The organism is Pseudoblastomonas marina (assembly GCF_014641655.1).
Classification (GTDB): domain Bacteria; phylum Pseudomonadota; class Alphaproteobacteria; order Sphingomonadales; family Sphingomonadaceae; genus Alteriqipengyuania_A; species Alteriqipengyuania_A marina.
Window position 1 is genome coordinate 448,999 of record NZ_BMID01000001.1, and the last position, 224,409, is coordinate 673,407.

The 224,409-nt window shown below is 66.3% G+C and carries 215 protein-coding genes, 5 tRNA genes, 1 other RNA gene and 1 pseudogene (2 of these 222 cut by a window edge); 122 read left to right on the top strand and 100 right to left on the bottom strand.

The window, feature by feature from the left end; all coding sequences use genetic code 11:
• Positions 1-327, top strand: partial view of a proteasome-type protease gene (locus tag IEW49_RS02120; protein ID WP_188641130.1) — the end only. The gene continues 426 nt to the left of window position 1, outside the view; the window shows 327 of its 753 coding nt (coding positions 427-753); its start codon lies off the left edge, out of view; it ends in the stop codon at positions 325-327.
• 200 nt (positions 328-527) lie between these two features.
• Positions 528-1,226 (top strand): response regulator transcription factor, encoded by a 699-nt coding sequence (locus tag IEW49_RS02125; protein ID WP_188641131.1) that lies wholly within the window; start codon positions 528-530, stop codon positions 1,224-1,226.
• Between the two features lie 12 nt (positions 1,227-1,238).
• Here IEW49_RS02125 and IEW49_RS02130 read toward each other — a convergent pair whose 3' ends face one another.
• Positions 1,239-1,973 (bottom strand): extensin family protein, encoded by a 735-nt coding sequence (locus IEW49_RS02130; protein WP_229658042.1) that lies wholly within the window; start codon positions 1,971-1,973, stop codon positions 1,239-1,241.
• Positions 1,974-2,175: 202 nt separating this feature from the next.
• On the opposite strand from IEW49_RS02130, the gene IEW49_RS02135 reads away from it, so the two are divergent.
• On the top strand, positions 2,176-3,297 hold the full coding sequence (locus tag IEW49_RS02135) for a phosphoserine transaminase (RefSeq protein WP_188641132.1): 1,122 nt from the start codon (positions 2,176-2,178) through the stop codon (positions 3,295-3,297).
• 45 nt (positions 3,298-3,342) lie between these two features.
• Positions 3,343-4,926 carry a phosphoglycerate dehydrogenase gene (serA, locus tag IEW49_RS02140; RefSeq protein ID WP_188641133.1) on the top strand — a complete coding sequence of 528 codons (1,584 nt, stop codon included), beginning with the start codon at positions 3,343-3,345 and terminating at the stop codon, positions 4,924-4,926.
• 299 nt (positions 4,927-5,225) lie between these two features.
• Here the strand turns inward: serA and IEW49_RS02145 are convergent, their stop codons facing one another.
• Complete coding sequence (locus tag IEW49_RS02145; RefSeq protein WP_188641134.1) at positions 5,226-6,041, bottom strand: aldo/keto reductase; 816 nt, start codon at positions 6,039-6,041, stop codon at positions 5,226-5,228.
• Positions 6,042-6,386: 345 nt separating this feature from the next.
• Here IEW49_RS02145 and IEW49_RS02150 point away from each other — a divergent pair, with 345 nt between their 5' ends.
• Both IEW49_RS02150 and IEW49_RS02155 read left to right on the top strand, forming a co-directional pair.
• Positions 6,387-7,676, top strand: coding sequence for an adenylosuccinate synthase (locus IEW49_RS02150; protein WP_188641135.1), 1,290 nt, complete (start codon positions 6,387-6,389; stop codon positions 7,674-7,676).
• A gap of 60 nt (positions 7,677-7,736) precedes the next feature.
• Complete coding sequence (locus IEW49_RS02155) at positions 7,737-8,279, top strand: L,D-transpeptidase family protein (RefSeq protein ID WP_188641136.1); 543 nt, start codon at positions 7,737-7,739, stop codon at positions 8,277-8,279.
• Here the strand turns inward: IEW49_RS02155 and IEW49_RS02160 are convergent.
• Positions 8,276-8,650 carry a DUF6768 family protein gene (locus tag IEW49_RS02160; protein ID WP_188641137.1) on the bottom strand — a complete coding sequence of 125 codons (375 nt, stop codon included), beginning with the start codon at positions 8,648-8,650 and terminating at the stop codon, positions 8,276-8,278. The genes IEW49_RS02155 and IEW49_RS02160 overlap by 4 nt on opposite strands.
• Entirely contained in the window at positions 8,647-9,186 is a 540-nt protein-coding gene (locus tag IEW49_RS02165) for an RNA polymerase sigma factor (RefSeq protein ID WP_229658043.1), read from the bottom strand. The genes IEW49_RS02160 and IEW49_RS02165 overlap by 4 nt, the downstream gene beginning before the upstream one ends.
• A gap of 118 nt (positions 9,187-9,304) precedes the next feature.
• Here IEW49_RS02165 and IEW49_RS02170 point away from each other — a divergent pair, with 118 nt between their 5' ends.
• Positions 9,305-10,288 (top strand): winged helix DNA-binding protein, encoded by a 984-nt coding sequence (locus tag IEW49_RS02170; protein WP_188641139.1) that lies wholly within the window; start codon positions 9,305-9,307, stop codon positions 10,286-10,288.
• A gap of 2 nt (positions 10,289-10,290) precedes the next feature.
• Here the strand turns inward: IEW49_RS02170 and IEW49_RS02175 are convergent, their stop codons facing one another.
• Positions 10,291-11,271 carry an asparaginase gene (locus tag IEW49_RS02175; RefSeq protein ID WP_188641140.1) on the bottom strand — a complete coding sequence of 327 codons (981 nt, stop codon included), beginning with the start codon at positions 11,269-11,271 and terminating at the stop codon, positions 10,291-10,293.
• A 75-nt stretch (positions 11,272-11,346) separates the two neighbouring features.
• Between IEW49_RS02175 and IEW49_RS02180 the strand changes: the two genes are divergently transcribed.
• A tRNA-Val gene (locus IEW49_RS02180) sits at positions 11,347-11,422 on the top strand.
• A gap of 54 nt (positions 11,423-11,476) precedes the next feature.
• A complete protein-coding gene (locus IEW49_RS02185; RefSeq protein WP_229658044.1) occupies positions 11,477-12,724 on the top strand; it encodes an FAD-dependent oxidoreductase in 1,248 nt (415 codons plus the stop codon).
• Here the strand turns inward: IEW49_RS02185 and IEW49_RS02190 are convergent.
• A complete protein-coding gene (locus IEW49_RS02190) occupies positions 12,721-13,293 on the bottom strand; it encodes a TlpA family protein disulfide reductase (protein WP_188641141.1) in 573 nt (190 codons plus the stop codon). The genes IEW49_RS02185 and IEW49_RS02190 overlap by 4 nt on opposite strands.
• Here IEW49_RS02190 and argH point away from each other — a divergent pair.
• Genes argH through lysA form a run of 3 tightly spaced genes read left to right on the top strand, consistent with a single transcriptional unit; the run spans position 13,292 to position 16,176 of the window.
• A complete protein-coding gene (gene argH, locus IEW49_RS02195; protein ID WP_188643056.1) occupies positions 13,292-14,674 on the top strand; it encodes an argininosuccinate lyase in 1,383 nt (460 codons plus the stop codon). The two genes, IEW49_RS02190 and argH, sit on opposite strands and share 2 nt — an antisense overlap.
• A complete protein-coding gene (locus IEW49_RS02200; protein ID WP_188641142.1) occupies positions 14,671-14,907 on the top strand; it encodes a hypothetical protein in 237 nt (78 codons plus the stop codon). The genes argH and IEW49_RS02200 overlap by 4 nt, the downstream gene beginning before the upstream one ends.
• A 9-nt stretch (positions 14,908-14,916) precedes the next feature.
• Positions 14,917-16,176, top strand: a complete 1,260-nt coding sequence (gene lysA / locus IEW49_RS02205) for a diaminopimelate decarboxylase (protein WP_188641143.1) — start codon at positions 14,917-14,919, stop codon at positions 16,174-16,176.
• On the opposite strand, the gene IEW49_RS02210 is transcribed toward lysA, so the two are convergent.
• Positions 16,173-16,583, bottom strand: a complete 411-nt coding sequence (locus IEW49_RS02210) for a PaaI family thioesterase (protein WP_188641144.1) — start codon at positions 16,581-16,583, stop codon at positions 16,173-16,175. The two genes, lysA and IEW49_RS02210, sit on opposite strands and share 4 nt — an antisense overlap.
• Complete coding sequence (locus tag IEW49_RS02215) at positions 16,583-16,939, bottom strand: PaaI family thioesterase (RefSeq protein WP_229658203.1); 357 nt, start codon at positions 16,937-16,939, stop codon at positions 16,583-16,585. Before IEW49_RS02215 ends, IEW49_RS02210 begins: the two co-directional genes overlap by 1 nt.
• Positions 16,940-17,151: 212 nt before the next feature.
• Here IEW49_RS02215 and IEW49_RS02220 point away from each other — a divergent pair, with 212 nt between their 5' ends.
• From IEW49_RS02220 to IEW49_RS02230, 3 genes are read left to right on the top strand one after another with little or no spacing between them, the layout of a single operon-like run.
• The gene (locus tag IEW49_RS02220; RefSeq protein ID WP_188641146.1) at positions 17,152-17,313 is read left to right on the top strand and encodes a hypothetical protein; all 162 of its coding nucleotides are present in this window, start codon (positions 17,152-17,154) and stop codon (positions 17,311-17,313) included.
• Positions 17,314-17,317: 4 nt separating this feature from the next.
• Complete coding sequence (locus tag IEW49_RS02225; protein WP_188641147.1) at positions 17,318-18,292, top strand: hypothetical protein; 975 nt, start codon at positions 17,318-17,320, stop codon at positions 18,290-18,292.
• Entirely contained in the window at positions 18,280-19,176 is an 897-nt protein-coding gene (locus IEW49_RS02230; RefSeq protein ID WP_188641148.1) for a transposase, read from the top strand. The genes IEW49_RS02225 and IEW49_RS02230 overlap by 13 nt, the downstream gene beginning before the upstream one ends.
• On the opposite strand, the gene ruvX is transcribed toward IEW49_RS02230, so the two are convergent.
• Genes ruvX through pyrE form a run of 7 tightly spaced genes read right to left on the bottom strand, consistent with a single transcriptional unit; the run spans position 19,173 to position 24,490 of the window.
• On the bottom strand, positions 19,173-19,646 hold the full coding sequence (gene ruvX / locus IEW49_RS02235) for a Holliday junction resolvase RuvX (RefSeq protein WP_188641149.1): 474 nt from the start codon (positions 19,644-19,646) through the stop codon (positions 19,173-19,175). The genes IEW49_RS02230 and ruvX overlap by 4 nt on opposite strands.
• Before the next feature lie 10 nt (positions 19,647-19,656).
• On the bottom strand, positions 19,657-20,763 hold the full coding sequence (locus tag IEW49_RS02240; protein ID WP_188641150.1) for a DUF3089 domain-containing protein: 1,107 nt from the start codon (positions 20,761-20,763) through the stop codon (positions 19,657-19,659).
• Positions 20,763-21,881, bottom strand: coding sequence for an AI-2E family transporter (locus tag IEW49_RS02245; protein WP_188641151.1), 1,119 nt, complete (start codon positions 21,879-21,881; stop codon positions 20,763-20,765). The genes IEW49_RS02240 and IEW49_RS02245 overlap by 1 nt, the downstream gene beginning before the upstream one ends.
• Entirely contained in the window at positions 21,878-22,777 is a 900-nt protein-coding gene (gene lepB, locus IEW49_RS02250; protein WP_188641152.1) for a signal peptidase I, read from the bottom strand. The genes IEW49_RS02245 and lepB overlap by 4 nt, the downstream gene beginning before the upstream one ends.
• Positions 22,774-23,175 (bottom strand): holo-ACP synthase, encoded by a 402-nt coding sequence (gene acpS, locus IEW49_RS02255; protein WP_188641153.1) that lies wholly within the window; start codon positions 23,173-23,175, stop codon positions 22,774-22,776. The genes lepB and acpS overlap by 4 nt, the downstream gene beginning before the upstream one ends.
• A complete protein-coding gene (locus IEW49_RS02260) occupies positions 23,172-23,912 on the bottom strand; it encodes a pyridoxine 5'-phosphate synthase (protein ID WP_188641154.1) in 741 nt (246 codons plus the stop codon). Before IEW49_RS02260 ends, acpS begins: the two co-directional genes overlap by 4 nt.
• A complete protein-coding gene (gene pyrE, locus IEW49_RS02265) occupies positions 23,909-24,490 on the bottom strand; it encodes an orotate phosphoribosyltransferase (RefSeq protein WP_188641155.1) in 582 nt (193 codons plus the stop codon). Before pyrE ends, IEW49_RS02260 begins: the two co-directional genes overlap by 4 nt.
• A gap of 186 nt (positions 24,491-24,676) precedes the next feature.
• Here pyrE and coxB point away from each other — a divergent pair, with 186 nt between their 5' ends.
• Together coxB and ctaD are read left to right on the top strand one after the other, a co-directional pair.
• The gene (gene coxB, locus IEW49_RS02270; protein ID WP_188641156.1) at positions 24,677-25,753 is read left to right on the top strand and encodes a cytochrome c oxidase subunit II; all 1,077 of its coding nucleotides are present in this window, start codon (positions 24,677-24,679) and stop codon (positions 25,751-25,753) included.
• Between the two features lie 25 nt (positions 25,754-25,778).
• Entirely contained in the window at positions 25,779-27,500 is a 1,722-nt protein-coding gene (gene ctaD, locus IEW49_RS02275) for a cytochrome c oxidase subunit I (RefSeq protein WP_188641157.1), read from the top strand.
• A gap of 52 nt (positions 27,501-27,552) precedes the next feature.
• Here ctaD and IEW49_RS02280 read toward each other — a convergent pair whose 3' ends face one another.
• Positions 27,553-29,541 carry a tetratricopeptide repeat protein gene (locus tag IEW49_RS02280; RefSeq protein WP_188641158.1) on the bottom strand — a complete coding sequence of 663 codons (1,989 nt, stop codon included), beginning with the start codon at positions 29,539-29,541 and terminating at the stop codon, positions 27,553-27,555.
• A gap of 170 nt (positions 29,542-29,711) precedes the next feature.
• Here IEW49_RS02280 and IEW49_RS02285 point away from each other — a divergent pair, with 170 nt between their 5' ends.
• The 7 genes from IEW49_RS02285 to IEW49_RS02315 all read left to right on the top strand — a co-directional run bounded on the left by IEW49_RS02285 (position 29,712) and on the right by IEW49_RS02315 (position 35,196).
• Positions 29,712-30,593: a heme o synthase gene (locus IEW49_RS02285; protein ID WP_188643057.1), complete on the top strand. Its 882-nt coding sequence runs from the start codon at positions 29,712-29,714 to the stop codon at positions 30,591-30,593.
• A gap of 9 nt (positions 30,594-30,602) precedes the next feature.
• The gene (locus IEW49_RS02290; protein ID WP_188641159.1) at positions 30,603-30,749 is read left to right on the top strand and encodes a cytochrome c oxidase system small membrane protein; all 147 of its coding nucleotides are present in this window, start codon (positions 30,603-30,605) and stop codon (positions 30,747-30,749) included.
• A 4-nt stretch (positions 30,750-30,753) separates the two neighbouring features.
• Positions 30,754-31,326, top strand: coding sequence for a cytochrome c oxidase assembly protein (locus tag IEW49_RS02295; RefSeq protein WP_188641160.1), 573 nt, complete (start codon positions 30,754-30,756; stop codon positions 31,324-31,326).
• A 111-nt stretch (positions 31,327-31,437) separates the two neighbouring features.
• On the top strand, positions 31,438-32,265 hold the full coding sequence (locus IEW49_RS02300; protein ID WP_188641161.1) for a cytochrome c oxidase subunit 3: 828 nt from the start codon (positions 31,438-31,440) through the stop codon (positions 32,263-32,265).
• 17 nt (positions 32,266-32,282) lie between these two features.
• Positions 32,283-32,909: an SURF1 family cytochrome oxidase biogenesis protein gene (locus IEW49_RS02305; protein ID WP_188641162.1), complete on the top strand. Its 627-nt coding sequence runs from the start codon at positions 32,283-32,285 to the stop codon at positions 32,907-32,909.
• The gene (gene thrC / locus IEW49_RS02310; protein ID WP_308419695.1) at positions 32,906-34,306 is read left to right on the top strand and encodes a threonine synthase; all 1,401 of its coding nucleotides are present in this window, start codon (positions 32,906-32,908) and stop codon (positions 34,304-34,306) included. Before IEW49_RS02305 ends, thrC begins: the two co-directional genes overlap by 4 nt.
• Complete coding sequence (locus IEW49_RS02315) at positions 34,303-35,196, top strand: class I SAM-dependent methyltransferase (protein WP_188641163.1); 894 nt, start codon at positions 34,303-34,305, stop codon at positions 35,194-35,196. Before thrC ends, IEW49_RS02315 begins: the two co-directional genes overlap by 4 nt.
• Here IEW49_RS02315 and IEW49_RS02320 read toward each other — a convergent pair.
• Entirely contained in the window at positions 35,193-35,936 is a 744-nt protein-coding gene (locus IEW49_RS02320; RefSeq protein ID WP_188641164.1) for a DUF1499 domain-containing protein, read from the bottom strand. The two genes, IEW49_RS02315 and IEW49_RS02320, sit on opposite strands and share 4 nt — an antisense overlap.
• Before the next feature lie 74 nt (positions 35,937-36,010).
• Here IEW49_RS02320 and IEW49_RS02325 point away from each other — a divergent pair, with 74 nt between their 5' ends.
• The 3 genes from IEW49_RS02325 (at position 36,011) to IEW49_RS02335 (ending at position 37,216) form a co-directional block, all read left to right on the top strand.
• Positions 36,011-36,385 (top strand): dihydroneopterin aldolase, encoded by a 375-nt coding sequence (locus tag IEW49_RS02325; RefSeq protein ID WP_188641165.1) that lies wholly within the window; start codon positions 36,011-36,013, stop codon positions 36,383-36,385.
• Positions 36,382-36,684 (top strand): Rossmann fold domain-containing protein, encoded by a 303-nt coding sequence (locus IEW49_RS02330; RefSeq protein ID WP_188641166.1) that lies wholly within the window; start codon positions 36,382-36,384, stop codon positions 36,682-36,684. Before IEW49_RS02325 ends, IEW49_RS02330 begins: the two co-directional genes overlap by 4 nt.
• Positions 36,685-36,760: 76 nt before the next feature.
• Positions 36,761-37,216 carry a hypothetical protein gene (locus IEW49_RS02335; RefSeq protein ID WP_188641167.1) on the top strand — a complete coding sequence of 152 codons (456 nt, stop codon included), beginning with the start codon at positions 36,761-36,763 and terminating at the stop codon, positions 37,214-37,216.
• A gap of 8 nt (positions 37,217-37,224) precedes the next feature.
• On the opposite strand, the gene IEW49_RS13090 is transcribed toward IEW49_RS02335, so the two are convergent.
• Positions 37,225-37,911: a Crp/Fnr family transcriptional regulator gene (locus IEW49_RS13090; protein ID WP_229658046.1), complete on the bottom strand. Its 687-nt coding sequence runs from the start codon at positions 37,909-37,911 to the stop codon at positions 37,225-37,227.
• On the bottom strand, positions 37,908-38,411 hold the full coding sequence (locus IEW49_RS13095; RefSeq protein ID WP_229658047.1) for a hypothetical protein: 504 nt from the start codon (positions 38,409-38,411) through the stop codon (positions 37,908-37,910). The genes IEW49_RS13090 and IEW49_RS13095 overlap by 4 nt, the downstream gene beginning before the upstream one ends.
• A 195-nt stretch (positions 38,412-38,606) precedes the next feature.
• Here IEW49_RS13095 and rplU point away from each other — a divergent pair, with 195 nt between their 5' ends.
• From rplU to IEW49_RS02360, 4 genes are all read left to right on the top strand, one after another.
• Entirely contained in the window at positions 38,607-39,119 is a 513-nt protein-coding gene (gene rplU, locus IEW49_RS02345; protein WP_188641169.1) for a 50S ribosomal protein L21, read from the top strand.
• 32 nt (positions 39,120-39,151) lie between these two features.
• Positions 39,152-39,421, top strand: coding sequence for a 50S ribosomal protein L27 (gene rpmA, locus IEW49_RS02350; protein WP_188641170.1), 270 nt, complete (start codon positions 39,152-39,154; stop codon positions 39,419-39,421).
• A gap of 149 nt (positions 39,422-39,570) precedes the next feature.
• A complete protein-coding gene (locus tag IEW49_RS02355) occupies positions 39,571-40,104 on the top strand; it encodes a GNAT family N-acetyltransferase (protein WP_188641171.1) in 534 nt (177 codons plus the stop codon).
• A gap of 9 nt (positions 40,105-40,113) precedes the next feature.
• A complete protein-coding gene (locus IEW49_RS02360) occupies positions 40,114-40,716 on the top strand; it encodes a TetR/AcrR family transcriptional regulator (protein ID WP_188641172.1) in 603 nt (200 codons plus the stop codon).
• 7 nt (positions 40,717-40,723) lie between these two features.
• Here the strand turns inward: IEW49_RS02360 and ygfZ are convergent, their stop codons facing one another.
• Entirely contained in the window at positions 40,724-41,455 is a 732-nt protein-coding gene (ygfZ, locus tag IEW49_RS02365; RefSeq protein ID WP_188641173.1) for a CAF17-like 4Fe-4S cluster assembly/insertion protein YgfZ, read from the bottom strand.
• Between the two features lie 39 nt (positions 41,456-41,494).
• On the opposite strand from ygfZ, the gene pyrC reads away from it, so the two are divergent.
• Entirely contained in the window at positions 41,495-42,532 is a 1,038-nt protein-coding gene (pyrC, locus tag IEW49_RS02370) for a dihydroorotase (protein WP_188641174.1), read from the top strand.
• Here the strand turns inward: pyrC and rarD are convergent.
• A complete protein-coding gene (rarD, locus tag IEW49_RS02375) occupies positions 42,529-43,440 on the bottom strand; it encodes an EamA family transporter RarD (RefSeq protein ID WP_188641175.1) in 912 nt (303 codons plus the stop codon). The genes pyrC and rarD overlap by 4 nt on opposite strands.
• 79 nt (positions 43,441-43,519) lie before the next feature.
• Between rarD and der the strand changes: the two genes are divergently transcribed.
• From der to IEW49_RS02390, 3 genes are all read left to right on the top strand, one after another.
• Entirely contained in the window at positions 43,520-44,908 is a 1,389-nt protein-coding gene (gene der, locus IEW49_RS02380; RefSeq protein ID WP_188641176.1) for a ribosome biogenesis GTPase Der, read from the top strand.
• A complete protein-coding gene (locus IEW49_RS02385; RefSeq protein ID WP_188641177.1) occupies positions 44,908-45,432 on the top strand; it encodes a DUF2721 domain-containing protein in 525 nt (174 codons plus the stop codon). Before der ends, IEW49_RS02385 begins: the two co-directional genes overlap by 1 nt.
• Before the next feature lie 127 nt (positions 45,433-45,559).
• Complete coding sequence (locus tag IEW49_RS02390) at positions 45,560-45,982, top strand: MgtC/SapB family protein (protein WP_373282460.1); 423 nt, start codon at positions 45,560-45,562, stop codon at positions 45,980-45,982.
• On the opposite strand, the gene bfr is transcribed toward IEW49_RS02390, so the two are convergent.
• From bfr to IEW49_RS02410, 4 genes are all read right to left on the bottom strand, one after another.
• Positions 45,979-46,470, bottom strand: coding sequence for a bacterioferritin (gene bfr / locus IEW49_RS02395; protein WP_188641179.1), 492 nt, complete (start codon positions 46,468-46,470; stop codon positions 45,979-45,981). The two genes, IEW49_RS02390 and bfr, sit on opposite strands and share 4 nt — an antisense overlap.
• Positions 46,471-46,597: 127 nt before the next feature.
• Positions 46,598-46,789, bottom strand: coding sequence for a (2Fe-2S)-binding protein (locus IEW49_RS02400; RefSeq protein WP_188641180.1), 192 nt, complete (start codon positions 46,787-46,789; stop codon positions 46,598-46,600).
• Between the two features lie 67 nt (positions 46,790-46,856).
• The gene (locus IEW49_RS02405) at positions 46,857-48,143 is read right to left on the bottom strand and encodes a DUF418 domain-containing protein (RefSeq protein ID WP_188641181.1); all 1,287 of its coding nucleotides are present in this window, start codon (positions 48,141-48,143) and stop codon (positions 46,857-46,859) included.
• Between the two features lie 83 nt (positions 48,144-48,226).
• Positions 48,227-49,321: an SPOR domain-containing protein gene (locus IEW49_RS02410; protein ID WP_188641182.1), complete on the bottom strand. Its 1,095-nt coding sequence runs from the start codon at positions 49,319-49,321 to the stop codon at positions 48,227-48,229.
• Between the two features lie 235 nt (positions 49,322-49,556).
• On the opposite strand from IEW49_RS02410, the gene IEW49_RS02415 reads away from it, so the two are divergent.
• From IEW49_RS02415 to IEW49_RS02425, 3 genes are read left to right on the top strand one after another with little or no spacing between them, the layout of a single operon-like run.
• Positions 49,557-50,270: a nucleotide-binding protein gene (locus tag IEW49_RS02415; RefSeq protein ID WP_229658048.1), complete on the top strand. Its 714-nt coding sequence runs from the start codon at positions 49,557-49,559 to the stop codon at positions 50,268-50,270.
• Positions 50,271-50,286: 16 nt separating this feature from the next.
• On the top strand, positions 50,287-50,838 hold the full coding sequence (locus IEW49_RS02420; RefSeq protein ID WP_188641184.1) for a hypothetical protein: 552 nt from the start codon (positions 50,287-50,289) through the stop codon (positions 50,836-50,838).
• A gap of 13 nt (positions 50,839-50,851) precedes the next feature.
• On the top strand, positions 50,852-52,129 hold the full coding sequence (locus IEW49_RS02425; protein WP_188641185.1) for an SPOR domain-containing protein: 1,278 nt from the start codon (positions 50,852-50,854) through the stop codon (positions 52,127-52,129).
• Between the two features lie 83 nt (positions 52,130-52,212).
• On the opposite strand, the gene IEW49_RS02430 is transcribed toward IEW49_RS02425, so the two are convergent.
• Both IEW49_RS02430 and IEW49_RS02435 read right to left on the bottom strand, forming a co-directional pair.
• Positions 52,213-53,427, bottom strand: a complete 1,215-nt coding sequence (locus tag IEW49_RS02430; protein WP_188641186.1) for a dihydroorotase — start codon at positions 53,425-53,427, stop codon at positions 52,213-52,215.
• Positions 53,424-54,428, bottom strand: coding sequence for an aspartate carbamoyltransferase catalytic subunit (locus tag IEW49_RS02435; protein ID WP_188641187.1), 1,005 nt, complete (start codon positions 54,426-54,428; stop codon positions 53,424-53,426). Before IEW49_RS02435 ends, IEW49_RS02430 begins: the two co-directional genes overlap by 4 nt.
• Positions 54,429-54,513: 85 nt before the next feature.
• Here IEW49_RS02435 and sppA point away from each other — a divergent pair, with 85 nt between their 5' ends.
• On the top strand, positions 54,514-56,397 hold the full coding sequence (gene sppA, locus IEW49_RS02440) for a signal peptide peptidase SppA (protein ID WP_188641188.1): 1,884 nt from the start codon (positions 54,514-54,516) through the stop codon (positions 56,395-56,397).
• A 15-nt stretch (positions 56,398-56,412) separates the two neighbouring features.
• Here sppA and IEW49_RS02445 read toward each other — a convergent pair whose 3' ends face one another.
• Positions 56,413-56,604 carry a hypothetical protein gene (locus IEW49_RS02445; protein ID WP_188641189.1) on the bottom strand — a complete coding sequence of 64 codons (192 nt, stop codon included), beginning with the start codon at positions 56,602-56,604 and terminating at the stop codon, positions 56,413-56,415.
• Positions 56,605-56,739: 135 nt separating this feature from the next.
• On the opposite strand from IEW49_RS02445, the gene IEW49_RS02450 reads away from it, so the two are divergent.
• Positions 56,740-56,824 (top strand) — tRNA-Leu (locus IEW49_RS02450).
• Between the two features lie 84 nt (positions 56,825-56,908).
• Positions 56,909-58,492 (top strand): trigger factor, encoded by a 1,584-nt coding sequence (gene tig, locus IEW49_RS02455; protein ID WP_188641190.1) that lies wholly within the window; start codon positions 56,909-56,911, stop codon positions 58,490-58,492.
• Between the two features lie 68 nt (positions 58,493-58,560).
• On the opposite strand, the gene IEW49_RS02460 is transcribed toward tig, so the two are convergent.
• Positions 58,561-59,193 carry a hypothetical protein gene (locus IEW49_RS02460; RefSeq protein ID WP_188641191.1) on the bottom strand — a complete coding sequence of 211 codons (633 nt, stop codon included), beginning with the start codon at positions 59,191-59,193 and terminating at the stop codon, positions 58,561-58,563.
• A gap of 131 nt (positions 59,194-59,324) precedes the next feature.
• Entirely contained in the window at positions 59,325-60,896 is a 1,572-nt protein-coding gene (locus IEW49_RS02465; protein WP_188641192.1) for an amidase, read from the bottom strand.
• 109 nt (positions 60,897-61,005) lie between these two features.
• Between IEW49_RS02465 and IEW49_RS02470 the strand changes: the two genes are divergently transcribed.
• Both IEW49_RS02470 and clpX read left to right on the top strand, forming a co-directional pair.
• The gene (locus IEW49_RS02470) at positions 61,006-61,698 is read left to right on the top strand and encodes an ATP-dependent Clp protease proteolytic subunit (RefSeq protein WP_188641193.1); all 693 of its coding nucleotides are present in this window, start codon (positions 61,006-61,008) and stop codon (positions 61,696-61,698) included.
• A 176-nt stretch (positions 61,699-61,874) separates the two neighbouring features.
• The gene (clpX, locus tag IEW49_RS02475) at positions 61,875-63,131 is read left to right on the top strand and encodes an ATP-dependent Clp protease ATP-binding subunit ClpX (protein WP_188641194.1); all 1,257 of its coding nucleotides are present in this window, start codon (positions 61,875-61,877) and stop codon (positions 63,129-63,131) included.
• Between the two features lie 113 nt (positions 63,132-63,244).
• Here clpX and IEW49_RS02480 read toward each other — a convergent pair whose 3' ends face one another.
• From IEW49_RS02480 to IEW49_RS02490, 3 genes are all read right to left on the bottom strand, one after another.
• Positions 63,245-63,817: a fasciclin domain-containing protein gene (locus tag IEW49_RS02480; protein ID WP_188641195.1), complete on the bottom strand. Its 573-nt coding sequence runs from the start codon at positions 63,815-63,817 to the stop codon at positions 63,245-63,247.
• Between the two features lie 89 nt (positions 63,818-63,906).
• Complete coding sequence (locus IEW49_RS02485; protein ID WP_188641196.1) at positions 63,907-64,647, bottom strand: anti-sigma factor; 741 nt, start codon at positions 64,645-64,647, stop codon at positions 63,907-63,909.
• A complete protein-coding gene (locus IEW49_RS02490) occupies positions 64,644-65,213 on the bottom strand; it encodes a sigma-70 family RNA polymerase sigma factor (protein WP_188641197.1) in 570 nt (189 codons plus the stop codon). The genes IEW49_RS02485 and IEW49_RS02490 overlap by 4 nt, the downstream gene beginning before the upstream one ends.
• A 411-nt stretch (positions 65,214-65,624) precedes the next feature.
• Here IEW49_RS02490 and IEW49_RS02495 point away from each other — a divergent pair, with 411 nt between their 5' ends.
• Complete coding sequence (locus IEW49_RS02495; RefSeq protein WP_188641198.1) at positions 65,625-69,071, top strand: TonB-dependent receptor; 3,447 nt, start codon at positions 65,625-65,627, stop codon at positions 69,069-69,071.
• A 2-nt stretch (positions 69,072-69,073) separates the two neighbouring features.
• A complete protein-coding gene (locus IEW49_RS02500) occupies positions 69,074-70,180 on the top strand; it encodes an alkaline phosphatase D family protein (protein WP_188641199.1) in 1,107 nt (368 codons plus the stop codon).
• Here the strand turns inward: IEW49_RS02500 and mtgA are convergent.
• The gene (gene mtgA, locus IEW49_RS02505) at positions 70,177-70,845 is read right to left on the bottom strand and encodes a monofunctional biosynthetic peptidoglycan transglycosylase (RefSeq protein ID WP_188641200.1); all 669 of its coding nucleotides are present in this window, start codon (positions 70,843-70,845) and stop codon (positions 70,177-70,179) included. The two genes, IEW49_RS02500 and mtgA, sit on opposite strands and share 4 nt — an antisense overlap.
• 361 nt (positions 70,846-71,206) lie before the next feature.
• On the opposite strand from mtgA, the gene IEW49_RS02510 reads away from it, so the two are divergent.
• Positions 71,207-73,876 (top strand): TonB-dependent receptor, encoded by a 2,670-nt coding sequence (locus IEW49_RS02510; protein ID WP_188641201.1) that lies wholly within the window; start codon positions 71,207-71,209, stop codon positions 73,874-73,876.
• Positions 73,877-74,042: 166 nt separating this feature from the next.
• On the opposite strand, the gene rpoH is transcribed toward IEW49_RS02510, so the two are convergent.
• Positions 74,043-74,933, bottom strand: coding sequence for an RNA polymerase sigma factor RpoH (gene rpoH / locus IEW49_RS02515; RefSeq protein WP_188641202.1), 891 nt, complete (start codon positions 74,931-74,933; stop codon positions 74,043-74,045).
• 140 nt (positions 74,934-75,073) lie between these two features.
• Positions 75,074-76,030 (bottom strand): RluA family pseudouridine synthase, encoded by a 957-nt coding sequence (locus tag IEW49_RS02520; RefSeq protein ID WP_188641203.1) that lies wholly within the window; start codon positions 76,028-76,030, stop codon positions 75,074-75,076.
• A 102-nt stretch (positions 76,031-76,132) separates the two neighbouring features.
• Between IEW49_RS02520 and IEW49_RS02525 the strand changes: the two genes are divergently transcribed.
• From IEW49_RS02525 to rnpB, 3 genes are all read left to right on the top strand, one after another.
• Positions 76,133-76,777 (top strand): histidine phosphotransferase family protein, encoded by a 645-nt coding sequence (locus tag IEW49_RS02525; protein WP_188641204.1) that lies wholly within the window; start codon positions 76,133-76,135, stop codon positions 76,775-76,777.
• Between the two features lie 7 nt (positions 76,778-76,784).
• Positions 76,785-77,507, top strand: coding sequence for an N-acetylmuramoyl-L-alanine amidase (locus IEW49_RS02530; RefSeq protein ID WP_188641205.1), 723 nt, complete (start codon positions 76,785-76,787; stop codon positions 77,505-77,507).
• 6 nt (positions 77,508-77,513) lie between these two features.
• Positions 77,514-77,892: RNase P RNA component class A (gene rnpB, locus IEW49_RS02535), an RNA gene on the top strand.
• Here rnpB and IEW49_RS02540 read toward each other — a convergent pair.
• Entirely contained in the window at positions 77,891-78,388 is a 498-nt protein-coding gene (locus IEW49_RS02540; protein WP_188641206.1) for a YbjN domain-containing protein, read from the bottom strand. The genes rnpB and IEW49_RS02540 overlap by 2 nt on opposite strands.
• A gap of 213 nt (positions 78,389-78,601) precedes the next feature.
• On the opposite strand from IEW49_RS02540, the gene IEW49_RS02545 reads away from it, so the two are divergent.
• On the top strand, positions 78,602-81,868 hold the full coding sequence (locus tag IEW49_RS02545) for a S41 family peptidase (RefSeq protein WP_188641207.1): 3,267 nt from the start codon (positions 78,602-78,604) through the stop codon (positions 81,866-81,868).
• Positions 81,869-81,983: 115 nt separating this feature from the next.
• The gene (locus tag IEW49_RS02550) at positions 81,984-82,571 is read left to right on the top strand and encodes a hypothetical protein (protein ID WP_229658049.1); all 588 of its coding nucleotides are present in this window, start codon (positions 81,984-81,986) and stop codon (positions 82,569-82,571) included.
• Between the two features lie 3 nt (positions 82,572-82,574).
• Here IEW49_RS02550 and IEW49_RS02555 read toward each other — a convergent pair whose 3' ends face one another.
• Both IEW49_RS02555 and IEW49_RS02560 read right to left on the bottom strand, forming a co-directional pair.
• A complete protein-coding gene (locus tag IEW49_RS02555) occupies positions 82,575-83,885 on the bottom strand; it encodes a UDP-glucose dehydrogenase family protein (RefSeq protein WP_188641209.1) in 1,311 nt (436 codons plus the stop codon).
• The gene (locus tag IEW49_RS02560; protein ID WP_188641210.1) at positions 83,882-84,685 is read right to left on the bottom strand and encodes a metallophosphoesterase family protein; all 804 of its coding nucleotides are present in this window, start codon (positions 84,683-84,685) and stop codon (positions 83,882-83,884) included. The genes IEW49_RS02555 and IEW49_RS02560 overlap by 4 nt, the downstream gene beginning before the upstream one ends.
• A gap of 132 nt (positions 84,686-84,817) precedes the next feature.
• Here IEW49_RS02560 and IEW49_RS02565 point away from each other — a divergent pair, with 132 nt between their 5' ends.
• Positions 84,818-85,555, top strand: a complete 738-nt coding sequence (locus IEW49_RS02565; RefSeq protein ID WP_188641211.1) for a TorF family putative porin — start codon at positions 84,818-84,820, stop codon at positions 85,553-85,555.
• A 4-nt stretch (positions 85,556-85,559) separates the two neighbouring features.
• Here the strand turns inward: IEW49_RS02565 and IEW49_RS02570 are convergent.
• Positions 85,560-86,212: pseudogene (locus IEW49_RS02570) on the bottom strand (SIMPL domain-containing protein).
• A 187-nt stretch (positions 86,213-86,399) separates the two neighbouring features.
• On the opposite strand from IEW49_RS02570, the gene IEW49_RS02575 reads away from it, so the two are divergent.
• Complete coding sequence (locus IEW49_RS02575; RefSeq protein WP_188641212.1) at positions 86,400-86,837, top strand: VOC family protein; 438 nt, start codon at positions 86,400-86,402, stop codon at positions 86,835-86,837.
• A 6-nt stretch (positions 86,838-86,843) separates the two neighbouring features.
• On the opposite strand, the gene nhaA is transcribed toward IEW49_RS02575, so the two are convergent.
• The gene (gene nhaA, locus IEW49_RS02580) at positions 86,844-88,073 is read right to left on the bottom strand and encodes a Na+/H+ antiporter NhaA (protein WP_188641213.1); all 1,230 of its coding nucleotides are present in this window, start codon (positions 88,071-88,073) and stop codon (positions 86,844-86,846) included.
• A 128-nt stretch (positions 88,074-88,201) separates the two neighbouring features.
• On the opposite strand from nhaA, the gene IEW49_RS02585 reads away from it, so the two are divergent.
• The 5 genes from IEW49_RS02585 to IEW49_RS02605 all read left to right on the top strand — a co-directional run bounded on the left by IEW49_RS02585 (position 88,202) and on the right by IEW49_RS02605 (position 94,463).
• On the top strand, positions 88,202-89,602 hold the full coding sequence (locus IEW49_RS02585; protein WP_188641214.1) for a glycosyl transferase family protein: 1,401 nt from the start codon (positions 88,202-88,204) through the stop codon (positions 89,600-89,602).
• The gene (locus IEW49_RS02590; protein WP_188641215.1) at positions 89,599-90,705 is read left to right on the top strand and encodes a hypothetical protein; all 1,107 of its coding nucleotides are present in this window, start codon (positions 89,599-89,601) and stop codon (positions 90,703-90,705) included. The genes IEW49_RS02585 and IEW49_RS02590 overlap by 4 nt, the downstream gene beginning before the upstream one ends.
• Before the next feature lie 81 nt (positions 90,706-90,786).
• Positions 90,787-91,701: a sulfite exporter TauE/SafE family protein gene (locus IEW49_RS02595; RefSeq protein ID WP_188641216.1), complete on the top strand. Its 915-nt coding sequence runs from the start codon at positions 90,787-90,789 to the stop codon at positions 91,699-91,701.
• Positions 91,698-92,450 (top strand): TIGR02186 family protein, encoded by a 753-nt coding sequence (locus tag IEW49_RS02600; protein ID WP_188641217.1) that lies wholly within the window; start codon positions 91,698-91,700, stop codon positions 92,448-92,450. The genes IEW49_RS02595 and IEW49_RS02600 overlap by 4 nt, the downstream gene beginning before the upstream one ends.
• A 123-nt stretch (positions 92,451-92,573) precedes the next feature.
• Positions 92,574-94,463 carry an ATP-binding protein gene (locus tag IEW49_RS02605; protein WP_229658050.1) on the top strand — a complete coding sequence of 630 codons (1,890 nt, stop codon included), beginning with the start codon at positions 92,574-92,576 and terminating at the stop codon, positions 94,461-94,463.
• Here IEW49_RS02605 and IEW49_RS02610 read toward each other — a convergent pair.
• From IEW49_RS02610 to mutM, 4 genes are all read right to left on the bottom strand, one after another.
• Positions 94,460-95,224, bottom strand: coding sequence for a HesA/MoeB/ThiF family protein (locus tag IEW49_RS02610; RefSeq protein WP_188641218.1), 765 nt, complete (start codon positions 95,222-95,224; stop codon positions 94,460-94,462). The genes IEW49_RS02605 and IEW49_RS02610 overlap by 4 nt on opposite strands.
• A 130-nt stretch (positions 95,225-95,354) precedes the next feature.
• Positions 95,355-96,797 carry a chromosomal replication initiator protein DnaA gene (gene dnaA, locus IEW49_RS02615; protein WP_188641219.1) on the bottom strand — a complete coding sequence of 481 codons (1,443 nt, stop codon included), beginning with the start codon at positions 96,795-96,797 and terminating at the stop codon, positions 95,355-95,357.
• A gap of 480 nt (positions 96,798-97,277) precedes the next feature.
• Positions 97,278-97,538, bottom strand: coding sequence for a 30S ribosomal protein S20 (gene rpsT / locus IEW49_RS02620; protein WP_188641220.1), 261 nt, complete (start codon positions 97,536-97,538; stop codon positions 97,278-97,280).
• A 151-nt stretch (positions 97,539-97,689) separates the two neighbouring features.
• A complete protein-coding gene (mutM, locus tag IEW49_RS02625) occupies positions 97,690-98,502 on the bottom strand; it encodes a bifunctional DNA-formamidopyrimidine glycosylase/DNA-(apurinic or apyrimidinic site) lyase (RefSeq protein ID WP_188641221.1) in 813 nt (270 codons plus the stop codon).
• Between the two features lie 55 nt (positions 98,503-98,557).
• Between mutM and IEW49_RS02630 the strand changes: the two genes are divergently transcribed.
• From IEW49_RS02630 to IEW49_RS02640, 3 genes are read left to right on the top strand one after another with little or no spacing between them, the layout of a single operon-like run.
• Positions 98,558-99,295 (top strand): class I SAM-dependent methyltransferase, encoded by a 738-nt coding sequence (locus tag IEW49_RS02630; protein ID WP_188641222.1) that lies wholly within the window; start codon positions 98,558-98,560, stop codon positions 99,293-99,295.
• 4 nt (positions 99,296-99,299) lie between these two features.
• The gene (ubiB, locus tag IEW49_RS02635; protein ID WP_188641223.1) at positions 99,300-100,853 is read left to right on the top strand and encodes a 2-polyprenylphenol 6-hydroxylase; all 1,554 of its coding nucleotides are present in this window, start codon (positions 99,300-99,302) and stop codon (positions 100,851-100,853) included.
• 21 nt (positions 100,854-100,874) lie between these two features.
• Complete coding sequence (locus tag IEW49_RS02640) at positions 100,875-101,972, top strand: hypothetical protein (protein WP_188641224.1); 1,098 nt, start codon at positions 100,875-100,877, stop codon at positions 101,970-101,972.
• On the opposite strand, the gene IEW49_RS02645 is transcribed toward IEW49_RS02640, so the two are convergent.
• The gene (locus IEW49_RS02645) at positions 101,969-102,370 is read right to left on the bottom strand and encodes a hypothetical protein (protein ID WP_188641225.1); all 402 of its coding nucleotides are present in this window, start codon (positions 102,368-102,370) and stop codon (positions 101,969-101,971) included. The two genes, IEW49_RS02640 and IEW49_RS02645, sit on opposite strands and share 4 nt — an antisense overlap.
• Positions 102,371-102,538: 168 nt before the next feature.
• On the opposite strand from IEW49_RS02645, the gene IEW49_RS02650 reads away from it, so the two are divergent.
• Genes IEW49_RS02650 through IEW49_RS02660 form a run of 3 tightly spaced genes read left to right on the top strand, consistent with a single transcriptional unit; the run spans position 102,539 to position 105,113 of the window.
• On the top strand, positions 102,539-104,329 hold the full coding sequence (locus IEW49_RS02650) for a bifunctional phosphopantothenoylcysteine decarboxylase/phosphopantothenate synthase (RefSeq protein WP_188641226.1): 1,791 nt from the start codon (positions 102,539-102,541) through the stop codon (positions 104,327-104,329).
• Positions 104,326-104,772 (top strand): dUTP diphosphatase, encoded by a 447-nt coding sequence (dut, locus tag IEW49_RS02655; RefSeq protein ID WP_188641227.1) that lies wholly within the window; start codon positions 104,326-104,328, stop codon positions 104,770-104,772. The genes IEW49_RS02650 and dut overlap by 4 nt, the downstream gene beginning before the upstream one ends.
• 23 nt (positions 104,773-104,795) lie before the next feature.
• Positions 104,796-105,113, top strand: a complete 318-nt coding sequence (locus IEW49_RS02660; RefSeq protein ID WP_188641228.1) for a hypothetical protein — start codon at positions 104,796-104,798, stop codon at positions 105,111-105,113.
• 48 nt (positions 105,114-105,161) lie between these two features.
• Here IEW49_RS02660 and IEW49_RS02665 read toward each other — a convergent pair whose 3' ends face one another.
• The 4 genes from IEW49_RS02665 to secB all read right to left on the bottom strand — a co-directional run bounded on the left by IEW49_RS02665 (position 105,162) and on the right by secB (position 109,200).
• Positions 105,162-105,872, bottom strand: coding sequence for a DUF4136 domain-containing protein (locus tag IEW49_RS02665; RefSeq protein ID WP_188641229.1), 711 nt, complete (start codon positions 105,870-105,872; stop codon positions 105,162-105,164).
• A 165-nt stretch (positions 105,873-106,037) separates the two neighbouring features.
• Positions 106,038-107,048 (bottom strand): tryptophan--tRNA ligase, encoded by a 1,011-nt coding sequence (gene trpS / locus IEW49_RS02670; RefSeq protein ID WP_188641230.1) that lies wholly within the window; start codon positions 107,046-107,048, stop codon positions 106,038-106,040.
• Positions 107,049-107,052: 4 nt separating this feature from the next.
• Positions 107,053-108,636: a murein biosynthesis integral membrane protein MurJ gene (gene murJ / locus IEW49_RS02675; RefSeq protein ID WP_188641231.1), complete on the bottom strand. Its 1,584-nt coding sequence runs from the start codon at positions 108,634-108,636 to the stop codon at positions 107,053-107,055.
• 33 nt (positions 108,637-108,669) lie between these two features.
• The gene (secB, locus tag IEW49_RS02680; RefSeq protein ID WP_188641232.1) at positions 108,670-109,200 is read right to left on the bottom strand and encodes a protein-export chaperone SecB; all 531 of its coding nucleotides are present in this window, start codon (positions 109,198-109,200) and stop codon (positions 108,670-108,672) included.
• 277 nt (positions 109,201-109,477) lie between these two features.
• On the opposite strand from secB, the gene IEW49_RS02685 reads away from it, so the two are divergent.
• Genes IEW49_RS02685 through IEW49_RS02695 form a run of 3 tightly spaced genes read left to right on the top strand, consistent with a single transcriptional unit; the run spans position 109,478 to position 111,889 of the window.
• Entirely contained in the window at positions 109,478-110,155 is a 678-nt protein-coding gene (locus IEW49_RS02685; protein ID WP_188641233.1) for a Tim44/TimA family putative adaptor protein, read from the top strand.
• Positions 110,156-110,162: 7 nt separating this feature from the next.
• Complete coding sequence (gene mltA / locus IEW49_RS02690; protein ID WP_188641234.1) at positions 110,163-111,332, top strand: murein transglycosylase A; 1,170 nt, start codon at positions 110,163-110,165, stop codon at positions 111,330-111,332.
• On the top strand, positions 111,329-111,889 hold the full coding sequence (locus IEW49_RS02695) for a Smr/MutS family protein (RefSeq protein WP_188641235.1): 561 nt from the start codon (positions 111,329-111,331) through the stop codon (positions 111,887-111,889). Before mltA ends, IEW49_RS02695 begins: the two co-directional genes overlap by 4 nt.
• Positions 111,890-111,895: 6 nt before the next feature.
• Here the strand turns inward: IEW49_RS02695 and IEW49_RS02700 are convergent, their stop codons facing one another.
• The 5 genes from IEW49_RS02700 to aroC all read right to left on the bottom strand — a co-directional run bounded on the left by IEW49_RS02700 (position 111,896) and on the right by aroC (position 118,632).
• Positions 111,896-112,504 (bottom strand): phage tail protein, encoded by a 609-nt coding sequence (locus tag IEW49_RS02700; RefSeq protein WP_229658051.1) that lies wholly within the window; start codon positions 112,502-112,504, stop codon positions 111,896-111,898.
• A gap of 127 nt (positions 112,505-112,631) precedes the next feature.
• Positions 112,632-114,848 (bottom strand): catalase/peroxidase HPI, encoded by a 2,217-nt coding sequence (gene katG / locus IEW49_RS02705; RefSeq protein ID WP_188641236.1) that lies wholly within the window; start codon positions 114,846-114,848, stop codon positions 112,632-112,634.
• 242 nt (positions 114,849-115,090) lie between these two features.
• On the bottom strand, positions 115,091-116,680 hold the full coding sequence (gene ahpF, locus IEW49_RS02710) for an alkyl hydroperoxide reductase subunit F (RefSeq protein WP_188641237.1): 1,590 nt from the start codon (positions 116,678-116,680) through the stop codon (positions 115,091-115,093).
• Between the two features lie 89 nt (positions 116,681-116,769).
• The gene (gene ahpC, locus IEW49_RS02715; RefSeq protein ID WP_188641238.1) at positions 116,770-117,336 is read right to left on the bottom strand and encodes an alkyl hydroperoxide reductase subunit C; all 567 of its coding nucleotides are present in this window, start codon (positions 117,334-117,336) and stop codon (positions 116,770-116,772) included.
• Between the two features lie 213 nt (positions 117,337-117,549).
• A complete protein-coding gene (gene aroC / locus IEW49_RS02720) occupies positions 117,550-118,632 on the bottom strand; it encodes a chorismate synthase (RefSeq protein ID WP_188641239.1) in 1,083 nt (360 codons plus the stop codon).
• A gap of 56 nt (positions 118,633-118,688) precedes the next feature.
• On the opposite strand from aroC, the gene IEW49_RS02725 reads away from it, so the two are divergent.
• Both IEW49_RS02725 and IEW49_RS02730 read left to right on the top strand, forming a co-directional pair.
• Complete coding sequence (locus tag IEW49_RS02725; RefSeq protein WP_188641240.1) at positions 118,689-119,030, top strand: ArsC family reductase; 342 nt, start codon at positions 118,689-118,691, stop codon at positions 119,028-119,030.
• Positions 119,012-120,076: a glycerophosphodiester phosphodiesterase family protein gene (locus IEW49_RS02730; RefSeq protein ID WP_188641241.1), complete on the top strand. Its 1,065-nt coding sequence runs from the start codon at positions 119,012-119,014 to the stop codon at positions 120,074-120,076. The genes IEW49_RS02725 and IEW49_RS02730 overlap by 19 nt, the downstream gene beginning before the upstream one ends.
• Here the strand turns inward: IEW49_RS02730 and ubiG are convergent.
• Positions 120,073-120,807 (bottom strand): bifunctional 2-polyprenyl-6-hydroxyphenol methylase/3-demethylubiquinol 3-O-methyltransferase UbiG, encoded by a 735-nt coding sequence (gene ubiG / locus IEW49_RS02735; protein ID WP_188641242.1) that lies wholly within the window; start codon positions 120,805-120,807, stop codon positions 120,073-120,075. The genes IEW49_RS02730 and ubiG overlap by 4 nt on opposite strands.
• Positions 120,808-120,857: 50 nt before the next feature.
• Between ubiG and IEW49_RS02740 the strand changes: the two genes are divergently transcribed.
• The gene (locus IEW49_RS02740; RefSeq protein WP_229658052.1) at positions 120,858-122,138 is read left to right on the top strand and encodes an aspartate kinase; all 1,281 of its coding nucleotides are present in this window, start codon (positions 120,858-120,860) and stop codon (positions 122,136-122,138) included.
• Between the two features lie 30 nt (positions 122,139-122,168).
• Here IEW49_RS02740 and IEW49_RS02745 read toward each other — a convergent pair whose 3' ends face one another.
• Positions 122,169-123,146, bottom strand: coding sequence for a sensor domain-containing diguanylate cyclase (locus IEW49_RS02745; protein ID WP_188643062.1), 978 nt, complete (start codon positions 123,144-123,146; stop codon positions 122,169-122,171).
• 110 nt (positions 123,147-123,256) lie between these two features.
• On the opposite strand from IEW49_RS02745, the gene purT reads away from it, so the two are divergent.
• The 4 genes from purT to IEW49_RS02765 all read left to right on the top strand — a co-directional run bounded on the left by purT (position 123,257) and on the right by IEW49_RS02765 (position 127,069).
• Positions 123,257-124,429, top strand: coding sequence for a formate-dependent phosphoribosylglycinamide formyltransferase (gene purT, locus IEW49_RS02750; protein ID WP_188641243.1), 1,173 nt, complete (start codon positions 123,257-123,259; stop codon positions 124,427-124,429).
• 40 nt (positions 124,430-124,469) lie between these two features.
• On the top strand, positions 124,470-125,486 hold the full coding sequence (locus tag IEW49_RS02755) for an NAD(P)H-dependent flavin oxidoreductase (protein ID WP_188641244.1): 1,017 nt from the start codon (positions 124,470-124,472) through the stop codon (positions 125,484-125,486).
• Positions 125,487-125,561: 75 nt separating this feature from the next.
• A complete protein-coding gene (locus tag IEW49_RS02760; RefSeq protein WP_188641245.1) occupies positions 125,562-126,221 on the top strand; it encodes a YceI family protein in 660 nt (219 codons plus the stop codon).
• A 146-nt stretch (positions 126,222-126,367) separates the two neighbouring features.
• Positions 126,368-127,069 (top strand): VV20781 family protein, encoded by a 702-nt coding sequence (locus IEW49_RS02765; RefSeq protein ID WP_506344881.1) that lies wholly within the window; start codon positions 126,368-126,370, stop codon positions 127,067-127,069.
• A 62-nt stretch (positions 127,070-127,131) separates the two neighbouring features.
• Here the strand turns inward: IEW49_RS02765 and IEW49_RS02770 are convergent, their stop codons facing one another.
• Entirely contained in the window at positions 127,132-127,839 is a 708-nt protein-coding gene (locus IEW49_RS02770) for a CPBP family intramembrane glutamic endopeptidase (RefSeq protein ID WP_188641247.1), read from the bottom strand.
• 105 nt (positions 127,840-127,944) lie between these two features.
• Positions 127,945-129,372: an aldehyde dehydrogenase family protein gene (locus IEW49_RS02775; protein WP_188641248.1), complete on the bottom strand. Its 1,428-nt coding sequence runs from the start codon at positions 129,370-129,372 to the stop codon at positions 127,945-127,947.
• A gap of 179 nt (positions 129,373-129,551) precedes the next feature.
• Here IEW49_RS02775 and IEW49_RS02780 point away from each other — a divergent pair, with 179 nt between their 5' ends.
• A complete protein-coding gene (locus IEW49_RS02780) occupies positions 129,552-130,964 on the top strand; it encodes an alkaline phosphatase PhoX (RefSeq protein WP_188641249.1) in 1,413 nt (470 codons plus the stop codon).
• A 136-nt stretch (positions 130,965-131,100) separates the two neighbouring features.
• Here IEW49_RS02780 and IEW49_RS02785 read toward each other — a convergent pair whose 3' ends face one another.
• Positions 131,101-134,433, bottom strand: a complete 3,333-nt coding sequence (locus IEW49_RS02785; RefSeq protein ID WP_188641250.1) for a TonB-dependent receptor domain-containing protein — start codon at positions 134,431-134,433, stop codon at positions 131,101-131,103.
• 354 nt (positions 134,434-134,787) lie between these two features.
• Here IEW49_RS02785 and IEW49_RS02790 point away from each other — a divergent pair, with 354 nt between their 5' ends.
• The 5 genes from IEW49_RS02790 (at position 134,788) to IEW49_RS02810 (ending at position 140,075) form a co-directional block, all read left to right on the top strand.
• Positions 134,788-135,657 (top strand): dienelactone hydrolase family protein, encoded by an 870-nt coding sequence (locus IEW49_RS02790; RefSeq protein WP_188641251.1) that lies wholly within the window; start codon positions 134,788-134,790, stop codon positions 135,655-135,657.
• Positions 135,658-135,901: 244 nt separating this feature from the next.
• Positions 135,902-136,888, top strand: coding sequence for an SPFH domain-containing protein (locus IEW49_RS02795; protein ID WP_188641252.1), 987 nt, complete (start codon positions 135,902-135,904; stop codon positions 136,886-136,888).
• Complete coding sequence (locus IEW49_RS02800; RefSeq protein WP_188641253.1) at positions 136,888-137,367, top strand: NfeD family protein; 480 nt, start codon at positions 136,888-136,890, stop codon at positions 137,365-137,367. The genes IEW49_RS02795 and IEW49_RS02800 overlap by 1 nt, the downstream gene beginning before the upstream one ends.
• 24 nt (positions 137,368-137,391) lie before the next feature.
• Positions 137,392-137,817 carry a peptide-methionine (R)-S-oxide reductase MsrB gene (gene msrB / locus IEW49_RS02805; protein WP_188641254.1) on the top strand — a complete coding sequence of 142 codons (426 nt, stop codon included), beginning with the start codon at positions 137,392-137,394 and terminating at the stop codon, positions 137,815-137,817.
• A 92-nt stretch (positions 137,818-137,909) separates the two neighbouring features.
• Positions 137,910-140,075 (top strand): transglycosylase domain-containing protein, encoded by a 2,166-nt coding sequence (locus tag IEW49_RS02810; RefSeq protein WP_188641255.1) that lies wholly within the window; start codon positions 137,910-137,912, stop codon positions 140,073-140,075.
• Positions 140,076-140,146: 71 nt separating this feature from the next.
• Here the strand turns inward: IEW49_RS02810 and IEW49_RS02815 are convergent, their stop codons facing one another.
• The 3 genes from IEW49_RS02815 to hflK form a co-directional block, all read right to left on the bottom strand.
• Positions 140,147-141,673 carry a Do family serine endopeptidase gene (locus IEW49_RS02815; protein ID WP_188641256.1) on the bottom strand — a complete coding sequence of 509 codons (1,527 nt, stop codon included), beginning with the start codon at positions 141,671-141,673 and terminating at the stop codon, positions 140,147-140,149.
• 113 nt (positions 141,674-141,786) lie between these two features.
• Positions 141,787-142,626, bottom strand: a complete 840-nt coding sequence (gene hflC, locus IEW49_RS02820) for a protease modulator HflC (protein ID WP_188641257.1) — start codon at positions 142,624-142,626, stop codon at positions 141,787-141,789.
• 1 nt (position 142,627) lies between these two features.
• Entirely contained in the window at positions 142,628-143,770 is a 1,143-nt protein-coding gene (gene hflK / locus IEW49_RS02825) for a protease modulator HflK (RefSeq protein ID WP_229658054.1), read from the bottom strand.
• 77 nt (positions 143,771-143,847) lie between these two features.
• On the opposite strand from hflK, the gene IEW49_RS02830 reads away from it, so the two are divergent.
• From IEW49_RS02830 to IEW49_RS02845, 4 genes are read left to right on the top strand one after another with little or no spacing between them, the layout of a single operon-like run.
• Complete coding sequence (locus IEW49_RS02830; RefSeq protein ID WP_188641258.1) at positions 143,848-144,801, top strand: Mrp/NBP35 family ATP-binding protein; 954 nt, start codon at positions 143,848-143,850, stop codon at positions 144,799-144,801.
• Positions 144,786-147,092 (top strand): molybdopterin cofactor-binding domain-containing protein, encoded by a 2,307-nt coding sequence (locus tag IEW49_RS02835; protein WP_188641259.1) that lies wholly within the window; start codon positions 144,786-144,788, stop codon positions 147,090-147,092. Before IEW49_RS02830 ends, IEW49_RS02835 begins: the two co-directional genes overlap by 16 nt.
• Entirely contained in the window at positions 147,089-148,129 is a 1,041-nt protein-coding gene (hemH, locus tag IEW49_RS02840) for a ferrochelatase (protein ID WP_188641260.1), read from the top strand. Before IEW49_RS02835 ends, hemH begins: the two co-directional genes overlap by 4 nt.
• Positions 148,130-148,185: 56 nt before the next feature.
• Positions 148,186-149,589 (top strand): cytochrome P450, encoded by a 1,404-nt coding sequence (locus IEW49_RS02845; RefSeq protein ID WP_188641261.1) that lies wholly within the window; start codon positions 148,186-148,188, stop codon positions 149,587-149,589.
• A gap of 6 nt (positions 149,590-149,595) precedes the next feature.
• Here the strand turns inward: IEW49_RS02845 and IEW49_RS02850 are convergent, their stop codons facing one another.
• Positions 149,596-149,751: a DUF1674 domain-containing protein gene (locus IEW49_RS02850; RefSeq protein WP_188641262.1), complete on the bottom strand. Its 156-nt coding sequence runs from the start codon at positions 149,749-149,751 to the stop codon at positions 149,596-149,598.
• On the bottom strand, positions 149,748-150,284 hold the full coding sequence (gene msrA / locus IEW49_RS02855) for a peptide-methionine (S)-S-oxide reductase MsrA (protein ID WP_188641263.1): 537 nt from the start codon (positions 150,282-150,284) through the stop codon (positions 149,748-149,750). Before msrA ends, IEW49_RS02850 begins: the two co-directional genes overlap by 4 nt.
• Before the next feature lie 105 nt (positions 150,285-150,389).
• Between msrA and IEW49_RS02860 the strand changes: the two genes are divergently transcribed.
• From IEW49_RS02860 to IEW49_RS02875, 4 genes are all read left to right on the top strand, one after another.
• Positions 150,390-151,205, top strand: a complete 816-nt coding sequence (locus tag IEW49_RS02860) for a class I SAM-dependent methyltransferase (protein WP_188641264.1) — start codon at positions 150,390-150,392, stop codon at positions 151,203-151,205.
• 57 nt (positions 151,206-151,262) lie between these two features.
• Positions 151,263-152,126, top strand: a complete 864-nt coding sequence (gene aguB, locus IEW49_RS02865; protein WP_188641265.1) for an N-carbamoylputrescine amidase — start codon at positions 151,263-151,265, stop codon at positions 152,124-152,126.
• Entirely contained in the window at positions 152,123-152,602 is a 480-nt protein-coding gene (gene folK, locus IEW49_RS02870; protein WP_229658055.1) for a 2-amino-4-hydroxy-6-hydroxymethyldihydropteridine diphosphokinase, read from the top strand. Before aguB ends, folK begins: the two co-directional genes overlap by 4 nt.
• 38 nt (positions 152,603-152,640) lie before the next feature.
• Positions 152,641-152,716: transfer RNA gene (locus tag IEW49_RS02875), tRNA-Lys, on the top strand.
• A gap of 58 nt (positions 152,717-152,774) precedes the next feature.
• Here IEW49_RS02875 and IEW49_RS02880 read toward each other — a convergent pair.
• Complete coding sequence (locus tag IEW49_RS02880; RefSeq protein WP_188641266.1) at positions 152,775-155,588, bottom strand: MASE1 domain-containing protein; 2,814 nt, start codon at positions 155,586-155,588, stop codon at positions 152,775-152,777.
• On the bottom strand, positions 155,588-156,016 hold the full coding sequence (locus tag IEW49_RS02885) for a response regulator transcription factor (RefSeq protein ID WP_188641267.1): 429 nt from the start codon (positions 156,014-156,016) through the stop codon (positions 155,588-155,590). Before IEW49_RS02885 ends, IEW49_RS02880 begins: the two co-directional genes overlap by 1 nt.
• A gap of 163 nt (positions 156,017-156,179) precedes the next feature.
• On the opposite strand from IEW49_RS02885, the gene IEW49_RS02890 reads away from it, so the two are divergent.
• Genes IEW49_RS02890 through IEW49_RS02900 form a run of 3 tightly spaced genes read left to right on the top strand, consistent with a single transcriptional unit; the run spans position 156,180 to position 158,711 of the window.
• Positions 156,180-156,866, top strand: coding sequence for a TonB family protein (locus IEW49_RS02890; RefSeq protein WP_229658056.1), 687 nt, complete (start codon positions 156,180-156,182; stop codon positions 156,864-156,866).
• Positions 156,867-156,873: 7 nt separating this feature from the next.
• Complete coding sequence (locus tag IEW49_RS02895; protein ID WP_188641269.1) at positions 156,874-157,911, top strand: mannose-1-phosphate guanylyltransferase; 1,038 nt, start codon at positions 156,874-156,876, stop codon at positions 157,909-157,911.
• Positions 157,908-158,711, top strand: a complete 804-nt coding sequence (locus tag IEW49_RS02900) for a class I mannose-6-phosphate isomerase (protein WP_188641270.1) — start codon at positions 157,908-157,910, stop codon at positions 158,709-158,711. Before IEW49_RS02895 ends, IEW49_RS02900 begins: the two co-directional genes overlap by 4 nt.
• Here the strand turns inward: IEW49_RS02900 and IEW49_RS02905 are convergent.
• From IEW49_RS02905 to IEW49_RS02930, 6 genes are all read right to left on the bottom strand, one after another.
• Complete coding sequence (locus IEW49_RS02905) at positions 158,699-161,248, bottom strand: HWE histidine kinase domain-containing protein (protein ID WP_188641271.1); 2,550 nt, start codon at positions 161,246-161,248, stop codon at positions 158,699-158,701. The two genes, IEW49_RS02900 and IEW49_RS02905, sit on opposite strands and share 13 nt — an antisense overlap.
• Positions 161,245-161,817, bottom strand: coding sequence for a biliverdin-producing heme oxygenase (locus tag IEW49_RS02910; protein ID WP_188641272.1), 573 nt, complete (start codon positions 161,815-161,817; stop codon positions 161,245-161,247). Before IEW49_RS02910 ends, IEW49_RS02905 begins: the two co-directional genes overlap by 4 nt.
• A 109-nt stretch (positions 161,818-161,926) precedes the next feature.
• The gene (locus tag IEW49_RS02915) at positions 161,927-162,238 is read right to left on the bottom strand and encodes a polyhydroxyalkanoic acid system family protein (protein WP_188641273.1); all 312 of its coding nucleotides are present in this window, start codon (positions 162,236-162,238) and stop codon (positions 161,927-161,929) included.
• Positions 162,238-163,002 carry a hypothetical protein gene (locus IEW49_RS02920; RefSeq protein WP_188641274.1) on the bottom strand — a complete coding sequence of 255 codons (765 nt, stop codon included), beginning with the start codon at positions 163,000-163,002 and terminating at the stop codon, positions 162,238-162,240. Before IEW49_RS02920 ends, IEW49_RS02915 begins: the two co-directional genes overlap by 1 nt.
• Before the next feature lie 7 nt (positions 163,003-163,009).
• Positions 163,010-164,215 carry a toxic anion resistance protein gene (locus IEW49_RS02925; RefSeq protein WP_188641275.1) on the bottom strand — a complete coding sequence of 402 codons (1,206 nt, stop codon included), beginning with the start codon at positions 164,213-164,215 and terminating at the stop codon, positions 163,010-163,012.
• A gap of 149 nt (positions 164,216-164,364) precedes the next feature.
• Positions 164,365-166,119, bottom strand: a complete 1,755-nt coding sequence (locus tag IEW49_RS02930) for a fatty acyl-AMP ligase (protein WP_188641276.1) — start codon at positions 166,117-166,119, stop codon at positions 164,365-164,367.
• Between the two features lie 141 nt (positions 166,120-166,260).
• Between IEW49_RS02930 and IEW49_RS02935 the strand changes: the two genes are divergently transcribed.
• From IEW49_RS02935 to IEW49_RS02950, 4 genes are read left to right on the top strand one after another with little or no spacing between them, the layout of a single operon-like run.
• Positions 166,261-166,812, top strand: a complete 552-nt coding sequence (locus IEW49_RS02935) for a regulatory protein RecX (RefSeq protein WP_229658057.1) — start codon at positions 166,261-166,263, stop codon at positions 166,810-166,812.
• A 5-nt stretch (positions 166,813-166,817) separates the two neighbouring features.
• Positions 166,818-167,294, top strand: a complete 477-nt coding sequence (locus IEW49_RS02940) for a DUF192 domain-containing protein (protein ID WP_188641277.1) — start codon at positions 166,818-166,820, stop codon at positions 167,292-167,294.
• 54 nt (positions 167,295-167,348) lie between these two features.
• Positions 167,349-167,747: an NADH:ubiquinone oxidoreductase subunit NDUFA12 gene (locus IEW49_RS02945; protein ID WP_188641278.1), complete on the top strand. Its 399-nt coding sequence runs from the start codon at positions 167,349-167,351 to the stop codon at positions 167,745-167,747.
• On the top strand, positions 167,747-168,250 hold the full coding sequence (locus tag IEW49_RS02950) for a DUF2155 domain-containing protein (protein WP_188643067.1): 504 nt from the start codon (positions 167,747-167,749) through the stop codon (positions 168,248-168,250). The genes IEW49_RS02945 and IEW49_RS02950 overlap by 1 nt, the downstream gene beginning before the upstream one ends.
• On the opposite strand, the gene aat is transcribed toward IEW49_RS02950, so the two are convergent.
• Entirely contained in the window at positions 168,190-168,903 is a 714-nt protein-coding gene (gene aat / locus IEW49_RS02955) for a leucyl/phenylalanyl-tRNA--protein transferase (RefSeq protein ID WP_188643066.1), read from the bottom strand. The genes IEW49_RS02950 and aat overlap by 61 nt on opposite strands.
• 210 nt (positions 168,904-169,113) lie before the next feature.
• Between aat and IEW49_RS02960 the strand changes: the two genes are divergently transcribed.
• Complete coding sequence (locus IEW49_RS02960; protein WP_188641279.1) at positions 169,114-170,907, top strand: trypsin-like serine peptidase; 1,794 nt, start codon at positions 169,114-169,116, stop codon at positions 170,905-170,907.
• Positions 170,908-170,929: 22 nt separating this feature from the next.
• Here IEW49_RS02960 and IEW49_RS02965 read toward each other — a convergent pair whose 3' ends face one another.
• The 5 genes from IEW49_RS02965 to IEW49_RS02985 form a co-directional block, all read right to left on the bottom strand.
• On the bottom strand, positions 170,930-171,955 hold the full coding sequence (locus IEW49_RS02965; RefSeq protein WP_188641280.1) for a TauD/TfdA dioxygenase family protein: 1,026 nt from the start codon (positions 171,953-171,955) through the stop codon (positions 170,930-170,932).
• The gene (locus tag IEW49_RS02970) at positions 171,952-173,076 is read right to left on the bottom strand and encodes a radical SAM family protein (protein ID WP_188641281.1); all 1,125 of its coding nucleotides are present in this window, start codon (positions 173,074-173,076) and stop codon (positions 171,952-171,954) included. Before IEW49_RS02970 ends, IEW49_RS02965 begins: the two co-directional genes overlap by 4 nt.
• Positions 173,077-173,197: 121 nt before the next feature.
• Positions 173,198-174,196: an alginate O-acetyltransferase AlgX-related protein gene (locus tag IEW49_RS02975; RefSeq protein ID WP_188641282.1), complete on the bottom strand. Its 999-nt coding sequence runs from the start codon at positions 174,194-174,196 to the stop codon at positions 173,198-173,200.
• Entirely contained in the window at positions 174,196-175,653 is a 1,458-nt protein-coding gene (locus tag IEW49_RS02980; protein WP_188641283.1) for an MBOAT family O-acyltransferase, read from the bottom strand. Before IEW49_RS02980 ends, IEW49_RS02975 begins: the two co-directional genes overlap by 1 nt.
• Before the next feature lie 21 nt (positions 175,654-175,674).
• Positions 175,675-176,916, bottom strand: a complete 1,242-nt coding sequence (locus IEW49_RS02985; protein ID WP_188641284.1) for a cytochrome P450 — start codon at positions 176,914-176,916, stop codon at positions 175,675-175,677.
• 163 nt (positions 176,917-177,079) lie between these two features.
• Between IEW49_RS02985 and IEW49_RS02990 the strand changes: the two genes are divergently transcribed.
• Positions 177,080-177,155: transfer RNA gene (locus tag IEW49_RS02990), tRNA-Trp, on the top strand.
• A gap of 98 nt (positions 177,156-177,253) precedes the next feature.
• On the top strand, positions 177,254-177,868 hold the full coding sequence (locus IEW49_RS02995; protein ID WP_188641285.1) for a PilZ domain-containing protein: 615 nt from the start codon (positions 177,254-177,256) through the stop codon (positions 177,866-177,868).
• Positions 177,869-177,928: 60 nt separating this feature from the next.
• Here the strand turns inward: IEW49_RS02995 and IEW49_RS03000 are convergent, their stop codons facing one another.
• The 3 genes from IEW49_RS03000 to IEW49_RS03010 all read right to left on the bottom strand — a co-directional run bounded on the left by IEW49_RS03000 (position 177,929) and on the right by IEW49_RS03010 (position 184,892).
• Positions 177,929-181,243 carry a hypothetical protein gene (locus IEW49_RS03000; RefSeq protein WP_188641286.1) on the bottom strand — a complete coding sequence of 1,105 codons (3,315 nt, stop codon included), beginning with the start codon at positions 181,241-181,243 and terminating at the stop codon, positions 177,929-177,931.
• Positions 181,244-181,737: 494 nt separating this feature from the next.
• Positions 181,738-183,261, bottom strand: a complete 1,524-nt coding sequence (locus tag IEW49_RS03005; protein WP_188641287.1) for an alanine/glycine:cation symporter family protein — start codon at positions 183,259-183,261, stop codon at positions 181,738-181,740.
• A 122-nt stretch (positions 183,262-183,383) separates the two neighbouring features.
• Entirely contained in the window at positions 183,384-184,892 is a 1,509-nt protein-coding gene (locus tag IEW49_RS03010; RefSeq protein ID WP_188641288.1) for a tetratricopeptide repeat protein, read from the bottom strand.
• Between the two features lie 196 nt (positions 184,893-185,088).
• Here IEW49_RS03010 and secE point away from each other — a divergent pair, with 196 nt between their 5' ends.
• Positions 185,089-185,283 carry a preprotein translocase subunit SecE gene (gene secE / locus IEW49_RS03015; protein ID WP_188641289.1) on the top strand — a complete coding sequence of 65 codons (195 nt, stop codon included), beginning with the start codon at positions 185,089-185,091 and terminating at the stop codon, positions 185,281-185,283.
• A 31-nt stretch (positions 185,284-185,314) separates the two neighbouring features.
• Positions 185,315-185,851: a transcription termination/antitermination protein NusG gene (nusG, locus tag IEW49_RS03020; protein ID WP_188641290.1), complete on the top strand. Its 537-nt coding sequence runs from the start codon at positions 185,315-185,317 to the stop codon at positions 185,849-185,851.
• Positions 185,852-185,869: 18 nt separating this feature from the next.
• Here the strand turns inward: nusG and IEW49_RS03025 are convergent, their stop codons facing one another.
• The gene (locus tag IEW49_RS03025) at positions 185,870-187,039 is read right to left on the bottom strand and encodes a sensor histidine kinase (protein ID WP_188641291.1); all 1,170 of its coding nucleotides are present in this window, start codon (positions 187,037-187,039) and stop codon (positions 185,870-185,872) included.
• A gap of 116 nt (positions 187,040-187,155) precedes the next feature.
• Between IEW49_RS03025 and IEW49_RS03030 the strand changes: the two genes are divergently transcribed.
• Positions 187,156-187,728, top strand: coding sequence for a protein-methionine-sulfoxide reductase heme-binding subunit MsrQ (locus IEW49_RS03030; RefSeq protein WP_229658058.1), 573 nt, complete (start codon positions 187,156-187,158; stop codon positions 187,726-187,728).
• Between the two features lie 9 nt (positions 187,729-187,737).
• Here the strand turns inward: IEW49_RS03030 and IEW49_RS03035 are convergent, their stop codons facing one another.
• The gene (locus tag IEW49_RS03035) at positions 187,738-188,256 is read right to left on the bottom strand and encodes a ComEA family DNA-binding protein (RefSeq protein WP_188641293.1); all 519 of its coding nucleotides are present in this window, start codon (positions 188,254-188,256) and stop codon (positions 187,738-187,740) included.
• Positions 188,257-188,448: 192 nt separating this feature from the next.
• On the opposite strand from IEW49_RS03035, the gene IEW49_RS03040 reads away from it, so the two are divergent.
• The 5 genes from IEW49_RS03040 (at position 188,449) to IEW49_RS03060 (ending at position 192,585) form a co-directional block, all read left to right on the top strand.
• Positions 188,449-190,500, top strand: coding sequence for a putative bifunctional diguanylate cyclase/phosphodiesterase (locus IEW49_RS03040; protein ID WP_188641294.1), 2,052 nt, complete (start codon positions 188,449-188,451; stop codon positions 190,498-190,500).
• Complete coding sequence (locus tag IEW49_RS03045; RefSeq protein WP_188641295.1) at positions 190,497-190,967, top strand: BLUF domain-containing protein; 471 nt, start codon at positions 190,497-190,499, stop codon at positions 190,965-190,967. The genes IEW49_RS03040 and IEW49_RS03045 overlap by 4 nt, the downstream gene beginning before the upstream one ends.
• 171 nt (positions 190,968-191,138) lie before the next feature.
• On the top strand, positions 191,139-191,570 hold the full coding sequence (gene rplK / locus IEW49_RS03050; protein ID WP_188641296.1) for a 50S ribosomal protein L11: 432 nt from the start codon (positions 191,139-191,141) through the stop codon (positions 191,568-191,570).
• A 2-nt stretch (positions 191,571-191,572) separates the two neighbouring features.
• The gene (gene rplA / locus IEW49_RS03055) at positions 191,573-192,274 is read left to right on the top strand and encodes a 50S ribosomal protein L1 (RefSeq protein WP_188641297.1); all 702 of its coding nucleotides are present in this window, start codon (positions 191,573-191,575) and stop codon (positions 192,272-192,274) included.
• A 131-nt stretch (positions 192,275-192,405) separates the two neighbouring features.
• Positions 192,406-192,585 carry a hypothetical protein gene (locus tag IEW49_RS03060; protein WP_188641298.1) on the top strand — a complete coding sequence of 60 codons (180 nt, stop codon included), beginning with the start codon at positions 192,406-192,408 and terminating at the stop codon, positions 192,583-192,585.
• A 135-nt stretch (positions 192,586-192,720) separates the two neighbouring features.
• Here the strand turns inward: IEW49_RS03060 and IEW49_RS03065 are convergent, their stop codons facing one another.
• The 3 genes from IEW49_RS03065 to IEW49_RS03075 form a co-directional block, all read right to left on the bottom strand.
• On the bottom strand, positions 192,721-194,574 hold the full coding sequence (locus IEW49_RS03065) for a YadA-like family protein (protein WP_188641299.1): 1,854 nt from the start codon (positions 194,572-194,574) through the stop codon (positions 192,721-192,723).
• A gap of 293 nt (positions 194,575-194,867) precedes the next feature.
• On the bottom strand, positions 194,868-195,629 hold the full coding sequence (locus IEW49_RS03070; RefSeq protein ID WP_188641300.1) for a competence/damage-inducible protein A: 762 nt from the start codon (positions 195,627-195,629) through the stop codon (positions 194,868-194,870).
• Between the two features lie 44 nt (positions 195,630-195,673).
• Entirely contained in the window at positions 195,674-197,167 is a 1,494-nt protein-coding gene (locus IEW49_RS03075; protein ID WP_188641301.1) for a flavin-containing monooxygenase, read from the bottom strand.
• 145 nt (positions 197,168-197,312) lie between these two features.
• On the opposite strand from IEW49_RS03075, the gene IEW49_RS03080 reads away from it, so the two are divergent.
• On the top strand, positions 197,313-197,651 hold the full coding sequence (locus tag IEW49_RS03080) for a hypothetical protein (RefSeq protein ID WP_188641302.1): 339 nt from the start codon (positions 197,313-197,315) through the stop codon (positions 197,649-197,651).
• A gap of 74 nt (positions 197,652-197,725) precedes the next feature.
• On the opposite strand, the gene IEW49_RS03085 is transcribed toward IEW49_RS03080, so the two are convergent.
• Together IEW49_RS03085 and IEW49_RS03090 are read right to left on the bottom strand one after the other, a co-directional pair.
• Positions 197,726-198,427, bottom strand: coding sequence for an anti-sigma factor family protein (locus tag IEW49_RS03085; protein ID WP_188641303.1), 702 nt, complete (start codon positions 198,425-198,427; stop codon positions 197,726-197,728).
• A complete protein-coding gene (locus tag IEW49_RS03090) occupies positions 198,424-198,888 on the bottom strand; it encodes a sigma-70 family RNA polymerase sigma factor (RefSeq protein WP_188641304.1) in 465 nt (154 codons plus the stop codon). The genes IEW49_RS03085 and IEW49_RS03090 overlap by 4 nt, the downstream gene beginning before the upstream one ends.
• Positions 198,889-198,991: 103 nt before the next feature.
• Between IEW49_RS03090 and IEW49_RS03095 the strand changes: the two genes are divergently transcribed.
• Positions 198,992-200,224 carry a S8 family serine peptidase gene (locus tag IEW49_RS03095; protein WP_188641305.1) on the top strand — a complete coding sequence of 411 codons (1,233 nt, stop codon included), beginning with the start codon at positions 198,992-198,994 and terminating at the stop codon, positions 200,222-200,224.
• Positions 200,225-200,325: 101 nt separating this feature from the next.
• Complete coding sequence (locus tag IEW49_RS03100; protein WP_188641306.1) at positions 200,326-201,189, top strand: hypothetical protein; 864 nt, start codon at positions 200,326-200,328, stop codon at positions 201,187-201,189.
• 120 nt (positions 201,190-201,309) lie between these two features.
• Here the strand turns inward: IEW49_RS03100 and IEW49_RS03105 are convergent, their stop codons facing one another.
• Positions 201,310-202,050, bottom strand: coding sequence for a helix-turn-helix transcriptional regulator (locus tag IEW49_RS03105; RefSeq protein WP_188641307.1), 741 nt, complete (start codon positions 202,048-202,050; stop codon positions 201,310-201,312).
• A gap of 273 nt (positions 202,051-202,323) precedes the next feature.
• On the opposite strand from IEW49_RS03105, the gene IEW49_RS03110 reads away from it, so the two are divergent.
• On the top strand, positions 202,324-202,860 hold the full coding sequence (locus IEW49_RS03110) for a hypothetical protein (RefSeq protein ID WP_188641308.1): 537 nt from the start codon (positions 202,324-202,326) through the stop codon (positions 202,858-202,860).
• 63 nt (positions 202,861-202,923) lie between these two features.
• Positions 202,924-204,495: a hypothetical protein gene (locus IEW49_RS03115; protein ID WP_188641309.1), complete on the top strand. Its 1,572-nt coding sequence runs from the start codon at positions 202,924-202,926 to the stop codon at positions 204,493-204,495.
• Here IEW49_RS03115 and rimO read toward each other — a convergent pair.
• A complete protein-coding gene (rimO, locus tag IEW49_RS03120; RefSeq protein WP_188641310.1) occupies positions 204,474-205,841 on the bottom strand; it encodes a 30S ribosomal protein S12 methylthiotransferase RimO in 1,368 nt (455 codons plus the stop codon). The two genes, IEW49_RS03115 and rimO, sit on opposite strands and share 22 nt — an antisense overlap.
• A 76-nt stretch (positions 205,842-205,917) precedes the next feature.
• Between rimO and IEW49_RS03125 the strand changes: the two genes are divergently transcribed.
• Positions 205,918-206,328, top strand: coding sequence for a DUF1761 domain-containing protein (locus IEW49_RS03125; protein WP_188641311.1), 411 nt, complete (start codon positions 205,918-205,920; stop codon positions 206,326-206,328).
• 15 nt (positions 206,329-206,343) lie between these two features.
• On the opposite strand, the gene IEW49_RS03130 is transcribed toward IEW49_RS03125, so the two are convergent.
• The 3 genes from IEW49_RS03130 to serS are packed head-to-tail and all read right to left on the bottom strand — an operon-like array spanning position 206,344 to position 209,508.
• Entirely contained in the window at positions 206,344-207,453 is a 1,110-nt protein-coding gene (locus IEW49_RS03130) for a potassium channel family protein (RefSeq protein WP_188641312.1), read from the bottom strand.
• A gap of 7 nt (positions 207,454-207,460) precedes the next feature.
• Complete coding sequence (surE, locus tag IEW49_RS03135) at positions 207,461-208,225, bottom strand: 5'/3'-nucleotidase SurE (protein WP_188641313.1); 765 nt, start codon at positions 208,223-208,225, stop codon at positions 207,461-207,463.
• Positions 208,225-209,508: a serine--tRNA ligase gene (gene serS / locus IEW49_RS03140; protein ID WP_188641314.1), complete on the bottom strand. Its 1,284-nt coding sequence runs from the start codon at positions 209,506-209,508 to the stop codon at positions 208,225-208,227. Before serS ends, surE begins: the two co-directional genes overlap by 1 nt.
• A gap of 112 nt (positions 209,509-209,620) precedes the next feature.
• On the opposite strand from serS, the gene IEW49_RS03145 reads away from it, so the two are divergent.
• A complete protein-coding gene (locus tag IEW49_RS03145) occupies positions 209,621-209,893 on the top strand; it encodes a hypothetical protein (RefSeq protein WP_188641315.1) in 273 nt (90 codons plus the stop codon).
• Between the two features lie 118 nt (positions 209,894-210,011).
• On the opposite strand, the gene IEW49_RS03150 is transcribed toward IEW49_RS03145, so the two are convergent.
• Positions 210,012-210,086, bottom strand: a tRNA-Val gene (locus IEW49_RS03150).
• 106 nt (positions 210,087-210,192) lie between these two features.
• On the opposite strand from IEW49_RS03150, the gene IEW49_RS03155 reads away from it, so the two are divergent.
• The 3 genes from IEW49_RS03155 to IEW49_RS03165 all read left to right on the top strand — a co-directional run bounded on the left by IEW49_RS03155 (position 210,193) and on the right by IEW49_RS03165 (position 211,984).
• Positions 210,193-210,510: a DUF3297 family protein gene (locus tag IEW49_RS03155; protein ID WP_188641316.1), complete on the top strand. Its 318-nt coding sequence runs from the start codon at positions 210,193-210,195 to the stop codon at positions 210,508-210,510.
• Positions 210,511-210,644: 134 nt separating this feature from the next.
• Positions 210,645-211,136 carry a glycine zipper 2TM domain-containing protein gene (locus IEW49_RS03160; RefSeq protein ID WP_229658059.1) on the top strand — a complete coding sequence of 164 codons (492 nt, stop codon included), beginning with the start codon at positions 210,645-210,647 and terminating at the stop codon, positions 211,134-211,136.
• 146 nt (positions 211,137-211,282) lie between these two features.
• Positions 211,283-211,984: a hypothetical protein gene (locus tag IEW49_RS03165; protein WP_188641317.1), complete on the top strand. Its 702-nt coding sequence runs from the start codon at positions 211,283-211,285 to the stop codon at positions 211,982-211,984.
• A 22-nt stretch (positions 211,985-212,006) separates the two neighbouring features.
• Here the strand turns inward: IEW49_RS03165 and astD are convergent, their stop codons facing one another.
• Together astD and IEW49_RS03175 are read right to left on the bottom strand one after the other, a co-directional pair.
• Positions 212,007-213,416 (bottom strand): succinylglutamate-semialdehyde dehydrogenase, encoded by a 1,410-nt coding sequence (astD, locus tag IEW49_RS03170; protein ID WP_188641318.1) that lies wholly within the window; start codon positions 213,414-213,416, stop codon positions 212,007-212,009.
• Positions 213,417-213,487: 71 nt separating this feature from the next.
• Positions 213,488-214,885 (bottom strand): protein adenylyltransferase SelO family protein, encoded by a 1,398-nt coding sequence (locus tag IEW49_RS03175; RefSeq protein WP_188641319.1) that lies wholly within the window; start codon positions 214,883-214,885, stop codon positions 213,488-213,490.
• Positions 214,886-214,958: 73 nt separating this feature from the next.
• Here IEW49_RS03175 and IEW49_RS03180 point away from each other — a divergent pair, with 73 nt between their 5' ends.
• From IEW49_RS03180 to IEW49_RS03200, 5 genes are all read left to right on the top strand, one after another.
• Positions 214,959-215,837 carry an alpha/beta fold hydrolase gene (locus tag IEW49_RS03180; RefSeq protein WP_188641320.1) on the top strand — a complete coding sequence of 293 codons (879 nt, stop codon included), beginning with the start codon at positions 214,959-214,961 and terminating at the stop codon, positions 215,835-215,837.
• 12 nt (positions 215,838-215,849) lie between these two features.
• The gene (locus tag IEW49_RS03185; RefSeq protein WP_188641321.1) at positions 215,850-216,983 is read left to right on the top strand and encodes a glycosyltransferase; all 1,134 of its coding nucleotides are present in this window, start codon (positions 215,850-215,852) and stop codon (positions 216,981-216,983) included.
• Between the two features lie 137 nt (positions 216,984-217,120).
• The gene (locus IEW49_RS03190) at positions 217,121-217,930 is read left to right on the top strand and encodes a tetratricopeptide repeat protein (RefSeq protein ID WP_229658060.1); all 810 of its coding nucleotides are present in this window, start codon (positions 217,121-217,123) and stop codon (positions 217,928-217,930) included.
• 3 nt (positions 217,931-217,933) lie between these two features.
• The gene (locus IEW49_RS03195; protein WP_373282461.1) at positions 217,934-219,292 is read left to right on the top strand and encodes an outer membrane protein assembly factor BamB family protein; all 1,359 of its coding nucleotides are present in this window, start codon (positions 217,934-217,936) and stop codon (positions 219,290-219,292) included.
• Positions 219,293-219,336: 44 nt separating this feature from the next.
• A complete protein-coding gene (locus tag IEW49_RS03200) occupies positions 219,337-220,683 on the top strand; it encodes a methyltransferase family protein (protein WP_188641323.1) in 1,347 nt (448 codons plus the stop codon).
• On the opposite strand, the gene IEW49_RS03205 is transcribed toward IEW49_RS03200, so the two are convergent.
• Together IEW49_RS03205 and IEW49_RS03210 are read right to left on the bottom strand one after the other, a co-directional pair.
• Positions 220,684-222,054, bottom strand: coding sequence for a glutamate--cysteine ligase (locus tag IEW49_RS03205; RefSeq protein ID WP_188641324.1), 1,371 nt, complete (start codon positions 222,052-222,054; stop codon positions 220,684-220,686).
• A gap of 39 nt (positions 222,055-222,093) precedes the next feature.
• Complete coding sequence (locus IEW49_RS03210) at positions 222,094-222,855, bottom strand: 16S rRNA (uracil(1498)-N(3))-methyltransferase (protein WP_188641325.1); 762 nt, start codon at positions 222,853-222,855, stop codon at positions 222,094-222,096.
• A gap of 40 nt (positions 222,856-222,895) precedes the next feature.
• Here IEW49_RS03210 and ubiA point away from each other — a divergent pair, with 40 nt between their 5' ends.
• The gene (gene ubiA / locus IEW49_RS03215; protein ID WP_188641326.1) at positions 222,896-223,804 is read left to right on the top strand and encodes a 4-hydroxybenzoate octaprenyltransferase; all 909 of its coding nucleotides are present in this window, start codon (positions 222,896-222,898) and stop codon (positions 223,802-223,804) included.
• On the opposite strand, the gene IEW49_RS03220 is transcribed toward ubiA, so the two are convergent.
• Positions 223,801-224,409: the 3' portion of a queuosine precursor transporter gene (locus tag IEW49_RS03220; RefSeq protein ID WP_188641327.1), read on the bottom strand. The gene runs 123 nt beyond the window's last position; 609 of the gene's 732 nt are visible here — the last part of the coding sequence; its start codon lies off the right edge, out of view — the gene reads right to left on this strand; it ends in the stop codon at positions 223,801-223,803. The genes ubiA and IEW49_RS03220 overlap by 4 nt on opposite strands.

The following is a 224,409-nucleotide window of genomic DNA, read 5'->3' on the forward strand; positions in this document are numbered from 1 at the left end:
TCGCGTGAAACACCCTTCTTCCAGATCGGTGAAACGAAATATGGGCGTCCGATCCTGCTCCGCGGTTACGATCGCGACATGAGCTTCGAAGATGCGGTCAAATTGCTCCTCGTAAGTTTCGATTCCACTATCGCTGCAAATCTTTCTGTCGGAATGCCGTTAGATTGCATGGTCTTGGAAAAAGATTCTTTCGACGAACCGCTCCACCAGCGTCGCTTCGACGGCAACGACACCTACGTCCGTTCGCTATCGGGACAGTGGAGCGAGTCGCTGCGCCAGGCCTTCAACAACCTGCCCGACTACAGTTTCTACGACATGGAGGATTGACCGTCTCGGAAACCCGATCATCGGGCTGCGAGAGGCAATTGTTCGGGTGCAGGCACTTAATAAGTTTGTTAATGGGTCGGGAATAATTTGCGTTGGTAGCAACGCATTCCGCGGCTGTGCGGGCACTTTCGCCGATATCATGTCCCGAGGGGACGATTGACGGTTCCTGCTGCTCCAGCCGCCAACGGCAGGTAGAGTCCATGGACCATGCAGGCACCATCCACATCGTCGCGTCGAGCAGCCGCGAGCGCGCCACGCTCGCACGCCACGCCTACGATCTCGGGCGCCACGCCGAACTCTACGAAAGCTCCGACGAACTCGCTGTCCGTGCGCCGGGCGAAGGGCTCGTGCTCGTCTCCGAGAGCGAGGATGGCGGCCGCAGCGAGCGCCTGATCGAGGCGCTGGCGAGCAAGGGATGCTGGCTGCCCGTGGTCGCGGTGAGCGAGACTCCCTCGCTCGAGCACGCGGTCGCTGCGGTGAAGGCCGGTGCGCTCGATTACATCGCGCTGCCCTTTTCGACCAAAGCGCTCGCCTCGAAGCTCGCGACGATCGAGGCCGAGGCAGCCGCCATCGCCGCCAGCCGTCGGCGCGCGATCGCTGCGCGGCGCCGGATCGAGGAGCTGAGCCGCCGCGAACGCGAGGTGCTCGATCTCCTCGCCTCGGGCCAGTCGAACAAGCTGATCGCGCGCGAGCTCGGGATCAGCCCGCGCACGGTCGAGATCCACCGCCACAACATGATGCAGAAGCTCGATTGCGATCATTCGGCGGCCGCGGTCCGGATGAGCGTCGAGGCCGGGCTCGAACCCTCGGATGCCGGCGAGCAAACCTCGCCCTCGATCCTCGGCCTGCCGAGCGATCGGGAGGGCAAGCGAAAGGCGGACGGGCTAACCGCGTCCTGACCGCTCGCCAGGTCAGCGGCAGTAGCTGCCGCCCCCCAGTTCGAGGTGGAAGTGATCGCGGTGCGCCGCGTTGTAGCGCGGGCCGAGCACCGTGCCGAACCGCTTGCACGCGCTGTCCTGCACCACGCGCAGGAATTCGCGCTCGTCGGCATCGCCGCCGTCCCAGTCGCTTTCCAGCGTGATCCGCCGCCCGTCCGAGAGGACGAAGCCCGACACGTCGATCGCCTCGGCGGTGGCGTGCGCGCTGCGGCGCGAGGACCCGGCGATGTTGCGGCACGAATAACTGCCCAGCGTCTCGATCCGGACCAGCGATGCGCCGAGCATCTGGCGCGCGGCGCGATCGACCCCGTAGCGCGCCCAGCCGGCGAATTTCTCCGCGAGCGGACAGGATACAGGGCCGAGATTGCTGACCTGGAACCCGCGCGAATCGCCCTGCAGCCCCACCAGTTGCACGCTGTCGACCGTGGCACAGCCGGCGCCGTAATACTTGTCGGGCAGCGGCGTGAAATCGGCCTTGCTCGCCCCGAGCTGGGCGACGCAGCGCCCGGCGGTGACCGGCGGCAGCTGGGTCGATCCGCCGAAGCTGCGGTCGATCTGCGGTGCGGGCCGCCGATAGGTCGGGTCGCTCGATTTCACGGCGTAGGAAGGGTTCGCCGAGGACTCGGACGCGCCCATCATGCCGTCGGGAATGATCGAACAGGCCCCCAACAAGGTTACCAGCGACAGCGATGCGATGTGCTTGAACATGCCATCGTTCTGGACCGGACTTGGGAAAGAATGAGCAAGCGAACGCGGTTAACGGGCATTTTACCGTGTTGCGGGCCGCGCGGGAGGACCACCTGTGCATGGGAGGCGTTTCGCACTTGCACAAAAGCCGGGAGCCATTAGGCCGGTCGTCGGGCCACGCGGTCCCAACGCCGCGCGTGCTCTCTGCAAGGAGAGTTTTGAAATGACCGACCTACCAGCGCGCAAGCCTGCGCGCCCATATTTCTCGTCCGGACCCTGCGCCAAGCCGCCGGGCTGGGATCCTGCCAAGCTCGCCACCGAGGTACTCGGGCGTTCGCATCGCTCGAAGCTCGGCAAGGCGCGCCTGCAATATTGCATCGATTTGATTCGCGAAGTGCTCGAGGTGCCCGACACGCACCGCATCGGGATCGTGCCCGCATCGGATACCGGCGCGGTCGAAATGGCGATGTGGAGCCTGCTGGGCGCGCGCCCCGTCACCACGCTCGCGTGGGAAAGTTTCGGCGAGGGCTGGGTGACCGATGCGGTCAAGCAGTTGAAGATCGATCCCACCGTGCTGCGCGCCGATTACGGCGAATTGCCCGACCTCGGTCGGGTCGACTGGAGCCATGACGTCGTCTTCACCTGGAACGGCACCACCAGCGGCGTGCGCGTGCCTGATGGCGAATGGATCGCGGAGGATCGCATCGGCCTCTCGATCGCCGATGCGACCAGCGCGGTGTTCGCGCAGGACATCGCCTGGGACAAGGTCGATGTGCTGACCTTCAGCTGGCAGAAGGTGCTGGGCGGCGAAGGCGCGCATGGCGTGCTGGTGCTCGGCCCGCGCGCGGTCGAACGGCTCGAAGCCTTCACCCCCGATCGCCCTTTGCCCAAGATCTTCCGCCTGACCAAGGGCGGCAAGCTGATCGAGGGCGTGTTCAGCGGCGAGACGATCAACACCCCCTCCATGCTCGCGGTCGAGGATGCGATCTGGGCGCTCGAATGGACCAAGGGGATCGGCGGGCTCTCCGCGATGAAGGCGCGTGCCGATGCCAATGCGGCGGCGCTGGGCAAGATCGTCGAGGAGCGAGACTGGCTCGGCCATCTCGCGGCAGACCCGGCGAGCCGTTCGAACACGAGCGTGTGCCTGACCGTCGAGGGTGCCGATACCGACATGATCAAGCGCATGGCGGCGCTGCTCGAAGAGCAGGACGCGGCCTACGACGTGGCCGGCTATCGCGACGCCCCGCCGGGACTGCGGATCTGGTGCGGCGCGACAGTCGACACCGCCGATATCGAAGCGCTCGGCCCGTGGCTCGACTGGGCTTACGAAACCGCGAAACAGTAATTCATCGTCATTCCCGCGGCGGCGGGAATCCAAGAGGTTACAAGAATGACCAAACCCAAAGTGCTCATCTCCGACAAGATGGATCCCAAGGCCGCCGAGATCTTCGCCGCCAATGGCTGCGAGGTCGACGTCAAACCCGGCATGACGCCCGAGGAATTGAAGGCCGTGATCGGCGAATATGACGGCCTCGCGATCCGTTCCGCGACCAAGGTCACCGAGGATATCCTGGAGGCGGCGACCAATTTGAAGGTCATCGGTCGCGCGGGCATCGGGGTCGACAATGTCGATATCCCCGCCGCCAGCGCGCGCGGTGTGGTGGTGATGAATACGCCCTTCGGCAATTCGATCACCACCGCCGAACACGCGATCGCCATGCTGTTCGCGCTCGCGCGGCAGATCCCGATGGCCGATCGCGAGACCAAGGCGGGCGAATGGCCCAAGTCGAAATACATGGGCGTGGAGCTAACCGGAAAGACGCTCGGCCTGGTCGGTGCGGGCAATATCGGCAGTATCGTCGCCGCGCGTGCGCTCGGCCTAAGGATGAAGGTGATCGCTTTCGATCCCTACCTTACCGCCGATCGCGCGGTCGAGATGGGCGTCGAGAAGGTCGATCTCGACACGCTGCTCGCGCGCGCCGACTTCATCACGCTCCACACCCCGCTGACCGACGAGACGCGCGGCATCCTCTCCGCCGAGGCGCTGGCGAAGACCAAGCCCGGCGTCCGCATCGTCAATTGCGCGCGCGGCGGGCTGATCGACGAGGCGGCGTTGAAGGATGCGCTCGACAGCGGCCAGGTCGGCGGCGCGGCGCTCGACGTGTTCGAGACCGAGCCGGCCACCGCCAGCCCGCTGTTCGACGCGCCCAATTTCATCTGCACCCCGCATCTCGGCGCCTCGACCACCGAGGCGCAGGTCAACGTCGCGATCCAGGTCGCCGAACAGATGGCCGATTACCTGACCACCGGCGGGATCACCAATGCGCTCAACGTGCCGAGCCTCAGCGCCGAGGAAGCGCCCAAGCTGAAGCCCTACATGGCGCTCGCCGAACAGCTCGGATCGCTGGTCGGCCAGATCGCGACCGGCAACATCTCGAGCGTCGCGATCGAGGTCGAGGGCGCGGCGGCGGAGTTGAACCAGAAGCCGATCACCGCCGCGGTGCTGGCAGGCATCATGGGGCGCTATTCGCAGTCGGTGAACATGGTCAACGCGCCCTACCTCGCGAAGGAACGCGGGCTCGAAGTGAGCGAGATCCGCAACCAGCGCGAGGGCACCTACCACACGCTGCTGCGCGTCACCTATGTCGCCGAGAAGGGCAAGCGCTCGGTCGCGGGCACGCTGTTCGGCAGCGACGCCCCGCGGCTGGTCGAGCTCGCCGGGGTCAATATCGAGGCCGCGCTCGAAAAGGAGATGATGTATATCGTCAACGAGGACACGCCCGGCTTCATCGGCCGGATCGGCTCGCTGTTGGGCGATCACGGCATCAATATCGGCAACTTCAACCTCGGCCGTCGCGCGGCGACCGGCGAAGCGGTGCTGCTGCTGAGCGTCGACCAGCCGATCGGCCAGGACGTGATCGATGCCGCGTGCAAGCTCGAAAGCGTGAAGCGGGTGAAGGGGTTGTCGTTTTAGTGGTTATGCCCGCCCATCGGGAGTTGTTTGTTTAGACCGTCAAATGCCGGGCGCAGCGCATCCGCGCTGCTTGGGTTGGCCGTTGGCCCGTGCGGTCGCCCGCGTGCGCGCTACCGCGCGCAGATTCAGGACGGATTTCGCTGGCGTAGAACCAAGCGGACCCGACCGAGACGGTCGTCCGAGGCCGAACAGGCCGAGGCAAGGGCGACCGCCCGCCCGCAGGTGCCTCGGAGCGAAGCGGAGGGCACAGCACCGAGGATGGACCCGCGGATGCGGGTCCGTAACCACAAAAACTCCCCTCAACAAAACTCATCCGGATGCGGCCCGATCCGCCCGTCCTTGTCATCCAGCGCGTCGATCCGCGCCATCTGGTCGTCGGAAAGTTCGAACCGGAGCGCCTCGAAATTGGCGGCGATGTGGTCGCGACTGCTGGCCTTGGGGATCACCGCGAGACCGTGCTGGATATGCCAGCGGATGATCACCGCGGCGGCGTTCTGGCCGGTCTCTTCGGCGATCGCCTTGATCGTCTCGTTGTCGAGCCCGTTGCCCTGGCCGAGCGGCGACCAGCTTTGCGTCACGATCCCCATCTCGTCGTGCAGCTTGCGCAAGTCGCGCTGCTGGAACGAGGGGTGCAGCTCGATCTGGTTGAGCGCGGGCACTTCGCCGGTCTCGTCGACCAGCCGTTTCAAATGATCGGGCTGGAAGTTCGACACGCCGATGCTGCGCGCGGTCCCGGCCTCGCGCATCTCGATCATCGCCTTCCACGTCTCGACATACTTGTCGTTCTCGGCGCACGGCCAGTGGATCAGCACGAGGTCGACCACCGGGCGATCGAGCCGCGCGAGGCACTTGGCGAAGGCCGCCTTGGCGCGCTCGTAGCCCTGGCTCTCGTTCCAGATCTTGGTCGTCAACCAGATGTCGCGATGGCTCCCCAGCCCCTCGCCGACGCCTTCCTCATTGCCGTAGATCGCGGCGGTATCGACCAGCTTGTACCCCACGTCGAGCGCGGTCGAGACCGCCTCGGCCGCATCGTCGTTGTCGATCTGGTAGGTCCCGAAGCCCAGCTGCGGGATGTTGCGGCCGTCGTTGAGCGAGAGGGTGGGGGTCTGGGTCATGTATTGCTCCTTTTGTGGGGCAACGCATGGGCGCGGCGGGGTTTCCTACTTCGCGGGTGAAGCATAGGTTCGCAGGCATGAAGCAGGTGCGATCGATTGCCGGGAGAATGGAGGGCACGTCGCGCGTGCATGTTCATCGGATCACAAAGGCGGTGCAGCGGAGAATTGGCCGAAGGTTACACTTGCGAAGCGGAGGTGTGGGGCAAGATACTGGAATGGCCCAATTTTCCGGCGGGCATGAGTTTTGCAAAGCTCCTACTTCGGCGGTCCATGCACCCCTCCAAGCTTGCCCGCTGCGCCCCGTCTGCTAGGGCGCGTCCGTAACTACCGACAGGACTGGAATAGATGGCAAACGTCACCGTGATCGGCGCGCAATGGGGCGACGAGGGCAAGGGCAAGATCGTCGACTGGCTCGCGAGCCGCGCCGATGCGGTCGTGCGCTTCCAGGGCGGGCACAATGCCGGCCACACGCTCGTCGTCGGCGACACCACCTACAAGCTTTCGCTGCTGCCGTCGGGCATCGTCACCGGGACGCTCTCGATCATCGGCAACGGCGTGGTGCTCGATCCGTGGCACCTCAAGTCGGAAATCGAGAAGCTCGAGGGGCAGGGGGTGACGATCACTGCCGACAATTTCGCCATCGCCGACAACTGCCCGCTGATCCTGCCGATCCACCGCGATCTCGACGGGATGCGCGAAACCGCTGCAGGCGCCGGCAAGATCGGGACCACCGGGCGCGGGATCGGCCCGGCCTACGAAGACAAAGTCGGCCGCCGCGCGATCCGCGTGTGCGACCTCGCCCATCTCGACGACCTCACGCCGCAACTGGATCGCCTGTGCGCGCATCACGACGCGTTGCGCGCCGGGTTCGACGAGCCGCCGGTCGATCGCGAGCGCCTGCTCGGCGACCTGCGAGAGATCGCCGATTTCGTGCTCCAGTTCGCGCAGCCGGTGTGGAAGCGGCTGAAGAAGGTGCGCAAGGCCGGGGCGCGGATCCTGTTCGAAGGCGCGCAGGGCGTGCTGCTCGACATCGATCACGGGACCTATCCCTTCGTCACCAGCTCGAACACGGTCAGCGGCACCGCGGCGAGCGGCAGCGGGCTGGGGCCGAATTCGACCGGCTTCGTGCTCGGCATCGTCAAGGCCTACACCACCCGCGTCGGCTCCGGCCCGTTCCCGACCGAGCTCGACGACGAGGTCGGTCAGCTTCTGGGCGAACGCGGCCACGAGTTCGGCACCGTCACCGGGCGCCAGCGGCGGGTCGGCTGGTTCGACGCGGTGCTGGTTCGCCAGACCTGCGCGATCAGCGGCGTCACGGGCATCGCGCTGACCAAGATCGACGTGCTCGACGGGCTCGAAACGGTGAAGATCTGCACCGGCTATCGCCTCCACGGCAAGATCATGGACTACTTCCCCTCCCACGCGGCGGACCAGGCCGCGGTCGAGCCGATCTACGAGGAAATGGAAGGCTGGAGCGAAAGCACCGCCGGCGCGCGCAGCTGGGCCGACCTGCCGGCCAACGCGATCAAGTATATCCAGCGCGTGCAGGAACTGATCGAGACGCCGGTGGCGCTGGTCTCCACCAGTCCCGAACGCGACGACACGATCCTGGTGCGCGATCCGTTCATGGATTGATGCTCGTCCTGGAGCGGGGTGGGCAAGGGTGCGTTAACGGCCAGGAGATAGCGTAACCGAATGCGATTCGCCGCCGCCATCCTCTCCGCCCTCGCGCTCGCGTCCTGCGCCGCGCCCGAGGCCCCGGTGGTCGAGCGGGTGCCCGCCGCGCGGTCGATCGACAAGCCGTTCGACGTCACGAAGAATGTCGACTTCATCCTCGTCGACAAGTCGGACCGGACGCTGACGCTGTTCCGCGAGGGACGGGCGGTACGCACCTATCGCGACCTCGCGTTCGGCGATGCGCCGCAGGGGCACAAGCAGTTTCAGGGCGACGAGCGCACGCCCGAGGGGCGCTATCGGATCGCCTACGGCAACCCGCAATCCTCCTTTCACCTGAGCCTCAAGATCGACTATCCCAACGCCGCCGACCGCGCCTATGCCAAGCGCTTCGGTCGCTCGCCGGGCGGCGACATCTTCATCCACGGCCAGCCCAACGGATCGCCCGAGGGGCAGAAGATAGCTTACGACTGGACCGACGGCTGCATCGCGCTCTCCAATGCCGAGATCGAGGAGCTGTGGCAGACCGTGCCCGACGGTACGCCGATCGAAATCCGGCCCTAGTCGCGCGCCTTCTCGAGTTGCGCGACCTGCCATTGCAGCCGTTTCACCTCGCTCAGGATCGAAAGCATGTTCATCCGCGCGAACAGCCATTCCTTGAGAAAGCCCTGCATGATCAGCAGCCCGATCGTCGTCAGGCCCCAGCCGAGCATGGCGTCGGTGGTGCCGGCGGTGACAGCGCGGTAGAAGGCGTAGGCGAGCCCGATCCCGATCGCGAAGGCCAGCGCGAAGCTGAACTTCGCCCACCCGGCGAGCGGGCCGTGCATGCTGTCGCCGATCTGGCGGAACATGCCGCGATCGTCGTCGAGGCTGTCGAGGAAGGCACGGTCGTCGGCGTCGAGGACGTCGCGGATACGGTTGTCGATATCGGTCATTGGTCGTCTCCTGAAAGGGCCGCCTTGAGTTTGCGGCGGGCATGGAAAAGGCGTGACTTGGCGGTGCCCTGCGGCACGTCCTGCGCTTCGGCGATCTCGGCGAGGGTCAGCCCCTCGATGTAGAACAGTTGCGCGGCGAAACGCTGGTCCGGTGGCAAGGAGGCCATTGCACCACGGATCGCTGCGGCATCTTCCTGCGGCGGCGCGATCGGCGCGTCTTCCAGCTCGACAGTGCGACCGCGGTCGCGCACGGCCTGGCGCACCCGGTCGGTGCATTTGCGACGCAGGATCCCGAACGCCCACGGGGCGAAGCGCGACGGATCGCGCAATCCACCGACCCCCCGCAGGATCGCCAGCCAGCTTTCCTGCACGCTGGCCTCGACCCCGGCCTCCTCGCCGAGATAGCGCCGCGCGGTCCGCATCAGGCGCGGTTGCCAATTCGCGGCGAGTTCGCCCGCCGCCGCGCGGTCACCTTGCTGCAGGCGGACCACCAGCCATTCGTCGTGCAGCGCATCGGTCGATCGGTGAGCAGTCAAAACGGCAGTCCCTCCTGTTGCGATCCTATAGTCGCGGGCGGGGCACGAAAGGTTCAATCGGATTACTCCATTTCGGAGTGTTCTTGACAAAAACATGGTCTGTTCTATTTCTGTTCGCATGCTGACCGTCGAATCGCCCGTATCCGACTTTGCTTACGAACCTGCGCAGAGCGGGGACGGCGCATGGCAGGCCAGCTTGTCGGTGTTCGCCGACGAGAGTGCGGCCAGGCGCGCAATCGAGGACGATCTCGGCGAAGCCGGCTTCCGGCTGGCCGGCAGCGGCCCGCTGGCGGCGATCCTAGAAGCGGGTCCGGCGGTGCTGGGCGATGTCGTGGTGGTCGATTGCGGGGCGCCCGATGCGGGCGCGATGGCGGCGCTGGCTCGGCTCGACGAGCGGGTTGCGCGGGCCGGGGCGGGGCTGGTGGTCGCGACTACGCTCGATGCGCTCGAGGCGCTTTACCTGTGCTTCGAACGGTCGCAGGTGCACTGGCTGGTCGATACCGGACAGGGCGAACGGCTGGTTGCGCTTGCCGAGGCACGGCTCAGGCTGAGCGCGCGAGTCCGCGACCTGTCCGACGAGGATCGCGAAACGCTGGAGCGGCTGACGGGCCATGTCGCGGCGATCGCCGAACGGCTCGACCTCATTTCCCGAAACGCGACAGGGAACGGGTTGGCGCTGCGATCCCCCGGGATGGATTTCCATCACGAGAAGGACGATGGCGAGCGCTCGTTGATCCGCAGCCAGCGGCCTCCGCTGCCCGATCCCCGCCTCGTGCGGCAGTTGATCGCCCGCCGCCATGCTCGCGCGAAACACCTGCCCGGCATCTGCTTCGCCGATCCGGCCTGGGACATGTTGCTCGACCTGACAGCGGCCCGGGCCGAGCACACGCGCGTTTCGGTCACCTCGCTCTGCATCGCCAGCGGCGTGCCTGCGACCACGGCACTTCGGTGGATCGGCCAGCTCGAGCAGGCCGGGCTCGTGGAACGGGTGGCGGACGATATCGACCGACGCCGCGCCTTCGTCATGCTGACCGACAAGGCGGCCGATGCCATGGCGCGCTATTTCGCCGCATGCGAATCCGATGGAGACTTCGCGGTCTGATCTCAGCGCCGGTCGAACGCCGCCTGGATTTGCGCCGGGTCGGTAATCCCGCTCGCGAGGAGCAATTGCAGCAGGATCCGGGCCTTGGCCGGGCCGAGCGCGCGCGCGGCGATGAAATGGTTGCGATCGTCGTCTGGATCGCGGTCGACCAGCCCCATGTCGACCCGGGTCGAGCGGACCACAGGGGTACCGCCTTTCGCGGCTTCGGCCAGCGTCGCGCGCACGTCGTCGGGCATGTTGCCCTCGCCAAACCCTGCCAGCACGATTCCCTGTGCATGCGCGGCGAGACACTGGGTCACGGTATCGGCGGGCATGCCGGCATAGGCGTAGAGCACCGGGACCTGCGGAAATTCGTCCGGGAAGGCGAAGCGCGCCTGTTCCTCGCCGCGCCAAGGCGGGCCGAACCATTCGAGCGAGCTCGGCGTGACATGCGCGATCGCGTCGCGCGGGAACCCGGCAAAGGCATCGGTGCCGCTGGTGCGCGACTTGCGCACGTCGCGCGCGGCGAGCACGCGGTCGCTCATCACCACCAGCACGCCCCGCCCGGCGGCATCGTCGTCTGCTGCGACACGCACTGCATTGGCGAAGTTGCGCAGTCCGTCGCTGCCGACGGCATCGGCGGGCCGCATCGCACCCACGATCACCACCGGCTTGGTGTTGGGCAGGGTCAGATCGAGCAGGATCGCGGTTTCCTCGGCGGTATCAGTCCCGTGGGTCAGCACGATCGCATCGACATCATCGTCCGCGAAGCCTGCGAGGATCGCCGCATGAATTTCGCGCCAGATCGCGGGTGACATGTTCTCCGACCCGATCGCCGCTAGTTGCTGGCCGTCGAATTCGACGTCGAGTTCGAGATAATCGGCATTGGCGAGGAATTCCTCGATTCCGATCTGCCCCGGGCGATAGTCGCGCCGGGTGGCCGATCCCGCCCGTCCCGCAATTGTTCCCCCCGTTGCGAGGACCAGAAGTCGTTTCGCCGTCATGCCACGGCCCCTAGCGTCCGCCGCGCGCGATCGGCAATTGAAACTTCATCCTCGCGCGCTAAAGGGATCGCGAAAGGGCGGTTAGCTCAGCTGGTAGAGCATCTCGTTTACACCGAGAGGGTCGGCGGTTCGAACCCGTCACCGCCCACCAGTTTCAACCACGGTTGGAACTTCCGAGCGATAGCGAAGAGGCGTCGATCAATTCGTGACCGGATCGCTGCGCCATTCCTATTCCATAGCCATTGCGGGCTGCGGCCCGGCCGGGCTCGCCGCCGCGCTGCTGCTGTATCGTGCCGGTCACAGTGTAACCTTGTTCGAGCGGTTCGACGTCCCGCGTCCCATCGGCTCGGGATTGATGTTGCAGCCGACCGGCATGGCGGTGCTCGACGCGATGGGCCTGCTCGAGCGCGTGGCTCGCCACGGTGCGCGGATCGACGGTTTGCTGGGTCTGCAGGAGCAAGGCCGATGCGCGCTCGATTCGCCGTATCGAAACCTGGGTACCGACGAGTTCGGCATGGGGATCCACCGCGCCAGCCTGTTCGCGGTGCTCTACGAGGCGGTCGCCGAAGCCGGGATCGACATCCGGACCTCGCAGGATATCGTATCCACCCATGCCGATGCGCGTGAGCGCCGCTTCGTGTTTTCCGATGGCAGCCGAAGCGACGGCTTTGACTTGGCCGTCGATGCGAGCGGCTGGAGCTCGGCGCTCGGCGAGCGAGAACGGGGGCTGCTCCAGTTCGGTGCGCTCTGGGCTACGGTCGAACTCGATCCGGCGGATCCTTTCGCCGGCAATCTCCTCGAACAGCGATACGATCGTGCGGCTCGGATGGTCGGAGTCCTCCCGACAGGGCGACGATCGCTCGAGGGCCCGCGCGAGGCGGCGTTCTTCTGGTCATTGCGGGGCGTCGACCACGAAGCTTGGCGCACCGCCGGGCTGGAGGCGTGGAAGCACGAGGTGCGTCGCATGTGGCCCGAGACGGCCTGCCTGCTCGATCGGATCGACAGCGAAGAGCACCTGACCTTCGCCCGCTATGCGCACCGCACGGCGCCCGGTCCGAACGGCCATCGCTTCATTCGCATCGGCGACGCTTGGCATTGCGCCAGCCCCCAACTGGGCCAGGGTGCCAACATGGCCCTGCTCGATGCATGGGGTTTGGCCCGGGGGCTTGCCCAAGGCCGCACGATCGATGAAGGCTTGCGCCTCGCCGCGCGCTGGCGATCCGACCACGTCCGGCTCTATCAGGCGGTCACCCGCTTCTTTACGCCCTTGTACCAGTCGACAGCCGCGATGCCGGCCCTCCTGCGCGACAGGATGCTGATGCCCCTGTCACGGGTCTGGCCGGGCAAGCCGTTACAGGCCAGGATCATGAGCGGACTCTTCGGATGGCCGTTGCAAACTCTTGGGCTGGAACAACCGGATTACCGGGCACTCGCGCAGGCGATTTCGGCCTAGCTCCCGTCAGCTTCCGCCAGCAGCGCGGCGGCTTCCTCGCTGGTCCAGTCGAGATCGCCGAGCAGGCGCCAGAGTTCCTGCCCGTTGGCGTCGTAATAGATGCTCATCGGCAGGACGCCGCCGGCATAATGGGTGGCGAGCGCATTGTCGGGGTCGAGCCAGGGCTCGAGTTGTTCGAAATTGCGTTCGGCGAAGAACGGGCCGACCGCTTCCTCGCCGGTCAGGTCTTGCGAGATCGTGACCACGCGCAACCCGTCCTGCGCCAGCTCGTCAAGCATCGGCATCTCGGTCACGCAGGGCGCGCACCAAGTCGCCCAGAGGTTTACCAGCACGGGCCGTCCGGCCAGCGCCGGAAGCGCGAGCTCGCTCCCGTCGGCCTGGCGCACGGTGATCGCGGGCAGCATTTCGCCGGCATAATCGCGGTAGACGCCGAATCCCGGCGCGGCTTGCTGCGCTTGCGGTTCTTGCGTGCGTTCCTCCCCGCTCCTATCGCAGCCCGATGCTGCGAGTGCGAGAAAGGCGGCGGAAATGAGCGTGAACGACGACCGCAACGGGGCCTCCCATGCCATGTGGGGTGGACGGTTCGCCGAGGGACCCTCGGCGATCATGCGCGAGATAAATGCCTCGATCCCGTTCGACAAGGCGCTGTGGCGCGAGGACATCCGCGGATCGAAGGCGCATGTCGCGATGCTCGCCGCGCAGGGGATCGTCGGCGAAGATGACGCGCGGCAGATCGACGAGGGGCTCGATGCGATCGCCGCCGAATACGAGCGCGACGGGGTGCCCGAGGACTGGTCGCTCGAAGACATTCACATGACGGTCGAGGCGCGGCTGACCGAGCTCATCGGGCCGGTCGCGGGCAAGCTCCACACCGCGCGCAGCCGCAACGACCAGGTCGCGACCGATTTCCGGCTGTGGACGCTCGACGCGATGCAGGCGGCCGAGGCGGGTCTCGCTACGCTCCAGCGCGCTCTGGTGACGCGCGCGGGCGAGCATGCTGATACGGTGATGCCGGGCTTCACCCATTTGCAGGCCGCTCAGCCGGTCACGCTCGGCCACCACCTGCTCGCCTATTACGAGATGTTCCGGCGCGATCGCTCGCGTTTCGCCGATGCGCGGGCGCGGGCCGACGAATGCCCGCTCGGCAGCGCGGCGCTGGCGGGCACGGGGTTCGCGATCGATCGCGACGCGACGGCCGAAGCTTTGGGCTTCGCGCGCCCGACCTCCAACAGCCTCGATGCCGTCTCGGACCGCGATTTCGCGCTCGATTACCTGATGGCGGCGAGCCAGTGCGCACTGCACCTGTCGCGGCTCGCGGAGGAAATCATTATCTGGGCGAGCCAACCCTTCGGTTTCGTCCGCCTGCCCGACACGCTTTCGACCGGCAGTTCGATCATGCCGCAGAAGAAGAACCCCGATGCGGCCGAACTCGTACGCGGCCATGCCGGGCGGATCGTCGGCGCGGCGACGGCCTTGATGGTGACGATGAAGGGCCTGCCGCTGGCCTATTCGAAAGACATGCAGGACGACAAGCCGCCGGTGTTCGAGGCGCACGGCCTGCTCCAGCTGTGCCTCGCCGCGATGGAAGCGATGATCGCAGACTGCTCTTTCAACGAGGCACGGATGCGCGAAGTCGCCGGGGCGGGGCACCCGACCGCGACCGATCTCGCCGACTGGCTGGTGCGCACGCATGGCGTTCCGTTCCGCGAGGCGCACCACGTTGCCGGCGCTGCGGTGAAGGCCGCCGACGAACACGGCTGCGACCTCGCCGATCTGCCACTTGATGCACTCCAGGCGATCGATGGCCGGATCGACGAAAGCGTGCGCGATTTGCTGACGCTCGACGCCTCGGTCGCGGCGCGCACATCCTATGGCGGGGCCGCGCCCGAGCGGGTAAGGGAGCAGGTGGCGGTGGCGCGCGAGGCGCTGGGCATGGAGGACGCGCGATGAAACGCTTCGGAACTATGGCGCTGGTGTTCGCGCTCGCGGCCTGCGGGACCAAGGCCCCTCTCGAGCCCGCGGCGGGCCAGGAATTGCCGCCCGCTCCCTACGGCCAGGACTACCAGCCGACCGCCGACGAACTGCTCGAACCGAGCGAACAGGCAGTGCCCGAACGCAATGTCGAGCTGCGCGAACGCTCCGAAGAGCGCGAAGACGATCCCTACGACCTTCCTCCCGAGTGACCTTGCCCGATGGACCATTTCTCGCTTCGTGACGGCGTGCTCCACGCCGAGGATGTATCGCTGCCGCAGATCGCGGAGGCGGTCGATACGCCGGTCTACGTCTATTCGCGCGCCACGCTCGAGCGCCATGCGCAGGTCTTCGTCGAAGGTCTGGCGGCGCTCGATGCTCCGCTGATCGCTTTCGCGGTCAAGGCCAATCCCAACCTTGCCGTGCTCAAGGTGCTGGCGCAGCAGGGCTTCGGCGCCGATGTGGTCTCGGGCGGCGAGCTGGCGCGCGCGCTGGCGGCGGGCATGCCGCCCGAACGGATCGTATTCTCGGGCGTGGGCAAGACCCGCACCGAGATGCAAGCCGCGCTCGATGCGGGCATCCGCCAGCTCAATATCGAAAGCGAGGAGGAAGGCCGCGAACTGGCCGAGCTCGCCGCCGCGCGCGGCGAGAATGCGCGTTGCGTGCTGCGAATCAATCCCGACATCGATGCCGGGACGCACGACAAGATCACCACCGGCAAGGCCGACAACAAGTTCGGAGTCCCGATCGCCCGCGCGCGCGAATTGTTCGATGCGCTGGCCGGGCTCGACGGGCTCGCCCTGCGCGGGGTCGCGGTCCATATCGGCAGCCAGCTGGCCTCGCTCGATCCGCTCGAGGCAGCGTTCGAGAAGATCGGTGCGCTGGTGCGGGAACTGCGCGAGGCGGGCCACCCGATCGACACGGTCGATCTCGGCGGCGGCCTCGGCGTGCCCTACAAGGAGGGCGAGACCTATCCGAGCCCAGCCGAATACGGTGCGATGGTCGCGCGCGTCACCGAGGGTTGGGACGTCCAGCTGGTGTTCGAACCGGGACGCGTGATCGCGGGCAATGCCGGCGTCCTTCTGACCCGGGTGATCCGCGTGAAGCGTGGAGTGAACCACCCGTTCTACGTGCTCGACGCGGCGATGAACGACCTGGCCCGCCCGGCGATGTACGGCGCGTGGCACGATATCGTCGCGGTCGAACCCTCGGGAGAGCGCACGACGGCGAACGTCGTCGGGCCTATCTGCGAGACCGGCGATACCTTTGCAATGGACCGCGAGATGGACCGGCTCGCCGCGGGCGATCTTGCCGTGCTTCGCACCGCCGGGGCCTATGGCGCGACGATGGCATCGAGCTACAACAGCCGCGGTTTCGTGCCCGAGGTGCTGGTCGACGGTGAAAAATTCGCGGTGGTGGCCGAACGCCTGAGTGCGGCGGCGATCATGGATGCCGAACCGATCCCCGACTGGCTGGATTAATCCCGCAGCGCGATATTGAGAAACGCGGTCGCGATCGGCTTGTCGCGGTCGTCCTGCCACGCTTCGACCTGGACGTTGGCGATCCGGCGGCCGGCGCGGGTCACGCGGCCGAGCGCGAAGGTGCGCTGCTCGGTTCCGCCGCGCATGAATTCGATCGTGACGTTGACCGGCTTGATCCGGCGCAGACCGCCATCGGCCTCGAGTTCGCACTGTAGCGCGGCGATTGCCGCCATTTCGAGCAGGCCCGAGAGTGCACCGCCGTGGAGATAGCCGGGGCGGCCCTGCACGCGCTCCGAAAAATCCATCGCCAGCACCGGCGCATGGCCTTCGAGCCGTTCGACCTCGATCCCCAGTCCACGCGCATAGGGCGGCAGGCGGCGGGCGATATTGACCTGTTCCTCCGCCATCAGTCGTTCCCGATCATCATGAAGACCCCGGCGGCATGGGCCAGCGGGTCGTCGGGGTCGTCTTCGTAGGCGATACCCCGCACGAAGCTCATCGAGCGCGTCAGCTTGTAGCATTCGCCGCGCCCGATCACGGTCGATCCGGGCGTTGCGGCGCGCGTGTAGTCGATCCTGAGGTCGAGCGTGACCTGCGGCACGAAGGCGTCGCGCTTGGTCCAGACCGACATCGAGGTGCAATTGTCCATCAGCGAGATGATCGGGCCCGAGGCGAGGATCCCGCTCTCTTCCATTCCGACCAGCTCTTGCTTCCACGGCAGCGCCAGCTCGACCCAGCCATCGCCATGCGCGTGATATTGCATGCCGAGCCAGCCCCCGTGCCCGCCGCGCGTCAGCGCCTTGGCCAGCAGGTCGGGCTGGATGTTCGTCGTCGCGGGTCGATCGCTCATGCCGAAGCTCCTGCGGATGCGGCGATCCGATTACAATCTTTTAATTCCGCTTTCGATGCCACCGCTTGCAGCTTGTGCGCGGCCCGCATGCAATTGGTGTGCGGGAACATGAGGAGGGGAAACACATGCAACTGCCCACCATCGACGTGGCATCGCTGCCGTCGCTCGACACGCTCACCGGGATTTTCGGTTCGCTCATGGCGAGCGGATCGCCCGGTTCGGACGATACGCTCATTATCCTGATGACCTATCTCTACGAGATCCTGCCGCCCGACGCGCTGATCTGATCCGGTGCTGATCCGATCGGAATTGCGTGCGCTGCGGGCCGATGACGGCCCGCAGCGCACCGCGCAGGCGGAAATGCATCGCCGGATCGGGGCGTGGCGCGACAGCGCCCGGGTCCGGGCGGTGGACGAGGCGCTCGCATGCTTCGCTGCGGGGGAGAGGCTCGCCGACCTGCCTGCGCTCGCCGCGCTGACGACGTATCGGGGCGCGCGCGAATTTGTCGACGCGCTGGTGGCGGAATTGGTCTGCGGGCTCGACGCTTTACCGCTGGCGCATGTCGCCTTTCGGCACACGCATCATGCGGGGCGCTCCTCGCTGATGCTGTCGCGCGCCGGCCGGGTCACGCTCTCGCTGGAATGTCGCACGCCCGCTTTCGCGGCCGGGGAAGACCCCAGCTCCTGCGTGCTGAGCGATATCGAAAGTTGGGACGTCGTCCTCGCGGGTGCGATGGCGGGCCACCTGATCCGCGCGCGGGAAGAGAGCGGATCGCTGACGTTCGAACAGGACCCGCTCGTCCTGCGACGCGGTGATACGAATGGTCGTCGCGGGAGCCGCGAAGTCCTCGCGATCGAGCATATTGCGAGCTGCCTCACGCTCCTTCGGCTGCAACGCCGCGCAGAGGTGGCCACGCCGGCCCGTGCCTACGATCTCGCGACGGGTGCGCTGATCGGGCAGGCTTCGGGCGACGTCCGCGAAAGCCGCCGGGCGTTGATGGTCGCGCTGCTCGGCCGGATGAACCGCCGCGAGGACGCGCCGGTACTGGCCGGGATCGCGCGCGACGCGGATGAGGTCGCACTGCGGTGGGAAGCGGTGCGCGAATGTCTCGGTCTCGATACCGCCACCGGTTTCCGCCTTCTGGGCGAACTCGCGCAGCGGACCGGCGATCCGATCCAGCCCGACGCCGCGGCATTGCGCGCCCAATTGCTCGAGGCGCACCCGCAGCTCGCCGCGCTCGAGGAGCGCCCGCAATGCCCCGTGTGATCGCATGCGAAGAGGAGGGCGTGATCGGGCTCGACCAGTGCGTCGATGCGCTCGCCCGCGACGGCTTCGATCCGCGCGTGGAGGAGAGCCTGATGCTAGCGGCGCTGCACCTGCGCCAGCTCGGCAACGACCGGCGCTTCCTCGGCGACCTGATCGCGCGCGAACTCGCCGATCGCGAAAGCGTGCCGGACGCGCAGAGCTACGGTCCGCAATCGATCGTGCTGTCCCCGGCGCAATCGGGCGCCTTCCTGCGGGCGAATATCTGGCCGTCGGAAACCGACCAGCCGCTGGTCGCGAGCGGGCGTGCCGCGTTCCAGTACGACCTGCCGCACGACCACAATTTCAACTTCCTGACGCTGGGTTATTTCGGCCCCGGCTATCGCTCGGAATACTGGGAATACGATTACGAAGCGGCGATCGGTTATCGGGAGCAGCGGGTGCCGCTGGTGCCGAAGGGGCGCCAGCAACTGACGCCCGGCAAGCTCATGCTCTATCGCGCGCATGTTGATATCCACCGGCAGTTACCACCCGAATCGATGTCGGTGTCGTTAAACGTCATGCATGTCGACGGGGCCTGCGGCTGGCTCGATCAATACGCTTTCGATGTCGAGCGAGGGACGATTTCGGACCGGCTCGGCGCGGGGTCGAGCGAAGCGTTCATCCGCATCGCGGTTTCCTTGCAGAGCGAGGCGGCCTGCGATCTCGCAGAGCGCTTCGGGCGGACGCACCCCTCGGACCGGATGCGCTATGCCTGCTGGGAAGCCCGGGCGGCGGTCGCCCAGAACGAGACCGCGCGCGATGCGCTATGGCGCGAGGCGGAGGGGGCGGGGAGCCTGCTGGTCGCGAAAGAGGCAGCGCGGCGGCGCCGGGAGCTGGCTGGCTAGAACGCGCTGCCGGTGAGCCTGTCGAGCGCCGATTGCAGGATCACCGCGGCGGCCTGCGCGTCGATCTTCTGCGCGCGTTTGGCGCGCGACAGGCGCTGGTCGATCATCGCCGCATCGGCGCTTGCGGTCGACAGGCGCTCGTCCCAGAGCAGGATCGGCAGGCCTATATCGGCGAGGTTGCGGGCATAGGCGCGGCTCGCCTGGCAGCGCGGCCCGGCACTCCCGTCCATGTTGAGCGGCAGGCCGACGACGATCCCCTCGACCCGCCGCGCGGCGATCAGCTCGGTCAGTTTCGCGCGGTCGACGGTGAACTTGCCACGCGGCAACACCTTGTCGGGTGTCGCGAAGCGCCACCCGGCATCGCAAGTCGCGGTGCCCACTGTCTTTGTGCCCACGTCGAGTGCGAGCAGCACGCCGCCATCGGGCAGCGCGTCGCGGAACTCGCTCGCGTTGTCGGTGACGAAGCTCATCGCGGCGCGCTCATTGGCCGAACGCGGCGACGCGGCGCGCGAAATCCTCGCGCAGGTTCAGCCAGAACAGCGGGATGTCGTAGACGTGATAATTGTTGCCGGGCAGCACGCCCTGGCCGACTTCGGGCGGATCGCCGATATAGAGGAAGCCCTCCTCGCCGCAGCGCGCCGGGACGGACTCGGCCACGAGCTCGGCCTCGGTCAGCTCGGCATTGGGCACCAGCGTACCACGATTGCTGGTCGCGGGCGCGTCTTCGCTGGGCGTGCCGGTCAGCGGGTTGGTGCACAGGAACGGGCTCGTCCCGCGGGGGGTCCCGTCGAGCCCGGGCGAGCTGGCATAGGCCTCGAGCGTGAGCGAGGTATCGGCCGGCTCGGCATAGCTCGACCAGCTGAGGATGCAGCCGGTGCTGTCAGCCGTTTCGCAGGCCGGGAGCGGGAGCTCGGGCAGGTCATGATCGAGGCTCAGTGGCCACCCCACGATATAAGCAGCGGCGATCCGTTCGGCGACCGGCGTGCCTTTCACCCGGCGCGCCAGCAGGGTCATCGCGTGAAACGCTCCCTGGCTGTGCCCGGCGATCACGATTGGGCGGTCCGCGTCGATCTCTTCGAGGAACTGGTCGAACGCCATTTCGACGTCGCGATAGGCGGCTTCCAGCGCTTCGTCGCCTTCGGGCTTGTCGGTCAGGAACGCGCCGAACGTCGCCTGGCGATAGCGCGGCGCCCACAATTCGGTGGCGCCGTTGAACGGGCTCGCAAGCCCGCGCAGGAACAGCGTCGCGCGGGCGTTGGCGCTCGAGTCCTCGAGCGGGGCGTTCCACGCCTGCTTGCTGAAGAAGCTGGTCGGGTGGATGAAGAACACCGCTGCTTCGGGCGCGTCCTCGCCTCGATCGAATCCCTCGGGCAGGAAATCGGCCGGATCGTCCACCATGCCCGGGCGCGAGAACCACATCGCCGGGTTCGCATAGACGCTTTCCTCGAGCGCTTCCTGTTCGACGAATTCGACGTCGGGCACCGTGGCGTAGCGCGTTAACTCATTGGCATAGATGTTGAGCAGGAACGCGCCCGCGATCACGAGCACCGCGATTCCGGCGATGAAATACAGGAACTTGCGGGCCATCAGGTCGCTTCGCCGACTTTCTTGCGCTGGGCGCGCCGGGCCCGGTCGGCCTTCAGCGCATCGTCGCGATCGTTGTTTTCGGAACGCTGCTCGAGCGCCGTCTTGATCATCGCTACGATCGGATCGGCGAGGGCCAGCCCGAGGATTCCGAACAGCGCGCCGAGGATCAGCTGCGCGGCGAGCACCAGCGCGGGGGCGAGATCGACGGTCTTCTTCGCGATCATCGGGATCAGGATATACCCGTCGATCATCTGCACCGCGAAATAGACGAAGATCGTGTAGAGGCCCATCTCGACCCCACCCGAGAAGCCGACCAGGACCATCAGAACGCCCGAGATCAGCGCACCGATATTGGGGATGAAGGCGAGCAATCCGGTCAGCAGCGCCAGCAGCGCCGCCATCGGCACGCCGTAGAGCGCGAGCAGGATGTAGGTGAAGATCCCCTCGATCACCATACCGAGCAGGCGGCCGGCCATCAGTCGGCGCAGTGTGTGGCCGAGCCGGGTGACGAGGACGTGGAAGTCGTCGCGCTTCTTCTTCGTGACCATCCACGAGACGCCGCGTTCGTAGACGTTCGGGTCGATCGCGATGAAGATGCCGATGATCGCGATGAGGAGCAGCGTCGTCAGTCCGCCGACCACGCCGCCGATCGCGCGCGTGATCGTGCCGACCCCGCTCGAAACCTGGCCGATGATGTCGCGGATATTGCTCTGGTCGACCGCGAATCCGTTCTCGGCGGCCCAGGCGAACAGCCGGCCGACCTGCTGCCCGATAAGGGTCGAGAACTCGGCCGCCTGCTGGGCGATCTGCGTGCCCGCAAAATAGCCGAGCCACGCGAGGAAGGCGACCATGCCGAGCAGGATGATCGTGACCCGCCAGCCGCGACCGATCTTCAGTCCGCGGCCGAGCAGGCGGGCGCCGCCGTCGATCATCGCTGCAAAAACAAGCGCGCCCACGATGATCAGGATCGGCTGGGCGATGGTCCACGCGATATAGGCGGCGCCGACCACCGCAACCCAGATCGTCGCGCGCTGGAGTTCCCCGCGCATCTTGGGGTCGGTGATCCGGGTCGGGCTGGCCTGTTCGGACCGCGAGGTTTGGTGTTCGGCCTTGCTCATTCGGTTTTCGCTTCCCTCACTTCGATGGTGTCGGCGGGTACCGGTCGCCGCACCGGGCGCAAACTGCGCCAGGCGCGACCTTCGCGCAAGGCTCCCCACCACGAGAGCGGGTTCCAGCTTGCGCTGCCGTCGAGCGAAAAGGTAATGAATTCGGCGCGCCCACCGACATCGGCGAGCGGGACCGGGCCACCCAGGCCCTGTTCGAAACCGGCGGGTACGCGGCTGTCGGACGAGTAGTCGCGATTGTCGCCCATCAGGAAGACATGGCCCTCGGGGACGGTGATCTCGTCCATCTCGTCGCTGTATTTGGGTTCGTCGTCGGTGACGAGGTAGCTTGCGCCGTTGGGCATGGTTTCGCGCAGGACCGGGATGCGGCACAGATCGCCGCCGCCGTCGGCGCTACGCACGACATCGCCCGACGAGCTGTGGCCGCAGGGCATGTTGAGATCGACCGGCACGTCGATCGCGGGCTCGACCTCCTGCGGAACGATGCGACCGTTGAGCACGATCCGCCCGCCGCGCAGCGCGATCCGGTCGCCGGGCAGCGCGACCACGCGTTTGATATAGTCTTCCTTGCGGTCGGGGGGGACGACGATCACCACGTCGCCATATTCGGGCGTGCCGCCGAACACGCGCCAGTCGCCGCGCGGCAGGACGTGGAAGCTCGCCGAGACCCAGCTGTAGCCGTAGGGCCACTTGCTGACGACGAGGCGGTCGCCGACCAGCAGGCCCGGCATCATCGATCCGGAAGGAATGTAGAACGGCTTGGCGACGAAGCTGTGGAACGCCAGCACGGCGAGCAGCATCAGCGCGAGGCCGCGCAATTCCCCCAGCCAGTCGATCGGGGTCTTGTCGTCTTCGGAAGCGGCGGTCTCGCCGGAGGGTCGTTCGGTCATGCGGGGAATGCTTCGATCACCACCAGGGCCTGCGCCCATGGATGATCGTCGGTGAGGGTCAGGTGAATATGCGCCTCATGACCATCGGGCACGATCTCCGCAAGCCGTTTCGCAGCGCCGCCGGTCAGCGCCAGCGTCGGCTTGCCCGAAGGGGCGTTGACCACCCCGATATCCTTCATGAACACCCCGCGCTTGAAACCGGTCCCGACTGCCTTGGAGAAGGCCTCCTTCGCGGCGAATCGCTTGGCGTAGGTGCCTGCCCGTGCCAGTTCGCGGCGCTGCGCCTTGGCGCGCTCCACTTCGGTGAAGCAACGCCGCTCGAACCGCTCGCCGTGGCGATCGAGCGCGGACTGAATCCGCTCGATATTGCAGAGGTCGGAGCCGAGCCCGATGATCAACGCGCTTCGTCCATCAGGTCGCGCATGCGGCGGACGGCTTCTTCGAGCCCGACGAACACCGCCTCGCCGACGAGGTAATGCCCGATATTGAGTTCGGCGAGCTGCGGAATGGCGGCGATCGGCTGCACGTTCTCGTAGGTCAGCCCGTGCCCCGCATGCGGTTCGATCCCGTTCTTCGAGGCGAGCGCGGCCATGTCGGCGATGCGTTTCAACTCGCGCGCGGTCCGCTCGCTGTCACCATCGAGCTGCGCGTGGGCGTACTCGCCGGTGTGGAATTCGACCACCGGCACCCCGAGCCTGAGCGCGGCGTCCAATTGTCGCTCGCTCGCCTCGATGAACAGGCTGACGCGGATATCGGCCTCGCGCAGCGAATCGACGTAGCGCTGCAAATGGTTGTGCTGGCCGGCCGCATCGAGCCCACCCTCGGTGGTGCGTTCCTCGCGCTTCTCTGGGACGATGCAGGCGGCGTGCGGCCTGTGTGCGAGCGCGATCGCGAGCATTTCGTCGGTCGCCGCCATTTCGAGGTTCAGCGGCAGGTCGGTCGCATCCTGGATGCGCCGCAGGTCCTCGTCGCGGATATGGCGGCGATCCTCGCGCAGATGCGCGGTGATCCCGTCGCCGCCGACGCTGGCGACGATCTCGGCCGCGCGCACCGGGTCGGGGTGGTCGCCACCGCGCGCGTTGCGGATCGTCGCGACGTGATCGATGTTCACACCGAGGCGGAGCGGGCGGTTCAAGCCTTGCGGCTCCCGGGCTTGGTCACCGGCACCGCGGCGAGCTCCGCGGGGACCTCATCCTCGGCATAGGTCGGGAACGTCAGTTCGATCAGCGGGAAGAACGGCACGCCGAGATCGACTTCGCCCGCCGAGCGATCGACCAGCGCGACCTCCGCGATCACCTCGCCGCCTGCCGCTGCGACCGCCGCGATCGCCTCGCGGCTCGACAGGCCGGTGGTCACGACGTCCTCGACCATCAGGCATTTCTCGCCCGGTTCGATCCCGAATCCGCGGCGCAGCTCGAAGGTGCCGGTCGGGCGTTCGAGGAAGATCGCTTCCTTGCCGAGCGCGCGGCCCATTTCATGACCGATGATCAATCCGCCCATCGCCGGGCTCACGACTTTCTGGATCTCGCCGCGAATCTCGCGCGGGATCTTGCGGCTGAGTGCCATCGCCAGCCGGCCGGCGCGTTCGGGGTCCATCAGTACGCGCGCGCACTGGAGGTAATTGGCGCTGTGACGGCCCGAGGAGAGGACGAAATGCCCCTCCAGCAGCGCTTCGGCGGCGCGGAATTCGGCAAGGACCTCTTCATCGGACATCGGGTCTGGAATCTCCTGTCGTGCGCGCCGACGGGCGCGTTGGAAAAATTCCCTAGAGGCGCTTGAGAACCCTCGCAACCATGCGTATAGGCCCGCTCATTCCTGCGGCTGCGGGAGCATGGCGCGCATCGGCGCGACAGCGGGTTCCCAAGCCGGTATTCCACGATGGAAAGCGACATCACTGCCATGATTCTTCGCAATTTGAGCCGTTTCGTATTTGCCGGGGCCGCTGCGGCCTCGCTCGCGCTGGGAGGTGCTGCCGCCGCTCAGGACACCGCGACCGAAACCGAACAGGCCGCCCAGGTCGAGCAGGCCGCGGGCGACGACGCGCCTGCCGCCGCCACCGAGGCGCTGGCTGATGCCGAAGTCGGCGAAGAAGCGGGCAGCTACGAATATATGGGCCCCGACATGATCAAGGGGCAGCCGGAAAACTGGGGCTGGACCTTCCAGCCGCAATATACCGAGACCGGCGAAAGCGCCCTGTTCCTGCACAATGCGATCCTGATGCCGGTGATCGTCATCATCTCGCTGTTCGTGCTGGTGCTCCTGCTGCTGGTGATCGCCAAGTATCGTCGCGGCGCGAACCCGGTGCCGTCGAAGACGAGCCACAACACCGTGCTCGAAGTCTTCTGGACGGTCATTCCCGCGCTGATCCTGCTCGGGATCGCGATCCCGTCGATCAACCTGATCCGGGCGCAGTACAAGCCCGCGCCCGCGGATGCGATCACCGTCAAGGCGACCGGCTGGCAGTGGTACTGGACCTATTCGTTCCCCGACAACGGCGATTTCGAAATCACCTCGAACATGATGGACGAGGCCGAGGCCAAGGAAAAAGGCTTCCCGGGCCAGCTCGAAGTCGACAACCGCCTCGTGCTGCCGGTCGGCGTGCCGATCCGCCTGCAGACCACGGCGGCCGACGTGATCCATTCGTTCGCCGTGCCTTCGCTGTGGTTCAAGCTCGACGCCGTGCCGGGCCGGATCAACGAGAAAGTGCTGACCATCAAGGAGCCGGGCATCTATTACGGCCAGTGCTCCGAGCTGTGCGGCGCGCGTCATGGCTACATGCCGATCGCGATCGAAGCCGTGCCGATGGCGCGCTGGGAACAGTGGGTCGCCGCGCAGGGCGGCACCGTCGGCGGCGACACCGCCGAAGACAGCGAAGCCGCGCCGCTGGCTGCCCCCGCCTCGAGCACCGAAGGTGCCGAGACCGCGGGCGAAGCGCCCACCGATTCGGCCGGCGCCGCCGCCGAAGCCGCCAACTGATTTCTCGCTAAGGTAAGCAAAGACCATGGCCACGACCGCAAATCCCGAACACGTTCCGGCTCACTCCGATCATGACGCGCACGATGCGCATCACGATCACAAGCCGGGCTTCTTCACGCGCTGGTTCCTTTCGACCAACCACAAGGACATCGGCACGCTCTACCTGATCTTCGCGATCTTCGCGGGGATCATCGGGGGCGCGATCTCCGGGATCATGCGCGCCGAACTCGCCGAGCCGGGCATCCAGTACCTCGGCTGGTGGGTGAACTTCATGGGGGGCGAGGCGAACTTCGACCAGAACCTCCACATGTGGAACGTGCTGATTACCGCGCACGGCCTGATCATGGTGTTCTTCATGGTCATGCCGGCGATGATCGGCGGGTTCGGCAACTGGTTCGTGCCGCTGATGATCGGTGCGCCGGACATGGCGTTCCCGCGCATGAACAACATCTCTTACTGGCTGACCACCGTCGCCTTCTGCAGCCTGCTGTTCTCGATGTTCGTGCCAGGCGGCACGGGTAACGGTGCGGGGACGGGCTGGACGGTCTACGCTCCGCTCTCCACGCTCGGCTCGCGCGGGCCCGCGGTCGACTTCGCGATCTTCTCGCTCCACCTTGCGGGTGCGGCGTCGATCCTCGGGGCGATCAACTTCATCACCACCATCTTCAACATGCGCGCGCCGGGCATGACCCTGCACAAGATGCCGCTGTTCGTGTGGTCGGTGCTGGTTACCGCCTTCCTGCTGCTGCTCGCGCTGCCGGTCCTCGCCGCCGCGATCACCATGCTGCTGACCGACCGTAATTTCGGGACGACGTTCTTCGATCCCGCGGGCGGCGGCGATCCGATCCTTTACCAGCACCTGTTCTGGTTCTTCGGCCATCCCGAAGTCTACATCATGATCCTGCCGGGCTTCGGCATGGTCAGCCAGATCGTCGCGACCTTCAGCCGCAAGCCGGTGTTCGGCTATCTCGGCATGGCCTACGCGATGGTCGCGATCGGCGTGATCGGCTTCGTCGTGTGGGCGCACCACATGTACACCGTCGGCCTCGACGTGAACACGAAGATGTACTTCACCGCCGCAACGATGATCATCGCGGTCCCGACGGGCGTGAAGATCTTCAGCTGGGTCGCCACGATGTGGGGCGGCAGCCTCGAGTTCAAGTCGCCCATGGTCTGGGCGCTGGGCTTCATCTTCCTCTTCACCGTTGGCGGCGTCACGGGCATCGTGCTGTCGAATGGCGGCGTCGACGACAACCTCCACGACACCTACTACGTGGTCGCGCACTTCCACTACGTGCTGTCGATGGGTGCGGTGTTCTCGCTCTTCGCGGGATTCTATTACTGGTTCCCGAAGATGAGCGGTCGCTGGCACAGCGAATTCCTCGCCCACCTGCACTTCTGGGTGTTCTTCATCGGCGTGAACGTGATCTTCTTCCCGATGCACTTCCTCGGCGTGCAGGGCATGCCGCGGCGCTATCCGGACTTCGCCGAAGCCTATGCAGGCTGGAACGAAGTGGCGAGCTGGGGCTACGTGATCATGGCCGCGTCGATGGTGATCTTCTTCGTCAACCTCGCCTACGCGTTCCTTGCCGGCCGCAAGGCGGAAGACAATTACTGGGGCGAAGGTGCCACGACGCTCGAATGGAGCCTGTCGAGCCCGCCACCGTTCCACCAGTTCGAAACGCTGCCGGTGATCGAGGACCACCACGACCACCACCACCACATCAAGCCCGCACCGGCGCACTGAGCGCCAGCGTGATCGGCAAGGAAGAGGGCGCTCCCGCGGGAGCGCCCTTTTTCTATGGCATCGAGGCCGACCACGCGGTCGCGACCACGAGCAGCGCCGCATCGCGGCGTCCGGCGGCCAATGCCGCCTCGTTCGCACTGCCAGCCGCGGCATCGGTCCTGCCACGGGCGGCCAGCCGCGCATCGAGGCTGCGGCGGGCGGGCGAGAGCGCCGCGCCCGGCCGTCCGCTCGCCAGCAGGTAGCGCGCATAGGGATCGCTCACCGCCAGCACCTGCTCACTATCGCGGCCATAGACGCCGCTGAGCACGCGGATTTCGCGCGCGAAGAGTTCGGTCGCTTCGAGCTTGCCCTGGGTGGCGAGGTTGCGCGCAAGTTCGAGCCGCGCCTCGCGCATCTCGCTGCCTTCACGCGGGACCATCGAGTTCTCCTGGGTGCGGATCAATATGTTCCGGCGGATCGGTTCCGCCGCAGCCGCTTGGCCGCGACGCTCGAGGATCGTCGCCAGCAACCGGCGGCTCTCGCGGTCGGGGGTTACGAACCCCGCCGCCATGCTCCAATCCGCGTCGGGCGCGCCCAGCGCCACTGCCTCGCGCGCGGTGCGCTCGGCTTCGGCCAGCTCTCCCCTTGCCAGCAGCACTTCGGTTCGCACGAGGACAAAGCCCTTGAGCACGAAGGGCTCGGCCTCGGCCGCGCGGACCTTGGCCAGCACGTCCTCGCTGACGGCCTCGGCTTCGGTCAATTCGCCGCGGCGGATCAGATTGGCGATGAAGGGCGCGAAATAATCGAGCGTGGCGCTCTCGGCGTATTGGCCATAGCCGCGCGCAATGTCCCATAGCTGGCGATAGAGCACGCCCGCCTCGGCCAGCCGCGCCTGTGCTTCGAGCGCGGCCGCGAGCCGGGTGGCGAATTCGTGGCCCCAGCCCGAATCGAGCGAGAACCGGGCTTCGTAAAATTGCAGCAGCGAGGCGAGGATCGGCTCGGCCTCGCTTGCACGCCCGGCCGCGAATAAGGCCTGGGCATGGCTGGAGAGCAGCGAGCGAAGTTCTTCGTCCTCGATCGTCAGTTCGCGCCGATAGACCGGCAGGACCACCGCATGAAGGGCGAGCTGCCCCGCGCGGCCTATCCCGGTCAAGCCTTCGACCTCGAGCAGCTTGCGGGCGTCGTCGAGCGACAAGTCCGGAGCGTCGAGGCGCTCGCTGCGGCCGAGAACGATACTGGTCGCGGCACGTGCCCGGCCTTGCTGGAACAGCAATCCGGCGCGCCGGTCCGGATCGAACTCGACGGTGGAACCGGACAGCGCTGCCTGTGCGTCGTCGAGCCGACCTTCGCTTTCGGCGATCGTCGCCTGCAATTCGCGCAGGTTGGCGACAACCTGATCGGCGCGCCCCCCGGTACGATCGAACAGCGCCAGCAACTCGGCGACGAGCCTCGGCGCGCCGTCGCGCCTAGCACCGCCCCACGACCATTCGCTCCTCGCCCGCCCGAACATTTCCTGCGCTGCGGCTGCCTCTAGCGCGGCGTCGGGACCGTTGAGGACCGGCGCGTAAAGCTTGCCGAGTAATTCGTATTTTCCCTGCAGCGTCGCCGCGAAGGCGATCACGCCCAGTCCGCGTGCCACGCCATCGACCAATTCCTCGCGTTCGGTGACGGAGGACCGGAGGCTGAGGATCGCCGAATAGCTTCCCGCGACGAGTGCGTAATATTCGTATCCGCGCCAATCCTTCCCATCGAAGGCGGCGCTGCGTTCGGCGAGCCAGGCGGTGTAGCTTTCCAGCCTCTCATCAGATCCGGCGGCGAGAAACTGGTCGACGTCGCGTGCGCCGTCCCGGGCGAGATGGAGCGACAATACCTCCTCGAAACCGGCGCGGGCAGCCTGCTTATCGCCAGCGGAAACACCTGCCACCCCGGCGACGAATGCGGCCTCCATCGCGCTGATTTCCGCATCTGCTTCGACCGAGGCGACCGGCTGCGCGCGGATGGTCGCGGGGGCGGACAGGGATAGGGCCGTTGCAGCCAGCAGCGCGGCGTATCGTATGCTCAACCCTCGGCTCCCCCTTCGTGGCGGGAGCGCTTATGCCACTTCCTACCCCGACGCGTCGATTGTCGATTTCGTACCGGCGCATCGGTCGCTTTCCACACGGCCCTTGTCCGCCTATAGGCGCGCTTGTCGTGACATCCATCGATCCCCCCAACGCGGCGCCGAAGCCCGCCATGCCTGCCGAGTGGCGCGATTTCTTCGCGCTGACCAAACCGCGCGTGATGACGCTGGTGATCTTTACCGGGCTGTGCGGCCTGCTCGCTGCGCCCGAGCGGATCAACGCGTTTCTCGGTTTTGCCGCGATCCTGTGCATCGCGATCGGGGCGGGCGGGGCGGCCGCGCTCAACCAGTGGTGGGAAGCCGATATCGACGCCGGGATGAAACGCACCTCGAAGCGTCCGCTGCCCTCGGGCCGCATGGACCGGACGCAGGCGCGCGATTTCGGGATCATGCTCTCCGCCGCCTCGGTGGGTATCATGGGGCTCGCGATTGGCTGGCTCGCGGCTGCGATCCTCGCCGTGTCGATCGTCTATTACGCGGTGCTCTACACGATCTGGCTGAAGCCGCGAACGCCGCAGAACATCGTCATCGGAGGCGGGGCCGGGGCGTTCCCGCCGATGATCGGATGGGTCGCGGCGACCGGCGAGATCACCGCGATGCCGGTGCTGCTGTTCGCGATCATCTTCATGTGGACCCCGCCGCACTTCTGGGCGCTCGCGCTGTTCGTGAAGACCGATTACGAAGCCGTCGGCATCCCGATGCTACCGGTGGTCGCGGGCGAGCAGGCCACGCGGCGGCAAATCCTGGTCTATGCCGCGATACTCCTTCCGCTCAGCCTCGCACCGTGGTGGATCGGCGGGACGGGTTGGATCTACGGCGCCAGCGCGGCGGTGCTGTCGGGCCTGTTCCTGCTGCTATCTGCGCAAGTGGGCTTGCGCCGTACGCAAGAAGGCGATGCGATGCGCCCGGAAAAGCGCCTGTTCGGATTCTCGATCCTCTACCTCTTCGCGCTGTTCGCGATGCTGGTGGTGGACCGGTTCGCGCTCACACCCTAGATAGAGATCATGGAACCACGCCAAGACCCTCCGAGCGACCCGCAGGACGAAGAGCTTCGTCGCAAGGCGATCCAGCGGCAGCGCAACATCGTGCTCGCGCTGGTGCTGGCCGGCTTCGTCGCGCTATTCTACGGCATCACCATCGCCCGGATGTAGACCGATGGCCACGCAGCCTCTCCAGCAGCGCAACAAGCGCACCGGCCTTATCATGCTGGCCTTCGCGGTCGGCATGCTGGGCTTGGGCTATGCCGCGGTGCCGCTTTACGACCTGTTCTGCCGCGTGACCGGCTTCGGCGGAACCACGCAGCGCGCCAGCGACAGCGATGCGAGCCTCGCCGAACGGCTGGCGGCGAGCGGGGCAACGCGCGATATCGTGATCCGGTTCGATGCCAATGTCGCGCGCAACATGCCGTGGGATTTCCGCCCCGAACAGGCGACCGACAAGATCGCCATCGGCAGCCGGGACCAGGCGATCTACCTCGCGCGCAACACCGGGCCCGAGCCGATCGTCGGGTCGGCGAGCTTCAACGTCTTCCCCAATGAGGCGGGCAAGTATTTCAGCAAGGTGCAGTGCTTCTGCTTCACCGAACAGCGGCTCGAGCCGGGGCAGGAAGTGCGGATGCCGGTGGTCTATTACGTCGATCCCGCGATCCTCGACGACCCGCTGGTCGAGGACCTCGATTCGATCACGCTGAGCTACACCTTCCATCGCAAGGTCGAGGACGAGTCCTGATGCGCGGGTCGTCGTTGCGAAAGTAGCACGAAAACCCGTCCTCACCCCCTAGACCCCGGCGGCGCGGGCGATTAAGGGCACCGGCACACCTTCATCCGAAAGATGGACATCATGGCCGGTAACAAGTCGCACACCTATCACATTCTCGATCCCGATCCGTGGCCGTTGATCGGCTCGCTGAGCGCGCTGACGTTCACGACCGGCATGGTGATGAGCTTCCACCCGGACGTGTTCAATTTCGGCACCCCGGTGCTGATCGCGGGCCTGATCGGTCTCGTCTTCACCTTCTTCAGCTGGTTCGGCAACATCATCCGCGAAGCGCATGCGGGCGACCACACCCCGGTCGTGCAGCTCCACCTGCGCTACGGCATGATCCTGTTCATCGCGTCCGAAGTGATGTTCTTCGTGGGCTGGTTCTGGAGCTGGTTCGATTTTTCGCTTTTCCCCTCGACGCTGACCGAAGTGGTCGACGGGCAATGGCCGCCCGCCGCAATCGAGGAAGTGATCGACGCGTTCGATCTGCCGCTGCTCAACACGCTGATCCTGCTATGCTCGGGCACCACCGTGACCTGGGCGCACCACGCACTGATCAATGGTGATCGCGAAGGCCTCAAGAAGGGCCTGTGGGCCACGATCATCCTCGGCGTGCTGTTCAGCTGCATTCAGGCGTACGAATACGCCGCGGCGCCGTTCGGTTTCGGGGGCAACACCTACAGTTCGGCCTTCTACATGGCGACCGGTTTCCACGGCTTCCACGTCATCATCGGCACGATCTTCCTGATCGTGTGCCTGGTGCGCAGCTACAAGGGTCACTTCACCCCGCGCCAGCATTTCGGCTTCGAAGCGGCGGCGTGGTACTGGCATTTCGTCGACGTAGTGTGGCTGTTCCTCTTCATCGTCGTCTATGTCTGGGGCGGCTGGGGCTACCCGACGCACTAAGACAAGCGAGGCCTCGCATGAGGCGCCTGCCCATCATTCCGACCATCGTCGTCGCGGCCGCGGTCGCGACGATGATCGCACTCGGCATCTGGCAACTGGGCCGCGGTGCGGAGCGCGACCGGCTGAAGCAGGCGATGGTCGAACGTCCGACCCAGCCGGTGCTCGATTATCCCTTCGGCAAGGCGGGGGACGAGCGCTACCTCTTCCGCCGATTACGTGCGACCTGCGACGAGGTGACGAGGATCGAGGTCGCCGGCGGCAAGGACGCTGCGGGCCGGACCGGGTGGCGCCAGATCGCGACCTGCGTAAACCGCGCGAGCGGTGCCAGTTTCCAGACGCAGATCGGTGTCGCCGAGCGGCCTGACACCGTCGTCGAGTGGGATGGCGGCGTGATCGAGGGACTCGCCGCGCAGGCCCCCGACGATCGCGGGTTTCTCGAGCGGCTGTCGTTTCGCCCGTCCAACCGCGCGGCGATGATCGTTGCGAGCGAACCGAAGGCCGGCCTCAAGGCCTCACGACAGCCTGACCCCGCCGAATACGAGAACACTTCCTGGGCCTATGCCGGGCAGTGGTTCTTCTTCGCCTTCACGGCCCTGGTCATCTACGCCTTTGCGCTGCGTCGTCGCTGGCGCGAGCGGGCGTGAGCGCGATCCGATACGTCTCGACGCGCGGCTCCGCGGAGCGCGCATCGTTTCGCGACGTCGTCCTCTCCGGTACCGCGCCCGATGGCGGGTTGTGGATGCCGGCGGACATCCCGCGCCTGCCCAAGGCCCGGATCGCCGACCTCGCCGAGCTGCCCTATCCCGATCTCGCCGCTTTGATCCTGTCGGCCTTCGTCGGGGACGCGATCCCCGACGAGCGATTGTTCGAGATTTGTCAGGAAGCCTATGCGGGCTTCGACGATCCCGAAGTCGCGCCGCTGGTACCCCTCGCCGGGCGCCACTGGCTGCTCGAGCTGTTCCACGGCCCGACACTGGCATTCAAGGACTTTGCGCTGCAGGTGGTCGGGCGCATCATGGCCGAGCTGATCGACGCCGAGGAAGGCGGGCAGCCCCTGGTGCTGGTGGGTGCAACCAGCGGCGATACCGGATCGGCGGCCATCGCGGCGATCGCGGACCGCGCCAATATCGGCCTCGTCATGCTCCACCCGGAAGGTCGCGTGAGCGAGGTACAGCGGCGGCAGATGACCACGGTCGACGCTCCGAACATCGTCAATCTCGCGGTCAAGGGCAGCTTCGACGATTGCCAGCGCATCGTGAAGCAGCTGTTCGCAAGCGGGGTCGGCGACCTGCGCCTCGGCGCGGTGAATTCGATCAACTGGCTGCGGATCGCGGGGCAGGTCCCTTACTATTTCGCCGCTGCGGCCAAACTGAACGCGGTCGACCGTCCGCTCGCCTTTGCCGTGCCCACCGGCAATTTCGGCAATGCTTTCGCAGGCCATGTCGCGCGTGCCATGGGCCTGCCGGTCGAGCGCCTGATCGTGGCCAGCAATGCCAATGCGATCCTCCCGCGCACGATCGCAACCGGGCTATACGAACGCGGCGAAGCGCTCGCCACCAGTGCGCCGGCGATGGACATCCAGGTCGCGAGCAATTTCGAACGCCTGCTGTTCGATGCAGATCCCGCCGCCACGCCGGGCCAGATGGAGCTCCTGTCGCAAGAGGGTCGCTTCCACCTCACCGCACCGCAGCGCCGGGTGCTTGATGCGATGTTCGCCGGGGCTTCGGCGCATGAAGGTGCGATCGCCGATGCGATGCGCTGGGCGCGCGACCGCGCGGGGCAGGTGATCGATCCGCACACGGCCGCCGGGCTGCATGCCGCGCTTGCCTCCGACCTGCCGCACGACGTGCCGATCGTGACGCTGGCCACCGCGCACCCGGCGAAGTTTCCCGATGCGGTAGCCGAGGCGCTCGGCGAGCGGCCCGCCGCGCCCGAGCGTCTGCGGGCGATTTTCGGGCGCGAGGAGCGCTACGCCACCGTCGAGGCCGATCCCAAGGCGGTTGCATCGCACCTCGAGGACATTGCAAGGACGCTCGCATGAGCCTCGCACTCGACATGACCCCGCGCCTGCTGGTCGGTGAAGCCTGGGACGATTACGGCCTGCTCGACAGCGGCCTTGGTCGCAAATACGAACGCTATGGCCCTTATCGCTTCATCCGACCCGAACCGCTCGCACTGTGGCAGCCGCGGCTCGACGAGTGGCCCGCCGACGGCGAGTTCGTGCCTGGTAGCGACGAGGACGGCGGCGGTCGCTGGAACCTTTCGCCCGAGGTGCCGGAGGACGGCTGGACGCTCAATTGGGGGTCCGCCAAATTCACCGCGCAATGCACGCCGTTCCGCCATCTCGGTTTCTTCCCCGACATGGCGCCGGTCTGGGAGTGGATGGGCACTCAGCTTGGCGAACGCGCCGCGATCCGCCCGACGATGAACCTGTTCGGTTATACCGGGGTGGGCAGCCTGGCGCTCAGCGAGCACGGGCCCGTCACCCATGTCGATGCGTCGAAGAAATCGGTCGCGCAGGCGCGCGAAAACGCGGCGATGTCGGGCATGGAGGGGCGACCGATCCGCTGGCTTGTCGACGATGCGATGAAATTCGCCGCACGCGAGGTGCGGCGCGAGAACCGCTATGACGGGATCATCCTCGATCCGCCCAAATTCGGGCGCGGGCCGAAGAACGAGACCTGGCGGATTGAGGACGGGCTGCCGGAATTGATCGGCGATTGCGGGCAGTTGCTCGATGGCGACAGCCGCTTCCTGTTCCTCACCGTGTATGCGGTGAGGATGAGCGCGCTGTCGCTCGGACAGCTATTGGCGGAAAAACTCGCCCACCTGCCCGGCAGGATCGAATTGGGGGAACTCGCCGTGCGAGAGGAAGGCGAGGGCGGTCGGACCCTGCCGACCGCGCTGTTCGCCCGCTGGTCGAACGCCTAGCCCGCTTCCAGGGCCGCGAGGAATTCGCGAATCCGCTTGGCGTTGTAGCCGAGGTCGCTCACACCCACCCGGCTGATCGAGCGCATGTTGACGGTCGATCCGCCTGACTCGTTCGGCTCGGCGGTGAGCACCACGATATCTTCGAACTTGATCCAGCCGGCATAGGCGACCGCTTCGAGCCTGCCGGCTTCGGCGTCGGATGCGATCACCGTCCAGCCGCGCTCTTCGGCCAGTTCCTCGGCCCGCGCGATCGTGTCGGCGACCGAACTGGGCACCTCGACCGGCGCGAGATCGGGATAGCCTGCGCGGTGCAATTCGCGCCAATCGGCCTCGCTCTCGACTCCACGCAGATTGTCTTCGGGAATTTCGAGCGCGGTGAATGCGGGCGGGTTTTCGAGATCGGTTGTGGCGTCGTGGATCGCGGGATACTTGCCCGCCTCGCCGCGCAGCCATGCACCGGTCGCCATCAACGCGCCCGCCGCCAGCAGGCCGACCAGCGCCGACCAGCTCGTGCGCTTGCCCAGCACCCAGCTCAGCACCAGCGCCAGCGCGGCGAAGCCGGCGAGCCACATCGCCGAACGCAGCGCGTAGACGAAGCCCATGAAGCCGGTCATTTTCTCGATCGCATCGAACCGGGCGAGCGTGGTGCCGACCAGCGCGACCACGATCGCGGCCAGCGACAGCGTGAGCGCGAGCTTGCCCAGCCACGCGGTCCAATGTCTGTTGTGCGAAGTCGTCATGGCTCGGTTCCCCCTCTGGACAGGTCGTGTCCGCATGTGTCACGTCGCGCGCTCTTTGCAAAGGAGCATTGCGCTTGGCCGACAGCCTGATCCTCGAAGTCGCGGATTTCGAGCACGACGTGCTCACCGGGATCTATTCTGAAGAAACCGGCAAGGCGCAGCCGCTGCGTTTTACCATCCGGGTGTGGATGCGACCGTTGCCTCGCTACGATGCGGAGACGCCGCTGGCCGACAGCAAGAACTACATGGACCTCAAATTCGCCGCGTCCGACGCGCTGCCCGAAGGCGTCCATTTCAAGCTTATTGAGGCGGTTGCCGACCATGTCTGCGAGACGCTGTTCCTGCAGGACACACGAATCGAGCGGGTCGAGGTCAAGATCGTCAAGCTCGCCATCGCAGAGGCGGGCGAGAAGATCGGGATCACCCTGCTGCGGGAGCGGCGCGCGTGAAGACGCTCCGCATTCCTGCCCTTTCGGACGAGCCGCTCGATGCCGCGGCCTGCTTTCAGGAACGCTGGCTGTCTCAAGCGCGCAGCTGCGACGACGACCTGCTGCTGGTGTTCTCTCCCGCCGACCACACGCACCGCAATTGGCGCCTCGCCGCGGTGCAGGAGCTGGCGCGCGAAGCGGGGCCACGGCGCCGCGTGAATGCGGTGGCGTCGAACAATGATGCTGCGATCGGAGAGGCGAAGGATTACTTTGCCGAGGCCCCCGGTGTCACCGGCCAATATTTGCGGCTCGCGAGGTAATCCGCATGGCTTGATCGAGATCAAGGCGGCATGAGCCCGCAAGGGGCACAAGGCTTGCCGAAAGGAAGGCAAAGCCATGACCGAACATCTCGAACGCCCGAAACTCGACACCCTCGCCAAGGTCGATACGCTTGCGAAAATCCTGCCTGCGATCGAGACTGCACCGCAGCAGCCCGTCGCGGTCGATCGCAGCTTCGGTTTCCCGCCGGCGCTCCATATCGGTCTCGGCGGCGTGTTCCTCGCCTTTCTCGCGATCTTGGGTTTCGGCCTTGCCGCACCAGCACTGCTCATCCCGATCGCGATCTGCATGTTGTTTACCGTCGCGATCTTCGCGGTGCCCGCACTGTGGGTCGGGATGAAGCCCGACAATCCGGTCAAGTCCCCGCGCTGGGCCGAATTCCAGCTGCGCGGCGTGATGACCGCGACAGGCCGCTGCAGCGCGAATGCGGCGATCGCGCAGATGTATGTCGTGCCTATGGTCGTGCTCGGGTGGGGAGTCGCGATCGTGACGATCTGGGGGTTGACGGCCTGACCCGAACGTCAGCCGCCAGTGAGGGGCGCGGGGTCGACCAGTTCGATCCCGCGCTTTCCGTGTCGGCGGATCACTCCGTCGCGTTCGAAGCGGGTGACCTGTCGGCTCACGGTCTCGATCGTCAGGCCGAGTAGCGAAGCCAGTTCTGCCCGGCTGAGCGGGAGATCGAAGCGGCTGGCCGGATGGCACGGCGAATCACTGGCCGCTTCTGCGAAGGCCATCAAGGCCCCGCCGACCTTACGCCGCGCATCGCCGGTCTGTGCGAGGTCGAGCCAGCGGCGCGTTTCGTGGAGATCGTCCTGCGCCCTGCGCAGCAGCGCCGCGCCCAGTTGCGGAAACCGTTCGATCGTCGATTCGAGCTGCTTGCGCGAGAACAGGCAGACGCGGCAGTCGGTGAGTGCCACCACTTCGTGGTCGGTTAGCGGGGCGAACAGCTCGCCCGCGAAACCGGCCGGATGGATCAGCGAAAGGATGTGCTCCTCGCCCTCCGGATCGGTTGAGACGATCTTTAGCGCTCCCGAGACGAGAGTTGCGCAGGTCGCATTGTCGTCGCCCACCGCAAACAGCGTTTCGCCCGCTGCGAGATCGCGCCTCCGGCCGCCGCGCGCGAGCTCGGCGCGTTCGCGTTCGTCGAGCGAGGCGCAGGCCGCGCGATCGCGGACCGGGCATTGGGCACAGGCGAGTTCGTCGGTCACTGCGATGGCAGGTCGGCCGCGAGTCGGGCGATAGTGGTGCGTTCTTCCTCGGCCAGTCGCGCCGCTTCGCCGCGGGCCGCCTCGATCGTGGTCAGTTGAGCGTCTGCCAGCGTCGCCTCGGCGAGCAGGACGTCGAGTTCGGCCAGCACCGACACGGTTGCTTCGTGCGCGGACTGCAATTCGGCCAGCGCGATCTGCGCCGATGCATTGGCCTTGGTCGTGATCGCGCTGCCGCGGGCTGCTGCGACCAGTCGCGAGGCGCGCGATTCGAGCTTGGCGAACTCGGCATGATTGGCTCGGCCCAGTTTCTCGAGTTGCGCAACGCGGGTGGTGGTGTCGGTCGACAGCGCAACGCGCTCTGTAGGCTGGGCGGGCTCGGGTGTCGTGGCGCTGCCCGTCATCCGCTCGCCGTCGCGAATCGCGAGGCTGGGATAGTCGCCGCCACTTGCGCAGGCGGCGAGCGATGCCGATATGGAGAAGAGGATTGCGACGCGCTTCATCAGCTCGCCCCATAGCATGTGCGAGCGAGTTCGCCAGAATGTTCCAGTTGGACCGAGAATCTGGGGCGCTTCGCGTTGACAGCTGTTGGGTCTTCGACTAACGGCACCGCTTTCCCGGCAACCGCGCAACTCGCGCGGCGTCGGAGTGCGGCTTTTCGGAGCCGCTGATTGCAGTAACGAGAAAGAGTTAGCACCATGTTCGCAGTCGTGCGCACGGGCGGCAAACAATACCGGGTTGCCGCCGGAGACAAAATCGCGGTCGAAAAGCTCGCTGGCGAAGCCGGCGACACCATCAAGCTGGGCGACGTCCTGCTTGCCGGTGAGGGCGACGATATCAAGGACGCCTCGAAAGTCGCGGTTTCGGCCGAGATCATCGCGCAGGCGAAGAGCGAGAAGACGATCGTCTTCAAGAAGCGTCGTCGTCACAACTATCGCCGCAAGGCCGGCCACCGCCAGCAGATGACGCTGCTGCGCATCACGCAGGTCGGCGATGCCAAGGCCGAGAAGAAGGCTGCGCCGAAGAAGGAAGCCGCTCCGAAGGAAGAGGCCAAAAAGGCCGCTCCGAAGAAGGCTCCGGCGAAGAAGGCCGACGAGAAGAAGCCCGCCGCCAAGAAGGCCGCGCCGAAGAAAGCGGCTGCGACCAAGAAGGCCGCGGACAAGAAACCCGCCGCCAAGAAAACGGCTGCGAAGAAGACCGAAAAGAAGTAAGCCGGACGCGTCCGGTCAGGAGTTATTGAGCCATGGCACATAAAAAAGCAGGCGGTTCGTCCAACAACGGTCGCGATTCAGCCGGCCGTCGCCTCGGTGTGAAGAAGTTCGGTGGCCAGGAAGTCGTTCCGGGCAACATCATCGTGCGTCAGCGCGGCACCAAGTTCTATCCGGGCACAAATGTCGGCATGGGCAAGGACCACACCCTTTTCGCGCTTACCGGCGGCCGAGTGCGTTTCCACTCGGGCAAGCAGGCGCGCAAATACGTCTCGATCGACGAGATGGCAGTCGCCGCCGAATAATCGGGCAGCTTAGACACGGGCTGTCCACCGGGACGGCCCCGCCGGAGCTTTATCCGGCCGAAGAGGGAGAGGGGCCAGGCCCGTCTCCCTTTTTTCGTCTCCCTCGCGATCCCGGGCCTTGAGGGAGGTCCGGCAAGAGGGGAATTACGATGTTTCACAGATCGGACAGGCTGCTGTTGCGGCCACCCTGGCCCGAAGACGCGCAGGCGATCTTCGCCGCGATCGGCGAGGAAGCCATCGTCCGCAACCTCGCGCGCGCGCCCTGGCCCTATTGCGAAGACGATGCGCGTGCCTTCGTCGCGCTGCCGATCGATCCGCGCTGCCCCCGCTTCCTTGTCACCCGGACGAGCGACGCCAAGCTGGTCGGCTGCATCGGGATCGACGAGCGCGCAGGAGAGAGCGAGCTCGGTTACTGGATCGCCAGTGAATTCTGGGGCCAGGGCTATGCGACCGAGGCTGCGCTGGCGGTGCTCGAAATCGCGCGGTTGTGCGGCCACCGCGATCTTGTCGCCGGGCATTTCGTGGACAATCCCGCGTCGGGCCGCGTGCTCGAGAAGGTCGGATTCCTGCCGACCGGAGAGGTTTCGGAGCGCCACAGCGCGGGGCGCGGTACGGTGGCTCCGTGCAAGCACTATGCGCTAAGCTTGGGTGTGCGCCCTTGCCTTGCCGCGAAAGCCGCTTAGGAATCGCGCATGGCCACCCGCAAACGCCTATCGCCCGAAGAAAGCCGTCGTACCGCGCTCGAAGCGGCGCGCGCGCTGCTGATCGAAGCCGGTCCGCAGAGCGTGACGTTGAAGGCGGTCGCCGCGCGGGTCGGGCGCACCCATGCCAATCTGCTGCATCATTTCGGTTCGGCCTCGGGCCTGCAGAAGGCGCTTGCGGCGTACCTCGCGCAGACGGTTTGCGAGACGATCATCGAAGCGGTGCGCGCGAGTCGGGCGGGGCTGGGGTCGCCGCGCGAAGTGGTCGATCTCGCCTTTGATGCGTTCGATCGCGAAGGCGCGGGACAGCTCGCCAGCTGGATGATCCTCACCGGCAACGAGGACGCGCTCGATCCGATCGTCGAGACGATCCACGATCTCGTCGACGAGATCGCGCCCGAGGAAAGCGAGGCGCACGGCGAGAAGATGCGGGTCCACGAAGAGACGTTGACGCTGGTGCTGCTGGCGCTGGGCGATGCGCTGATGGGCCAGCCGCTCGCCAAGTCGCTGCGCCTCCCGCGCGACACCGCACGCGACCGTGCCGAACGCATGCTCGCCGATTCGATCGCGGCTCATCAGACGGCGAAGGATTGATCCGGATTTAGCTTGCGACTGCTTCGCGCAGCCAATCGGGCAGCAGTTCGGGGTCGATATCGGCGACGCGCAAATGGTCGACCGCGAGCCCGTGGTCGGGATATGCCACCCGCCGGCGCTTTTCCTCCGATCGATCGAGCGGGACTACCACCAAGCGCCGGTTGACCTTCTGTCGCCAGTTCATCCGCGCGGTGTTCTCCTGCCCGATGAAACAGCCCTTGGTGAAGGAGACGCCGTTCAGTTCGGCGGCGTTGGTCTCAAGCCACAGCAGGTCGCCGATTTCCTCGGCCGTCTCGGCGACGCCGAGCGAAAGGCGATGGGCGTGATAGCCTTCGCTCGAGTCGCCGGCGCTACCGGGAGGCGCAATCCAGCGGCTGCCCAGCGCTCGGAGGCGCGGGTCGGCAGCGCCATCACTGCCGTCGCGCCGCCAATGCACTGCGAGGTTTTCGTCGAGCTCGATCGCGATCTTGCGCCGCAGGCGATAGAGCGAAAGCCGCTTCACCAACTCCGCCGCGCTGTTGCGTTCGCAGTCGAGCAGCAGCCTATTTCCGTCACGCCAGACGATGAAGCCCGCGATGGTCTTGCCTTGCGGAGTCAGCAGGCCCGCATAGGTCGGCAGGCCGGGGGAGTCGCCACCAGAGACATCGTTGGTGACGAGTCCCTGGAGGAAGCCGACGGCATCCTCGTCCTCCGAAGTCGGAGTGATCGTGATGATGGCGCGGTCTGAAAGCAGGGTCATGTCTGGAATATAGGGGCGCTCGCCGCTAAGCGAACCCCGATGAGCGACAGTATTACGATCACCCGTCCCGACGACTGGCATTTGCACTTGCGCGATGGCGACATGCTAAGCGGCGTGCTGCCCTACACCGCGCGCCAGTTCGCCCGCGCGATCGTGATGCCCAACCTCGCGCCGCCGGTCACGACCACCGCGGCAGCGCGCGACTATCGCGCGCGGATTATGGCCGCGCTGCCCCGGGGCTTTGACTTCACCCCGCTGATGACCTGCTACCTTACCGACGACACCGATGCCGAAGATATCGCGCAAGGGTTCGCCAACGGTGTGTTCACCGCGGCCAAGCTCTATCCCGCCAACGCCACTACCAATTCGGCCCACGGCGTGACCGATGTCGCCAACATCCGCGGCGTGCTCGAGCGGATGGCCGAGATCGGCATGGTGTTGTGCGTCCATGGCGAGGTGACCGAGAGCGACGTAGACGTGTTCGACCGCGAGGCCGAGTTCATCGACCGCATCCTTGCCCCGCTGATCGCCGATCTCCCGGATCTCAAGGTGGTTTTCGAGCATATCACCACCGCGCAGGCGGTCGATTTCGTCACGCAGGCCGGGTCCGCCGTCGCGGCGACGATCACGCCGCAGCACCTTCACATAAACCGTAATGCGATGCTGGTCGGCGGGATCAGGCCACATGCCTATTGCCTGCCGGTCGCCAAGCGCGAGCTGCACCGGCTGGCGCTGCGCGCCGCGGCGATTTCGGGTTCGCCCAAGTTCTTCCTCGGCACCGACAGCGCGCCGCACGATCGGGCGGCGAAGGAGAGCGCCTGCGGCTGTGCGGGGATATTCAACGCACCCTTCGCGCTCGAAAGCTATGTCACGGTGTTCGACGAGGAAGGCGCGCTCGAACGGTTCGAGGGCTTCGCCAGCCATTACGGGCCGGACTTTTACGGCCTGCCGCGAAACACCGACACGGTGACGCTTCGCCGCACTGAGCATGTCGTGCCCGATTGCGTCGACGCGGCGGGTAAGCCGGTCGTTCCGTTCCACGCGGGCGAAACGCTCGGCTGGGCCTTCGAAGGTTAGGTCGCGGTCGGCCTGGCGCGACGCTTTCCGCGCCACAACTCCCATACGAACAGCGCCAGCGCCGCCCAGATGAAGCCGAAGCTCGCGAGCTGAACCGGCTTCAATGGCTCGTCGAACACGGTCAGGCCGAGGATGAAGACCATGGTCGGGGCGAGGAACTGGATGAAGCCGAGCACCGAATAATCCATCCGCCGCGCCGCGATCGCGAACAGCAGCAGCGGGATCGCGGTCCAGGCCCCGCCGAGCATGATCAGCGCCGACAGCTCGACGCTCTGGGTGAAACTCGATCCCGTCGGTGATTGCGCGAACCACCAGCAGGTCGCGGCAGCGGGCGCGGCGAGCAGCACGGTCTCCATGGTCAATCCGGGCACGGCGCCCGCCTGCACGGTCTTCTTGAGCAGCCCGTAGGTCCCGAAGCTCAATGCCAGCGTCAGGCTGATCCAGAGCGTCGTCAGCGCCCCGCCGAGCAGGATCGCGACACCGATACCGGCCAGCACGACCGCGACCCACAGCATGCGGCTCATTTTCTCGCCGAGCACGACCGTGCCGAGGAACACGTTGACCAGCGGGTTGATGTAATAGCCGAGGCTCGCAGCGTAGAGATTGCCGCGCTGGATCGCGAGCACGTAGACCACCCAGTTGGTCGCCACGAGGGTAGCCGCGGCGGCGAGGACGAGCAGCGCGCGCCGGTTGCGGAAGATCGCGAGGAATTCGCCCATCTGCTTGCGAAAGACGAGGATCACGAAACACAGCGGGATCGTCCAGAGGATGCGCCAGCCGACGAATTCTACCGGAGGCACCGTCTTCACCGTCAGCAGGTAGAGCGGCATCAGCCCCCACAGCGTATAGGCGCCGATCGCCGCGGCAAGGCCGGACGGCTTGGCTTCGGGGATGGGAGGCGTCGTCATGCGCGGCCCGTAGTCGCGCGACCTCCTTACAGCAAGCAACTTGCCATTCGCCGCTCGAACGCCCAATTGCGCGGACACCATGCCCAATCCGCTCCCTACCGTCGTGATCGTCGGCCGCCCGAATGTCGGAAAGTCCACGCTGTTCAACCGGCTGGTGGGCAAGAAGCTCGCGCTGGTCGACGACCAGCCGGGCGTCACCCGCGATCGCCGGTTCGGCGATGCGAGCCTGCTCGGGCTCGATTTCCAAATCGTCGATACCGCCGGGTGGGAAGACGAGAACATCAAGACGCTGTCGGGCCGGATGCGCCAGCAGACCATGGCCGCGCTCGAAGGCGCCGACGCCGCGCTGTTCGTGATCGATGCGCGTGCCGGGCTCTCGCCGCTCGACGAGGAGATCGGCAATTGGCTACGCGAGCAGGAAGTGCCCGTGATCGTGGTCGCCAACAAGGCCGAAGGGCGCGCAGCCGAGGGCGGGATCTATGAGAGCTTCGCGCTCGGTCTCGGCGATCCGGTGCCGCTTTCGGCCGAGCACGGTACCGGCGTGGCCGACCTGTTCGACGCCCTGCGCCCGCATATCGAGTTCAAGCAGCCCGAAGACACGCCCGAATGGGAAGGCGAAGAGGGCGAGGACCCGCCGCTCGGCCCGCTCAAGCTCGCGATCGTGGGACGCCCCAATGCGGGCAAATCGACGCTGATCAACCGTCTTCTTGAAGAAGACCGCCTGCTGACCGGGCCCGAAGCCGGGGTTACGCGCGATTCGATCGCGGTGGACTGGGAATGGACCGATCCCAAGACCGGCGAGGCGCGCGAGATCAAGCTGATCGACACCGCCGGCATGCGCAAGAAAGCCAAGGTGGTCGAAAAGCTCGAAAAGCTGTCGGTCGCCGATGCGCGCCGCGCGGTCGATTTTGCCGAGGTGGTCGTGCTGCTGCTCGACGCGACGCAGGGGCTCGAGCACCAGGATCTCAAGATCGCGGCGATGGCGATCGAGGAAGGCCGCGCACTGATGATCGCGATCAACAAGTGGGATATCGCCGAAGAACCCTCCAGCCTGTTCAACGGGATCAAGGAGGCGCTGGGCGAAGGGCTGGCGCAGGTGAAGGGCCTGCCGGTGTTCTCGGTCTCGGCGATCACCGGCAAGGGGCTCGACCAGATGATCGGCGCGGCATTCGAACTACGCGAGACCTGGTCGAAGCGCGTGCCGACCGCGGCGCTCAACCGCTGGTTCGACGATGCGCTGATGAACAACCCGCCGCCTGCGCCCAAGGGCCGCCGGATCAAGCTGCGCTACATCACCCAGGCCGCGACCCGCCCGCCGCGCTTCGTGGTCTTCGGCACCCGCCTCGACATGCTGCCGACCAGCTACGAGCGCTATCTCGTCAACGGCATCCGCAAAACCTTCGGGCTCGAAGGCGTGCCCGTTCGCGTCAACCTGCGTAGCCCCAAAAACCCATACCAGGACGATTGATGCTCGATCTGCTCCTCGCCGCCGATCCTAGCCTTGCGGGCGAACTGCTCGAACGCACCGCGAGCACCTCGCGCGTGCAGCAGATAGTTCAGTTGAGCTTGGCGCCGGTGTTCCTTCTCGCGGCGATCGGTGCGGTGATGAACGTCATGACCAGCCGCCTGATCTGGATCGCGACGCGCATCGAGGACATCGAACGCGTGCTCGATTCGGGCGAGGGCGGGCGATTGGGCGAGGAAATCCCGGTGCTGCAACAGCGCCGCGTCTATGCCCAGCGTGCGGTGATGTTCTCGACCGCCTCGGCGCTGACAATCTGCGTGGTGGTCGCGCTGCTGTTCGTTTCGGCCTTCATCCGCCCGCAGATCGGGACGGTGACCGCGGTGGCCTGGATCGTCACCATGGGGCTGCTGATGGTCGGGCTGGTGCTGTTCCTGCTCGAGACCCGGCTCGCCACCGGCAGCGCGCACGAACGCCGCAGGCAGAGTCGGGCGATCCTGCGAAAGAAGGCGGAAAAGCGCAGCGACTGAACGGACGGCGCTCGGACCGTCAGTAAGCCGAAACTATCGCGCGCGCCGCGCATTTCATCGAGCGATGGAACTCAACCCGGTATCCGAACTCGAATACTTCAACTGGGAAGTTGTCCTCCGCCTCGGCGTGGCCGCGGTTCTCGGACTGCTGCTCGGGCTGGACCGGGAGTTGCGCGGACACGCCGCGGGCATGCGGACCCACGGGCTGGTGTGCTTTTCGGCGGCCGGAACCACGGTGGCGATGCTAGCCCTCTATTACCAGCTCGACGGTGCCCGCGCCGATCCCTTGCGCTTGTTCGAGGCCATCGGGGCCTTCATCGGTATCGTCGGTGCGGGACTGATCGTCTTCAGCAAGGGCAAGCTCCACAACATCACCACGGCCGCCCATCTCTGGCTGGCGAGCGTGATCGGCATCGCTTGCGGTGCTGCACTTTGGCCGGTGGTCGTCATAGGCACGATCATCAGCCTGGTGATGCTCACCTTCCTGCGAATCGTGGAGGGACGGCTTTTCGGCCCCGATCGCAAGCTTGACGAGGATAAGCGGGACTAGCCCTCGCCGCCGTCGCCGGCCGGCTTGCTCTGCAACTGGACGTAGTTTTCGAGGCCCATGCGCGCGATCATGTCGAACTGGGTCTCGAGGAAGTCGACGTGCTCCTCTTCGCTTTCGAGGATGCGCACGAAGATTTCGCGGCTGACGAAATCGCGCGCTTCTTCGCACGCTTCGATCGCGTCGCGCAGCAGCGGGATCGCCTCGTTCTCCATCGCGAGGTCGGCCTTGAGGATCTCCTCGACCGTCTCGCCGACCTTGAGGCTGTGGAGCGCCTGGAAATTGGGGAGCCCGCCAAGGAACAATACGCGCTCGGCCAGGATGTCCGCATGTTTCATTTCGTCGATCGACTCGTGGCGCTCGTATTCGGCAAGCGTGGTCACGCCCCAATCGTGCAGCACGCGGTAGTGCAACCAATACTGGTTGATCGCGGTCAGCTCGTTGGTGAGTGCCTTGTTGAGGAACTCGATGATCTTGGGATCACCCTGCATATCGTGTCGTCCACTAGGAGGAGGAAGGTCCCCACCATGCGCCTCGCGACCGAGTCGGGCAAGGGCGCGCACCACAAAAAAGGGCGGAAATCCGCCATTTGCGAGCGATTGTCAGTAGCGTTGGAACTCAGGCGGCGGAGAGTTTCTCGAACGCCGCTTCGCGCTCCTCGAGCACGATATCGTCGGCCCGGTCGAGACAGGTGCCGCAGCTGGGCTGCTTACCCATCGCGCCATAGCAGGCCTCGGCATTGCCCGGGCAACGGCGCGCGACGCGGCGAAGGTCGGCTTCGCGGATGGCGTTGCAGATGCAGATATACATGTGGGCGCGAGCTCCTGCGATTGATTCGCATGAACCGTATTAGTGCGACCGATTATCAATAGCAACCTTAGCGTCGGAGCGGGAACGCCCGGCCATAGGTGAGGCACCGCCACAACCATTCGAGTGGACCGTAACGGAATCGCTCGAGCCACGGCTTCGACCACAACAGCATCATCGCCCAGACGCCGAGGACGACTGCGTAAAGCTGCGGGCGGTTGAGCACACCGAACAGGTCGAACGCCCAGGGCGAAAAGACGAACAGCAGCACGAATGACGTGCCGAGATAGTTCGAGAACGCCATCCGACCGGTCGCGGCGATCCGTAGCGCCAGCCAGCCGCCCGCGCGCGCACCATAGAGCGACAGGAGCGCTGCAAGGCCGAGCACGACGAAAAGGCGCGGGAGCATCGACCAACCGATGAACGCCCCCATCGTGCTGAAATAGCCGAAGCCGACCGACTTGACCCACAGCGCCACGGCGAGCGTCACTGCACTGCCGCCGATCACGCCTAGCCAGCCCCACAGCCGCACCCTGGAAGCATTCATCCGCCCGTCGAACAGGCCGAGCCGGTAGAGCGCTGCCCCGAACAGCATCAGCGGGACGGTTTCCCACGAGACGAACATCAGCATGCCGACCCAGTCGAATCCGTGCACGGTCAGCTTGTGCAGCACCAGGTCGAGGTAGGTGCCGTCCTGCATGATGGCGGTTTGCGTCACTGCGTCGGCGAGCGGCCCGACCTTGGCCGTGGCGACGCCCTCCGCTGCACCCTTGAGCTCCTCGGTCTTGCCCCAGGGGGTCTCCGCGACGCGGTACATGAACCAGTAGAGCGCGGCGAACAGTACCGAGGCAAAGCTGTAGACCATCGTCGCGACGACGATCTGCGTCTTCGGCGTCCAGCGCAGCGTGGCGAGCAGGACGAAACCGCACAGGCTGTAGAAGAACAGGATGTCGCCGCGCCACAGCAGGAAAAAATGCGCCAGTCCGAACAGGCCGAGCCAGAACAGTCGGCGCGCCTGCAGCCAGCGGGTCTCGCCGCGGTCCCACGCCCTTTCCATGAACAGGCAGATCCCGGCGCCGAACAGCAGGCTGAAGAGCCCGCGCATCTTGCCGTCGATCGCGACGAATTGCGCGATCCATTGCCAGCCCCCCGGATCGCCGTCGGGCACGAGGAAACCGTCGGGCCACATATAGGCGGTGAACGGCTGCCCGAACGAGACGATGTTCGCGACGAGGATACCCATCACCGCGATACCGCGGATGAAATCGAGGCTCGCGATCCGACCCCCGGTCTCGTTGATCGGTGCGGCCTGCGGCTGGTCGGGCGCAGCGGCCGGATTGTCGTGCGTATCGGTCATTTATCCCCCTGTCCGCGAGGGATCATGCCGCAATTCGCAAGGCGCGCCTAGCGCGGTTCGTCGATTGGCGAGGTTTTCCGTCGCTAGCGGGTGACGAGGCAGTCCTGGCCCGAGGCCCTGAGGCTGTTGCACGCCGCCTGCGCGGCCGAGCGGCTGGCAAAGCCGCCCGCCTTGAGACGGGTGAGCCCCCCTGCGCGTTCGACCACTTTCTGCGCGCCTGCGAGCGCGGGATTGCCCGAGAGCCGGTCCCACAAGCGATCGGCCCCGCTGGCGATCGAGAAGGCACCGAGCTGGATCTTCCACGGTCCCGTCATCGCGGCCTGGGCCGGGGCGGGCTCGCGCGGCGGCGCGGTCACGGTGCGCGGTGCCGGATCGGTTCGAACTGCGGGGGGCGGTGAAGCCTCGGCCTGCTGGGTCGCGCTCGGCAGGGTGTAGTCGGCGCCCGCCTGTGCCGGATTGCCGCGCGGCAGCTTGGTCGGAGCAGGAGCAGGAGCAGGAACCGGCGTTGGCGTCACTGCGGCAACCTGTCCCGGTGCGACGCCATAATCGGCAGCATCGGCGAGTTGCTGGCGGCGCGCTTCGGCGTCCGCGGCGAGCTCGGTCGACAGCGCAACCCCGCGGCGACGCTGCTCGAGCGGGATGTACTGGTCCATCTGCGCCCGTGCGCGCGTCGCCTGGTCCAGCCCGGCATTCTGCGCCAGCGTCATCAGCGCGTAGCCGCGGACCCAGTCCTTCTCGACCAACTCGCCGTTGAACAGCGACAGGCCGTAAAGATATTGCGCGCGGGCATCGCCGCGCAGCGCCGCCTGTTCGAGGAACGGCAGCGCTTCGGCCTTGGCCCCGCGGTGGAACAGCAGCAGCCCGTAATTGTCGGCCGCGCGCCAATGGCCCTGGCGGGCGGCGAGGCCATAGAGCCGTTCGGCCTCGGCAAGGTCGGTATCGACCCCGCGACCGAACTTGTAGGCTTGGGCGAGATTGTACTGGGCATCTGCATCGCCTGCAGCGGCAAGCGGACGCCAGGCCTGGACGGCGGTTTCGAAATCGCCGCGGGCGGCGGCCTCGACGCCAGCGCCATTGCCGCTGGTGATCACCGCATCCTGCGCGAAAAGCGGTGCCGACAGCGCGCTTGCCGATACGCCCACAAGCGCCAGCGCGATCCATGCCGTCGATCGTTTCATAGCAATGCCCCTCCCGATCCCGCCTCGCGGGCCGCGATCCTGCGGGCCGTGGCGGTTAATGGTGTTTCAGCCATAACACGTATGCTTTGCCACGTGAATCCCGCATGACCGTCGACGCGCCAATCTGCGGTTCGGGCGGGCAGGTGTTAACCCGAAATTAGGACCGTTCTGCGATCCCTCCGGTGTGACAACCAATTTCGTTCTTAGGGGGACATAGGCTTTGCGTGTTCTAGCCATGGCATCGCAGAAGGGCGGATCGGGCAAGACGACCCTTTCCGGACACCTCGCCGTCCAGGCCCAGCGCGCGGGCGCCGGCCCGGTCGTGCTCATCGATATCGATCCGCAGGGTTCGCTCGCCGATTGGTGGAACGAGCGCGAGGCCGAACTTCCGGCCTTTGCGCAGACCACCGTCGCGCGGCTCGCCAACGATCTCCAGATCCTGCGCCAGCAGGGCTTCAAGCTCGCGGTGATCGACACGCCGCCCGCCATCACCATGGCGATCCAGTCGGTGATCTCGGTCGCCGAACTTATCGTCGTGCCGACCCGCCCGAGCCCGCACGATCTGCGTGCCGTCGGCGCCACGGTCGATCTGTGCGAGCGCGCGGGCAAGCCGCTGGTGTTCGTCGTCAACGGCGCGACGCCGAAGGCCAAGATCACGTCCGAAGCTGCGGTCGCGCTGTCGCAGCACGGCACGGTCGCGCCGATTACGGTCCACCATCGCACCGATTTCGCTGCCTCGATGATCGATGGCCGCACGGTGATGGAAGTCGATCCCGAAGGGCGCTCCTCGGCCGAGATCACGGCGCTGTGGCGTTATGTCGCCGATCGTCTTGAGAAGAATTTCCGTCGCACGGTCTTCGCCGCCCCGAGCGGCATTTCGCAGGTCCACGGCCAGCCCCGCCCGGGCGCCCATGGCGGAGGCTTCGGTCGCCGCGTGGCCGGATCCTGAGGGAGACGACATAGCCATGCCCGAAGCCAGCTTCGCCTCGCTTTCGCCGACATTGCTCGCCCGCAAGGGTGCGGCCAAGCCGGCCATGCGTCCGCAGGTCCAGCCGCTCAACGCTCACGAACTGCACGGCCAGGCCCCGCTGCGCGATCCGCAGGACGATCTCGGCTGGAACGACATGGGCGACGATAGCCCGGAAGACTGCCAGGATGACCGGCACGACGAACGGCCCAAGGCCGAAGTGATCGCCTTCGAAGCGCGCGAGCCGGTCGAAACGCCGCTCGTGCCGGGCAAGCCCGCGGTGGTGCGCCAGCGCGAGGACGTCGCCGCCAAGGTCGAAAATCCCGCGGCGGAAACCAAACCACGCCGCAAGGCGATCGCGCAGGGACGCAAGGCGGCCTTCACGCTGCGGATCGATCCGGAACGCCATCTCAAGCTGCGGCTCGCCTGCACGCTCGAGGATTGCAGCGCCCAGGCGCTGATCACCCACGCGCTCGATGCCTATCTCGATGCGCATGACGAAATCGCCGAACTCGCCGCCAAGGTGGGTGAGCGGCAACGTTCGAACTGACCGGGGAAGTCGGATGAAAACCCAGACCACCAGCCGTGCCGCGATGCGCAACGCCGTAACCGGCGTGCTCTCCTTCGTGCTGCTTGCCGGTTGCACGATGGGTGACAAGCCCGCTCCGTCGCAGGTCAGCGCCGCAGACGCCAAGCAGATGATGGCCAAGGGCCAGACCAACGGCGCGATCGATGCGGCCGAAGCCGCGGTGCTCGCGAGCCCGCGCGATGCCGGCTACCGCGCGGTGCTCGGCAATGCCTATCTCCAGGCCGGTCGGTTCGAAGCCGCCGCGACCTCCTACGAAGACGCGCGCGCGCTCGGCGACGATAGCGCCCGCACCGCGCTGAGCCTCGCCCTCGCCAAGATCGGCGGCGGCAAGGGCGACGAAGCGCTCAAGGTGCTCGCCGCCAACCGCGACAAGATCCCGGCGGGCGATCTCGGCCTCGCCGTCTCGCTGGCGGGCGATCCGCGCGGCGGGATCCAGATCCTCACATCCGCGCTGCGCACCGGCGGCAGCACCGCCAAGCTGCGCCAGAACCTCGCTTACAGCTATGCGCTCGCCGGCCAATGGCGCGAAGCGCGACTCATGGCCGCGGAAGACGTACCGGCCGACCAGGTCGGCAAGCGGATGGCGCAATGGGCGCAGACCGCGCGTCCCGACCTCGTCCGTCACCGCGTCGCCGCGCTGATCGACGTGCCGGTGGTGGCCGATCCAGGCCAGCCGCAGCAGCTCGCCTTGCGCAATTACGAAGACGCAGTGCAATTCGCCCGCGAAGACAATTCGGATGCTTCTCTCGAGGTCGCTCAGGCCGCCCCGGTGGGCGTTGAAGCCCGCGCCGAGACGCCGCGCCCGGCACCTGTCGTAGCGGCTGCAGCACCGAGCGCACCGCGCAGCCGCTACGTTTCCAACCCGGTGGTCCAGGCGATCGCCCCCCGGTCGGTCGCCGCGCCGCGGACCGATCTCGCGCGCGCTCCGGCGGCTCGTTCGGCTCCGAAGGCCGTCGCGAGCGGTTCGCATGTGATCCAGCTCGGCAGCTTCACCAGCCGCGCGCGCGCCGAAAAGGCGTGGAATATCTATCTCGCGCGCAATCCCGAGCTCGAAGCGTTCGAGCGCGTGATCACGCCCGCCAAGGTGCGCGGCAAGCTCTATTACCGTGTCCAGGCCGCCGGTTTCGACCGTTCGGGCGCGCAGTCGATGTGCAGCGCCGTCAAGCAGAACGGCGAAGGCTGCCTCGCCTATGCCGATCCGCGCGGCGGTGGCGGTGGCGGTGCGGGCGGGCCGGTGCGCGCCCGCCGCTGAGGGCCGCGCGAACCCAGGTAAACGTTATTGGGTGCAGCAGGGCGCGCGGGAAACCGGGCGCCCTGTTCGCGTCAGGGCGCGTCTCAGACGATCCGCTTGCCACCCTTGAACAGGGCTTCGGCACGTCCCTCGACGCCCTGCCGATCGAACGGTGTGTTGCCCGCCGCGGCGCGCATCTTGCCGCTGTCGACGATCCACGGCCTGTCGGGATCGACCAGCACCAGGTCGGCGGCCTGTCCCTCGGCAAGCGTGCCCGCCGCGACGCCGAGCAATCGCGCCGGGTTGGTCGAAACCAGCTCGAACGCGCGGCCGAGATCGATCACCCCGTCCCGCACCAGCGAGAGCGTGAGCGGCAGCAGTGTCTCGGCGCCCGCCATGCCCGGCGCTGCATCGGCGAAGGGAAGCCGCTTGGCCTCGCTCCCGTGCGGATCGTGGCTCGAGCAGATCACGTCCACCGTCCCATCGCCGATCGCCGCGCGCACGGCCTGACGGTCGTCCTCGCTCCGCAGCGGAGGCGAGAGCCGTGCAAAGGTCCGGAAATCGGCCACCGCGAGGTCGGAGAGCATAAAATAGGCCGGGCTGACCCCGGCGGTGACGGTCAGCCCGTCGGCCTTTGCGCGCCGCACCATGTCGAGCCCGCGGGCGGTCGTGACCTGGCGGAAATGCACCCGCGCGCCGCTCAACTCGGCCAGCATCAGGTCGCGCGCGATCGCCAGCGCTTCGGCCTCGGCGGGGGCGCTCGCAAGCCCGAATCGCGTCGCGATCGCGCCGCTGGTGGCGACCGCGTCGCCTGCGAGGCCACCATCCTCCGTGGCGACGATACAGGTCAGGTCGAGCATCGCGCAGGCTTGCATCACGCGCAGCATGGTCCCGCTATCGGCGATCCACTTGCGACCGGTCGCGACCGCGCGCGCGCCAGCCTCGCGCATCAGCGCGAGTTCGGTTAGCCGGCTGCCTTCGAGCCCGCTGGTGGCGGCGGCAATCGGATGGACCCACAGGTCGGGCTTGCCGCTGCGCGCGGCGAACCGCACCGGTGCGGGCGCATCGAGCATCTCGCCGTCGGGCATCACACCGACGCGCGCGATCCCGCCGAAATGGCAAGCCGGCTTGTCGACCGCGAACACGCCGAGATCGACGAGCGCGGGGGCGAGCAACGCGCCCTTGGCGTCGATCGCGTCGTCGGTCGGTTCGCAATCGCCGACGGATTCGATCCGGTCGCCCGCACAGCGCACCGAGCCGGTGGCAATCTCCCCGGATGGGAGCACGAGCCGTGCATTGGTGATCGACAGGTCGGTCATGCCCAGCCCTCCAGCCCGCGCGCCTTGCGGGTCAGCACGTCGAGGCAGGCCATGCGGATCGCGACCCCCATCTCGACCTGCTTGGTGATCAGCGATTTCTCGCGTTCGGCGACGTCGCTGTCGATCTCGACCCCGCGGTTCATGGGTCCGGGATGCATGATCCAGGCTTCGGGCGCACAGGCGTCGAGCCGCTTCGCGGTGAGCCCGTAGAGATGGCGGTACTCGGCGGTCGAGGCGAGATACTGTCCCTCCATCCGTTCGTTCTGGACGCGCAGCATCATCACCGCGTCGACCCCGTCGAGCGCGGCGTCGAAATCGTGGAAGGGCTCGGCGCCCAGCGCCTCGACATTGGCGGGCATCAGCGCCGGCGGCGCGCAGGCCCGGACCCGCGCACCGAGCGCGGTGAGGCACATCATGTTCGAGCGCGCGACGCGGCTATGGAGGATGTCGCCGCAGATCGCGATTTTCACGCCGTCGAGCGCCTCGCCGCTGGCGATCCCCATCGCATGGCGCAGCGTCAGCGCGTCGAGCAGTGCCTGCGTCGGGTGTTCGTGGCTGCCGTCACCGGCATTCAAAACCGGGCAATCAACCTTTTCGTCGATCAGCTGGACCGCGCCAGAACTGCCGTGGCGGATCACGATCGCATCGGCGCGCATCGCGTTGAGCGTAACCGCCGTGTCGATCAGCGTCTCGCCCTTCTTCACCGAGCTTTGCGCGGCATGCATGTTGACCACGTCGGCACCCAATCGCTTGCCCGCGATCTCGAAACTGAGCAGCGTGCGGGTCGAATTCTCGAAGAAGGCGTTGATGATCGTGAGTCCGGACAGCGCGTCCGAATGCTTCTTCGCCTCGCGATTGAGCGCGACGTATCGTTCCGACTCGTCGAGCAGGAACAGGATCTCGTGCCGCTCGAGCCCGGCGATGCCGAGCAGCGACCCGTGCGGGAAGGCCAGCGATCCCGCAGGGTAGCGGGAGCGGCGCATTTCTTCCGAAGCTGTCATTAAAGCCAAGCCCCTAGTCGAGCCGTATCGTACGCTCAAGCGGTTTCGCCCTTGCGCGGGGGCAGGTGCACGTTAGGCAGGGCGCATGGTATTCGCACGCAAGGTCTGGAAGCTGCTCGTCGGGATCAAGGACGGGCTGGTGCTCATCTTCATGCTGCTGTTCTTCGCGCTGCTTTACGCGGTGCTGACGATGCGGCCGAGCGCGGAGGCGGTCAGGGACGGCGCGCTGTTCCTGCAGCTCGACGGCGTGGTGGTCGAAGAACCTTCGCCGATCGACCCGTTCGAGGCGATTTTCGCGCCCGGCGAACTGGTCACCGAATATCGCGCGCGCGACCTCGTGGCCTCGATCGAGGATGCGGCCGAGGACGACCGGATCAAGGCCGTGGTGCTCGACCTGTCGCGCTTCCTCGGCGGCGGCTTCGTCCACATGCAGGAAATCGGCGCGGCGCTCGAAGCGGCGAGTGAAGCCGGCAAGCCGGTCTACGTCCATTCGCTGTTCTATACCGACGATTCGATGCTGCTCGCCGCCCATGCCGACGAGGTCTGGCTCGATCCGCTGGGCGCGGCGCTGATCGCCGGGCCGGGGGGCGAGGGGCTCTATTTCGGTGGGTTGCTCGACCGTCTGAACATCAATGTGCGCGTCTACAAGGTCGGGACGTTCAAGGACGCGGTCGAACCCTTCTCGCAGCAGCGCGCCTCGCCCGAAAGCCTCGCCGCGCGCCAGGCGCTCTACGACGATATCTGGGAGCTCTACCGCCAGGAGGTCGTCCGCGCGCGGCCCGACATGCAGATCGAACGGATCACGTCCGCCCCGGCCGAGTGGATCGAGGGTGCCAATGGCGACACCGCGCAGGCCGCGCTCGACGCCGGCCTCGTCGACAAGCTCGGCAGCTGGGAGGAATTCGGCGAATATATAGCCGATAAGGTCGGCGAATCGCGCTGGGACGAGAGCGCGGGGGCTTTTGCCCATACCGATTTCGATACCTACGATGCCAATCGCTCGGTGGACGAGCCCGGTAGACCGATCGCGGTGGTCACGGTCGCCGGGGAAATCGTCGACGGCGATGCCGGACCCGGCACCGCCGGGGGCGACCGGATTGCCGACCTGATCGACGAGGCAGCGACCGACGACGATCTCGCCGCGCTGGTGCTGCGGGTCGATTCGCCCGGCGGGTCGGTGACCGCGTCGGATGCGATCCGGCGCGCGCTGTTGCGGGTGAAGGCGAAGGACATCCCGATCGTGGTATCGATGGCCAACGTCGCCGCCTCGGGCGGTTACTGGGTATCGACCCCGGCCGATCGCATCTTTGCCGAGCCGGGGACCATCACCGGCTCGATCGGGATCTTCGGCATCATTCCCACCTTCGAGGATTTCCTCGCCGATTACGACGTCTACACCGATGGCGTCCGCACTACGCCGCTCTCGGGCCAGCCCGATCCGATCGCGGGGTTCACGCCCGAAGTCGATCGCATCATCCAGGCCAATATCGAGGCCGGCTACGCCCGCTTCGTCGGTATCGTGGCGGAGAACCGCGGCTGGGACCCGGCGCGGGTCGACACGGTCGGCCAGGGCAGGGTCTGGTCCGGCGTTGCTGCGCGACAGAACGGGTTGGTCGATGCGATGGGCGGGCTCAACACCGCGCTGGCCTATGCCGCCGAAGCCGCCGAGCTCGGCGAGGGCGAATGGCATGCCCGCTATCTCGGCACCGAGCGCCAGCAATTCGGGACGCTGATCGAACAGCTGACCCGCGACGAGCGGGGGACCGATGCCGCCGCGCGCGACGTGATCTCCTACGCTGCGCAGCGTCGCAAGCTGGCTCTCCAGCTCGCCTCTGTGCGGATGGAGCGGCTAGTTGGCGGGGCGGCAGGGATGCAGGCGCTGTGCCTCGAATGCGAGGCCGGCGTGGCCGCACGCCCGATCGCCGAAGAAGGCGGGTTCTGGACCCGGCTGGCAAGCTATCTGCGCTAGCGCGCGGAAGCCGGTTCAGTCGGGCGGCAGGATTTCGGGACCGGTGTAATCGGGATTGTCGGTATCGGGCTGGAGCGGCTCGATCTCGTGCGGGATGCGATCCGGCGGTGCTTCGTGCGGGGTTTCCGGCGGCGGGGTTTCGTTCGGGGCCTGGTCCGGGCGCGCCGGTGTTTCTTCGGGTGTTGGATCGGGTGGGATACTGGCCATGGCGGCGTCTCCTTTTCAATCGCTCAAACGGCTCGATCGTCCGCCGTGTTCCCGGCGCGTGTCCGCGCTCCCCGCTTGCCCTTTACCGCCCCTTCCGTTAGGGGGCGCGGCTTATATCCGGCTCGGTCTGTTTTTGCGGGCGTGGCGGAACTGGTAGACGCGCTGGTTTTAGGTACCAGTATCGAAAGATGTGGGGGTTCGAGTCCCTTCGCCCGCACCAGTGCCGCCATGGATTTCCGCTGCGCAGGACCCGGGCAGATCACCCGCATCCATGCGAACTTTGAAGATTGAAGGCAGTTACCTGATGCAAATCGTCGAAACGACCAATGAAGGCCTCAAGCGCGCTTACGCGATCACCATTCCCGCCGATGCGATCGAGAGCCGCATCGATGCCGAAGTCAAGGCGATTGCGCCGCAGGTGAAGATGCCCGGCTTCCGCCCCGGCAAGGTGCCGGCCAACCTCGTCCGCAAGATGCACGGCGATGCGCTCCATGGCGACGCGCTCAACAAGGCGGTGCGCGAAGCGGTCGATTCGGTCATCAGCGGCAAGCAGCTGCGCCCGGCGATGCAGCCCAAGGTCGATTTCGACGAGAGTTACGAGCAGGGCAAGGACGCCCAGCTCACCGTCGAAGTCGAGGTCCTGCCCGAAATCGACACGCCCAAGGTCGAGGGCCTCAAGCTCGACAGGCTGATCGTGCCGGTGAGCGACGATGAGGTGATGGAAGAACTGAACCGCATCGCCTCGGGCCAGAAGCGTTACAAAGATGCCGCCAAGAGCCGGAAGGCCAAGGAAGGCGATCAGGTCGTGATCGACTTCGTCGGCAAGATCGACGGCGAAGCGTTCGAAGGCGGGGCCGCCGAGGGCGCGCCGCTGGTGATCGGTTCGGGCACGTTCATCCCCGGCTTCGAAGACCAGCTGACCGGCGTGAAGGCCGGCGACGAAAAGACCGTCAAGGTCACCTTCCCGAAGGATTACCAGGCCGATCACCTTGCCGGTAAGGACGCCGAATTCGACGTCACCGTGCAGGCGGTCAAGGTCGAGGACGAAGGCGAGCTCGACGACGATTTCGCCAAGTCGATGGGTCTCGAAAGCCTCCAGCAGCTCAAGGACCTGATCAAGGGCCAGCTCGAGCAGCAGCACGCCGGCCTCACGCGTACCGCGATGAAGCGCGGCCTGCTCGACAAGCTCGCCGGCGACCACGATTTCGACGTGCCGCAGGGCATGGTCGACGCCGAGTTCGACCAGATCTGGGCCCAGCTCCAGCAGGAAGCGCAGAAGGAAGAAGATCCGGCCGCCGCGATGAAGGAAATCGAGGCCGAGAAGGACGATTACCGTCACATCGCCGAACGCCGCGTGCGCCTCGGCCTGCTGCTGTCCGAAATCGGGCAGGCCAACGGCGTCGAGGTGACCAACCAGGAAATGCAGATGCTGATCCAGCAGGCGGCCCAGCAATACCGCCAGGAAGATCGCCAGCGTTTCGTCGAATACATCCAGCAGGAGCCGATGGCCGCCGCCCAGCTGCGCGCCCCGCTCTATGAGGACAAGGTCGTCGACTTCCTGTTCGACAAGGCCGACGTGACGGAGAAGGAAGTCACCCGCGAGGAACTCGAAGCCGCAATCGAGGCGGACGAGGAAGCCGAGGCGGAAAAGGCCAATAAGGCGCCCAAGAAAAAGGCCGCCAAGAAGGCTCCGGCGAAGAAGGCGGCTGCCAAGAAGGATACCAAGAAGGACGGGGACGAAAAGAAGGCCCCGGCCAAGAAGGCTGCTGCGAAGAAAGCCCCGGCGAAGAAGGCCGCCGCCAAGAAGGACGGCGACAAGAAGCCGGCCGCCAAGAAGGCCCCGGCCAAGAAAGCCGCGGCCAAGAAGGCTCCCGCCAAGAAGAAGTAAGGCGGCTTCGCCACGAACAACGGATGGCCGGGCTCGCGATGGCGGGCCCGGCCGTTTTCATGTCCCGATCAATCCTCGTCGGACTTGCCGGCCCGGTCGTATTCGTTCTGCAACCGCGCGACCGCGAGCTGTTCGTTGAGGTAGTTGACCTCGCCCTGCGACAGCTCGCGCGCCAGCGCCGAGGCATCGAAGCCGAAGATCATCCCCAGCAGCTCGACCAGCATGTTCCAGAGCTCGTCGATCAGCTGCTCGATCTTGGTCCACCATTTCGGAGGCTTCCCGCCGTTGAACAGGCCGAGGATCCATCCGATCAGCTTCTTGATCTCGGTAAGGTACTTGGAAATCCAGGTGAGGATGCCCTTGCCGACCCGGCCCGAGCGAAGCTGCTGGACCGCGAGCTTCTCGCCCGATCGCGCCATCTCTGTCGCATCGGTCATCGCGAGAAATTCGTTCAGGACGACCCGGTCCTGCGCGTTGAGGCGGCTGAAATTCTCCTTCGTGAAACCTCGGACCTTCGCGAAATTGCGCTCCACGAGCATGGCATTGTGGCCGATCACGACGCTTTCGTCGCCGTCGCCGCCCGCCTTGGTCGCAGCCTTGCCGATATTTGACGCAAACGAGATCACCGCGCCCATGAATGCGTCCAGCTCGCGACCGTCGTCCGCGCCCTCGCTCGGCGTCGGTGTTGGTTTGTCCGGCATGTTACTTCCCCCTATGCGGCCTTGCCTGGCCCGACCGCCGTTCGATCGAGCGAAGGGGAGCCTACCCGCGGCGACATGCTAATGGCGCGGAGACCGATCCGGATCGGAGGTTTCTTCCGGCAGGGGCGGGCCTATTCGGTCGGTGCCCAGCGCTCGAAGGTGGGTTCGGCAAGCTCGGCGGTGCGCGCCTGTTCGTAAGCGTAACCGGCGTTGAGCACGTCGTGATCTGCCCATTTCGCGCCGATGATCGAAAGCCCGACGGGCAAGCCCTCGACATGCCCCATCGGCACGGTGAGGTGGGGATAGCCGGCGATCGCCGCAGGGGCGCCGAAACCGATGCTGCCGTTGAAATTGTCGCCCAGAACGAGGTCGCTCATCCACGCCGGGCCACGGGTGGGCGCAACCAGGAACCGGACGTCGTGTTCGGCAAGCAGGGCGTCGATTGTTTCCTTCCCCGCGATCCGCACGGCATTTTCGCGCGCCTTCTCGTAGGCCTCGAGATCGGTCGTGCGCTCGGCGAGTTCGAACAGGTCCTGCCCGAACCAGCGGAGCTCGGTCGCGGCATTGAGTTCGTTGAAGGCGATCAGATCGGCAAGGCTGCGCGGCAGGTTCTCACCCGGCAGGGATGCAAGATATTTGCCCATCTGCTCGCGCAGCTCGAACATCAGCACGGTGAAGCTGTCGCGATACATCTCGCCGTTCGGCTGGAACTCGATATCGACCAGCACCGCGCCCGCGCGCTCGAGATCCTCGAGCGCGGTGCCGAACACCGCCTCGACGTCGGCGCGATCGCCGATCTGGTTGCGCATCACGCCGATTCGGATGCCCTGAAGCGAATCGCGCGACAGGCCCTGGGTGTAGTCGACGCGGCGATTGGGCACATCGAGCGTCGCCGGGTCAGCCGGGTCCGCGGCCGCAATTGCGCCCAGCAGCAACGCGGCATCCCAAACGCGGCGCGTCATCGGCCCCGCGGTGTCCTGCGTGGAGGAGATCGGCACCACGTGGGTGCGGCTGACGAGGCCGACACTGGGCTTGAACCCGACCACGCCGTTGATGCTGGCGGGGCAGGTGATCGATCCGTTGGTTTCTGTCCCGATCGCGCCCCAGGCGAAGCCCGCCGCCACTGCCGCGCCACTGCCCGAGGACGAGCCGCAGGCATTGCGATCCACCGCGAAGGGATTGCGCACGAGCCCGCCCACCGCGCTCCACCCGCTGGTCGAATCGCGGTCGCGGATATTGGCCCATTCGGACAGGTTGGTCTTGCCGAGCACGACCCCGCCATTGGCGCGCAGATTCGCCACCAGCGGCGCGTCGCGCCCGGTCGCGTTGCGCGCCAGCGCGAGGCTTCCGGCGGTGGTGGGCCATTCGCGGGTCTCGATATTGTCCTTGATCAGCACGGTGCGCCCACCGAGCAGCGAGCCGTCGTCCGACAGCGGCACCGCCTTCGTCGCGGCATCGGGATCGTAGACGATCACCGCGCTGAGCTGTGGTCCGGAATCGTCGTAGCGCTCGATCGCGGCGATGTTGCGCGCGGCGAAATCCGCCCAAGCCGGCACGCCCGGCTGGCGCCGGGCAGGCGGGGTCTCGGCCTGTTCCGCCGGCACCCGGTCGATCTGCGTGTCGGGCAGGGCGCGGTCCTGCGCATTGCCGGCGGCGGGGAGGGCGAGGGCGGCGAGTGCCAGGCCTAGGGCGGTTTTGCTCATGTCCGCACCGTCCCGCTTTGCCGCGCCTGTGTCAACGCAGGTAAACGCCCTTGAACTCTCGGCGTCGAGCGACGACATAGCCCGCAACGTTTTTTGACAAGGACCACCCATGATCGATCTTTCCGGCGCACTCGGCGAAACCCACGGCACGCAGGGCCAGTTCACCCGCGATCCGCTGACCGGCGCGCTGGTCCCGGTGGTGGTCGAACAGACCAGTCGCGGCGAGCGCAGCTTCGACATCTTCAGCCGCCTGCTGCGCGAACGCATCGTGTTCGTCACCGGCCAGGTCGAAGACGGCATGGCCTCGCTGATCATCGCGCAGCTGCTGTTTCTCGAAAGCGAGAACCCCTCCAAGCCGATCAGCATGTACATCAACTCGCCCGGCGGGGTGGTGACGGCCGGGATGGGGATCCACGACACGATGCAGTACATCAAGCCGCGCGTTTCGACCGTCTGCGTCGGCCAGGCCGCCTCGATGGGCAGTTTCCTTCTGGCGGCGGGCGAGCCGGGCATGCGCATCGCGCTCCCCAATGCGCGGATCATGGTCCACCAGCCCTCGGGCGGCGCGCGCGGGATGGCCTCGGACATCGAGATCCAGGCGCGCGAAATCCTCCGCATCCGCACCCGGATGAACGAACTCTACGTCAAGTATACCGGCCAGAGCCTCGAGGACATCGAGAAGGCGATGGATCGCGACACCTTCCTCGAAGCCGACGAAGCGATGAAGTTCGGGATCGTCGACAAGGTCTTCGAGACCCGTCCGGAAAGCGAAGACGGCGACGACAAGGACAAGAAGGACTGACGCTCGACGCGTCGCAGCTGCCGGGCCGCCTCGCGCAAAAGAGTGTTGCCCCGCTTCATCGAATGGCAAGGCTTTTGCCCCTATAAGGGGGGCGAAGCATTGATAATCGGGCCATTGCGCCCTAATTCCTTTCGTTCCGCGCCGCTGCCCGGCGCGGTCGAGGGACGTGACAGGATATGACCAAATTGAGCGGAACCGATAGCAAATCGACCCTCTACTGCAGTTTCTGCGGGAAGTCCCAGCATGAGGTGAAGAAGCTCATCGCTGGTCCGACGGTGTTCATCTGCGACGAATGCGTCGAGCTGTGCAACGACATCATCCGCGAGGAAACCAAGGCCGGGCTCACCGGCAAGAAGGAAGGCGGCGTTCCCGCCCCGATCGAGATCTTCGAGACGCTGAACGATTACGTGATCGGGCAGGACCGCGCGAAGCGCGTGCTCTCGGTCGCGGTGCACAATCACTACAAGCGCCTGAAGCACGGCGGCAAGGCTGGCGACGTCGAACTCGCCAAGTCGAACATCCTGCTCGTCGGCCCGACCGGCTGCGGCAAGACGCTGCTGGCGCAGACGCTGGCGCGCACCTTCGACGTGCCCTTCACCATGGCCGACGCGACCACGCTGACCGAAGCCGGTTACGTGGGCGAGGACGTCGAGAACATCATTTTGAAGCTGCTCCAGGCCTCCGACTACAATGTCGAGAAGGCCCAGCACGGGATCGTCTATATCGACGAGATCGACAAGATCACCCGCAAGGCGGAAAACCCCTCGATCACCCGCGATGTGTCGGGCGAGGGCGTCCAGCAGGCGCTTCTGAAACTGATGGAAGGCACCACCGCCTCCGTCCCGCCTCAGGGCGGACGCAAGCACCCGCAGCAGGAATTCCTCCAGGTCGACACGACCAACATCCTGTTCATCTGCGGCGGTGCCTTTGCCGGCCTCGACAAGATCATTTCCGACCGCCTGCAGAAGCGTTCGATCGGTTTTGGCGCGCATGTCGCCGATCCGGACAAGCGCCGCATCGGCGAACTGCTCGGCAAGACCGAGCCGGAAGACCTCCTGAAGTTCGGCCTGATCCCCGAATTCGTCGGCCGCCTGCCGGTGATCGCGACGCTGCACGACCTCGATGTCGATGCGCTGGTCACGATCCTCAAGGAGCCGAAGAACGCGCTGGTCAAGCAGTACGGCAAGCTGTTCGAGCTCGAGGATACCGAGCTCACCTTCACCGACGACGCGCTCGAGGCGATCGCCCAGAAGGCGATCGAACGGAAGACCGGCGCGCGCGGCCTGCGCTCGATCGTCGAGGCGATCCTGCTCGACACGATGTTCGACCTGCCGAGCGACGACAATGTCGGCGAAGTGGTGATCGACAATGACGTGGTCGAAGGTCGCAAGGACCCGGTCAAGGTCGTCAAGGGGAAGGAAGAGGCCGCCTAGGCGCTTTCCCCGGAACCGAAACAAATGACCCCGCCCGACGCCGAGTCGGGCGGGGTTTTTGCTGCGCGACTCCCGGAGGAGCTAGGCGCCGCGCAGGCGCCGGGCCAGGGGGATCAGCCCGGAAGGAAAACGCCGTCGGTGACGTGGATCACGCCGTTCGAGACGTCGACATCGGCCTTGGTGACCGTGCTGGTGCGGCCCGCGGCGTCGGTGATCGCGATGGTGTCGCCGGCAAGGCGCGCGGTGAGCTTTCCGCCCGCAATCGTGTCGATCGTCGCGCTACCGCCATTGCGTTCGATCAGCGCGACCAGGTCGGCACTGGTCACTTCACCGGCGACCGCGTGATATGTCAGGATGCTGGTCAGCGTGGCTTTGTTTTCGGGCTTCACCAGCGTGGCGACGGTGCCGTCGGGCAGTTTGGCGAAGGCGGCATCGGTCGGGGCGAAGATCGTGAACGGACCTTCGCTCGAGAGGGTTTCGACCAGGCCCGCGGCCTTGACCGCGGCGACCAGCGTCTCGTGCATGCCGGTACCCATCGCGGCTTCGACGATGGTCGGCTGGCTCGCGGCGGCGGCTTCCTTGTGATGGTCGTAGGCCATGCCGGGGGTCGCACCGGCGAGGGCCACGCCGGTGGTCGCGGCGATCGCGCAAAGCGAGACGGCCTTCAGCTTGTTCAACTTGGGCATCGGTAACTCCTTGGATTGCAAGTTTCCCGTCCTGCGGGAGGAGCTACGCGACCGGTCGCGCGACTTATGCGTCGGCGTCCGGAAAAAAATCAGGTGGCGGCGAATTCGCCGCTCGCGACCACCGGTCCGGCGTCGGCCTCGGCCGGCTTGCCGCCGAGCGGTTCGCGGGTCAGCAGCAATTGCGATCCGTCGGCGATATTGCGCGCGATGTCGGGAGACAGGGTCACGCGCATCCGCTGTCCCGGCGCGACCACGCCGAGCGACTGCAACTCGCCTTCGGGGGGGACGAGCCACAATTCGTGATCGTGCACCCCGTCCGCGGTGAGCCCGTCGGCCGCGAGGATCAGGTCGCTGCTGCCGGGCAGGTAGGTCACGCCAAGCCGCAGCTGGGTCTCCCCGATCGGCAGCGAGGCCATCAGCGGCGCCCCGGCCTGCACGGGCGGATCGGGATCGACCGGGGGCGGGGCGAGGCGGGTGGTGGCGAGGAAGGCGAGCGCGAGCGCGGCGGCAGCCGAGGTCAGCCCCGCGGTCCAGCGCCAGCGCCGTTCGCGGGTGCGGAGCCGGACGATCTCGGCCGAGGCGGGCGTACCGCCTTCCACCCTAGCGAAGGCGAGGATGCGCGCGGTCAGGTCCTCGCCCGGCTCGACGCCGCCGAGCTCGTCGAGCAGCGGCGCGAGGCGTGCGTTCCACCACTCGACCCGTTCGGCGAAAACCGCATCACGGGCGACCCGCGACCGCGCGGCGAGCGTTTCCTCCGCTCCTAGCAGGCCGAGCGCGTATTCGGCGGCGAACATGTCGCTGTCGTCGTCGAGGCGGTGAATCTCGCTCATTCGCCATCCTCCATGCAATCGCGCAGGCGCATCAACCCGCGGCGGATCCGACTCCTCATCGTCCCCGGGGGGACGTTTTCCGCTCGCGCGATCTCGTCATAGGTGCGCCCCCCGAAGAAGGCATCGCGGATCGGGCGGCGCTGGTTTTCCGACAGCGTTTCGATGCAGCCATGTACGCGCGCATCGCGCTCGCCATCTATCAGTTGTTCGTCGGCGAGCGGGACGCCGTCGGGGAGCATGTCGGCTTCCCCGATCGGCGCGGCATTGGCACGGACGCCGCCCTTGCGCGCCCGATCGATCGCCCGGTTGCGCGCGAGCGTGGCGAGCCAGCTGATCGGGCTCGCCCGCTCGGGATCGTAGCGATCCGCGCTCTTCAAAAGTGTGGCGTATACGTCCTGCAAGGCATCTTCCGCTTCGCTTCGGTCCCGCAAGATACGCAGGCAGATGCCGAATAGCTTCACCTTGGTGGCTTCGTAGACTTCGGGAAAGGCGGCGCGATCTCCCGCGCCAAGACGCTTCATCAACGACTTGAGACGTTTCCGGGCATGTTCGCTCGCCTGTGCCATCGCTGGAGGGATGTCGCGAACCGGGCACGAGGTCAATGACGCGATGGAACGATCGAACAGCCGCCGGGCGGGCAGCGTGGCAAAAATGCCGCAATGCAGCATAATTTACACCAGTGTTAAAAGGACGTGTCTCCGAACTGTTCGCTAACAATTGTGAAGATGAAATTTCCGAAGGCCAGAAGGCGAGTGTCGCGCAGAAAATTTCACGACTCTCCGAACCGACCACATTCGTCGGACACTTGTCATGAAACCGTCATCCCGGGGGTGTTTTCGGAACCCGTCCTGTTCACTAAAGAGAACATTGTACCGGTTTTGGGACGAATCATTGCCGGTGCGGGATCGACACGTTTTCAGGATCGCAATTTTTCCGAACCGTCCCGGTTTCGGAGCATCAAGACGGGGTTAAAACTCATGCATCTCAAACATTTCCTCGCCGCGAGCGTCGCCGGCATCGGCATCGCCACGCTGGCCGCAGCGCCGGCCGCCGCGCAGCAGATCACTTCGGGTATCGAAGGTACGGTCGAAGGCGCCGACGGCGTCGCGATCCCCGGCGCGACCGTGGTCATCCGCGACACGCGCACCGGCCGCACGCAGACCTCGACGACCGGCAATGACGGTCGCTTCCGCGCCGAATCGCTGACCGCCGGCGGTCCGTACACGATCACTGCGACCGCACCGGGCTTCGAAGGCCAGACCGTCGAGGGCGTGTTCATCACTATCCAGGGCAACACCGCCCTCAGCTTCGAGCTGGCCGAACAGGTCGGCGCGACCGCCGCGAACACCATCGTCGTGAGCGCGAGCCGCGTGAACCTGACCCAGCTCGCGGTCGGTCCGTCTTCCGCCTTCGGCGAAGCGACGATCGAGTCCTTCCCGTCGATCAGCCGCGACGTCCGCGACATCATCCGCCTCGACCCGCGTGTCAGCCTCGAGCGCGACAATGAAGTCGATCGCATCTCCTGCCTCGGCGGCAACGATCGCACCAACACCTTCACCGTCGACGGCATCGTCCAGGCCGACGTGTTCGGCCTCAACGGCACGCCCTTCGCCGCGCGCAACTCGCTGCCGCTCCCCTATGACGTGGTGCGCGAGACCTCGGTCGAATTCGCGCCGTTCGACGTCGAATATTCGGACTTCACCGGCTGTCTCGTCAACGTCGTGACCAAGTCGGGCACCAACGAGTTCCACGGCTCGGCCTTCTACACCTATTACGACGACAGCATGCTGGCCGACGATCTCAACGGCCGTCCGCTCAGCTCGGGCAGCGAGAAGCGCTGGGGCGCCACGCTCGGCGGTCCGATCATTCCCGATCGCCTCTTCTTCCAGTTCGGCTACGAGCAGACCGACCTCGGCGACGCCAATGACGAAGGTCCGCGCGGCGGCGGCTTCGCCAATGAAGTCAACGCCATCACGCAGTCCGACTTCGATCGCTTCGCGCAGATCGCGCGCGACGTCTACGGCCAGGATATCGGCGGTTACCCGCGCACCCTGCCCGAATCGAACGAGCGTTACTTCGGTCGCATCGACTGGCTGCTGTCGGACGATCACCGTCTCGAACTCAGCTACCAGCGTCTCGAGGAAAGCAATGTCGAACCCGATTTCGGCGGCGGCCAGCTCGGCGGCCTGAACTCCTTCGAGGAAGAGGGCACGGTCTCGAACTACTACTCGGCTCGCGTCTATTCGGACTGGAGCGACCGCTTCAGCACCGAACTGCGCATGTCGCTGTCGGACGTGAACGACGTCCAGGGCCCGTTCGGCTTCGGCGAAGCCCAGTCGGAAAATCCGACCGTCCGCCTGCAGGTCGGTACCCGCCAGCAGCGTGTCGATTCGAACGGCAACCTCGTGTTCGATAGCGCCAACAACCCGGTTTACGATTACGGCGCGCTTTCCACCGGCCCCGGCATCTTCCGTTCGGCCAACGCGCTGACCAACGAAGTCTTCCAGGCCAAGCTGCTCGGCAAGCTCGATCTCGACGACCACCAGGTCAAGATCGGTGCCGAAATGAACTCGCTCGAAGTCTACAACCTGTTCGCCATCAACGCGACGGGCACGCTGTACTTCGCCAACCTCGACGATTTCGAGGACGGCATCCTCAGCAACGGCTTCGACTTCTTCCCGAGCAATCAGGAAATCTTCGAAGGCACCGCCTACGGCGCAGACATCAACGCCACGCCGACCGGCGACATCAACGAAGCTGCGGCCACCTTCACCCGCAACATCTATTCGGTGTACGCGCAGGACGAATGGCAGGCGACTGACCAGCTGAGCCTGATCGGCGGCGTGCGTCTCCAGTTCTTCTCCGGCGATGCGCCGCGGGCGAACCCGAACTTCTTCAATCGTTACGGCTTCACCAATGCGAACGGCTTCGGCCAGATCGACCCGGTGGTCCTGCCGCGCCTCGGTTTCACCTACGAGTTCTTCAACGACGGCATGCTCGCGGATACCCGCGTCACCGGCGGCGTCGGCGTGTTCTCGGGCGGTGACCCGGTGGTCTATTACTCGAATGCGTTCTCGAACAACGGTTACTCGAGCGCGCTCGGGACCTCCGTGTTCTGTGCCACCACGCCGACCGACGTCGTGCAGAACGGCTCGTTCACGGGCTTCCCGCAGTGCGTGACCGACTCGGGCTCGGCCTCGGCCGCGGCCGGCCTCGCCGATACGCAGTCGACCGATCCGAATTTCGACGTGCCGACCGTGACGCGTGCGAACATCGGCATCCAGACCGACCTCAATTTCACCGACACCGGCTTCTTCAGCGACTGGCAGGTGAACCTCGACTACATCTACAGCCGGTTCAACAACACGCTGAACTTCGTCGACCTGTCGCAGACGCCGAACCCGTCGCAGGGCAATGGCGGCTTCATGGTCGACGGTCGTCCGATCTACGACGCCATCGACCCGAGCAATGCGGGCTGTAACGCCGTACTTCAGGGCACCGGCGGCACCCCCCCGGTCTACACCGGTGTGACCGCTCCGTGCTTCGCGACCGGTCGCGACGACGAGATCCAGCTCACCAACGGCCCGGGCTACGAAAGCCATGTCGCCTCGTTCCTGCTGACCAAGCGGTTCGATCGCGGCATCTTCACCGACGGCGGTGGCATCGCCTTCCGCGCGGGCTATACGTTCATCGACTCGAAGAACAATCGCAACGTCGGCTCGTCGACCGCGACCTCGTCCTACGACGTGACCGCGGCGTTCGATCGCCAGAACCCGGCAGTGTCGACCTCGAACTACGAGACCCGTCACAACTTCGTCGTGGCGACGAGCTTCCGCGAGCAATTCTTCGGTGAGTTCGACACCCGTCTCGGCGTGTTCTTCCGCGCCAGCGAAGGTCGCCCGTACAGCCTCGTGTTCTCGAACGGCGGTGTCTTCAACGACAGCTCGTCGGGCAGCTTCAACGCGCTGCTCTACGTCCCGTCGGGCCCCAACGATCCGAACGTCGCGCCGGCCAGCCAGGCCAATGCGCAGGCGGTCCTCGACTACGTCAGCACGCTGGAAGATTGCGAGTTCACGCCCGGTCAGTCGATCGAGCGCAACACCTGCCGCAATCCGTGGTCGTACGACCTCGACCTGCGCTTCAGCCAGGAAATCCCGGGTCCGGGCAGCCTGTTCGGTGTCGTCGAAGACGAGATCGAGCTGTTCGTCGACTTCGACAATTTCCTGAACCTGATCGACGGTGGCGCGAACATCCGTCGCTTCACCGGCGATGTCGGCGTGGCGAATGCGGGTTACGATTCGCAGGGTCGCTACGTGATCGGCCCGGTCAGGGCGGCGGACTACGCCAACCAGGACGATTACTACAACATCGCCACCTCGGCCTCGGCCTGGAAGATCCAGGTCGGCGCGCGGTACGAGTTCTGATCATGCGCAACCTTATGATCGCACGTTCGATCATCGCGGCGGCCGCCCTCTCGGGGGCGGCCGCTTGCGTTTCGGGCCTGCAGGAAATCGACTGGGCGAACGAACCGCTCACCGTCGCGGTCGACGATGCGGAACTGGGGGAAGACACCGTCATCACCCGCTTCGCCTTCGGCAGCTGCAACAAGGAAACCGCGTCGCAGGACATCTGGTCGACGATCGCGGGTACCGATCCGCAGCTGTTCATGATGATCGGCGACAATGTCTATGGCGACAGCGACTGGCCGGGCGACGCGCAGCTGTCGACCTTCCGCCAGAGCTACCGCACCCAGGCCGCCGACCCCGGCTTCAACGCGCTGCGGCGGCAGGTGCCGTGGCTCGTGACGTGGGACGACCACGATTACGGCCCCAACGACTCGGGCGGCGACTTCGAATACAAGCGCCTGTCGGAACAGCTGTTCGAGACCTTCTGGGGTTCGCCGGCTGACGTGCGCTCGCGCCCGGGCATCTACCACTCGGTCACAGTCGGCCCCGCCGGCAAGCGGGTCCAGTTCATCATGCTCGACACCCGCTACTTCCGCGACGATCTGCTCGCGGGCGAGTTCGTCGAGAATCTCGGCAAGTACGAACCGAACACCGATCCCGGGGCTTCGATGCTCGGTGCCGCCCAGTGGCAGTGGCTGCAGGACGAACTGGCCGAACCGGCCGACCTGCGCGTCGTGGTGTCGTCGATCCAGGTGCTGACCGAGGCGCATCGCTGGGAAAGCTGGTCGCGCCTGCCGCTCGAGCGGGCCAAACTGCTGCGCATGCTCGGCGCGCGCAATGGCGGTGGGATCGTGCTGCTGTCGGGCGACCGGCACCAGGGCGCGATCTATAAGGACACGCCGGCCGAACTGGGCGAGGAGGTGTGGGAATTCACCTCGTCCTCGCTCAACCTCGCCTTCGTCAGCCCCGATGCGAGCACGCGCGAGCCCGATCCCCGGCGCGTCACGCCGATGGTGAGCGAGGAGAATTTCGGGGTCGTCGATATCGACTGGGCGAAGCGCCAGGTCACTTTCGACCTGCTCAGCGACAAGGGCGTGACGTTCGAAAAGCGGACTGCCCGCTTCTAGTCGTAGATACAGGCGTCGAGCGCATCCCTGCGCACCACGCCGATGCGCGCCGCCACGCTATTGCCGTGGCGGCGTAGCCATCCCGACGGGTTCTTGACCGAACGCTTCTTGGGCTGGGGCAGGGCAGCGGCCATGCGTGCGGCCTCGCTCTCGCTCAATTGCGCCGCAGGCTTGCCGAAATAGCGATAGGCTCCGGCCTCGACGCCGTAGGTCCCGATCCCGGTCTCGGCGACGTTGAGATAGACTTCCATGATGCGCCGCTTGCCCCAGATCTTCTCGATCAGCAGCGTGAACCAGGCCTCGAGCCCCTTGCGCGCGTAACCGCCCCCCTGCCACAGGAACACGTTCTTGGCGGTCTGCTGGCTGATGGTCGAACCGCCGCGGATCCTCCCACCCTGCTGGTTGCGGCGATAGGCCTCCTCGATCGCCTCGCGATCGAACCCGTCATGCGAGCAGAACTTGCCGTCCTCGGCCGCGATCACCGCGTCGACCATGTCGCGATCGATCCGCGACAACGGGGTCCAGTCCTTGGTGATGCCGTTTTCATCCATCACCATCGTGGCGGTAACGGGCGGGGGCACCACTGCAAAGAGCAGCACCAGCGCGATGCTGAGCGCGACGAAGCCGAGGATGAGCGAGGCGAAGAACTTGGCGACCCGAAGCATGGTGGACCTGCTCTAACGGGCGCTCGTCAATTTGCCAACGGAGCCGCGCGGGTACGTTGCAAAATGGCTGCATATGGGAAGAAATAGTCGGTTGCGACGAAGGAAATGCTGCTAACCTTCGATAGTTAACTAAAGTAATAGGGAGGCAAATAAGCCCATGAAATCCGTCATTTCATATGAGAGTCGATATATGGCTTCGCAATGAAAGTGTAACGTGGAGATAGAGTGCAAATAGAACCGTATTTCCTCGCGATGGAATAGTGAGTACTTGGGCGGTCGAAGGGCGGTTCGCGAATAGTGCGAGTCGCCTTTCGTGTAATTTCAACGCACGCCCCATCGCGTGCCCATGGGATCACTTGCCATGAAAATCGCCTACCTGGCCGGGTGCGCCGTCGTCGCGCTCGCTACTCCTTCCGTCGCTTTCGCCCAGTCCACCGGCTCCACCGAGGTCGAGGAAAAGGCCGAAACCACCGTCGTCATCACTGGTTCGCGCGAAGATCGCGGCGTCGAAGGCATCGTCGTACCCGATACCTCGAAGGCCAAGCAGGTGCTCACGCAGGAACAGCTCTCGAAGAACGCTCCCGGCCAGACCGTGCTCGATTCGATCAACGTCGTCCCGGGTGTCAGCTTCACCAATAATGATGCCTACGGCTCGGCCGGCGGGCAGCTCTATATCCGCGGCTTCTCGCAGGACCGTATCAGTCTGACCTTCGACGGCGTGCCGCTGAACGATTCGGGCAATTACCAGATCTATTCGAACCAACAGCTCGATCCCGAACTGATCGAGCAGGTCAACGTCAACCTCGGTACGACCGACGTCGATAGTCCCACCGCCGCGGCGACGGGTTCAACCGTCAACTATCGAACCCGCGTGCCGGGAGAAGAGTTCGGGGTGCGCCTGTCGGGTTCGGCGGGCGAATTCGATTTCTTCCGCATTTTCGGCATGGTCGATACCGGTGAATTCACGCCGCTCGGCACGCGCGCGTTCTTTGCGGCGAGCACCGCCTCGAACCGCAACCCGATCAACAATTACGGCAAAATCGACAAGCAGCAGTACAATGCCCGGATCTACCAGCCGCTGGGCAATGGCAACGACTTCATCTCGATCGCCGGTCACTACAATCAGAATCGCAACAACTTCTTCGGCTCGGTCCCGCTGCGCACCGATCTGACGCAGAGCGCCACGAACACCGCGCCCCGCGTGGTCGGTGCCGGCAGCGGCAATCGTTTCCCGCTGACTCGCGACGAAGCGAGTTACGACATCAACTATCCTTGCACGACCAACCAGGTCGCGCGCACCGGGGTCGCCGACACGCCGAACAGCTGCGGCACCGAATTCGACCGCCGCTACAACCCGTCGAACACCGGCAATATCCGCGGGGCCTCGCTGTTCACGGTCACCGATTCGATCCGCCTGACCTTCGACCCCAGTTACCAGTACGTGAAGGCCAATGGCGGCGGTACGGTCGGCGCGCGTGAACGCGGCCTCGACATCAACCCGGCGGGCGGCGCGGCGAATTGCACGACCGTCACCACCGGAGCCAACGTCGCCTGCACCCCGGGATATCTCGGCGGCCGGCCCTATTTCGGTCGTGACCTCAACGGCGACGGCGACCTGCTCGACGAAGTCACGCAGCTCGCGCCGAGCCAGACCCAGACCAATCGCTACGGCGTCATCGCCAACCTGATCTGGGACATCTCGGACGCGCACACCTTCCGTGTCGCCTATACCTACGATCGCGCGCGGCATCGTCAGACCGGCGAAGTCGGCGGTCTCTATGTCAGCGGGGAGCCGCTCGACGTCTTCCCGATCAACGATCCGCTGGCGGATGTAACTAGCGCGGTGCTGCAAAAGCGCGACCGCCTGTCCTACGCGATCCTCAACCAGGTCTCGGGCGAATATCGCGGTTCCTTCTTCGACGAGCGGCTGGACATCACCGCCGGCGTGCGTGCGCCGTTCTTCACCCGCGATCTCAACAATTACTGCTTTACCACGAGCGATAGCGGTTTCGTCGACTGCTTCGGCGAAGGCGATCCGCGCAACGCGACCTATGCCGGGTTCAATCCGACGGTCCAGGGCCCGCAGCAACGCATCCTGAAATATGACGAGATCCTGCCCAATGTCGGTTTCGTCTACTCCTTCGACAATCCGTTCTCGGTCTTCGCGAACTATTCGAAGGGCCTGCAGGTCCCGGGTACCGACGCGCTCTACAACGCGTTCTTCTTCGCCCCCGACACGCCGCAGGCGCGCCCGAACCCCGAACGCACCGACAATTTCGATCTCGGTATCCGCTTCCGCGACCGCAACATCCAGGCGCAGGTGACCGGCTGGTTCACCAATTACGAGGACCGCCTCGCCTCGGCCTACGATCCGATCCTCGAACGTTCGGTCTATCGCAACCTTGGCAAGGTCGAGAAATACGGGATCGACGGCTCGGTCGCGTGGCAGCCGGTCTCGCAGCTCGCGCTCTATGCCTTCGGTTCCTACCTCAAGTCGGAGATCAAGGACGACGTACAGTCGGGTGCCTGTACCGCCGCGCAGGTCACCGGAGGCACGTTCGGGTGCGCCAGCATCGGTCAGGGAATTTTCGTCGCCACCGCCGGCAACCGTGAAGGTGGTGCGCCCGAATATACCTATGGCGCACAGGCCCGTGGCCTGTTCGGCCCGTTCGAGATCGGGCTCACCGCGAAGCGCACCGGCGGTCGTTTCATCTACGACACCAACCTGCCGGTCTACGGCGGCACGGCGGCTGCACCCTACGAAATCTACGATGCGCAGACGCCGGCGTACTGGCTGGTCAATCTCGATGCCCGGCTGAGCCTCGAGGCGATCGGCCTGAACGACCGGACCTTCATCCAGTTCAACGTCTACAACCTGTTCGACGAGCTGTATGTCGGCAACTTCACCAGCGGCCTGAACCAGGGCAACGTGATCGGTGCGGGCCAGTTCGGCGGCAATCCGAGCGCGCCACCCTTTGCCCAGATCGGCGCCCCGCGCACGATCTCGGGCACGGTGACCTTCGGGTTCTGATAACAACAACCCCTCCCGCCGGTAGGAGATGCCCGGCGGGGAGGGGGCGATTCGTCAGACTGGCAGGCGAGCCGCCATCGCGCGGCTCGCCTTTTTTTATCGCGGCATTAAGAAACCGCCGCGAACCGGGGAGGTTCGCGGCGGTATCGTTGTCAGGTGGGGCGGGTCAGGCCGCGGGCAGCGCGGTGTAGCGCGTTTCTGCGAGGTTCTTCATCGCCTTCTGCAGTTTCTCGAATGCGCGCACCTCGATCTGGCGGATGCGTTCACGGCTGACGTCGTAGACCTTGGAGAGTTCCTCCAGCGTCTGCGGGTTCTCGGTCAGTCGGCGCTCGGTCAGGATGTGCTGCTCGCGCTCATTGAGGTCGCCCATCGCTTCGGCCATCATCTCGCGCCGCACGTCGAGTTCCTGCGCTTCCTCGACGGTCTGGTCCTGCAGCGGGCGATCGTCGGTCAGCCAGTCGAGCCATTCGCCCGAGCCTTCCTCGCCATTGCGCATCGGCACGTTCAATGAACCGTCGCCGCCGCGCATCATGCGGCGGTTCATGTTGACCACTTCCTGCTCGGGAACGCCGAGATCGGTCGCGATCTGCTTGACGTCGTCGGGGTGAAGGTCGCCGTCCTCGTAGGCGTCGAGGTTCTTCTTCATCCGGCGGAGGTTGAAGAACAGCTTCTTCTGCGCCGCGGTGGTGCCCATCTTCACGAGGCTCCAGCTGCGCAGGATGAATTCCTGGATCGAGGCCTTGATCCACCACATCGCATAGGTCGCGAGCCGGAAGCCGCGATCGGCCTCAAACTTCTTGACGCCCTGCATGAGGCCGACATTGCCTTCGGAAATGAGGTCGCTGACGGGCAGGCCGTAGCCGCGATAGCCCATCGCGATCTTCGCCACGAGGCGCAGGTGCGAGGTGACGAGCTGGGCCGCCGCCTCGGTGTCCTCGTGCTCCTCGTAACGCTTGGCGAGCATGTATTCCTGCTCTTGCGTGAGGATCGGGTATTTCTTGATTTCGGTGAGATAGCGGTTGAGGCTCTGTTCCCCGTTCAACGCAGGAACGCTCATACCTTTCGTCTTGGTCGTCACTGTTTCCCTAAACCTTTCGTTTGCCGACCGACTTCGCCGGACCCCTGATGGGCATCCGATCGTCTGCGGTCGCAGGACCTATCGTTATAGACGGATTCGTTACGAAACCGCCAATGGTTTCATCGATCAAAACGGGCTATTTCGTCGATAAGTTCCCGCATGTCGCGGGGCAGATCGGCGCGGAAAACCACGCGTTCGCCTGTTGCCGGGTGGGCGAAACCGAGTTCGGCGGCGTGGAGCGCCTGGCGCTGGAAGCCGAGCCGGTTGAGAATCGGGCGAAGCGGGGCCGGAGCCCTTCCGTAGAGTGGATCCCCCAATAGCGCATGACCGATTGACGCGCAGTGAACGCGGACCTGGTGGGTGCGCCCGGTCTCGAGCCGGCACTCGATCTCGCTGCAATGCGGGTAGGTCGCGGTGGTCGAATAATGCGTTACCGCGTGCTTCCCGCGCGTCGTACCGTCGGGCAGCACCGCCATCTTCTTGCGGTTGCGGTCCGAGCGTCCGATCCGCCCGGCCACCGTTCCCGAAGCGGGTTTCGGCTTGCCGCCGGCGAAAGCGATATAGGCGCGGTCGATCGAATGGTCGGCGAATTGCGTGGCGAGGCCTTCATGCGCGGAATCGGTCTTGGCGACCACCAGCAAGCCGCTGGTGTCCTTGTCGATCCGGTGGACGATCCCCGGGCGTGCGACCCCGCCGATACCCGACAACTGCCCCGCACAATGATGCAGCAGCGCGTTGACGAGCGTGCCGTCGCGATTGCCCGCCGCCGGGTGGACGACGAGCCCGGCGGGCTTGTTGACGACGATCAGGTGTTCGTCCTCGAACACCACGTCGAGTGGGATGTCCTGCGGCTGCGCTTCTGCCGGTGCGGCGGGCGGTACGTCGATTATGTAGCTCGCATTGGCCCCGGTCCTCGCTGAGGCGCTGGTCACCAGTGCTCCCGCGACCTGCACCCGGCCCTCGGCGATCAGCGCCTGGATACGCCCGCGCGACAGCCCCGACGCCTCGGCCAGCGCCTTGTCGAGCCGCGCGACCTCCGGGGGAAGCGTTCCTGTCAGGATGCGTGCATTGTCCACGGTTCGATGCCCTATGCTTTCCAATCGCGCAGGCCAACGCTAAAGCCGCGTAAACCTTGCCGCGCACCCCGCGACCCATCTCACATCGGACGCTTCGCCTACATGACTGATTATACCCGTATCGATCTCGCCAGCCTGCTTTGTTCCCGCCTCTGTCACGACCTGCTCAGCCCGGTCGGCGCGCTCAGCAACGGCCTCGAATTGCTGTCGAGCGAGGACGATCCGGAAATGCGTGACCGCTGCGTCGAACTGCTCGAACAGAGCGCGCGGATCAGCACCGGCAAGCTCAAGTTCTTCCGCCTCGCCTATGGCTCGGCCGGCGGGTTCGACTACCAGATCCCGTCCGAGGAGCCCGCCGCGCTGATTCAGGCGCTGGCCGAGGATAATGGCCGCGTTGAACTCAACTGGCAGGTGCAGAGCGCCTCGCTCCCCAAGCCCGCGGTCAAATGCCTGCTCAACCTCTCGCATATCGCGATCGACGCGTTGGTGCGCGGCGGTTCGCTCGATATCGGGGCGGAGCAGAACGGGGAGACGACCGAGATCGCGATCCGCGCCGAAGGAACGCGCATCGCGTTCGACGAGGAGATCGGCCGCGCGCTGCAGGGCGAATTGCCGGTCGATGCGATCACCCCGCGCACCGCGCCCGCCGCGATGATCCACGGACTCGCGGCCCAGCATGGCGGCGGAATCCAGTACCAGCTGCAGGACAATGCCTTGATCCTCGGCGCGATCGTCCGCGAGGCGTGATCGCGGCATGAGCGAGGAGCGCCCGAACGACGAACTGGTCCACCGCGAGGTAACGTCACCCAACCAGGACGAGCGGACGCTGCCGATCTCGATGCTGGTGATCCACTACACCGAGATGGAGGACAAGGGTTTCGCGCTCGAACGAATGTGCGATCCCGAGACCAAGGTTTCGGCGCACTACCTGATCGGCGAGCAGGGCGAGGTCATCCGCCTGGTGCCCGAAGACAAGCGCGCGTGGCACGCGGGCGTATCCTACTGGCGCGGGATCAAGGACGTGAACTCGGCCTCGATCGGGATCGAGCTCGATCATCCGGGTCACAAATACGGCTATCGCGAGTTCAGCGAGGCGCAGTTCGAAGCGCTCGTCCCGCTGGTGGCGCGGATCGTGAAGGATTACGACATTCCGCGTGCCAACGTGGTCGGCCATTCGGACGTCGCGCCCGAACGCAAGATCGATCCGGGCGAGCTGTTCCCGTGGGACCGCCTCGCCGAATATGGCCTGTGCCTGCCGCGCCCGGAAAAGCTCGAGCGTGGCGATCCGTTCGACAATGACGCCGCCTTCTACCTCGCGCTCGAACGCTTCGGCTACGACATCAGCAACGGTCACAAGGCGGTCGAGGCGTTCCAGCGCCGCTGGCGCCCGCGCAAGATCGACGGAGAGATCGACGGCGAAGTCCGCGCGATCCTGTTCGAACTGCTCTTGGATCGCGACCGCGGGAACGCTAGATAGGCCCTGCCAGGGGGCCGGGCAGCCGCGTTGCGCAAGCACCGAGGAAAGTCCGGGCTCCGTGAAACGAGGGTGGCGGGTAACGCCCGCCGCGGGCAACCGCAGGGACAGTGCCACAGAGAGTATACCGCCGATGGCGCCTAAAGCGCACAGGCATGGGTGAAAGGGTGCGGTAAGAGCGCACCGGGGGGCCGGTAACGGTCTCCGCATGGCAAACCCCACCCGGAGCAAGGCCGAATAGGGGCACCGCGCCAGTTCGCTGGCAGGGGCGTTTCGACCCGAGGTGCCCGGGTTGGCTGCTCGAGCGGCGGAGCGATCCGTCGCCTAGATGAATGGCTGCCCCCGCCGTCTGGCGGGACAGAACCCGGCTTACAGGCCCCCTGGCATTATCTGAGGATTTCCGAGAGGCGCTGGCCGTAGGCATCGAACACTTCGAGCATGACGACGATGTTGCCCTGCGGGATGCCGTAATCGGCGATTACGTAATGGGTCATCGCGATCACGCCGTTGCGTTGCAGGAAAGCCGTCGGCACGGCGGTATCGTTGAAGGTAGCGAGGGCATCATGGACCTCGGCGTCGCTCTGAGTTTCCTTTTTCTGCCACAGTGCGGTCAGCGACAGCCCGACACAGCGGCCCGACCCGCAACCGGCGGCCTTCGCGATGACGATCAGGCCGCTAGGTAAGGTGATGACGAGCGATTCCTCGCCGTCGCCGATTTGTCGCCATTCGGTCTTAGTCGGCTCGAGCTGCGCGGCGATCGTCTCGAGGTTGGTCTTGGTGAAATACGGAATCATCTCGCGGGAATCGAAATCGCTGTCCTGGGCGACGGCAGGACTCCCGAGACCCAGCAGTGCGACGGCGGCAGCGAAAGCGATTTTCTTCATGGTGTTCCCCTGGTCTGTTCGGCTGGAGCCTATTGGTCATGCACCGGGGTCGCAAGGTGCGGCTTCCTGACGTTTTGTGACGGGACATCTCTCACAAGCGACCCATCGTTTGACGCATCCCGGCCGCGCCCCGCGATCGCCCGACGGCGAAGAGTCTTTTCAATTTCGCCGGAAAGCGGCAATCTCCCCTCCAAACAGAGGGGGAGAGACTCGATGATGAAGTGGATGATGGCGGGGCTGCTGGCCTCGAGCGTGGCCGTGACGCCCGCGCTGGCGCAGACCAAGCTGTTGCGCGATCCGGCATTGTCCGACAATCAGATGGTGTTCGCCTATGCCGGCGACATCTGGATCGCGAACCCCGACGGATCGAATGCGCGGCGGCTGACCAGCCATGCGGCGGACGAGCGGGATCCCGTTTTCTCGAGCGACGGATCGATGGTCGCCTTCTCCGCCAATTACGACGGTAATTACGATGTCTTCGTGGTGGCGGCGAGCGGGGGGACCCCCAAGCGGCTCACCTGGCATCCGGGCAACGACAACGTCCAGGGCTTCACCCCCGATGGCCGCTCGGTCGTGTTCGCTTCCGCGCGCGAGACCCGCAGCGGGCGCGCCGGGGCGATCTACACCGTGTCGGTCGTCGGTGGCTTCCCCGAAAAAATGTCCGAGATGCGCAGCGTCGGTGGCAGCTATTCGGAGGACGGCGAACTGTTCGCCAACGTGCCCGGGGTCTCGGGCTATAACGGCTTGTGGGGCGGATCGTCGGGCTGGCGCGGCTATCGCGGCGGCACCCAGCCTTCGATCGAAGTGGTCGATCCCGACGCGCGCGCACTGCGCGAGATCTCGGGCGAGGGCTCGACCGAGTTTGACCCGTTCTGGATGGGCGGCCAGCTCTATTTCCTGTCCGATCGCGCCGCCGACAAGGTGTTCAACGTCTATCGCTGGAACCCGGCCGACGGATCGGTCGCGAAGGTCACCGGCGAAACGACCTGGGACGTCCGCAATGCCGACGGCAGGAACGGCAGGATCGTCTACGAGGCGGGCGGCGAGCTGAAGGAATTCACGGTCGCGAGCGGATCGACCCGGACGCTGCCGATCGCGCTGTCGCCCGACCTGCCGCAGCGCCAGAAGCAGTGGAAGGACGTGTCGGACAACATCGAGAGCGTGGCGATCTCGCCCTCGGCCCAGCGCGTGGCGATCACCGCGCGCGGCGAAGTATTCACCGTACCGACCGACAAGGGCAGCACGCGCAATATCTCGGCCAGCGCGGCGGAGCGCAATTACAGCGGCATCTGGTCGCATGACGGCACCAAGCTTGCCTATATCACCGACGATGGCGACGGGCAGGCGCTGGTGATCGAGGACCAGAGCGGGATCGAATCCGCGCGGCGCGTCGCGCTCGGTCCCGATTTCTACCAGCTGGTCGACTGGGGCGGCGACGGGAAATACCTGATCTATGCCGACAACAAGCTTTCGCTGCGCGCGCTCGATGTCGCGGCGGGCACGAGCTGGACGGTTGCCCGGACCGACCGGCGCAACGGCGATTTCGACGCCGCGCTCCATCCGAACGGTCGCTGGCTGGCCTACACCACCCGCGGCGCGACCTATAACGCCGCGCTCAATCTCTACGATTTGACCACGCGGCGGACCTATCCGGTGACCGGCGAGTTCGCCGATATCGGTTCGCCGACCTTCTCCAAGGACGGCAAGCTGCTGTTCTTCACCGCGTCGACCAATGCCGGGCCGCAGGCGCTCGGGCTCGACATGACCTCGCAAGAGCAGCCCTACCGCGCCGGGATCTATGCGCTGGTGCTGGAGAAGGACGGCAAGAGCCCGCTCGCCCCGATCCTCGCCGACGAAGAGGCCGATGGCGACGCGAAGCCGGACGCGGACAAGGAGGAGAAGAAGGACGAAGCCGACCCGGTCGTCGATCCCGAAAACCTTCGCCGGCGGATGATCTCGCTGCCTGTGGCCGAGCAGTTCTACACCAGCCTCGCCACGGCGAAGGACGGCAGCCTCTATTACGTCGCGCTCGAACAGGCGGGCGATCGCAACGATGCGCCGGGCGATGCGCCGCAGGCCGGATCGCAGCTCTATCGCTTCGATTTCGAGGAGCGCGAGGCCAAGACCGTGGCGAGCGGCATCACCGGCATCCAGATCGACGCCAAGGGCGAAACGCTGCTGCTAGCCAAGCCCGGCGGCGAGTTCATGACGTCGAAGGCGGGCGAAAAGCTCGATCCCACGCCGCTCAACCTTTCCGGCCTCAAGCTCTATGTCGACCCGGCGCAGGAATGGCGCCAGATCTTCAACGACGTGTGGCGGATGGAGCAGGCCTACTTCTACGATCCCAACATGCACGGCCTCGACTGGGCGGCGATCAAGCGCCGCTACGAACCGTTGCTCGCGCATGTGGGGCGGCGCGAGGACCTGAACGAGCTGCTGGTCGAGATGATCGGCGAGATGCAGGTCGGGCACAACCGCGTGGGCGGGGGCGACGTCTGGTCGGGCGGATCCTCGAGCCCGGGGCTGCTGGGCGCGGATATCCGCCTCGAAAACGGGCGTTACCGGATCAAGAAGATCTACGACGGCGAACAGTGGAATCCGTTCATCGATGCGCCGCTCGACGCCCCGGGTGTCGACGTGAAGGAAGGCGACTACATCCTCGCGGTGAATGGCCGCGAGGTGACCGCGCGCGACAATATCTTCGAGGCGCTGTCGGGCTCGGCCGGCACCCAGGTTGCGCTCACCGTGGCGAGCACGCCCAATGGCGAGCGCCGTACCTCGGTGGTCGAACCGGTGCGCAACGAAGGCGCCTTGCGGCTGTGGAGTTGGGTCGAGGACAATCGCCGCTATGTCGACGAAAAGACCGGCGGCAAGGTCGCCTATGTCTACATGCCGAACACCGCGGATGCGGGGTACACCTTCTTCAACCGCATGTATTTCGCGCAGACCGACAAGAAGGCGCTGATCCTCGACGAACGCTCGAACGGCGGCGGGCAGGCGGCGAACTACGTGATCGACGTGCTGCGGCGCGAATACCTCGCCGGGTGGAAGGATCGCGAAGGCCTCAACTGGTCGACCCCCGGCTCGGGGATCTGGGGCCCGAAGGCGATGCTGATCGACCAGGACGCGGGCTCGGGCGGCGACTGGATGCCCTATGCCTTCCGCGCCTCCGGCCTCGGCCCGCTGATCGGCACCCGCACCTGGGGCGGGTTGATCGGCATCAGCGCCAATCCGAATCTGATCGACGGCGGCTTCCTGGTGGTGCCGTTTTTCCGCTTCTTCGAGCCCGACGGGACGTGGAGCATCGAGAACGAGGGCGTCTCGCCCGATATGCGGGTCGAACTCGACCAGCTCGCGCTCGACCGCGGCGAGGATACCCAGCTCGACGCGGCGATCGCCTACATCCTCGCGGAGTTGGAGCGCAATCCGGCGCGCGATCCCAACTGGACGCCGCCTTACCCGACCGAGCTGGGCGACTGATCCGGTTGCGAAGGGGCGCTTGTTCAGGATCGAGCAAGCGCCCCTTTGTTAATAAAACTGCATGAAGAAATTAACACCTCTCCTTGGCGCCCTTTCGCTCGTCGGCGGCGCGACGGTGGCTTTCGCCGGTGTCACGGTCGATCGCGACTGGACCATCGGCCCGTGGATCAAGGGAAAGAACTATTCGGTCGGCATGCCGGCCCGGCCCGAAAGCACCGACGCGGGGATCGCGATCGACTTCCCGACCACGCCGCGCAGCCACGTCCACTATGTGACCTTCGATCCGGGCTCGCTCGAGGGCAAGTCCGAGATCGTCATGCGCTATCGCATCGATGCCGAACCGGGGACGCGCTTCGTCCCGCAGCAGGAGCCCGACAAGCCGGGCGCGATCTCGCTGTTCTTCCAGCGCCGCGGCGACAATTGGAGCGCACGCGGGCGGTATGAATTCTATCGCTGGTACGCGCCCACGGCGAAGGTGAAGCAGCTATCGCGCGGCAATCACGAAATCCGCATCTCGCTCGACGATCCCGAGTGGATTTCGGTCGGATACCGCAATCCCGCGGTCGCGCCCGAACTGTTCGAGGCGGCCAAGCGCGATACGGCGAAGGTCGGCTTCGTGCTCGGCTCGGACGTGCTGCGCGGCCACGGCGTCTATGCGACCGGCCCGGCGCGGATGACCGTCACCGGGTTCGAGATTCGCTGACCCTCAGCCGCGTCCGATGCTGGCGTAGGTGAACCCGGCGTCGCGGACGTCCTGCGGATCGTAGATATTGCGCAGGTCGACCAGCACGGGCGCCTTGGCGAGGTCCTTGATCCGCTTGAGGTCGAGCGCGCGGAACGCGTCCCACTCGGTCACTATCGCCACCGCATCGGCACCCTCGATCGCCTCGTACGGGCCGTCGACCATCGTCACCTCGGGCATCAGCGGCCGCGCCTGCTCCATCCCCTCGGGATCGAACGCCGCGACCTCGACCCCGGCATCGGTGAGCGTCTGTGCGACCGCGATCGCGGGCGAATCGCGCATGTCGTCGGTGTTCGGCTTGAAGGTCAGGCCAAGTAGCGCGACCTTCTTGCCGCGCGCCTTGTCCGCGCCGCCGAGCGCGTCGAGCACCTTGCGGCCCATCGCGCGCTTGCGGCTGTCATTGACCTTGACCACCGCCTCGACGATCCGCGTCGGACTTTCGTAATCCTCGGCCGTCTTGAGCAGCGCGAGCGTGTCCTTGGGAAAGCACGAACCGCCATAGCCGGGACCGGCATGAAGGAACTTCGCCCCGATGCGGTTGTCCATCCCGATGCCGCGGCTGACGTCCTGCACGTTCGCGCCGACCTTCTCGCACAGGTCCGCCATCTCGTTGATGAAGGTGATCTTGGTCGCGAGGAAGGCGTTGGCGGCATACTTGATCAGCTCGGCCGAGCGGCGCGAGGTGAACAGGATTGGCGACTGGTTGAGGTAGAGCGGGCGATAGACCTCGCTCATCACGTCGCGACCGAACTCGTCGTCGGTGCCGATCACGATCCGGTCGGGCCGCTTGAAATCGCCGATCGCGGCGCCTTCGCGCAGGAATTCGGGGTTCGAGACGACCGCGGTGCGCACGTCGAGCTTTGCATCGGCGAGGATCCGCTCGACCTCGTCGCCGGTGCCCACCGGCACGGTCGACTTGGTGACCACCACTGCATCGTTCCTGAGCGTCGCGCCGATTTCTTTCGCCACCGCGTAGACGAAGGTGAGGTCGGCATGGCCGTCGCCCCGGCGGCTCGGCGTGCCGACCGCGATGAAGATTGCATCCGCGCCGTCGATCCCCTCGGCGAGGTCGGTGGTGAAGGACAGGCGGCCCGCCTTGACGTTGGTTTCGACCAGCGCATCGAGACCCGGTTCGTAGATCGGCATCACGCCGTTCTCGAGCGCGGCGATCTTTTTCTCGTCCTTGTCGATGCAGACCACGTCATGGCCGAAATCGGCGAAGCAGGCGCCCGAAACCAGGCCGACATAGCCCGATCCGACCATTGCGATTTTCATAGCAGACTCCTGTGGGAGATTTCCGGTGCGCCGGCTTCGCTTTCGCGCGCCTCGATCAGCCAGCGTGAGGTGCCTTCGAGGCCGAGCGCGGTCAAGCGACCGGTGGTATAGGCGCCGGTATCGATCCCGATGCGATTGGGACGGTGTTCGACCTCGTCGCTGATCGTATGGCCGTGGACGACCATCGCGTCATGCGCGTCGCGGTGCGAGAGGAACGGCTCGCGGATCCAGCGCAATTCGTGCGCGCGCTGTTCCTCGAACGGGATGGCGGGTCGGACACCTGCATGGACGAAGGCATAGTCGCCGATCCGCACCATGTCCTCGAACCCGGCGATGAATTCGCGGTCTTCCTCGGGCACGGCGCGCTTCATCATCTCGAGCACTTCGCTGCGCGTGGCGGCACGATAGGCCTTCCGGTCGACCGGGTAGCTGAGCAGCGTTTCCTGGCCGCCATAGCGCAGGAAGTGACGCAGCACCTCGACGTCTTCGAAACTGTCGAGGAACATTTCCTCGTGATTGCCCATCAGGATCCGGACATGGCCGGTCTGGCAAAGCTGGCGTGCGCGCGCGATCACCCCGGAGCTGTCGGGTCCGCGATCGATCAGGTCGCCGAGCAGGATGAGCGTGACTTCGGCATCGGCGCGAGCCGCGTCGTCCGCGTCGATCGCTTCGAGCAGGGCATCGAACAGGTCCAGCCGCCCGTGGATATCGCCCACGGCATAGACCCGCTGCCCCGCCGGGATGGCGTGGACGGGTTCGGGAGCCTTGGGGCGTTTGAGTTTGCGAAGGGCTGACAGCATGGTGTTTGGTCGCACCATATTCAGGTGCGCGCGGCATATAGGAAGACATCGCCATGCGGGCAACGCTTGCCTGCGATTCGCGATCCTCTAGAACCGCGGGCGATCCGCCCCCCTGTCCAGCGAGACCTCGACATGCGCTTTGCCCTCGGCCTGACGGCCCTTTGCCTCCTTGCCACCCCCGCCATCGCGCAGGACAGCTACGACACCGACCCGCCGCCGCTGCTCGAAGTCTCGGGCGGGGTCGAGCTGATGAGCGACTATCGTTTCCGCGGCATTTCGCGCTCGGACGGCGATGTCGCGGGCAAGGCGTGGGGCGAACTGCGCCACGCGACCGGCTTCTACGGCGGGGTATCGGCCTATTCGGTCGACGGTGCGCCGCAATTCGCCGATCTCGAATTCGAGCCCTATGCCGGGTGGAGCGGTTCGGTGCTGCCGCTGGTCGATCTCGATGTCGGGGTCGCGCGGCGGATCTATGTCGGTGCGCCGGGCGCGCTCGCGACCGATTACTGGGAGCCCTATGCCGCAGTGGTCGGCGTGCTCGGCCCGGCCAAGCTGCGTTTGGGCGCGGCCTATGCGCCCGACCAGGATTCGCTCGGCAGCGACGACAATCTCTACCTTTCTGCCGATGCCGAAGTCGGACTGCCGTTCAGCCCGCTGAGCTTCGACGCGCATGTCGGCTATTCGGACGGTCCGCTGTCGGCGCAATCGCTGGTCGGTGCAGGCGACAGCGGAACCGACTGGTCGGCCGGCGTCCGCTACCAGTTCCTGCCCATGCTCTCGGCCAAGCTCGAATATGTCGGCAACGACGCGCCCGGGATCGACGGCCTGACCGACGATACCGTTGTCGGCAGCGTGACCTTCCGGTTCTAGCTCATCAGCCGAGCGTAAAGCTCACCGTCGTGACGACCCGCACCTTCTTGTAGGGGGTGTCCGACGCGCCCCAGCCGCCGCTGCTGTCGCCGTCGCGCGCGTCGATCGAGAAATAGCCCTGCGTGGCTTCCTTGATCGGTCCAACATCGGCGCCGCTGTCTTCGGCGAACTGTCGGCTGCGGCACGCGCATCACGGGTCGCCTCGGCAACCATTTCGGGCTTGATGTCGTTCAGTTTGGTGAAGGTGTAGGACATGCCCGAGCCTTCCTCGATCAACACCCCGCGCCGCACGATATCGAATTGCCGCGCGACCGCCTGCTGGGCCTTCTCGATGTCGGAGGTCCTCAGTGCGAGGCGTTCGCGCACCGTGTAGCGGGTCACCCCGTCATCGGTGTAGCTCGAAACGTTGGCCCCGGTGGGCTGCAAGGCGTCGGCGGGGAAACCGAGCTCGGCGAAAAACGCCTCGAGCGCGGCGCGATCCTGCGAAACCTTGGCCTGCGCCGCGCCGAGATCGGTGCTGGTGGTCGAATAGCTGATCGTCCAGGTCGCTAGGTCGGCGGTCACTTCGCGTTCGGCGAGGCCGCGCACGGTCACCGCGCGCTCGGCTTCCTTGGCGCGCGGGATGCCGTCGCCGAGCAGGTAGCCGCCGAGCGCCATGCCGATCGCGAGGATCGCGGCGCCGCCGAGCAGGCTCAAGGTGCGAGGGTCGAAGGCGAAGCGCGAATGCGCTTGCGTGGGAGAGGCAGTGTCGTTCATCGGGACATTCTCCGGCTGGAGTTACGCGACCATGCGATGAACTGTGCTTCAGCTGCGATGAACCGAATTTGAATGAAAGGATGCCGCAATGGCCCGCTACCTCCACACCATGATCCGCGTCGCCGATCCCGATGCCGCGATCGACTTCTTCAAGCTGATCGGGCTCGAGGAAGTGCGCCGCAAGGAGAGCGAGGCGGGACGCTTCACGCTGATCTTCCTCGCCGCGCCGGGCGAGGAGGGCGTCGCCGAACTCGAACTGACCTATAACTGGCCGCCCGAGGACGGCAGCGCGCCGGAGACCTATTCGGGCGGGCGCAATTTCGGGCATCTCGCCTATCGCGTCGACGATATCTACGCGACCTGCCAGCGGCTGATGGATGCGGGCGTGACGATCAACCGTCCGCCGCGCGACGGGCACATGGCGTTCGTCCGTTCGCCCGACGGGATCTCGGTCGAATTGCTGCAGGATGGCTATCTCGAGCCGCAGGAGCCTTGGGCGAGCATGGAGAACACCGGCAGCTGGTAAGCGTCCTCAGGCGGAGGCGGGCTGCTTTCCGGACTCGTCGTCCGCTTCGGGCTCGGGCGATTTCGCGAAGCGCAGGATCGCATAGCCGAGCACCGCCGAGAGTAGCGAGCCGAACAACACGCCGAGCTTGGCTTCCTCGACCAGCAGCGGGTCGCGCGGGAAGGCGAGCGCGCCGATGAATAGGCTCATCGTGAAGCCGATCCCGCACAGCGTCGCGACGCCCCATAACTGGAGCGCGGAAGCACCGGCGGGGGGTTTCGCGAAGCCGATCTTGTCGGCGATCCACATCGCCCCGAAGATCCCGATCTGTTTGCCCGCGAACAGGCCCAGCGCGATCGCGAGCGGGAGCGGACCGAGGATTTCGGCGAGACCCATGCCCTTGAGCGAGACGCCGGCATTGGCGAAGCCGAACAGCGGTACGATCAGATAGCCGTTCCACGGCACGAGCGAATGCTCCATCCGCAGCAGCATGGAATCATCGTGCCCCTTGAGCTTCAAGGGGATCGTGAAAGCCGCGAGCACGCCCGCGACGGTTGCGTGGACCCCTGAATTGAGCACCGTGAACCACAGCACGAGGGACAAGACGATATAGGGCAGCATGCGGTAGACGCCGAACCGGTTGAGCGCCATCAACATCCCCAGCACGACCACCGAGGCGGCAAGCCAGGCGAGTTTGATCCCGCTGGTATAGACCAGCGCGATGATCGCCACCGCGCCGAGATCGTCGACGATCGCGACTGTCAGCAAGAACAACCGCAGCGAGGATGGCGCGCGGCGCCCGAGCAGGCCCAGCACACCGACTGCGAAGGCGATGTCGGTCGCCGCCGGGATCGCCCAGCCCGAATGGAGCGAGCGGTCGTCGCCGACCACGCCGAGATAGATCAGCGCGGGTACCGCCATGCCGGCGGCGGCGGCGAGAAAGGGCAGGCGGCGCTTTTGCGCGTCGTTCAACTCGCCATCGATCAGCTCGCGCTTGATCTCGAGCCCGACGACGAAGAAGAAGATCGCCATCAACCCGTCGTTGATCCACAAATGCAGATCGTCGAGCTTGGGGATCGGCGTCCAGGCGAGCTTGCCGTAGAACAGCGTCTTGTATTCGGCATAGAGCGGCGAATTGGCGATCAGCATCGCCGCGATCGCGACCACGATCAGGACGATCCCCGCCGCCGCCTCCATCGAGGTGAACCTGTATAACGCGCTCTTTAGCGCGCCGCCGATGCTCTGTGACTCTGCCATGGGCCGCCCTTTTACGGTGGGGACGGCGGGTTTCAAGGGCATCGTTGCATGGAGCGGGCATAAGCGATACTTATCGCGTACTCCTCGCGGGGGGATACGATGCGAGGGGGCAATGGGGGGCATTGCCGATGGATGCCGAAGCGCTGCTGCCGCTCGCGCCGCAGCTGCACTGGTTGAGCCTGCTGGAACGCGAACTTTTCCTGTTCGCGGCCTTCTGGCTCGTGCTCGGCGCGCTCGACGAACTGGCGGTCGATCTTGCCTGGCTGTGGCTTCGGGCCACGGGTCGGATCCCGACCCGCCGTGCGGACCCGCCACCCCCTCGGCTGAGCGGGCACACGGCGGTGTTCGTCGCGGCGTGGGACGAGGCTGCGATCCTCGCGACCACGCTGACGCAGGTTTCGCTCGCATGGCCGCAGCCCGAGCTGCGCCTGTTCGTCGGGGTCTATCGCAACGATCCGGCAACCTTCGCTGCCGCCTGCCGCGGTGCCGCGCACGACCCGCGGATCCGCATCGTCGTCCACGACCGGCCCGGCCCGACGACCAAGGCCGATTGTCTCAACGGCCTCTACCGCGCGCTCGAACGGGAGGAGACGCGGCACGGCCTGGTGTTCCGTACGGTCATCCTGCAGGACGCAGAGGACATGGTGCATCCGGCCGCGATCGGGGTGATCGATCGCGCGATCGGCACGACCGCGATGGTCCAGTTGCCGGTGCGCCCGGCGCTTGCCGGCGGAACGCGTTTCGTCTCGGGGCACTACGCCGACGAATTCGCCGAGAGCCACACCAAGGGACTGGTGGTGCGCGATGCGCTCGGCCTCGACCTGCCCGCCGCAGGGGTCGGCTGTGCGGTCGAACGCGGCATGCTTCGCCTGCTGGTCGCGGCCGGTTCCGAAGGCCCTTTTGCTGCCGACAGCCTCACCGAGGACTATGAGCTCGGCTTCCGCATCCGGCGGATGGGCGGCGGCAGCCGCTTCCTCCGCCTGCGCGACAGCAATGGCGAATTGATCGCGACGACCAGCTATTTCCCCAACGAGATCGGGCCCGCGGCGCGGCAGAAGGCGCGCTGGATCCACGGCATCGCGTTCCAGGGTTGGGACCGGCTCGGCTGGGCCGGCTCGTGGGCGAACCGCTGGATGATGCTGCGGGACCGGCGCGGGCCGATGGCGGCGCTCGTGCTGGGGACCGCCTATCTCCTGCTCGCGATCGAGGCGGTGCTGCTGCTGAGCGGGACACCGCATGCCGATAACAGTGTGTGGGCACCGTGGCTGTGGTCCTTCGCGACCTTCCTGATGCTGTCGGTGCTGTGGCGCTCGACCTGGCGGGCCGCCTTCGTCGCGCGCGAATATGGCTGGTGCGAGGCGGGGTTTGCCGTCCTGCGGATCCCGGTCGCGAACGTGATCGGGATCATGGCCGGCTGGCGCGCGCTCGCCGCCTATTGTGGCAATCTGCGCGGTGCCGCGCTGCGCTGGGACAAGACGACCCACGCGGTGCATCCGGCCGCCGGCGTCCGCCTCGGCAGCCCGACATGAGGGCGACCCTGTCCTCGTCCGCGCGCGGCCGCCCGCTGATCGTGCTCGCGCTGGTGATGAGTGGCTGGATCGGGATGCGCTTCGCGTTCTGGCCGCAGGAGACCCTGCAGGCGCTCGAGCGTGCGGTGCCCGCCGCGATCCTCGCGGACGGCGAACCCCGACGCCCGCCGATCGTCACCGCTGCGAAAGCGGGGATGCCTCCCACGGCCTGGTCGCGACCTGCCCAGGGCGCCACCTTCCCTCCTTTGCCCTTCGTCCCGCATCCCGGGATCGCGCCGGAAGCCGGGGGCGCGGTCTTCGGCGCGGTCGACGAGGCTGCGTCGCACGACCTGTTGTGGATCGCCGCAGTGACGCGCGGCGCCTACGCTTTCCCGGCCCCGGGCATCGCCAGCGACATCGGGCGGGCGCGGGTCCTTTCGCAGAGGAGCGGGCTCGCATCGGATCGCCGTGCGAGCCAGCCCGACCGTTGGTCGCTCGACGGGTGGCTGCTGTTGCGCCCAGACGGTCGCGGGAGCGCCGCGGTCACGCCGGCGTCTTACGGGGCCAGCCAGGCCGGTGTCCTGCTGAGCTATCGCCTGGCCCCGGGGAGCCGCTTCGCCCCCCGGGCCTATGCCCGCGCGACCGGCTTTCCCGACGGCGCCTCGCGGGCCGAGCTGGCCGCGGGCCTCTCGATCCGTCCCTTCGCCGGATGGCCGGTGCGCGCGCAGGCCGAGTTGCGGGCGACCGAACGCGATGGACGGGTCGCGGTGCGACCCGCGGCGATGCTCGTCGGTGGCGTAAGGTCCGACATGCTGGGGCTCGAAGCCGATGCCTATGGACAGGCCGGTTATGTCGGAGGCGAAGATGCGACCGGCTTTGCCGATGGCAGGCTGACCTTGCGCAAGGCGTTGGCTTCGGGCGGCGGTTTCCGGCTGGCGGCGGGCGGCGGCATATGGGGCGGGGCGCAGCAGGGCGCGGCCCGGGTCGATGTCGGCCCCTCCGCCGCCATGACGCTCGCCACCGGTCAACTCACCGCGCGCGTCGAGGCCGATTACCGGATCCGCGTTGCGGGCGATGCAGCACCCGGCTCTGGACCTGCGCTGACGATCTCCGCCAGTTTCTGACGCGCCGCCATTTTGATCGCCGAATGTTGCGTTCGCGCGCTTTCGCCGCGGGCCCCGCTGGGGTAGGGGCAGGCCGAGCCCATGGACGTCTATCTTCCCATCGCCAACCTCTCGGTCAACGGCCTCCTGATTGTCGCCCTCGGCACGATCACCGGGATGCTGTCGGGCCTGTTCGGCGTGGGCGGCGGGTTCCTGACGACGCCGCTGCTGATCTTCTACGGCGTGCCGCCGACCGTCTCCGCCGCCAGCGCGGCCTCGCAGGTCACCGGCGCGAGCGTGTCGGGCGTCTTCGCGCATCACCGGCGCGGCGGGGTCGATTACCGGATGGGCGGGATCATGGTGGTCGGCGGCGCGATCGGGACCGGGATCGGAGCGGTGTTGTTCGAATGGCTGCGCGCGCTCGGCCAGATCGATACGATCATCACCTTCCTCTACGTCGTGCTGCTCGGATCGATGGGCACGCTCATGGCGAGGGACGGCTGGCGCGCGGTCACCGCCGGGCGAGGCGGGACGAAACCCAAGGCAGCGCGACGACGCCACCACCCGCTGGTCGCCAGCCTGCCGTGGCGCATGCGGTTCTACAAATCGGGCCTCTACATCTCGCCGCTCGCGCCGCTGCTGCTGGGCCTCGTGGTCGGGATCATCACCATGCTGATGGGGGTCGGCGGCGGCTTCATCCTCGTCCCCGCGATGCTCTACCTCCTCGGCATGGGCGCGGGCGTGGTGGTTGGCACCTCGCTGTTCCAGATCCTGTTCGTGACGATGGTCACCACCTTCATGCACGCGATCACCACCCAGGCGGTCGATATCGTGCTCGCGGCGCTGCTGCTGGTGGGCTCGGTCTCGGGCGCGCAGATCGGCGCCTCGCTGGCGCAGAAATCGAAGCCCGAAGTGCTGCGCCTGGTGCTCGCGGTGGTGGTCCTCGCGATCGCCGTGCGGATGGTGCTCCAGCTGTTCTATTCGCCCGACGAGGTCTACACGGTGGCCCCGCTGTGAGGGTGCTGATCGCCTTGCTGGCGCTGCTCGCGCTGACCGGCGCGCGCGACCCACAGCTTGTCCCGTCCGTGTCGCAGGACGAGATCGCGGTCCGCCAGGGCTTCACCGGGACGGAGTTGCTGCTGTTCGGTGCGATCCTGCCACCCGAACAGGGCGCGCCGCCCGAGCCCTACGATGTGGTCGTCGTGCTCAAGGGCCCGACAAGCTCGGTGGTCGTGCGCGAAAAGCAGCAGGTCGCGGGTATCTGGATGAACGTCGATGCCGCCGAATTCCGTTCGGTGCCGAGTTTCTATGCCGTCGCCAGCTCGCGCGAGATCGCCGCGGTGGTCGATGCGCGGACGGCCGCGATCTACGAACTTGGCCTGCCCTACCTGCAATTGTCGCCGATCGGGGCGATCGATCCCGAACAACAGGCGCGCATTGCCGCCGGGCTGGTCGAGCGGCGCCGCGGCGAGGGGCATTACCAGCAGGTCGAAGGCGGGGTGCAGGTCAAGGGCGGGGTGCTCTACGAGGCGCGCTTCGAACTGCCCTCGAGCGTCGAGACCGGGACCTATACCGCCGAGACCTTCGTAATCTCGCGCGGGCGGGTGCTGGTCTCCGAAATCGCGCGGGTCGAGGTGCGCAAGGTCGGGTTCGAGAAACGGGTCGCCGATTACGCCGAGAACGAAGAGGTCTGGTACGGGCTGTTCGCGGTTTTTCTGTCGATTTTCATGGGGTGGGCGGCCGGTCGCCTGTTCGCGCTGGTCTGATCCGCCGCAGTACTGCGCTGGTCCGTGCCCCCGCGCATTCGTAATTAGCTAGAAATTAACCGGTTTCGGCCAAGGTCCCGAATGAGACAAAGCGCCCATGGACACGGCGACAAGGGATCACGCATGACCGAAATGAGCGGAAAATTCCCGCCCGAAAAGCAAACAGGCGATGGGGACGACCCCTCGCTCGATCGGCTGCGCCGCGCGGCGCAGCGCGGTCGGCCGGGCCATCTGGAAGAGGCGGTCGCGCGCCCCGAGGCCCCGCAACCCCGCCGCGATCAACCGGCGGCCGGGCCGGGCCAGGCCAGCCGCCCATCCGCCGAGACGCTCGAAGCCGTGGTCGCCGCGCCCGCGGATCGAAAACCTCGCCCAGCGAGCGGGCCGGAAAAGGCCTCCTCGTCGCTCGGCGCGAACGCCACCACCCCGATCGGCAAGGTCGTCGAGATCGCCGGGTCGGGCTCGCGCATCCTGCTCGATCTCAACCGGCTCCATGCCTGCAGCGAAGACGACGACCCTTCGATCATGCTGGCGGGCCAGGTCGGCAGCCAGGTCAAGATCCGCGTCGGCAAGAACTGGCTGCTCGCCAGCGTCCGCACGCAGAAACAGGACGATAGCGTCGCCGGCGGGATCGTCGCCGCGATCGACTTCCTCGGCGAAGGCAACGAGGAACGGCTGACCGGACGGCTCACCGGCTTCCGTCGCGGCGTTACCACCTACCCGGTGCCCGGATCCGAAGTGTTCCCGGCGACCAGCGACGATCTGCGCCAGATCTACGCCAGCGACGGGCGCGCCAACGTCCAGATCGGCAAGGTCTTCCCGACCAAGGACATCCGCGCGGGCCTCTATATCGATGCCATGCTGGGCAAGCACTTCGCGCTGCTCGGCTCGACCGGTACCGGTAAGTCCACCGGTGCCGCTCTGATCCTCCACCGGATCTGCCAGGCGGCCCCCGAAGGCCACATCGTGATGATCGACCCGCACGGCGAATACTCGGCCGCGTTCCGGCAGACCGGGATGATCTTCGACGTCAGCAATCTGCAGATGCCCTATTGGCTGATGAATTTCGACGAGCATTGCGAGGTGTTCCTCACCACCCGCGGCAACGAACGCCAGACCGATGCCGACATTCTCGCCCGCTGCCTGTTGAAGGCGCGGCAGAAGAGCCGGCTTGCCGAAGGCATGAACAAGCTGACGGTCGATTCGCCGATCCCCTACCTGCTGTCGGACCTCACCTCGATCCTGCAGGACGAGATGGGCAAGCTCGACAAGGCGAGCTCCTCGATTCCCTACATGCGGATCAAGTCGAAGATCGACGAGCTCAAGGCCGATCCGCGCTACCAGTTCATGTTTTCGGGCATGCTGGTGGGCGACACGATGGCCGAATTCATCGGCAAGATCTTCCGCCTGCCCGCCGAAGGCAAGCCGATCTCGATCGTCGACGTCTCGGGCGTGCCGTCGGACATCACCTCGACCGTGGTCGCGGTGCTCTCGCGGCTCACCTTCGACTACGCGATCTGGTCGCGCGACGAGAAGACGCGCCCGATCCTGCTCGTGTGCGAGGAAGCGCACCGCTACGTTCCCAACGAGAAGAACGCCGACGGATCCTCGGTCGGCAACATCCTCTCGCGCATCGCCAAGGAAGGCCGCAAATACGGGGTCAGCCTCGGGCTGATCACCCAGCGCCCGTCGGACCTCGCCGAAGGCGTGCTGTCGCAGTGCGGCACGATCATCTCGATGCGCCTCAACAACGATCGCGACCAGGCTTTCGTGAAGGCCGCGATGCCCGAAGGCGCGCGCGGCTTTCTCGATTCGATCCCCGCCCTGCGCAACCGCGAATGCATCATCTGCGGCGAGGGCGTCTCGATCCCGGTGCGGGTCAGCTTCGACACGCTCGAGGAACACAAGCGCCCGGCGTCGGAAGACCCGAGCTTCGCAGCGCTGTGGAACGATGGCGGCGGCGAAGAGGAATCGGTCGGTCGGACCGTGGCGCGCTGGCGCTCGCAGGGGCGCTAGCCGCACACCCTGCAATCCGGATCCTTTGCGATCCGGATCGTCTTCATGCCGGGCGCAATCCCGTCGAGGATATGCAGGCGGCCCCATTGCGGGTCGCCGAAACCCGCATGTCCGTCGAGCAGGACGCGGATCGCCCGCATCGCGGCGAAACTGCCGACCCAGCCCGCCATCGCGCCGAGGATTCCGTTTTCGGCGCAGGTGTCGCAATCGTCGGCGTCGAACGCGTCGCCGACGAAGCAGCGATAGCATGGTTGCTCGGCCCGGTGCCCGGCAAAGGCCGCGACCTGTCCCTGGAACCGCGCCACCGCGGCCGAGAGCAAGGGGATACCGGCTGCGACGCAGGCATCGGAGACTGCGAGGCGGGTGGCGAAATTGTCGGTCCCGTCGAGCACGAGGTCGGCGCCTGCGATCGCGCGGCCCGCGGATCCGGCGTCGACATGCTCGCCAAAGGTCTCGACTTCGAGCTGGCGATCGAATTCGCGTAGCCAGGCCGCCGCCTTGGCCCGCTTGGGTGCCCCGACATCGCCTTCGCCGTAGAGCATCTGGCGCTGGAGATTGCTCGCCGAGACGCCGTCGTCGTCGATCAGCGTGAAGCGGCCCACGCCCGCACCCGCGAGGTATTGCAGCGCGGGCGATCCGATCCCGCCCAACCCGACCAGCGCCACATGCGCGTTCGCCAGCGCGACCTGTCCGGCACCGCCGATCTCGGGCAGGATGATCTGGCGGGCGAAACGGTCGAGACGATCGGGAGCGAGAGCCATGCCAGCGCTTTAGGCGCGTGAGGACAGCCCTGTCGATATCGCAGGGACGGTCTGTGGCTTCGTGGTGGAAAGCCGGTGGTCCGGCGGTGGATAGCGAAATCCACCGCCGGTAGCCGGTTGCAGCGTTCGATCAGCTCTCGAGCTGGCGCAGCAGCGAGCGGACGTCGCCGTCCATGTCGGCATCGCGCTTGCGCAGGTCCTCGATCAGGCGAACCGCGTGAATCACCGTCGAGTGGTCTCGCCCGCCGAACTTGCGCCCGATTTCGGGATAGGAACGCGGGGTGAGGACCTTGGACAGGTACATCGCGACCTGGCGCGGGCGGACCACCGCGCGGGCGCGGCGGCGCGAGCTCATCTCGCCGCGATCGACGCGGTAGAACTGGCACACGGTGCGCTGGATCTCGTCGATCGTGATCCGGCGACGATTGGCCGAGAGGATATCGGTCAGCTGCTCTTCGGCGAGCTGGAGCGAGACGGCCTGCCCGGTCAGCTGGGCGTAGGCGATCAGCTTGTTGAGCCCGCCCACCAGTTCGCGAATGTTGCGGGTGATCGTGCGCGCGAGGAACTCGATCACGTCGCCCGGCACTTCGAGCGGGGCGAACTTCTTGAGCCGCGCTTCGAGGATCAGGCGGCGCAAATCGATGTCGGCCGCGGCGATATCGGCGACCAGGCCCATCGAAAGGCGCGACAGGAGGCGCGGTTCGACCCCGTCCAATGCCTGCGGGGCGCGGTCGGCGGCGAAGATCAGGCGCTTGCCCTCGGCGAGCAGCGCATCGATCGTGTAGAGCAGTTCCTCCTGCGCCGAAGCCTTGCCGATGATGAACTGGATGTCGTCGACCAGCAGCAGGTCGAAGCCGCGCAGCCGCGCCTTGAACTCGATCATCTCGTTCTGGCGCAGCGCCTGGACGAACTCGACCATGAAGCGCTCGGCCGAGCAGTAGAAGATGCGCGCGCGCGGATGGTTGGCGAGATAGGAATGGCCGATCGCGTGCAGCAGGTGGGTCTTGCCCTGGCCGGTCGCGCCCTTGAGGTAGAGCGGCGAGAACTGCGGGGTCTCGGTCGCTGCCATGCGCTGGGCGGCGTTGCAGGCGAGCACGTTGGCATCGCCGGTGACGAAGCTGTCGAAGGTCTGCGACGGATCGAGCCCGACCGTGCTCTGGCCGAGCGTGCCGACCTGGCCGCTGGCGAGCGCGATGGCGGACGAGTCGAGGCCGTGGTCGTTGGCCGGCGCGCGCTTGCTGTCTTCGCCCAGACGCAGTTCGGACAGTTCGCGGCGACCAGGATGAACCTGGATGCGCACGCTCTTCACGTCGCCGCGCGCGATCTTCCACGCCAGGCTCAGCCGGTCGGCGAAACGATCGGCGACCCAGTTGGCCGAAAATTCGGTCGGCAGGAAGAGGTCGAGCGTGCCCGTCTCCTTGCACAGGCCGCCGAGCTGGATCGGCTTGATCCACTGCGAGAAGAGCTGCGCGCCAAGATCCTTGCGAAGGCCGGTGGAAATATCCGCCCAATCCGCCTGAAGTCCCATCGCTTCGAGTTCTTCAGCCGTTGGTTCGCGTTCTACCTTAGCCATCGCGTTGCCTCATCCCCCTAATAGCCCGCGTCCAAGGGCTGAATTTGTTGCGTGCAGCACTATCCATCGACTCCGCGCGGATTGGTTGCGGAGCCGACTGGCAGGGATACGCCCCCGCGCATCTCCCGAATAAGATAATCCTGTGTGTCGCCGGACCCGAGATCGTCGCCGGCAGGACTATTTTGTAAGTGCAAATCACAGCTGGTGACAATGCCGAAGATGACACTTTTTTTAAATAAAGCGCCTTGACAGCCCGGGGCCCGCAGGAATCCGTCAGCCCTCGAAAAAGGGCTGAAATTTCATTTGTTTGGTGCAGGGCGCAAAACACGAATCGTTGAAAATCCACGATTCGGGTGACGCCCTGCGCGGCGTCATTGTGCAGTACACATATGTTAAGTTCGTGTTTTGTTCCAGCCCGGTTTCGACCCGCAACCGGATTGCCCGGTTGCGGGTCGCGAATCGGTTAGCCGTGACGGCGAATCAGAGCGCGGCGACGCGCTTGGTCAGCCGGCTGTATTTGCGCGAAGCGGTGTTCTTGTGCAGCACGCCCTTGGCGACACCGCGATAGATTTCGGGCTGCGCGGCCTGCAGCGCATCGGCGGCGGCCTTCTTGTCGCCGGCCTCGCACGCGGTCTCCACCTTCTTGATGAAGCTGCGGATGCGGCTCTTGCGATTCATGTTCGTCGTTTCGCGCTTCTCGTTGCGACGGATGCGCTTCTTGGCTTGCGGCGTATTGGCCATGTCTGTCCTTCGTGTCGATCGCCGCTGATGCCGGGCGATCCGTTCAAATTCTGGTGTCCGATATGGTGCGCGCGCACAGAATCGCAAGCGAACCGGCGCGAGAAGCGCGGCCCCTAGCCTCGACCGGGGCGCGGGTCAAGGAAAACGCGGTTCAACGCTGGCATTTGGGGCAATACCAGGTGCTCCGCCCGCCTTGGTCGAAGCGGCGGATGCTTCCGTCACCGCGGCGACACGGCTCTCCCTCGCGGCCATAGACGTCGAAGCGGGTTGCGAAATAGCCGAGCGCGCCGTCGGGCTGGGCGTAATCGCGCAAGGTCGACCCGCCATCGGCGATCGACTGGGTCAGCACCTCGCGGATCGCTGGCAAGAGCCGTCCGAGCGCGGCTTTCGAAACCTGCCCGCCCGCGCGCTTGGGATTGATCCGCGCGCGCCACAGCGCCTCGCAGACATAGATATTGCCGAGCCCGGCGACGATCCGCTGGTCGAGCAGGCACAGCTTGATCGCCTGCTTCCTTCCGGCGAGCGCGGTGCGCAAATGGGCGACCGTCAGCGACTCGCCCAGCGGTTCTGGTCCCATCGCTGCAAACGGCGACCATGCGTCGAGCGCGGCGGTATCGACGAGGTCGACCGAGCCGAAGCGGCGCGGATCGTTGAGCGCGAAGCGATGCCCCTCGGTCTCGATCACCAAGTGGTCGTGCGCTTCGTCCTCCGCCGGGTCGATCCGCCAGCGCCCGCTCATGCCGAGATGAAAGACAAGCGTGCGCGCGCGATCGGTATGGAGAAGTCCGTATTTGGCGCGCCGCCCGAGCGAGGTGATCGTCGCCCCGGTCATTGCCTGCACCAGATCGGCCGGGAAGGGCCGTCGCATGTCGGGCCGGTTTAGCACCACCCGGGTGACACGTTCGCCCTCGAGATAGCGCGCCAACCCGCGCACGGTGGTTTCGACTTCGGGAAGTTCGGGCATAAGATAGGCCCTAACACCCTTTGCCCGAGCTGCAATTCCCCTTAAGGCGCTGCGCATGAGCGAAACCGAAACCGTTTCCTTCGGCTACGAAGAAGTCGCGCCCGAAGAGAAGACGCGCCGCGTGGGCGACGTGTTCTCCAATGTCGCATCGAAATACGACATCATGAACGATGCGATGTCGGGCGGCATGCACCGTTTGTGGAAGGACCAGTTCGTCCGCCGGGTGAAGCCGCGCGCGGGCGAGGCGGTGCTCGACATGGCGGGCGGCACGGGCGACATCGCCTTCCGCATGGCCGCGCGCGGGGCCGCGGTAACGGTTGCCGACATCAACCAGGACATGCTCGACGTCGGCGTCGAGCGCGCGATGGAGCGTGGCATTTCGGGCCTCGTCTGGTCGCGGCAGGACGCCAGTGCGCTGAGCTATCCCGATCGCTGCTTCGATGCCTACACGATTGCGTTCGGCATCCGGAACGTGACCGACATTCCCGCCGCCTTGCGCGAGGCGCACCGAGTTCTGCGCCATGGCGGGCGGTTCTTCTGCCTGGAATTCTCGACCCCGACCTGGCCCGGTTTCAAGCAGGCCTACGACGTCTACTCGCACAGGATCGTGCCCAAGCTCGGCAAGGCGATCGCGGACGACGAGGAGAGCTATCGCTACCTCGTCGAATCGATCCGCCGTTTCCCCAAGATGCCCGAATTCGCCGATATGATCCGCGAGGCGGGTTTCGCGCAGGTCAAGGTCGAGCCGGTCCTCGGCGGCGTGGTCGCGATCCATTCGGGCTGGAAGATCTAGCGCAGTGACACGACCGAGAACGCATCTCTGGCGGCTCTTGAAATGGGGCCGGACGCTCGCACGGCACGGCGCGCTGCGCCCGATCGAGCAGGCGCCGCAGACCCCTATGCCGGTCAAGCGCGTGGCGCGGCTGGCGCGGTTCGGCGCGATCCAGCCCTCCGAACCCAATTACGCGCGCGCGTTCGAGGATATCGGTCCCGCCGCGATCAAGCTCGGCCAGTCGCTCGCCACCAGGCCCGACCTCGTGGGCGAGGCGGCGGCCCGCAATCTGCTCAGCCTGCAGGATTCGCTCCCTCCGGTGCCGTTCGCGGCGATCAGGCGCGAGATCGAGGCTAGCTTCGGCCAGCCGATCGACACGCTCTATGCGCATATCGATCCCGAACCGGTCGGCTCGGCCTCGATCGCGCAGGTCCATCGCGCGACCACGATCGAAGGCCGCGACGTCGCGGTGAAGGTGCTGCGCCCGGGCATCCGCGATCGCTTTGCCAAGGACATCGAGACCTATGAATGGGCCGCCGCGCATGTCGAGGCGCTCGGCGGCGAGGCGGCGCGGCTGCGGCCCGCGCTGACGATCGCCAATTTCAAGCGCTGGACCCTGCGCGAGCTCGACCTGCGGCGCGAGGCGGCGTCGGCTTCCGAACTCGCCGAATCGATGAAGGGATACGAGGGCTATTGCGTGCCCGGGATCGACTGGGACCGCACGAATGGCCGGGTGATGACGATCGAGTGGATCGACGGCATCAAGATCAGCGACACCGAGGCGCTCAAGGCCGCGGGGCACGACCTGCCCGAACTCGCGCGGCGGCTCGTTCTCGCCTTCCTCACCCAGGCGATCGCAGCGGGCTATTTCCATGCCGACATGCACCAGGGGAACCTGTTCGTGCAGGCCGACGGAACGATCGTCGCGATCGATTTCGGTATCATGGGCCGGATCGACCGCCGCGCGCGGGCGTGGCTGGCGGAGATCCTCTATGGGCTGACCACGGGCAATTACCGCCGCGTCGCCGAAATCCATTTCGAGGCGCAATACGTTCCCTCGCACCACTCGGTCGAGGAATTCGCCACCGCGCTCCGCGCCGTGGGCGAGCCGATGCGCGGCAAGCCGGTGAGCGAGCTGTCGGTCGGCCAGATGCTCGACGGGCTGTTCGCGATCACCCGCGATTTCGACATGCAGACCCAGCCGCATCTGCTGCTGCTGCAGAAGACCATGGTGATGGTCGAGGGGATCGCCACCCAGCTCGATCCCGAGATCAACATGTGGGACGTCTCGGCGCCCTATGTGCGCGGCTGGATCCGCGACGAGCTCGGCCCCGAGGCCGCGCTGGCCGATCGCCTGCGCGAGGACACCGAGACGCTGCTGCGAATCCCGGCGCTGATTCGCCGACTCGAGGAGCAGTACCCGCCCAAGGGCGGCGCGCCCGAACCGCCGCCGCTGCCCGAGGTCGAACTGGTGTGGGAGCGCAGCCGGGAGCCACGCCGCTGGCCGGGCTATCTGCTCGCGGGCGCGGCCGGTATAGCGGTCGCCTGGCTCGCCGCGGCACAGGGCTGGATCGGCTAGGACGCGCTTCGGGGGAGGGGCATGACGGACAAGGCACCGGGTTGGGATCGCTTCGCGCATTGGCGCAAGGGTCCGGCGCGGCTGCTGCTGTTTGCGGTCGCGCTGGTCCTCGCGCTCGCGGCGCTGACCCCGTCGCCCGATTCGAAGACCGGCGAGGCGGCCGACGTTCCCTCGCTAACCGGCGACAATCCCGAGCGTCCGCGCGACGACGACCTCACGCTCTACGACAACGTGGTCGAGCGGTTGCGCGGCGGCGAGCAGTATTACGACGTCATCGCCGAGGAACACCGCAAGCTGCCGTTCCCCCTGCAACCCGGCCTCGCCGTGCGGCTTCCGACGCTCGCCTATATCCTCGCCCTTGTCGGCGAAGGGGGCATGGTGCCGATCGGGCTGGCGCTGATGGCGCTGACGGTGTGGGCGTGGTGGTGCCGCTTCGGCGACGAACCCGGGGGAGAGAACTTCCGTCTCGTCGGGAGCGCGCTGGTACTGGTCGGCGTCTCGCTCGGCCTCGCGCGCTATTTCTTCGCAATGCACGAGCTGTGGGCGGGGCTGCTGGTCGCGCTGGCGCTGGGGCTGCACCGGCCGGGGCGCTGGGGCTGGTCGCTCGCCGTTCTGGCGTTTGCGCTTGCGATCCGCGAGACGGTGCTGCCGGTGGTGCTACTCCTCGGCGCGATGGCATTCTGGCGGCGCGACTGGAAGGAAGGCGCGGCGTGGAGCGCGCTGGCGATCCTTTTCGCGATCGCGCTGCTGATCCACCTGCACATCATCGCGGGGCTGGTGCGCCCGGGCGATCCGGTCGGTCCGTCGTGGCTGACGCTGCGCGGGCTGCAGGGCTGGATCGGCAACGTGGTGCTGTCGTCGAACTTGCGCTGGTTGCCGCATTCTCTCGCCGGACCGCTGGTGTTCCTGATGATCCTCGGCTGGGCGGGGTGGAAAAGCCCCGCGGGACGCACGCTCACGTTCTTCTCGCTCGGCTACGGCCTCGCCTTCATGATCGCGGGGCGCAACGAGAACTTCTACTGGGGCATGGTGGTCGCCCCGGCGATGTTCGCAGGGCTGGCGATGGCCCCGATGGCGTTGCGCTCGCTCTGGCGCAGCGCGTTTCCTAGCGTCGCCTAGGCTTCGCCCGTTTCCTCGACCCGGTGGTGCGGCAGCGCCAGCCGGGCATAGGCGAGCACGATCACGTGCGCGGCCTCGACCAGCATCGGGAGCCACCAGCCGTCATAGGTCCCGTCAACGACGGCGCTCAGCCCACGCCCGATGAAGGCGACGCCGAATAGCGCGATCGGCATCAGCAGCAGGTCGCCGCGCCGCTTCCACGCGCCCCACACCATGAAGATCGCGGCGGTGATGAAAAAGGCGGTCATGTCCGCGCGGAGCACAGCGCGGCCCTGCTCGCCCGCGGGAACCAGGCCGAAATCGCTCCCCGCGGAGACCGGGTTAAGGAAAAACCCGATTCCGATAACCAAGTCGATTATGGCTGCCGCAACGATGAGGAAGGTTAGGATGAGCCGCATGTAATCTAGTCTCCCGATGGTCGGTCTTTACCGTGGCCCATCGGGCGCGGCGTGGCAATGTGCCGGAATATTGGGCGCTGGAATAGTGGGGCCGGGGACGCTAGCAAGCGCGGTTATGAACGCATGGGCCGACAATTCTCGCAGGATGGGTTTCACGGGGCAGCGCGCATGAGCGAGGGCAGCCCGAAGATCCTGCTCGTGATCGGCGGCGGTATCGCGGCCTACAAGGCGTGTGAGCTGGTGCGCATGATCCGGCGGCAGGGCGGCTCGGTCACCTGTGTGCTGACCGAGGGCGGGAGCCAGTTCGTCACCCCGATGACGCTCGCGGCGCTCTCGGAAAACCCGGTCTATACCTCGTTGTGGGATTTGAAGCGCGAAAGCGAGATGGGACATATCGAGCTCTCTCGCGAAGCCGACCTCATCGTCGTCTGCCCCGCCACAGCCGACCTGCTGGCGAAGATGAGCGCCGGGATCGCCGACGATCTCGCCACCACCTTGCTGCTCGCCACCGACAAGCCGGTCGTTGTCGTGCCCGCGATGAACGTGCGGATGTGGGAACACGCCGCGACCCAGCGCAATGTCGAGCGGCTGCGCGAAGCGGGGGTCGGCGTGATCGATCCGGGCGAGGGTCCGATGGCGTGCGGCGAATTCGGTGCGGGCCGCCTGCCCGAACCGGTCGATATCTGGAACAGCCTTGCCGACCAGTTCGGCTACCCGCATTCGGACGAAACGCCGATGCTGCCGCCGGCGGCACCGCAGCCCGCCCCCGTTCCCGCGCTGCCCAAGGTCGCGCAGGACGCGCCCGAAGCGCTGGTCGAAGACGTCGAGGAAGAGAGCTTCGAGGTCGAATTCGACGAGGAAGAGCCCGAAGAGGAGGAAAGCCACGGTGGCGGACTCGGCGGGCTGCTCAGCTCGCTGATCCGGCGCAACAAGCCGGTCGAGCCCGATCGTGACGACGAGTCCGACCACGATCCCGATCCGGGGTTCGGCATGCTCGACGAGGACGACGCCGAGTGGGAGGACCTTCCCGAACCCGAGATCGAGGAAGAGGATTACGATCCGCACGCGCTGCCGCCCGGTTTCGCGGCGAGCAGCGACGATGGCGGTCCGCTTGGCGGGCTGGTCGTCACCAAGGGCAAGGCGCGTTCGGCACCGCCGACCGATGCCGCCGCGATCAACCACCTGGTGCAGACCGGCGCGGGCGACCAGGCCCCGCAGCCGCTCCCGGGCGAAGAAGGCTTCTACAACCCGCTCGAAGGGCAAGGGACTTTCGACACCGATCCCGCGCATCGCCCGCTGTTCGGCAAGCACATCGTCGTGACAGCCGGGCCGACCCGCGAGGCGATCGACCCGGTGCGCTTCCTGTCCAACCGGAGTTCGGGCAAGCAGGGCTTCGCGATCGCCGCCGCCGCCGCCGCCGCGGGCGCGCGGGTCACGCTGGTGGCGGGTCCGGTCTCGCTGCCGACCCCGCTCGGGGTGGACCGGATCGACGTCGAAAGCGCGGTCGAGATGAAAGACTCGGTCAAGAAGGCGCTCCCCGCCGATGCCGCGGTGATGGTCGCCGCGGTGGCCGACTGGCGCGCCAAGACGATCCACGATTCCAAGATCAAGAAACATTCGGCCGCACCGCCCGCGCTGATCCTCGAGGAAAATCCCGATATCCTCGCCTGGCTTGCGACCTCGCCCGACAAGCCGCCGCTGCTGGTCGGCTTTGCGGCGGAGACCGATGCGGTGCTCGATAACGCCAAGGCCAAGCGCAAGCGCAAGGGGGCCGACTGGATCGTCGCCAACGATGTGTCCGACGCCGGCGGGGCGATGGATGGAGACGACAACGCGGTCACGATCGTGACCTCCGAATCGGTCGAGCGGCTCGAAAGGATGCCCAAGGGCGCGGTCGGCCGCGAACTGGTCGCGCGGATCGCGCAGGCGCTCGGGGTCCCGGCGGAGATCGAAGCATGAGCAAGCGCGTACCGGTCGAACTCAAGCGGCTCGACCATGGAGAAGGCCTGCCGCTGCCGCGCTACGCCACCGACGGCGCGGCGGGGATGGACGTGGTCTCGGCCGAGAATGTCGTGCTCGAACCGGGCAAGCGCCACGCGGTCGCGACCGGGCTCTCGATGGCGATTCCGCACGGCTACGAAATCCAGGTCCGCCCGCGTTCGGGCCTCGCGCTGAAGCACGGCGTCAGCGTGCCCAACACGCCCGGCACGATCGACAGCGACTATCGCGGCGAGCTGAAGGTCATCATGATCAATCACGGCGATGAGCCGTTCGTGATCGCGCGCGGAGAACGGATCGCGCAACTGGTGCTCGCGCCCGTCACCCTCGCCGAATGGCAGGAGGTCGACACGTTGTCAGAGACCGAGCGCGGCGAAGGGGGCTTCGGTTCGACCGGAGTCTAGGCTAGCGTCGCGCCATGCTCGGCATGTCGCTAATCACGCTGGTCCTGCTGCTCGCCTGGATCCTCATCCTCGTGTGGCTTTCCGACCGGCTGCTGCGGATGGTCTCGCGCCGCACGGGCTGGGGACCGACCGACTGGCGCAGCTGGCTGCTCTGCTTCGTCCTGCTGGTGGCGGGAATCTTCCTCGGCAATCACGCGCTCGACTGGCTCGACTACGCGATGGGTACCCGCGCGGCGCAGCCGATGCTCGCAGTGCCTAGCGCCTTCTTGCTCGGCTCGGTCGCGATCGCGGTCCCGGTCGCGGGGATCAGGGCCGCGCGCCGCGGCGAGACAAAAAAATAGGGCGGACCCGGAGGCCCGCCCAGTCAGGGGAAGGTTGGCTGCGCCCGATCAGCGGCGCGGCTTGACCGGCATGTCCTCGGGCCGGACCGAGATGCGCACGGTCTCGCCCGTATTGCCCGGGAAATCGGTGAACATCGCTTCGACGAGGTTGGGCACGAGATATTGCAGGCGCTTAGATTGCGAGGCGGCTTCGGCGCGGCCTTCGAACAGGCGCTCGCCGGTTTCGCCATCGTCGATCTTGAGCTCGATGTCGCTGGTATAGACCGTAGTCGAGACCACATCGTCGCGACCCCAGAACGGGTCGCGCCAGCCATAGCCCCAGCGGCGGGTCGGGACATAGGCGATCCGGCCAGAGCGCAGGCGCACGGCGCGGTAGCGCGGTCCGAAGCGGCTCCAGCTATCCCAGTAGGGATCGCGGAACCCGGTGCGGCGCAGCACGGTGCGCCCGTCGTCGACGCCGTAGCCGAAGCGTACGACGAGCGTCGCGTCCTCGGCGCTTGCGGCGGGCGTGTAGCCGAGCCGCTGCATCTGGTCGGAGACGAACTGCGCATATTGCGAGAATTCGAGACCGCCCTGCAGCGCCGGATCGTCGCTGACGACGGCAAAGGTTTCACCCTGCGGCGCGGGCAGCTGCGACTGGAATCGCGTCACGTCCGAACGAAACGGCGTGGCGGCGCAGGCGGCAAGGCTCGCGAGCAGGATCGGGGTGGCAGCCAGTTTCAGCGCGCGGCCCCATTTGTTGGCAGAAAGCATGGTCATCGTAACGTCTCCGAAAGAACGCAGTCCGGCCCCCCTATCGCAGCCTGACCTGATGGCAGGCGCGCCGGGCACGAAACTGTCTTTAGCATGGTAAGCGTTCTAGCGCAGCGCGGCTGAATGGGTTTTGAATGGCAACTATATCAATTGTTGCACATTCGCAGGGGTTTAGCGCACCAGGCCCAATGCCTTGTAGGTGGCGTCGAGCGTCGGCACCGCCAGCGCGCGCGCCTTTTCCGCCCCCTTAGCAAGCACGTGGTCGAGCGCGGTGCGATCGTCCTTCAACTCGCGGAAGCGCGCGGTGATCGGCCCCAGCTTGGCGGCCAGCAATTCGCCCAGCGCGGGCTTGAACTGGCCGAATCCCTGGCCGCCATGTTCGGCAAGCACCGCCGCGGACGAAGTCCCGGCCATCGCGGCATAGATCCCGACGAGGTTTGCCGCCTCGGGACGATCCGCCAGTCCCGCGACCTCGCTAGGCAGCGGTTCGGGATCGGTCTTCGCCTTGCGGATCTTCTGCGCGATCGTGTCGACATCGTCGGCGAGGTTGATCCGGCTCGCTTCGGAAGGGTCCGACTTGCTCATCTTTTTCGATCCGTCACGCAGGGACATGATCCGCGCGGTGGCTTCGGGAATGATCGGATCGGGCAGCGTGAAGACCGGCGCGTCTTCGCTGGCGAAGTCGTTGTTGAACTTCTGCGCGATGTCGCGCGCCAGCTCGAGATGCTGCTTCTGGTCCTCTCCCACCGGCACGTGCGTCGCCTGGTAGAGCAGGACGTCGGCGGCCTGCAGCACCGGATAGGCGAAGAGCGCGATCGAGGCGCCCTCGCGGTTCTTGCCCGCCTTGTCCTTCCACTGCGTCATGCGGTTGAGCCAGCCCATCCGCGCGGTGCCGTTCAACAGCCATTGCAGCTCGGCGTGCTGCGGGACCTGCGCCTGGTTGAACAGTGTGACCTTGTCCGGATCGAGCCCACAGGCGATCAGCGCGGCGACGATTTCGAGTGTGCCGTCGCGCAGTGCCTTGGGATCGTGCGGCAGGCTGATCGCGTGAAGGTCGGCGACGAAATAGAGCAGGTCCCCGAACTCGCCCGAATCCTGCATCGCGACCCAGTTGCGGATCGCCCCCAGGTAATTGCCGAGATGCAATTGGCCGGTGGGCTGGATGCCGGAAACTACGCGCATGGGATCAGGGAGCTTTCTTCTTGGTAAGGGCAGCGATGCGCTGCCTGTCGATGGCGCCGACCGCGAAGGCGACGCCGAAATAGACTACCGCAGCGGCGGCGACGAGCGTCAGCAGGGCGCCGAGCCGCGCGAACAGGCCGGCGGAGAACCAACCGGTTAGCAAATCGCGCGCGAACCACAAGGCGGCGCCCATCGCCGCGGCGGCAACCAGCTGGCGCGCGATCCGCCCGACCAGCGGCAAGGGAATCGCATAATAGCCGCGCTTCACGAGCACTATGTACAGGAAGATCACGTTGATCCACGCGCCGACCACGCTGGCATAGGCCACGCCGACCACGCCGTATTCGGTCATCACCGCGAAGTTGAGCGCTACGAACACGGTCAGCGAGATGAACGCGGCATAGACCGGCGTGCGCGTGTCCGAGCGGGCGTAGAAATTGGGCACCAGCACCTTCACCAGAACGAAGGCAGGAAGGCCGAGCACCAGCGCGGCGAGCACCTCGCCGGTGGCGGCGGCATCGGCAAGGTCGAACCGGCCGCCCTGGAAGATCATGGTGACGAACGGAGTCGCGCAGATCGCCAGCGCGACCGCCGCCGGGATCGTCAGCAGCATCGAGAGCTCGATCGCGTCGGACTGGATGCGGTCGGCGCCCTCGGTGTTCTTGCTGCCGACGAAGCGCGACAGCGTCGGCAGGATCGCGGTCGACAGCGCGATCCCGATGATGCCGAGCGGAAGCTGGTTCAGCCGGTCGGCGTAGTTCATGTAGCTGACCGAGCCGCTGCCGATCTGGTTGAGGAAGTAGAGTTGGACCAGCGTGTTGATCTGGTAGGCGCCGCCGCCGATCGCCGCGGGCAATGCGATGATCGAGAGGCGCTTCACCTCGGGCGTGATCTGCGGCCACATCAGCCTCGGCCGGAAGCCCTCGACCCGGGTCCAGTAATAGAGCCAGGCGAGTTGGATCACGCCGCCGAAGGTCACCGCCCAGGCGACGCCATAGGTCACCTCGACCATGTCGTAGCCGCGATTGTCGATCAGCCATTCGCCGCCGAGCAGCGCGCCGATCAGCACCAAGTTGAGGATGATCGGGAAGCTTGCCCCGGGCGCGAAACGACTCACCGAATTGAGCATGCCGGTGAACAGGGTCACCAGGCTCACCAGCACGATATAGGGGAACATGATCCGCGCGAAATCGACCGCGATGGCGAAATTCTGCGGATCGACCGGCTTGTCGGCGAGCACCCAGATCACGCCCGGCATCGCGAGTTCGAACAGCGCGCAGAGCGCGATCAGCACCGGCAGGAAGACGCTCAGCACCGCGTTGGAGAAGCTGCGCGCGTCCTCGAGACCTTGCTCCATGTTCTCCGGCCCGTGCAGCCGCTTGGAGAACATCGGAACGAAGGCGGCCGAGAACGCGCCCTCGGCGAACAGCCTACGGAAGACGTTCGGGATGATGAACGCCTGGAACCACGCGTCGGTCACCGCATTGGCGCCGAGCACGCGGCTGAAGATCATCTCGCGCGCCATGCCGGCGATACGGCTGACCATGGTCAACCCGCCGATCGTGCCGACGTTCTTGAGCAGGCTCATGCGCGACGGCCCAGCCGAGAGATCATCTGCCGGTCAGAACTGCGGGGTCGGAGGGGTGTCGCCACCCGCTTCGCCCTGGTTCTGGCGCGCCTGCATCTGCTGGATGTAGAGCTGGTTGAAGTCGATCGGTTCGAGCAGCATCGGCGGATAGCCGGTGTCACGGACCGCATCGGCGACCACGCGGCGCACGAACGGGAACAGGATCCGCGGCGCCTCGGCGAAGGTGAAGGCGTGCGCCTGTTCCTCGGGCAGGTTGCGAATGCCGATCAGGCCGGCATAGGTCACGTCGATGATGTAAAGCGTGGTGTCGCCGGCCTTGGCCGTCAGCATCGCCTTGAGGCTGACTTCGGTTACGTCGTCGCCGACCTTGTCCGCGGCGATGTTGAACTGCACGTCGACCGAAGGCTGTTCGTTGAGCTGGTAGCTCTTGGGCGCGTTCGGATTCTCGACCGAGAGATCCTTGATGTACTGCGACAGGAAGCTGACCTGCGGCTGGTTGTCGGCGCCGTTGGGCGCGGCATCGTTGTTGTCGAGGTCGGTCAGGACGCCTTCTTCGTCGGCCATGATGGGTATTCTCTCTGCTAAGGCATAAATATGGGGCCGGGGGACGAAGCTTGCGGCAGATTCACCCGCTCGGCGCGAGCCGCGCGCCTAGCACTGCGGCGCTGTGGCGGCAATCTATCATCGGTTCGCGATGCGATCTGGGGGCGATTCGGTGAGATTGAGCTTCTTCCGGGCTCTTTTCGTCCGGTCAGCCGTTGTTAGGGAAAGGTCTGATACCTAGATCAAGATGCAACGCTCGCCTTGCAAGGGGTGGGCATGACTGGCTAACGAGAACCCTGTGACCTTATCGATCATCATCCTCGCCATGATTGCGGCCTTTCTGGGCCTGCGCCTCTATTCCGTGCTGGGCGACCGCGCCGAGCATGAGGAAGAACCGATGGCCCCGCGTCCGCGAACCGACCAGCGCGACGAAGCGGCAACGCAATTGCGTCCGGCCACGACCGTGCGGTCGGCGAGCCAGCCGCAAACCGCGATCGCCGATCGCGAACTCGCGGCCTTCCCTCCGGGTGTCGAGCGCGGCCTGCGCGCGATCGCCGCGGCCGATCGCCGGTTCGATCCGATCGCGTTCCTCGAAGGGGCCAAGGGCGCTTACACGATGGTGCTCGAAGCGTTCTGGCGCGGCGACAAGGAAGAGCTGCGCGAACTGTGCGACGACGATGTCTATGCCAGCTTCGCCGGCGCGATCGACGCACGCGAGAAAGCGGGCGAAAAGCTCGACAACAAGCTGATCCGGATCGAGGAAACGGCAATCACCGGGGCCGATTTCATGGCTCCGCTGGCGCGGATCACGATCCGCTTCACCGCCGATATCGCGGCGGTGACTCGCGACAAGGACGGCAACGTGATCGCCGGGTCGCTCGACGATGCGGTCGAAAGCGTCGACCTGTGGACCTTCAGCCGCGACGTGACCTCGAGCAATCCCGACTGGCTGCTCGACGAAACCGACCAGGGCTGATCCCGCCATGCTCGCGACCGCGTTGCGCCGTCTTTCGCTGTTCGGTGCCGCGGCGCTGCTGGCCGGTTGCGGCCAGATCGTCCCCGAGCCCGAAGACCTGCCGCCGCCCGGAGTCGCCGCCGAAATCTCGCGCGGGCCCGATATCCGCACACTGTCCTTCACCGACGAGGACGCGCGCGGCGCGCTTGTCTCGTTCCGCGCCTCATGCCCGCAATTGCTGCGGCGCGAGGATGCAAGCGGGCTGATCGAACCGGCAGCATGGCGCGGCGTGTGCGACCTTGCCGCTACCTGGCCCGCCAATGACGCGGCGCGTTTCTTCACCCAGCATTTCGAGACCGCGCAATTGCGCGACGGGCGCGCCTTCGCGACCGGCTATTTCGAGCCGTCGATCGAAGGCTCGCGCACCCGGCTGCCGGGCTACGACGTGCCGGTCTACGCGATGCCCGACGACCTCGTGCGCGCCTGGCCCAAGGACATGCCCGAAAGCGAACGCACGGGCCGCCCTCCGCTCGGGCGGATCAACGAGCAGGGCGAATACGAGCTCTATTACGATCGCGCTGCGATCGAGGACGGCGCGCTCGCAGGGCGCGGGCTCGAAATCGCCTGGGCCAAGGACCCGATCGAGTTCTTCTTCCTCCAGATCCAGGGCTCGGGCATGCTGCGCGCACCCGACGGATCGATCATGCGGATCGGCTATGCCGGGCAGAACGGGCGCGAATATGTCGGCATTGGCGGGGTGATGCGCGAACGCGGCCTGCTCGGCGACGGGCCCGGGCAATATGCCGGGTCGATGCAGGGCATTGTCCGTTATCTGCGCGAACATCCCGAGGAGGGCCGCGAGCTGATGCGGCTCAACAAGAGCTGGATCTTCTTCCGCGAACTCTCGACCGGCCCGGTGGGGGCGATGGGGGTCGAGGTGACGGAGGGCAACACCGTCGCGACCGATCCGGCCTATATCCCGCTCGGCGCACCCGTCTGGCTCGACCTCGACCGCGACGTCGCCGACGGGCTGTGGGTGGCGCAGGACACCGGCGGGGCGATCAAGGGACCCAACCGGTTCGACACCTTCTGGGGCAATGGCGACCGCGCCGCCGAAATCGCCGGCGGGATGAGCGGACGCGGCCAGGCCTATGTCCTGCTGCCGCGTGGCACGCTCGAGCGCCGCGGAACGCGGTGAGACCCCCGCGCGGACTGAGCGAGGCCGAGGCGAGCGCCTGGGCGAAACTGGCCGCGAGCGTCGAGCCGCTGGCGGGCCGGAAGCGGCCGAAGCTGCCCGACGATGCGCCGAGCAAGGCTCCGGACAAGGCGATCGAGGCGATCGCGCGCCCGGCGCCCAAACAAACTCCCGCACCTCCTCCACCTCCTCCTCCGCAACGTCCACTCGGTGCGAAGCACGGCCTCGACAATTCGTGGGAACGCAAGCTTTCGCGCGCGTCGATCGCTCCCGACTTCACGCTCGACCTGCACGGCAACAATCTCGACGCGGCGTGGACCAGGCTCGATGACGGGCTGGCGCAGGCCAAGGCGATGGGCGTGCGGCTGGTGCTGGTCGTCACCGGCAAGCCGCGCCCGGTCGATCCGGCCGATCGCGGCACACGCCGCGGTGCGATCCGCGCCAAGATCCTCGACTGGCTCGCGGCGGGCCGCCACGCCTCCGACATTGCCGCCATACGCAAGGCGCACCGCCGCCACGGGGGCGACGGTGCGCTCTACATCGTGCTCCGGAGGAGCTGATCCGCGTCAGGACCGCGGCGGATATGCGCCCTGAATCGCGATACAGGTGGTCATCGCGATCGAAGGCTGCGAATTCATGAACGGTTGGCTGCCGCCGGTGTTGCCGACCTGAATCGCACCCGCATTCATGTCGACGTTGGCGGGGCCGTCGGCATAGATCGCCTGCCCGTCGGGGAAATCCGCCAGGAGCCCGTTGCTCGGATTGTCGCTCGTTCCGGGGGCATCTTCCGCCCGCAGCCTCGCAGTGTGCGAATGGGAGGGCATATTGCCGACCGTCAACGTCACCTGCTCGGCACCGAATTTCGCGCCCCAGTCATGCAACGACAGGCCGGGGCCCTGGCCGACGCCGACCATGGCACGCCCGCGCAGGTCGGGCAGCGCGAACGTCGTCCGGCCGTCACCGCCATAGGTGGTGCCGAGCAGCGAGAAGAGCGCGCTGTTCTGCGAAATGGACAACAGTTGCCCGTTGGTCGGCGCATAGCCGCGCGGACAGTAATTGCCGCCGAATTGCTGGATTTCGCCGAGATACGGATCGAGGCCCATGGTTGCCGAAGACGCGGCAAACCCGGCTCCTGCCATCGCGGCGGCGCCCATCATTGCGTTCAAATATTTCATGCTTCCCCCTTAGGTATCATTGTCCGACCCGGGAGTACATTACATCGTTACTGTCGAATTGCCATAATAGAAGCGCCGCCTCGTCGATAACGAGACGGCGCTTCTTGGCTCACGATATTTTCAAATCCTATTTGTGATACTTGGCGCAGCGCAGATCGAAGCGATCGGCGTCCATCACCTTGGTCCATGCCTTCACGAAGTCGCGCACCATGCGCTCTTCGCCGCCTTTCTCGGCATAGGTTTCGGCCACCGCGCGCAATTGCGAGTTCGAGCCGAAGACGAGGTCGGTGCGCGTCGCGCGCCACTTCTCGTCGCCCTTGATCCGGCACTTGCCGACGAACTCCTCGTCGCCGCTCTCGTCGACCACTTCCCACACCGTGCCCATTTCGAGCAGGTTGACGAAGAAGTCGTTCGACAGCGTGCCCGGGCGGTCGGTCAGGACCCCGATCGAATTGCCGTGCTTGGCGTGGGTGCTGACGGCGCCCAACGCCCGCATCCCGCCGACCAGCGCGGTCATTTCGGGGATCGACAGGCCCAGCAGGTGCGCGCGGTCGATCAGCATGTCCTCGGTCTTCACCGAAGCCTTGGTCTTCAGGTAGTTGCGGAACCCGTCGGCGAACGGTTCGAGCGGTTCGAAGCTCTCGGCATCGGTGTGCTCGTCGCCGGCATCGCCGCGACCGGTGGTCACGTCGACGCTGACGTCATGGCCGCCATCCTTGGCCGCCTTCTCGATCGCCGCGGCACCGGCGAGCACGATCGCATCGGCCATCGACAGTTCGCCGCGCAGCTCGTCGAGCTTCGACAGGACCTTCGACAGTTCGTCGGGATCGTTGACCGCCCAGTCCTTTTGCGGGGCGAGGCGCACGCGGGCACCGTTGGCGCCGCCGCGATGATCCGAATTGCGATAGGTCGAGGCCGAAGCCCAGGCCGCCTTGACCAGTTCGGAGATCGACAACCCGCTGTCGAGCACCTTCGCCTTGAAGTCCGATACCGCGCTGCCGGAAGGCTCCGTGCCGGCGGGCGTCGGGTCCTGCCAGATCAGGTCTTCCTCGGGCACTTCGGGGCCGAGATAGCGGACCTTGGGTCCCATGTCGCGGTGACACAGCTTGAACCAGGCGCGGGCGAAGGCATCGTCGAGCGCCGCCTGGTCGTCGCGGAAGCGTTCGGAAATCTTGCGATATTCCGGGTCGCGCTTCAGCGCCATGTCGGCGGTGGTCATGATCGTCGGGACCTTCTTGTTCGGGTCCCGCGCATCGGGCGCCATGTCGGCTTCCTCGGGATCGATCGGGGTCCACTGGTTCGCACCGGCCGGGCTCTGGGTGAGCTCGTATTCGTACTTGAACAACAGGCGGAAATAGTCGTTGCCCCACTGGGTCGGGTTGGGCGTCCACGGGCCTTCGATGCCCGAGGTCGTGATGTGGCCCTTCTCGATCTCTTCGGGATCGGTCAGCCAGCCGAAGCCCATGCGATGCAGGTGCTCGCCTTCAGGTGCACCGCCGAACGTGTCGGAGGGCTTGGCCCCGTGGCACTTGCCGAAGGCGTGGCCGCCGGCGGTCAGGGCGACGGTTTCCTCGTCGTTCATCGCCATCCGGGCGAAGGTTTCGCGCATGTCGCGCGCCATGCCTTCGGGATCGTGCGGATTGCCGCCCGGGCCCTCGGGATTGACGTAGATCAGGCCCATCTGGATCGCCGCGAGCGGGTTTTCGAGCGCCTTGCCCTCGTCGGGGATGATGCGCGTTTCGACGCCTTCGTCGACCCACTCTTCCTCGGTGCCCCAATAGGTCGTCTCGGGTTCGTACACGTCGGCGCGGCCGCCGCCGAAGCCGAACACCGGGCCCCCCATCGATTCGATCGCGACGTTTCCGGTCAGGATGAAGAGGTCGGCCCAGCTGATGTGCTTGCCGTATTTCTGCTTGATCGGCCACAGCAGGCGACGCGCCTTGTCGAGATTGCCGTTGTCGGGCCAGCTGTTGAGCGGGGCAAAGCGCTGCTGCCCGCTCGAGGCACCGCCGCGACCGTCGCCGGTGCGATAGGTGCCCGCCGCGTGCCACGCCATGCGGATGAAGAACGGGCCGTAATGCCCGTAATCGGCCGGCCACCAGGGCTGGCTGTCGGTCATCAGGTCGGTGAGGTCCTGCTTGAGCGCCTTGTAGTCGAGCGCGTTGAAGGCCTCGGCGTAATCGAAATCGTCGCCCATCGGGTCGGCGCTGCGACCCTCGGTGGTGAGAATGTCGAGCTGCAGCTGGTCGGGCCACCAGTCGCGATTGGTGCGGCCGAACAGGCTCCGCATTTCGCCGCTGCCGCCGAACGGGCAGCCTTCGATCGATCCGGTCTTGGCATCCATGATGGGTCTCTCCTCTCTTGCAGGGACGACTCGTTGCGGTCCTCCCCGATCATTTCATGGCGGCACGCTACGCTTTTGCGACGCCGCCGCGAAGCCATGCGTTCCGATGACTTTGAACGTTTTAATCAATCAGAGGCGATTCAGCGTTTCTATCGATCAATCGAGCCTTGCCGTGGCGCACGAAAAAGCGCGCCCCCCGCGGTATGCGGAGGCGCGCTCTTGCGGTCGGTGAAGGTCGGAAATCAGGCCGCTTCGGCGACCTCGTCGGCGGGGGCGTGGCGGACGAGGTAATCGAAGGCCGAGAGCGCTGCGGCCGAGCCTGCACCCATCGACACGACGATCTGCTTGTAGGGCTCGACGGTGCAATCGCCCGCGGCGAATACGCCGGGCAGGTTGGTGCGACCGCTTTCGTCGGTCTCGATCTCGCCGATGCGGTTGAGCTCGAGCGCGCCGTCCTTGAGCCATTCGGTGTTGGGAACGAGCCCGATCTGCACGAACACGCCGGCGACATCGACGCGATGTTCCTCTTCGCTCTCGCGGTCCTTGTAGACGAAGCCGTCGACCTTGCCGTTCGCGCCGGTGATCTCGGTCGTCTGCGCGTTGACGAGGATTGCGACATTCGAGAGGCTGCGGAGCTTGTTCTGCAGCACCTCGTCGGCGCGCAGCGCCTTGTCGAATTCGACCAGCGTGACGTGCTCGACGATCTTGGCGAGGTCGATCGCCGCCTCGACGCCCGAATTGCCGCCGCCGATCACCGCGACGCGCTTGCCCTTGAACAGCGGGCCGTCGCAATGCGGGCAATAGGCCACGCCCTTGTTGCGGTATTCCTGCTCGCCCGGCACGCCGAGCGCGCGCCAGCGGGCGCCGGTGGCGAGGATCAGCGCGCGGGTCTGCAGCGTCGCACCGTTTTCGAGTTCGAGCGTGTGGAGGCCGCCTTTCTCTTCGGCGGGAATGAGCTTCTTGGCGATCGCGCGGTCCATCAGGTCGATGCCGTTCTCGCTGACCTGGCGGCCGAGCTCGTCGGCCAGCTTGGGCCCTTCGGTGTAGAGCGTGCCGGGCAGGTTCTCGATTCCGAGCGTGTCCTGCAACTGTCCGCCGAAGCGTTCGGCGGCGATGCCGGTCGCAAACCCCTTGCGCGCGGTATAGATCGACGCTGCGACACCGGCCGGGCCGCCGCCCAGCACGAGCACGTCGAACGCGTCCTTGGCGGAGAGCTTTTCTGCGGCGCGCGCCTCGCTGCCGGTGTCGAGCTTCGCCAGCACGTCGTCGAGCGACATCTTGCCGTTGTAAAAGCTCTCACCGTTTAGGAAGGTCGCGGGCACCGCCATGATGTTGCGCGCCTCCACCTCGTCCTTGAACGTGCCGCCCTCGATCAGCGTCGCGGTGATGCGCGGGTTCTCGAACGCCATCAGCGTGAGCGCCTGCACCACGTCGGGGCAGTTGTGGCAGCTGAGCGAGAAATACATCTCGAAGGCGTAATCGGCTTCGAGCGCGCGGATCGCCTCGAGTGTTTCCTGCTCGACCTTGGGCGGGTGGCCGCCGGCCCACAGCAGCGCGAGCACGAGCGAGGTGAATTCGTGGCCGAGCGGGAGCCCGGCGAAGCGGACCCAGCGGGTCGCGTCGGAGGCACGGCGAACGACGAAGCTCGGCTTGCGATCGTCGGTCCCGTCGAAGCTCGCGCTCACATCCTTGTGGAGCGCGGCGATTTCCTCGAGCAGTTCGCGCGTCTGGTCGGATTTCGCCCCATCCCCAAGCGACGCGACGAGCTCGATCGGCTCGCGCAGATTGGCGAGATAGGTTTTGAGCTGGTCCTTCATCGACGGGTCGAGCATGCGGGAAATCCTGAGTTTATGGAGAGGGGAGGAAAATGCGGCCCGGAGCGTTGCGCTCCGGGCCGCGATTTCTGTCAAAATCTAGGAAATCAGATCTTGCCGACGAGGTCGAGCGAGGGGCTCAGCGTCTCGTCTTCTTCTTCCCATGCAGCCGGGCAGACCTGGCCGGGGTTGTTGCGCACATACTGCGCCGCCTTGATCTTGCGGGTCAGTTCGTTGGCATTGCGGCCGACGCCTTCGCAGGTCTGTTCCATGATCTGGATCACGCCGTCGGGATCGACGACGAAGGTCGCGCGGTCGGCGAGTCCCATGTCTTCACGCAGCACGTCGAAGTTCTTCGCGAGCGTGTGGAGCTGGTCGCCGAGGAACGGGAAGGTGAGCTTGCCGATCCGCTCGGACGTGTCGTGCCAGGCCTTGTGGCTGAAATGCGTGTCGGTCGAAACACCGTACACCTCTACGCCCATCTTCTGGAGCATCTCGTACTTCTCGCCCATGTCCTCGAGCTCGGTCGGGCAGACGAAGGTGAAGTCGGCCGGGTAGAAGAAGAACACGGCCCACTTGCCGCGCACGTCCTCGTCGGTGACCTCGAAGAAGTCCTTGCCGGCCTGGAAGGCGGTCGCCTTGAACGGTTTGATCTGCGATCCGATGATACCCATTATATTGATTCTCCGTATGTTCGGGGTGAAAATCGTGTGTCCGAGATAGGCAATGCTGCGATGCACAAAAGCGATATGATGCGATTGCGAGCATCGGAATAATCGATCGCCTAAATGGAACTTATGGAAACAACAACGGCGTGTTGGTTGCGTTCCACAGTGCGGCCCGTTCGAGCGGATGCGGAGCACGCTCGACCGATTTCGGGTCGGGATCTACTCTCCCAGGCCAGCGCCTACTTGTGCGCGGTGCAGCAATTTCTGGTCGGCGAGGATCAGCGCCATCATCGCCTCGACCACCGGGACCGCGCGGATGCCGACGCATGGGTCGTGCCGTCCGGTGGTCGAAATCTGGGCCTCTGCGCCGGATGAATCGATGGTCGCGACAGGGGTGCGGATCGAGCTGGTAGGCTTGAACGCGACGCGAGCGACCACCGGCTGCCCGGTGGCGATCCCGCCCGCGGTCCCGCCGGCATGGTTGCTGGCGAAATCTGGGCCTTCACCGCCCGGCCGCATGGCATCGGCATTCTCGCTGCCCCTGAGCCGCGCGGCGGCGAAGCCATCGCCGATCTCGACACCTTTCGAAGCGTTGATACCCATCATCGCTTGCGCGATCTCGGCGTCGAGCTTGGCATAGACCGGAGCGCCCCAGCCGGCGGGCACGCCGGTGGCGACGCATTCGACCACTGCACCCAGCGAATCCCCGTCGCGCCGCGCCTCGTCCATCATCGCGGCCCAGCGTTCGGCGGCGGCCGGATCGGGGCAAAAGAAATCGTTGTGGTTAATGGCTTGCGGGTCGAATGCCGCGCGGTCGATCGGATCGCCGCCGAGTTCGCAGAGATAGGTGGTTAGCTCAACCTCACTTGAGATCTTGCGCGCGATCGCCCCCGCCGCGACCCGCATTGCGGTTTCGCGCGCCGAAGAGCGCCCACCGCCGCGATGATCGCGGATCCCGTATTTGGCGTCGTAGGCGTAATCGGCGTGGCCGGGGCGATAGGTGGTGGCCTGCTTCGAATAGTCCTTCGAACGCTGGTCGACATTTTCGATCACCAGCGAAATCGGTGTGCCCGTCGTCTTCCCTTCGAACACGCCCGACAGGATTCGCACCGCATCCGGTTCGCGCCGCTGGGTGGTGTGGCGCGACTGGCCCGGACGGCGCGCATCGAGGAAGGGCTGGATGTCGGCCTCGCTCAGCGCGATGCGCGGCGGGCACCCGTCGACCACGCAGCCGATCGCGGGCCCGTGGCTCTCCCCCCAGGTGGTGACGCGGAGCATGTGGCCGAAAGTGTTGAAGCTCATGCCACACAGCACTGTCGCGCTTTCGCGCGCATGTCCACGCTGTTAGGACCGCCGGCATGATCGACCTCTACGGCATCCCGAACTGCGACACCGTCAAGAAGGCCCGCAAGTGGCTCGAGGCGGAAGGGCGCGACTACACGTTCCATGATTACAAGAAGGAAGGCGTCGACGCGGGCAAGCTCGTCGGCTGGACCGATGCGGTGGGATGGGAGGTGCTGCTCAACAAGCGCGGCACCACGTTCCGCAAGCTCGACGATGCGGACAAGGAAGGCATCGACCGCGACAAGGCGATCGCGCTGATGGTGGCGCACCCGTCGATGATCAAGCGCCCGGTGGTCGAGCACGCGGCCGGCGTGCTGGTCGGGTTCAAACCGGACGAATGGGAGGCGGCGCTGTGACTCGTTTCCTTCTGGTTTTTGCCGCGTTCATCGCTGCGCTGCCGCTACCCGTTCCAGCGCAGGCGCAGGTAATCATTGCGCATCGCGGGGCGAGCGGGGACCGGCCCGAGCACACGCTGGCGGCCTACGAACTCGCGATCGAGCAGGGCGCCGACTATATCGAGCCAGATTTGGTGCCCACGAAGGACGGCGTGCTCGTCGCGCGGCACGAGAACGAGATTTCGGACACCACCGACGTCGCCGACCATCCCGAATTCGCCGACCGTCGGACCACCAAGACGATCGACGGGGTCGAGGTGACCGGCTGGTTCACCGAGGATTTCACGCTCGCCGAGTTGAAGACGCTGCGCGCGAAGGAACGCCTGCCCGCAATCCGCCCTGCCAACACCGCGTATGACGGGCAATTCCAGATTCCCACGCTGGCCGAGATCATCGCGCTGGCGCGCGCCAAGGAGGCCGCGACCGGGCGGCTGGTCGGGCTCTATCCCGAGATCAAGCACGGGAGCTATTTCGATGCGCTCGGCCTCGCGCCGGTCGATGCGCTGCTCGCGACGCTCAAGGGCGCGGGCTACACCGCCGACGACCCGGTCTACATCCAGAGTTTCGAGCCGACCGCGCTGACACAGGTGATGTTCCGCGGGCGCGAAATGGGGGTTGATTACCGCCGCGTGCAATTGCTCTCAGAAGAGGGCGGCCCGGCCGATGCGCCGCAGCTCTCCTATGCGCAATTCCTGTCCGATCCGGGGCTGGCGCAGATCGCGCGCTATGCCAGCGCGATCGGGGTCGAGGCGACGCTGCTGGTGGCAGCCGACGGCACGACGACCGATTTGGCCGCGCGCGCCAAGGCCGCCGGGCTCGATGTCCATGCCTGGACTGCGCGCGCCGAGAACGCCTTCCTGCCCGCCCCGTTGCAAAGCGGCGCCGATCCGGCCGCGAACGGCAATTTCGCGACGCTGTGGGCGTTGCTCGGCCGTGCGGGAGCCGACGCGATCTTCACCGACAATGTCGCGGAAGCGATCGCCGCGCGGGCGGCGCTGCGCAACTAGTCGGCGCGGCGCGCCGTCGCGATGTAGTTGAGCGAGAGATCGTCCGACAGGTGGAGGCCCTTGTTCGGGCCGAAGGCGATGCCTTTGGGCTCGTCCATCGCCAGGCCGACGCTTTCGAGCAGCTCGCCGAGTTCCTCGGGGGTGACGAAATCGTCCCAGTCGTGCGTGCCCCGCGGGATCAGGCCGATCGCTTCGGCCGCGCCGACCATCAGCAACCGCGATTGCGCGGTGCGGTTGGGGGTCGAGACGATCATCAGGCCCCCCGGCGCGAGGCAGGCCGCGGCCTGCGCGAGGAAAGCGGTCTTGTCGGCGACGTGTTCGACCACTTCGAGGCAGGTGACGAGATCGAACGTGCCGAGCCCCTCCTTGCCGATCTCGCCCGCGCGGTAATCGATATCGAGCCCCATCCTGCCGGCGTGCTCACGCGCCGCGGCGATGTTCTCGGGCGCGGCGTCGACGCCGGTCACCTCGGCGCCCATCCGCGCGAGCGGTTCGCACAACAGCCCCGCGCCGCAGCCGATATCGAGCGCGCGGCGACCCGCCAGCGGCTTCAATTGGCGGGTGTCGCCCGCCCAGTGCAGGTCGATCGCCTCGCGAATGTATTCGAGCCGGACGGGATTGAGCTTGTGGAGCATGGCGGAGGATCCCTTCGGGTCCCACCACTCCTTCGCGAGCCGGCCGAAATGCGCGGCTTCGTGTTCGCGGATCGTTGCGGTGCTTGCATCGCTCATGCTCGCTCCGTAACAGCCGCTTTCGACCGGCACCAGCAAGGAAACCCGCCTTGGCGCGTATCGTGATGAAATTCGGCGGCACCTCGATGGCGGGGACCGAGCGCGTGCGCCGCGTCGCCAATATCGTGCGCCGCCAGCAGGCTGCGGGCCACGAGGTCGCGGTCGTGGTCTCGGCGATGGCGGGCGAGACCGACCGGCTGGTCAATTTCTGCCGTGAGGCCAACCCCGTGTTCGACCCGGCCGAATACGACGTGGTGGTGTCGAGCGGCGAACAGGTCACCGCAGGCCTGCTCGCGCTGACGCTGCGTGCGCTCGGCTGCGAGGCGCGCAGCTGGCTCGGCTGGCAATTGCCGATCCGCACTTTCGACAGTTATTCGAACGCCAAGATCGACAGCCTCGACGTCGAGGGGTTGAACGCCTCGATGGCGGCGGGCGAGATAGCGGTGATCCCCGGCTTCCAGGGCGTGTCCGAGGAAGGCCGCGTCACCACGATGGGGCGGGGCGGATCGGACACGACCGCGGTCGCGATAGCGGCGGCGATCGGTGCGCAGCGCTGCGACATCTACACCGATGTCGACGGGGTTTACACCACCGATCCGCGGATCGTCGCCAAGGCGCGCAAGCTGAAGGCGGTGACCTACGAGGAAATGCTCGAACTCGCGAGCGTCGGGGCCAAGGTGCTCCAGACCCGCTCGGTCGGGCTGGCGATGAAGGAGGGCGTGCGGGTGCAGGTCCTCTCGAGCTTCATCGACGACGATGCGACCCCGGCGGACGAGCTGCCCGGCACGCTCATCGTCGACGACAGTGAAATGGAAGAGATCAGGAAGGCCCACGGCATGGAACGGCAAGTCGTCACCGGCATCGCGCACGACAAGAACGAGGCCAAGATCATCCTCACCCGCGTGCCGGACAAGCCCGGCGCGGTCGCGCATATCTTCGCTCCGCTGGCCGAGGCATCGATCAATGTCGACATGATCATCCAGAATGTCGGCCGCGACAAGGGCGAGACCGACGTCACCTTCACCGTACCGCAGAACGATCTGCCGCGCGCGCAGGCGATTCTCGAATCGAAGCGCGACGACATCGGCTACAACCGCATCATCACCGACAACCGGATCGCCAAGATCTCGGTCGTGGGGGTGGGGATGAAGAGCCATGCCGGCGTCGCGGCGGACATGTTCCGCAGCCTCGCCGAGCGCGGGATCAACATCCAGGCGATCTCGACCAGCGAGATCAAGGTCAGCGTGATGATCGACGAGGACGAGACCGAGCTTGCGGTGCGCGTGCTTCACACCGCCTACGGGCTCGATGCGAGCGACGAGGACGCCTGAGCGCATTCGGCGCCCGAGCGTATCGCCTTTTCAGTCCACGCTTGCGACGCAGCAACGATTGCGGCCCGATTCCTTGGCGCGATAGAGCGCGCGGTCGGCGGCGTGGACCCAGTCTTCGGGGCTCTCATAGGCGCCCAGCAGCGGTGCCACCCCGAAACTCGCGGTAATGGCGACGTCGGGCAGGCCGGGAATTGCGATCTGCGAGACCAGCCTGCGGAATCGGTCCGCCGCGAGCGCGGCTTCATCCGCGTCGGTCTCAGGGAGCAGGAGGCAGAATTCCTCTCCGCCTAGCCGCGCGATGATGTCTTCGCCGCGCAGGTGCCCGCTACATTCGGACACCACGGCTTTGAGCACTTCGTCGCCCGCGCCGTGGCCGTAGGTGTCGTTGATCTGCTTGAAATGGTCGACGTCGAACAACACGATCGCGCAGTCGCGGCCATGACGGTTGTAACCCGCCATCCGCCGCTCGAGCCGGGTCCGGAATTCGCGCCGAGTCATCGCTCCGGTGAGGAAATCGGTGCGCGAAATGCGCCGCATCTCGAGCAGTTCGAGCACCAGTTCGGCGAGGTCGGACAGGATCGCGATATGCGCGGGCGAATGTTTGCGCGGCACCGAATCCATCGCGCACAGCGCCCCGAGGCCGTAGCCGTCGGAATTGACGAGCGGGATGCCGAGATAGCTCAGTATCGGCGGATCGCCGTCGATCAGCGGGGAATCGCGAAACCGCTCGTCTTCGCGCAAATCCTCGATTTCGAGCGGCTCGGTCGCGCGGATCGTGAGGTCGCAGACCGAAATGTCGCGATCGGTCTCGTCTAGATCGAGCCCGCGCCGTGCCTTGAACCACTGGCGGTCCTTGTCGACCAGCGTGACGGTCGCGATCGGCACGTCGAGCAGCTTTTGCACCAGTCGAACGATCCGCTCATACGGACCCTCGATCGGGGTATCGAGGATATCGTAGCTGGCCAGGGCGGCAAGCCGTGCGTCCTCTCCGGCCTGGATGATATCGATGCTACGTCTCCGGTAGGGGGCGGAATATCCAGCCCGATATAGGCTTGCGGCGAAGCCTCAACAACTGCATCCCGCCAGTCTACCATTCGCGCTGCCAGTTAGGGACTCGCATGTCATTCACCACCAAAATCCTGTTGCTCGGTTCGGGCGAACTGGGACGCGAATTCGTGATCTCGGCCAAGCGGCTCGGCGCCTATGTGATCGCCTGCGACAGCTACGACCACGCGCCGGCGATGCAGGTCGCGGACGCGCGCGAGGTGTTCTCGATGCTCGACGGCCCGCGGCTGGAGGAAGTGATCGCGCGGCACAAGCCCGATCACGTCGTGCCCGAGGTCGAGGCGATCCGCACCGAGGTGCTGGCGAAACTCGAAGGCGAGGGCGTCCATATCGTCCCCTCGGCCAAGGCCGCGCAATTGACGATGAATCGCGACGGGATCCGCGACCTCGCCGCGCGCGAGCTTGGCGTGCGGACCTCGACCTACGATTATGCCGAGAGTTTCGAACAGGTGCAGGCGGCGGCGGACAAGACCGGCTTCCCATGCGTGATCAAGCCGGTGATGTCGTCCTCGGGCAAGGGGCAGAGCACGGTGCAGGACGCGGCCGGGCTCGAAACGGCGTGGCGCTATGCGGTAGACAACATGCGCGGCGACCGGGCGCGGGTGATCGTCGAGCAGTTCGTCGACTTCGAATACGAGATCACGCTGCTGACCGTGGCGCACAAGGGTGGGGTGTCGTTCTGCTTGCCGATCGGCCACCGGCAGGAGCGTGGCGACTATCGCGAAAGCTGGCAGCCGGCCGCGATGAGCGACGCCGCGATCGCCGAAGCGCAGGCGATGGCGAAGACCGTGGTCGAGGCGCTCGGCGGATACGGGATCTTCGGAGTGGAATTTTTCGTCGCGCGCGATGACGAGGGGCGCGATGAGGTGATCTTCTCCGAACTGAGCCCGCGACCGCACGATACCGGGATGGTCACCCTGGTTAGCCAGAACCTGTCCGAATTCGATCTCCACGCCCGCGCGATCATGGGGCTCCCGGTGCCCGAGCAGATCCGCGCGCGCCCCGCCGCGAGCGCAGTGATCCTCGCCGATCGCGAGAGCGAGCACGTGTCCTATGCGGGCCTCGCCGAGGCGATGGCCGACGGCGCCGACATCCGCATCTTCGGCAAGCCCGTCACCCGCCCCTGGCGCCGGATGGGCGTTGCGCTGGCGACCGGGGGTTCGACCGACGAGGCCCGCGCGAGCGCGGTCGCCGCCGCGGGCAAGGTGACGCTCCACTACGACTGACGCTTGCCGCGTCCCGCTCGCGCGGATAAGCCGCCGCGCCATGAGCGAATATTCCAAGACGCTGCGCCTGATGGAGCGCGGCCGCGAGTTTCTCGGTTCCGATTACGCGATCCTGTGCGGCGCGATGAGCTGGGTGTCGGAGCGCAACCTCGTCTCGGCGATCAGCAATGCCGGCGGCTTCGGCGTGATTGCCTGCGGGGCGATGACGCCCGAACTGCTCGACCAGGAGATCGCGGCGACGAGGGCGCTCACCGACAAGCCGTTCGGCGTCAATTTGATCACCATGCACCCCGACCTGTTCGACCTGATCGCGGTGTGCGAGAAACACGCGGTGAGCCATGTCGTACTCGCGGGCGGGATCCCGCCCAAGGGCAGCGTCGAGGCGATCAAGGGCGGCAAGAACCCGGCCAAGGTGATCGTCTTCGCCCCGACCCTTGCGCTGGCGAAGAAGCTGCTCCGCAGCGGCGGCGATGCGCTGGTGATCGAGGGGATGGAAGCGGGCGGCCATATCGGCCCGGTCTCGACCAGCGTGCTGGCGCAGGAATTCCTTCCCGAACTGGCCGACGATCACCTCGTCTTCGTCGCAGGCGGCATCGGCCGCGGACAGGCGATCGCCGGATATCTCGAAATGGGCGCGGTCGGCGTGCAGCTCGGCACGCGCTTCGCCTGCGCGAAGGAATCGATCGCGCACGAGAACTTCAAGAAGGCCTTCTTCCGCGCCAATGCGCGTGACGCGATCGCCAGTGTGCAGGTCGATCCGCGCCTGCCGGTGATCCCGGTGCGCGCCTTGAAGAACAAGGGCACCGAGGAATTCACCGCCAAGCAACGCGAGGTCGCTGGCAGCCTCGATCGCGAGGAGATCGCGATGAACGAAGCGCAGCTGCAGATCGAGCACTACTGGGCAGGTGCGCTGCGCCGCGCGGTAATCGACGGCGATGTCGAGAATGGTTCGCTGATGGCGGGACAGTCGGTCGGCATGCTCAAGGAAGAGGAACCCGTCGCCGACATCATCCAGAAGCTGATGGCGCAGAGCGAAGAGGCGCTGACCCGGCGCTAGGCGCGGGGAACGGCTCACGGCAAGCATGCGTTGGTATCGCGGTCGCGACCCTTCCTGCCAGCCGGAGACTTTGCCATGCGCCCCGCCACCCTAACGGCCATCCTTTCGCTCACCACCATTGGCGCGCTCGCCGCCGCGCCGGTCCTTGCCGACAACCATGCTGCGCCCCAGACTCCCGGGGCGATGGATGTCGCGCGGGTGACGGCAGGCACATATGCGACCGATCCGGCGCACACGCTGGTCGGCTGGCGCGTCGACCATTTCGGGTTCAACGATTATTTCGGCACCTTCGGCGATGCCGAGGGTACGCTGACGATCGACCCCGCCGATCCTGAAGCGGCGCAGGTCGACGTGACCCTGCCGATCACCAGCGTCTCGGTGGTCAGCAAGGGGCTGCGCGACCATTTGCTGCGTCCGGGCAGCGATGGCGGCGATCCCGATTTCTTCGGCCCCGAGCCCGCGCCCGCGCGCTTCGTTTCAGACGGGGTGACGATCTACGGTAACGGTACCAAGGCGCTGGTCAGCGGAAACCTTACACTCAATGGGCGCACCAACCCGGTCGTGATCGAGGCGAAGTTCACCGGGGCCGGGAAAAACCCGCGCAGCCAAGTCGAGACGATTGGCTTCGAAGGCGAATTTTCGATCAACCGCTCGGACTTCGGGATCGACTATGCGATCCCGCTGGTCGGAGACGAAGTGGGGCTAACGATCAGCGTCGCGTTCGAAAAGCAGTAGACGCGGCACCGGGCGCAAGAGATGGCGCCGGTCGATGCAGGAGCATGTTCCGCAGACTGTGTTGCCTAACTAGGTCACCGTTACGCGGCGGTTCATCTTCAGCGGCGCTTATCTGAATCTCCGACCCACTTCTGAAAGCAAAGACGATGAGGAGATTCGCACTTTTGGCCCCGCTGTTTCTGACAGCGGCCTGTTCCACCTTTCCCGCGGCGCAGATGCGCCTGCCCGGAAACCTTGCCGCCGAGGCCGAGCGCCAGCCGTTCATGGAGATGAGCGGATGGCGAAGCGGTACCTTCGCCGTCGGCGAGTATCGCGGCAGTTATCGTCGCCAGCTCGACCGGTTGTCGATTGCCGGCCTGTTCAAGAGCTCCAAGGGGCAGGCCGATTTCGAGATCGAGGGCCCCGGAATTTCGAGCACGATCGAGGCCGAATGCGATGTACGCGAGCGAGCGCTCACGCTCGGTGATACCGAGTTCAAGCCCGGGCGTATGGCGCTGCGGTGCGATTTCTACGCCGAGGGTGAGCCGATTCCCGCTCGGTTCGAACTGCAGGAATCGCGCAAGTTCGGGGCCGATATCCTGACCCGCAACGCCCGGCGCGGCGAGATCGGCCTCGCAGGCCAGATCGTGCAGTTCCGCTCGGTGCATGAGGTCGAGGGCGGTGCGCTGCCGGTCGAAGACCCCATCGGCTACGTGTTCGAGCAGGACGGCAGGGCGATTGGTGCGCTCGAGCTCAATGGCCGTCCGGTGCTGATCGTGCCCTACGGCACCGACCTCGATCGCCGCCGCGCGATGACGGTCGCAGCAACCGCGCTGGCGACCTTCTGGGATCCCGCCGTGGTCGAATGAACTGGTGGAGGGGCGGCAGCAATGTCGCCCCTTCCTCGCAAACCGATGACTCCGGGAACCCATCAACCGGCATAGGCGAACCAGACGATTGCGAGCACCAGCGCGTTGTGCACGCCATGCGCGAGAATCGGCGCGGTGAGCCTGCCGGTGCGGACGAACAGCACCGTGTAGATCAGCGTTGGAATAAAGATCACGATCCAGTCGAATCCGTCGCGCGGGAGATGGCCGACCATGAACGCGACGATCGAGAAGGACGCCGCGACGTAGAGACCGACGCGGCGATCGGCGAAGGCAGTCCGCAGGACGTTGATCGTGAATCCGCGGTTGAAGATTTCCTCTGTCACGCCGCCGCCCAGCACGCCGAGCACGAGGTAACCCAACATGGCCTCGGGCCTGCCGCCGATCTGGGCGATGATCTCGGCGATGTGCGGATGCTCCGCACCGCCTTGCGAAGGATAGACCAGCAGCATCTCGACGAGTGCCCAGGCCCCGCCCAGTGCGGCGCCGAGCAAGGCGTCGCGCTTCCAGTGCGACCAGTCCCAGCCGATTTCGCGAAACCCGGTGCCGAGCAGGCGCAGCGCGCCCCAGACGAGAGCTGTCACCGTCACCAGCTGGAACAGTCCGATCCACGCCATGTTCTCGCCGGTCAGTCCGCTATTCGGCTTGAAGATGCCAAAATAGAGGTTGGGCGCGATGAACAGCGCATAGCCGAGCACGATCGTGGCGAAATAGATTGCCAGCGTGCGCCCGCGCCCGGATTGGATCGACATGGAAAGGTCTCCTGCAACATGAGTGTTGCAGTCGCTTAACACACCTAGTCTTTATCGATCAACGATAATATTGAAATTCGATAAGTGAGCCTCGCGCGCCGGGTCCTAGACCGCCGCGTCGCGCCTGACCGTGATCACCTGCGGATAGGTGAATTCGAGCAGGCCTTCCTTGCCGTATTCGGCGCCGAAGCCCGATTGCTTGTGTCCGCCGAACGGGGAGAAAGGCGAAAGCTGCATGAACTCGTTGACCCACACGGTGCCGGTCTCGAGCTGTTCGGCGATCGCCACGCCCTTGTCGGCGTCCTTCGTCCAGACCGCGCCGGCGAGGCCGTATTCGCTGGCATTGGCCCGCGCGATCGCCTCGTCCTCGGTCGCAAACTTCATCAGTGGCATCACCGGGCCGAATTGTTCTTCGGCGACGATCCGCGCGTCCTCGGGTGGATTGTCGAGGATCGTGATCGGGACATAGTAGCCCGAGCCGGTCGGGTCGCCTTCCTCGCCACCGACGAGGAACTTGTAGCCATTGTCCTTCGCATCCTGGATCAGCTCGAGCACGCGCTCATACTGCTTCTTGTTCTGGATCGGCCCCACGGCGGTGCCCTGCTGCGCGCCGTCGCCGACCTTCACCGTCTTCGCGAAGTCGGCGATCGCCTGCGACAGGGCGTCGTAGATATCCTCGTGGATATAGACCCGCTTGGCGGCGATGCAGACTTGGCCCGCATTCATGAAGCTCGACCAGAACAGCTGTTCGGCGACCTTCTCGACATCGACGTCGGGCAGAACGATCGAGGCGTCGTTGCCGCCGAGTTCGAGCGTGATGCGCTTCAAATCCTTCGACGCGCCTTCCATGATCTTCTTCCCCGTCGCGGTCGAGCCGGTGAAGGTGATCTTGTCGATATCGGGGTGCTCGGTGATCAGCGGGCCGAGCTCGTCGTGCCCGGTGATGATGTTGACCGTTCCCGCGGGAACAACGTCCTTGATCAGCTCTGCCAGCCGCAGCGTGGCGAGCGGGGTGAAGGGCGAGGGCTTCAGCACGATGGTGCAGCCCGAAAGCAGCGCCGGGACGATCTTCTGCACCGCCATGCTGACCGGGAAGTTCCACGGCACGATCCCGCCGACCACACCCACCGGTACGCGGCGGGTGCGCGACAGGCGCTTGTCCGAATCTTCGGTCACCTCCTCGTCGAGCGAGAGCGTGCTCTGGGCCTTGGCCATGCCCGCCGCGCCGAGGAGTTCGCCCTTGGCCTGGTGGTGCGGCTTGCCCTGTTCGCTGGTGAGCAGGCGCTTCAGCTCGTCGAGATTGTCCTTGATCGTCTCCGAGATCTTGAGGACCACTTCGCGGCGTTCCTCCATCGACGTCTTGCGCCACGAATTGAACGCCTTGCGCGCGGCGGCGACCGCGCGGTCGAGCTCTTCCTTGCCGCAGGCGGGCACGCGACCGATCACCTCTTCGGTCGCCGGGTTGACCACGTCGACCCAGCTTTCGGTGGTAATCATCTCGCCATCGACGAGGTTCGCATAATCGGTCGGCATCGCTCATTCTCCTGTCGGCTTTGCGCGCCTGATAGCGGAGCGACGGGGGGCGAGTCACGGCCCGATTTAATCGCGCGCTTAAGCCGACGCTCGTCCGCGTCGCCGCGTCGCTCATGGAGTGCGCCTTGCGGGATCAGCGATGTCGCCGCACACTTGCGGACGAGGAAGGGAGATGGATCATGGACTTCGATCGTCGACGGGTATTGCAGGGCGGGGCCGCCGCCGGACTTGCATTCGCGGCACTGGGTGGGGGCAACCTCGCCCGGGCGCGCAGCGCCAATGACGGGCTGCCGCTGGTCCCTGATCCGGAGCGGCGGCTCGACCTGCCCGAGGGCTTTTCCTATCGCCTGCTGACCGAGACGGGCAAGCCGATGACCGACGGGTTCACCACCCCCGGACGGCCCGACGGGATGGCCTGTTTCGCGCATCCGACCGAGGCCGGGAAGCTGGTCTTGGTCCGCAATCACGAGATTTTTGCCAGCATCGATCACGGCCGCCCGTGGGGCGAGGGCGATGCGCTGATCGGACAACTCGACGCGAGCAAGGTCTACGACCCGCGAGGCGGGCCGCTGCCGTTCCATGGCGGAACCACCAATCTCGTGCTCGACGCGGCGAGCGGTGCGGTCGAACGCGATTACCTCTCGCTGATCGGCACGGTCGGCAATTGCGCGGGCGGGGCGACCCCGTGGGGTAGCTGGCTGACCTGCGAGGAACAGATGCTCAAACCGGGCGAGGAGCGCGCCGAGAAGCTCCACGGCTTCGTCTACGAGGTGCCCGCCGATGCGAACGGTCTGGTCGATCCGGTGCCGCTGACGGCGATGGGTCGCTTCGCCCACGAAGCCGCTTCGGTCGATCCCGATACCGGGATCGTCTACCTGACCGAGGACAGCCATACCGGGCTGTTCTACCGCTTTATCCCGAACGTGCGCGGCAAGCTGCACGCGGGCGGGAAACTACAGGCGCTCGCGATCGTCGATTGGGACAGCGCGGACACCCGCAACTGGCCGCTCGACTGGAGTCTCGACACCGCGCGCAAGGTGCCGGTGGGAACACGCATGGCGGTTCGCTGGATCGACATGGACGACGTCGAATCGCCCGCAGCCGACCTCGCCGCGCGCGGCTTCGCGGCGGGCGCGGCGCTGTTCTCGCGCGGGGAAGGGCTCGCCTACGGGCGCCACGCAAACGGTGCGGCCGAGCATTATTTCAACTGCACGCAGGGCGGCTATTTCGGTACCGGACAGGTCTGGAGCTACGCCCCAGGCCGCGGCGAGGGCACGGCCGACGAGCAGTCCGGCACGCTCACATTGGTCTATGAAAGTCCTGGGCCCGATACGCTCGACCTGTGCGACAACCTCGCGGTTGCGCCTTGGGGCGATCTGATCCTGTGCGAGGACGGGCGCGGCGACAATTATCTGCGCGCGCTGACGCCGGGCGGCACGATCTACGACCTCGCGCGCAACGCGCATGAGGGCAAGGCCGAGTTCTGCGGCGCCTGCTTCTCGCCCGACGGCGCGACGCTGTTCGTCAACGTGCAGGAGCCGGGTTTCACCTACGCCATCTCCGGCCCGTGGGAGCAGCTGCGCGGAGGCTGACGATTACGGCAGGCAAAAAAAGAGGCAGGGAGATGGAGGACTCCCTGCCTCTTCGATGAACGCGCCCAAAGGGACTGGAAGCGCGTTTTCAGGTTGGCCGGTCGCGCTGGATTGCGCGACCGGATCGTCTCGCGAACTAGAATGCGATCCGAGCGCCGGCGTAGAAGTACCGACCCGTGATCGGGTAGATACCGCTGCCTGCACCGCGTCCGTCGAGCGGCAGGAACGGCATCTGGTCGAGCACGTTGTCCACGCCGGCATAGAAGCGGAAGTCGGTGCCTTCGGGTTCGAAGCCGAAGCGCAGGTTGTGGTACAGCACTTCCGGATACTTCGCGAACGGGGTCGCATCCGGGTTGGTCGGCCCACGGCCCTGGTGGGTAAACTGGGTTTCCCACGAATTGACCGCCATGGCGCTAAGGAAGCGGGCGTTGTAGCTCAAGTCGAATTCACCGAAATCGATGTTGGTGAATGCGCTGACCGCGAATTCCGGCAGACCAAGCACACCGTGCTGGCGGGTCGACTGCTCGGGAGCAGCGATGAACGTGAAGTCCGTCCGCTCCAGATTGCGCGTCGCCAGAAGGCGGGTGTTCAGCCGCACGCCATCGGCGATGTTGCCGATGTAGGCCAGTTCGAAGTCGATCCCGCGAGCCTTCAGCTTGGCGTAGTTGAAAGGCTGATCGATGAACGACGGGCCGAGCTTCGGGATCGTGATCGGGTTCAGGCCAGCGTAGGTACGGCTGGTCTGGCCATCGAAGCTGAAGTCGGTGAGCGGATCGCTCGTCCGGCGACGGAAAACCGCCGCACAGAACGGATTGTCGAGGCTCACCGGATCGTCATAGCAGCGATTGATGACGCCTTGGGAACCGATCCCCGAGATCACGTTGCTGACCTTGATGTCGTAGTAGTCGACCGAGAACGAGAGGCCTCGCAGGAAGGTGGGCTCGAACACACCGCCGAAGGTCCAGCTGTCGCTGGTTTCGGGAAGGAGGTCGGCGTTGCCCTGGTTGAAACCGGAGATACCCGACTGCGAGGTGTTGACCCACGGACGGGTCTCGCCGTTGACCACGATCGTCGTCGGGATCCCCGCTTCCGCACAGCGTGCCGCGCGATTGGGGTTGCCGCTGTCGATGATCGCCTGCTGCGAGCACGGATCGACCAGGCCGTTGAGGAAGGTTTCCGACTGGGTCGAGAACAGGTCGCCGATATTCGGGGCCCGAACCGCGCGAGCATAGCTGGCCCGCAGACGCAGACCGGGGGTCGGCGAGTAGATCAGGCCGGCGTTGTACGCGTAGACCGGATCTTCGGCGGTGCTGTAATCCGAGACACGCGCAGCGCCTTCGATCGTCAGTTCATTGACGAACGGGACGTCGGCGAGAAGCGGAAGGTACAGCTCTCCGAACAGCTCCTTGATCTCCTGCGCGGGCGGATCGAAAGCCCCGATCGCGTTGAGGAAGCTCTGGCCGCTGCGGGTGAATTCATCGAACCCCGAGAACGCGTCTTCACGACGGTATTCGGCACCGAACGCAAAGCCGACCGGGCCACCGGGAAGGTTGAGGAAGGCCTCGGTATTGCCCGAGATGAACGCCGTGGCGTTATACTGTTCGGCCCACTGCTCACGGCTCGACGTCGCCAGCACGTAGTCCTTCGCAGCCTGCGATGCGGTGCCGAAACCGAACACGTTGAGCGCGACGCAGTTGGGATCGTCGTTGGTGGTGCTCGTATCGGCATTCACACGGCAGACGATGTCTCCGTTGGCCAGGCGAACGGCGTCGATCGCCCGGTTGTAATTCCCGATATTCACGTTGCCGCCGGTTTCGTAGTAGGTCTCGGTGCGGCCGTAGTTGAGCGCGACTTCATAGCGCAGGTCGCCGGTATCGCTCAGCTGGCCACCGACACCTGCGACGATGCGGTAGGTTTCACGCTGGTGGTCTTCCGAACGCGTCCCGAGGTCGTAATTGAAGCGCGACGACTGGAACGTCTGCGAACCGTTGAGCACGGCCGCGGAGTTCGGATCGAGCCCGTTGATCGCGATGATCTGCTGGCGCGCCTTGGGCGTCAGGAAGGCGTTGTCGAGACGGAAGGTGTTGCTGAGGGTGCCGCCGGTCGCAAAGGTCGGCTGGGTCGAGGTCTGCTGAGAGTCGATCCGGACGTACTTCGCTTCGAGGAAGGGCTGGAATGCCGCGCTGAAATCGCCGCTGAGCAGGAAGTTGAAAGCATAGCGATCAAGTTCCGGACGCAGCTGCGCCTCTTCGAGCCCGGTCGAACCCAGGCCGCCGATGACCCCGCCACCGAGGGGACGAAGATCCGCGGTCGGGACGCTGCGAACGAGCTCGGTGCCCGCATCGTTGAACGACCAGTAGTGCTGCAAGGCGCCGCCCGTGGGGCTGAAGCTGGTCGGCACCCGGCGACCCGAGGAATCGAGCGCGGTCGCCGCACAGGAGTTGATCAGGCGGTTGTCGTGACGCGCGCGCGCGGCGGGGCTCAATGCATCGTACTGGGCATTGGTGAGGAAGGTACAGGTCGTCTGCAGCATCCCGTTGCCGTTGAGCTGCACGAAGCGCAGGCCGTCGACCAGCGTCGTGTTGGGCACGCCGTTGTTGTTGCGGTCGGGCGTCGCCGTGGTGGTACGGGTCAGCGGGTTGTAGGTCGAAACCGGCTCGGTCGTGGTGAAGTTCGGGAAGCCGGTAAGCGCACCGGTGAAGTCGTCGCGCTGGCTCATCAGCAACTGATCGGAGTGATCGTATTCCGCGGCGAAGGCCACGTTGATCCTGTTTTCGAACAGGTTCTTGCCGATGGTGAAGCTGCCCGAGTAGGTGGCGGCATCGCCCTCGTCGGAAATGCCGCTCTGGCCGCGCAGACGAATGCCGTCGAAATCACGCCGCAGCTTGAAGTTGACGACCCCCGCGATGGCGTCCGAACCGTAAACGGCCGAGTTGCCGCCGGTCACGACGTCCACGCTTTCGAGCAGTTCGTTGGGAATGGTGTTGGTATCGACGTCGTAGGTGCCCGGCGACGACGTCACGTGACGGCGGCCATTGACCAGCACCAGCGTGCGGCTGGTGCCCAGATTGCGGAGGTCGAGCCGGTTGATGCCCGCCGTACCGATGAAGCGGGTCGAGTTGGCCTGGGTGAAGGTCGAACCCAGCGCCGGCAGTTCGGCCAGCGCATCACCGACATTGGGCGTGCCGCGTTCGGTGAGATCCTGACCGGTCACGGTCGCGATCGGGTTGGTCGATTCGAGGTTGGGACGCGCGATGCGCGAACCGGTGATGACGACGGTGTTGCCGGTGGCTTCGGTGCCATCGGCATTGGTCACCTCGGGGCAATCCGCGTCGATCTCGGGGTCGCACGCGTCTTCGGCGTCCTGCGCGAGCGCGGGCGTCGCGACGGCGAACGACGAAAGGGCGGCGAATGTAAGACAGGCAGCACTGGTGGTCGCGCGAAGCGCGCTTTTGGAAATGAAATTCATGGTCTCTAAATCCCAAAAGGCAGCCGGACTAAGCGCCAGACTACCTGATCCCTATTTGCCGTATTGCGGACTTGGGATTTGTGCCCCGCCTCCCGGCAACATCATTTATGACGGGACTCGCATTCAGCGGCAATCGCTTTCTATCGCGAAATTTCTAAATGTTGAAAGATGTAGAAATTAAGACACAGTTTTCGCGTATTTATATTCTTCGATAACACCAATCTTCATTTGAATATTACTTTGGGTAACATCGCGAGGCTCCCGAACGTTATGATCGGATAGTGGCGTGCGCCGATGGACCCAAATGGCTTCGGCAGCGTTGGTCGCAGGAGGCGAACAACCGGGAGTGGAATCATGTGCAATGAAAAGCAGGTCGAGAACTGGGCGAAGGCGATGGTATCGCGGCGGCAGTTCGGACTCGCAGCCGGCGCGAGCGCGGCTGTCGGCTCGCTCGCCGGCTGCACCACGATGGGCGGAACCGGCGCGTTGACCGAGAGTATGGTGTCGATCCCGACCGGGGCCGGGATGATGGACGCCTTCTTCGTCCGCCCCGTCGGGACCGATAGCCCCGCGGTCCTGTTCTGGCCCGACATCGCCGGAATCCGCGAAAGCAAGCGCCAGATGGCGCGGCGTCTGGCGGGCGAAGGTTATGCGGTGCTCGTCGCCAATCCCTATTATCGCGACGTCACCGCGAACCAGTTTGCCGATTTTGCGAGTTTCGCCGCCGATGGCGGGTTCCAGAAGGTCCGGCCGTGGCGGCAGAAACTCGATGCCGAGGCTATCATGGCGGACGCGCGCGCGGTGATCGCGTGGCTCGACCGGCAGGATGGCGTCGATTCCTCCGCCGGGGTCGGCACGCAGGGCTACTGCATGGGCGGTCCGTTCGCCGTGTGGACCGCAGCGGCGGTTCCATCGCGCGTGCGTGCGGCAGCGAGCTTCCACGGCGGCGGCCTGGTGCGCGAAGGCGATCCGATGAGCCCCCACAACACTTTCGACGATGCGCAGGCGAGCTACCTGATAGCGATCGCGCAGGACGATGCCGAGGAAGCGCCCGACGAGGAGCGCATCATCGCCAATGCGGCGCAGGCTGCCGGACGCCCGGCTGAAGTCGACGTCTATGCCGGCGATCACGGCTGGACCGTGCCCGACAGCCCGAGCTACGCCCGCGAAGCCGCCGAACGCGCCTACGCCGACCTGATCTCGCTCTACGCGGGCGCGCTGTAGCTTTTTCCTACTCGCGGGTGATCGAATAGAAGGGGCGGATGACCAGGAGTCTCCGTCCCTTTGCCGTGCCCGCCCGGAAGGTCACATTCCTCCGCCCCGATTGCGCGCCAAGGATCTGGAAAAACGCCATATTCGCGCGCGCGCCCGTTTTGCAAAACCCCGGGATCGGTGGTCCACGCCTGTCGCTTCCGCTTGCCCCCGCCTGCCCGGGTGCTAACATCGCCTCCTGCAATGGGAGGTTGAAATGCAATTCGTGCTTGGTCTGATCTTGGTGCTGGTCGCCGCGTTCCTTTTCATGGGCGTGCGCGTGGTGAAACAGGGCTATGTCTATACGATCGAACGGCTGGGCAAGTACACGCTCCCCGCCGAACCGGGTCTGCACCTGATCATCCCGTTCATCGATCGCGTCGGTCACAAGATCAACATGATGGAGCAGGTGCTCGACATCCCGGGGCAGGAGATCATCACCAAGGACAACGCGATGGTCGGGGTCGACGCGGTGGTGTTCTTCCAGGTGCTCGACGCGGGCAAGGCGGCTTACGAGGTTTCAGGCCTGCACAATGCGATCCTTGCGTTGACGACCACGAACCTGCGCACCGTGATGGGCTCGATGGATCTCGACGAGACGCTGTCGAAACGCGACGATATCAACGCGCGCCTGCTTTCGGTGGTCGATCACGCGACCTCGCCCTGGGGGATCAAGATCACCCGCGTCGAGATCAAGGATATCCGCCCGCCCTTGGACATTTCCGAGGCGATGGCGCGGCAGATGAAGGCCGAGCGCCTCAAGCGCGCCGAGATACTCGAGGCCGAGGGCGACCGCCAGAGCCGCATCCTGCGCGCCGAGGGCGAGAAGCAGAGCGCGATCCTCCAGGCCGAGGGCAAGAAGGAATCGGCCTTCCGCAACGCCGAGGCGCGCGAACGCGAGGCCGAGGCCGAGGCCGCCGCGACCCGCGCCGTTTCCGAAGCCATCGCCGAAAGCGGGGTGCAGGCGATCAATTACTTCGTGGCGCAGGAATACACCAAGGCGATCGGCAAGTTCGCGACCAGTCCCAATGCCAAGACCATCCTGTTCCCGGTCGAAGCGACCAATCTCATCGGCACGCTCGGCGGGATCGGCGAGCTGGCGCGCGAGGCGCTGGGCGAGCACAAGGACGGCGACGTCACGACGCCGATCCCCGAAAGCAAGCCGCGCAGCCGCGTCACGGTTCCGCATAGCCGGAACGCCTGATGCTCGAAGGGATCGAACCGCACTGGATCTGGCTCGCGGTCGGCATCGCGCTGGTCACCGCCGAGATGGTGGTGCCCGGCGTCTACCTTATCTGGCTCGGGATGGCGGCGATCCTGACCGCGGGGCTGGCCTTCGCCGCGCCGGTGGGGATCGAGATCCAGGTCGTGACCTTCGCGATCCTTTCGATCCTCGGCGCCTTCGCCGGGCGCAACTGGCTCCGCGACAACCCGATCGTGGGCGCCGACCCGCTGATGAACCGGCGCGGCCACCGGCTCGTCGGTGAAGTCGTGCGCGTGACGCAGGCGATCGAGGACGGTAGCGGGCGGGTCCACCAGGGCGACAGCGAATGGATCGCGCGCGGGCCCGACGCCGAGGTCGGTGCGAAGATGCGGATCACCGGCTGCGACGGCGCGATCCTGCTGGTCGAACCGCTCGATGCTCCCAAGGATACCGGAACACCCGCGCTGCCCGAAGGTTGAACGCCGAAAGGAGTTCTTCGACCGATGGCCGACAAGATCGTCAAATCCGATTCCGAATGGCGCGAGGCGCTGACGCCCGAACAGTATCGCATCCTGCGCGAGAAGGGCACCGAACGCGCCTTCACCGGTAAGTACGAAGGCTTCAAGGGCGACGGCCAGTATCTCTGCGCCGGCTGCGGCCAGCCGCTGTTCGACAGCGAGGAGAAATATACGAGCGGCTCGGGCTGGCCGAGCTTCACCGAGCCCGCGGATGACGAAGCGGTCGAAACGCATCGTGACAATTCGCACGGGATGGAGCGGATCGAGGTCGTCTGCGCGCGCTGCGAGGGCCATCTCGGCCACGTCTTCCCCGACGGGCCGGGGCCGGAGGGCAACCGCTATTGCATCAATTCGGCCGCGCTCGAATTCACGCCTCGCGAGGACACCGAAGGCGCTGCGGGGGACGGTTGATCCCGGCCTTATTCATTCCATGTTCCAAATGGTCTAGGCAGGGTCCGACCGCGCAATTCGACGCGCGCAAACGAGGACTCACCTAGACCCGCATGGCACACAAGTCGCGTAGACGCCGTCACCGCAATGGCGCCAGTTCCGCCCCGGCTGCGGTGACCGGATGGAAGCTCTGGCTCAAGCGCACGCTGGTCTGGGGCCTCGGTGCCGCGCTCGTCGGCGCCTTGCTGCTCGGGATCGCGGTCGCGGTTACGATGCAGGGCCTGCCGAGCTACAGCCAGCTGCGGCAGAGCCAGCCGGGCCAGACGATCGTGGTCCGCGCGCGCGATGGATCGCAGCTCGTCTCGCTCGGCCCGTCCTACGGCGAATGGCTGCCTTACGAACGGATCCCGCAGGTCATGCGCGACGCGATGGTCTCGGTCGAGGACCGCCGCTTCGACATGCATCCGGGGGTCGATCCGATCGGCCTCGCGCGGGCGACCTGGGTGTCGCTTTCCACCGGCACGGGCATGCGCGCCACCTCGACGATCACCCAGCAGCTCGCGCGCAACATCTTCCTCAACTCCAACCGCACGATCGACCGCAAGGCGCGCGAGGCGGTGCTCGCGCTCGCGCTCGAGGCGAAGTTCTCGAAGAAGCAGATACTCGAGCTCTACCTGAACAAGGTCTATTTCGGCGGCGGCGCCTACGGTATCGACAGCGCCAGCCGACGCTTCTTCGGCCACGGCGCCGATACGCTGAGCCTTGAAGAGGCGGCGATCATCGCCGGGCTGGTCAAGGCGCCGTCACGCTATTCCCCCACCGCCGACGCCGATGCGGCGGTCGCCCGCGCCAGCGTGGTGCTCGATACGATGGCGCGCAACGGCTACATCACCCCCGGCCAGGCCGGGGCGGTTGATCCCGACACGGTCGACATCCGCGAAGACCGGGGCGGCAATGCGGTGCGTTATTTCACCGACTGGGTGCTGCCCCAGCTCGACCTGCTGCTGCCCACGACGTTCGAGCCGATCGAGGTCTGGACAACGCTCGATCCTGCGCTGCAGGAGGCGGCGAGCGAGGCGATCAATGCGCATGCACCCGAGGGCGCGCAGGGCGCACTCGTCAGCATGGATCGCGACGGGGCGATCCTCGCCATGGTCGGCGGCAAGGATTACGTCGAAAGCAATTACAACCGCGCCACCCAGGCCCAGCGCCAGCCGGGCTCGGCATGGAAGCTTTTCGTATACCTGACCGCGCTCGAGGCGGGCTATACGCCCGACGATCGCGTGGTCGACGAACCGGTCACGATCGACGGCTGGAGTCCGCGCAATTCGGGCGGCGGTTTCTCGGGCGAGATCGATGTCCGAACCGCCTTCGCCTATTCGAAGAACACTGTCGCCGCGCAGCTCGGCTACGAAGTCGGCTTCACCAGCGTCGCCAGCATGGCGCGGCGGTTCGGGATCACCACGCCGATCAACACCATGCCCGCGATGGTGCTGGGCACGTCCGAAGTACGCGTGCTCGACATGACCCGCGCCTTCGCGGGGATCTCGGCGCGCGGGAAGTCGGTCGAGCCATACGGAATCCTGCGCGTGAGGACCGCGAGCGGCGAGATGCTCTACGAGCACGAGGCCAAGCGCCCGCAGCAGCTGGTGCCAGATTACGTCGCCGCGGGGATCACCGACCTGCTGCAGACCACGGTCAATATCGGCTCGGGCCGGGCGGCGAATATCGGGCGTCCGGTGGCTGGCAAGACCGGGACCACCAATTCGAACAAGGACGGCTGGTTCGTCGGCTTTTCCAGCGGCGTCACCACCGGCGTGTGGATGGGGCGCGACGATGCCCGCGCGGTCGGCGGCCTGCAGGGCGGGACCGCGCCCGCGCGCGCCTTCGCCCAGTTCATGCGCAAGGCAGTCGCCAAGCGCCCGGTCGAACAGTTCGACACAGATCTGCGCCTGCCCGAATGGCAGCTCGAACCCGACGAGGAGGATCCGTTCGGCGATCCTTCGGATTACTACTATGTCGACGAGGACGGCAATCTGATCGATCCGCGCGAGCTCGAGGACTACGATCCCGCCACGCGCCGGCCCGAAGGCATCGACGCGCCAGACGGCAATCGCCAGAGCCCGGCGCCTGCGGTCGACCCCGAATTCCTCGACCGGGCGATCAACGGGACGCGCCGCCCACCGCCGGCAGGGCAGGCCCCGCCGTCGCACCGGAGCCCGTCACCCACGCCGAGCCCGCGCACGACCTCGCGGCCCGTGACCCAGCCGACCGAATAACGCTTAGGCCAATATGAAAGGGGCGCCGCGACCGTGGTCGCAGCGCCCCTTTAGCTTATTCCTGTCAACTCCTAGCGCAGCCGCACGGCGATGAATCGCGGCGGTGCGCCGGGGCGCTGGACTTCGAGGAGGATCGAGCCGCGCCCTGCTTCCTCAAATCCCTCGAGGATCGTCTCGAGCTCCTCGACCGTGTTCACTTCCTGCTGGTTGGCGGAGAGGATCACATCGCGGCGACGCAGGCCGCGCTGGCCGGCATCGGAAGTCGGGTCGACCACGCTGATGACGAGACCGCCGGTATTGGTCGGCAGACCAAGCTGGCGCGCGATCTGTCCGGTCATCGGGACCACCGACACGCCGAGCGAGTCCTCGATCAGGCCAGCACCCTGGCGCTGCGGCGCCTGGTTGAGGCCGTCTTCTTCCTCCTCGTCCTGCTGGCCGAAGCCCTGTGCGGCCAGCTCTTCTTCGGAGGGCCGCGTACCCACCGTCACATTGACGGTCCGGCGTTCGCCGCGACGGACCAGTTCGATCGGAATGCGCTTGCCGGGCTCGATATTGGCCACGATGAAGCTGAGTGTCTGCTCGGGGGTCACTTCCTTGCCGTCGATCCTGACGATCACGTCGCCGGCCTGGATGCCGGCCTTCGCTGCCGCACCGCCGGGCTCCACGCCCTGGACGAATTCACCGCGGTTTTCTGCCACGCCGAGCGATTCTGCGAGCACGTCGTCGACCGGCGAGATGCGAACGCCGAGGTAGCCGCGCTCGATCGCCTTGCCGTCGCGCAGCCGATCGATGATCGGCTCGGCGATTTCGGCGGGGATCGCGAATCCGATGCCGACGCTACCGCCCGTAGGCGAGAAGATCGCATTGTTGATGCCGATGACGTTGCCCTGCAGGTCGAACATCGGGCCACCCGAATTGCCGCGATTGATGGCTGCATCGGTCTGGATGTAGCGGTCGTAGGCGCCGCCCTGGCCGGTATTGCGATAGACCGCCGAGATGATGCCCGAGGTCACGGTGCCCGACAGGCCGAACGGGTTGCCGATCGCGATCACCCAATCGCCCACGCGTGCGCTGCTCGAATCGCCGAATTCGACGAACGGGAAGGCTTCGGAGCGCTCGATCTTGAGCACGGCGAGGTCGGAAGCGGCATCGCGACCGATGAGCTCGGCTTCGTATTCGGTCCCGTCGACCAGCGTCACGGTGATCGATTCGAGTTCGGCGGCGCGGCTGGGCGCGACGACGTGGTTGTTGGTGACGATGTAGCCATCGGCCGAGATGAGGAAGCCCGAGCCGAGCGAGCTCGCCTGGCGGGTGGTCTGGCCATCGCCGCGGCGGCCGAACAGGTCGGCGAACGGCGTGCCTTCGAACGGGTTGTTGGAGACGCGCACGCGCTGGGTGGTCGAAATGTTGACCACCGCCGGCTGCAACGCTTCGGTCAAGTCGGCAAAGCTGCCCGGCGCACCGGCGCGCGGGGCCATCCGCGAAATGGCCGAATCGTCGTTCTGGGCAACTTGCGCACCTACCGGCTGGCCGGTCGCAAGCGTGACGGCAGCACCTCCCATCAGCAGGGCGGTGGTCACTCCATAGGCATAGCGCATGGCGGGTCTTTCCTCTTGCGTTTTCTTCGGGTCAAATGCGACCACGAATGTAGACGTTCCGCGGCTTAATCGCTATTGAACGCGAGGACACCACCGAAGTCGTCTGTCGATCCCTAACGTCGTCCGCGGAACTGACGCAGATACTCGTTGTCGGGCGACAGGATGATGCTCGATTCCGAACCGTTCTCGTCATCCTGCGCGAAGGTCGCGTCATAGCTCTGCATCGCGCGGTAGAAATCGTAGAACTCGGCGTCCTTGCCATATGCCTCGGCATAAATCCGGGCGGCTTCGGCGTCGGCCTCGGCGCGAATGATCCGGGCATCGCGCGCACCCTGCGCGCGGATCGTTAGGGCTTCGCGTTGGCGGTCGGTTTCCATCCGCTGGAAGGCGGATTCGAGCGGGGCGCCCTGCGGCAGGTCGGTGCGCTTGATCTGCACGTCGATCACCTCGGCACCGTACTGGCGCGCCTGGCGGTCGAGATTGATGCGGACATTGGCGAGCGCGGCGCCGCGTTCGGCGGTGAGCATCGCCTGGAAGGTCCGGCGACCGAGTTCCTGGCGCAGCACCGAGTTGAGGATCGGCTCGAGCGCGGCACGCACGCCGTCGGTGGTGCCGGCGCGTTCGACCATGCGGACCGGATCGACGATCCGGAAACGCGCATAGGCGTTGACGAGCAGGCGCTGCTGGTCGTTCGAAAGCACTTCCTCGTCGGTCATTTCGAGGTCGAGCAGGCGCTTTTCGACCATCCGGACCTGGTCGATGATCGGGACCTTGAAGTAGAGTCCGGCATTGGTCTCGCCATTGGGCGTGTTGACCACGCCGACCGGTTCACCGGCGCGCAGGACGACGGCCTGTTCCTCTTCGGGCACGACGAAGGCGCTGAGGAAGAACAGCACGATGGCAATGGCGAGCCCGACCAGGAGGCCGCGGCGGTTCTGGAGAATTCCGTCCATCTTACTGGCCTCCCTGCTGGGGTGCGGTGACCGTGGCGGTCGAACCCTGTTGCTGTGCGCGGCGCCGGATTTCGGGCAGCGGCAGGTAGGTCTGCACATTGCCCGGTTCGACGATCGTCTTGTCGGTCTGGCGCAACACGCGCTCCATGGTTTCGTAATAGAGACGCTGGCGTGTGACTTCGGGCGCGAGGCGATACTGTTCGTAGACCTTGTCGAATGCCTCGGCCTGGCCTTCGGCTTCGGCGAGCACCTGCTGCGCGTAACCGCGGGCCTGATTGCGGGCGGCGTCGGCATTCTGTTCCGCGACCGAGACGTCGCGGAAGGCGTCGACCACCTGGCTCGGCGGGTCGGCCTTGTCGATTTCGACACCGAGAATGTTGATGCCCGCGGCATAGCCGTCGAGCACGCGCTGCATGCGCTCGCGCACGGCGAGCTCGATTTCGGCGCGGCCCTGGCCCGAGAAGGTCTCGTCGAGCGTCTTTTCGGCGACAGAGGCGCGCATCGCGGCTTCGGCGACTTCGCTCACGGTTTCTTCGGGCTCGACGAGGCGGAACTTGAAATTGGCGAGGCTCTTCACGTTCCAGCGCACGATATAGCTGAGGTCGACGAGGTTCTGGTCGCCGGTCAGGATCAGCTTGGCCTGCTGGTCGCTCGTCGGGATGTCGATCGCGCGGACGCCGTCGACGCTGATGATGTCGACCGTCTCGATCGGCCACGGCGCGGAGATGTTGAAACCCGGTTCGAGCGTGCGGGTGTAATTGCCCAGCGTCTTGACCACGCCCTGTTCCTCGGCATCGACGACGTGGAACATCGAAGACCCGAGGCCCAGCGCCACGATCGCAACCACCGCGACCGGGAACCAGCTCTTGCCGCCGGGGCGCTGCGGCATGCGGAAATTGCCGCCGCCGCCACCGCCACCGCCGCGGCGCTTCTTCGAGAAGATGTTCTCGACATTGCCGCCGCCGCCGGCCGATGTTTCGGGCGGCAGCCAGGGATTGCGCGGCCCGCCCGACGATCCGGGCGGGGGCGTGGGATCGGGCCGCGGGCCGTTGCCGTCGCCGCTCCCCTTGTTGCCCCAGGGGCTCTTGCGCTTGCCGGCCATCCACAGGCCGCCGTTCTTTACCAACCGGGTGAATCCGTCCATGCGGCGGATATAGTCAGGCTCCCTTGCGAAAAACAGGGGGCGCATACGAAATTTCGACCGGGGTTCGACGAAAGACGGTGAACGAACAGCTATTGGAACGACTGCCCGATGACCTGCGCGCACGCGTTCAGTCCGCGCGGCTGGCCGAAGGCCGCGCGGTGCTGGTGCTCGATGCCAGCGGGCTCGACGCGGCGGCGCGCAAGGCGCTCGAGGATGAGACGCGCTCGCGCGTGGGAGCGCTCGACGATGTAAGCGAGGTTCACGTCGCGCTGACCGCGGACAAGCCGCACCGCCGGATGATCGCGATCGGATCGGGCAAGGGCGGCGTGGGCAAGTCGACGCTCGCGGCCAACCTCGCGGTCGCGCTGGCACGGCGCGGGCGCAAGGTCGGTGTGGTCGATGCCGATATCTACGGGCCCTCGCAGGCGCGGCTGCTCTCGACCGAGGGGCAGAAGCCTACCGCGAGGGACAAGCAGTTGATCCCGCTCGACACCGAAAGCGGGGTCAGGCTCCTGTCGATGGGCAACCTCGTCGAGGCCGACCGGGCGATTGCGTGGCGCGGGCCGATGGTGGCCGGCGCGCTTGGCCAGATGATCGAGGGCGATTGGGGCGATACCGACACGCTGATCGTCGACCTTCCGCCGGGCACCGGCGACGTCCAGCTCACGATGGTCCAGAAGCACAAGCCCGACGGCGCGATCATCGTTTCGACCCCGCAGGACCTCGCGCTGATGGATGCGACGCGGGCCCTGAATCTGTTTCACACCGCCGATGTCCCGATCGTGGGGCTGGTCGAGAACATGGCCGGCTATGTCTGCCCGCATTGCGGCGAGGTCTCCGATCCCTTCGGCAGCGGCGGGATGGAATCGGTCGCCGAGCAAATCAACGTGCCCTTCCTCGGCCGGATCCCGCTCGACATCGCGATCCGAACCGCAAGCGATGCCGGCAAGCCGGTGGCGGGCGGCGACGACCTGCGCGGCCGCGCCTTCGACGCGATCGCCGAAAGGCTCGAGGCATGGATGGCGAGCTGACCGACAAGCCATCGCGCAAATTCTCCGTCAGCCGTCGGCAATTGCTGGTCGGCGGCGGGATCGGTGCAGGGCTCCTGCTCGCCTGGAATTTCTGGCCGCGCGATCATGCCGCGCCGCTCGCCGGCAACGAGGGCGAGACCGGGTTCGGGGCGTGGCTGCGGATCGGCGAGGACGGGATTGTTACCGTGGCCGTGCCGCAACTCGAAATGGGGCAAGGCGTCACCACTTTGCTGCCGCAGGTCGCGGCGCTCGAACTGGGGGCCGACTGGCGGATGGTCGCGGTGGAGCCCGCCCCCACCAGCGCGGCCTATGCCAATTTCCCGCTGGCGACGCGCTGGGTCCCGATCTGGCGCCCCACGCTCGCCGCATTGGCCGGGGACGAGAGCGACATGGTCGTGCGCAATTTCGCCGAGGGCGAGCGCTTCGCCGCGACCGCCGACGGTACCACGCTCGCCGCCTACGAAACCCCGTTGCGCGAAGCCGCCGCGAGCGCGCGGGCGATGCTGTGCATGGCCGCCGCCGAGCGCTGGGACGTTTCGTGGGAAGCCTGCCGTGCCGAAGGCGGCCTCGTGCTCCACGAGGACAAGGCGCTCGGGTTCGGCGAACTCGCGGTCGAGGCGAGCGGGTTCGATCCGCCGCGCGTCCCCCCGCTGCTGCCCGTCAGCGCGGCCGATACCGGCGAGGCGCTCGAGCCCGACGCACTGCCCGCGACCCCGCGGCTCGATGCCCCCGCAAAGGTGTCTGGCTCGTACCCGTTCGCCGGCGATATCCGGCTCGACGGGATGGCCCACGCCTCGATCCGCCACGGTCCGGTGGGCGATGCCGAGCTGACCCGCTTCGATCCTGCGAAGGGGCACAATGTTCCCGGCTATCTCGGGCTTGTGAAAGCGAAGCGCTGGCTCGCCGCCTATGCGACCAACTGGTGGGCGGCCGAGCAGGTGCTGCGCAATATCGCGCCCGGCTTCGACACCCCCGAACCGGTCGAGACCGCGGCGATGGCCGAGGCGCTCGACGCCGGATTGCGGCGCGGCGAGGCGCACGAGATCGTCGCGAGCGGCGAGGGCGAGGCGGCGCTACCCGACCGCCCGACGCTGGCCCTGCGGTACGATCTCTCCCCCGCGCCACACGCGACGCTCGAAACCGCCACCGCCACCGCGCGGCTGCGAGACGGTTTGTGCGAGATCTGGGTTGCGAGCCAGGCGCCCGAACAGATGCGCCAGGCGGTCGCCGCGCAGCTCGGGCTCGCGGTCGAGGATGTGATCCACTACCCGGTCGCGGCGGGCGGCAGTTTCGATCGCCGGCTCGATCACGATCACGCGGTCGAAGCGGCGTTGATCGCGCGCGAGGCGGGACGACCGGTGCAGTTGCGGTGGTCGCGCTGGCAGGAATGCCTCGCCGGCTGGCCGCGTGCGCCGATGGCCGCGGTGCTCGCCGCGCAGACCGGCGCGGACGGGCAGATATTGGCGTGGAAGACCCGCATCGCCATGCCGGCGACCAATCGCGAACTGGGCCGCCGGGTGTTCGATCGCTTCACCCCGTGGGCGGCGATGGAGGCGGCGGAGGGCGAGGAGGACGTGCTGGCGATGGAGGGGGCAGTGCCGCCCTATGCGACTCAGAATCTCGTGGTCCAGCACGTGCCGGTGCGGATCGCGCTGCCGACCGCGCGCCAGCGCGGCAATGCGCCCGCCTATACCGCCTTCCTCACCGAAACCTTCATCGACGAGCTCGCGCGCCAGGCAAATCGCGAGCCCCTGGGTTACCGTATCCAGCAATTGGGTGGCGAGCCGCGTCTGGTCGAATGCCTCGAACGCGTGACGCGCAGCTCGGGCTGGGGCGGCGGGTTGCCGACCAGCGGGGAAGGGCTCGCCTGCCTGCGGATGGGACGCGCCGATCGCACCGGGCGGATCGCCTGCGTCGCGCGGACGCGGCAGGGCGAGCAGGGGCTCGAGATCGGCGAGGTCCACCTCGCGGTCGATATCGGGCGCATTCCCAATGCCGAAATCGCGCGCCAGCAATTGGAGGGCGGGGTCGTGTTCGCGCTCGGCCTCGCGACCGGGTCGGCGCTGACCTATGCCGGCGGCCTGCCCGATCTGGGAACGCTCGGCGCGATGCGGCTGCCGACGCTCGCGCGCCAACCGGAAATCTTGATCGAGCTGATCGAAAGCGATGCGGAACCGTTCGACCCCGGCGAGCTTTCGGTCGGCGTGACCCTTCCCGCCACCGCCAATGCGCTGTTCGCCGCCACCGGCACGCGGTTGCGCACCCTCCCGCTTTTCGCAGGTATTTCATGACCCGGCCCCCGCACGAAAAACCCGCTCACGCAGTTGCAGACCACCCGAAGGTCGCGACCGGGGGGATCGCGGTGCTGCTGACCAATCTCGGCACGCCCGATGCGCCCGACGCCAAATCGGTGAAGCGCTATCTCGGCCAGTTCCTGTCCGACCGGCGCGTGGTCGAAATCCCGCCGCTCGCCTGGCAGCCGATCCTGCGCGGGATCATCCTCAACACCCGGCCGAGGAAGAGCGCCGAGGCCTATGCCAAGGTGTGGGAAAAGGGCGGGTCGCCGCTCGACGTGATCGCCGCAGAACAGGCGCGGCTGCTCCAGCAGCGTCTGGGCGAGCACATCCGCGTCGAATACGCGATGCGCTACGGCAATCCCGACATGGGCGAGGCAATCGCGCGGCTGAAGGAGCGGGGGTACGACCGTATCCTGCTCGCGCCGCTCTATCCGCAATATTGCGCCGCGACGACCGCGACCGCGGTCGATGCGGCGGGCGAGGCGCTGGCGAAGATGCGCTGGCAGCCGGCCTTGCGAACGCTGCCGCCCTACTACGACGATTCCGCCTATATCGGTGCGCTGGCCGACGATCTCGAACGGCAGGTCGCAGCGCTAGATTTCGCGCCCGAAATGCTGCTCTTGAGCTTCCACGGCATGCCGCTGCGCACGCTCGAACGTGGCGATCCCTACCACTGTCACTGCCAGAAGACCGCGCGGCTGCTGTGGGACGAGCTCGGTCCGCGGCTCAGGGGTATGGAAATGCGGGTCTGCTTCCAGTCGCGCTTCGGCCCGGCCAAGTGGCTGGCCCCGGCAACCGACGAGACGATCGAGCGTGTCGCGAAGGCGGGCACGCGGCGGCTGGTGATCGCGGCGCCGGGTTTCTCGGCCGATTGCCTCGAAACGCGCGAGGAACTGGCGATCCAGGGCCGCGAGCAGTTCGAGGCCGCAGGCGGCGAGCAATTCGCCGCGCTCGATTGCCTCAATGCGTCCGAGGCCGGGATCGACATGCTCGAGGCGCTCGTGCGGCGCGAATTGTCGGGCTGGATTTAAGCGACTGGATTTAGTCGGGCGGTTAACTTACACAGAGGTAAGTAAGGAGTTTGCCCATGGCCACGCTTGCCCAGCACCAGCCCGCCGCCGCCCGTCCGCAGCATTGGACGCAGGGCAATCCCTCGCTCGAGGACCTGTCCCACATCCCCGGAGACGACGGCCTGCCGATCGTCGGCAATACTTTCCGCATGCTCGCCGATCCGCCCGCCTTCATCCGCAAGATGGTCGCGACGCACGGGCGGGTCTATCGCAATCGCGCCTTCGGCGGGCGCGTGGTCAGCCTGATCGGCGCCGATGCCAACGAGCTGGTGCTGTTCGATCGCAACAAGATATTCTCGAGCGAGCAGGGCTGGGGACCGATCCTCGACAAGCTGTTCCCGCGCGGCTTGATGCTGATGGATTTCGACCATCACCGGGTCGATCGCCGCGCGCTGTCGATCGCGTTCAAGCCGGGGCCGATGCGGCACTATACCGGTGCGCTCAATCGCGGCATTTCCGAAAGGGTCGAGCAGTGGAACAACGCCACGGTCGAATCCTACCCCGCGATCAAGCAGCTGACGCTCGACCTCGCGGCGGACAGCTTCATCGGCATCCCGTGGGGCCCCGAGGCCGACGAGATCAACCGCGCCTTCGTCGACATGGTGCAGGCCTCGGTCGCGCCGGTGCGCCAGCCGCTGCCGTTCACCCAGATGCGGCGCGGGGTGAAAGGGCGAAGCTACCTGATCGACTTCTTCACCAAGGAAACCGCGCGGCGGCGGGCCGAAGGCGGCGGGCAGGACATGTTCAGCCAGTTCGCCAACGCCACGCGCGACGATGGCGAGCTGCTGCCTGTCGACGAGGTCGTCGATCACATGAACTTTTTGATGATGGCGGCGCACGACACGATCACCTCGTCGGCGACCTCGCTGATCTGGCTGCTCGCGAAGAACCCCGGCTGGCAGGACACGCTGCGCGACGAGGTGATTTCGGTCACCGGCGGGCCCGATGGGCAGGGGCGCGCGCGCGACGTGAAATACGACGAGCTCGGGCAGCTCGACATGGTCGAAATGGCGTTCAAGGAGGCTCTGCGGGTGGTCCCGCCGGTGCCTTCGATCCCGCGCCGCGCGCTCGAGAGCTTCGAATTCGGCGGCTATGAGATTCCGGCCGGGACCCCGGTCGGCGTCAGCCCGCATTTCGTACACCACGACGAGAAATACTGGGACGAACCCGAAAAGTTCGATCCGCTCCGCTTCATGCCCGACAAGGTCAAGGCGCGGCACAAATACGCCTGGGTCCCGTTCGGCGGCGGCGCGCATATGTGCCTCGGCCTGCACTTCGCCTACATGCAGGTGAAGGTGCTGATGGCGCAGATCCTCCAGCGCTACCGGATCGAGATCGACGAGGGCGTGGGCGAGGACTGGCAGGCCTGGCCGATTCCCAAGCCGCGCGACGGCCTGCCGGTGACGTTCAAGCCGCTCTGACTACGGCTAGAAGTCGATCGCGATGCCGTCCTTGACCCAATCGCCGTAGCGCGTCGGGCTCAATTCCTCGTCGACCTCGCCCTTTTCGGGCTCGGGCGCGGGCTGGTCGCTCCAGCGCGCGGGTTTCTTGAACTCCTTCGGGCGTTCGGTCGCGCGTTTCACGACTTCACCTTGTTCTGGAAGCTCTTGCGCAATTTCATCAACTTGGGCGGGATGGTCGCCTGGCAATAGGGATTGCGCTGGCCTTCGCCCTCCCAGTATTCCTGGTGGTATCCTTCGGCCGGATACCATGTCGCCGGGCCCTCGATCGTGGTCACGACGTCGCTGGCGTGATCGGCATCCGCGCGCTCGATCGCCGCCTCGGCTTCCTCGCGCTGCGTGTCGTCGAGCGGGAAGATCGCCGAGCGGTATTGCGTGCCGACATCGTTGCCCTGACGGTTGAGCTGGGTCGGGTCGTGCGTGCCCATGAAGACGTCGAGGATTTCGGCATAGGAAATCGTCGCGGGATCGAACTCGACCCGCACCGCCTCGGCATGGCCGGTGTCGCCCGAGCAGACCTGCTTGTAGGTCGGGTTCTCGACGTCGCCGCCGATATAGCCGCTCTCGACGCTGGTCACCCCGACGACGTCGTTGAAGACCGCCTCGGTGCACCAGAAACATCCGCCGGCGACGATCGCCGTCTGGGTTGCGCTCATATCTGCCTATCTCCTTTGCCTGCGCAGATAGGGAGCGCTTTGGGCTTTGTCATCGTTCCATGCTTGGCGTAGGAAACCCGCCACAGCAAACAGGGAGAATTCACGATGCGTAAGTCCGTCCTCGCCGCTCTCGGCGCCGCCACCATCGCCGTGGCCGTCCCGGCCGTCGCCAACCACCACGCCGCGACCGAAGCGCTGGCGACCGCGCTGGCCGACGATCGCCGCGACGACGATCGCGCGCGCGACCAGTACCGCAACCCCGCCGAAACGCTGGCCTTCTTCGGCGTGAAGCCGGGCATGACCGTGGTCGACTACATGCCCGCGGGCGGTTGGTACACGCGCGTCTTGGTCCCCTATCTCGGGGCCGAGGGCAATTATATCGGGATCAATCCCGATCCCGCGATCTCGCCCAATCCGGGCTTCCGCGACTACGCCAGCAAGCTGGGTGCGAACTTCGCGGCGCAGGTCGACGGCTGGTCGCTCGAAGGCGCGCCCCATGCGGTCTATTACTCGAACGAGATCGAGGAGGACATGCACGGCACGGTCGACCGCGTGCTGATCTTCCGCGAAATGCACAATATCCACCGCAACGGGTTGATGCACACCGAGCTGACGCGGCTGCGCGACCTGCTCAAGGACGACGGCATGCTCGGCATCGTCCAGCACCGCGCCAAGCAGTGGCAGGCGGGCGACATGGTCGACGGGTCGCGCGGCTATATGCGCCAGCAGGACGTGATCGGCCTGGTCGAGGCGCATGGTTTCGAACTGGTCGGCACGAGCGAGGTCAACGCCAATCCGAAGGACACCGCCGACTGGCAACGCGGCGTGTGGGAAATGCCGCCGGTCTGGGGCACCAAGAACCCCGCCACGAAGGAGCTCGGCGAAAGCGACCGGATGACGCTGCTGTTCCGCAAGCGCTGAGCCAGACGCAGGCGGCGACAGTGGACTTCGGGCCCGCGGCGAAATAAGCGCGTGGGCATGACCGAGATCACCGTCGCCGCGCTGCAGCTGCCCTTCGCCGAGGACGACGAGCAGGGCAATATCGAGGCCGTCGCCGCGCTGGTCGAACAGGCCGCGGGCGAGGGCGCGCAGATCGTCCTCCCGCCCGAGCTGTTCTCGGGCCCCTATTTCTGCCGGGAGGAAGACGAGGCGCTGTTCGCGCTCGCCCGCCCGACGCTTGAGCACCCCTCGGTGATCGCGATGCGCAAGCTCGCCCAGTCGCTTGGCGTGGCAATCCCGACCAGCTTCTTCGAGCGCGACGGTCACCACTATTACAACACGCTCGCGATGATCGGCCCCGACGGTGAGCTGATGGGGACCTATCGCAAGAGCCACATCCCCGACGGGCCGGGCTACGAGGAGAAATTCTACTTCCGCCCCGGGAACGACGGCTTCAAGGTTTGGGAGGTGTTCGGCGTGCGCATCGGCGTCGGCGTGTGCTGGGACCAGTGGTATCCCGAGGCTGCGCGGGTGATGGCGCTGAAGGGCGCCGAGCTGCTGTTCTACCCCACCGCGATCGGCTCCGAACCCTACGACGCCGATCTCGACACCAGCCGCATGTGGCGCCGCGCGATGATCGGCCACGCGGTGTCGAACTGCATGCCGGTGATTGCGAGCAACCGCATCGGTCACGAGGGCACTCAGGAGGCGGGCAATCGCTTCTACGGCCACAGCTTCATCTGCGACGAATGGGGCGACTATCTCGCCGAATACGGCACCGAAGAAACGGGCGTGTTGGTGGCGACGATCGACACCGCGCGCGCCGCGAAGCACCGCGCGGGCATGGGCTTCTTCCGCGACCGTCGGCCACAGCTCTACGGTCGCATCTGCGAGGATATTTGAGCAACCTCTACCTCGTCGCGCTGGGTTCGAACCGGCGGCTGCGCCCCTTCGGCGACCCACGCCACGTCGTGCGCGCGGCGATGGAGGAACTCGCCGCGCTGGGCACGGTGACCGCGCGCAGCCCGATCGTCGCGAGCGATCCGGTCGGCCCCGCGCAGCGCCGCTTCGCCAACGCCGCGGTGCTGCTCGACAGCGCGTTCGATCCGTCCAGCCTGCTCGCCGGGCTGAAACGCCTCGAGCGGGAATTCGGCCGTCGGCGCTCGGGCCAGCGCTGGCGCGACCGCACGCTCGATCTCGACATCGTGCTGTGGAGCGGCGGGGCCTATGCCGAGCCCGACCTGCAAATTCCCCATCCGCTGTTCCGCGAACGGGACTTCGTGCTTGGGCCCGCCGCCGCGATCGCTCCGCGCTGGCGCGATCCGGTCAGCGGGCGTACGCTGCGCCAGCTGGCAAATCGCGCGCATCGTCCGGCTTGACCGGGCCGCGCGCCATGCCTAGTGCGCGCAGCGTGGTCGGGCCGTTAGCTCAGTCGGTAGAGCAACTGACTTTTAATCAGTAGGTCGCTGGTTCGAACCCAGCACGGCTCACCACCTTCTTCACATTTTCGCCGACGGGGCGCACGCGGGACGGGTGGCTTGTTCGCGCTGCCTAGGCGGCGCGGAGGAGGCGTTGCGCGGTCTCGCGCAGTGCCAGCGGATCGGGGTTCGAGCGGAGCGAGTTCTCGAGTGCGCGCGCGGCTTCGCCCAGCGCGGCTTCGTCGAACATCGCGGCGGTCCCGGCGAGCATGTGCATCAGCCCACCGATCTCCTCGAGTTCGTCGGGATTCGGACCGTCCTTTTCCAGGATGCGTGCGACCGCGGCGAGCGCTTCGGCCCGGCGTTCCTGCCAGCGCTGCTGCAAATCGGCCGGATAATCGTCCGACGATGCTTGCTCGTCGCGTGCCGGCGCTTCGGGGCGGGCATCTGCTCCGGCTTGGGCGTCGCGGTCGCCGCCCGGCAGCCAGCGGTGCAGGGCAGAGACGAGTTCGCCGAAGGCGAGCGGCTTGGCGAGGTGCGCCTGCATGCCCGCTTCGGTCGCCTCGCGGACGTCGTCCTCATAGGCGTTCGCGGTGAGCGCGACGATCGGCAGCGAAGCGGCGCCGAACCCGGCCGCGCGGATTCGCCGCGTCGCCTCGTAGCCGTCGCACTGCGGCATCTGGACATCCATCAGCACGAGATCGTAGCCGCGCCCTTCCTGCGCGGCGGCCTCGACCATGCGCACCGCCTTGTCGCCGTCCTCGGCGATTTCGACCTGCTGGCCACAGCCTTCGAGCATGGCAGTGACGAGCATGCGGTTGATGTCGTGATCCTCGGCCAGCAGGATCCGCGCGCTGGGTGGCATCGAGGGCGACACAGCGACCTCATCCTCGCGCGCGACACAATCCTCTTCCACCCGGTTCAGGGGCAGCCGCAGCACGAAGCGCGATCCCTGCCCGACTTCGCTGTCGGCGGTCAGTTCGCCGCCCATGAGGCCGGCCAGCTGGCGGCTGATGGTCAGCCCGAGCCCCGAGCCGCCGAAGCGACGCGAAGTTGCGCCATCGGCCTGCTCGAACGGCTTGAAGATGGCTTCGATCCGCTCGGGCGCGATCCCCACCCCGCTGTCCTCGACCGACACTTCGAACGTGTCGCCCGCGCAGCCGGCGTGGATCCTGACCTCGCCGACATGGGTGAACTTGACCGCATTGCCGACCAGGTTGAGCACGATCTGCCGGAATCGCATCGCATCGCCCAGCAGGCAGGCCGGGACGTCGTCGTCGATTGCGAGCACCAATGCGATGCCGTTGCGCTCCGCATTGGCCGAGTGAAGCTTGCGGCACCCTTCGAGCAGTTCGTGGACCCGCACCGGTTCCTCTACCACCGCCATCTGGCCGGCCTCGATCTTCGAGATGTCGAGGATGTCGTTGAGCAGGTGCATCATCACCTCGCCGCTTTCGACGATCAGGTCGACTTGGCGGCGCTGTTCGAGGTCGAGATCGCCCTGCTGGAGCAATTGCGCGAAGCCGAGCACGCCGTTCATCGGTGTGCGGATCTCGTGGCTCATATTGGCGAGGAACTGGCTCTTGGCGGCGGCCGCGTTCTCGGCCACGCGCCGGGCGCCGACGAGCTGTGTCTCGAGCGAAACGCGCTCGGTGACATCGCGCGCGGAAACGATGATTCCGTCCGGTTCGCCGTCCGGCTTGCGGACCAGCGCGCAATCGGCCTCGATGAATACGGCGTTGCCCTCCTCGTCGTCGAACAGGCGGCGATAGGTGAAGCGATCCTGCTCGATCTCGCCCGCGACCAGCTTGCGCTCGGCCTCGGCGATGCGCTCTGCGGCATCCGAATGGGCGCGCTGGCTCGGCCTCTTGCCGACGATCTCGGCAGGGTCGCGGCCGAGCACGTCGGCGACCGAGGGCGAGGCATAGCGACACACCCCGGTGCTGTCGTAGACCAGCACCGCGTCGGTCACGTTTTCGGTCAGCAGCCTCAGCTGCGATTGCTTGTCCGCCAGTTCGCGTACCATCCGCGCCTGGCCGTGCAGCGCGGCGGCGACGGGCAATCCGGTCACGAAGATCGAGGCGAGGAAAACCTGCAGCACGATCAGCGTTTCGGCCATGGTCCCGTCGACCAGCGAAATCGGGCCCGTGCCGAGGAAGGTGAACCAGGTCGCGATGACCCCGACCTTGATCATCGACACCGCGGTGCCGAGCGCGCCGAGGCGGAAGGCATGCGCGAGCACCACCGGCGCGACCATGAACAGGAACGGATAGGAAGATTGCGCGAACACCGCGATCGTCAGCGCGGTGCCGCCGATTGTGAGCGCCGCCCATTCGATCGCCTCGCGGCGGGTCGGCCAGCGCGGGCGCCGCAGCGCCTCGACGATGATCAGCAGCGCGGGGCCGACGAGGATCATTCCGAGCGCATCGGTGAGCGCCCATTCGGCCCAGGTCGTCAGCGAGAACTCGCCGAACGAGCCGAGCGCAAGCGTTGCGAAAGTGGCGGCGACCGCCGGACCGGCCAGACCGGCGGCAAGGACGTAAATACCGAGGTCGCGCAGCTGCCGCATGTCGGGCCGCAGCGGGCACAGACGTTCGATCAGCCACAGCGCGACTCCAACCTCGATCGCGTTGCTCGTGGATAGGCTGAGCGCGCGCAACGGGCTGTCGCCGATGGCGATATTGGCCACGATGAAACCGGCAACCATAGCGCCGAGCAGCGGGACGCGCTGATTGCGTCGCGCGCTGAGCAAAGCGACCAGCGCGATGGCGTTGGGGATCCACACCGCCGCGATGCGCCCGTCGCCCCGCGTCAGCGTGATACCGAGCCAGGCGAAGAAGCCGAAAAACACCGCCGCGCATACCAACAGGACGAGCATCGGGATAATGCCCGAGACTCGCGCAATTCCCCCGTCGGACGGACGCGCTTCGGCAGCGGGTACTTCCATCAGTGGATCGCGACGCTCGCAGGTCGGCGGCGTAGTTCCTCGCCCGGCAGCAGGTCGGCCTGCCGGCGCAGCAGCAGGCCATCAACCCGCAGCGCGAGCTCGTCTGGAATGAAGGGCTTGGTGATGTAATCCGCCGCGCCCGCACGCAACGCGGCGAGCACGTCGGCCGGCGCCTTGCAGGCCGTCAGCATGACCACCGGGATCGAGACCAGCAGCGGATCGCGCTTGAGCGTGATCAGCACTTCCATGCCCGAGCGCCCGGGCATCACCTGGTCGAGCAGGATGAGGTCGGGCAGTCCTTCGGAAAGCCGCGCGAGCAATTCGGCACCGTCGCCGCACATCGCGACGTAATGCCCGCTTTCGCTCAGGCGGCGGCGAATGACTTCGCCGAGCATCTCGTCGTCGTCGGCAGCAAGGATATAGGCCATCTGGACCTCCCGGTGGGCAATCAGTGATAGTTGAAGTGCAATTAACGACGCTCCGAAAGGTCTTTAGGTGTTCATCCCTAAGTCGATCGGATAGGAGCTTAAGGATCGCACGGGCGCTCCCGCGCGTTGGAATTCCATGCCGGCCATCAGTCTTTCCCCCCGATTGCGCAAAGCACTCATCGCCGTCGCCGTGGCGCTGCTCCACGTACTCGCGGTGCTGTTTCTCGCGCGCGCCTTCGCACCCGGGATCCTGCCCGAGATCGTCGAGGACACGTTGAGCGCGGTCGCGTTCGAGGTCCCGGCCGAGCAGCCCACCCCGCCGCCGGTCGAGGCGACGCCGGTGCCCGACGAGGGCGCCTCGGGCGAGCAGGGCGCCCGCGCCACCCCGCGCGAAGTGACCGCGCCCGAACCGAAGGTCCGCCGCGAGGCCCCTCCGGCACCGCGCGCCTCGTCCACCGGCACCGCCACGCGATCGGGCGGCGCCGAGACCGGCAGCGGCACCGGCGCCGGGGGCTCCGGCGCTGGCACCGGCAACGGCCGCGGGGGTGACGGCAGGGGCGGCTATTTCGTCACCAAGCCGGTCAAGATCGCTGGCGACATCACCTCGGCGCGCGATTACCCGCGCGAGACCCGCGACCTGCGCAACGGACAGTCGGTCGCGATCGATATCCGCGTCGGGGTCGACGGCATGCCGACCGGCTGCCGCGTCGTGCGGCCGAGCCCTGACCCTCAGGCCGACCGGATCACCTGCGATCTCGCGATGCAGCGATTCCGGTTCAAACCCGCCATGGACCCGGACGGCAATCCTGTCGTATCGACGTTCCGCTGGTATCAGCGCTGGTTCGAATAGAGGTACAATGACCCCCATCACTCCGGTAATCCTGTGCGGCGGCAGCGGCACGCGCCTGTGGCCGAAGAGCCGCAAGGCCAAGCCCAAGCCCTTCATCCCGCTGGTCGGCGAGACGACCCTGTTCGAACAGACCGTCGCACGCTGCGGCGATTCCGCGCGCTTCGCCGCGCCGATGGTGGTGACCGGGGCGGCGCACGTCCCCCTTGTGCAGGCGCAACTGGGTGACGCCCCCGACGCACGCATCATCGTCGAGCCCGAGGGTAAGAACACTGCACCGGCGATCGCCTTGGCGGCGCTGCGGCTACCCGAAGACGCGGTGATGCTGGTGTGCCCGAGCGACCACCATATCGCCGACGGTGCGGCCTTCGCCGAAGCCGCGATGCGCGCCGCCGAACTCGCGCGCGACGACTGGATGGTCAGCTTCGGGATCGCGGCGACCGCGCCCGAAACCGGCTACGGCTATCTCGAGCGCGGCGAACCGATCGGCGAGCGCGCGTTCCGCACTGCGCGCTTCGTCGAGAAACCCGATCTCGAGCGCGCGAAACAATTCCTCGCCGATGGCGGCTTCGCCTGGAATGGCGGCATTTTCGCGTTCCGCGCCGGCGCCTTCCTTGCCGAGCTCGAACGGCACCGCCCCGACATGCTTGGCCGGGTGCGCGCGGCGGTCGAAAAGGGAAGCGAGGATGGTCGATGCTTCCATCCCGACGGCACCGCCTTCGCCTCGATCGAGGGGGATTCGGTCGACTATGCGGTAATGGAGAACACCGGGCGCGCGGCGATGGTGCCGGCCGACATGGGCTGGTCCGACATCGGCAATTGGCCCGCCCTGCGCGATGTTCTCGCCACCGGGGACGACGGCAATGTCGTGCGCGGTGAGGCCGAACTGGTCGATTGCACCAACGTCATGGTCGACAGCGACGGCCCGCGCGTGTCGGCGATCGGCCTGTCGGACGTCATCATCGTGGTCGACGGCGACGAGGTGCTGGTCACGACCGCCGATGGCGCACAGAAGGTCGGCAAGCTGCAGGGGGCCGCGAACCAATGAGCGCAGCATTGCCGATCCGCACGGTCGAGAAGGTGTGGGGCCGCGAAACGCTGCCGCCGCCGTTCGAGGCGCCCGCGGGCAAGCGGATCGGCGAGATCTGGTTCGAACCGCCCGCGCAGCTCGACGAGCTGCTGGTCAAATACCTGTTCACGAGCGAAAAACTCTCTGTCCAGGTCCATCCCGACGATGCCCAGGCGCAGGCGCTCGGCGACGGCGAGCGCGGCAAGGAGGAGTGCTGGCTGGTGATCGATGCCGAGCCGGGCGCGACGCTGGGGATCGGGTTCGATCGCGAACTCTCGGCCGACGAGATGCGTGCTGCGGCGCGCGACGGAAGTATCGAAGGGCTGATGACCTGGCACGAGGTCGAGGCGGGAGATTTCTTCTACATCCCGGCGGGCACGGTCCACGCGATCGGCCCGGGCGTCAGCCTGATCGAAGTCCAGCAGAACTGCGACATCACCTACCGGCTCTACGATTACGGCCGCCCGCGCGAACTGCATCTCGAAAGCGGGATGGAGGTCGCGAAGGGCGAGCCATACGGCACCGCGCATCGCCGCAAGGTCCCGCCGCAGGGCGAGGAATGGCTGGTCGACGGACCGCATTTCCGCCTGCTCAGGAGCGAAGGAAAACCTGCCGGTGCCGCCGCGTTCGGCAATGCGCCGCTCCTGGTGATCCCGCTCGATGCCGAGGTTACGGTGGACGGCGAAACCGTCGCACCCGGCGGTTGCGTGCTGGCGCCGGGCCTGTCCGCGGTCGGCTTCGCGCCCGCAGGTCTCGCGCTGCTCGCTCAGCCCTGCTGATCGGAACCGCGCACGCGGCCGAACAGGCCTAGCAGGTCGTCGCGGTCGTAGGGCTTGGCGAGAATGCCGATCACGTCGAGATCGTCGAGATCGCGGATCGCTTCGCCGTAACCGGTCGCCATCGCCACCGGCACGCCCTGTGCGATCAGTTCGCGCGCCAGCGGTTCGCTGGTCTCGTCGCCGAGATTGTAGTCGAGCACGGCGAGTTCGGGCGCGCCGTTCTCGACGAGCCGCCGCGCTTCCTTGACCGATGACGCCATGTCGACCTTCGCGACACCGAGTTCGCGCAGGGTCTCCTCGGTATCCATCGCGATGATCATATTGTCTTCCACCAGCAAGACGTGCTGCAATGGTTCCACCTGTTGGCCCTCCTTGATTGCCTTGTCCGATAGCGAGGCCGACTTGCCCCTGCCACGCGCGACAGAGCTGGCGGGAACGCAGAAATCGGCTTCGACTCCGCCCAGCCTATAGCGGATCTTGGCGTCGCCTTTCAGTTCGAACGGAATCGAGCGTTCGATGATGGTCGAGCCGAAGCCCCGCCGTTCCGGCGCCTGCACCGCCGGGCCGCCGGTTTCGCGCCATGCGATCCTGAGGTCGTTGTCGGCATCGCGCGACAGGGTCACCGTGACGGTGCCGGTGCGATCGCATAGCGCGCCGTATTTGGCCGCATTGGTCATCATCTCGTGGATCACCAGCGCGAGCGTCGAATAGGCGGTCGGATTGAGCAGCGCATCCTCGCCTTCGATCACGACGCGATCGGCCTTGCCCGAGACATAGGCTTCCGCCTCGATCTCGATCAGGCGCTTGAGCGAGGCCGGCGACCAGTTTTCCGCGGTCAGCGCGTCGTGGGCATTCGCCAGCGCGCGGATACGCCCGCCGACGATTTCGGCGAAACTCGCAATGTCCTCGGCTTCGTGGCGGCTTTGCCCGATCAGCCCGCGGATCAGCGTCAGGATGTTCCGCACCCGGTGGTTGAGCTCGGCGATCAGCAGGTCCTGCTTCTGGCGCGATTCCTCGCGCTCGCGCATCGTGTTGGCGGCGATCCGGAGCAGCACTTCGAGCAGCGTCACGCGCATCATCTGCGCGAGCCGGACCTCGGCCCCGCTCCATTCCGCGCTGTAGCCTTCGACTTCCTGTTCCCACGCGGCAAAGCTTTCGCGCGGCGTCAGCCGCTCGCCGTGCGGGCCGGTGGTCACCGGCTTGTCCGGGTTGCCGGCCCAGGTCACGGTCTTGCGCAACTCCTTGCGCCACAACACGAGGTAGTCGCGCGGAGTACGGGAAACGGGAATGGCCAGCGCACCGACCACCCGATCGGCGAAAGCTTCCGCCGCCGGGATCTTTCCGGCGAGCGATTCGACCGCGAGGACGTCTCCGGCGAGTTCGGCCTGGAGCTTGGGGACGATGGCGAGGAATTCCTCTTCGGTCGGGGCCTGTCCTCGCGCGACATACTTGCCCTCGATATAGGCGCTCGCGCCGTCATGCGGGATCTGGCCCTTCAGCGAGTCGATGATCATCGGCAGGTTGTCGGCGACGTTGTCCTCGTCGGCGAGGCGGATCATCACGCGGTCGTGGATCTCGCGCCCTCGCTCCGCCGTCCGCTGCGCCGCGTCCGAAATCCGCTGGTCGAGCGTCAGCGCGAACATCTGGGCCAGCAACTCGGCCGCCGTGCGGACCGAGAAGGGAAGCTTGACCGGCTCGGAATGATGACACGCGAACAGGCCCCAAAGCTTGCCGCGCACGATCACCGAGATCGACAGCGAAGCCGCGACGCCCATGTTCTTGAGATATTCGACGTGGATCGGGCTGACTGCGCGCAGCGTGCTAAGCGAGAGGTCGAGCGGGCCGCTGGAACTGTCCCGCGGCATCACCGGAACGGTCTCGCCGTTCACATCGGCGATGATGCGCAGGACGTTGCGCACGTAAAGCGCGCGCGCCTGCTTGGGAATGTCGCTCGCCGGATAGCGCAGGCCGAAGAAACTCTCGGTGTCCTCGCTCCGGCTCTCGGCGATGACCTCGCCGGTATCGTCGTGGTGGAACTTGTAGAGCATCACCCGGTCCATGCCGAGGATCTCCCGCAGGATGTCGCAGGTGCGCGTGTTTAGCTCTGTCTCGTTCGCGGTCGTTTCCAACTGCCGGGTCAGCGGGCGAAGGTTGTTGAGCGACTGCATCTGGCGCGCTGCGTCGTGGTGCTCGATCTCGAACACGTACTGGCGGCCGCTCTGGTGCAGCGCGATGTCGTAACAGGTGCCGTCGCCGAGCAGGTCGAGCCCGAAGATCCGCTCGACCGCGTCGGTTTCGTCGAGCAGTCCCATCGCGTCGCGCAGTTCCTCGACCGCCTTGCGCGCAAGGATCTCGCGCAAGGGGGAACCCGCCTCGAGCTGGCGATCGAGGTCGAGGAATTCCTCTGCATTGGCCGACCAGCGCCTGACCAGCCAGTCGGTGCCGATTGCGATCAGGGCGCCGAAGGGCTGGATCTGTTCGGGCAGGTGGATCGGTTCGCGATCGCAATTCGTCAGGTCGACACGGACATCCGTCATGCGGCGACGCGTTCGGGGCAAACAAGCGTCCGGTCAAGAGCGTGGGCGAAATGGTCGAAGACCGAATGGGCTGCGGTGACAGCCTGTGCACATTCGAGCCGGTCCGCGGGCGCTTCGAGTTGCGGCAGCAACTCCTCCCACGCCAAGCGCATGGATTCGTCGGCGAGAAAGGCGACCGGCCGATTTTTCGCTCCGCTTTTGCGCAGGCGAACGAGCAGGGCGCGGTTGCCCAGATGCGACCCGGCGAGAGCCCAAGCGATGCCGATCGCACCGCGCGCCGCCGGACAGCGGAAGGTAGCGAGCTCGGGCAGCGGCTCGTCCATCGCGGCGAGGTCCTGCTCTACCAGCGAGGCCATCAGCGGAAGGTCGAGATCCGGTGCGCGCTGCGCCAGCCAGGCCTCGATCGGCGCACGGGCGGCATACTGGAAGCGCAGGAAAGCGGCGTAATCGTCCGCCTCGGACAGGTCGAGCGCGCTCACGCGGCCGTCGAGCCGGTCGTGCGCCTCGGCGGTGTTTTCGCGCAGGAATTCGCGCAAGGTCTGGATTCTGGCTGGGCCCGTTTCGGGCATAAACTTCGGTCCCCGTCGCGGCGGGTGCGACCCGACCGTTGAACATCGCGCAATGCGCTGGTGCGCATCCAATGTCCGTCGCAACATTTCGTTCCCGAAGCGGGATTTGTCAGCTTTGGCGCTTGTCCTCGAGCATGGTCTGGCCGCGCTTGCGGATCGCTTTCTCGACGATCGGCTCGACAAAGGACAGCGCGGGCGGCAGGTCGACGATGAAGACCACCTGGCTGTCCTCGATATCGACATGGCCGGTGACCTGCTGACCCATCATGCCGACGGTCAGCTGCATCCGGTCATCGCTCGGCCACGAGGTCTGCACGTCGGCCATCCCGCCAGGAATGAAATTGCGCAATTCGTCGGTCGAATTGCCCATCCGGCGGCGGACTTCCTCGCGCTCGAGGTCGTGGGGAATCGCGACGCGCATCAGCGGTCTTTCGGCTCGCTGCGGTCCTCGAGCGCTTCCTTGTCGCCGTAGGCGTAGTCGAGATAGCGCGTCTTGATCGCGAGATCATCGAGATGCCCGTCGGCGAGCTGCCGGGTGACGTGGTCGATTTCCTTGCTGATCTTGCCGAGGCTGTCGGTGATCTGCGCGTCGGGGGTCGTCCCGGCGCGTTCCTCGCCGCGCAGGTGCGCGGGAATCCGGCGATAGGAATCGATCGTCTCGGGCAGGTGCTCGCCGATCAGCTTGCGGACCTGCTGCGCGGCCGGATGCGTCGCTTCGATCCCTTCGAGTTGGAGGCCGAGCGCATCGAGCTGGACGCCCATGTCGTTGACGATCTTCGCCGCCGGTGCGGGGAGGGCGGGGACCTGGTGCTCGAGCCACAATTCGGTTTGCGAAACCAGGCGCCGGGCATCCTGCGTGCGCGAAAGGTCGGCCCGCTTGGGCACTTTCATCTTGGGGTATTTGCCCAGGATCACCGCCATCGCGATCAGCGCGAACAAAGTGATCATGATCCCGGCAAAGCCGATGCCGTCGATGATCAGGCCCGCCAGGACCGAGAACGCGAAGATCGCCGCGGTGCCGAGGGCGATGTTACGCAGTTTCTTGACGAAATGGTCGCGTCGCATCTCGGCAGAATGCACGCCGATCGGCGGCATCCGCCGATGGCGTCCGCCCTCGCGATTGTCGCGCACGAGCGCACGACCCTCGCCGAGGAGGCGGTCGCTGTCCTTGGTTAGGTCGCCCATCGCCCGCTCAGCCCTCGAGACTCAGCAGGCCGCTGTCCTGGACCTGCTTGGACGCCTGCGACTGCCCTTCGGCGCGCGCGATATAGCCCTTCGACTTCTCGACCTCGCCCGACAGCGCCTCGACCGTCTGCTTCATCGAATCGAGCGCGCGGACCTTGAATTCGTCGACCTCGTCCATTGTGTCGTAGATGTTCTGAAAGGCGCGCTGGAGCGTTTCGAGCGGGATCGTCGACGCGGCGGCCTGTTCGTGGATCTTGCCGGTCTGCTCGCGCAGCATCGTGCTGGTGCCGTCGATGATCCCGGCGGTGGTGTCGTTGAGCGCGGTGATCTGGCCGAGCACCAGGCGCTGGTTGGTCATCGCCTCGGCCACGGTGACCGCCGTGCGCAGCGCGCCGACCGTGGTGGTGCTGGCGCGATCGACGCCCTTCACCAGTTCGACATTGTTCTTCTTGACGAGGTCGAGGGCGAGGTAGCCCTGTACGCTGACCGCCATCTGCGTGAGCAGGTCCTGCGTCCGCTGGCGGACGTAGAACAGCGCGGTTTCCTTGATCGCCTTCGCTTTCTCGGGATCAGTCGCCTGCAGCTCGTCGGCCTTTTCCTCGAGCTTGGCATCGAGTTCGCGCGAGATGTGGATCATCTGCTCGAGATTGCCCATCGCTTCCCACAGCTTCTGCCGCTCGACGTCGATCGCGGCGTTGTCCATCAGCAGCTCGTCCTTGCCGTTGGACAGCTTGCCGAGGATCGACTGGATGTGGGTCTGCGCGCTCTGGTAGCTCTGGAAGTACTTCTTCACCTTGTTGCCGAACGGGATGATGCCCAGCAGCTTGCGCCCGGTGGTCAGCTTGCCGCGCTTCGAGGGATCGAGCTCCTCGACCACGCTGCGCAATTCGGAAAGGTTCGCGCCGACGCCTTCGTCCTGGTCCATCGCGCGGACCGGGCGATCGAGGAAGCGGTTCGACATCTGCGAGGCTGCGGCGATCTCTCGCCGGCCCATATTGGTGATCTGGTCGACCTTCTTGCCGAATTCGGGCGAATTGGCGTCGATCGACACCAGCTCGGTGACGAAACCCTCGACCTTTTCGGCCAGCTTGGATTTCTTTTCCTCGGAGACCGGGACCAGCCCGGCCGCCTTGTCTGGCGCGACCGTCGGCACCGGATCGGGCGCGGTCAGTTCGAGTTCGGTATCGGTCGCAGTCTTCGTTTCAGTCGCCATATTTCCTCCGCCCACTGTATTAGGAGTGCAGGACACGCAGTTCAAGCATCCTAGCGCCGCGTTCTACGAAAGGCCCGTGCAAATCGCTCAATCGCAAGTCGTTTCCGCATCCTCGCCGGGCGCGCTCGCGGGCGGGGCGGGATCGCGCCTCAGGCCGCGAGGTCGAACGGCGCGATTTCGCCGGCGAGATAGAGCTTCTTCGCCTTCGCGCGGCTGAGCTTGCCCGAGCTGGTGCGCGGCAGCGTGCGCGGTGGGACCAGTTCGACCACGCAGGGCGTGCCGGTGACCGACTGGACCTTGTCGCGGATCTGGTTGTGCAGCTTGCGGCGCTCGTCGGGATCGGAAACGCGGCAATGGACCAGCACCGCGGGCGCCTCGGCCCCGTCCTCTGTCTCGATCGCGAAGGCCGCGATGTCGCCGTGGTTGAAGCCCGGCAATTGCTCCACCGCCCACTCGATGTCCTGCGGCCAGTGGTTCTTGCCGTTGATGATGATCATGTCCTTCGCACGGCCGACGATGAACAGGTAGCCATCGGCCATGTAGCCCATGTCGCCGGTGTCGAGCCAGACGTCCCCATTTTCCTTGGCGACCATGCAGGCGTCGGTCGCCTCGGGGTCGCGGAAATAGGAATGCATCACGCTCGGGCCGCGGCACCAGACCTTGCCGATCTGGTGGTCGGCACGCTCGGTGCCGTCCTCGCCGCGGATCTCGACTTCCATGTCGATCACGGGCTTGCCGCAATTGACGATCGCGCGGTAGCGCGCCGGGCGCGACAGGTCGCGTGCCGAACCCGACAGGCGCTCTTCCTCGACCAGCTCGACGCGGATGCCTTCGCCCGGCGGCATGATGGTTACGGCGAGCGTTGCCTCGGCGAGCCCGTAGCTCGGGGTGAAGGCGCTCGCGCGGAAGCCGGCCTCGGTGAAGGCGTTGACGAAATTCTGCATCACGTCGGGCCGGATCATGTCGGCGCCGTTGCCGGCGACGCGCCAGCGCGACAGGTCGAAGCGTTCGCTGACGCTGCTCTGGCTCGAGATGCGGCGCGCACAGATATCGTAGCCGAAGGTCGGCGAATAGCTGAGCGTGGTGCCCGGGTTGCGGCTGATCATGTCGAGCCAGGCGAGCGGGCGGCGCGCGAAATGTTCGGTCTTGAGGTAGTCGGTCGAAACCTGGTTGGCGATCACCGAAAGGAGGCAGCCGACCAGTCCCATGTCGTGGTACCAAGGCAGCCACGAGACGCAGCGATCCTGCGCTTCGAGCTTCATGCCGAGCCCGTGGCCGCGCAAGTTGTTGAGCAGCGAGGCGTGGGTCACCGCGACCCCGTGCGGAAAGCGCGTCGAGCCGCTAGAATATTGCAGGTAGCAGATATCGTCGGGCGCCAATTCGGGCAGCGCGCAATCGGGTGCGTCGCGGGTGGCGAAGTCCTCCCATGCGATCGCTTCGACGCTGCGCGCCTCGGCCGCATCGTGCACCAGCCTGGCGATCTCTTCGGGATAGAACAGGACCTTGGGGTCGCAGCTGCTCAATTGCACGGTGAGCTGGCTGGTATAACCGCCCGCGCCGCCGAAGGTGGTCGGCAGCGGCAGCGGAACCGGCCAGGCCCCGGCATAGATGCAACCGCAGAACAGCGCGGCGAATTGCGGATTGGTCTCGGCGATCAGCGCGACCCGGTCACCCGGCGCGATCCCGGCGGCAACCAGGCGGCGCGCCATTGCCAGCGCATCCTCGCGCAATTCGGCGAAGGGATAGACGCGTTCGAGCGTACCGCGCGGATCGTGGAAATTGAGGCCGCGCTTGCCCCGCGCAGCGTAATCGAGCGCCTCGCCGAACGTGCCGAAATCGGCAAATCGGCGTTCGAGCGCGTCTTCGTTGGGGGTCGGCACGGCTGTGCCGGTCGAATCTGTCATAGGTTGGAGTGTCCCGCTCTCTTCCCAAGTCTTTATTTTTATTACGCTTTTTGCGTATTGAATGGCATATTCGCGTCGCCTGCACGGCCTTAACATATGCGACGCCGACCTTGGGGGTCCCTGTTTAGGGCCAAGTGTGGCATGAATAGGGCAATGAGCCGCCCGCGCAAGTCTCGTCCCCCGCTCGAACGAGCACAGTTGGCCGACCTCGCGCTGCATTACGCCGGGCGCTACATGACGACGGCGAAGAAACTCGAGGACTATTTGCGGCGCAAATTGCGCGAGCGCGGCTGGGGTGGCGAAGGCGAGCCGCCGGTCGCCGAGATCGTCGCCAAATGCGTCGACCAGCGTTTCGTCGACGACGAGGCCTATGCCTCGTCGAAGGCCGATGCGCTCCTGCGCCGGGGCTACGGTGCGCGGCGAATTGCGCAGGCGCTCCACCATGCGGGCGTTTCCGAAACGATCCGCGACGAACAGGCACCCGGCGAGCAGGACCGGCGGATGGCGGCGTTGGCGTTGGCGCGGCGGCGACGGTTCGGCCCGTTTTCGCGCGACGCGCTCGATCAGGCATTGCGCGAGAAGCAAGTCGCGGCGATGATGCGCGCCGGACACGCGCCGCAGCATGCGCGCGCATTGGTCGAGGCGAGGAACGAGAAAGAGGCGGAAGAATGGGTCGCGGATTGCTACGATTGACGGGAATGGCGCTGGGATTGCTCGCGCTGCCGCTGGCGGCCTGCTCGACCGCGGCGAGCGACGAGGCGCCGGCGCAGGAGCAGGAGCAGCAGGCGGCGACCCACCCGGTTTCCGGACTCGAGATCATCGACGTCACCGTCGACACCGGCGAGGCAAAGCACCTCTTCAAGACCGAGGTCGCGGCCACCGCGGAGGAACAGCAGCGCGGGTTGATGTTCCGGACCGAGCTCGGCCCCGACGAGGGGATGATCTTTCCGACCGAGGAACCGCGCGCGCGCAGCTTCTGGATGAAGAACACCCCGCTGCCGCTCGACCTGATCTTCATCGGCCCCGATCGGCGGATCGCCAATATCGCCGCCATGGCCGAGCCCTATTCGCTCGATCCGATTCCGTCCGAAAGTGCGGTGATCGCGGTGTTCGAGATCGCCGGCGGGCGCGCGGCGGAACTCGGGATCGAGCCGGGCGACGCGGTCGCGTGGTAAGGACCGAACAAGCGATTGTGCGACTCTCCCGGATCGGCTAACCGGCGCGGCATCATGAATTTCCTCTCCAAGATCTTCACCTGGTGGAACGGCGCGACGATCGGCACGATGCTGGCGGCGTGGCGCGGGTTCGAGCATGTCGGCACCGACGCGCAGGGAAACAAGTATTACCGCTCGAAGAAAAAGACCGGAGACGGCCGCGAACGCCGCTGGGTGATCTACGAGGGCAGCAACGATGCGAGCCGCGTGCCGAGCGAATGGCACGGCTGGCTCCACGGGCTGGGCGAAGACGTGCCCGAGAGCTTCCTTCCTCCGGCCAGGATCTGGGAAACCGATTACACCCCCAATGCCACCGGCACCGACACCCGCTACCTGCCGCAGGGCGCGCTGGAGAAGGGCGGCCACCGCGCCCGCGCCACCGGCGATTACGAAGCGTGGTCGCCGGACGCGTGATGCGCGCTGCGTGGTCGCTGCCGCTGCTGCTCGCGCTCGCCGCGTGCAATCAGGGCGCGCCCGAGCCCGAGGCCGAGCAAACCGAAATCCCCGACGAGATCGAGCGCGCCGAAGCGCCGCCGGTCGAGGCGGCCGACGAGATTGAGGGCGCGACCCCCCGCGAGGAGCGCGTCGCGACGCTCGGCCTGCTCAACAAGCGCAACAATCTGACCCAGGACATCGAGATCGCCCCGGGCGAATCGAAGCGCGTCGACAACGTGATCGTCCGGCTCGCCACCTGCGAACGGACCCCGCCGTGGGAACGCCCGGCCGAGACCGGCGCCTTCGCGCAGGTGTTCGTCAATGAGCGCGGCCCCGATGGCGGCGAGCGCGCGTGGCGCAAGGTCTTCACCGGCTGGCTGTTCAAGAATTCGCCCAGCCTCAACGTGGTCGAGCACCCGGTCTACGACGTCTGGGTAAAGGACTGCGCGATGAGCTTCCCCGGCGAAACGCCCGATAGCTGAGCCTTCTGCGCGAGCGCCGCGAAGCCTTCGGGCAATGGAGCGGCGTTGGTCTTCAGCGCCTTCTCGAGCAATACGAGATAATCCGCCTGTGACATGGTCACCGCGCCCAGCGTCCTGAGGTGCGGGGTGATGAACTGGCAATCGAGCAGGATCTTGCCCGCCGCGCGCATCGCCGCGACCAGCCAGGCGAGCGCGATCTTGGACGCATTGTCGGCGCGGCTGAACATGCTTTCGCCGCAGAAAGTCCCCGGCAGGTCCACCCCGTAGAGCCCGCCGACCAGCGCGCCGTCCTGCCAGACCTCGACCGAATGCGCGTGGCCCGCGCGGTGCAGTGCGTTGTAGCTCGCCTCGATCGCATGGCTGATCCACGTTCCGCTTTCCTCGTCCGGGCGCTCGCGGCGCGGCTCGGCGCAGGCGGCGATCACGCCGGCGAAATCGGCGTTGCAGGTGACCTCGAATTTCTCCTGCCGCAGCAGCTTGCGCAGGCTCGTCGAGGCGCGGAACCCGTCGATCGGGAACACCGCCCGCTCGCGCGGTTCGACCCAGAACATTTCGGGATCCTCGCGTCCGTCGGCCATCGGAAAAATCCCCGCGCGATAGGCCGCGAGCAGGATGTCGGCCGGAACCGGCGGGGTGGGCGAGGGGGCGTGCATCATCGGCGAGATTAGCCGATCCGGGCCTGCCCGCCAATCGACAAGCAATCGAAAGTAAAGTTGCATCGAGCATCATGTTTGCTCGAACAGGTATAATTTACAGCATGTTGTATGACGTTGAGCGAGTCCAATTGACAATAATGCCAAGCCGGTTCGATAGTCCCGTCCAGCGGTCGCGAGGTCCTTAGCGCGTGGGGGAAGGCAATGGTCTTGTCATTCGGTTCGCTGGTTGCGGAAAAAGTCTTGAGGACGGGGCTTTCGACATGGTCGCTGGCTACGCTTTCCTTCGCCCTCATTGCACAGGACGTTTCGCAACAGGACACCGCATCGACGCAGGCGGTCGAGGCGGGCGCGCCTGCCGATGAACCGCCCGCGGAAACTCCCGCAGAGGACGGCGCCCCGGTTCAGCTTAGCTGGGACGAAGCCTGGCAGCACAGCCAGACCGTGCCGCTTCCCGAACCCGAGCCCTACACCGACGCGATCCTCGAAGGAGAATGCCATACACAGAGCTTCAAGGTACCCTATCCCGCCGGGATCCAGGAGCACCACAAGAAAGGCTATGCCGACGGCTATTACAAGCGCTTCATACCGGAGAACCGGAAACTGTACGACGCCTGCGCGGCCCGGAGGGTCGCCAGATATTGCCGGGCCGGAGGGCGCGAAACGTTTGACAGCCTGACGGCGGTGTACGATCGCTTGCGGAAGGACAACGAGCTAACCCGCTACCTTTACGCGCTCTCGCAGCTCGCCCGCTCCTGTCACGCCTCGCTCGCGTCGCGCCAGTTCGGCTACAATTACGCCATCCGCGGCGGGTCGTGCGAGAGCTGCAGCTACTACCTCAATCCCTACGCGTTCAACGGAGTGCGCAGCCGCATGCTCGAAGGGCTGTCCTACCTCGCTCCCCGCTACGACCGCGGCCAGAACTGGAAGCTCGCCGCGGAAACCCTGCGCAAGGCGAACCAGTCGATTCCCGCCGTTTATCGCGATTACGAGAAGGCGGCGCGCGCCGGGATCAATGCCAAGCGCGCCGCGGCGCTGAAGCGGATGGAAGACCGGCAGACGGGCGCGTTGCTGGGCGGGATCGCCGCGGCGCTGCTCGGCGCAAGCCCGAAGGCGATCAGCGATGTCGGGATGCGCCAGATCGACCAGATCGAACGCGACTTCGTCCGCTCGACCCAAAGGATCAGCCAAAGCGAAATGCGGATCGAGGATTTCGCCGTCCCCGCGGGCATGAGCGACGACGGGTTCCGCGTCGTCCTGCCCCGGCTCGAACTGTGGGAGGAGAGCTACGGCCAACGCAAGTTCCTGCCGGCCTACGGCATGTACAACAACGAATTGCCCTTCAACCAGATCACCCGGGTCGTCTCGCGCGGTGGATCTTGTTCGGGAGCCTATGTCGGTCCCGGCCTCGTGCTGACCAACAAGCATTGCGTGGTCGACGACCAGTTCCGCCTCAAACAGGGAATCGCGGTGCGGCACGAATACCTCTACATGGATGACGGGCTGCGGACCGGAAATGTCACCTATGTCGTCGACGGAGTCTATTTCCCGCCCGGGAACCACAATGCAGACCGGCGCCTCGACTGGGCGTTCGTTACCATGACCGAACAGCAGAAAGTCGGGTGGCTGGGCATGCTGCCGCCCGATCGCTGGACCGCATATTTCACCCCGCGCAAGGATACCCGGTCGGACCCCGCGCGGATCGCGGTGGCGGGGTATTCGGCGGATCTCAATCGGGGGGCCTACATCACGATGGACTGGGGCTGCCGCGCCGAACTGCGCGAGGGCATGCTGCTGCATCGCTGCCGGTCATGGAGGGGATCGTCGGGATCGCCGATCTTCGTCACCAACGGCAATCACAGCCGCCGCCTCGTCGTCGGGGTGCATGCAGCGAGCTACGGGATGCAGGCCGACGGCCTGAAGATCGGCGCCTTCGTGAGCGAGGAAATGTACGCGATGCGCGAGAGGCTCCGCGAGCGGCAGACCGCCCGCTTCGGGAATTGAACCAGGTCGACGCCGAAACCGGTCACGCCACGGGGACGAGTTCCTCGTATTCCTTGCGCCGCTGCGCATCGACCATCGCCGCGAATTCCTCGTGCCCGAGTTTCGCACCATCGTACAGCACATGGTCGGCCGGTCCGTTCCCCGGGTAGAGCCGGTCGAGATAGGAGATCATGCGCGTCATCGTGCGCGTATGGGAATCGACGATATTGGTCGGGCGCGCGTGCAGCGTGATGTTCTGGTCCATGAACACGATCTCGCCGTCGTGCCAATCGTGATCGAAGATATATTCCTCGCGGTTCACCAGTGACCAGAGATGTGCCTTGTACCTTTCACTTTCGGCCTTGGTCATACCCTTGAAATGACTGAAGCAATGGCTCGGGAAGCGCATGCCGACGCGGCCCGTCACGGTACGGTCGACCAGCGCCGTTTCCATTCCGTCGAACGGGATCATGTTGTATCGGATGATCTCGAGGTGCCAGCCATCGATATCGGGGCACATGTCACCGCCATCCCAGGCCCAAACGCACCGGAGTTCGTCGACCATCGAACGATCCTCGTGGTTGAGCGCGTCATAGACGGGCGCGGTGCAGAGAAAGGATGTGCGGCTGCTTTCCGATCCCCACAGGCTCATGAGGCCGACGATCCGCTGGTTGTCGTGATAGGCCTGCTGGTCGGCATGCCAATCGAGTTCGCCATTGGGGAACAGGCCGGTCGGTCGCCCGCGTTCGTTCTTCTCGAAACTGACCCGCGCCATGCCCCGCAATTCGCCCGATTCCTTCAGCCCGCTCGAGACCGCGCCCATCGCGAGGAAAGCCTCGCGCCAGTGCTTGCCCGCCAGCCGACGCTCCATCACGTATCGATTGATGATCGGCATGCAGGGCTGGCCCCATAGCATCTGGATCTCGTAGAGACGCCGCTCGCTTACCTTCTGCCGTAAGAGCACGACGCATTCATGCGCCACCAGCCGGCCGAGCTCGCGGCAGGCCTCGTCGTCGGAGAGGTCGATGTCGGACACTTCGACACCGTTGTTGAGCTGCGCGATCCTCATTTGGTCAGTTCCATCCTCTTGCCGTGCGTTGCGGTGGGATCGTCGAAGTCGAACACGCTACCCGTCCTTACGTCAGGCACGGCTTCGTTCCTCTCGATCAGGAAGATGCGGCCGAGCGTATCGATCATGTCGAGCCATTCGCCGAATGCGGCGGTATCACGGACATCGGCATCGCGCGGTTCGAACTTTGACGACCAGCCGCCCGAATACATCCGGCATTCGGAGCAGATCGTGTCCGATGTCCCGCATTTCTCGAGCGCGGCGTGTTCGAGGTCGGTCTTGAAGTAGCGCATCGGCTCGACCATCCGCGAATGGCAGTCGCGCGCGATGCCGGTCTCCGGGTCGATATCGTAGAGCGGGCCGGATTGCGTGGCCCAGCGGTTGTAGGCGTGCGAGTAGACGACGGTTTCGGGGAAGTCCTCGATCACCTCGTCCATCACCCGGCGCGCCGCGGCGAGGCTATCGTCGTCCCAGCGCAGATTGTCCTCTTCGGACGAGATGCGGAAATACTTCCCGTCGGGTCCCATCCGCTCGGCGATCTTGCGGGCATAGCTCTGCGTCGGCGAATACATGTTGAAGGTCAGCGGCAGGTCGTGGTCGCGGCAGATTTCCGCCAGCCGCCGCACGTCGCCGAGATTGGTCCTCGTCAGCGTGTAGAGCATGATCGCACGCGGATCGCCGGCATAGTTGCGGATCGCCTTGGCGAAGGCGTTGGCGCCGCGCAGGCTGGTGTCGACCTCCTCGTCCACGCCCCACACAGACACACCGATGCGATAAGGTATGGCGGGATCGAGCCTGATCGTCCCATTGGTGCCGATATTGCCGTGTGGGAAGTGCGTGGCCGCCGCGATCAGCCGCTCCTGTTCGAGCGCGGGCTCGGCGCCGACGAAATAGGCCATTGTGACCCCGCGCTCGCCCTCGGCGGCGAAGAATTCCTCCCACGCGGCGCGGTCCTGCACCTCGCGGCTCGGCGGCGCGAAATCGTCGGCGAAATAGTAGCAGCCTTCACAGAACAGGTTGCAGCGGGTCGCCACCTCGTAGAATGCCGGGCGGCGAAAGGCGCGGACGATGGCCTTGGCGCGGGTATAGCGATCGCGCAGCCGTGGGTCGGCGCGCAGCATTGCTGCCACCTGACCCAACCGTTGCTTGCGCTCCGTCCCGACGTGCATTGCTGCTTTCGACCCTGTTCCTCTTTCGAAACAGCGAGCTAGCGCAAATAACGACCCGGCGGAACCAAAAGAATCAGACGCAATCCGATAATGGGACGCGCCCATCGCGCTGGATTTTCGCTGCGAGCATGCGCGAAAATTCGCGCGCGCCGGGCGCATTGAGATGGGTCGCGTCGCGGAAATACTCGAAGCGCGCGGCGAACTCTTCGGTGTTCCAAAAATCCGCGATGATCGCTCCCCGGTCGGCAAGCCGATCGAGCAGGCGATCGAACCGCTCGGTCTGGCCCCAGCGGCGCGACGACACTTCGCGGCGAAGTTCGTCGAGATAAGGCGGAACGACGATCACGGCGCGGCTGCCCGAAGCCTCGACCTGCATGACGGTGCGGAGGAGCGATGCAGAGGCGCGGTCGGGCACACCCGGGTCGTAATAGGCGACCTTGTGTGCATCTTCGCGCCACTGCGCCAGCTGGGTGTCGACCAGTCGCTCGGCGGTGCGCGGGTCGATTGTCCGGGTGTCGGTGTCGATCGCGCGATCGGGCGCCGGGCGGCCCTGCCACAATCGAAGCAGCGCTTCATGCCACGGGTCGCGCAGATCGTGGCCGATCGCGGGCATCGCTTCGGACAGGAATGCCTGCCGCCAATCGCCCGCAATCGGATCCCACCGCCCCTCGCCGTGGAGAAAGCGATAGGTGGTGCGCCGACGGTTCGCGCCTGCGAGGGCGGGCAGGCCGTTGTCGTGCGACAGCGAGGTCGGGGTCACAACCACGAAGAACAATTCGGGCGGGGCGGGGCGGGCAAGGATCAGTTCGACCAGCGCTTCGATCTCGAAGGGGTCCTGGCCATTGTTGTAGAATTCCGCCCCGTTGAGGCACATCGCGTCGAAATCGACCGCGGTGCCGATCGACCCGCCAAGCGAAACAGCTTTGCTGCCGGCGATCGCAGCGAAGCGGTCCTGCATGAACTGCGGCGCAGTGGGTCCTGCCACCGGCACCCTCCCGGCAAGGTTGAGCGCGCCGAGCACCATGGCACCGAGCGCGAGGAAGAGCAGGGCGGAGCGGACGGTCCAGCGCATCAGAAATCGAAATACAGGAAGCCGCTGCCGGTGAACACGCCGAACACCAGGATGATCGCCGCGAGCCCCCACCAGAACGGCCAGGCGACGATCGCGCCTGCAGCTTCGAGGCGATCGAACACCGGGCGGCGGCTATCGAGCCATTGGTAGATTTCGAGTGCGGCTATGGCGAAGAGAAACAGTGCGCTGAGGTGGAGGGCGCCGAAGCCGGCCGACAGGCTCAGCGCATCGCCGGGCAGGTCCGCCATCTTGCCCCAGATCGTCCGCGTCTGCTCCCATCCCGGCGCGTTGACGATCGACCCGAGGAAGAGGAGGAAGAACCACAGCACGAGGCGATTGGCGCTGCGACCGAGGAAGCGCGCGCCGCGCGCACCCACGCCGATCCGCTCCAGCGCGCGCGACGTCCGCGCGAGCCCGCCGCGTTGTCGCCGGATCGCGCCTTCACCGATCATCAGGAGCCCCCCGACCAGGCCCGCCGCGATCCAGGTAGAAGCGGCGCCGTGCCAGAGCGCGACGAGCAGAGTGGTCAGCACGGTGGCGACGAAGCGCGACCAGATCCGGGTGCTGCGGGCGATCGGGATATAGACGTAATCGGTGAACCAGCGGGTCACCGTGATGTGCCAGCGCTGCCAGAACTCGGCGATCGAGACCGCTGCGAAGGGACGGTTGAAATTGCGCGACAGCGCGATCCCCATGATCAGGCTCGAGCCGATGGCGATATCGGCATAGCCCGAGAGGTCGGCATAGTAGCGGTAAAGCGCGCCCAGCGTGGCCAGCGTCACCGTGAGCGAGGTGTGTCCCTCGGGCGCGGCGAGGATCGGCGGGACCAGCAGGCCCAGCCGATCGGCGATCACGAGTTTCTTGAAATAGCCGACCAGGATCATCGCGCAGCCGATCGCGGCGCGGCGCAATTCGAACACCTGACGCTCGCGCAATTGCGGCAGCAGCTTGTAGGGGCGCTCGATCGGGCCGGCGAGCAATTGCGGGAAGTACATCACGTACACCCCGAAGATCCCGAGATGATCCTCGGCCTCGCGTTTTCCGCGATAGACGTCGATCGAATATCCCAGCGTCTGGAAGGTGTAGAAGGAAATTCCCAGCGGCAGGATCACGTCGGCCATCGTGAAATTGCCGATCCGCAGGTCGTAGAGCGTCGTCCCGGCAAGCAATGCGCTGTATTTGAAGAATGCCAGCGGGCCCAGATTGCACACCATGCTGATGGCGAGCAGCAGGCGTCGCCGCGCGCTGCCCTTTTCGGTGTGCATCATCGCCTTCGCGGCGTGGAAATCGACCAGTGTCGTGAACCACAGCAGGGCGAGGAATTCGATCCGCCAGCTGGCATAGAAGATGTTGCTGGCGACCAGCAGAAGCACCCATCGCCACCGATGCGGCACGCAGAAGAACAACACTGCGACCAGTGGCAGGAACAGCAGATAGTCGAGCGAGTGAAAGATCATCGGCCGTGCAGCGGGTCCCGGTCAATCACGCGAGTGCAGGAAGATCGGCGCATCGCCGACCGGGCGCAGCGTCCATTCGACATGACACTGTAACGGGCTCTCGGGGTTCGGCGAGAGGGAAAAGCGCTGGCAGGTCATCACCAGAAATAGTGCGAGCTCGACCAATGCGAGGCTCGATCCGATACAGCCACGCGGGCCCGAACCGAATGGCAGCCAGGCGGCGCGTCGTTCGCGCGTATCGTCTTGGGGGTCGAGGAAGCGTTCGGGCAGGAATGCGTCGGGCTGGTCCCATAAGCGTCGGTGCCGCTGCATCGCGTAGATCGCGACGATCGCAACCGATCCAGGCTCGAGCGTAACATCGCCGATGGTGAGCGGAACCCGTATCTCGCGCATCAATTGCAGGATCGGAGGAAAAAGCCGCAGCGTCTCGCGCACGATTGCACCGGCTACGGGAAAATCGCGCAGTGAGAATGCGCCCGCCGTCCGTTTGGCAGCCTCGTCGCGGATCGCGTCCTGTAGCTCCGGTCGGTGGGCGACCAGCCACAGCATCCAACCCAGCGCGACCGCGACGTTGTCGTGACCGGCATGGAGGAAGAGCGTCAACGTGTTCAGGTCCTTCGGGTCTGCCACGCCGTCGCGGCTCGCTTTCCAGTCGCGCGCCAGCCGCTCCGCCAGGGGCTGGAGGTGCACCAGTTCTTCCTTGAGCTCGATCGGGCACATGGCCGCGATCGTGCGGGCAGTGTCGTCGATCCCCGGGGATCGGTGGCGGGCTTGGCGATCGCTGGCGAATATCGCCCGATACAGCGCGTCCAGGCTAAGTCGGCGGGTGTCGCGAAGCAGCGGGACCGCTCTTTTCGGACCGAGCGCGGCCCATTCGTCCATCATCTCGTCCCCGGCGAGCTCGAGCCGGGGTACGAGGCCGGCGGCGCGGTCCGCCGTGATCGGCTGCGCGATCGTACGACGCTGCCCGCGCCAGTCCTGCTGGTCGGCCTGGACAAGATTCTCACCGTAGCTTGCACCAAGGATCCGGTCCTGGAAGCGCGCCCGCGGAAAATTGTCGCTGCGATTCATCAGGATGGTCGACACCGCCATGGGGTCGGACACGAACGCCAGCGCCTGCCTTCCGGCCTTGGCCTGTACCACGCCGGTGTCGAGCAGGTCGTCGGGCCAATGGGCGAGCGGATCGCGCGCGACTCGACCGATCGCGGGCAGTTGCCCTTCGCCGGAGCCGTTCAACACCAGTTTCGGAGGCTCGAACGCCACCCTTGTCCCCCCTTGCGTCGCGCTGCCTTACGCGCGCTTCACTGGTCCGACAAGCGATTGGGAACGGACGGAAAAGAAGTCCCATCGGGCGTCGGCGGCGCCCCGCGGCCGCATCGCCGCTTGCCAATTCGGCGCGTCCGCCCTAGAGCGCGCATCCGTCTGCAGGGGTGTAGCTCAGCTGGTAGAGCATCGGTCTCCAAAACCGAGGGCCACGGGTTCGAATCCTGTCACCCCTGCCAGACGATTGTCCGACATGTCCGCTTTTCGCCGGTTCGGTTTGCAACCGCGCCGGGCGCCGCGTATTGTTCCCCGGGGATCGCGACGCAAAGCGAGGGCCATGGGAAACGAAAGCATCCGCTTTTTCCTGCGAGACGGGCGCATCTGGGTGCGCGGCGGCGAATATGCGGATAGCGTAGATCTCGGTCCTTCGGCGGAAGTCGGTGTCGCGATGGAGCGGTTCGTCGAGGAGCGCAGGCTGCGCGCGGCGCGCGCCGAAGCGGAACCGCCGGACGAATTCCCGCCGCCGCCCCAACCGTCACCGCCACCGCTCCACCCGCCAGCACCCGCTTCATTGCCCCCAAACTCGCCGGACCGGTCGGTGCTGCCGCCATCACCGGTCGCGCCCGAATCGCATTCCACCTCATCGCGACCCCGCTACCAGGTCGATCGCAGCGAACTCCGCCACGAACTGACGATCCAGGCCCGGATCGTCGCCAATTCGGGACCGCGCGACGTCACCGTGCTCGACCTTTCGGAAAGCGGTTGCCGCTTCGCGGATCGCTATCGCGGGCTCAATCCGGGCGACAAGATCACGATCAAGATCGGGCCGATCGGTCCGGTCCGGGCGACGGTGCGGTGGTGCGATCACGGCTATGTCGGGATCGCGTTCGACAACCCGCTCTACCCGTCGGTGCTGGAACACATCCGCGATCACTTCGACATCCGGAAGTAACCGTCCCGCTTTGCGGGCGGGGAAGCGGTGCCGCCGCGAGGCGAACGGCCCCGCCGTTGTTCAGAAGCCGATCGCCATGCCGACGCGGCCGCTCGCGCCCTCGTCGCCGGTATTGCCGGCAATCGCGCCCGACACGTAGATCCGCGGGGCGACCCGCGCGGTCACTGCCGCCGAATAGCCCTGCTCGCCCTGGTGGGTCGCGCCGTTGACGCTGATCGAGACGGTGCTGTCGGGCACCACCATCGTACCGCCCATCGCCATCGCCGCGGCGACCCCGCCGCGCATCCGCGTGTCGAGATCCTCGAGCGCGAACTCCATCGTGTCGAGCCGGCCCGACAGCGCGAGCACGTCGCTGCTGAGCGCCTCGAACTGGGCGTCCGAGATAGCCGCGATGTAATCGACATTGGCGCGCACGGCATCGACCGAGGCGGCGGTTGCCGCCTGCTGGCGCCCGAGCACCCCGTTGGCGTCGACGGTCACGACATCGACCGGCCCCTCTTGGGCGGCGGTCGAAGCGTCGAGATCGCCGATCTTCACCGAACTGCCCGCGCCGCCGAGCACGACCTGGTCGTTGGCGGTGGTCACCGCGGCATAGCCGATCGCCGTGGCCCGCGCGTAGTCGGAGGTCGCGTTATGGCCGATCGCGGTGGCGCTGGCATTTCGGGCCATCGCGGTGCGGCCGAGTGCGGTCGCGTTCTCGTCGGTCGCCTGCGCGCCGTTGCCGACCGCGGTCGCCTGCAGCGCCGGGGCGAATGAGGCGTAGCCGAGCGCCATTGCGTAATTGCCGCGTGCGGTGGCGAAGGACCCGAAGGCGAGCGTCCCGATACCCTCCGCGGAGGAACCCGTCCCGGCCGCGGTGGTCTGCAGGCCGGTGGCCTTGGCGCCGTAGCCGAAGGCGGTGGTGCGCAGGCCCGAAGAGACCGCATCGGCCCCCACGGCGAGCGATTCATTGCCCGAGGCGATTGCTTCGCGGCCGACCGACACCGCGCTGGCGCCCGAGGCCGAGGCCCCCAGAGAGTCCTCGTCGGTCCCGTCGCCGCCGATCGCGACCGAATATTCGCCGGTCGCCTGCGCGCGGGTGCCGCCGGCGAAGCTGCGCGTCCCTGAGGCGTTGGCCTGCAACCCGACCGCGGCAGCATACTGCCCCGCCGCCGCCGAATAGGAGCCGATCGCCGAAGCGCCGGCCCCGGTGGCATTGGCCTGGTGACCCATCGCCGAAGACCACTGCGCATCCGCCACGCTCGACGAACCAACCGCCGTAGCCTGGGTGGTGGCGGAGCTATTCCCACCCACCGTTGTCGAGTTCACTCCCGATGCGACCGCATTGTGCCCGATGGCCGTAGCCATAAACTGATCGGCTTTGGCGAAGCCCCCAAATGCACTCGCTGCGCTGGCTTGGGCCGATGAGCTGATACCGACTGCCACGGCCTGATTGTCGCTGATTGCACCCGTGCCCACCGAAACGGCTCCGTTGCGCGCGATGGCCTCACTGCCCATGGCAGTGCCACCCTGCGTCGCCTGAGCGTTGGGACCGACGGCAATCGAATTGGACCCCGAAGTAGCGGCGTTGGATCCTACGGATATCGCATTTGCGTCGGTAGCAGACGCGTTTTCGCCGATCGCGACTGCGTCGATGCCGGTAGCGCTCGCTGCCGCGCCATCGGAATTCACGTCGAGATAGATCGAGGCGGAGCCCGTGCCGCCACTACTGACGCCCGCGATCGCCGCGTTCAATTGTGCGACGTTTACCGCATCGTAATCGCCGATCCCCGCATTTACGTTCGTGATGCGGCGCTTCACCCCTGCGGAGCCCACCGAAACCGTGTTTGTCTGGTCCGCGACCGAACCGGTACCGAGTGCAACCGACGATTCCGCGCTGGCTTCACTGCCATATCCGATTGCGAGCGCCTCGCGGCCCGTTGCATCGGCCTGATATCCGATCGCCGTGGCGATGAAACCGGTTGCCGAGCTTGATGAGCCGATCGCCGTCGTCACAACGCCGTCGGCAGTCGCATTGTTGCCCACCGCGAGCGTTCCAAATCCGCTGCCAGCGAAGCTACCCGAACCGATGGCGGTGCCATTGTTCTCAGCTTTCGAACCTCCGCCAATGCTCGTACCGCCATTGCTTGTCGCTTGAGCGGAATGGCCGATCGCCACCGACGCATCGCTGGCGGTCCCGCCGGAACTTCCCCCGCTGGAAATCGAATTGTAGCCGACGGCAACGCTGCCGTTGCCATTCGAAGAGGCATTGGGACCGAATGCGCTGCCGACTGCACCCCACGATCGCGAACCCGAACCGACCGAAACGCCGCCATCACGCGCATTGACGTCGCGACCTATGGCAATCGAATCCCCGAAATCCGTACTCGCATTGGTACCCAGGGCGATCGCGTCGTCGTCATAGGCAATCGCATTGGTACCTTGCGCGATCGACCGCGCGCCCTGAGCGCGGGCGTTCTCTCCGATCGCAATGGCGTCCTCGCCCGAGGCATCGGCCGCAGTGCCTGTGGAATTCACGTCGAGGAAGGAAAGGCTGGTGGCCCCTTCGGTACCGCCCGCCGCGATGGCGTTGTTCAATTGTTGCAGCGTTACGGCATCCGTCGCATCCACCGCGTCTGCCAGATTGGTGATGCGCCGCTTGGCACTCGAATTACCGACCGAGACGGTCATCGCCGCACCGACGGTCGAGCCCGCTCCGAGGGCCACACTGTCCTCAAACCCGGCGCCAGCATTGGCTCCCAAGGCAATCGAGCGTGCTCCAGTTGCGGACGCTTCGCCGCCGACCGCAACGGCATTTGTGCCGGTCGCGATGGCGCCATCGTAAAATACTGCAGCACCCCCAAAGTTGATCTTGGAGCCGATGGCGATCGAGCCTTGGCCGGCCTCGGAGTACATCCCGATCGCGATGCCTTGGTCACTTGCGTTGGCGCTGCGACCTAGCGCGACGCCATTCTGAGCGGTCACGGTTGAATTGCCGATAGCAACCGCATTGGAAGCACCGCTGGCGCTGTCGCCGATCGCAATCGCGTAGGACGTGGCGTTTGCGGAGCGTCCCAGAGCAATACCGCTCGTTCCGATCGAAGAGGCATAAGGTCCGACAGCAATGCCGTAATAGCTCGACGCCGAAGCCGCGTTACCGACGGCGACCGATTCGTAACCCGACGCGGTGCTTTCATTGCCCACCGCCGTCGCATCGGAACCCGCAGCACTGGAATCCACCCCGCACTCCAGCCCGTCATCGGCGGTGCTCGCGGTGGCATCCGGCCCGTCGTTCGTATTGCATTCGGGCGTGTCGTCGGCGCGGGCCGAGGTGGTGAGCGCGACGATCGAGGTGGCGGCGAGCAGCAGGCTCGCCGTCAGGCGACAGGTATTCATGGTTTGACCCTCCATTCGGGCGAAAATGCATCGCCCCTTCCGCCGCGCATGGTGTTGAGCAGGGGTCTGAAAGACAACCTCTTTGCCGCCGCCCTTCCACAGCGCGCCGGCCACTGTGGCGAATCGGTCACGCCGGGGCCGGACGGCGGTCGCGCTGCCGCGGCGGGAACCGATTTCCGCAACCGGAGGTTTATCCCCCCAAGACGGGAATGAAGATTGAGGAGAACAACATGGCTAGCGTCAGCTTTCGCAGCTCGCGCCCGGACTCATGGATTTCGCCGCGTCCGCATTCCGATCCTTCGGCGCGTTTCATGAAGCACGGTGCGATCCGCCCGATGGAACAGCCGGGATTCTGGGCTCGCCTTCTGGGCACGCACTAGGACGGTGCGACCGGCGCGCTTCGGGTGCTCCGGAAAAGGTAGACGAAACGAAAAGGGCGCGGTGCCGATCCGGCACCGCGCCCTTATTCATTGGAGCCGGAAGCCCCCCGGGGATCAGTATTCCTCGGGCTCTTCGGGCGTTTCTTCGTGGTATTCCTTGCCCGCGGTCCGATCGCCGCGCGACAGCGCGAAGACGACGCCCGAAAGCAGCGCGATCGCGAGGATGTTGGGCAGCAGCATCGTGGCGTTGGAAATGTCGCCGAGGCGCCAGACCAGCTCGCTCGGCTGCGCCGCGCCGATGAAGATCACCACGCACCACAGCACGCGCCAGGCCATGTGCAGCTTGCGCTCGCCGCTGCGGGTCGAACCCTTCACCCGGTCGTAGATGAAGGTGATCGCGCGTTCGCCGTAATAGCTCCAGGTGAGCAGGGTGGTGAACACGAACAGCAGCAGCGCGATAGAGGCGACCAGCGTCCCGATCGGGATCGCGGCGATCTCGGCCGGGAAGGCGGCGGCGAAGGCGCCCGAGGTCATCTCGAAGCCGACGCGGTCCGACTGCCAGACATGCGGCACGATCTCGCCGGCGTTCGAGAACTCGCCGCGCACGGTCAGGATCACCAGCGCGGTCATGGTGCAGATCACGATCGTGTCGATGAACGTGCCGAGCATCGCCATGCGGCCCTGCTGCTCGGGATCGTCGGTCTGCGCCACGGCGTGCGCGATCGGGGTCGAACCCTGGCCCGCCTCGTTCGAGAACAGGCCGCGGGCGACACCCGCGCGGATCGCCATGATGATCGCCGCCCCGGTAAAGCCGCCGACCGCGCTCTGCGGGTTGAAGGCACCGTGGAAGATCAGCGCGAAGGTCTCGCCGAGGTCGCCGAAGTTCAGGATCAGCGCGATCGCGGCCATCACGATATAGGCCGCGGCCATGAACGGCACGACGCTTTCCGCGACGCGGCCGATCGACTTGATCCCGCCGATGATGACGATGAAGACCAGCACCGCGACGATCAGCCCGCCGAGCCATTCCTCGATTCCGAACAGCTCGTTGAGGCCGTCGGCCACGGCATTGGCCTGGATCGAGTTGCCGGTGACGAGCGCGCTGAACAGCGTGCCGATGCAGAACAGGATCGCAAGCCAGGTCCATTTCGGACCGAGACCCATCATGATGTAGGTCATCGGACCGCCGCGCTTGACTCCGTCGGAGGTCGTTTCGCGATAACGGATTGCCAGCGAGCCCTCGGCGAAGGCCAGCGCCATGCCGAACAGGGCGGTGATCCACATCCAGAAGATCGCGCCCGGACCGCCCAATGCGATCGCGGTGGCGACGCCGGCGAGGTTACCCGTGCCGACCTGGCCGGAAAGCGCGGTCGAGAGCGCGGCGAAGGGCGAAATCTCGCCCGCGCCCGCACCCTTGCGGCTCGAGAACAGGCCCTTCAGCGCCGAGAAGAACTTGGTGATCGGATAGAAGCGCAGGCCAACCATCACATACAGGCCGACCCCCAGCAGGATCAGCGCCAGTGGCGGGAAGGGAATGACTTCCACCCCCTCCCATGTGCCGCCCCAGATGAGGTCGGATATGTTGGTGACCGGCTGGATCATGCGGTCGCCAAGCGAAGCAGGCTCGGTAGTGGCCATGTCAGGTATTTCCCCTTTGAACTCCCTTTGTGGCGGGGGTGCTAACGGCAGAACCGCGCGAATGCCAGCCTTTGTGGCGAGAAGGCACACAGCGGAGCGGCGCTGGACGCCCGCGAACGGGGCTAGGGGCGGTCCGGCCTGGCCAGCGCGAAGGCGATGCGGACCTGCTCGCGGAACAGTGGCGCGTAGGATCGCAGCTTGCCGGCATTTTCCGCGTCGAAGCCGGTGCCGCTCGCGACATGCGCCAGCGCGCCCTCGATCCCGCGCTGGAGCAGCGTCCGGGCGAGCGCAAAATCGCGACTCCCCCGCGACACCGCCTTGGCGAGGCGGAGGTCGGCGGCGATATTGGCGTCTTCGTAGGGGTCGTAGAAGGCACGGGTTTCCCGGAGCTTCCGCGCTTCGGACAGGTCGCGCTCGGCCTCGTCCCAGCGCCGGGTCTCGAGCAGCGCCTCGCCGCGGGCGAGCAGCGCCTTCATCCGCATCGCCTCGAATGGCGGGGCATAGGCCCCCGCCGCGAGCTGCGCGTCGGCGAAGGCGAGGTTCTCCGCCGCGAGCGCGATCGTGCGTGCATGGTCCTCGGTGCTCGCGAGCGCTTCCATCAATGCGCCGCGCAGGAAGCTTTCGGCCATCGGGTTGGCTTCGAGCACCGGGTCGGCCAGCGCTTCCTCGAACACCGCGATTGCATCTTCGCCGCGTCCCGTCGCGGCGAGCGCCTTGCCGAGCATAAGCAGGTCGTTGACCTGCGTTTCGACGAGTCCGTCAGCGAGCGGATCGAGCATCGTGTCCCAATAGCGCAGCGCGACCTTCGGATACCCGGCCTCCTGCGCCTGCACCGCCAGCCGCCGCAGCGCGCGCACCACCGATGCCGCGCGCTCGGGATCCTCGAGCCGGGTGCGGAAGCCCGCGAGCGCGCTTTCCGCCGCGAGCACCGCTTCCTCGTCGCGACCCTGTTCGTAAAGCGCGCGGGCGAGGTCGGCGAAGTAGTCGGCAGTGTCGGTCCGGATCTCCGCGCTTTCGCTTCGTTCCACCGCGGCGATCGCGCCGCGTGAATCGGCCTCGGCGAGCGACCACAGCGCGAGGCGCCGTTCCTCGTTGGACCATTCCTCCGCGGCGCGCCGCGCGAGCATGTCGCCGCGCGCGGACAGCAGCATCGCGGCTTCGCTCGGATCGCGATCGAGCGCGCGCGAACGTTCGAGCGCGAGGGTCAGCTGCTCGATTGCTGCGGGGTACCCAACCCCGCCCCAGACGATTCCGTCGCTCACCAGCCCCTTGATCGCGCTGGCGTAGAAATAACGGATCGTGGGCTCGTTGTGGCCGCCCAGCTCGTCGCGTTGTTCGGCAAGCTCGAGCCATTTCTCGGCCGCGGCGACGGCATCGCGCGGCTTGTCCCACGCCCAGGCGAGATAGAGCTGGAGGTAGAGCGGGTAGAGGCAGTCGCCCGAGCCCGGCCGTTCGCTCTCGCAGCGCTGCTCCTCTTCGGCGAGATAGGCGACGGCTTCCGGATATTCGCCCTTCAGCCGGGCCTCGTCGATCGGCCACGGCAACGCGGTCTCGTCTCCCTCCTGCGCCCCGACGGCGGCCGGGACCAGCACGGCGAGCAAAGCCATGAGCGGGAAGAGGATTCGCGACATCGCGGGCACTCTAACGCGGTGTTTCGTCCTGCCAACAGTCGCGATCGGTCATCGCACACTTGCACAAGCGCGCCGCCGGGGTTAGAGGCGAGGGCAATTCCGACATCGATGGAAAAGCAGCCCCTCCCGGACTTGAACCGGGGCGGCGCGGACCCCATCCCGGAAGAGACGAGTTTCACTTTTGGGATTTTGAACGATGGCGAAGACCACCCCCGGAGAATTCATCCGCCAGGTGCGGGCCGAAGCGTCCAAGGTTGTCTGGCCGACCAAGGCGGAAACGATCCAGACCGCGATCATGGTCGGCATCATGGTGCTGATCCTCGCGCTGTTCTTCTTCGGGATCGACAGCCTCTTCTCTTCCATCGTCGGCTGGCTGCTGCGGCTCGCCTGATCCCTAAACAAGCAACGGACGACTGACACACATGGCCCGCTGGTACATCATCCACGCCTATTCCGGTTTCGAGAACAAGGTGCGCGACACGATCATTTCGGAAGCCGAACGGCTCGGCTTGTCCGACGCGGTCGAGGAAGTGCAAGTCCCGACCGAGACGATCACCGAGATCAAGCGCGGCAAGAAGGTCCAGACCGAACGCAAGTTCATGCCGGGTTACGTGCTCGCCAAGCTGACCATGACCGACGATGTCTACCACCTGGTCAAGAACACCCCCAAGGTGACCGGCTTCCTCGGCAACAACAACAAGCCGCAGGCGATTTCCGAACGCGAGGCCGCGCGCTATTTCGGCGGTGTCGAGGACGCCAAGAGCGCGCCCAAGCGCGAGATCAACGTCGATTACGAGATCGGCGACCAGGTCAAGGTGCTCGGGGGACCCTTCGCGAGCTTCAACGGCGTCGTCGAGGAGCTCGATTTCGACAAGCAGAAGGTCAAGGTTTCGGTCTCGATCTTCGGCCGCGCGACCCCGGTCGAGCTCGACTTCGAGGAAGTCGAACTAGTCAAGTAAGGCCGCCGGCGCGACGCGTCAGCTTTCGAGTCCGAAACTCTCGTCGACCAGGCGCGCCGCGTGCGCTTCCTCGAGGCCGCGATCAATGTTGGCGATGACCGATGTCAGCGGCGCGTCGAGGCGATAGCAGAATTCGCGCGCCCGGAACTCTCGCACCGCATTGCCGCGCAGCATGACGGGGACGATCCGGGTCAGCAGCTTGGTGCCGAACCCTTCGTGCTCACCGCTGCCGAACCGTTCCGATGAATCTTCGGAGAGGCTCTCGTGCCACTCGAGCTCGAAGCGATCCTCGTCCGCGTCGTAGGTGACGATCTTCCAGGAGAGCGAGACCCGCGTGTCCTCGGTTTCGGAAAGATTGTATTTCTGCGCGTTGGTGGCGAGCTCGTGCAATGCCAGCGCGATCTGCTGCGCCGCTTCTGATCCGACGGCGATCGCAGGTCCCTCGATCGCCACGCGGTCGGGGAAGACCTGAATCAGCGGTGCGAGCTGATCGCGCACCACCGTTTCGAGCTGCTCTGAAGCATTGTTTTCCGCCCGCTTGATCGTGGTCGTGGCCTTGGCCAGCGCGCGCAGGCGGGCGAGCAGGGTCGCGACGAATTCCTCCTTGGTGCCGGAATCCTTGGCGCTCTGGCTGGCGAGCGAGCTGACCACCGACAGCAGGTTGCCCGAACGATGCACCGCCTCGCGCGCCTGAACCGCGAGGTTGGCATTGAGGCTCTGCAGTTCCTCGGTCCGTTTCTCGACCTGGTCCTCGAGCGTGGCGAGCGTCGCCTCGTGCGCGGCGATTTCGTCCTGCAACTGCTTGTTCGCTTCGCCCATCTGGCCGGGCGAAGGGAGTGCGACGAGCGTCGGGACGAGCCGGAAAAGCACCACCGCGGTGATCGCGGAAACGATGCCGGTGGCAAGCTTGAGCGCGCCGATCCACGGATAGATCGGCCACCACAGCGTGACGATCCCGGCAAGGTGAGTGAAACCGCACAGCAGGATGAAGCTGGCGAACAGCATGACCAGCCCAGGATGCGGGACGTCCTTGCGCTGCCGCAGGACCGTTATCAGCGCGAGCGGGATCGCCATGTAGGACAGGAAGATGAGCAGGTCCGACCCGGCCCACAGGATCACCAGCCACGGTTGCCATAACAGGCACATGCCGTGCGGCATGTAGTCGCCATATTCGATTATGTGGCGCATTCTAAATTCTCCGACCCCCGGATTGCCGCGCAATCCGGGTAAGCCGATAGGCCTCTTTCGAGGCGATGAACAGTTCGGCCTTTGACTTCGCGGCTGAAACAGGCATCGGTGGATTGGTGAAGACGCTCGCCGCCTCGCGCCCGTTCCTGTGGCTCGTGCTCGCGCTGCCGGGCGCGTGGATCCTTTATCGCTGGGCGGCGACACCAGAAGCCTACGGCTATGGCCATGCGATCGGCGACAGCGGCGACTGGGCCGCATGGCTGCTGCTGGTGACGCTCGCGGTGACCCCGGTCCGGCTCGCGCTCCGCAAGGCGCGGGTGGCGATCTGGCTGATGCGGCATCGGCGCGATCTCGGGGTGGCCAGCTTCGCCTATGCCGCCGGGCACACCGTGATCTACCTCGTTAACAAGGCGGGGCTCCGCCCGGTGCTGGCCGAGGCGGGATCGCCCGACATGCTGACCGGCTGGCTCGCGCTGGCGCTGTTCGTGCCGCTCGCCGCGACCTCGAACGATATCGCGGTGCGCGCGCTCAAGCGGGCATGGAAGCGGCTCCACCGGCTGGTCTATCCGGCGGCGGTGCTGACCTTCGTGCACTGGGCGCTGGCGGCCTTCGATCCGACCACGGCCTACATCCATATCGGGATCCTGGCCGCGATCGAATCGGTGCGGGTCTGGCTCCAGCGCCGCTAGGCGGAGGGCTTACAGCGTGACGTATTGCCGGAAGCGCGCGACTTCGGCCTCGTCGACATACTTGCCGATCTCGCGGTTGAATTCCTCGATGTTCTCGTAGGGACGATATTCGAGGAATTCGCCGATCATGCGCTCGGTCATGCCCGGGATCAGCGCGATGTCCTCGCGGGTGGCGGTGTTGAGGTTGACCGGGACGAACACGTTCGCGCGCATCGCGGCGGCCTCTTCCTCGCCCAGCGTTTCCAACAGCACCGCGTTGAAGGCGGTGGTCGAGGCATAGGGCTGGCCGGCGACGATCGAGGCGGCGAGTTCTTCCGATGCGCCCGCGGCGGCAAGCTGCTCGGCGGTCGCGGTGTTCGCATCGAGCACGCCCGCAGTCTCGGTGTCCGCGGTGGTCGTGTCGGCATCGGCTTCGGCTTCGGCCATTTCCGCGGCGGCCGCTTCGTCGGGATCTTCGCCCGCATCGGCACAGGCGGACAGGGCGAGGGCAGAGCCGCTCAGGGCGGCCACGAAGACGAGTTTGCGCATGGAGTAATCCTTCTTGGTAAAGCGTCGCAATAACGGGTTTGGCGGGTCGTGCGAACCCCCCGATGCGAGCATTGCAAGCATGGTGAACGAGGCACGGGAAATTCGGCAGGACAATCTTGGGTTTCGCTTAACTTCCGCCCCCTAGGGACCGTTAACGCGGGGACGCCCGCAGGACCGGATCCAGGAACATAAATGCATTTCTTCAACCATCTCCTGCACGACCACGATCTGGCGCTGATCCTGCTGGCTGCGGCGATCTGCGCGGCGGGCTGCTATGTCGGCGTCGGCCTGTCGCAGCGCGCGGCGAGCGAACGCGGGACCGCGCGCTGGCACTGGTGCTTCCTCACCGGGATCGTCGCCGGCTGCACGATCTGGGCGACCCATTTCATCGCCATGTTCGGCTATCGCTCCCCGGTACCGGTGTCGCTCGACGGGGTACTGACCCTGCTGTCGGCGCATATCGCGGTGGTCGGGAGCTGCGCCGCGGTGGCTGTCGCCACCTTGTCGCGCCGGCTCTGGGCCTCGGCAACTTCGGGGCTCCTGTTCGGCCTGACCATCGCGGCGATGCACTATACGGGCATGTCCGGCTATGTGTTCGCGGGAGCCGAGGTGCGCTGGGATTACGGGCTCGTCGTCGTCTCGATCGCGCTCGGCACCGCGCTGGCCGCGGCGGCCAATTTCCGGCTCTCCGGGTCCGACGGTACCAAGGTGGATATCGGGTCGGTCGCGCTGTGGGTGGCGGCGATCGTAGCCCTTCATTTCACCGGGATGGCATCGATGACGATCGCACCGCTGGCTGGTACGGTGGTGACGGACGCGACCTATTCGGGGGTCGGCGGGAACGCGCTGGCCGGCGCGATCGCTACCATCAGCCTTATGATCGTGGGGCTGGGCCTGACCACCTCGCAGACCGATCGCCGCCAGCAATTGCGCTCGCGCCTGCGGCTCCAGCACCAGGCGATGCACGATGCGCTGACCGGCCTGCCCAATCGCAGGGCTTTCGGTCGCGCGCTCGCCAAGCGCAGCGCCGCCGCCGAGGCCACCGGTGCCGCCTTCGCGCTGCTCGTCGTCGATCTCGACAATTTCAAGCCGGTCAATGACGGCATGGGCCATGCCACCGGCGACGAGGTGCTCAAGCGTGTCGCGCACCGGCTCGAATGCGCCGCTCGGCCCGGAGATTTCGTCGCCCGCGTCGGCGGTGACGAATTCGCGATCCTCCTCGACGGGGTGCGCGATTCCAGCGCCGCGGGGAGCGTGGCCGATCGCGTGATCGAGATCCTCGGGCGCCCGTTCCTGATCGGAGAGCAGATCGCCGAGATCGGGGCCTGCGTCGGGATCAGCCTCGCGCCGCATCACGCGACCAATCCGTCTCGCCTGGTCAATCACGCCGACCATGCGCTCTATTCCTCGAAGCGCAGGGGCAAGGGCCGCTGGCAGGTTTTCGACGATACGCTGCTCGAAGCGATCGAGCGCCGCCGGGTGCTCGAAGCCGCGCTGCGCCGCGCCGCGGTGCGCGAGGACTTCGACGTCGTCTACCAGCCGATCGTCGATTCTTCGACCGACGAGCTGGTCGGTGCGGAGGCCCTGGCGCGGTGGAGCCCGGCCACCCACGGAGCCGTTCCGCCCGCCGAGTTCATCCCCATGGCCGAAGAGCTCGGGCTGATCGGGCGGATCGGTATGACGGTGCTGCGCAAGGCCTGCCGCGAGGCGATGAGCTGGCCCGATTCGATCAAGCTCTCGGTCAACCTGTCGCCGGTCCAGATCCTCGATCCGCGCCTTGTCTCGGGGGTCGCCGCGGTGCTCCACGAGACGGGCCTGCCGCCGCAACGGCTCGAGCTCGAAATCACCGAGACCGCGCTGCTCGGCGACGACGAGCTCGCGCTGCGTACGCTCAACCGGCTGGTCGCGCTCGGGGTCAATGTCTCGCTCGATGATTTCGGGACCGGCTATTCCTCGCTCAGCTACCTCCACCGCTTCCCGATCAGCCGGATCAAGATCGACGGGAGCTTCGTCAACCAGGCGCCGGTCGATGCGAACAGCGCCTCGATCGTGCGCGCCATCGCCGAACTGGGCAAGAGCATGGATTTGCAGATTACCGCCGAGGGCATCGAAACCGCCGCCCAGCGCGAATTCATCACCAGCCACGGGTGCCAGAACCTCCAGGGATTCCTGATCAGCCGACCATTGTCGGAAGCCGAATTTTCAGATCTGTGCAGAGCAGCGGGACAGGAGCGCGCGGCATGACCGAACGCTTCGACCTGACCGACCAACCGGGCGCACCGCTCCTGCGTCTGTTCTACACCAGCAGCGCGATCGCCCGGCTGGGCGCGCGCGAACTGGCGCTGGCTTGCGAGAAGCGGAATCGCGAGGCCGGGATCACCGGCGTGCTGCTGCGGGTCGACGCGACCTACCTGCAGGTCATCGAGGGCGCGCCCAAGGCGGTCGCCGAGACCTTCGAGCGGATCTGCTGCGACCTGCGCCACCGCAATCTCGCCCTGCTCGAGATCGAACCCGCAGACGAGCGGATCTTCGGCGATTGGTCGATGGCGCATGTCGGCGACAGCGAAAGCCTCACCATCGCGCTGCGCGACGACCTCGAGGACATCCGCCTGCTCGCCGGGGTCAACGCGCACAACACGGTGCTGCGGATGCGGCAGCTGCTCGACGCGGTTCGCGCCCGCGACCTGGAAGTGCGCAACTGCGCGGCCTGAGCGTCGCGAGCGGCCGAATCGCTTGCAAAATCCGGCGAAATCGCTATCTGCGCGGCTTCCCAGCTACCAGCATCGGGAAATCCACGCGGGAGGCGCCGGCGACGGCGCCGTCTGGACCGCTTAACATGAGCCCGGTTTCGCGCCGGGCGACAGTGCGAAAAGGAGGCCATCATGGCCAAGAAGATCGAAGGTTACATCAACCTTCAGGTGCCCGCCGGCACCGCCAATCCCTCCCCGCCGATCGGCCCTGCGCTCGGTCAGCGCGGCGTCAACATCATGGAATTCTGCAAGGCCTTCAACGCCGCCACGCAGGACCTTGAAAAGAACGCCCCGATCCCGACCAAGATCACGGTCTATGCCGATCGGAGCTTCACCTTCGAAACCAAGTCGCCGCCCGCCAGCTACATGCTGAAGAAGGCCGCCAAGGTGAAGAAGGGCTCGGGCGAGCCGAACAAGACCAAGGTCGGCACGATCAAGGCCAGCCAGATCAAGGAAATCGCGGAAGCGAAGATGAAGGATCTGAACGCCAACGATATCATGCAAGCGATGAAGATCATCGAGGGCTCCGCGCGCTCGATGGGCCTCGACGTGGTGGAGGGCTGATCATGGGCAAGATGACCAAGAAGCAGAAGCTCGTCGCCGAGAAGGTCGACAGCGAAAAGCTCTACTCGTTCGACGAAGCCATGACCGTGCTGCGCGAATTCGAGAAGATGACGAAGTTCGACGAGACCGTCGAAGTCGCGATGAACCTCGGCGTCGATCCGCGCCACGCCGACCAGATGGTCCGCGGCGTCGTGTCGCTGCCCTCGGGCACCGGCAAGGACGTCAAGGTCGCGGTGTTCGCGCGCGGTGACAATGCCGACGCGGCGAAGGAAGCCGGTGCGGACGTCGTGGGCGCCGAAGATCTCATGGAAGACATGCAGAACGGCAACCTCGATTACGACCGCGTGATCGCTTCGCCCGACATGATGGGCGTCGTCGGCCGTCTCGGTAAGGTGCTCGGTCCCAAGGGCCTGATGCCGAACCCGAAGCTCGGCACCGTGACCCCCAACGTCGCGCAGGCCGTCAAGGACGCCAAGGGCGGCCAGGTCGAATATCGCGTCGAGAAGATGGGCATCATTCACTCGGGCATCGGCAAGATGAGCTTCGACGATGCCGCGCTGAAGGCCAACTTCAAGGCGCTGACCGAAGCGGTGGTCAAGGCCAAGCCGTCGGGCGCCAAGGGCAAGTACGTCCGCAAGGTCTCGCTGACCTCGTCGATGGGCCCGGGCCTCAAGCTCGACCTCTCCGAAGTCGAGGGCGCGTAAGCCACCATATCATCGGATATGCCGATTACAGGGGCCGGGGGAGCAATCCTCCGGCCCTTTGTTTTGGATAAAAGGAGATGGGCAGGCGTTGATCGGGTGAAGCTGCAAGCAATTCCCCGAAAGGAAAGACCATGTCCTCTCTCTGGAGCCTCGCCACGATCCTCGGTCCGATCCTGCTGATCGGGTTCATCATCTGGGCCTATGTCAGGAACAGGCAGGCCCCCGACAGCACGGTGCGCAAGGCCGAACGCGGCGCGCGCGAGCTGCGCGAGGAACTCGACCAGGAAGAATACGACCGCGGCGAGCGCTGACGCGCCGTATACGGTGCCGGTTACGTTCGCGCTGCCGACCGGCGCGCTGCATCGGCCAGCATTTGGATTGCGCAAAAGAGAAGGGCCGGGGTGCTTGCGCACCCCGGCCCCACTCATCCTGGTCCGCAGGTTGAGTTACCAGGCGATCTGGAAGCCGCCGCGGGCGCCGACTTCACCGCTGTCGAAACCGACACCGAGACCGGCCGAGATCGAAGCGTTGTCACCGACACGGGCGCTCAGCGCCACCGTACCGGCACCACGGTCGGCGAAGTAGCCGACGCCGCCCGACAGGCCGAAATTGGTGCCTGCCGGCAGGGCCGGGCTTTCCATCGCGAGACCCATCGCGACGCCTTCGTTGGCGCGGCTGATGTCGATGCTGTTCTGCGCGGTCAGCGCTTCGAGCGTCGTGGTCCGGGCACCGAGCGCGCTGATCGCGGCAGTGTTGGTCCCGATCAGCGCGGTGTTCGACGCGATCGCGGCGGTGTTGCTCGCCACGGAGGCCGAGGTGGCCAGCGCGGTGCGGCCCAGCGTGCCATTGGTGTCGGTCGTCACGGCGAAGATCGTGCCGGTCTGGCTCGACGTGCTCGTGCCGAGGCCGGCGATCACCACCTGGCCGGCATTGGTCGCGGTCGCGCCGTTACCGATCGCGACCGAGTTTGCACCGGTTGCACGCGCGAGGTTGCCAATGGCGACCGAGGCGCTGCCCGAGGCGTTGGCCGAGTCACCCGCGGCGAACGAGCTCGCGCCCGAAGCGTTGGCGAGCACGCCGACCGCGGTCGAGCGCGTGCCGGTGGCGAAGGCGGCATTGCCGAGACCGGTCGAGAAGTCGCCGCGCGCCTGCGCCGAGGCGCCGACGGCGGTGCCCGAACGGCCGGTGGCGTTGGCGAGGTAGCCGAGGCCGGTGGCGTAGGTGTTCGAGGCGTTGGCGGCTTCGCCGAGCGAGGTCGAGAACTCGCCGCTGGCGATCGCGAGGTGGCCGATCGCCGTCGCGCGCTGCGCGGTGGCTTCCGAACGCCAGCCATAGGCGGTCGCGCCGGCGCCGATGGCGAAGGCCTGGCCGCCGACGACGGTGGTCGACGGGCCGCTGGCACGGGTCAGGCGACCATTGCCGGTGCCGTCGCCGCTGCCGATGGCGATCGCATCGGTGCCTTCGGCGGTCGCTTCGTTACCGATCGCGACCGAACGCTCGCCCGAGGCGACCGCGTTGTAGCCGCTGGCATAGGAGAAATCGCCGGTCGCGAAGGTGAAGCCACCCTGCGCGATCGAACCGATGCCCGAAGCGGTCGCGTTGCGACCGAGCGCGATGGCCTGGCGACCCGAAGCGTTGGCGTCGGTACCCTGGGCGATCGCATCGTCGGCCGACGAACGCGAACGATAGCCGATCGCGATCGCACGCTCGGCCGAAGCGAAGGCGTTGTAGCCGCTGGCATAGGCGAAATCGGCGGTGGCGAAGGAGAAGCCGCCCATGGCCGTCGCACCGATGCCGGTGGCGGTGGCGTTGCGACCCATGGCGACAGCCTGACGGCCATTGGCGACGGCATCGCGGCCGACGGCCACGTCGTCATTGTTCACAGCGCGCGCGGTGTAGCCGATGGCAACGCCACCTTCTTGGAGCGCGGTGGCGAAGGCGCCGACTGCGGTCGCGCCGAGGCCCGTCGCGTTGGTGCCGCGACCGATCGCGGTAGCCTGGAGCGCCGAAGCGTTGGCCTCGGTGCCGACGGCAGTCGCGCTCGCGCCGCTGGCGGACGATTCCGAACCGACGGCCGTGCTGTCTTCGCCATTGGCAGTCGAATTCTCACCGCAAGCCAGCGCGTCGTCGCCGACCGCTGTTGCGCCGTTGACGCCGTCACCGGCATCGAGAATTCCGTTGTTGTTGGTGTCGGTAAGACACGCTTCCTGCGCGGCGGCAGGCGTGGCGATAAGCATGGCCGAGCCGGCACAGCCGGCCAGCAGCGCAGCTGCGAGCTGCTTCGTGTACATCGAATTCATATTGGTAAACCTCTTCCTGATTACGGACCAGAAAGCCGTTTGCGTCCCCTGTTTCCCGTCCGCAAAGCAACGTTTGCCCGGGGACCATTGCTGCCCCCTCCGCGCCCGTCGCTTCGGTCCAAAAAAGAACACCCGCGGCTGCTACCCCGAAGAAGTTCGCGGCAGCATGGTGCGTGGTAGAGATTAACCGAGCGGTTGCAAGGAATTAAGCCGTTGAATTTGGCGGTAACTCGAGATTAACGCCGAATTGTCCCAATACGGGTCAGTCTGGCGGCAAAGTTCCCGTAGAGTGCTCAGATACCGCCGGGCGTGAAATCGAAGCCGGCCGTGGCGAGCGCATCGCACAGCGTATCGACCGCACTGCCGAGCTCGTCGCGATCGGTCGAGCGGATCACGAAATTGGCGCCGACCTTGCCCTCGCGGAAGAAGGGATAGGAGCCGATCTGGCATTTCTCGTGCGCCTTTTCGACCTGGCGGAGGATATCGGCGACCTCGCTTTCGGCGGTCCAGCAGCCGATCGTCTCGTCGACCAGCGGGGTGCCGCCTTCGAGGGTGCCGGTGAGCGCGTCGAGCATCCCCGCGGTGATGTGCGGCACGCCCGCCATCAGGTGGATATTGCCCAGCTTGATGCCCGGCGCGCCCGACATGCGGTTGGGAATCAGCTCACCGCCCTCTGGCACGCGCGCCATCCTCAGCCGCGCCTCGGTCAGCCCGCCGGGCTTGTCGGCGTAGTACTGCTCGAGGATCGCGCGCGCCTCGGGATGGACGATCACGTCGACGCCCAGCGCCGCGGCGACCGCATCGACGGTGATATCGTCATGCGTCGGCCCGATCCCGCCGGTGGTGAAGAGATAGTCGTAGCCCTCGCGCAGCGCGTTGACCGCCTCGACGATCCGTTCGAGCACGTCGGGTACCACGCGCACCTCCGACAGGCGGATGCCCTGCACCTGCGTCCAGCTGGCGATCTGGGCGATGTTCTTGTCGTGGGTGCGGCCGGACAGGATCTCGTCGCCAATCACGATCAGCGCGGCGGTGTAGATGCGGGAATCGGACATGGCGCGGATTTAGGGAGCCGATGCGGCGCTGGCTACTCTTTGGGCTATTCGGCGGGCTCGAGCGTTTCGCTTTTCGCGTCGGGAGCAACCTTCGCCTTGCCGAAGGCGAGGATCCCGTCCTCGACCGCGCCGGTCTTCATGTCCTTGCGGTCGCGGACATATTCCTGGTTGAGCCGCCACGGCATCGCGGTCGCGTTCTTCGGCATGATGTGCTTCGAGCGCTGGATGTAGCCCGAGGAGAAATCGAAGATGTCGTCCTCTTCCAGGCCATGGTCGTCGGGCAGCACGGGGGTGGCGAGATCGGCGCCTTTCTCGGCCATCCGGTTGAGCACGCGGCAGGTATATTCGGAGACGAGATCGGCGCGCAGCGTCCAGCTGGCATTGAGATAGCCGAACACCGCCGACAGGTTGGGCAGGTTCGAGAACATCGCTCCCTTGTAGTAGAAGCGCTCCTCGAATTTCACCGGCTCGCCCTCGACCGAAACGTCGATCTTGCCCGCCATGGCGAGCTTCAACCCGGTCGCGGTGATGATGATGTCGGCCTCGACCAACTCGCCCGATTTAAGGCGAATGCCGCGCTCCTCGAACTTGTCGATATGGCCGGTGGCGATGCTCGCGCGGCCCTCGCGCATCGCGCGGAACAGGTCGGCGTCGGGCACCAGGCACAGCCGCTGGTCCCACGGATCGTAGGGCGGGGTGAAGGCCTGCTCGTCGAACTTGTCGCCAAGCTCGGCGCGGATCTTCTTGAACAGGAAGTCCTTGACCTTCTCCGGCTTGCTGCGCGCGCGCTTGAAGCCGATGTCCTGCATCGTGACGTTCTTCCAGCGCGTGATCTTGTAGGCGGTCTCGGCCGGCAGCACCTTGCGCAGCCAGTTGGCGAGCCCGTCCTTCGCCGGGCGCGAGAAGTAATAGGTCGGGGTGCGCTGGAGCATGGTGACGTGCGCGGCCTTGTCCGCCATCGAGGGAACGATCGTCACCGCGGTCGCGCCCGATCCGATCACCACCACCTTCTTGCCCGCATAGTCGAGATCCTCGGGCCAGAATTGCGGGTGGATCACTTGGCCGCCGAAGCCGCTGGTGTCGAACCCGGCATCGTGCGGCTCGTCGTAATCGTAATAGCCCGAACCGAGATAGAGCCAGTTCGCGGTGACGATGTCGCCGCCTTCGAGCGTCACCGTCCAGCGCGCACTGTCGACGTCGAAATCGGCCGATACGACCTTGCTGTTGAAGCGGATATGGTCGCGGATCCCGCGCTCGTCGGCGATGCGATGAAGGTACTCGAGGATCGCGGGCCCGTCGGCGATCGATTTCTCGTGCGTCCACGGCTCGAACGCGAAGCCCAGCGTGTGCATGTCGCTGTCCGAGCGGATGCCGGGATAGCGGAACAGGTCCCACGTCCCGCCGAGCTTCTCGCGCCGTTCGAGCAGCCCGTAGGAGCGGTCGGGACACATCATCTCGAGATGCGCGGCCATGCCGATGCCCGAAATGCCTGCGCCGACGATCAGGACGTCGAAATCGGGAACGGTGGTATCGGTCATGCGTCTCTCCTTGCTGACACTGGTGTAAGCTAGCATCGGCGGCGAGGCAAAAAATTTATTCCGCGATGGATTATCGCCGTCGCGTGATCCGTTGTCCCGGCATGCAAGGCCCCGCCAGGCGGGCCGCAACTAGGGAAACAGACCGATGAAAAAGACCGCCATTCTCGCCTTCGCCGCCTTCGCTTCGCTCGCCACCCCGGTGGCAGCCGGGACCGAGGCGCCGATGACCTACGAAGAAGAATATGCCCGCGTCGAGGAACGCGCGATCATCAACGTGCCGATCGCCGGAATCGAGAACGAGCTGTGGTTCGACTACCGGCTCGACGTGATCAAGGCGCAGAAGAAACTGAACGAGAAGCTGCGCGAAGCCGACAGCATCAAGGACGAGCGCCGCTCGTGGGAGCGCTATGCCAACGAACTGCAGAAGCGCCGGATCGCCTATGTCGAGGCGATGGCCAAGCTTGGCTTCCGCCTCGCCTACTGAGGCACGGCGACCCAATGAAAAAGGCGGCCCGCAACGGCCGCCTTTTTTGTGTCCGGCTTCGAACGGAAAGGGGGCTAGTCGCGCCAGCCTTTGGCCCTGGCCGCCGCCTCTGCCTCGGCATCGAGCCCGCCGCCTCTTGCCATCTCCTGCGCCGCGGCGAGGATATCGGACACGTCGCTGCCGGCCTGGCGATACTCGCTCGCGCCGGCCTCGCTGCCCGTGGCGAGCCGCTCGAGCTGCCAGCCATCGGCCTCGCGGCAGGCGATGCCCGAAACCTCGGGCGCGGTGAAGGCGCGGCAGTAATCGCCTTCGGCATTGGCGAAACTCAGCAGGATGCGCGTGTCGGCATCGGCGCGCTGGGTCGCGCTCAGCTGGCTGTCGAGCGCGCTGGCGAGCTCGCCAGAAAGCGCGCCCGGAGCATCGTCCGATCCGCCGCGCGGCAACACCACCGCCAGCGCGAGCGAGGCGGCGAGGGCGGGACCGGCGATCCAGCCCCAGCGCGGGATCGTGCGCCTCGTTTCCTTGCGCTCGCGCGCGGCGTCGAAATCGACCACTTCGGCCTCGCGCGGCTCGAGCGGCGCGGTGAGCGTCTCGGGCAGTTCGCGGTCCATCAGCGGGGCGAAATGCGCCGAGAGCTTCGCCGACAGTGCACGATGTGCCTCGACCTGGCGTTGCAGCGCGGGATCGGCGGCGATCGCGGTGGCGACCGCGTCGCGCTCTTCGCCGTCGAGCTGGTCGTCGGCGAAGGCGGCGATCTGTTCGGGGGTCGGGGTCATGCCGCGTCTCCGATCATCTGCATCAGCGCGTCGCGCCCGCGCACCAGCCGCGAATTGAGCGTGCCGACCGGGCAGCCGACGATCTCGGCCGCTTCCTTGTAGGCATAGCCTTCGACCATCACGAGCAGCACGGCTTCGCGCTGGTCGTCGGGCAGTTTCTGCATCGCGCGGTCGATATTGTTCAGCTCGACCCGTGCTTCCTGGCCGCCTTCGCCGCCCACGCGTTCACCCGCGTCGGGATCGACGAAGGTCTGGCCGCGACGGGCGCGGGAACGGGTTTCGTCGATCCAGATATTGCGCATGATCCTGTACATCCAGCTGTCGAGGCGCGTGCCCTCCTGCCACTTGGCACGGTTGGCGAGCGCGCGTTCCACGGTCATCTGGCACAAGTCGTCGCCGTCGCTCGGATGCCCCGCGAGACCGGTCGCGAACCGTCGCAACCGGGGCAGGATCTCGAGCATGGACTGTTCGAACGTGTCGGCCAGTTTTCCGCCTTTCAGGGATTAAACGAAGCGCGCGGGCCGTTTAATCCATGGTAAATGTGAAAAAGGCAAAGGGGTCCCCATGCAGCGACTGTCGATAATCCTTGCGGTGGCGTTCGCGCTGGCGGCGCAGGCCGTCGCCGCGCAGGTCGCGGTGCCGCGCCTGCCGCCGGTCGACGGCGTGGTCGGCGGGCTGGCGGAGACGGTCCGCGAGACCGCCGACCCGCTGCTCGAGACCGCCGAGGAACTGGCGCGCGATAGGCTGCGCTCGATCGACCGGCTGGTGCGCCGCAATCGCGACGCGATCGAACGCGACCGCGAGGGCGCGCCCGCGCGGCGCGGCGTGCTGCTGCTGCTCGATCCCAGTGCCGCCACGCTCGATGCGCTGTCGACCGGCGGCTTCGCGATCGGCGCGCGCGAGGATATCGCGGGGATCGACCTGTCGCTGGTGAGCATCCGGGTCCCCCGGACGATGAGCCTCGCCGAGGCGCAGGCGCTGGTGCAGCGGCTCGCGCCGGGAGCCGAGATCTCGCCCGACCATCTCTATTTCACCGCCGGTTACGAAAGCGCGCCGGTTCCTGCGGCTCCTCCCGCTCCGGCTCCGGCCCCAGCCCCAGCGACGATCGCGACCCATATCGGGGTGATCGACGGTGCCCCGGCGAAGCGGCTCGGGATCGGCAATATCCGCGGTTTCGCCAGCGGCGCCCCGCGTGCAAGCGACCATGGCAGCGCAGTGGCGGGCTTGCTGGTGGGCGAGGGCGCGCGGCGCATCAGCGTCGCGGACGTCTATGGCAGCGACAAGGCGGGCGGCAATGCGCTCGCCATCGCGCGCGCGCTCGGCTGGCTGGTCGAGGAAGGCGCGCAGGTGGTGTCGATCAGCCTCGTCGGCCCGAACAACGCCGTGCTCGGCCGCGCGATTGCGGCGGCCCGGCGCAAGGGCGTGACCCTGGTCGCGGCGGTCGGCAATGACGGTCCGGCCGCGCCGCCCGCCTTCCCCGCGTCCTATCACGGCGTGATCGCGGTCACCGGGGTCGATCGGCGCGACCGGGCGCTGATCGAAGCCGGACGCGCGCTGCATCTCGACTATGCGGCTCCGGGCGAAGTGGATGCCTGGGATGCGCGGGGCAAGCGCCGCCGTATGCGCGGCACGTCCTTCGCCACGCCGCTGGTCGCGGTGCGCGCCGCCGCCGCCATCGCCGCGGGGCGCAAGGTCCGTCCGGCGCTCGATCGCGAGGCGCGCGACCTCGGCAAGAAGGGGCCCGACGACGCCTATGGGCGCGGCCTGCTGTGCGGCTCCTGCGGCGGTCGCAAGTAATTTTCGAAAAATTTTGCAGCGGCGTGGATTAAGCCGCGCCGGGCATCCGTTTCCTCACTGTAGCGGCCGCGACGCCGCGCGAAACACAGGAAGGAAACGACATGAACAAGCTCCTCATCTCGATCGCAGCGGTGGCCCTCGTCCCCGCAACCCCGGCAGCTGCGCAGGTCCTCGGCGGCAGCGGCGGTATCCTCGGCGGCGCGACCGGCACGGTGACCGGCACGCTTTCGAACGGCCCGCTCGGCCCGGTCGATAGCGTGCTCACCGGTCGCGGTTCGGCGCGCGGCGATGCGCGCAGCAATGCCCGCGTCGATCGTCGCAGTGGCCGGGTCGATGCCGATGGTGGTGCCAATGGCGGCGCGACCGGCGCGGTTGCCGGCGTGCTCAACGCCCCGATCGGTCCGGTCGGCGGCGAGGGCTCGGGCAGCGGCAACGCCTCGGGCGAAGGCAGCGCGAGCGCGCAGCTCATCGGCACCGACGGCGCGCGTTCGCTGGTCGGCCGGACCACCGCGACCGCGCGCGGCGCGGCGCAGGGTGTGACCTCGCAGGCACTGGGTACCGCACAGGCGGCGCGTGGCGCCGCTGGCGGGGCGGCGTCCGGGTCGGCTAGCGCCACCGGCAGCGGCTCGGGCGCCGGTTCGGGCACATTGGGCCTCGGCCAGCAGATGCTCGCCGCGGCCGGCAGCGGTGCGGCGGCGGGCGAAGGCGCCTTCGCGGTCGCCCCCGGCATGCCGGTATTCGCCCCCTCGGGCGCTCGGCTCGGCGAGGTGCGCGAAGTGGTCGCCGACCGTCGCGGCCAGGTCCGCCAGCTGGTCGTCAGCAATGGCGAGACCTCGCAGGTGATCGGCTCCGACGCGCTCAGCGTCTCGGGCAACGCATTGGTCGCGGGCGAAGGTCAGGGCGAAGCGACTGCCCGTTCGCAGCCCGCCGACCGTCCCGCCCCCGAGGGTTCCGAAACCCCCTGATCCGTTTCGGCAACCCTACCCCTCCGGCGCCCCGCGTATCCCCCCTCCAAGCGGGGCGCCATTGCGGGCGGGTCCTGGCGCCCCGCGGTCTCTTCCCCCGCGGGGCGCCTTCTTTCTTGGTCAGGCGTAGATGAGGCCGAGCTTGAGCCCCTTGACCGTCGCCCCGATCCGGTCGCGCGTGTCGAGCTTGTCGAACAGGCGCTTGACGTAGGTCCCCACCGTCTCGGGCGAGATCCCGAGCCGCGCGGCGATCTCGATATTGCTGCAGCCTGCGGCGATCTGTTCGAGCACTTCCTGTTCGCGCTTCGAGAGGCCGACGGCGTGCTGCTCGGACGTCTCGAGCAATTCGCAGATGCGATGATGGGCCGCTTTCGCCAAGGCCTCGACCGCGCTGACCCTGTCGTCCTTGACCCCGACCGCTTCGTCAAAGGCGAATGCGGCAAATCCCTTGCGATTATGCGGGCCGTAAAGCGGGATTCCCACGCCGTGGTCGAACCCGTGCTCGGCCATCGCTGCGAAGTAACGCTCGTTTTCCTCGGTCGCCTCGCCGCTGTCGCGTATCCCTGCGATCGCCGATCGGAGGGTCATCGTGCGGCCCGTCTCGACGATGTAATCGGGGATCGGGTCCATCGACCGGAATGCGGGATCGCGATAGAGCAGTTTCCAGGCTTCGGGCGCGCCTTCGCTGCACAATTGTATATTGGGCGCGGTCTGGCGCGCGAAGCGGGGCGTGAGGTGGTAGGACGCAGCCCTCGGGCCGAATGTTCGGCACGCGCGCAACACGTAGTCGCAAACCAGCGCGATATCATCCAATCGGGCGATGGCGGCGATGGTGTCCTGCATCATTACTCGTCCGGTCAATGGGCCAATTCTGAAGGCGTCGTTCAGTGAATCTTCAATCTGGCCCCTTTAATTCTTGCAATACGAGTTGGATTGAACGCTGGAAAAGAAAAATCGTTTCTTTTTCAATTGTTTCTCTCGCTTGTCCCCAAATCGCGGGACTTTTCAATGGCATCGCCGGGCCATAGCCCGAATCGTATTGCCGGCACAACGACACGCCGCGCCTCGAACTCGACTGGTCTTGAAATCCCGCCCCTTGGTCGTCTCCGCGGCCGTTTTACGCATTGGTGATACATGTTACGGAAATTGGGCAAAGCACAGCACGTGGCCGAATTGCGGCACCAGGCGCGACAGATGTCGCGGCATGCCTGGTCGCTGCTGCGGATGGCCGACAGCCTTGCCCGCGAGGAAGTTGCCCAGAACGACCTCGCCGATCCATCGACCGCGTCGGCGCTGGCCTACGAGCACGAACAGCTGCTCGCGGCGATGGCCGGACGGCTGCTCGACGAGCGCGCCAGGCGGCGCAAACTGTTCCCGAACCGCATGTTCGACGAGGCCGGGTGGGACATGCTGATGATCCTTTATCGCAACCGGGTGCAGGGGCGGCGTTCGCTTCCCCACAACGTCGCGATGGAAATCGAAACCACCGTGCGCGTGGTCGAGGACCTCGCCAAGGAGCTGATCTCGGACGGCCTGGTCGAATGGTGCAGCCGCTTCCACTTCATCCGGCTGAGCGACGAAGGCGCAGCGCGGATCCGCGATTTCTTCCTCGACGAGGATCGGGCGCCGGAAGCCGGCGAGTCCGCCGTGCCCGAACGCAAATGCGCCTGAGCCACGACTTGGCTTAACCCGCCGACCTGCTAGTCTCCTGCCTTGACGGGAGGGGACGCAATCATGAACTCGACATTCGTAGCCGCGATGGGCGGCGCCATGCTCCTGTTGGCGGCACCTGCCGCCGGCCAGGAAGCCGACGATGCCGATGCGGCAACCGTGGCGAACTTGCGCGCGCTGCCGACGGACGAGTTGCAAGAGCGAATCAACCGCGCTTTCGGCGGGGATCGGCCATGTGCCGAAAAGCTCCCGCTCGTTACCGAAATGGCCCGGCGCAAAGCCAACGACAATAAATTCCAGAACGCGTTCTTCGCGCTCCAGATCCAGTGTGCGCTGGAAAGCCGCGCATACGGGGAGGCGCTCGAATTGCTCGAGGACAAGGATCCCGCGGGCGAGATTTTCAGCCTTGGGCTCGGGATAGACCTCGCCGTGGCTACCGACCAACCGCAGGCGACCCTGACCTGGCTCGAACGCGCAATCGATGCTCGCGATCGGGAAACGCTGGGCGAGATGGATCGGAACAGGTGGTTCGGTCTCGGCCGAATGCTGACCGATGCTGGGTTCGGCGATCGTTTCGATGAGCTGCGACTGCAGATCGTCGACAGCAAGCTGATCGAGGTGATGGATCGCCGGATCACCGCGTCGATCGCGCTCGGTGCATTCCGCGCCAAGATGGCTTCGGGCAATGCGACCGAACTCGATGCCGTCCTCGCTTACCTGCCAGGTCAGACCCCCTATGTCGGCTTGCTCGCGGACCGGCGATACGAAGCGGCATGGCCAGCGCTCGAACGTTGGGTCGGTCCGAACATGCGCGAAGCGACCGCGCGACATGTCGCCGAGGAAACGCAATATTTCCGCGCCAACGAAGACGATTCGGCGGCGTTTCAGGACCTGATGCACGCGCTTTACTTCGCAGGCGAATACGAATCCGTGGTCGAGATGGTGGAGGCGCGCATCGATGCGGATGCCTTCGCGGAGAACTTCGACGAGGATGAAGGCTGGGCGCTGAACCTGGCCGCCTATTCGCTCGATGTCCTAGGCCGCCGGGTCGAGGCCGATGCCATTTTCGACCGGTTCACCGCAGTCGAAACTGCCGAACATCCGGATGTTCTCAATTTCATCATCAACCGGGCGTCGCGACTGGTCGGACAGAGGCGCTGGGACCTCGCGGAAGCCGCCGTCTCGGATGCGGAAGGATTGCCCGAGAATTTCCTCACCGATTACGCGAAGTCACTGATTGCGCGCGATCGCGCCTGCCTGGCCTTCGCTACGGGCGATGCGTCCGCAGCGGAAGCGGCACTGGACACCCTTCGCGAGGTCGGAGCCGATGCGCCGCACGTGGTCGCCATGGGGCTGCAATGCACCGACCGGTCGGACGAGGCGGCGCAATTGCTGGTGGCGGCGCTGGACGAAGACGGTCAGCGGGCAAATCTGATCGAGGAGCTCCAGCCCGAAGCGTTCGATCTCTTCTATACCCGATCCGAATTGCCGCAGCCGCGCGATCTGCTGGCCACGCATCCCGCGCTGGCGGCAAGGCTGGCGGAGTATGCGCGCATCCTGCCCGCGGAACTCTATCCCGTGGCGGCCTCGAAACGCGCCACGTTGCGGGCTGCTCAGTCGGCCGGCACGCCGTAGAGGTCGTGCGCGTCGGCATCCTCAACCGTGACGTCGATGATGTCGCCCGCCGCGAGCGTCTCGGCGACATTGCGCAGGTACACCGCGCCGTCGATCTCGGGGGCGTCGGCCTGGCTGCGCGCGGTCGCGCCGATATCGCCGTCCTCGTCGGGCTCGCCGACCTCGTCGACGATTACCGGTAGGGTCTTGCCGACCTTGGCCTGCAGCTTGGCGGCGGAGATACGCTCGGTCACTTCCATCAGCCGCGCATAGCGCTCTTCCTTGACCGCTTCGGGCACCGGATCGGGGAGGTCGTTCGCCTGCGCGCCCTCGACCGGTTCGAAGCGGAAGCCGCCGACGCGGTCGAGCTGCGCTTCCTCGAGCCAGTCGAGCAGGTACTTGAAATCGTCCTCGGTCTCGCCGGGAAAGCCGACCACGAAGCTGGAACGCACGGTGAGGTCGGGGCAGATCTCGCGCCAGCCCTTCAATCGTTCGAGCACCTTGGCCTCGTTCGCCGGGCGCTTCATCGCTTTCAGGACCGAGCGCGCGGCGTGCTGGAACGGGATGTCGAGATAGGGCGTCACCAGCCCTTCGGCCATCAGCGGGATCACCGCGTCGACATGGGGGTAGGGGTAGACGTAGTGCAGCCGGATCCACGGCGGCACGCCGTCCGCCGTCCGCAGGCTGCCGAGCTCGCGCGCGAGGTCGGTCATGTGCGCGCGCACCTCGCGGCCCTTCCAGTCGCGGCTCTCGTGGCGGATATCGACGCCGTAGGCCGAGGTATCCTGGCTGATGACGAGCAATTCCTTGGTCCCCGCCGCAACCAGCTTCTCCGCCTCGCGCAGCACCGCGTCGACGCGGCGGCTGGCGAGCTTCCCGCGCAATTGCGGGATGATGCAGAAGGCGCAGCTATGGTTGCAGCCCTCGGAGATCTTGATATAGCCGTAGTGGCGCGGGGTGAGCTTGATGTCGGGCTGCGGGATCAGGTCCACGAAAGGCCCGCGCGCGGGCGGCGCGGCCTCGTGCACGGCCTCGACCACTTGCTCATACTGGTGCGCGCCGGTCACCGCGAGCACTTGCGGGTGCGCGGCGCGGATCGCCTCGGCATCCTCGCCCATGCAGCCGGTCACGATCACGCGCCCGTTCTCCGCGATCGCCTCGCCGATCGCCTGGAGGCTTTCCTCCTTGGCGCTATCGAGGAAGCCGCAGGTGTTGACGAGCACCACGTCGGCGCCGGCATAGTCGGGGCTCATCGCGTAGCCGTCGGCGCGCAGCCGCGTGAGGATGCGCTCGGAATCCACCAGCGCTTTGGGACAGCCAAGGCTGACCATGCCCACCTTCGGGGCGTCTTCGATCCGTGTTGCCATGATGGGCCGCGCCACTACACGTTTCGCGCGGGTTGCGCTAGACGGTGATTGGGGTCGCCCGAGGGGAGAATACGGGATGAACATCTTCGACGTGAATTGGCTGGCGGTGGTTCTGGCCGCGCTCGCGGGATTTGTCGTGGGCGGGATCTGGTACGGGCCCGTGATGGGGAAGAAATGGATGGGCGCGGTCGGGCTGACCGAGGAGCAGGTCAGGTCCGGCAATATGGGCCTGATCTACGGCGGCGCCTTCGCCTTCTCGCTGGTGGCGAGCTGGACGCTGGCTCACACTTTCGCGACCTATGCGGCCGACCTGTCGATATCGGTCAAGGTGCTGACGGCGTTCGGGGTCGCGCTCGGCTTCATCGTCCCCGCGATCGGGACCAACTACCTGTTCAGCCAGAAGAGCAAGGCGCTGTTCTTCATCGATGCCGGCTACTGGCTGCTGTTCTATATCGCGATGGGACTCGTCCACGCCTATCTGGGCTGACCGGGATGAACGCGCCTAGGCCTCGTCGTCGGGTGCGCCGGGCGGGTTGATCTCCACCCCCGGCGCGTCGCCCAGCTCTTCGCCGTCGGTGGTCGGGATGATCTCGACCACCACGTCGCCCTTGCGCAGCGACTGGCACTCGTCTTCCCAGAAGCCGAGGGCCTTGCCGTCGCGATAGACGCGCAGGCCGCGGCCGCCGGTGGTGAGCTCGTAGATCGCCTTGCCGCATTCTTCGGCGGTGACCTCGCGCTCGACCAGCTGGACCCGGCCCGAGACCGAGGCGAGGTCGGCGAGGTATTCGGCGATATGCGCGCCCTTGGCCGAGCCCGCCAGCAGCAGCCCGGTGAAACGCACCGGGTTGATCACGTTGTTGGCGCCCGCCTGCCGCGCGAGCAGTTCGTTGTCGTCGGCGCGCACGACGACCGAGATGTGCAGCTTGGGCGCGAGGTGGCGCACTGTCAGCACGATCAGGATCGAGGTATCGTCGCGCCCGGCCGAGACGAGCACCGCCTGCGCGCGCTGGATCCGCACCGCCTTCAGGGTCTCGTCGCGGGTGGCATCGCCGACCAGCACGTTGCAGCCGAGCCGCTCGGCCTCTTCGAGCCGGGCCTCGCTGCCGTCGACCACGACGATGCAGTGCGGGTCGATCCCGCGTTCGATCAACTCGCCGACCGCCTCGGAGCCGGAGATTCCGTAGCCGAGGACGACGATGTGATCGTCGAGCTGTTCCTGGATACGTTGCATGCGGAATTTCTCCCAAGAGCGCTTGATGACGAAGTTGTAGGCGGTGCCGACGAAGATGACGAAGACGAGCACGCGGATCGGGGTCACGATCAGCGCCTCGACCAGCCGCGCGCGATCGCTGACCGGGGCGATGTCGCCGAACCCGGTGGTGGTGATCGAGATCATGGTGAAATAGATCACGTCGAGGAAGCTGACCTCGCCGTCGACCGCGTCGACCAGGCCGCCGCGATCCCACCAGTGGACCATGATGACGATGAAGACGAGGAACAGCGCGGCAGAGGTGCGGATGCCGATATCGGCCCACACCGGCACCTTTACCGCGCGCTTCAATGGCTGGAAGCGCTCGCGCCTCGCCTTCTTGTTGGCCGACGATCTGCTCACCGATTGATCACCGCGGGAAGGTCTCCTCGAGCGCGCTCAATTCCGCCTCGCAAGTGAGGTCGAGCTGGAGCGGGGTGACCGCGATAAAGCCATCCTCGATCGCTTCCAAGTCCGTTGCGTGACCGGGCGTGTGTTCGATCCCGTGGAGGCCGAACCAGTAATAGCGGAAACCGCGCGGGTCGCGGCCCTCGACCACCGAGCCGCGGGCATAATCGTGGAAACCCTGGCGCACCGCGCGGATGCCCTTGACCTCGCCGGCGGGAATCGCGGGGAAGTTGATATTGATCAGCCCGCGCTCGCGGCGCGGCAGGGCGAACAGCGGCTCGAGCACTTTCGGCCCCCATTCGCGCGCCGCCCCGAACGGCACGTCGTCCCCCATGCCCTCCTTCGAGTAGACCTGGCTCAGCGCGATCGAGCGAATCCCCGCGAGCGCTCCTTCCATCGCCGCCGAGACGGTGCCCGAATAGGTGATGTCGTCGCCCAGGTTCGCGCCGCGATTGACCCCGGACAACACCACGTCGGGCGGGCTCGGGAGCACTTTCTTCAGTCCCATCGTGACCGCGTCGGTCGGCGTGCCGGTGACCGAGAAGCGCCGCTCGCCATGCTTGCGCAGCCGCACCGGGCTGGTGAGCGTGAGCGAATGGCCCGCGCCCGAGGCCTCCTCGGCCGGGGCGACCACCCACACGTCGTCGGAGAATTCGCGCGCGATCTCTTCGAGCACCGCGATGCCGGGCGCGTTGATGCCGTCGTCATTGGTCACGAGGATGCGCATCAGGCCGCGGCCTCCAGCTTGTCGATCCCGCCCATATAGGGCTTGAGCGCCTCGGGCACGGTCACGCTGCCGTCTTCGTTCTGGTAGTTCTCGAGCACCGCGACCAGCGTGCGCCCGACCGCGAGGCCCGAACCGTTGAGCGTGTGGACGAAATCGGTCTTCTTGCCGCCGTCTTCGGGACGATAGCGCGCGTTCATGCGGCGCGCCTGGAAAGCGCCGGTGTTCGAACACGAGCTGATCTCGCGATAGGCGCCCTGGCCGGGCAGCCAGACCTCGAGGTCGTAGGTCTTGCGCGCCCCGAAGCCCATGTCGCCGGTGCACAGCAGCATCTTGCGATAGGGCAGGCCGAGCGCCTGCAGCACGCCCTCGGCGCACTCGGTCATCCGCTCGTGCTCGGCCTCGGAATCCTCGGGGCGGCAGATCGAGACCAGCTCGACCTTCTCGAACTGGTGCTGGCGGATGAAGCCGCGCGTGTCCTTGCCCGCCGCACCCGCTTCGGAGCGGAAGCACGGGGTGAGCGCGGTCAGCCGGATCGGCTCGGCGAGGTCGTCAATAATCTCGCCCATAACCGAACTGGTTAGGCTGACCTCGGAGGTAGGGATCAGCCAGCGACCGTCGGTGGTCTTGAAACTGTCTTCGGCGAACTTCGGGAGCTTGTCGGTGCCGTACATGGCGGCGTCGTTGACCAGCACCGGCGGGGCACACTCTAAATAACCGTTCTGGTTAACCTGCCGGTCGAGCATGAATTGCGCGATCGCGCGGTGGAGACGCGCCATCCCGCCGCGCAGGAAGGTGAAGCGCGCGCCGGAAATCTTCGCGCCGGTCTCGAAATCCATGCCCAGCGCGGGCCCGAGATCGGCGTGCTCGCTTGGTTCGAAATCGAACGCGCGCTTCTCGCCCCAGCTCGACACCTCGACATTGTCCTCCTCGCCTTCGCCCTGCGGCACGTCGTCGGCGGGGAGGTTGGGGATCGTTTCGAGCATGGCGGTCAGCTTGGCGGCGACCGTGCGGCCGTCCTCCTCCATCTGCGGCATGGTCTTCTTCAATTCGGCGACTTCGGCCTTGAGCTGTTCGGCCTTGTCGGTGTCGCCCTGGCCCATCGCCTGGCCGATCGCCTTCGAAGCCTCGTTGCGGCGGCTCTGCGCTTCCTGGATGCGCGTGGTCAGCGCGCGGCCCTCGGTATCGAGGGAGAGGATCTTGGCGGAGGCCGGTTCGAGTCCGCGCCGTGCGAGCGCCGCGTCGAAACCTTCGGGATCGTCCCGGATCAGGCGAATATCGTGCATGGCCAGCGCTATGGAGCCTTTCGCGCCGCACCTCAAGCGGGTGCGAGGGCGCGACGAATTGGGGAACGCTGGCGACCGTCCAACCGTTGGAGCGGCAAAGGAGAATTGATTTATGATTGGCAAGATGATCGGAGCACTCGTCGGCGGCAGGGTTGCCGAACACGCACGCGGAGTCGGCGGGCCCACCGGGGCCGTGCTGGGCGTGGTTGCGGCCAGCGCGCTGCGCCGGATTAGCCTGCCCACGATGATCGCATTGGGCGCGGGCGGCTACATCGCGAAGAAGTATTTCGACCGGCAGCAGGCCGATGACGCGAAGCCCAAGGCTCTCGAGGACAAGTCGGTCTCCACGACCAAGGCCAAGACGGGCGAACCCGTTTCGGCCTGACCACGGTTCCATAGCGAAGAGGCGGGTGCGGCGACATGTCGCGCCCGCCTTTTTCGTGCGCGCGATCGGCGCCACGCGCGAATCGTGCATTAGGTTGCGGTCGATCTGGTTCGGGGAATGGTGGGCGCGGCAAGGATTGAACTTGCGACCCCACCCGTGTGAAGGGTGTGCTCTACCACTGAGCTACGCGCCCGTCTCTCGACAGAGGCGGCCCACTAGCGCCGCGCGGCGCGATTGACAAGCATGTGATTGCTGCGGGCGATTGACAAGCGGCGGGCCCGCCGCCAACAGCGCGCGCCATGACCGATACTCCCGACACCGCCCCCGACAGCATCGAAACCCCCGGCGCGCAGGACGTGCCCCCCGATCGTCTCTCGGTCGAGGCCGGCAGCGAATATTTCGACGTCGAGAAGCTCCAGCGCGGGGTCGCGATTTCGTTCAAAGGCTCGCGCCGCACCAATGTCGAGGAATATTGCATTTCCGAAGGCTGGGTGCGCGTGCAGGCGGGCAAGACCCTCGATCGCAAGGGCAAGCCGCTGACGATCAAGCTCAACGGCCCGGTCGAGGCCTGGTACGAGGATCTCGGCGAGGACGCCCCGCACGCCAAGGCGGGCTGACGGCGCCGTTCGCAACGGTCCATCGCACACACATATTCGGCTCGTCGATAATCGCGGCGCGTTGCGCGTCGTTCATCGATTTCGGCTAATTCCTGAACCACGGTTTCGCGCCCCGAACTCGCGGAACGACAGGAATGGAGACCGAATCTATGTTGAAGAAGATCACGCTTTCGGCGAGCGCGCTGCTGGCAGCGGCATCGCTTGCTACCCCCGTCTCGGCGGCCGAACTGCCGACCATCGGCGCAAGCGCCTCGACCTATGCGACCGTCCAGGCGGACGGCGCGATGACGCTGGCGCACCACAAGCGCGGCCATCGCCCGCGCGGGCATTTCCAGGGGCGCGGCAATCCGCACCGCACCGCCTATCGCTATCCCGAATACACTCCGCGCAGCGGCTACGGCGAACGCGCCACCTATGAAACCCGCGCGTGGCAGGGCGAGGACGGGCGCTATTACTGCCGCCGCAGCGACGGCACCACCGGCCTGCTGATCGGCGGCGCGGCGGGGGCGTTGCTCGGTCGCGAGCTGACCAAGAACGGCGACCGCACGCTGGGCACGATCCTCGGCGCGGTCGGCGGGGCGCTGCTCGGGCGCGAGATCGAGAAGCGCGCGGTGCGCTGCCGCTGATCCACGATCCGGCGTATGAGAAACGGCGTCTCCGGTCCTCCCGGGGGCGCCGTTTCCCGTTTCGGGACAAGCGCCGGGCGGGTCTTCGCCTCGGCGCATGGCCGCTGTATGTGGAGGCATAAAGAACATTGGATGAGGATCATGCCATGCGCGCCCGCTTTCTTTTCGCCGCTCCCCTGCTTACGCTCGCCGCCTGCAGCGGGGGCGAGGACGCGGCCGATGAAAACGCCGAGATGGATCCGGCCACCGCCGGCGCGCTGGGCGAGGACATCATGGTCGATCCCGACCGGCTCGACCAGTCGGGGGCCGACGGCGCGCTGGCGGGCGGCGACCCGGCCTCCTCGGCGGTGCCGATGGACGACGAGACCCGCGAACAGGTCAACCGCGCACGCGAGGAAGCGCGCCAGCTGGTCGGCGGGCGGATCAACCAGGCACCCGCGCCGGGCGATGCGCTGACCCGCACGATGATCGCGGCGGCGCAGGCGATCCAGCGCGGGAACAGCGGCGTCGATTGTTCGCAGGGCGCCGACTATTCCGCCGCCTGGGCCGATCGCATGCCTGAACCCTTCACCGTCTATCCGCGCGGCGCGGTGCTCGAGGCGGCGGGGAACGACGACGAAGGCTGCGCGCTGCGCGTCACGACCTTCACCACCGCGGTACCGCAGCAGGAAGTCGTCAACTTCTATCACACCCGCGCGCGCAATGCGGGCTTCTCGGCGGACCTGATGGAGAAGGACGGCGAGACCGTGATCGGCGGACGCAAGGGCGACGCGGCCTATTACATCGCGGTCGGGCGGCAGGCCGACGGCCGCACCAAGGTCGAATTGCTGGCCCGCGCCGGGTCCTGACCCGGCCGCGCGGGCGGGGGGTTTATTCCTCGAGCCCGACGCCGATATTGGCGCGCGGTTGGTCCATTTCGGTCGAGGCGACCGGATAGGCGCAGTAATCGGCGGCATAGAATGCGGCCGGGCGATGGTTGCCCGACAGGCCGATCCCGCCGAAGGGCTGGCTCGAACTCGCGCCGTTCGTCGGCCGGTTCCAGTTGACGATCCCGGCGCGGATATTGGCCCAGAAGCGGTTGTAGTCCGCCGGGCTGCCGCCGATCAGCGAGGCCGAGAGGCCGAACCGCGTGCGGTTGGCCTCGGCGATCGCCTCGTCGAGGGTCGACACCTTCACCACCTGCAGGATCGGGCCGAACAGTTCGACGTCGGGGCGCTGTTCCATGTCCGTCACGTCGACGATCGCGGGGGTCAGGAAGGGCTTGCCCTCGACCTTCTTGGTCAGGTGCCGGATCGCCTTGCCGCCGTGGGTGATGAGGTAGACGAAGCTCTCCATCAGCCCGTCGGCGGTCTGGTTGTCGATCACCGGGCCCATGAACGGGGCGGGATCGGCGAAGGGCTCGTCGACGATCAGCCGCCCGGTCAGCGTCTTCAGCTTGTCTAGAATCGCATCGTATTGCGTGTCGCGCACGATGAGGCGGCGCGCGGCGGTGCAGCGCTGGCCGGCGGTGGTGTAGGCGCTCTGCGCGATCAGCGCGGCGGCATCGTCGAGCAGCGGGGTGTCCCACAGCACGATCGGGTTGTTGCCGCCCATCTCGAGCGCGACGATCTTGCCCGGATTGGCGGCGAGCTTGCGGTTGATCGCGATCCCCGCCTGCGCGCTGCCGGTGAACAGCACCCCGTCGACGCCCGGATGCTTGACCAGCGCCTCGCCCTCGTCGCGCGAGCCGATCAGCAGCTGGACGACGCCCGCGGGCACGCCTGCCTCGTGGAACGCGGCGACCAGCGCCTGGCCGACCGCAGGGGTCTTTTCGCTCGGCTTGAAGATCACGCAATTGCCCGCGATCAGCGCGGGCACGATGTGGCCGTTGGGAAGGTGCGCGGGGAAATTGTACGGGCCGAGCACCGCCATCACGCCGTGCGGCTTGTGGCGGACCGAGGCCTTGCCCTGCATCGCGTTGTCGAGCGTGCGCTGCGGGGTGCGCTCGGCGTAGGCGCGGACCGAGATCTCGACCTTGTTGATCACCGCATCGACTTCGGTGCGCGCTTCCCACAGCGGCTTGCCGGTCTCGCGCGCGATCAGTTCGGCGAAATCGTCGGCCGCCTTGCGCATCTCGTTGGCGAAACGGCGCATCAGCTCGATGCGGTTGGCGAGCGGCTTGGAAGCCCAGTCGGCCCAAGCGCGCCGCGCGGTCGCGACCGCCTCCTCGACGTCGCCGGTCTGGCCGCGCCACAATTCCTCGCCCGTCGCGGGCTCGAACGATACGATTTCGGAGCTCATCCGGTCCTCAATTCCCCTGGGTGTCGCGCGCCATAGTAGAGCGCGCGGCTTAACGCAAAATGTGTCGGAGTCTACGCCAGCGGACGACCTGCAGGCGAGATCGTTCCGAGCGCCGCTCCATGCGCGCGGATCCGCTCGATCTCGGTTTCAAGCACCGACCAGTCGTCGTCGCGGTCGATCGCGGCCCAGATTGCCTCGACCCGCTCGATCACCAGCGAGGGTGCGTCGTCGGGCAGCGGTTCGGCACCCTCGACGAAGCTGCGCGCGGCGAGCAGCGTCTCGAACTCGGTCCCGGGCTGGCCGCGCCAGCCGCGATAGCGCGCGAAGGCCGCGTCGGGCGCTTCGCCGGTCGCGACCATCTGGCGCTCCATCGCGCCGATCAGCGCGGTATCCGATTCGCCGTCCTGCGGCATCACGCCGAGCCGCCAGAGCCAGCGGCGGCGCAAGGCTGCCTCGTAGAGCCCGCCATAACGATCGAGCGCGGCGACCAGCGGGTCGCTGTCGGCGAGCGCGCGCAGCGCGACGGCGAGCTGCATGCAGTTCCAGTGCACCGCCTCGGGCTGGCGAGCGAAGGCGTAAAGCCCCTGGTGGTCGAAATAGGCGGCGGTGAAGCTCGCATCCCATTTGGGCAGGAAGCGCCACGGGCCGTAATCGAAGCTTTCGCCGGAAATATTCATGTTGTCGGTGTTGAGCACGCCGTGGACGAAGCCCGCGACCATCCACGCGGCGGCGGTATCGGCGAGCCGCTCGACCACCTGGTGGAGCAGGATCACGGCGGGCTGGTCGCGCCCCGGGGCGTCCTCCGGCGGCGGCGGGCCGGGGTATTGTTCGAGGCAGTAATCGACCAGCTGCGCCATGTGTTCGGGTTCCTCGAGCACGGCGAGCCGCTGGAAGGTACCGATGCGGATATGGCCGTGCGAGAGCCGCGTCATCACCGCCGAGCGGGTGGGGGAAGGCTCGTCGCCGCGCTCCAACTGCTCGCCGGTCTCGATCACGCAGAAGGTCTTGCTGGTATCGACCCCGCGCGCCTCGAGCAGTTCGGTCGCGAGGATCTCGCGCACCGCGCCCTTCAGCGTCAGCCGCCCGTCGCCCCTGCGGCTATACGGGGTGGTGCCCGATCCCTTGGTGCCGAGATCGACCAATCGGCCCGCGTGGTCGCGCAGCTGCGCGAAAAGGAAACCGCGCCCATCGCCGATCTCGGGATTGTACACCCGGAACTGGTGTCCGTGATAGGCGAGCGCGAGCGGCTCGGAGAGATTGTCGGGCAGCGGTTCGAAGCGCCCCAGGTGCCGCACCCAGTCCTCGTCGCGCCAGTCCTGCAAACCCACCGAACCGGCCCAGCGCCGATTCGCGAAGCGCAGCCGGGTCTCGGGGAATTGCGCCGCCGCAACCGGCGTCGCGAGCCACTCGGCCAGCTGCATGATTTGCGGATCGGGACGGTAGGTGACGGGTTGCTCTGGAGGACGCATATCGCCAAGGGTGGGGGCACGGCGCGGCAAGCGCAAGCATGCATGAGCCACAAGGGATTCAGGCGGGAGCTCGATGAGCGACGAACACGACCATTTCGAGGAAAAACACTGGACCAGCCCCGACGGGCTGAAACTGCATTTCCGCGATTATGCCGGGCCCGACGCGTCCGATCTTCCCCCCGTGGTCTGCCTGCCCGGCCTGACCCGCAATTCGCGCGATTTCGAGGATCTGGCCGATCACTTGCGCACCCGTACGCGCGTGATCTGCCCGACCATGCGCGGTCGCGGCGACAGCGAATACGCGCCCGACAGTGCGACCTACGTGCCGCAGCAATACGTCGCCGACTTGCTCGCGCTGTTCGAGCAGGAGGGAATCACCCGCGCGGTGTTCGTCGGGACCTCGCTCGGCGGAATCCTCACCATGCTGCTCGCGGCGGTGAAGCCCGACCTCGTCGCGGGCGCGCTGGTCAACGATATCGGCCCCGAGATTTCCGCCGACGGGATCGCGCGGATCCGCGGTTATGTCGGGCAGGGCGGCAGTTTCCCGACCTGGATGCACGCCGCGCGCGCGCTCGAGGAAGGGCAGGGCGATATCTTCCCCGATTTCACGATCGACGATTGGCTGGTGATGGCCAAGCGCAGCATGACCGTCGGCACCAACCAGCGCATCGTCCCCGATTACGACGCCAAGATCGCCGAGCCCTTCGCCGGCGACAGCGCCGAGGGCGGGACCGACCTGTGGAGCCCGTTCGAGGCGCTCGGCAAGAAACCGCTGGTCGCGGTGCGCGGCGAGACTTCGGATATCCTGACCGCCGACACGCTCGAGCAGATGCAGGCCAGGGCCGACGATATCGAAATCGTGATCGTGCCTGGCGTCGGCCATGCGCCGTTCCTCGACGATGCCGGGTCGCTCGCCGCGCTCGATCGCCTCCTCGACCGCGCCAAGGCGTAAGGAACCGAGACGATGGCGAAGAAGGTCCTGCACCTCCATTCGAGCTTCGACGTGGGCGGCAAGGAAATGCGCTCGGTCCGGCTGATGGAAGCCTTCGGGCGCAAGCTCGAGCACACGGTGGTCTCGGCCGAGCCGGGCGCGCTGAGCGCGGGCCACGGGATGAAGAAGTCGGTCCAGGTGAGATACCCGGTCCATTTCCCCTCGCTCAAAGGCAAGCCGACCCCGGGGCGGCTGCAGAAGCTCGCCAAGGCGATGGCGGGCTTCGACCTGATCCTGACCTACAATTTCGGCGCGATGGACGCGGTGATGGCGCACACGCTGTTCGCCGACCTTCATTCGCTGCCGCCGCTGGTCCACCACGAGGACGGGTTCGACACCGACGAAACGAAGAAGCGCAAGTGGACGCGCAACTGGTATCGCCGGATCGCGCTAGGCCGCGCCTCCGGGCTGGTGGTCCCTTCGACCGGGCTCGAGCAGATCGCCAAGACCGAGTGGCAGCAGCCCGCATGGCGCGTCCAGCGGATCGTCAACGGGATCGACACCGCGCGCTATGGCCGCAAGGCGAAGGCCGACGCGCTTCCGGGCCTCGTCAAGCGCGAGGGCGAGCGCTGGATCGGCACGCTGGCGGGGCTGCGCAAGGTCAAGAACCTGCCGCGGCTGGTCGAGGCGATGAAGGACCTGCCCGAGTTCTGGCAGCTGGTGATCGTGGGCGAGGGTAGCGAGCGCGACGAGATTCGCGCCGCGGCGGACCGGTTCGGCGTCTCGGACCGGGTCCACATGCCCGGTTTCGTCGAGGATCCTGCGACCGTGCTCGGGCTGTTCGACATCTACGCGCTGTCGTCGGACAGCGAGCAGTTCCCGCTCTCGGTGGTCGAGGCGATGGCGAGCGGGCTGCCGGTCGCCTCGCCCGATGTCGGCGACGTGAAGGCGATGCTCGCCAAGTCCAACCGCGACTACGTCTCGGTGCCGGGCGACACGAAACATCTCGGTGAAATGCTCGCCGCGCTCGCCGAAGACGAGGCCGCCCGCGCCGCGATCGGCGAAGCGAACCGCCAGCGCGCGCGCGATCGATACGACGAACAGGCGATGATCGACGATTACCGCGCGATGTATGCCCGCGCGCTCAAGGTCCCGCGCTTCCCCTGATCAGGCAGGCGCGACACGGGCATTCATGCCCGCTTCACCGCGTGCCCGACAGATCGATCCACAGCATCGCCCATTGAATTGGCGCGCGAGCGCGGTAAACAGCGCGCCACAGCAATTTGCCACGCGAAAGACAGATTTTGGCCCTTCCTCCGAACGACAAGAATTCCGCCCCCCAGCCGACCGACAAGAAGGCCGCGCGGGAAAGCGCCGAGCAGGACGGCTTCATGCGCGAAGTCGACGAGGCGCTGCGCGAGCAGCAGATGCAGGACGCGGCCAGGAAATACGGCCTCCCGATCGGCATCGCGCTCGTGGTGATCATCGCCGGGGTCGGCGGCTGGCTGTGGTGGGACGGTCGCCAAACGGCCGAGGACGCTGATCGTGGCGAGCGCCTGACCATGGCGCTCGACCGGATCGAGAAGGGCAACGCCGCCAGCGCCGACGAGATGCTGACCCAGCTTGCGGGTGAGGACGACGCCAACGCGACCGCAGCGCTCGCGCGGATGACCCAGGCCGCGCTGCTGCTCGAGGACGGCAAGGCCGAGGAAGCCGCCAAGATCTATTCCGCGGTCGCCGCCGATGACGACGTGCCGCAGCAGCTGCGCGACCTCGCCACCGTGCGCGAAGTCGCCGCGCGGTTCGACGAACTGCCGCCCGCACAGGTGGTCGAACGGCTCAAGCCGCTCGCGGTGGCGGGCAATCCGTGGTTCGGCAGCGCGGGCGAGCTGGTCGCGATGGCCTATCTCAAGCAGGGCAAGGAAGACCTCGCCGGTCCGCTCCTCGCCGAAGTCTCGCGCGACGAGGACGTGCCGCAGACGATCCGCCGCCGGACCCGCCAGATGGCGGGCCTGCTCGGGGTCGATGCGGTCGACGATGTCGAGCGCACGCTCAACGAAAGCGAACTCGCCGCGCGCGGCCAGACAGCCCCAGCGCCTGCGCCGCAGCAGTAAGGAATGACCATGACCACGAACACGACCAGCCGCCTGCGCCCGAGTCTCCGATTGGCCGGAGCCGCGATGCTGGCGCTCGCCACCGCGGGCTGCGGGATTCTCGGCGGCAGCGACAAGCCCAAGACACCGACCGTGGGCGAACGCATCCCGGTGCTCTCGCGGATCGAATCGGGCGCGGTCGCCGACCCCTCGCTCGCCAGCGTCAGCGTGATCCTGCCCCCGGCCGCGGCCAATCGCGAATTCGCGCAGCCGAGCGGCGGCGCGTCGAATGCCTACGGCCACCTCGCGATCGGCGCCAACCCGGCCCCGGCCTGGACTGCGCAGATCGCCGGTAGCACCAACAAGGCGCGGCTCGCCTCCTCGCCCGTGATCGGCGGGGGCAGGCTGTTCGTGTTCGACACCGCGGGCACCGTCCACGCGTTCGACGCGACCAGCGGCGCGCCGGTGTGGCGCAAGCGCTTCAATGTCAGCGGTGACGGCGAGGGCGCCGAATTCGGCGGCGGGGTCAGCTACAATGCGGGCCGCGTCTACCTCACCACCGGGGTCGGCGAAGTCGCCGCGCTCGATGCCAATACCGGCGACGAAGTGTGGCGCGTGAAGCCCTCGGGCCCGCTGCGCGGCGCCCCCACGCTCGCCTTCGACACCGTGTTCGTGATGACGCAGAACAACGAGATCTACGCGCTCGATATCGGCGACGGGGCGGTCCAGTGGTTCGAATCGGGCGCGGTCGGCCAGGCGGGCGTGTTCGGCGTCGCCGCCCCGGCCGCGGCGCAGGGCACGGTGATCGCGGGCTACAGCTCGGGCGAACTCGCCGCCTATCGCTACGAGAACGGCCGCCAGCTGTGGGGCGATGCGCTCGCGCGGACCTCGGTCTCGACCTCGGTCGGCACGATCACCGATATCGACGCCGATCCGATCATCGACCAGGGCCGCGTCTACGCGCTCGGCCAGGGTGGCCGGATGGCGGCCTACGAACTGGTCACCGGCCAGCGCATCTGGGAACTCAATCTCGGCGGGATCTCGACCCCGGCGGTCGCGGGCGAGTGGATCTTCACGCTCACCAGCGATAGCCAGCTGCTCGCGATCCAGCGCTCGTCGGGCAAGGTCAAATGGGTGGTCGACCTCCCGGCCTTCCGCAACATGGAAGACGAGAAGGACCCGATCTTCTGGACCGGGCCGGTGCTCGCGGGCGATCGGCTGTGGATGGCCAACTCCGAAGGCCAGGTCGCCTATGCCAGCGTGAATGACGGATCGCTCGCCTACCTGACCCAGCTCAAGGCCAAGGTCTCGCTGCCCCCGATCGTCGCCAACAACACGCTCTACGTGCTCGACGACGGCGGCACGATCCGCGCCTACCGCTGAGCGCGCTTTTCTCGCGTTAACCATTACGTGCTAGGGTTCCGGCCATGACAGCGGGGGCTTCGGCACGGGTGGCGGCGCGGCCGCCAAGCGACGTATCGTCGGCGGTCGGGCTGGTCGGCCTGCTCGGCCTGCTCGCCTGGATCGTCGTCGCGCGCGAATACCCGGCGATCGCCGATACGCTGGGCCTGCCGGGCCGCCGCGGCGTCTTGTCCGGCCCCAATGCCGCGCTGATGGGCCTGTTCGCCGCCGGGATCCCGATGGTGCTGTGGTCGGTGTTCGTCGAGAAGGTCCACCGCCGGGAAAGCACCGGGCTCGACTGGAGCCGCAAGCGCCCGCTCTCCGAAGCGGGCGATTTCACCATCACCAAGCTGGCAGGCCTGTGGGCGACCTGGGCGCTCCTCGGCGCGTTCTACTGGGTAGGGCGGTGGTACTGGCAGCCGCCCTATACCTTCGCGATGGAGGTGCTGGGCTGGCTCGTCGTCCCGCTGTTCCTCGTCTCGATCCCCTACGTTCTCTGGCTCGACCGCCACCTCAAGGACCCGCGCGATGCGTGCTGGCATTTCGGCGCGATGCTGATCGGGCGCGACGCGTGGGACGCGAGCGAGGTCAAGCGCCACCTGCGCGCGTGGTTCATCAAAGGCTTCTTCGGCGCCTTCATGATCGCGATCCTGCCCGAGGGCTTCCGGATCATCGTCGAGGCCGATCTCGGACTGGTGATCGACGACCCGGTGCGGCTCGGGCTGATCCTCATCACGCTGCTGTTCGTGATCGACGTCCAGATCGGCGCGGTCGGCTACCTCGTCACATTGAAGCCGCTCGATGCGCATATCCGCTCGGGCAATCCGTTCGTCGGCGGCTGGCTCGCCGCGCTGCTGTGCTACCCGCCGTTCCTCATCATGGGCCCCGGCGACGTGCTCGACTACCGCGTCGACACCGCCGAGTGGAATTACTGGCTGGCGGGCAACGACACGGTGCTGGCGATCTGGGCGGCATGGCTGGTGTTCCTCACCGCGATCTACGCCTGGGCGACGGTGGTCTTCGGGCTGCGCTTCTCCAACCTGACCTATCGCGGGGTCATCACGAACGGGCCGTACCGCTGGACGCGGCACCCGGCCTACCTGTCGAAGAACGTGTTCTGGTGGTTCGCCACGCTGCCCTTCCTCGTCACCAGCGGCAGCGCGACCGAAGCGATCCGCAACTGCGTGCTATTGGCGGTGGTCAGCGCGATCTATTACTGGCGCGCGCGGACCGAGGAAGCCCACCTGCTGCTCGAAGACCCCAAATACCGCGAGTACTACGACTGGATGGGTGAGCACGGCCTCGTCACCGCCAGGCTCCGCCGCCTCGGCCACGCGATCGCGCGGCGGGGGGCCGAGCCGACACCCGGCTGATCAGAAACTGTAGCGGTAGACCCGGCTGACATCCTCGTTCCACTCGCCGTGATACTTGTCGAGCAGGCGCTGGGCGGGAACCTTGCCGCTGGCGACGATCTCGTCGAGCGTTTCGAGGAAGCCGGCCTCGTTGTCGCCCGAGGAATTGAGCCGCGCGCGGGTGTTGAGGCCCTTGCGGCAGATCGCGAGCACTTCCTTGCCGAGGTCCTGCAACGTACCGCCGCCCGGAATCGGTGCATCGAGCGCCTGTCTGGGGACCGCGTTGCGTAGGTCCTCGCGCTGTTCGACGGTCCAGTGCTTGACCAGGTCCCACGCGGCATCGAGCGCGTCCTGTTCGTACATCAGCCCGACCCAGAAAGCGGGGAGCGCGCAGATCCGGCTCCACGGCCCGCCATCGGCGCCGCGCATCTCGAGGAAGCTCTTCAGCCGCACTTCGGGGAAGGCGGTCGAGAGGTGGTCCCACCAGTCGCTCTCGGTTGGTTTTTCGCCGGGGAGGACGGAGAGATTGCCGTCGAGGAAGTCGCGGAAGGACAGGCCGGCCGCATCGATATACTTGCCGTCGCGGAAGACGAAATACATCGGCACGTCGAGCATGTAGTCGGCCCAGCGTTCGTAGCCGAAGCCGTCCTCGAACACGAAGGGCAGCATGCCGGTGCGGTGCGGGTCGGTGTCCGACCAGATGTGGCTGCGATAGGAGAGGTAGCCGTTGGGCTTGCCCTCGGTGAAGGGCGAATTGGCGAACAAGGCGGTGGCGAGCGGCTGGAGCGCGAGCCCGGTGCGGAACTTCTGCACCATGTCGGCCTCGGACGAATAGTCGAGATTGACCTGGATCGTGCAGGTCCGCAGCATCATGTCGAGGCCGAGGCTTCCGACCCGCGGCATGTGCCGCATCATGATCTCGTAGCGGCCCTTGGGCATCACCGGCAGGTCGCTGCGCGCCTTGTCGGGCCACATGCCGAGGCCGAGGAAGCCGACCCCCATGTCCTCGGCAACCGATTTGACCTGCTGCAGGTGGCGGCCGGTTTCGGCGCAGGTATCGTGCAGGTTTTCCAGCGGCGCGCCCGACAGCTCGAGCTGGCCGGCGGGTTCGAGGCTGACCGTGCCGTCGTCGCCCGCCATCGCGATGACCTTGCCGCCTTCCTCGACCGGTTCCCACCCGAATTCGCGCAGGCCGAGCAGGATATCGCGGATCCCGCCGGGTTCGTCGTAGGAGAGCGCGTGCTTGTCGTTCAGGCAGAACACGAGCTTCTCGTGCTCGGTACCGATGCGCCAGTCGGCTTTCGGCTTCTCGCCGCCCACGAACGGGGCGACCAGCTGCGTGCGGCTCTCGATGACCGGATCGGCCTCGGCGGAAATCTTGCGGGTGCTCACGAAAATTGCCCTAGAAAACCGAAAGCGGTGTGGGAAGGGCTATTCGGCCTGCTCGCCCGTCCAGTCCCCCGCCACCCCCATCCACAGCGCGGTCGCGGCGATCGCGGCGGTTTCGCCGCGCAGGATGCGCGGACCTAGCGTGATCGCCGCGGCCTGCGGATGCGCGCGGATCGCGGTGCGCTCTGCGTCGTCGAAGCCGCCTTCGGGGCCGATCAGCAGTGCCGCAGGGCCGGTGTGCCGCGAAAACGCCTCGGCGGCGGGCGTGCCGCCAAGCTCGTCGGCAAAGAACAATGCGCGGTCCGCGGGCCAGTCGCGCAGCAGCGCGTCGAGCGATTGCGGTGCGGCGACCTCGGGCAACGCGGTGCGCGCGCATTGCTCGGCGGCTTCGGTGACGATCTTGGTCGCGCGTTCGCCGTTGAGCTTGTCCGCGACGCAGCGGCGGGTAACCATCGGCGCGATCCGACGCACGCCCAGCTCGGTCGCCTTTTCGAGCACGAGGTCGAAGCGGTCCTTCTTGAGCAGTGCCGGGCAGAGCCAGAAGTCGGGCACCGCCTCGCGCTCGCGCAGGTGCTCGACGGTTTCGAGGCAGATCGCGCGCTTGCCCGGTGCGGTGACCTTCGCCGCCCATTCGCCGGTCGCGTCGTCGCACAGGATCACGATATCGTCGCGCCCGAGCCGCATCACGCGGTTGAGGTAATGCGCCGGGTTGCCCTCGAGCGCGACGCGCATCCCGGGCGCGAGTTTCTGCTCGACGAACAGGCGCGGGGCGGAGCGGGGAGGCCAGGCGGGGGTAGCGGGCATGGCCTAGGCAGGTGGCACGGCGCGCGGTAGGGGGCAAGCGATGAGCGACCAGATCGTCCCCGACAGCGAACATCGCGGCCTCGTCGGCCGGCTGCCGCAATTCCCGCGCGACCTTGCGCAGCTGGCGCGGTTCGACCGGCCGATCGGCTGGTGGCTGCTGTTCTGGCCCTGCACCTTCGGCCTGCTGCTCGCAGGCGGCGAGGGCGAGTGGCAACTGCTGCTGTGGTTCCTGCTCGGCGCGATCGCGATGCGCGGCGCGGGATGCGTCTACAACGACATCGTCGATGCCGATCTCGACCGGCAGGTCGCGCGCACCGCCGTGCGCCCGGTGGCGAGCGGGCGGGTGAGCAAGAGAGTGGCATGGGCGTGGCTCCTCGCCCTGTGCTGCGTCGGCCTCGTCGTGCTGCTGCAGCTTCGGTGGGAGGCGCAGCTGGTTGCGCTGGGCAGCCTCGCGCTGGTCGCGGCCTATCCCTTCATGAAGCGGATCACCTGGTGGCCGCAGGCGTGGCTCGGGCTCGTCTTCAGCTGGGGCGCGCTGGTCGGCTGGTTCGCGCTGCGGAGCGACCATCTCGACGTGCTGGCGGCGCTCTATGCCGGCTGCGCGCTGTGGGTGGTGGGCTACGACACGATCTACGCGCTGCAGGACCGCGAGGATGACGCGCTGGTCGGGATCCGCTCTTCCGCGTTGGCGCTGGGCAGGCGCGTGACCGGCGGCGTCGCGCTGTTCTACCTCGGCGCGCTCGCCTGCTGGGCGCTCGCCTTCTGGTGGCTGCGCGAGGATTTGCTCGGCTTGCTCGCGCTCGCCCCGATCGCGATCCACCTCTTCTGGCAGGTCGCGACGCTCGACACCGCCGACGGCCAGAGCGCGCTCGACCGCTTCCGTTCGAACCGCTTCGCCGGGCTGTTGCTGGCGCTTGCGTGCTGGGTGGTGGGGAACGCGGGGGGCTAGCGCGCCTTCGCAAACGGCGAGAAATCGGTGCCCTCGTCGTACACATCGACCCCCTCGCGCCGCTTGAGCCAGCCGACCACGGCATAGGTCAGCGGCGTCAGCAGCGCCTCCCAAGCAGTCTTGATCGCCCATTGCGACAGCACGACCTGCCACAGCAATTCGGGCGGCCAGCCGGCGAGCCCGTAGAAGGCGAGCGGGTAGAAGATCAGGCTGTCGAGTCCCTGGCCGACCACCGTCGAGCCGATCGTCCGGCTCCACAGGTGCTTGCCCGCGGTCCACACCTTCATCTTGGCGAGCACGAAGGAATTGGCGAACTCGCCCGCCCAGAAGGCGACCATGCTCGCCCCCACGATCCGCCAGGTGTTGCCGAACACCTTCTCGTAGGCTTCCTGCCCGTCCCATCCGTCGGCGGGCGGCAGCGCGACCACCACCCACGCCATGAACGCCATGAAGGCGAGCGCGGCGAAGCCGGTCCAGATCACGCGCCGCGCGCGGGCATAGCCGTAGACCTCGGTCAGGATGTCGCCGATGATGTAGCTGACCGGGAAGAACAGCACTCCCGCGCCGAACGACCATTGCGTGCCGCCGGGCAGGGTGACGTAGCT

Bases quoted from the DNA above. Each gene is read 5' to 3' on its own strand.
- IEW49_RS03210 (WP_188641325.1), bottom strand. From the start codon at position 222,855: ATGCCCGCTACCCCCGCCTGGCCTCCCCGCTCCGCCCCGCGCCTGTTC.
- IEW49_RS02845 (WP_188641261.1), top strand. From the start codon at position 148,186: ATGGCCACGCTTGCCCAGCACCAGCCCGCCGCCGCCCGTCCGCAGCAT.
- IEW49_RS02595 (WP_188641216.1), top strand. From the start codon at position 90,787: ATGGACGTCTATCTTCCCATCGCCAACCTCTCGGTCAACGGCCTCCTG.
- IEW49_RS02945 (WP_188641278.1), top strand. From the start codon at position 167,349: ATGAATTTCCTCTCCAAGATCTTCACCTGGTGGAACGGCGCGACGATC.
- murJ (WP_188641231.1), bottom strand. From the start codon at position 108,636: ATGAGCCTGCTCAAGAACGTCGGCACGATCGGCGGGTTGACCATGGTC.
- IEW49_RS02965 (WP_188641280.1), bottom strand. From the start codon at position 171,955: ATGAGGATCGCGCAGCTCAACAACGGTGTCGAAGTGTCCGACATCGAC.
- IEW49_RS02700 (WP_229658051.1), bottom strand. From the start codon at position 112,504: ATGAAATATTTGAACGCAATGATGGGCGCCGCCGCGATGGCAGGAGCC.
- pyrE (WP_188641155.1), bottom strand. From the start codon at position 24,490: ATGTCCGATGAAGAGGTCCTTGCCGAATTCCGCGCCGCCGAAGCGCTG.
- rplU (WP_188641169.1), top strand. From the start codon at position 38,607: ATGTTCGCAGTCGTGCGCACGGGCGGCAAACAATACCGGGTTGCCGCC.
- IEW49_RS02810 (WP_188641255.1), top strand. From the start codon at position 137,910: ATGGCACACAAGTCGCGTAGACGCCGTCACCGCAATGGCGCCAGTTCC.
- der (WP_188641176.1), top strand. From the start codon at position 43,520: ATGCCCAATCCGCTCCCTACCGTCGTGATCGTCGGCCGCCCGAATGTC.
- IEW49_RS02485 (WP_188641196.1), bottom strand. From the start codon at position 64,647: ATGAGCGAGATTCACCGCCTCGACGACGACAGCGACATGTTCGCCGCC.
- rplA (WP_188641297.1), top strand. From the start codon at position 191,573: ATGGGCAAGATGACCAAGAAGCAGAAGCTCGTCGCCGAGAAGGTCGAC.
- surE (WP_188641313.1), bottom strand. From the start codon at position 208,225: ATGCGCATCCTCGTGACCAATGACGACGGCATCAACGCGCCCGGCATC.
- IEW49_RS03035 (WP_188641293.1), bottom strand. From the start codon at position 188,256: ATGCGCAAACTCGTCTTCGTGGCCGCCCTGAGCGGCTCTGCCCTCGCC.
- IEW49_RS02780 (WP_188641249.1), top strand. From the start codon at position 129,552: ATGGACTTCGATCGTCGACGGGTATTGCAGGGCGGGGCCGCCGCCGGA.
- IEW49_RS02445 (WP_188641189.1), bottom strand. From the start codon at position 56,604: ATGGCCAGTATCCCACCCGATCCAACACCCGAAGAAACACCGGCGCGC.
- IEW49_RS03075 (WP_188641301.1), bottom strand. From the start codon at position 197,167: ATGACCGATACCACCGTTCCCGATTTCGACGTCCTGATCGTCGGCGCA.
- IEW49_RS02190 (WP_188641141.1), bottom strand. From the start codon at position 13,293: ATGGCATGGGAGGCCCCGTTGCGGTCGTCGTTCACGCTCATTTCCGCC.
- IEW49_RS02640 (WP_188641224.1), top strand. From the start codon at position 100,875: ATGACGGACAAGGCACCGGGTTGGGATCGCTTCGCGCATTGGCGCAAG.
- aat (WP_188643066.1), bottom strand. From the start codon at position 168,903: ATGCACGCCCCCTCGCCCACCCCGCCGGTTCCGGCCGACATCCTGCTC.
- secB (WP_188641232.1), bottom strand. From the start codon at position 109,200: ATGGCCGACGAAGAAGGCGTCCTGACCGACCTCGACAACAACGATGCC.
- IEW49_RS03185 (WP_188641321.1), top strand. From the start codon at position 215,850: ATGGCGAAGAAGGTCCTGCACCTCCATTCGAGCTTCGACGTGGGCGGC.
- IEW49_RS03125 (WP_188641311.1), top strand. From the start codon at position 205,918: ATGAACATCTTCGACGTGAATTGGCTGGCGGTGGTTCTGGCCGCGCTC.
- IEW49_RS02400 (WP_188641180.1), bottom strand. From the start codon at position 46,789: ATGTATATCTGCATCTGCAACGCCATCCGCGAAGCCGACCTTCGCCGC.
- IEW49_RS02755 (WP_188641244.1), top strand. From the start codon at position 124,470: ATGAGCGAATATTCCAAGACGCTGCGCCTGATGGAGCGCGGCCGCGAG.
- IEW49_RS02880 (WP_188641266.1), bottom strand. From the start codon at position 155,588: ATGGAAGTACCCGCTGCCGAAGCGCGTCCGTCCGACGGGGGAATTGCG.
- IEW49_RS02240 (WP_188641150.1), bottom strand. From the start codon at position 20,763: ATGGCCCGCAAGTTCCTGTATTTCATCGCCGGAATCGCGGTGCTCGTG.
- IEW49_RS02930 (WP_188641276.1), bottom strand. From the start codon at position 166,119: ATGACAGATTCGACCGGCACAGCCGTGCCGACCCCCAACGAAGACGCG.
- dnaA (WP_188641219.1), bottom strand. From the start codon at position 96,797: ATGGCTAAGGTAGAACGCGAACCAACGGCTGAAGAACTCGAAGCGATG.
- IEW49_RS02775 (WP_188641248.1), bottom strand. From the start codon at position 129,372: ATGCCGACCGATTATGCGAACCTCGTCGATGGCGAGATGATTACCACC.
- IEW49_RS02130 (WP_229658042.1), bottom strand. From the start codon at position 1,973: ATGTTCAAGCACATCGCATCGCTGTCGCTGGTAACCTTGTTGGGGGCC.
- IEW49_RS03165 (WP_188641317.1), top strand. From the start codon at position 211,283: ATGCGCGCCCGCTTTCTTTTCGCCGCTCCCCTGCTTACGCTCGCCGCC.
- IEW49_RS03200 (WP_188641323.1), top strand. From the start codon at position 219,337: ATGACAGCGGGGGCTTCGGCACGGGTGGCGGCGCGGCCGCCAAGCGAC.
- IEW49_RS02565 (WP_188641211.1), top strand. From the start codon at position 84,818: ATGCGCTTTGCCCTCGGCCTGACGGCCCTTTGCCTCCTTGCCACCCCC.
- IEW49_RS03155 (WP_188641316.1), top strand. From the start codon at position 210,193: ATGACCGATACTCCCGACACCGCCCCCGACAGCATCGAAACCCCCGGC.
- IEW49_RS02305 (WP_188641162.1), top strand. From the start codon at position 32,283: ATGAGGCGCCTGCCCATCATTCCGACCATCGTCGTCGCGGCCGCGGTC.
- IEW49_RS03090 (WP_188641304.1), bottom strand. From the start codon at position 198,888: ATGCTCGAGATCCTGCCCCGGTTGCGACGGTTCGCGACCGGTCTCGCG.
- ubiG (WP_188641242.1), bottom strand. From the start codon at position 120,807: ATGAGCGATGCAAGCACCGCAACGATCCGCGAACACGAAGCCGCGCAT.
- IEW49_RS02360 (WP_188641172.1), top strand. From the start codon at position 40,114: ATGGCCACCCGCAAACGCCTATCGCCCGAAGAAAGCCGTCGTACCGCG.
- IEW49_RS02135 (WP_188641132.1), top strand. From the start codon at position 2,176: ATGACCGACCTACCAGCGCGCAAGCCTGCGCGCCCATATTTCTCGTCC.
- rplK (WP_188641296.1), top strand. From the start codon at position 191,139: ATGGCCAAGAAGATCGAAGGTTACATCAACCTTCAGGTGCCCGCCGGC.
- IEW49_RS02245 (WP_188641151.1), bottom strand. From the start codon at position 21,881: ATGAGCAAGGCCGAACACCAAACCTCGCGGTCCGAACAGGCCAGCCCG.
- lysA (WP_188641143.1), top strand. From the start codon at position 14,917: ATGGACCATTTCTCGCTTCGTGACGGCGTGCTCCACGCCGAGGATGTA.
- IEW49_RS02430 (WP_188641186.1), bottom strand. From the start codon at position 53,427: ATGACCGACCTGTCGATCACCAATGCACGGCTCGTGCTCCCATCCGGG.
- IEW49_RS02795 (WP_188641252.1), top strand. From the start codon at position 135,902: ATGCAATTCGTGCTTGGTCTGATCTTGGTGCTGGTCGCCGCGTTCCTT.
- IEW49_RS02545 (WP_188641207.1), top strand. From the start codon at position 78,602: ATGATGAAGTGGATGATGGCGGGGCTGCTGGCCTCGAGCGTGGCCGTG.
- IEW49_RS03085 (WP_188641303.1), bottom strand. From the start codon at position 198,427: ATGACCCCGACCCCCGAACAGATCGCCGCCTTCGCCGACGACCAGCTC.
- IEW49_RS02300 (WP_188641161.1), top strand. From the start codon at position 31,438: ATGGCCGGTAACAAGTCGCACACCTATCACATTCTCGATCCCGATCCG.
- IEW49_RS02860 (WP_188641264.1), top strand. From the start codon at position 150,390: ATGCGTAAGTCCGTCCTCGCCGCTCTCGGCGCCGCCACCATCGCCGTG.
- lepB (WP_188641152.1), bottom strand. From the start codon at position 22,777: ATGACCGAACGACCCTCCGGCGAGACCGCCGCTTCCGAAGACGACAAG.
- IEW49_RS03070 (WP_188641300.1), bottom strand. From the start codon at position 195,629: ATGTCCGATTCCCGCATCTACACCGCCGCGCTGATCGTGATTGGCGAC.
- IEW49_RS02175 (WP_188641140.1), bottom strand. From the start codon at position 11,271: ATGACGGCGAAACGACTTCTGGTCCTCGCAACGGGGGGAACAATTGCG.
- rpmA (WP_188641170.1), top strand. From the start codon at position 39,152: ATGGCACATAAAAAAGCAGGCGGTTCGTCCAACAACGGTCGCGATTCA.
- IEW49_RS02995 (WP_188641285.1), top strand. From the start codon at position 177,254: ATGGGAAACGAAAGCATCCGCTTTTTCCTGCGAGACGGGCGCATCTGG.
- IEW49_RS02170 (WP_188641139.1), top strand. From the start codon at position 9,305: ATGCTGACCGTCGAATCGCCCGTATCCGACTTTGCTTACGAACCTGCG.
- IEW49_RS03115 (WP_188641309.1), top strand. From the start codon at position 202,924: ATGAACTCGACATTCGTAGCCGCGATGGGCGGCGCCATGCTCCTGTTG.
- bfr (WP_188641179.1), bottom strand. From the start codon at position 46,470: ATGCAGGGTGATCCCAAGATCATCGAGTTCCTCAACAAGGCACTCACC.
- rimO (WP_188641310.1), bottom strand. From the start codon at position 205,841: ATGGCAACACGGATCGAAGACGCCCCGAAGGTGGGCATGGTCAGCCTT.
- hflK (WP_229658054.1), bottom strand. From the start codon at position 143,770: ATGGACGGATTCACCCGGTTGGTAAAGAACGGCGGCCTGTGGATGGCC.
- IEW49_RS02295 (WP_188641160.1), top strand. From the start codon at position 30,754: ATGGCCACGCAGCCTCTCCAGCAGCGCAACAAGCGCACCGGCCTTATC.
- IEW49_RS02150 (WP_188641135.1), top strand. From the start codon at position 6,387: ATGGCAAACGTCACCGTGATCGGCGCGCAATGGGGCGACGAGGGCAAG.
- msrA (WP_188641263.1), bottom strand. From the start codon at position 150,284: ATGAGCGCAACCCAGACGGCGATCGTCGCCGGCGGATGTTTCTGGTGC.
- aguB (WP_188641265.1), top strand. From the start codon at position 151,263: ATGACCGAGATCACCGTCGCCGCGCTGCAGCTGCCCTTCGCCGAGGAC.
- IEW49_RS02490 (WP_188641197.1), bottom strand. From the start codon at position 65,213: ATGGCACAGGCGAGCGAACATGCCCGGAAACGTCTCAAGTCGTTGATG.
- mltA (WP_188641234.1), top strand. From the start codon at position 110,163: ATGCTCGCGACCGCGTTGCGCCGTCTTTCGCTGTTCGGTGCCGCGGCG.
- IEW49_RS02315 (WP_188641163.1), top strand. From the start codon at position 34,303: ATGAGCCTCGCACTCGACATGACCCCGCGCCTGCTGGTCGGTGAAGCC.
- IEW49_RS02480 (WP_188641195.1), bottom strand. From the start codon at position 63,817: ATGCCCAAGTTGAACAAGCTGAAGGCCGTCTCGCTTTGCGCGATCGCC.
- IEW49_RS02630 (WP_188641222.1), top strand. From the start codon at position 98,558: ATGAGCGAAACCGAAACCGTTTCCTTCGGCTACGAAGAAGTCGCGCCC.
- IEW49_RS03195 (WP_373282461.1), top strand. From the start codon at position 217,934: ATGACCATGACCACGAACACGACCAGCCGCCTGCGCCCGAGTCTCCGA.
- ruvX (WP_188641149.1), bottom strand. From the start codon at position 19,646: ATGAGCTTCGTCACCGACAACGCGAGCGAGTTCCGCGACGCGCTGCCC.
- IEW49_RS02145 (WP_188641134.1), bottom strand. From the start codon at position 6,041: ATGACCCAGACCCCCACCCTCTCGCTCAACGACGGCCGCAACATCCCG.
- IEW49_RS02645 (WP_188641225.1), bottom strand. From the start codon at position 102,370: ATGCGGCTCATCCTAACCTTCCTCATCGTTGCGGCAGCCATAATCGAC.
- aroC (WP_188641239.1), bottom strand. From the start codon at position 118,632: ATGAGCTTCAACACTTTCGGCCACATGCTCCGCGTCACCACCTGGGGG.
- IEW49_RS03160 (WP_229658059.1), top strand. From the start codon at position 210,645: ATGGAGACCGAATCTATGTTGAAGAAGATCACGCTTTCGGCGAGCGCG.
- IEW49_RS02650 (WP_188641226.1), top strand. From the start codon at position 102,539: ATGAGCGAGGGCAGCCCGAAGATCCTGCTCGTGATCGGCGGCGGTATC.
- IEW49_RS02605 (WP_229658050.1), top strand. From the start codon at position 92,574: ATGACCGAAATGAGCGGAAAATTCCCGCCCGAAAAGCAAACAGGCGAT.
- trpS (WP_188641230.1), bottom strand. From the start codon at position 107,048: ATGCGCGTAGTTTCCGGCATCCAGCCCACCGGCCAATTGCATCTCGGC.
- astD (WP_188641318.1), bottom strand. From the start codon at position 213,416: ATGAGCTCCGAAATCGTATCGTTCGAGCCCGCGACGGGCGAGGAATTG.
- IEW49_RS02725 (WP_188641240.1), top strand. From the start codon at position 118,689: ATGATCGACCTCTACGGCATCCCGAACTGCGACACCGTCAAGAAGGCC.
- IEW49_RS02525 (WP_188641204.1), top strand. From the start codon at position 76,133: ATGACTGATTATACCCGTATCGATCTCGCCAGCCTGCTTTGTTCCCGC.
- IEW49_RS03005 (WP_188641287.1), bottom strand. From the start codon at position 183,261: ATGGCCACTACCGAGCCTGCTTCGCTTGGCGACCGCATGATCCAGCCG.
- IEW49_RS02355 (WP_188641171.1), top strand. From the start codon at position 39,571: ATGTTTCACAGATCGGACAGGCTGCTGTTGCGGCCACCCTGGCCCGAA.
- IEW49_RS02155 (WP_188641136.1), top strand. From the start codon at position 7,737: ATGCGATTCGCCGCCGCCATCCTCTCCGCCCTCGCGCTCGCGTCCTGC.
- clpX (WP_188641194.1), top strand. From the start codon at position 61,875: ATGACCAAATTGAGCGGAACCGATAGCAAATCGACCCTCTACTGCAGT.
- ubiA (WP_188641326.1), top strand. From the start codon at position 222,896: ATGAGCGACCAGATCGTCCCCGACAGCGAACATCGCGGCCTCGTCGGC.
- IEW49_RS13095 (WP_229658047.1), bottom strand. From the start codon at position 38,411: ATGAAGCGCGTCGCAATCCTCTTCTCCATATCGGCATCGCTCGCCGCC.
- dut (WP_188641227.1), top strand. From the start codon at position 104,326: ATGAGCAAGCGCGTACCGGTCGAACTCAAGCGGCTCGACCATGGAGAA.
- IEW49_RS02760 (WP_188641245.1), top strand. From the start codon at position 125,562: ATGCGCCCCGCCACCCTAACGGCCATCCTTTCGCTCACCACCATTGGC.
- IEW49_RS02765 (WP_506344881.1), top strand. From the start codon at position 126,368: ATGAGGAGATTCGCACTTTTGGCCCCGCTGTTTCTGACAGCGGCCTGT.
- nhaA (WP_188641213.1), bottom strand. From the start codon at position 88,073: ATGGCAGAGTCACAGAGCATCGGCGGCGCGCTAAAGAGCGCGTTATAC.
- IEW49_RS02950 (WP_188643067.1), top strand. From the start codon at position 167,747: ATGCGCGCTGCGTGGTCGCTGCCGCTGCTGCTCGCGCTCGCCGCGTGC.
- IEW49_RS03110 (WP_188641308.1), top strand. From the start codon at position 202,324: ATGTTACGGAAATTGGGCAAAGCACAGCACGTGGCCGAATTGCGGCAC.
- IEW49_RS03045 (WP_188641295.1), top strand. From the start codon at position 190,497: ATGACCGAACGCTTCGACCTGACCGACCAACCGGGCGCACCGCTCCTG.
- IEW49_RS02160 (WP_188641137.1), bottom strand. From the start codon at position 8,650: ATGACCGATATCGACAACCGTATCCGCGACGTCCTCGACGCCGACGAC.
- IEW49_RS02920 (WP_188641274.1), bottom strand. From the start codon at position 163,002: ATGGGCGACCTAACCAAGGACAGCGACCGCCTCCTCGGCGAGGGTCGT.
- katG (WP_188641236.1), bottom strand. From the start codon at position 114,848: ATGGATGCCAAGACCGGATCGATCGAAGGCTGCCCGTTCGGCGGCAGC.
- IEW49_RS02815 (WP_188641256.1), bottom strand. From the start codon at position 141,673: ATGCGCTATGCCTATGGAGTGACCACCGCCCTGCTGATGGGAGGTGCT.
- IEW49_RS02425 (WP_188641185.1), top strand. From the start codon at position 50,852: ATGAAAACCCAGACCACCAGCCGTGCCGCGATGCGCAACGCCGTAACC.
- serA (WP_188641133.1), top strand. From the start codon at position 3,343: ATGACCAAACCCAAAGTGCTCATCTCCGACAAGATGGATCCCAAGGCC.
- IEW49_RS02290 (WP_188641159.1), top strand. From the start codon at position 30,603: ATGGAACCACGCCAAGACCCTCCGAGCGACCCGCAGGACGAAGAGCTT.
- IEW49_RS02210 (WP_188641144.1), bottom strand. From the start codon at position 16,583: ATGGCGGAGGAACAGGTCAATATCGCCCGCCGCCTGCCGCCCTATGCG.
- IEW49_RS02790 (WP_188641251.1), top strand. From the start codon at position 134,788: ATGTGCAATGAAAAGCAGGTCGAGAACTGGGCGAAGGCGATGGTATCG.
- IEW49_RS02575 (WP_188641212.1), top strand. From the start codon at position 86,400: ATGGCCCGCTACCTCCACACCATGATCCGCGTCGCCGATCCCGATGCC.
- IEW49_RS02665 (WP_188641229.1), bottom strand. From the start codon at position 105,872: ATGACCATGCTTTCTGCCAACAAATGGGGCCGCGCGCTGAAACTGGCT.
- IEW49_RS02220 (WP_188641146.1), top strand. From the start codon at position 17,152: ATGCAACTGCCCACCATCGACGTGGCATCGCTGCCGTCGCTCGACACG.
- IEW49_RS02500 (WP_188641199.1), top strand. From the start codon at position 69,074: ATGCGCAACCTTATGATCGCACGTTCGATCATCGCGGCGGCCGCCCTC.
- IEW49_RS02895 (WP_188641269.1), top strand. From the start codon at position 156,874: ATGACCCCCATCACTCCGGTAATCCTGTGCGGCGGCAGCGGCACGCGC.
- IEW49_RS02835 (WP_188641259.1), top strand. From the start codon at position 144,786: ATGGATGGCGAGCTGACCGACAAGCCATCGCGCAAATTCTCCGTCAGC.
- IEW49_RS03095 (WP_188641305.1), top strand. From the start codon at position 198,992: ATGCAGCGACTGTCGATAATCCTTGCGGTGGCGTTCGCGCTGGCGGCG.
- msrB (WP_188641254.1), top strand. From the start codon at position 137,392: ATGGCCGACAAGATCGTCAAATCCGATTCCGAATGGCGCGAGGCGCTG.
- IEW49_RS02980 (WP_188641283.1), bottom strand. From the start codon at position 175,653: ATGATCTTTCACTCGCTCGACTATCTGCTGTTCCTGCCACTGGTCGCA.
- IEW49_RS02530 (WP_188641205.1), top strand. From the start codon at position 76,785: ATGAGCGAGGAGCGCCCGAACGACGAACTGGTCCACCGCGAGGTAACG.
- purT (WP_188641243.1), top strand. From the start codon at position 123,257: ATGTCATTCACCACCAAAATCCTGTTGCTCGGTTCGGGCGAACTGGGA.
- IEW49_RS03145 (WP_188641315.1), top strand. From the start codon at position 209,621: ATGATTGGCAAGATGATCGGAGCACTCGTCGGCGGCAGGGTTGCCGAA.
- IEW49_RS03040 (WP_188641294.1), top strand. From the start codon at position 188,449: ATGCATTTCTTCAACCATCTCCTGCACGACCACGATCTGGCGCTGATC.
- ctaD (WP_188641157.1), top strand. From the start codon at position 25,779: ATGGCCACGACCGCAAATCCCGAACACGTTCCGGCTCACTCCGATCAT.
- IEW49_RS02385 (WP_188641177.1), top strand. From the start codon at position 44,908: ATGCTCGATCTGCTCCTCGCCGCCGATCCTAGCCTTGCGGGCGAACTG.
- tig (WP_188641190.1), top strand. From the start codon at position 56,909: ATGCAAATCGTCGAAACGACCAATGAAGGCCTCAAGCGCGCTTACGCG.
- IEW49_RS02510 (WP_188641201.1), top strand. From the start codon at position 71,207: ATGAAAATCGCCTACCTGGCCGGGTGCGCCGTCGTCGCGCTCGCTACT.
- pyrC (WP_188641174.1), top strand. From the start codon at position 41,495: ATGAGCGACAGTATTACGATCACCCGTCCCGACGACTGGCATTTGCAC.
- IEW49_RS02215 (WP_229658203.1), bottom strand. From the start codon at position 16,939: ATGCAATATCACGCGCATGGCGATGGCTGGGTCGAGCTGGCGCTGCCG.
- IEW49_RS02935 (WP_229658057.1), top strand. From the start codon at position 166,261: ATGAATAGGGCAATGAGCCGCCCGCGCAAGTCTCGTCCCCCGCTCGAA.
- IEW49_RS02560 (WP_188641210.1), bottom strand. From the start codon at position 84,685: ATGCTGTCAGCCCTTCGCAAACTCAAACGCCCCAAGGCTCCCGAACCC.
- mutM (WP_188641221.1), bottom strand. From the start codon at position 98,502: ATGCCCGAACTTCCCGAAGTCGAAACCACCGTGCGCGGGTTGGCGCGC.
- IEW49_RS03060 (WP_188641298.1), top strand. From the start codon at position 192,406: ATGTCCTCTCTCTGGAGCCTCGCCACGATCCTCGGTCCGATCCTGCTG.
- IEW49_RS02915 (WP_188641273.1), bottom strand. From the start codon at position 162,238: ATGCGCGTCGCGATTCCCCACGACCTCGAGCGCGAGGAAGTCCGCCGC.
- hflC (WP_188641257.1), bottom strand. From the start codon at position 142,626: ATGGACGGAATTCTCCAGAACCGCCGCGGCCTCCTGGTCGGGCTCGCC.
- IEW49_RS02885 (WP_188641267.1), bottom strand. From the start codon at position 156,016: ATGGCCTATATCCTTGCTGCCGACGACGACGAGATGCTCGGCGAAGTC.
- ygfZ (WP_188641173.1), bottom strand. From the start codon at position 41,455: ATGACCCTGCTTTCAGACCGCGCCATCATCACGATCACTCCGACTTCG.
- IEW49_RS02590 (WP_188641215.1), top strand. From the start codon at position 89,599: ATGAGGGCGACCCTGTCCTCGTCCGCGCGCGGCCGCCCGCTGATCGTG.
- nusG (WP_188641290.1), top strand. From the start codon at position 185,315: ATGGCCCGCTGGTACATCATCCACGCCTATTCCGGTTTCGAGAACAAG.
- IEW49_RS02405 (WP_188641181.1), bottom strand. From the start codon at position 48,143: ATGACCGATACGCACGACAATCCGGCCGCTGCGCCCGACCAGCCGCAG.
- IEW49_RS03000 (WP_188641286.1), bottom strand. From the start codon at position 181,243: ATGAATACCTGTCGCCTGACGGCGAGCCTGCTGCTCGCCGCCACCTCG.
- IEW49_RS02470 (WP_188641193.1), top strand. From the start codon at position 61,006: ATGATCGATCTTTCCGGCGCACTCGGCGAAACCCACGGCACGCAGGGC.
- secE (WP_188641289.1), top strand. From the start codon at position 185,089: ATGGCGAAGACCACCCCCGGAGAATTCATCCGCCAGGTGCGGGCCGAA.
- IEW49_RS02465 (WP_188641192.1), bottom strand. From the start codon at position 60,896: ATGAGCAAAACCGCCCTAGGCCTGGCACTCGCCGCCCTCGCCCTCCCC.
- IEW49_RS02460 (WP_188641191.1), bottom strand. From the start codon at position 59,193: ATGCCGGACAAACCAACACCGACGCCGAGCGAGGGCGCGGACGACGGT.
- rarD (WP_188641175.1), bottom strand. From the start codon at position 43,440: ATGACGACGCCTCCCATCCCCGAAGCCAAGCCGTCCGGCCTTGCCGCG.
- sppA (WP_188641188.1), top strand. From the start codon at position 54,514: ATGGTATTCGCACGCAAGGTCTGGAAGCTGCTCGTCGGGATCAAGGAC.
- IEW49_RS02800 (WP_188641253.1), top strand. From the start codon at position 136,888: ATGCTCGAAGGGATCGAACCGCACTGGATCTGGCTCGCGGTCGGCATC.
- IEW49_RS02335 (WP_188641167.1), top strand. From the start codon at position 36,761: ATGACCGAACATCTCGAACGCCCGAAACTCGACACCCTCGCCAAGGTC.
- IEW49_RS03010 (WP_188641288.1), bottom strand. From the start codon at position 184,892: ATGTCGCGAATCCTCTTCCCGCTCATGGCTTTGCTCGCCGTGCTGGTC.
- IEW49_RS02585 (WP_188641214.1), top strand. From the start codon at position 88,202: ATGGATGCCGAAGCGCTGCTGCCGCTCGCGCCGCAGCTGCACTGGTTG.
- IEW49_RS02410 (WP_188641182.1), bottom strand. From the start codon at position 49,321: ATGAAACGATCGACGGCATGGATCGCGCTGGCGCTTGTGGGCGTATCG.
- ahpC (WP_188641238.1), bottom strand. From the start codon at position 117,336: ATGGGTATCATCGGATCGCAGATCAAACCGTTCAAGGCGACCGCCTTC.
- IEW49_RS03180 (WP_188641320.1), top strand. From the start codon at position 214,959: ATGAGCGACGAACACGACCATTTCGAGGAAAAACACTGGACCAGCCCC.
- IEW49_RS03065 (WP_188641299.1), bottom strand. From the start codon at position 194,574: ATGAATTCGATGTACACGAAGCAGCTCGCAGCTGCGCTGCTGGCCGGC.
- IEW49_RS02970 (WP_188641281.1), bottom strand. From the start codon at position 173,076: ATGCTGCGCGCCGACCCACGGCTGCGCGATCGCTATACCCGCGCCAAG.
- IEW49_RS02660 (WP_188641228.1), top strand. From the start codon at position 104,796: ATGTCGCTAATCACGCTGGTCCTGCTGCTCGCCTGGATCCTCATCCTC.
- IEW49_RS03080 (WP_188641302.1), top strand. From the start codon at position 197,313: ATGAAAAAGACCGCCATTCTCGCCTTCGCCGCCTTCGCTTCGCTCGCC.
- IEW49_RS02540 (WP_188641206.1), bottom strand. From the start codon at position 78,388: ATGAAGAAAATCGCTTTCGCTGCCGCCGTCGCACTGCTGGGTCTCGGG.
- IEW49_RS03100 (WP_188641306.1), top strand. From the start codon at position 200,326: ATGAACAAGCTCCTCATCTCGATCGCAGCGGTGGCCCTCGTCCCCGCA.
- serS (WP_188641314.1), bottom strand. From the start codon at position 209,508: ATGCACGATATTCGCCTGATCCGGGACGATCCCGAAGGTTTCGACGCG.
- IEW49_RS02770 (WP_188641247.1), bottom strand. From the start codon at position 127,839: ATGTCGATCCAATCCGGGCGCGGGCGCACGCTGGCAATCTATTTCGCC.
- ahpF (WP_188641237.1), bottom strand. From the start codon at position 116,680: ATGCTCGACCCGTCGATGAAGGACCAGCTCAAAACCTATCTCGCCAAT.
- IEW49_RS02320 (WP_188641164.1), bottom strand. From the start codon at position 35,936: ATGACGACTTCGCACAACAGACATTGGACCGCGTGGCTGGGCAAGCTC.
- IEW49_RS02900 (WP_188641270.1), top strand. From the start codon at position 157,908: ATGAGCGCAGCATTGCCGATCCGCACGGTCGAGAAGGTGTGGGGCCGC.
- IEW49_RS02285 (WP_188643057.1), top strand. From the start codon at position 29,712: ATGCCTGCCGAGTGGCGCGATTTCTTCGCGCTGACCAAACCGCGCGTG.
- IEW49_RS02610 (WP_188641218.1), bottom strand. From the start codon at position 95,224: ATGGCTCTCGCTCCCGATCGTCTCGACCGTTTCGCCCGCCAGATCATC.
- IEW49_RS02910 (WP_188641272.1), bottom strand. From the start codon at position 161,817: ATGCCCGAAACGGGCCCAGCCAGAATCCAGACCTTGCGCGAATTCCTG.
- IEW49_RS02730 (WP_188641241.1), top strand. From the start codon at position 119,012: ATGGGAGGCGGCGCTGTGACTCGTTTCCTTCTGGTTTTTGCCGCGTTC.
- IEW49_RS03175 (WP_188641319.1), bottom strand. From the start codon at position 214,885: ATGCGTCCTCCAGAGCAACCCGTCACCTACCGTCCCGATCCGCAAATC.
- IEW49_RS02230 (WP_188641148.1), top strand. From the start codon at position 18,280: ATGCCCCGTGTGATCGCATGCGAAGAGGAGGGCGTGATCGGGCTCGAC.
- IEW49_RS02125 (WP_188641131.1), top strand. From the start codon at position 528: ATGGACCATGCAGGCACCATCCACATCGTCGCGTCGAGCAGCCGCGAG.
- IEW49_RS02415 (WP_229658048.1), top strand. From the start codon at position 49,557: ATGGCATCGCAGAAGGGCGGATCGGGCAAGACGACCCTTTCCGGACAC.
- IEW49_RS02200 (WP_188641142.1), top strand. From the start codon at position 14,671: ATGAAACGCTTCGGAACTATGGCGCTGGTGTTCGCGCTCGCGGCCTGC.
- mtgA (WP_188641200.1), bottom strand. From the start codon at position 70,845: ATGCTTCGGGTCGCCAAGTTCTTCGCCTCGCTCATCCTCGGCTTCGTC.
- IEW49_RS02420 (WP_188641184.1), top strand. From the start codon at position 50,287: ATGCCCGAAGCCAGCTTCGCCTCGCTTTCGCCGACATTGCTCGCCCGC.
- rpoH (WP_188641202.1), bottom strand. From the start codon at position 74,933: ATGAGCGTTCCTGCGTTGAACGGGGAACAGAGCCTCAACCGCTATCTC.
- IEW49_RS02495 (WP_188641198.1), top strand. From the start codon at position 65,625: ATGCATCTCAAACATTTCCTCGCCGCGAGCGTCGCCGGCATCGGCATC.
- argH (WP_188643056.1), top strand. From the start codon at position 13,292: ATGTGGGGTGGACGGTTCGCCGAGGGACCCTCGGCGATCATGCGCGAG.
- IEW49_RS02905 (WP_188641271.1), bottom strand. From the start codon at position 161,248: ATGACGGATGTCCGTGTCGACCTGACGAATTGCGATCGCGAACCGATC.
- IEW49_RS02555 (WP_188641209.1), bottom strand. From the start codon at position 83,885: ATGAAAATCGCAATGGTCGGATCGGGCTATGTCGGCCTGGTTTCGGGC.
- IEW49_RS02940 (WP_188641277.1), top strand. From the start codon at position 166,818: ATGGCGCTGGGATTGCTCGCGCTGCCGCTGGCGGCCTGCTCGACCGCG.
- rpsT (WP_188641220.1), bottom strand. From the start codon at position 97,538: ATGGCCAATACGCCGCAAGCCAAGAAGCGCATCCGTCGCAACGAGAAG.
- IEW49_RS02435 (WP_188641187.1), bottom strand. From the start codon at position 54,428: ATGACAGCTTCGGAAGAAATGCGCCGCTCCCGCTACCCTGCGGGATCG.
- IEW49_RS02925 (WP_188641275.1), bottom strand. From the start codon at position 164,215: ATGGCGACTGAAACGAAGACTGCGACCGATACCGAACTCGAACTGACC.
- IEW49_RS02975 (WP_188641282.1), bottom strand. From the start codon at position 174,196: ATGCGCTGGACCGTCCGCTCCGCCCTGCTCTTCCTCGCGCTCGGTGCC.
- hemH (WP_188641260.1), top strand. From the start codon at position 147,089: ATGACCCGGCCCCCGCACGAAAAACCCGCTCACGCAGTTGCAGACCAC.
- coxB (WP_188641156.1), top strand. From the start codon at position 24,677: ATGATTCTTCGCAATTTGAGCCGTTTCGTATTTGCCGGGGCCGCTGCG.
- IEW49_RS03025 (WP_188641291.1), bottom strand. From the start codon at position 187,039: ATGCGCCACATAATCGAATATGGCGACTACATGCCGCACGGCATGTGC.
- IEW49_RS02785 (WP_188641250.1), bottom strand. From the start codon at position 134,433: ATGAATTTCATTTCCAAAAGCGCGCTTCGCGCGACCACCAGTGCTGCC.